Raw genomic sequence first — 222,697 nt, forward strand, 5'->3', positions numbered from 1 at the left:
AGGGCAGTGGGGGATCAGAACAAAGGTTTCGAAAAACCAGGTGGTGTGGGCGAGATGCCATTTAGGGGGGCTCGCATCGGCCATGCCCTGGAGGCAGAGATCTTCGGCTTCAAGCGGCTCAATCAACACTTCGCTGGTGCGGCGCACGTCCATCAGCCGGCGGATCAGCGTGCCGGAGTCCATGGCGGGTTGATGCACGAAATAGTGACCTTAGGGAGGCCAGGCTGCGGGTGCTTTCCCAAAACTCGCCCTAGCATCAGCCCATTTAGGCAATGTCGTTGTGATCGGCACGCTGCTGGCTGAGCGCTACCGCTTGGATCAATGTCTGACCTCAGACACGTCCGCACCCCAGGGGCAGCTTTGGCGTGGAACGGATGTGTTGGCCTTAGATGCGCCAGTGGCACTGCGGCAGCTGCAGGATCCTGATGCGCAAGACCGCTTTCGCCAGCTTTGGCCGGCCATGCAATCGGTTCTCCATCCGCTGATCCCACGCTTTGGAGGACTGCTGGAGGACTTGGATTCGCTCTGGCTGGTGAGGGAGTGGCAGGAAGGATCCAGCTTTGGCCAAATCCAGCAGCAGCGGCGTGAGCGTCAGCTGGTGTTCGGTGGCGGTGAAGTGCTGTTGCTGTTGCGTCAGCTTCTTCCAGTGTTAGGCGTTCTCCATGGCAAGGGACTGGTCCATGGAGACATCAATCCCAGCAATCTTCTTCGCCGGGATCAGGATGGGCTGCCGCTGTTGCTGGATTTTGGCCTGCTTCAAAAACTCGGCACCGCCCCGCTCCTCGGAGCCACGGCTGGTTATGCCCCGAGGGCACAAGGCCGCGGCGAGCTGGCCGCTCCCTGGATGGATGTTCATGCTCTTGGCGTGACCGCACTGACGTTGCTGAGTGGACGGGCCCCGGAGGCCTTGCTGCCCGCTGATGCCAGCGAATGGCCATGCCCCCCAGAGCTCGAACTCCATGAGGGCTTCCGCGATGTGTTGGAACGGATGCTGAGCGAGCTGCCAGGTCGCCGTTTTGAGCAGGCCGCGGAGGTCTTGCAGGCCTTGAAAGCGGTTCCCATGCCGGAATCGACGGGGCCGATGCCGAGTTCGGAACGAACGGTTGTGCTGGCGCCTGTGCTGCTGCCCTCTCCTGAACGTCCTGGCGTGGAGCCGGAGGCTGATGGTCCCTCGTCTCCTGAGCCTCGCCGGCGTCAACGCGCCGATGAGCGCCAAATGGCGGCGGAAGGACGGCTATGGCCCGTGGTGATCGCCCTGTTGATGTCAGCGGTGGTGGGCACGGCCATCGGTTGGTTCCTCCTCAGCCGGGGTAACGCCCCGTCTGGTGTCCCATCCACCGAGCGTGATGTGGTGGGCCGCTCGCCGACGGCCAGCCTGCCGCCTGCAGAAGTGGATCAGCGTCAACAACTGCTGAGTCGATTGAGAGCGTTGCAAGTGGACCGCAGCTGGTTCCTGGAGCTTGTGGATGCCAGCCTGTTGGCCCGTTTCCCGGAGCGGAGCGGTCGCTTGCCCAGTGATTCCCTTGAGGATGCTCCCCTGCGCCAGGTTTGGAATGAGTTGGCCAACGAGTGGCTAGCCAGGGTGGAGCAGCTGCCTCCTGGGCTGCGTCGTCGCCTGGGGAAACTCGATCAAAAAGATTGGCAGACCCAACGTCAGGCCCTCGTGACGCAAGGGGTGAATGACAGGGTGGTGGAGCAGCTGGTCTCCGTGGCGGCCAACACCCTGTTGCCAGGTGTGGCCTCGGGTGCCAAGCCACCAGAACCCTTCCGGCAGCTTTGGTACGCCGCTGCCTTGCGCAGTCTGGAGGAGGTCAAGATTGAAAAATTGAAGGCAGGGGCTGAGATGGCCACCGTGCTTTCCAGTCGGGTACCAGCCGATAGCGCGCGCCTGATTTCCATTCAGGTGCCGGCCAATCGTCGGCTGGTGCTCGGGATTAACGGAACACCGTTGATGCAGATGACCGTCTATGCCGCTGACGGCTCAGTTGCTGCAGAACGGGGCCCTTTGCGAGTGGTCACCCTGGAGGCTGATGTGGGCACACCTGTGCAGGTGCTCGTGACGAATGAAGGTGTCGCATCCGGCCTGTTGACCTTGTCCTGTCGTGCGGATCTTCCGACTCCGACCCCTGCACCGAAAGCCGTGTCGAAACCGCTGCCAAGGGTGGATCTCAATCCGATTGCCGATCCGGCGACTGGAGCGCAGGGACCGGTGGAGTCTTTACCAGAACCCCCTGGGCCGAAGCCAGCAGACGTGAAGGAGGAGGTTTCCCAAGAACCATCTGCCCAAGAGCAAGCGGTCCAAGAGCCCTCCGCTGAGCCAGAAGGGCTGAGGGGTCAGTAGCGGGCGATGGCCTCCCGTGTTTCCTTCTTGACCTGCTTGTCTTTGGCAGCGGCCCGTTTGTCATGGAGCTTGCGTCCCTTGCCCAGGCCGATGGTCACCTTGATCCATGACCCCTGCAGGTGCAAATTGAGAGGAATCAGGGTAAGCCCTTTTTGTTCCAGGTGACCGCGCAATTTGTCGATTTCGCGGCGATGGGCGAGTAGCCGCCTCACCCGCAGTGGCTCGTGATTGAAATAGCGGCTGGCGTGGGTGTGCGGGGAGATGTGAACGTTGTGGAGGTGCAGTTCTCCGCGCCTGATCAGGCAGAAGCCATCGCGCAGATTGGCTTGCCCCGCGCGCACCGATTTCACCTCAGTCCCCAGAAGTTCGATTCCCGTTTCTAGGGTTTCGAGGATTTCGTACTGGTGTCTTGCCAGCCGATTGTCGGCCAGCAGGCGATTGGCCGCTGCTCTCGCCGCTGCACTCTTTTTGCCGCCTCCCTTGCCCATCTCGCGTCAGGCCCTACGGCCGATCGGTCTCCTGACCTTATCCAGCTATCGGTACCCTTCGACCATGGCGATTGTTTCTTCCAACGCTGGATCCTCCAAGGGAGCTCTCCGACCGAAGCTGTCGCGGGTGGTGGATGCAACGCGTCAACATGATGAATCGGCCGAGCTGAGCGCCACGAAGGAAGACGGTCTTAGGCCGCGGCGTCTCGACGATTACATCGGTCAGCGTGAACTCAAACAGGTGTTGGGGATTGCCATTCAGGCGGCGATTGGTAGGGGTGAGGCCCTCGACCATGTGTTGCTCTATGGCCCTCCCGGCTTGGGCAAAACCACGATGGCGATGGTGTTGGCGGAAGAACTGGGGGTCACCTGCCGGATCACCAGCGCTCCGGCCTTGGAGCGCCCTCGCGACATTGTTGGCTTGCTCGTGAATTTGCAGCCGAAGGAGGTGTTGTTCATCGACGAAATTCATCGGCTCACCCGCGTTGCCGAAGAGCTCCTTTATCCAGCGATGGAAGACCGGCGCCTGGATCTCACCGTTGGCAAGGGAAGTACGGCGCGAACGCGAGCCCTGGAATTGCCGCCCTTCACCCTGGTGGGCGCCACCACAAGGGCCGGTGCACTGAGTTCTCCCCTGCGCGATCGCTTTGGACTGATTCAGCGCCTGGAGTTTTACGGCCAAGATGATTTGCAAGCGATCGTGATGCGGGCTGCGGGTTTGCTCGCGCTGCAGCTTTCGCCTGAGGCTTGCGCCGAGATTGCCCGCCGTTGTCGGGGCACCCCTCGGATTGCCAACCGCCTGCTGCGCCGGGTGCGGGATGTGGCCTGTGTGCGTGAGGTGTTTGGCTGCATCGATGTGCAATTGGTGGATGAAGCACTCACCCTGCATCGTGTGGATGGCAAGGGCCTTGATGCCAGCGATCGTCGCCTGTTGGAGCTGTTGCTTCAGTCCCATGGAGGCGGCCCGGTCGGTCTCGACACCTTGGCCGCGGCGCTAGGCGAGGATCCCACCACCTTGGAAGCCGTGGTGGAGCCCTACTTGCTGCAGCTCGGTTTCCTTCAGCGCACGCCCCGTGGACGGGTGGTGACCGCTGCTGGCCGAGGCCACCTGGGCTGGCCCGCGGATGAGGGAGATGCGGCATGAGCATGGATCTCAAGCGTTGGTTCTCCGTCTTGTTGGTTGCCTTCGGGGTCGTGCTGTTCCTGGGTGCCGATCCGGTTCTGGCTGAATCGCTTCCTAAGGATCAGCACCGTCAGTTGTTTGAACAGGCCCTGCGCTTCAGCCGTCAGGGTGACCCGCAGCAGGCCCTCGAGGGATGGGATCAGGTGCTGGAGCTGGCTCCGGATGACGCCGCTGCCTGGAGCAACCGCGGCAATGTGCGTTTGGTTTTAGGCGATACCGAGGGGGCGATCGCCGATCAAACCAAGGCGATTGAGCTCGCTCCAGAGGAAGCTGATCCCCACCTCAATCGAGGCACGGCTGAGGAGGCCTTACAGGATTGGACGGCAGCCGAGCAGGATTACAACTGGATTTTGAAGCGGGATCCTCAAGATGCTTCAGCGCTCTACAACCTCGGCAACGTGCGCGGCTCTGAAGGTGATTGGGAATCCGCTGAAGCCCTCTATGGGCGCGCCGCTGAGGCCCGTCCTGGGTTTGCAATGGCGCGCTCCAGCAGGGCGTTGGCCCTTTACCAACTCGAAGCTTTTGAAGAAGCTGAGCGGGAGATGCGCAACTTGATCCGTCGTTATCCAATGTTTGCGGATGCGCGGGCTGGCTTGAGTGCTCTGCTTTGGATCCGGGGCTCTAAGGGGGAAGCTGAAAGCAATTGGGCGGCGGCTTCCGGCTTGGATCCGAGTTATCGCGAGGCCGATTGGTTGCTAGAGGTGCGTCGTTGGCCTCCACGACCTGTTGCTGATTTACAGCGTTTTCTGGCTTTGGAAAGTCCATGACCACCACCACCAATCCTCTTCTTAAAGCCAGGCTTGAGGCGATCTTGCCCGCGTTGATCGAGTTGCGACGCCATCTGCATTCCCATCCGGAACTGAGTGGGGAAGAGCACCAGACCGCGGCCTTGATTTCTGGAGAGTTGCGTCAGTGCGGCTGGCGTGTGCGAGAAGGGGTGGGGCGCACCGGGGTGATGGCGGAACTGGGGCCTCAAAGTGGGCCCCAGTTGGGTTTGCGCGTAGATATGGACGCGTTACCCGTAGAGGAGCGCACGGGTTTGGCCTATGCCTCCTTGCGGCAGGGAGTCATGCACGCCTGCGGTCATGACATTCACAGCTGTATTGGACTGGGGGTTGCGCGTTTGTTGGCGCAGGAGTCGTCCTTGCCCGTGGGGATGCGCCTGTTGTTTCAGCCTGCTGAGGAGCTTGCCCAAGGGGCCCGCTGGATGCGCGCTGACGGCGCCACTGATGGGCTCAACGCCCTGTTTGGCGTGCATGTGTTCCCCTCATTGCCGGTGGGCACGATCGGTGTACGCAGCGGCAGCCTGACGGCTGCTGCGGGAGAACTGGAAATCGAGGTGATCGGTGAAGGCGGCCATGGCGCGCGGCCCCATCAATCAGTCGATGCGATTTGGATCGCAGCCCGGGTGGTGTCGGGATTGCAGGAGGCGATCAGTCGTCGCTTGGATGCCCTGCATCCGGTGGTGGTGAGCTTTGGAAAAATCGAGGGGGGCAAAGCCTTCAACGTGATCGCTGATCGGGTCACGCTCCTCGGCACGGTTCGCTGCCTCTGCGCAGACCTCCATGAACGCTTACCAGCTTGGATTGAGGAGACGGTGCAAGCCATTTGCGGGAGCTTTGGTGCCAGCGCCCGGGTTCGCTATCGCTGCATTGCACCCCCGGTTCGTAACGATCCCGCCCTCACTGCCTTGCTCGAGCGCAGTGCCGTTGAGCAATTGGGGGCAGATCAAGTGCAACGCCTTGAGCAGCCTTCTCTTGGCGCCGAGGATTTTGCCGAACTGTTGCAGGATGTCCCCGGCAGCATGTTTCGCCTGGGGGTGGCGGGTCCTGATGGATGTGCAGCGCTCCACAACGGCCATTTCAATCCTGAGGAAGGGGCCCTGGGCGTGGGTGTGCAGGTGTTAACCGCTGCGATGTTGGCCTGGACTCCCACACCATGAGCCGTCAATCCAGGACAAGGATCCACATCGTGTTGTCTCTGGCGGCACCGCTGATGGTGCTGCTTGGCGTGTCGGCAATGCTGCAGCGAGAGGGGCCCGACAGCTGGCAAGCACTTCCTGCCATCCTTGTGGGATCTGGTTTGGTGATCCATGCCGTGGTGGGCCGTCGTCAGCGCCGCCATCAGTTGTTGATCGCCTTGCGCACCACCCGTTCTCAGGAGGATTGAGATGGCCAGTAGCACCCCTGAACAGACCGCACCCAACCCTGAGGAGCTGCGCGTAGCGATCGCGTCGGGTGACCCAGTGCAAGCGATGCCAGCCCTCGCGAAATTGCGAGCGCTGCCCGATTCAGACAACGACAGTGTTGTGATCCCCCTGCTGATTTTGGGGAGTGAGCAACAGGCATTTTTAGTGCGCTCCCTGAGCTGCAGCGGCCTGGGTTACCGGCGCAATGAGCAGGGCTGGGAGGTGCTGACGCGTCTGGTCTCGACAGACGAAGATCCCAATGTGCGCGCTGAAGCGGCGAATGCCTTGGCGAGCTACGGGGTGGAGCGATCCTGGCCCCTGTTGCGCGACAGCTTCGCGAAGGATGGCGCTTGGCTGGTGCGTTGCAGCATTCTCTCCGCTCTCGCTGAGCAACCTGGAATCAACCCGTCTTGGCTGCTGGATCTCGGCAGGCAAGCGATCGCCGACGCCGACGGAACTGTGCGGGTGAGTGGTGCGGAAATCTTGGCCCGGGTGGTGCGTGAGCAGGGCGGAGATGCCCATGGATCTGAAGCAAGGGGGCTGCTTCAGCCGTTGCAGCAGGACGCGGATCACCGTGTAGTGGCTGCTGCCCTGAATGGTTTGCAGCCCTGAAAGCAGAAGTGCACCAGACCTGAAAAGCGTTGCTAGCTTTCAAAGACCACTAGGGGTGCCCTGTCTTTCCTTGCGATCGTTGGGGCTGAGATCACACCCTCTGAACTTGATCCGGGTCATGCCGGCGCAGGGAAGTGAACGATGTGATCTTCGGCTGTTTGGTCGGCTCCTGGCAATCCCGCTGCTGCCAAGGACATGCGTACTGAATGGGTTTCCGCTCGCAAGGGCCAGGCCAATGTGTCTCAGATGCATTACGCCCGTAAGGGTGTGGTGACGGAGGAAATGGCCTATGTGGCCACGATCGAGAACCTTCCGGAATCCCTCGTGATGGAAGAGGTGGCGCGCGGTCGGATGATCATTCCCGCCAATGTCAATCACACCAATTTGGAGCCGATGGCGATCGGCATCGCCAGCAAGTGCAAGGTGAACGCCAACATTGGTGCGTCTCCCAATGCGTCGGATGCAGCGGAGGAGGTGAACAAGCTGAAGTTGGCTGTGAAATATGGCGCCGACACCGTGATGGATCTGTCCACTGGCGGCGTGAACCTGGATGAAGTGCGGACGGCAATTATTGGCGCCTCATCCGTTCCGATTGGCACGGTGCCTGTGTATCAGGCCTTGGAAAGTGTGCACGGCTCGATCGAGAAACTCGATGAAGATGACTTCCTGCACATCATCGAAAAGCATTGCCAACAGGGCGTTGATTACCAGACGATTCATGCTGGCCTGTTGATTGAACATCTCCCCAAAGTGAAGGGACGTCTCACCGGAATTGTGAGCCGAGGCGGCGGAATTTTGGCCCAGTGGATGTTGTATCACCACCGTCAAAATCCTTTGTTCACGCGTTTTGACGACATTTGCGAGATTTTTAAGCGCTACGACTGCACCTTCTCCTTAGGAGATTCCTTGCGTCCTGGTTGCCAGCATGATGCTTCCGATGCGGCCCAGCTCGCTGAACTGAAAACGCTCGGTGAGCTCACCCGCCGGGCTTGGAAGCACGACGTGCAAGTGATGGTGGAGGGTCCAGGCCATGTGCCCCTGGATCAAATTGAATTCAACGTGAAAAAGCAAATGGAGGAGTGCGATGAAGCGCCCTTCTATGTGCTCGGTCCGTTGGTGACCGATATCGCTCCTGGCTACGACCACATCACCTCAGCGATTGGTGCGGCGATGGCCGGTTGGCACGGCACCGCGATGCTTTGCTACGTGACGCCGAAGGAGCACCTTGGTCTTCCCAATGCAGAAGATGTGCGCGAGGGGCTGATTGCCTACAAGATTGCAGCTCATGCTGCTGATATCGCTCGTCATCGTCCTGGTGCGAGGGATCGTGATGATGAACTGAGCCGGGCCCGTTACAACTTTGACTGGAACAAGCAGTTTGAGTTGTCTTTAGATCCTGAGCGTGCGAAGGAGTATCACGATGAAACCCTGCCAGCAGACATCTACAAACAAGCTGAGTTCTGCTCGATGTGCGGGCCCAAGCACTGCCCGATGCAAACCAAGATCACCGATGAGGATCTTGCTGGCTTGGAAGATGTGCTGAAGGCGAAAAGTGGTGCTGGTGAATTAGCTGGTGTGAAGCAACAGAAGGAATCCTGAGGTTGAGGCAGGTTGGCCTTGGTCAACCTGCCAGCATAAAAGATTGCTTTGGTGAGTGGGAATGTGATTGGATAAAGTTAAAATATAGTCAATGGATGTGATGCTTACTCTAAGGATTGATTTGAGATTCAGTGCATTTTCCGTCAGTTTGGACTGATTTTAAGTTTGCCTTTGAAGTAGTTTATTGTTTGATCCATCCCAGTCTCAAGTTTTATCGTTGGCTGCTAATGCAATTGATTTGTAGCCGGTTCAATGATCGGCTGCCTTTGTATGGGATCATCCACAGGCAAATCTCTGTGAGCAATCGAAAGTGATCGATTGACTTTTTTGTCTAATTAGTTCGGCGAGTTCTAAAATTGTGAATTCATTTTGATTGCCGATATTGATTGGCCTTCTGTAGTCGCTATTCATAAGCCTGATCAATCCTTCGATTAAATCGTCTACATAGCAAAAAGAACGAGCTTGTTGCCTATTCCCATGAATTGTTAATGCTTCGCCACGGAGTGCTTGCACAATGAAGTTGCTGACAACACGCCTATCATTGGGTAACTTCTTGGTCAGTAGGTATTAATGATACGGCTAATGCGTATTTCTGTTCCATGCATTCGCTTGTAATCCATGCAGAGTGTTTCTACAATGAGCTTGCCTTTGTCATAACAACTCCCACTCCGATGGTGATCACTGAGCTCCTATAGCTTTCCTGTTGTGGATGCACTTTTGGATCGCCATATACTTCACTAGTGCTCGCTAGTAGTAAGCGTGCTTTGGTTCGTCGAGCCAAGCCCAGCATGTTGTAGGTGCTTAAAAAGCTTGTCTTCGCTGTCATTACCGGATTAAATTGGTAATGGATGGGTGAAGTTGGGCATGCAAGATGCCAAATCCGATCGATCTCAAGCTTGATTGGTTCAGTAACGTCGTGGCGGATTAGCTCGAAATTAGGATGGCCAATCCAGGACTGGATATTAATTTTCCTACCGGTTAAGTAGTCGTCTAGGCAGATGACTTATTCATCCGTCTGCATCAGTCTGTCAACTAAGAAGTGAGAGCTTAAGAATCCTGCGCAGCCAGTAACTGAATTTCTCGCTTTGAAGTCTGAACTGGTTTAATAATTGTAGAAGTAGCGATAAAGAGCTGTCTCACTAGGCCGCTATTTATTTCGATGCATTTTGTGGACCCCAATTAGTATTGGGTAGATTTTGTTTTGCATTCACATTCTTCTGCATTGGTCACTGCTTAACTTTCATCTAACCCTGTATTTTGGTAGAGATGGATTGCATTGGCGTTTGAACTTTTTAGAGTGCCTCCTGACTCTATTGTAAATATCTGGATTGTCATAGATTTGCAGTCTTTGGCTTGTTTGGATCGGCTTTGTCGTGAATCTTCTCTCCTCATTGTTGTAGTTCCATGTCTCAGTAGGAGCACCATACTTGTCCTCAAATTTCTCTTTGAATGCATTGTCTTCGGTAAGCAGGTAGGTTTTCTCTTTGTTGAGAGGTTTTATTTGCCTGCGTATATCTTGTGGTGTTGCTCCCCAGAAGTCAGGAAGTCCTGTGGAGTGAATGGCAACAACATTTATTTTAGAGTTGCTTGCTAGGGTGGCACCCGACATCCAATAATCTCCTAACCCTAGGTATGAATCATATCCCATCTGATTGATAAAGTTTGCCGCATCATTCTTAAACGGTTCTATTCGTTTGCTTCTGTCTAATAGCTCTTGTTTTAATGATAGCTTCCCGTCCATATTTATTGCAGGTCGATCTGGATGCTGAAACGAAATTAATGTAGCAACCAGCAACAACACAAGGATGATGGTTGGTCGTTGTTCCCCGATCTTGTTGGCATAAAAAACCAGGTAGACAGTTATTAAGGCGTAGGCAATGCAAATGTATCGGAGTGGTGCTTCTCCACTACTTGTAAGCATTGGAAGATATATAAAGTATGAGAGGCTGCTCGTTGAGATTGCAAGGAGTCCTGCGGCGGTTTGTTTGGGAAGATTAAAGCGAGATGTTCTTGCTGTTAGGACATAGAGGATCGATCCAGCTGCGATCACAGCGCTTGCAGGTGTGATCCAGCTGATTTGAAAGTATTGTTGGATGGCTGATAGTGTTCCTGAAAGGTTGAACTCAGGTGTTGCGCATTGCTCATTAAATAGGCTCCCTATGAAGACCCCTACTAAGCTCGATAGGAGTACTGTGATTAGATGATTTCTTCGTTGCGTGCCCTGTAGATATACAATGAATATTGATATTGTAGGAAATACTGCTGTAAAAATAGCCATCTTATTGGACAGTGTGGCGAGTACTATTAGGCCACTTAAAAGAATGTGAAGCCCTCGCTTGTTGGCTGCTCCTATAGAGAAGACGGCTAGCGTGAGTATGAGTAGTGTATTGAGAACATTGCCGCCATGATGGGCGGGAGTAATAAAATGTGAGTAGGCAATATTAAACGGATTGCTTATGTTTAGAAGGAATATTGTGACCAGGCTTATTTTAATGGAGTCTGCTGTTAACAGTTGTTTGCCCTGTTTAATTGTGTTCGTGAGGAGTGTTGCAAGCAGTAAGAATAGTGAGGATGCACACCACGCATAAAGGCTGAAGATTTCTAGAAATCCGGCTTTTGAAAAGATCAGCTGTAGCATCGTATTGATTGTGAGATCTGGAAAAATACTCGCTATTCTTGAAACGTGGATGTTAAAAAGATTGGTTTTTGGATTGCTGATTAAGCTTTTTGCTTCTTCAAAGGGTGCTAGTGCATCAGCATTGAGTGGCAGCGAATCAAAGCCTTGAAGAGTGGCCAGGTATCCAGCACCTATGCACACCAGGATTAGACACAGATAATCCGCGATGATTATCTCTCTCGTGCGATTTGGCTCCTCCCGTGACTGATTAATGCCCAGCAGGCTCGTGACGATGTTGGTACGTCTCTTTGCTTCCTTCGGGGTAACCATTCTGTTGACGACTTAAGCCCTGAGTATCGTGATTTTATGCTGGCCTTGGTAGGAAGGACAGCTGTAGCTCCCTACAGAAATGACTTTTATTGATTGGTTGTTGTGAAGAGATTCACCTTTTTCTGTAGTTAGGGAGGGATTGATTGCATTGACGTTTGAAATGCTTGGCTTTCTTGTTGATACGATTGAAAATTACCTTGTTGTTGTAAATGAGGAGTCGATTGCTTGTATCGATTTCTTCCTGCGTGAACTCCCTCGTTTCATTGTCATAATTCCACGTCAGCATTGGTAGTCCGTACTGCTTTTCAAGTTTTTTTATAAAGCTGTCGTCATTTGATAGAACATAAGCCTTATTCCCCTTGATGGGTTTTATTTGCTCTCGGATGTCTTGTGGTGTTGCACCCCAGAAATCAGGTTTTCCATCTTTCAGGATCGGGATTAGGCTGATCTTAGAATTAGATATTAATGTAGCTCCTGTCATCCAGTATTCGCCAAGTCCTAGGTAGGAGGCGTAGCCCTTCGTTTGTATAAATTCTGCTGCATCGTACTTAAAGCGATCAATACGTTCGCTTCTATCGATTAGGTCTTGTTTTAATGATTGGTGAGTTGTCAAGTTGAGGTATGGTCCAACTGGTGATTGGAAGGAAACAATGGTGATGATCATCAGTGCAATCAATCCAGTTGCTTGTTTCTTTGTGGTGCTTCTGTCGATATAAAAAACGATGAAGACGACGATCAGTAGATAGGGAATGCAGATATAGCGAAGAGGTGCTTGCCCGCGTCCCGTCAGAATTGGCAGATAGAGAAAATAGGACAGACTGCTCAAAGAGATGGCAGTCAGTCCAGCACTAGTTGCTTTTGCTAGTCCTGATCTTTCTTTATAGCAGTAGAGAAGTGATGCAATGGATAGGAATGCACTGGCCAGTGTGATCCAGCTGATTTGAAAGTACTGCTTGAAGGAGATGAATGTGTTCGATAGGTTAAATACTGCTGAGGCGCACTGCTCGTTTAAGAGGCTTCCAATGAATAATCCGCTAGAAGTAGCGATGATCAATTGAACTAAAAGATCTCTTCGCGTCTTGCCACGCAGATGAACCAGGAAAATGAATGCTGCTGGCAGGGCTGTGGTAAAGATTGCAAGTTTGTTTGATAATGCTGCCAGGACTATCAGGCTTGTAAATGCAATTCTGAGCCCTCGTTGTTTCGGGTTTTTGAGGAGTCGTAAGGATAGGGTTAGTAGGAGAAGAGTATTGAGAGCATTCCCTCCATGGTGAACTGGAGTGATGACATGGGCATAGGCAATATTGAATTGATGGCTGATATTCAGTAGGGTTATGGTGACAAGGCTTATCTTGATTGCATTCGAGGTTAAGGTCTGTTTCCTTGGCCTGATTTCATTGATTTGAAGTGTCGCTAGCGCCAAGAATAAAAATGATGTGCACCAGGAATAGAGGCTGAATATTTCAAGGAAGCCTGCGTCTGGTCGGACGATTTGTAAAAGAGTATTGATTGCTAGGTCTGGAAAGATGCTTGGGATCCGTGAAACGTGGATGTTGAAAAGATGGGTGCCTGGAGTGTTGATAAGGCTTTTGGCTTCCTCGAATGGTGCCAGAGAGTCTGCATTGAGGGGTAGGGAATCAAAGCCCTGCATGGTGACAAGGTATCCAGCTCCCAGGCACACAACGATGAGGCAAAGGATGTCAGCGACTCTCTGCTTCTTTGTTGGCTTCAGTTGACTGCTTTGCTGATTGATTCCTAGTAGGTTCAGGACGAATTGTTTCTTGCTTATGGGTTGTCCTGACCTGATCATTCTTGACTGTTTGTTTCTTTGATTCGGCAACTTTAAATCGGTTCCTTTGGTTGCGATTTTGTCTGGAGCAGATCGACTTGTATTGATAAATTGCCAATAAAAAAGCCTGCTAATGGATTGCAGGCTTGGAGTGATTTGTTGTTGCTGTGTGAGGACTTAGCTCAGAAGAGCTTTGGATTTGCTCACCACGTTTTCCACAGTGAAGCCGAATTTCTCCATGCAGGTGCCGCCGGGAGCAGATGCGCCGAAGCGATTCATGGTGACACTATCGCCATCGAGGCCGATGAAGCGGTGCCAGCCAAAGGTTTCAGCGGCTTCCACCACGATCCGTTTGCGTACGGCGTTGGGAAGAACGTCTTCTTTGTAAGCATCGCTTTGTTCGTCGTAGAGCTCGACGCATGGCATCGAGACCACACGTACTTTTTTGCCCTCTGATGTGAGCTGTTTAGCGGCTTGGACGCAGAGATCGAGTTCGGTGCCGGTTCCGATCAAAATGAGATCGGGTGTTCCTGCACAGTCGTCTAAGACGTAACCGCCAAAAGCGACTTTGTCGATTGAGGAGTTGGCCTGATTCGCCATTCCCTGGCGGCTGAGGCACATGGCGCTTGGGCGGTTGCGATTCTCGATCGCAACTTTGTAGGCACCACTGGTTTCGTTGCCGTCACCAGGACGGAACACCAGCATCCCAGGCATGGCGCGAAGCGATGGGATGGTTTCGATCGGCTGGTGGGTGGGGCCGTCCTCACCCACACCGATCGAATCGTGAGTAAGCACGTAAATCACACCAAGCATGCTCAGTGCTGACAAGCGCATGGAACCACGCATGTAATCGGCAAACACCAGGAAGGTGCCGCCGTAGGGGATTAAGCCGCTGTTGTGATAAGCGATGCCATTGAGGACGGCCGCCATCGCGTGCTCGCGCACACCAAAGTGCAAGTAGCGCTTTTCTGGAGTTTCGGGCTGATAGGAGCCTGTTTCTCCGGCGATGTCGGTGTAGTTGGAGTGGGTGAGGTCAGCGGAGCCGCCGATTAATTCGGGGATTGTGGCTCCTAGGGCTCCGAGGCAAATCTGGGAATGTTTGCGGGTGGCCAGACCTTTGTCGTCCGCTGTGTAGGTGGGCAGGTTCTTGTCCCAGCCCTGGGGAAGCTCGCCGCGCAGCATGCGCTCAAATTCAGCCGCTTCTGTGGGGTACTTGCTGCGGTAGGTCGCCAAGGCCTGATTCCACTCGGCTTCCTGGGAAGCGCCACGCTCCACCGCCTGACGGTATTGGTCGTAGGCCTCCTGAGGAATTTCGAAGGGCCCATGGGTCCAGCCCAGCTGTTTGCGGGTGAGCTCCGCTTCTTCTTCGCCAAGAGGGGCGCCATGGACTCCAGCCGTATCACTCTTATTGGGTGAGCCGAAGCCGATGGTGGTGGTCACCTTGATGATCGATGGTTTGTCGCTCACGGCTTTTGCCGCCTCAATGGCCTTGGCAATGGCGTTCACGTCGGTGTCGCCGTCGGCCACGTGTTGCACGTGCCAGCCGTAGGCCTCGTAGCGCTTGAGAACGTCCTCGGTGAACGACACATCGGTGCGTCCGTCGATGGTGATGTGATTGTCGTCGTAGAGGGCAATCAATTTGCCCAGCTTGAGGTGACCGGCCAGGGAGGCAGCTTCTGAGGCCACGCCTTCCTGATTGCAGCCATCACCCATGATCACGTAGGTGAAGTGGTCCACAACCTTGGCGTCGGCCTTGTTGAATTTGGCGCCTAGGTGGGATTCGGCGATCGCCAGGCCCACGGCATTCGAGATGCCTGCTCCAAGCGGGCCAGTGGTGACTTCAATGCCAGGGGTTTCAAATGTTTCTGGGTGGCCTGGTGTTTTCGAGCCCCACTGCCGGAATTGCTTGATGTCGTCGATGCTCACCGAGTCGTAGCCGGTGAGGTGCAGGAGGGCGTATTGCAGCATGCAGCCATGGCCTGCTGACAGCACAAAACGGTCGCGGTTAAACCACTTGGGGTTTTTGGGGTTGTGCTTCAAAAATTTGTCCCACAAGGCGTACCCCATCGGTGCGCAGCCCATGGGCAAACCGGGGTGACCGCTATTGGATTTGTTGACGGCATCAACGGCCAGCATGCGGATGCTGTTGACGCAGAGCGTGTCGAGAGAAGCGGTTGCGGCGGCCATGGAGTGAAGAGAAGGGGGACGAGGGGGGATTGGGCTGAGCTTGGTGTTAGCTCATGCGTCGGAAGGCGAGGCAGACGTTGTGACCGCCGAAGCCGAAGGAGTTGGACAGCACTGTTCCTAGTGTTAGTTCACGGGCTGTGTTCGGCACAATATCCAGATCACAATCGGGGTCCGGATTGTTGTAGTTGATGGTGGGGGGCACGACGCCGTTGCGCAGGGTTAGCACACAGGCCACAGCTTCAATGCCGCCTGAGCCTCCAAGCAAGTGGCCCGTCATCGACTTGGTGGAACTCACCGGAATGTCTTTGGCACGACTGCCAAGAGCACTTTTGATCGCTGCGGTTTCGTTGCTGTCGTTGGCCGGAGTGCTGGTGCCGTGGGCGTTGACGTAGTCCACGCTGTCAGCTGAGATTCCGCCATCTTCAAGAGCGAGGCGCATCGCAGCGGCGCCACCGACGCCGCCTGGCGTGGGTGAGGTGATGTGGTGAGCGTCGCAGGTGGTGCCGTAACCCACGATTTCGGCCAAAATCGTGGCACCCCGTGCCTCGGCATGGGCCAGGGTTTCAAGGACCAAAATCCCTGAACCTTCTCCGATCACGAAGCCATCCCTGGTTTTGTCGAAAGGTCGACTCGCACTGGCGGGATCGTCGTTCCGGAACGAGAGCGCCTTGGCACTGGCAAATCCGGCAACCCCCAGCGGCGTGATCGCTGATTCGGCACCGCCGCAGATCATCACGTCCGCCTTGCCCAACTGCAAGAGCTGGAAGGCATCGCCGATGGCATTGGAGCCTGCGGCACAGGCGGTGGCCACGGCGGAACTCGGACCTTGGGCTCCGAGAGCGATCGCGGCGAGCCCTGTGGCCATGTTCGGGATCATCATCGGCACCGTGAACGGGCTGACGCGACCCGGAGCTTTGTCTTTCAAGACATGGGCCTGGGTTTCCATGGTGAGCAGCCCGCCCACCCCAGAGCCGATGCTGACGCCAATGCGATGGGCATTGTCTGGAGTGATCGTGAGGCCGGAGTCGGCGAGGGCCTGCTTAGCCGCCACCACGCCGAACTTGCAGAAACGATCCCAGCGTTTGGCGTCTTTGGGCTCAATGAAGCCGCTGGGATCGAAATTCTTGACTTCAGCAGCGAAGCGACAGGCGTGCTGCGCTGCATCAAACAAGGTGATCGCTTCGACGCCGTTCTTTGCGGAGGTCAAGCCCTCCCAATAGTCGGCGACGGTATTGCCGATCGGTGTAACAGCACCGAGGCCCGTGACCACGACGCGCTGGAGACCCTCCACCATGCAGATCCTCAGGCTTGCTTGTCTTCGATGTATTTGACGGCATCGCCGACCGTGGCAATTCCTTCGGCGGCTTCATCGGGAATTTCGATGTCGAAGGCTTCCTCAAGAGCCATCACCAACTCGACGGTGTCGAGTGAATCCGCTCCCAGATCGTTCTGAAAGTTGGACTCAGGTTTGACTTCGCCGGCATCAACGCTGAGCTGCTCCGTAACGATCGAACGGACTTTTTCGAGGATCGATTCCTGGGACATGGCCGTGCAGACGTGACGCCGCATCTTACGGGCTTGGCCCATGTGTCACCTCGTGGCGTTAACAACGGTGACGGCGTGCCTGCGTGAATGGCTCAGTGGCACCCGCGACGGGTACCTTGATTTCAAGTCATCCGCATCGGAACGGGCACATGTCCCACGCCGTCAAGATCTACGACACCTGCATCGGTTGCACGCAATGTGTGCGTGCTTGTCCCCTGGACGTCCTTGAAATGGTGCCTTGGGACGGCTGCAAGGCGGGCCAAATTGCCTCATCCCCGCGCACAGAGGATTGTGTGGGCTGCAAGCGTTGTGAGACCGCCTGCCCCACAGACTTCCTCAGTATCCGGGTGTATCTCGGGGACGAAACCAGTCGAAGCATGGGCTTGTCCTACTGAATTTGGCTCAATACCCATTCGATCAGCCCGGCTAAGCCGGGTTTTTTTTTATGTGCGGCATCGTTGCGGTGATCGGTTCGCGAGACGCGGCACCGCTCCTCCTGGAAGGACTTCGCCAGCTGGAGTACCGCGGCTACGACTCAGCGGGCATCGCCACGTTGCAGGGCAAGGATTTGCACTGCCTTCGCGCCAAAGGAAAGCTGAACAACCTCACCGTTCGTGTGGACCGTGACGGTGCGCCAGGGCTTTGCGGGATCGGCCATACCCGCTGGGCGACCCATGGCAAGCCTGAGGAGCACAACGCCCACCCCCACCGTGATGGAAGCGGCAGGGTTGCGGTCGTTCAGAACGGGATCATTGAAAACCACCGGGCTTTGCGAGAAGAGCTCACGGCTGCGGGTGTGAGCTTTCAGTCGGAAACCGACACCGAGGTGATTCCCCACCTGATTGCAGCGCAATTGCAGTTGATGGGGGCAGGCGAAGGAGCTGGAAACGGCCAAATACTGTTAGAAGCTGTGCAGACCGTGTTGCCCCGGCTGCAAGGGGCTTATGCCTTGGCGGTGCTTTGGGCAGATGCGCCAGGAGCGTTGGTGGTGGCACGCAAAGCGGCACCGCTTTTGATTGGGCTTGGGGAAGGGGAGTTCCTTTGTGCCAGTGACACGCCTGCCTTGGCGGGATTCACGCGCACGATTCTGCCGATGGAAGACGGCGAAGTCGCGCTGCTCAGTCCGCTTGGGATCGAGCTGTATGACGCGGATGGGGCGCGGCAACAGCGCATGCCAACCACGCTGAGTGGGTCGGATCACATCGCCGACAAGCGCCACTTCCGCCACTTCATGTTGAAGGAAATCCATGAGCAGCCAGAAACGGCGCGGCTCTGGGTCGAACGGCATCTGCCCGTGGGGCTGCCGGTAAGCAATCCGGTGGCACTTCCTTTTGATGAATCCTTCTACGAAGGGGTGGAGCGCATCCAAATTTTGGCCTGCGGCACCAGTCGCCACGCCGCTCTGGTGGGGGCGTACCTGCTTGAGCAATTCGCAGGACTTCCCGCCTCGGTGTTTTATGCCAGTGAGTTTCGTTATGCCCCACCACCACTGGCGCCCCACACCCTCACGATTGGGGTGACGCAGTCTGGAGAAACGGCCGACACGCTGGCGGCGCTCAGCATGGATGCCAAGCGACGGGAGGCTTATGGCCAGCCCGTCTATGCCGCGAAGCAGCTTGGCGTGACCAATCGCACCGAGAGTTCCTTAGCCCGGCAGGTGCCCTACATCCTTGATATTGGTGCGGGGATTGAGGTGGGGGTGGCGGCCACCAAAACCTTCCTGGGTCAGCTGTTGGCGTTCTATGGCCTGGCGGTTGCCTTTGCGGCAAGGCGCGGGCATCGCTCTGAGGCTGAAATCAGCGCATTGCTCGAAGAACTGCGGGCTTTGCCGGAACAGCTGGAGCGTCTGGTGGAGCATCACGACAAGGGCTCAGAAGCTCTGGCGCACCGCTTTGCTGAAACTCAGGATGTGATTTTCTTGGGCCGCGGAATTAACTACCCGATTGCCCTCGAGGGTGCCCTCAAGCTCAAGGAAATCAGCTACATCCATGCTGAAGGCTATCCAGCTGGGGAGATGAAGCATGGGCCAATCGCCCTGCTCGATTCGCACGTGCCGGTGGTGTCGATTGCGATGCCTGGCCCCGTGTTTGAGAAGGTCCTGAGCAACGCCCAGGAGGCCAAAGCCCGCGACGCGCAAATGATCGGTGTGGCGCCGGAAGGCCCCGACACCGAGTTGTTTGACGCGCTCTTGCCCGTGCCTGAAGTGAGCGAGTGGGTGAGTCCCCTGCTCACCGTGGTGCCGATGCAATTGCTGAGTTATCATATTGCGGCCTATCGCGGCCTGGATGTGGACCAGCCACGCAATTTGGCCAAGAGCGTCACAGTGGAGTGATGGACACCACGCCTGTCTTCTGTAGAGATCTACCAAGAGATCAAAGGGGAAGCTGCAAGCGTCAATCTGCAAAGGCTTTGAAAGAAGCTTGGCTGCAGCGACTGACCTGGGGACCGGAGCAACAACGCTCTTGGGATGTGCAGCTTTGGTTAGGTGTTTTCCCAGTGCATTGGCGACAACTTCCTGATCCGAGTCTTTTGGTTGGCCAAATTGATGCCATTAGTGGAGAACTAGATGCTACTTATTCAGATTTATTGGTGGCCATGGTGACCAATCCAGCTCTGCAGATTTCTCTCAATGGACCGGCGAATCATCGGCGTCATCCTAATGAGAATTTTTCACGGGAATTATTGGAACTTTTCTCTGTGGGAGAAGGAAATTTCAGTGAAAGTGATGTGAGTGAGGCAGCACGAGCTCTCACTGGATATCGTTTAAATCAAAAAGGAGAGTTGGAGCTTGTCCCTCACCGGCACGATTTGGGTCAAAAAACTGTGCTGGGTAAGACGGCTGCTTTTGATGCTGTCTCATTAGCTCAATGGTTGGCACAGCAGCCAACGACTGCAGAGTTCATCGCTCGGAGAGTTTGGCGTTATCTAATCGGTACGATTCCGCCAGCGCAACGACTTCAAGAGTTGGGGCGCACTTGGCGCATTCAGGGGCTATCTCTTCCCTGGTTGATGTCTGAACTTCGGATGAGTCCAGAGGCGAAGCAAAGTCGCAATATTGGTTTGAGGCTGTCAGATCCACTCGATTTAGTGACGCGCAGTTTGCGGGTGATCGGTAGTCGCCACTCTGATGCGATTGCGTTGAGTTTGCGTGGACTTCGGGCCATGGGTCAGGCACCTTTTGAGCCGCCGAATGTTGCGGGTTGGCCTGTGAATGAACAATGGATCAACTTGCGCTGGCTTCAAGCGAGGAGACGCACCATTCTCCAACTGCTTCGTGATGAAGAAGTGTGGGATACGCGTTCCCTACCTTCACGCTTGGACAATTCGCTTACGGGTAGGGCTCCATTGACGATGACCTTGCCAGTTGAACCTGATCGAGAAACCTTGGCTCAGTTGTTCAGTGATCCTGTATGGCAATTGTCTTGAGATGAAGCGGCGCACCCTTCTTCAAGGTTTGGCTTGCGGTACTGGGGCGGCATTGGCCTATTCGGCACTGTCCTCTGAGCCTGCATCAACGTCGACGCCCCATGATCACGTTCTGGTCGTGTTGGATCTGCAAGGCGGGAATGATGGGGTGAACACTGTGGTGCCGATCGGAAATCCCCTGTATCAGAAAGCCCGTCCTTCACTGGCTATCTCCTCTGACGCTTCAGTGCTCGGTCATGGCTTAGCCCTTCACCCAGCTTTAAGTCCTTTGATGGAGTTGTGGCGGCAGAGGCGTTTAGGTTTTGCGCTCGGGGTTGGTTGGGATCAACCCAATCGAAGTCATTTCAAAGCTTCCGATCAATGGGCGACAGCTCGTCTCGATGGCGTGGGTGCCGGCTGGTTGGCACGGGCCTTTGATGCAGGAAGAACGAATGGCCCTTTGGTTGCACTGCATGCGTCTGGATGTGCTGCGATGGAGGGCGGAGAGGCTTTGGCCCTGCAGCTTTCACATGCTCAATTGCGACGAAGATCGTCGGATGCTCTCAGCCCTGATCAAGAAAAGGACAGCCCGATCCTGAGGAGGCTGTTGGAGCTGGAGCTTCAAGGTGAACTTGCTTTAACCCGTTTACGCAAGCATTTGGTTGACTTGCCAAGCGGACTGAAACTTCCGCGCGGAGCATTAGGTCAACAGGTGGGCCTGGCCTTGCGGCTGATCGGCAGTGGGATCTGCCCACCGGTGCTGCAAATGGCTTTAGGTGGCTTTGATACGCATGCCAATCAAGCGCTCCGTCATGCCCGAGTTTTGAGTCAATTGGCGGAGTCTCTGGTTGCGCTTGATTTTGGTCTTCAGCAGATGCCTCGACGGCCTCAAGTCACCTTGATGGCGGCCAGTGAGTTTGGCCGGCGTTTTCGTGAAAATGCATCCCGCGGCACTGATCACGGCAGCGCTTCTGTGGCCTTTTTCTATGGAGACGATGTTCGGCATCCTTTTTTGGGCCGCTATCCGGATCTAGACAAGCTTGATGAGCGTGGAGATCTGATCCCAACCTTGTCACCGATCTCCCTGTATCGGAGAGCGCTGCGTGATGTGCGTGGTGCAGACCCAAAAGTTCTGCTCTGACAGTGACTCGAATGAGAAAGGTTCGTTGAGACGTTTTAGTTCGTTTGATTACTTCGTCCGTAGCGATCTTCAAAGCGGACGATGTCGTCTTCTCCGAGGTACTCGCCGCTCTGCACTTCGATCATTTCCACAGGGATCCGGCCGGGGTTGCTGAGCCGGTGCTTGCAGCCCAAAGGGATGTAGGTGCTTTGGTTTTCGCCGATCAGTTGTTCTTGTCCGTCGCGCTCTACAACGGCGGTTCCGCGCACCACTACCCAATGCTCGGCGCGGTGGTGATGCATCTGCAGCGACAGGCTGGCACCCGGTTTCACGGAGATGCGTTTCACCTGCCAGCGCGTTCCTTCCACGACTCCTGTGTAGGCACCCCAAGGGCGGTAGATCTTGCGATGGGCTTTGCCTTCTGGGCTGCCCTCAGCTTCCAGCTGCTTCACCACCGTTTTGACGTTTTGCGCTTGGCTCCGATCAGCGATCAGCACGGCGTCATCAGTTTCCACAACCACCAGATTTTCCACGCCAAGACCCACGACCAGCCTGTGTTCGCTTCGTAAATAACAGTTTTTGCTGCCTTCGCTGATCACGCGGCCGCGCAAGACATTTCCGTTTTCATCGCGATCAGCAGTGTCCCAGAGGGCGCTCCAGCTGCCCACATCACTCCAACCGGCAGCAAGGGGAAGCACGGTGCCGAGTTTGGTTTGCTCCATCACGGCCACATCAATGGCCACGTTCGGGCATTTTGCAAAGGCGTCCGGGTCCAGGCGCAGAAAATCGAGATCGGCCATGTCTGGCTCGAGGGCCGCGCGGCAGCAACTCACCACTTCAGGAGCGAGGCGTTCCAGTTCGGCGAGCATGGCGCTGGCCTTAAAGAGAAACATGCCGCTGTTCCAGGTGAAGCGCCCACTGGCGAGGAATCGTTCGGCGGTGGCTTGATCGGGCTTTTCTATAAAGCGGGCGATCGGCACCGGCGTTAACGCCCCAGGCACGAGCGGTTCGGCGGCTTCGATGTAGCCGTAGCCCGTTTCAGGAGCGGTTGGCACAATCCCGAAGGTCACCAAGCGACCAGCTTCTGCTTCAGGGCGGCCAGCGGCAATCGCGGTTTGAAAGTGTGCCCCGTCGCGAATCACGTGGTCTGCGGCAAGCACGAGCAGGAGGGGGTCGTCGCCTTGGGCTGTGGCTTGTAGAGCTGCTACTGCCACAGCTGGAGCCGTGTTGCGCCCCATCGGTTCGAGCAAGATCGCTCCAGGCTCCACTTCGATCTGGCGCATCTGTTCGGCCACGATGAAGCGATGATCCTCATTGCAGATCAGCAATGGGCCCTCAAGTGCTTCCAGTCCGGCCAAGCGTTTCTGGGTTTGTTGGAGGAGGGTGTCGTCCCCATCCCCGCCGAGCGGCCAGTATTGCTTGGGATAGCTGGCCCTCGAGAGGGGCCACAGGCGTGTTCCCGTGCCGCCGCAGAGAATGACAGGGATCAGCGGGGTGGTCACCGGAGCAATTCGTGAATGATTACTAGTCTCTCTCAACCTGGGTGTGGGATTCAAGGGGGACCCAGTAAGACACTGCGGCTGGAAAGGTCTTTCATCTACAACGACATCTACAACGAGGCCAGCGTGAGGTCACGACTTTCTAATGTTTAAACATGCAAATATCTTTCATATTGATAGAAGCTATTTCATGAATCCAGCTCATAGATCACCATTCTTCGAATTCTGAATAGCTGATGTCTGCTTCTCTTCCTCGCAATTTGGTGACGGGTGGTGCTGGTTTTCTGGGCTCCCATCTCTGCGATCGCTTGATGGAAGCCGGAGAAGAAGTGATTTGTCTTGATAATTACTTCACCGGACGCAAGGTGAATATTGGGCAATGGATGGGCCATCCCCGCTTTGAGTTGATCCGCCATGACGTCACCGAGCCGATCAAGCTGGAGGTGGATCGGATCTGGCATCTGGCTTGCCCAGCCTCACCGGTGCATTACCAGTTCAATCCCGTCAAAACGGCGAAAACCAGCTTCCTGGGTACTTACAACATGCTTGGCCTAGCCCGAAGGGTTGGGGCGCGGCTGCTTTTGGCGAGCACCAGTGAGGTGTATGGCGATCCGGAGGTGCATCCCCAGCCCGAGAGCTATCGGGGCTGCGTGAATACGACTGGCATCCGCAGCTGCTACGACGAAGGCAAGCGGATCGCTGAAACGCTCTGTTTCGACTATCAACGCATGCATGATCTGGAGATTCGGGTGATGCGGATTTTCAACACCTACGGCCCGCGCATGCTTCCTGATGATGGCCGTGTGGTGAGCAACTTCATCGTGCAGGCGCTGAAAGGAGAGCCGCTCACTCTTTATGGCGATGGAAGTCAGACCAGGAGCTTCTGCTTTGTAGACGATTTAATCGAAGGGATGATTCGCTTGATGAATGGATCTCATACTGGGCCAATCAACATCGGCAATCCAACGGAATTCACGATTCGGCAGCTGGCCGAACTGGTGCGGGAGAAGATTAACCCCGAGCTGGAGCTGATCTGCAAACCGTTGCCCCAGGATGATCCCCTGCAACGCCAGCCAGTGATTGATCTTGCCCAGAAGGAGTTGGGCTGGAGACCAGCGGTGAAGCTGGAAAAAGGTTTAGAGCCCACGATTGCTTATTTCGAAGAGCTTTTCAACATCTGAGTAACCTCTTGCCCCAGCCTTGATCGCTTAGGGCGACATAGGGAGCAGTGGTGGCCGATAGCAGGGTTGAGAACATCGTCTTGGGCCCCCGTCTTTGGGCTGAAGGAGGCAGTTGTCGGATCCAGTTGGGGTGCCGTTCGGACCAGTCGAGCAGGATTGCTGCTGTTCCGTCGGTGGAGCCGTCGTCCTGCACAATCAATCTGTCGGGTTGCTTCCACTGTTGGAGGAGGCTTTGCAATTGTTGCTCGAGACAATCAGCGCCGTTGTAGGTGGCTAACACCACTTCGAGAGTTGGCGACCCAACCTCAAGTGGATTCACCACAGCTTCAGCCCCCATTTGCAGAAGTAGAGCCAAGCGCTGTGCAGATTGACCAAGGTGAGTTTCCAGTTGCGGTAGCTCCCTCTCCCCCAGTGATGCGTCACCGTGCACCAGGGAAAATTCACAGTGGGGCCGATCTCAGCCAGTCGTCGCGTGATGTCCGCATCCTCGAAGTACAGAAAAAAGCGGGGATCAAAGCCCTGGACTGCTTGCACTGCCCAGCCGCGCATCCACAAACAGCATCCACTGAGATAGGACGAAGCGAACACTTGGTCGTAGTCCTGATCGCGCATTGTGTACAAGCGGTCGTAGCGATGCAGGAAGCTCGGCTTGACCCGCTTGGGGATGAAACGGCGGCTCAACAGGGCGAGCACGGTTGGATTGCGTTTGCATAAAAACTGTTGTTGGCCATCAGGGAACCTCAACTGGGGCGTTGCTGCAGTGATTGTTGGATGTTGCTTCAGCCAATCGATGAGTGCCTCGAAGCAACCCGGCTCCCAGGAGAGATCGGTGTTGAGCACGGCGACCAGAGGTGGGATGCCATAGGTCTGGCACCAGCGCTTCCAGAGTTCGTTAAAGGCCCTGCCGTAACCAGGGTTCGCGGATTGCACGATCGCCATGGCGGCCTGAGGCAAGAGATCTTCAACTGGCTCACCAGCGATGTGATCATTAATCACCAGGGCGTATGAGATCTCAGCTGATAAGTCAGTGAGACAGCTTTGAAGGCGTTGGATGTGCTCAGCCGGCGGATGGTGGGCGATCAAGATCAGCAACGCTTGCGGATCCACTGGCGATGCGCCGGGATTCCCACGATCAGCGCATGCTGCGAACGGCATCGGTGCTGCGGGTCAGGCGGCTGAAAAACAGTTGCAATGGCGTGAGTTTTTGCAGTTGGATTTGGGCGCTGAGGGCCATACCCGGTTGGAGTTCGAAGGCTTTGCCGTTGGCGCTCAGCGTTTGTTCGCTGAGATCGAGGGTGACGGCGAAGTGGGGGTAGTCGTAGGGGAGCTCGGGGGCAAGGGCGTCTTGGCTGACTAAGGACACGGTGGCTGGCAGGGTGCCATACACACTTTTGTCGTAGCTGGTGAGGGCAATCTCTGCGGTTTGGCCCGAACGAATGAAGCCAATATCAGAATCCTTTGCGAAGGTTTGGGCCAGCAGCTCATCGCTAGGCACCAGCTTGAGCAACGACACATCGTTCATCACCACCTTGCCGGTCTGCGCTTCAAGGTCGATCACGGTGCCCTTCACGGGAGCGCGCAGGGTGACCAGATCCAAAGCGCTTTGCGATGCCACAAGCGAGGCCCGCAATTGAGCCTGGGTTCGCTCGGATTCGAAGGCCAGGGTTTGTTGCTCTTGCCGAGCTTCAGCAAGCTCGCGTCGTGTGGTCTCAAGTTGTCGTTCTTTTTCAATCATCTGCAGCTGCGATGTGGCGCCCTGTGTGGCTAGGCGCTGAAGCGGGGCCAGGATGCGTTGATCAATCACCTCTTGGCGTTCCAGGCCTGCGATCCGTTCACGCAGCCGCGCCTCGGCTGAGGCCAAGCGCGACGATTCCGCTTGCACCTGAAGCTGCAACTCGTTGACATTGCTGCGTTGCACACGGGGATCCAGCACCACCAATGCCTGCCCCTTTTCGACCAGTTGGCCATTGCGTACCAACACCTCTTTGACCACCCCTTGTTCGGGGGTGGTGAGATCTTGAGTGCTGCGCCTGGTCACTAATTTTCCAGGAACGTTCACCACTTGATTGACCTTCACGGTGGCGGCAAACCCGATGCTCGCCAACACCAGTAAGGAGAGGCTTCCAGCCAGGACAGCTGGCAAGACGGGGGAGGGGCGGGTCTCGAGTCTGAGAGCTTCACGTTGCTCAGCATCAGCTGCGCTGTTGCGGGTTTTGGCAAGGGCAGACCTGGATTTGGAGCGAGCCATGGCGGCGAGGTGAGGGGGGGTGTGAAGGGATGGGTTCTGTCTACTGTCGGGGAGAGGCGAGTCCTTAGGCCGCCGCGGCGTGTTGTTGTTCTGCGAGGGTGGCAAAAGAGCCACGAAGAGCTATGAGCTCATTCCAGTTGCCGTCTTCGAGTAAGACCCCTTGATCGAGGAGCAGGATCCGATCGGCGTGGCGCAGGGCCGCGATGCGATGGGTCACGATCAATAGGGTGCGGCCTTCAAATCGCTCACGCAGTCGAGCAAGTACTAATGTTTCTGTGGTGGGATCCAGGGCCGCGGTGGCTTCGTCGAGAACGATCAGGCGTGGGTTTTGGAGCACCATGCGGGCGATGGCGATGCGTTGTTTTTGTCCGCCTGACAAGCCACCACCACGCTCTCCGACGCGTGTGTTGTAGCCATCCGGCAGGGCCATGATGAAGTCATGGGCGCAAGCCACCCTGGCTGCATCGATCACGGCTTCGTAGGGGGCGTCTGGCATGTTGAGGCGCAGATTGTCCATCACCGTGCCATCGAACAGGATTGACTCCTGAGGCACAAACCCCACCTGGCGTCTCAAGCTGCCGATCTGCACTTTGCTGATGTCCGTGCCGTCGATGAAGATTCGCCCTTCCTCTGCCTGATAAAGCCCATCGAGCAGCTGAACCAGCGTGCTTTTGCCACTTCCACTGCTGCCAACGAGGCCCACAACATCACCTGCTGACAGGGAAACAGAAAAGTGGTCGAGTTGGCGGCCACTGGTGAGGCCGTAGGAGAACGACACGTTGTCGATGTCGATGCGGCCGGCAATCGCAGGCAACGGAAGCATGTAACTCGACGCCAGAGAATCTTCGGGTTTGCTTCCGAGAACGTCGGCCAACGAATCCATGGCGGCCCTTGCGTCTTGATATTGATCGGACACAGACGACAACTGGAGCATCGAACTACCCAGCTGGCCGCCGAGGATCATGAACACAAAGATTGCCCCAACGGTTGTGCCTCCTTGGATTGCAAGCGCGGCGCCCACCATCAGCAACGCTAGTCTTGTGCCTTTTGGGATTAAGAAATTCAGCTCTCGCGCCAATACTTTCAGGCGTTCGAGTTGGAAATCCTCGCTAGAGAATGTTCGATAGCGCTGGAGCCATTGCCAGCGAGCCTGGGTAGCGAAATTTTGTGTTTTTACGGTGCGGATTGCACTCAGGCACTCCACCAGAAATCCTTGAGCACGGGACCAGGCTCGATTCCGGCGCGTGATTTTTCGTTTAATCGGTTTACGGCTGAACCAGGTGGCGAAGAACATCAGCGGGATTTTGCTGAGCACCACCAGAGCCAAGATCGGTTGAATCGCGAACAGCACGATCGCGACCAGTGGGATGAACACCAGATCAAGGGCGGTGTTGATCACGGTGCCGGTGAGAAAAGCGCGCACGCGGCGCAAATCATTGAAGCGGCTGGATAGATCGCCGACGGTGCGCTGATCGAAAAATTTCATCGGCAGCCGGAACAGATGGCCTACGACCTGGCTGCCAAGGTTGGTGTCAATGCGATCGGAGAGATCCACGATCAGATTGTTTTGCAGCAGAGCCAGGACCGCTTTGATCACGATGATCAGGCCCATGAAGGCTCCGATCGGCCACAGCAGACCGAGATCACGGGTGCTGATCACCACGTCCACGATCTGCAAAATCGCCAAGGTGAAGCCGATCTCCAGGACTTTTCCGGTGAATCCGGCGATGAACACCAGACTCATCTGGGTGCGATAGGGCTTCATCACATTCCAGAACCAGGTCAGGTCAAAGCGGCTGGCCTGGATGTCGTTGTCTGCAGATTCGGCTGGGCGCACCAGCACCAAACGGATTCCGTCCGGGCTGAGCTCGCTGAGCTCGGCAACGCTGAGTTGGATCAAACCCCGACTGGGGTCGACCACCACCAAGCCTTTGGAGCCAGCGTCTTCCACAAGCAGGAAACGATCCTCGAGTTTCACCAGTGCCGGCGGTTCCAGCCGATGTACCTGGCTTGCTGGAGCGGTGAGAGGCCTTACCTCCAAGCCAAGGCTTTCCAAGATCTGCCCCAGATGCAGGAGCGAAATGCCTCCAAGGCGTTGCTCGCAGTCGAGCAACACCTGCTCCACCGTGTCGCGGGGGAAGGGAAAGCCGAAGCGACTGGCCAGTCGCTTCAGACAAATCAGCGCAGTGGGAAGAGGGCCATCGCCTCGCTCTCGTAGGGGTGGGAGGCGTCGTCTGCCGCTACTCAAGCCAAGGTCGCTGGGATCGATCGGTTCGGGAAGTTCTTCCGCTTCAGTGGCTTGTTCCCAGAGATCTGTGGGAGCACGACCGGATTCAGCGGCGGTTTGTTGTCGCGTGCGTCGCGCTGCCAGGGCCTCTTCCAGGGCACTGCGCTGAATGGCGAGCAAGCGTGCTCCCATGGGGAGTTGCTTCGCCTCTGAAGTCGGCGTCCAATGGTCAATCGCCGTGCCGACTGGGCTCTCCAAGGGCATGGGAGCGCTCGGTAACCAAAGCCAGCTGTCATCTAGGGAACAGGAACGTTGCAGTTGCTCTCCACTGCGCAATTGCAGCGCGCCTGGGCGCCAGAGTTCCGCGATCAGTCCGGGAATATCGTCGTAGCGTTGTGGTTGGCGGCTCAGCCAGCCCAGCAGCAGCTCGGCGAATTCACTGCGATCCGCTTCGATGCATCCCTGCTGGAGTGCTTTTTCTTGGGGAAGCAGCTCTAAAAATTGTTGAGCCGGAAGGGCGGCCACCAGGGTGGGTTCCATGGCAATGGCCGCCTCGCAGGGCCGTCCTCTCACCAAGCCGCACCAGCCAAGGGCATCCCCACTGCCAAGACGCGCAAGAGTGAAGGGTCCGGAAGCCGGATCATTCGCGATCAAACGCACGGCTCCCTCGGCAATGAACATCACCTGGTGGGGGAGGCGGTCGGCCTGCAGCAGGGGTTGCCCTGTTCGGTAACGCAACCATTGCAGTTTGGATCGCTGCGCAGCAAGCCAGCCCTGCATCGGGATCGGTAACGGGGCTTCGTTGTTGCTCATGGTTGAGGGATAGGGCAGGAACTGCCGGGTTCTGGAGGGTCGGCAATCAGAGGTGTGATGCAGTGGCTGAGCCAACTGCGATGCAACCGATCAATGAGTTCACGACGAGTTGCTTGATCCCATTGGGCTGGTTGGCGAGAGTCCAACCGAAGCACAACGCTGTTTCCGTTGGCAACGCGCAAGGGTGGCTGAACCACACCAGGTTGAGCCCTTAAAACGAGTCGGTCGAGCGGACTGCTGAGCTCTTCGAGACGGATTGGCCCCAAGTGGCCTCCGCTGTCTCGGAAACGGCCTAGGGATTGCGGGGCGAGAGCACGAAAACTTGTTTCTCCATCTTTGAGCTTGAAGTACCACTCCTGGGCGAGGTGGGGGTCGCTGCTTTGCAACACGGAGACGCACACAGAATCGAGGGCTGACCCCATCTCCAGAAATTGCTGTTCTGCTTTTTGGGCAAATGCTGCTTCTTTCCAAGCATCCAAGGATTGAGCTTTCGCAATGAGAGCTTCCATGCGGCGACCGATCCAGATGGCCAGCAGGTCTGCTTCCAAGAGGGCCTCCACCACATCAGTGCTGGGCCATTGCAAAGTAGGCAACTGGATGAGTTGAGTGGTTGTGGAATCATCCATGCAGGCGCCCCCCTTGATGCAAGCCAAGCTTGACGCAATTTGGGCAGAAGTTCAGAAGGCGTTGCACGACTCTGCCTGGGATGAGGCGGAAGGCTTGTTACGGCGTTTTATCCAACTCTTCCCTGACTCGCCTGTGGAGGTTTGGGACGTTTTGGCCTACGCCTTGCTGATGCAAGGGGATTACTCGGCTTGTCTGATGATTTTGAAGCCTTGGAGCTGTCATCCGAGCCGCAGTTATTGGCTGAACCACAAGCTCGGAGATGCCTTCCGTGGTTTGAATCAGCTGGAAGAAGCGGCAGCTGCTTACCAGTTGAGCTTGGCAGATGGGTCCAATAGCCCCATGACGATTCGCAATCTGTTGCAAGTTCTGGATGCTCTTTTGCCGCAAAGAGCAGTTGCTCAGCTTGCTGAATGGCAAGCCAAGGGCACTTTGAAGTCATTCGTCCTTGACGGTGCTCGAGAAGCCGCAGTCCTGCTACCGAGCTTGCAATTGTCGGAGGCTTTGTTTGCCTCAGGACACGCCGATGCTCCCTGCCGCCGGCGACTCTTGGAGGCGGCTTGTTACTCCTTTGATTTGCGAGCTTGCTCAGGGCTGTTGGAGGCGTCGCGTGGTTCTGCTGAAGGCCTCACGGATTGGGAGTTGAAATTGCAAAAAATGCTTGGGATCTTCAATCACTGAGAGAATCGATCAGCAAACGGCCAAGCCGCTGGCGCACAATCCCTTGGAGGCGAGCAGAACTGAGTCGCTCCTGAACAGCCCTCTGCCCCTGTTTGCCGAGCTCGTTAGCTGCCGCCCTGTCGTTTGCAAGCCATTGCATGGCGCTGGCTGCTGCGTTGCCGTCTGGTTCTGCCCAGGTTGCGCCAGCGACGTAGTCGCCGCAGGTGCGTTGAATGGTGGTGGGTTGCCAGGGAATCAAGGCGGCACTTCCGGGAGGCATGAAGTCGAGGTTGCCGGAATACCCCGTGGCAATCACCGGGAGACCTATGGCCATGGCATCGGCGAGGGTGAGCCCAAATCCTTCGGCACGATGCAGGCTCACCAGAGCATCGGCTTGGTCATAGAGCCGATCCAAATCAGCTTGGGAGAGGAGATTGGTGATCCAGCGGATGCGTGGATCACCCTTGCCTAGTGCTTGAAGAGCCTGGGCCTGTTCAGGAAACTGTTCAGCACTGCTGGCTTTGACCAGTAGCTGTACGGGGGGGGCTCCGCTTTTGTTGGGGGGAAAGGCGCGCTGAAAGGCCTGGATCACGGCTTCAGGGTTTTTGCGCTCGGTGGTGCTCCAAAAATCAAACAGGGTGAGAAACGTGAATGGCCGTTCTTGTGGGTTTCGGTTTTGTGCAAGCCGTTGTGCGGCCCGCTGCTCAAGATGGCTCCAGTTGGGTAGGTGGGGCAGAGCGATCACAGGGACGGGGGAGCGTTGAGCGAGTGCTTGTGCCGTGAAGCTGCTAGGGCACCAGATTTCGTCATATCCCTCGAAAAAGGCCTCCCATCCGGATGGAAACTGTTCCAGCTCCCAGGCCCAATAGCCAATGCGTAGCGGTGCGCTGAGGCTGAATTGGGCAAGCAATTCTGGGTTGCTCGCCAAGATATTGGGATTGGTGTGCACGAGATCCACTAAAGGCAGGGCATCGGTGGTGCGTGAATCCCAGCTGCTGGATGGCAGGTTCTGAATCGCGGCATGGCTGGTGAGCGCTAGATCGATGTAGCTCAATTGGCAGCCCACGGCTTCAAGCGTTCTTGCCGTGGCTCGAGCACCCCCGGAGAGACCAAAGCCAGCGCGGAGGTGGCCGTAAAAACGAATACGCACGACAGACGATCGCTGGCTTTCGGTGGATAATGCGATCCATTATCTTGTCCCAACGAACCAAGCTTTTGCCCATTCATGACTTGCTAGGGCTGGCGCGAGATCAAAGGCGTGTGTTGCATAACCGCCGATTGTCCAAAACGGATGAGGCTCTGGCGTTTGTTGAGGCTGTGGAGCAGAGAGTGGCGTTGCCCTTAGCAACGTTGCATCAATATGTGGGGCCTTATTCCCTCTTTCAGCCAGGAGCCGATAACACCACAGAGACACATCAGAAGTTTTATGCCCAGCACGAGCAGGTGAAATCGCTTTACCTCGCGTTGGCAAAGCGGATTGTTACGGATGTGATTGGTGAACCTTGCTATGTGCAGGCTATTCCTACTTATCGATTTGGATTGCCAGATAATCGCTGGGTGGGAAGTTATCACCGTGATTCAGATTTTGGGCATAGCGATTATGAGCTCAATGCCATTTGTGCACTCACGCCAATGCATGCTAGTGCTGCGCTGCATGTGGAGCAGAATGCAGGGAAGTATGACTTTCAACCCTTAAACTTAGAGATGGGAGAAGTGGTTTTGTTTGACCATATTGATCGGCTTCATGGTTGTCCTTTGAATCGAGAAAGCGTTTCCGTAGCCAGTATTGATTTTCGATTTGTGCCTCAGCGCTTTGCAGAAGTGGCATTTACGAATGCTGCACGGAGCGTGAATACTGCCACAGCCTTTCTTCCCGGTTGTTATTTCACCCGTGAGTTGGTTGAGCCAGGTTTGAACTGATGGGATTCCGCCGCCGAATTAAACTCGAGTTGCGCCATGGCCTTCGCTTGGCCCAGGCGCGTTGGGAAACAATCCAAGCTCCCTTTTATGCCCAGCGTGATCGGGAGCGAATGGCTTCCATTCATGCCTTGGAAAGGGTGAAGGAGCTCGTGCTCCCTGTGGGGATCGAGCGAGGGCACGCCAGATTGGTGCTGTTTTCGCACTACCACCCGAAGGGTTGGCTGCAAGCGTGCATCCGGCGTGAACTAGCTGATCTCAGGGATCGGGGATGGCAGGTGTTGCTGCTGACTGATGCCCTGGATCGCGCTGGGCGGGAGTGGTGTCAGAGCCATGGTCTTGGCTTGCTGCGTCGTCGCAATGAAGGACGAGATTTTGGTGCCTTTCAAGATGCCTGGTTAACGCTGCAGCAGCGAGGGCTTGGGCCGAGTATTGATCGCTTGATTCTGCTCAATGACAGTGTTTATCCCATTACAGATCTGAGTGGAAGCAGCTGGCCTCGCTTTTTGGAAGGGGGCGGCGATTTGGTGTTGGGGTTCAGTGACTCATTTCAAAATGGCTATCACCTGCAGAGCTATGGATTACACCTTCCAGGAACCGTGCTTCAGCAGCCCTGGTGGACGTCTTACTGGAGTTGCTATCGCGGTTGGGGGGGGATGAGTGTGGCAATCCGTGATGGTGAAATTGGCTTGTCTCAGTTGTTGCTCAATCAGGGAATTGGTTTAAGGGCGCTGCACCCTGTGAGTCGGTTGCGGGCACAATTAGCCAGTGCCGAGCTGTTGGAGAAGCTTCAGGTTCATTGTTCACGAGAAGCCGCTGTCTGGATTCAAATGCAGTTATTGGAGACAGGAATGAGCTCCGTTAACTATTACTCTCCTTGCCATTATTGGGCGATTCCTCTGCTTCTGGATGGCTGCCCCTTTTTGAAACGTTGGTTGCTGGAAAGTAATCAACAGCAGATGCTCGATCCATTGCTCGTTGCCGGTGGTCAGGCAGTGTTTGTGAATCCAGATGAATTGCCTGATTATTTACGTCCGCCGGTGATTGGCTTCGCTGGCTAAAGCCAGCGAATGATTCTCATCCGTTTGCTTTCGAGCTGAGAAAGTAACCCAAGCACGAGTAGAAGTTGTCCGATTAAAACCAATCCTTGAAGTCCCCAGTGGGGATGTCCCAAGAAGGGATCTCGGGCGAGCCGAACCCAGGCATACAAAGGATTGATATCACTCACCCAGCCCAAGCCGCCGAGACTTTGGCGGTAGAACAAAATCGGTGACGCTAAAAATCCAATTTGGAGCAGAACGGGCACCAACTGGTTGAGATCAGCAAGGCCCACGGCGATCGGAGCAATCAGCAGGCTGAGCCAGAGGCAGCCGAGCAAAAGATTGATCAGTCCCAACCAGCCCCCCTGAAGGAAATGGCCCCAGAGAGTGGGCTCCAGCAGGCCCATCACCACCAGAACGGCCGTAAGAGCAATAAGGAGAGAAAAGCTGGAGGTGAGCCACTCTTCGATCACCACAACTCCGAGTGGTAAAGGTTGGTTGAGCAGTCGCTCACGGGAGCGTTCCAGCAAGGTGCAACTGGCGCTGATCGCTGTAGCCAGGGTGTTCCAACTCACCAGGCCCAGGGCGACGTACACCCAGTAGGCGCTCCAGTCGGCCACGTTGGTAAGGGTGCCGTAAATCGTGCCGAGAACGGCCATGGTGAGCAGGGTGGAAATCCCAATCCAGCTGCTTCCAAGCAGGGTTCGGGCAAATTGGGCGCGGATTCGTAGCCAGGCGCCGTAGGCAAGGGCGGGTAAAAGTGGGCGGTACGTGGAAAACAGTGACATCAATTCAGCTGTCCGCGGTAGAGCTGCAGGGCGCGATACAGGCTTCCGTCGTAGCGAAGACGGCCCCGCTCCAGAATCACACCACGGGTGCAGTAGCGACGCAATAAGTCTTCTGAGTGGGAGGCAAGCACCAGGGTTCCTGCAGCATCAATGAATTGATCCAGATGTTTACGTGCTTTGTTTTGAAACCATTGGTCGCCGGCGGCTAGCCCTTCATCGAGGGCCAGTCCTTGCACCTTTCGGAAGGTGATCAAAGCGAAGGAGAGACGGGTCCGCATGCCCAGAGACCAGGTTTTGATCGGTGTGCTCAGAGCCTCTCCAAGTTCGGTGAAGGTCTCAAGCTGTTCGAGATAGGAAGGCCAGCTTTGGAGGTTGGCTGCGTGGAGGCGATGGGTGTATCGGGCCAGTTGCAATCCCGTGAGTTCCTGGGAGAAGCCGAGTGATTGATCGATGACCGGGGCCATCGCTGGACCATCCCGTTGGAGTTTCCCGCTCGATGGCCGATAGATGTCTCCAAGCAGGCGGAGCAGTGTGGTTTTGCCACTGCCGTTGTGGCCGAGTAGACCGATGCGTTCGCCATGGCCGATGCTGAGATCAAGGTGGTCAAGTGCTAAGGGACGTAGCCCACTACGCCCTTGTTGGGTCAACAACCGTTTGAGCGAGCGGCGTTGCTCTCGCCCCCGCAGATCGATGCAAACTTGTTTGAGGCGCACGTAAGCAGGTTCGTCATCGTTTTGCTTGATCTCGAGGGCCTTGAGATCCTCTTCTCCGAGCAGTTGAGGTTTTTTTGTGTTTCTGCGTTCTTGAGCGAGCAGCTGACCTAACTGGTCTCTACGGTTGGCCTCTAAGGCAAGTAAACGTTGGCTGAGCTGGGGTGAACCATCCAATAGCTCACGCACAGGCTCTAATGCTGTTTCTGAAACGGATCCAATCTCATCCGCCTGATGCATGGATTGGTAGAACGCTTGAGCGAGATCCAACCATTGCTGAGGGACATCCGTGAGTGTCTTAGGTGGTTTGGGAGATTCACGTTGTTGAAGAATCTCTTTTGGCGTCAGGCTGAGCTCTAGCCCTGCTTCGCGCCAGAGATTGAGGGCCGGTTGAAGGGTGCGCTCTGGCTGTTCGAGCAGCTGTTCAAATCGAATCAAAGGCCACGCGCTGACCATGGGCAGCCGTTGCCTTAACTCAATGATGTCTAAGTTGTGCCGCAACCAAAGCGCGAGTGCTTTGAGGGGGGGCATGTCATCGCGATAGCCAATCGAACCCACAACAGCCGCAGGGTTTCTCACGATGGCAATCCCACATCGGAACCATGCCGGGGTCAATGCGGCTGAGATCTGTGGCATGGTTCGACACAGCCTGGGATCCTTCAGAGCGATGAGCTGATGCGCGGCAGGCGAACACCAGCTTTGTAAGAGGCGCTTGGTTTCTCGCTGCAGACCTTGCTGCTGTTGATGGGATCTGGACTCGGTCAGGGCATTATTTTGTAGGGGCCAAGAGCCATCCCACAGGGAACCTTGAGCCGCAAGGATGGCGTCATTGAGAGCAATCAGGTCCGCAGACTCCTGAAATCCTTCTGGATTATCTGCAGCTGGTGGCAGAAGGTTTGGAGGGAGCTGGATTCCGTGTTGATGGAGAGCACGAACGCAGAATGATGTGCCACTTCTATGCATGCCTAGCACCCACAAAGGGGCATGTTTTGAGGGTGAGGCAGGTGTCAACCGTGCTGAAAGAAGTGGATTGGAAGTTTTAGTTTCTCTTATAGCTGATCCCCTTTGGCTCAAAACTTGTTAATTGCATAAAAAAGCCGACTCAACAAGATGAGCCGGCTCAGTCATAAAAGAACTATCTAACTAGGACAAGATCAAACGAACTCGATGTCGTCTCCCTCGATGGACTCGCCTTCGGAAATAACTGCTGTTGTGCCTGTTTGAGCACCAGAAAGGGTAATTGTAATAGCGTTGGTGCCAACACCTTCGATGTCAACAAGATCTTCGAGATCAGCATCAATCTGAATCTTGTCGTCGCCATTGACGTCAAAGTCAGTAATGGTATTGACATTGTTGCCTTGAAGTTGGTCGACAGTTAAATAAACAATGTCATTGCCAGCACCCAGCGTTCCAGAATCATTGCCGATACCTACGCGAACGATGTCGTCACCAGCTCCAGCGTTGAACTGGTCATTTCCAGCTCCCAAGCGGATGAAGTCGTTGCCCTGACTACCCTGGACTTGATCGTTGGCTGCACCAGTATTGACGTAAAAATCAAGGTTGGCCGCTGTTGCGAAGGCGTTGCTATCGCCGCCAGGAAGGTTGGAAGCAATCGTGCCGCCTCCAATAGCTGCAGTGGAGGTGTCAACGTCGGCACCATCTGTGATGGCACCGTCCAAGTTGACGACAGCACTTCCTTGATATCCATCAGCAATCTGGTACGACGTTCCTGAACCAGAAAGAGGGTTTCCTTCAGCATCAACAGTAGTGCCAATTGCTACCGCTGCTGTTCCGCTTCCGTTGATGACAACGTCAGCTCCTTCAGCAGCTGAAGCAACTTCAATAATTCCGGTCTCGGGAGCTTCAATAACAGCAGGACCAGTTGTTGCCTCAGAAACCACAACCGATTCGCCGGAGGAGACCGAAGTAGTTGAGCCTGTTGGAGCGACTGCAGCAGTTTCAGTCGAAACAGGGGTCACCGGTTGGATAAAGGTTGACACTGATTAGAGGTTAAATGTCATCGAAAAATATCAGCAGCTGCGTGAGTATGCTGCTCAGGAAGTGCCAGTTCTGAAATTAGATCGTTGATGCACGCAAAAATCTAGTGGTGGGCAGGGTTTTTCATTTTATACGTAATCTGCATCTTCGACATTGTGAGGGCTTTCTGACATCGGGCGTAGAGGAATTCCTCAAGTCGCTTTGAGAGCCCCGGAGATACTTGTTCTGGGACGCCAGGATTCACATTCACGGCTCGCCACTCGTTCATCCAGGGCGACGGGTCGTCGGGTTGATCTAAGAAAGAAAGAACCCGTTGCAGCTGCGACGCTGGCGTTTCAAACAGTGATTCGCTCGAAAGCACGAGCATTTGCTTGCTCACATCGATGTGCTTCTGCCAGTTGCGCAGATGAACGTCGTAACAGCTGTCTTGCAAGGCCCCGGTGCCAATGCGGGGATGGTGAAGAAGCTCCTCGCTGCTTAAGGCTTCGAGTTGGTCCAATTCAAGCGTGAGCCAGTGATCAAGGCTGCCTTCTAAGCCTTCCAGGCGTTGGAGATGGCGGACCCAGCTCAAGGCCCTCTGGACTGGATCACGCAGAAGAAGGATGGCCCGGCCGTGAGGCATCAATGTCGCAAACCGCTCTGGGGTTGGTAGATGGCTGAAATAGTTTGGAGTGGCTTCCCCTCGCAGCACCTTGGCATCGGCTTTAAAGCGGGGGAATTGAGCGCAGTACCACTCATGCCCAAGTTCGAAATTTCCATCAAAAAAGCTCAGTTCTTTGCGGGGATGACACCAAAGATTGGGGCAATGGTTCAGCCAGCGGATGAGAGAGGTTGTGCCTCCTTTGGGAACGCCAATGATCACGAAGTCAGGGGGTGTGGGCGCTGCTTTTTGTTCGTCCAGTTGTTTGCTGAGTGAACCCAATTCCAGGCGAGCGGCCCGGCGCGACTGACGGATGGCCTTTTTTATGCGGCCTTGCTTCAAGATGTAATGGGCTAAGAGTTGTCTTGGGAGTGCTCTCTGGGGTTGTTGGTTGCAAAGTTGCGTGTAGAAATCAACGAGTTCTGGCAAGAAACGCTCGCTGCAGCGCGTGAATTGCAGTTCGTTGTGGATGTGGAAGGGCTCAGGGTTGCAACGTAGGGACGCCAAAAACCAGGCAGCAGCTTGATCAAAATCGCCGCGAGCTCGATGGAGCTGACCTAGGCGGTACGTTGCAATCGGTAAGCCGCCTGGGAGCACCAAGGTTCGAATCAGGTGCTGCTGCTCTTCTGCTTCTAAGCCCAAGCTTTTGGCAACGCAGCTGCGCAAGTGCCACGTTTGTGCAGCTGCGTTTTGCCAATTCACCAGTTCCAGGCAATCTTTAGCCAATTTGGGATGGCGTTGCTGCAGCAGCCAAGCCGCACAGGCGACTGCACTGCCTTCTCTCTCTCCCTCTGAGATTGCAAACTTCAGCAGTGGCAGAGTCCAGTGCCGAATCCGATCCCAGCGTTTTGCCGCAGCGGCTGCCTCCAACAGCTGTTGGAGTTGCTTGTGTTGCAATTTCCCCTGGCGGGCTGCTGCGCGGCATTCGCACCAATGCAAATTCAGCATGGTTGCGATAGCTGTTGGCGCCAGCCTGGAGATTCAGCTGCAAACTCCACAATCAGCTGAGCCGATCCATGGCGTTGTGAATCCCAAGAGGGCCACTGCTCAATCTCGATCGTTTGATTGAGCCTGGACCGGAGCGCTTCAACTTGGTGTCGTAGCCATAGGGGGTCAGGACTCGCAATCAACCAAAGTTTGAGCGGGAGCTGGGGAGCAGATGGGTTGGTTGCTGATGTCTCCTCGGCTAATGCTTGAAACCAGTGTTCAACAAGGTTGGCTTCAGAAAACCCCACGAGGGCAAGCTGCCTGCACTGATCCCAAAGCTCTGGCTCAGGGCAGTGAAAGTGTGGATCAGGATTGGGCTGGGGAGGAGATTCTCCTCGCATCAGTGCTAGCGACTTTGATGCGCCCATTCCGATCAATCCTTTGCTCTGCAAATCTGGGGCAAAAGAATGATCGGGCTCGCGATTGAGCACTTCCGTGGAGTAGTGAACAACAACGGGGAATTGCTGTTTGCGCAGGGCATGGCGGGCGAGTCGCATCAGCGGCCAAGTTTGTTGTGGTTGCGAGCGATGGCTGCGCAGCCACCATTGCTCCCCTTCATCGAAACGTTTTAAGTCGTCAAGTAGTTTGGCAACGGTGTTGCAAACAGGGGCCGTTGGGATTTCATTGCGCTGTTGTATTCGCAGCAGCATCGGTTGCAGAAGGTCGAGTGCCTGTTGGGGTTGCTCCGCTTGTTTCCAAGCCACCACCAAGGCCAGCAGCGTTTGGATGCTGAGTTCAGGAGGATTGCTGAGGAGTTTTTTTTGCAGAGCGGTGGCTTCCAAAAGCTTGGCTTGCTTGAGGAGGAGGGTCAGTTGTTCCCAACTGTCGTCCTGCCGTCCTGATTTATTACCAAGAATCTGTGCCGCGAGTGCTGGTTCATCGAGATTGAGCCAAAGCTGAGACAGGTTGCGTTTGAGTTCCTCTCGCTCAGGAGGCATCAGGCTCCAGGTTTGCCAAGTGGCAGCACCTTCCGCGTCTCCACAGGCCCTGCGCCAACGTGCGACCCGCTCAAACAGTTCTGGATCCACTTGCTCCAACTGGTCAGCGTTGCTGCCGAGGTCCTTGAGAGCGTTTTGAAGGTCGGAGGGGACGGATCCGTTACTCATTTTTAAATGTTGCCAGGAACTCAGCTGCCTCGCTGCAGCCTGGCCTCAAATCGATGGGATAAGAAAGGGGCCCTTCGTACAACCATTCTTGAAGAGGTAATGGGGTTGCTTTGGCAGCCAAACGTTTGTGCCGCAATTGTCGGCGTTGGATCAGGCCGTCGAAATAGCTTGGTTGATAGGCAGGATTCACGAGCTCAATCACCGTGCCACCGGGAGCCGCACTGATCAGGTTGGCCATCGCTGCTCCATGCGGGGCAATCAGAGTGGATGCGCGAGCCACCTGGGACAGTTGTTCTTCAATCGAGCTCTGCTGAATCGCGTGGATGCGCAGCTGCTGGGACCAGTTGGTTTCTCCGAGCACGGCGCGGCGCACGGCTCCAGGGCGGGCGAACCATCTCCTTGCTGAGCGTTCTGTTGATGGGCTGATGCGCGTTTGTGCGCTCCAAAACTCGTCAAGCCACTGGAGGTTGTCGCGGCTGGGGTGCCCAAACGGAGCCGCAAAGTTGGGAACGATGAGTGTTTCAGCCTGAATGTGGTTGGAGGGAGCGACCAAGCGCTCGGGTCCGATCCCAAGCCGCTTCAGGCCCTCTTGCACGTAGGCCGTGTTGCCGCCGTTGTGCCAGAGGCGCAGGTTTGGCCATTGCGCTAGGGCCGTGGTCCAGCATCGACCGAGTCTTGGAAGCAACTCCATCTGCCAGTGGAAAAACATTTCCCCGGAAAGCTCCGCGATGGCTAAGACCGGGCCCCCCAGTTGTTTAGGGAGCGCCAGCTCGGATTCAGCGGCTTTGAGTTGCAGCTCAGCCACCTGCTCAAACACGGAGAGGTGAGGACAGCTTGGCCAGGGCCAGGGATAGTGGCGGCACAAGTCGGATTGGTAGGCACCATGGTGGTCCACAACAGCGACGCCATGGCTTTGATGCCAGGGATTGCGCTGGCGTTGCACCCACAGCCTCCCCTGGGAAAACACCCGCAGCTGTAGGGGCTTGGCGTTGGCCGAGCTTTGCTGTTGGCAGGGTTGGCAGTGCTGGGTGGCGCATGGGGTGAGCGGCCAGGGCTCCAGTTCGGCTGGGGGCTCTGCTAGCCAATGGGCGCCGCTGCCGTAGCCAATCCGGGCATGCAGGGTGGCCAGTTGTTGGTCCAGGGCAGGATCACGACCACAGCTCCAGGCCCGCTCCAAGAGCTGAAGGGCTCGACTTGGAACCTCCGGCAAAGCCAGTGTTCCCCAACCACGCAGCAGCCGACCCAGTTGGTTGATTTCCGTTTCGCCTGGCTCGTGATGCAGGAGATGGGTGGTGAGGGCAATCGCCTGTCGTCTTAGGGGCGCGATCACATCCGCGTTCAAGGTTGCAGACGCTGCATGGAGATGGGCTCCCACGGAGATGGCATCACTGAGCAGTAAATGGCGCCAGGCCTTCAGTGCTGCCAGAGGCTTTCCGGCTTCTAAATCGCTCAGCGCCTGGGCATGCACAGCCTCTGCTTCGGGAACGCCACCCTTCATCGCGCTAAAAGCAGCGTTTCGGCCTGTTGCCAAAATTCACTCGCCAACAGTTGATTGCGGTTGAAGCGTTCGCCGATGCGGTCATTGCTGCGTTGAAACACTTCAATTAGGTGCACGGGCCTTCTGGCCAGGGGATAGGGGCAATCATTCAGGGCCTGACGAAGCAACTCGAGGGCGAAGCGATCCTGATTGCCTTGCCAGGCTTGCCATACGGCCCAGGTGGTGGTGCCATAACGCAGTTCGCTAGCCCAAGCCTGAGAGCTCTCCGGAACCTGATTGAGGTGGCGATTCATCACCGCTAACAGGCCCAACAATTGTGGTTGCAGTTTGGCGCTGGCACTCCCTGAATGGATTCGATAACGCACGAGTTCTTGTTTGATCCAGCGTCCTTGATGGCCAGCGGCAGCCAGTCGCACTAGGAGATCCACATCTTCTGAATGGCGTAACTTCGCATCAAAGCCACCCACTGATAAAAATGCATCACGGCGGATGGTCCAGGCACTGGGCAGCACGGCCTTGTGTTCTAAACACTGCTGCCAGCTGAAACCGGCGCCTTCTCTCCAGGGATGCACCGCATGCTTTTTGCGGCCTCTGGCATCACAGCGCCACCAGCCTCCGTGCACATGGCTCAGATTGGGATGGTCGCGTAGCGCTTGGATGGGAAGCGACAGCCTGCCAGGCAGGGGGCGATCATCGGCATCAAGAAAGGCGATCAGGGGAGCACGGCTGGCCTGAACGCCAAGATTGCGGGCAGCAGAGACTCCTTGTCCGCCTCCATCCAGCAAGCGCCAACGCTGCTGGGGCCAGTGCCCGCAAAGTTGTTGAAGCCGTTGGCCTGATTGATCTGAGCTGCCATCGTCGATGGCAATGAGTTCAAAAGGTGTAGTCCATTCTTTGACGAGGGCAGACAGAAGCGCAGGCAGCCAAGGGGAAGCATTGCGCATGGGCAAAACCACGCTGATGCTTGGCATCTTGTGTTCACCCATGGATCTGATCTGAAATACTTGGGTAGGTAATCCTTCTCATATGGCTCGTTCTCGACGGCGTGCTGCCAAGCAGCGAGCAGCACGTTTTACTACTCAGACCGATGAGAGTGGTCACTCGCAACAGCAGTTTGATGAGTCCAAATCTGCTTCATCGTCTCACTCTCAACCTTCTGTTCCCGAGCCCGTGAATCCGTCATTGATTGATCAGGACGGTTCTGCTGCCGATCGTTTTTACGAGATCGCGGAATCGTTAAACGTGCGGGGCGCGATGGAAATGGCAGTTCCCTTTTACAGGCAGGCTTTTGCCTTGCTCGTAGCAGAGCGGGACAATTTGCAGGCCCAGCTCGGTGGTGCCGCATCAACGCCAGTGGGGGGTGATCTTCCTCTGGAGGCATTGCATGGCTTGCTGAAAAGTGCTGAAGCGCTTGGGAGTCAAACCAAGCAAGACCAAGGGCCCAGCATGGACGATCAGATTCAGGAACTTGCTGCGGAGCTGAATCAAGCCAGTGCCTTGCAGGTGATGGCAGGGCTGCGGGCGATCGCGGAAGGCAACGAGCAGCCCATGCCTGCTGCTGGTTTAGCCCTGCTCGCGAAGGCTCAGATGTTGCTTGGCAAAACAGAGGATGGCTTAAAGAGTTTTGAAGCGGCGTTGGCAGCTGAACCAGACTCGATTGCTTTCCAAATCAATACTGGAGCGGCGCGTCTAGCAGAGGGAGATGTGGATGGAGCGCTCATGTTGTTGCGAGGGGTGTACAACGCTGGTGTAGAGACGCTCGAACTAAAGATTCTCTCAGCTCTGTTGAAGAATCTGTCGGTTGCTGAAGCACGGGCGGATCATCTTGATGAGGCTCTCAGGCTCCGTTTGCAATGGTTTCAGTTGGCACCAGAGAGCGTTCCCGTGGAGCGCTGGCTGAAGTGGGCAAAGGAAGGTCTTGCTTCCTCTGCTCAGGATGCCCCTGCTCGATCTCTTGGCCTGGACTTGCTTAAAGCGCTGCTGGAGCAACACCCTCAGGATCGCAAGTTGATGCAAGGCTTGGCTGATGCTTTAGAAGATCAGGGTGATTACCGAGAGGCATCGTTGTTGTACCGCGAGCTGCTTCGCTCCGAGTGAGTTCATTCCTCCTAATTCTTATTCATGACGAATCAAAGTTTTACCGATGAAGTTCAAGAACTCGATGCTCTGATTGCATCACAGCAGTGGGATGAAGCTTTTCCTCTAGCTCAGGACTTGATGGATAAGATCCCACTCACTCCTGGTGTCTTGGAACGCCTCGCGCAGGTCTTGCGAGGTCAGGAGGATTGGGAGGCTTTGCTGGATGTGTTGATGCGATCGCGCAATCGCTATCAGCTTTGGCCCCAGGGGAGCGATTTATTAATGGGGCAAGGGATGGTGGAGTTGGGACGATGGAGTGAATCCATTCCCTACCTGGAGCTGGCCGTTGCTCAAGATTCCTTGTCTGGGTGGGCGCACCACTTTTTAGGGAAGGCGATGCGTCATACAGGCCATTTGCAGGATGCATTAACCCATCAGCAAACGGCGAGTGATCAACTGCCTGAATTCCCCTGGGCTCCGTTTGAAGCTGGCCAGCTTTTGCAGGAGTTAGGTGAATCCAAACTGGCGATTTTGGAGATGCAGGAGGCTCGCCAGCGGAGTGGAAAAAGCAATGAGGTAATTGAAGCCGAGTGGCAAAAATTAAAGCCAGTGGTGATTTTGGAGCAGGTGGATCAGTTGATTGATGCCGGAAAGACCAACGAAGCGTTTTCGGCTTTGCGGCAAGCGATGCTTCAAAATCCAGATCATTCCGCCTTGGATGAGCGACTGTTGCAGTTGATCAGTGCTGGAAAGACTGATCACGGGCCTGCTGAACAGAGCGGTTTGGATGCTTCTGCTGTCCTTGACCAGGAACTCACCCAGATCGAAGGCTTGCTCGATCAACTTGAAGCCAAGGCTTCATCAGTAGCTAGCACTGATAATGAGATAACGTTTCTTTGAAAACTTCTTCAAGTATTGCATATGCGTATGGGCCTTTTCTGTTAAATCTAAAGATCGTGAATCAATCAATGAGCTTGATGCAAGCGTTGAAAGCGCCGTAAGGCATTTTGCTGTCTGCGAACGATTTGTTTGAGAGCAGGATTATCTTGTGAGGGTGAGGCTTTGAGTTGTTGGATGAGCCGTTGCTTGATCCGTTGCAGTTGTTCAAGCTGCTTTGGTGCTAAGTGTTGGCTTGTAGCCAGCTTTCGATTTTCAAGAAAGTAATGCTCAAGTTCTTCTTGCACTTGATGAAGCTGTAGCAGGGTGAGCTCAGCTTCTTCTTGTGCCTCTTTGAACTCGACGTCTCGAGCTTGAAGCTGCTGGCGCACATCTTTTAGCTTATTTAGCTCGTTGTCTCGAGCTTGCAGCTGGTTGCGCACATCTTTTAGCTCACTTAACTCGCTGTCTCGAGCTTGAAGCTGCTGGCGCACTTCTTTCAGCTCATTTAGCTCGTTGTCTCGAGCTTGAAGCTGCTGTCGCACTTCTTTGAGTTCATTCAGCTCGCTGTCTCGAGCTTGAAGCTGCTGGCGCACATCTTTTAGCTTATTTAGCTCTTTGTCTCGAGCTTGAAGCTGCTGGCGCACATCTTTTAGCTTATTTAGCTCTTTGTCTCGAGCTTGCAGCTGGTTGCGCACATCTTTTAGCTCACTTAACTCGCTGTCTCGAGCTTGAAGCTGCTGGCGCACTTCTTTGAGTTCACTCAGCTCGTTGTCTCGAGCTTGCAGCTGATGGCGCACTTCTTTCAGCTCATTTGGCTCGTTGTTTCGAGCTTGAAGCTGCTGGTGCACTTCTTTCAGCTCATTTAGCTCGTTGTTTCGAGCTTGAAGCTGCTTCCGTATGTCCCTCAGCTCAATATCACGAGCTTCAAGCTGCTGATGAGGCTCATCCAGTTCATTGTGTTGGTCGGACAGAGGGGGATCATTTGGCTCAGAGTCTTCTGGGGCTTCTTGTTGCCGATTGAGCCAGCCACCAATAATCAAGGAGGCAACTACGATCCCAGCCCCAATTGCCCATTGCCAATCGCTTAGTTCAAGCATCGAGCTGTTTCCCCAATCTTTGATCATTGTGAGATCTCCACTGCCCTCTTTCCAATGCTTTGGCTAAAATTTTCACAAGTGCAGACAACGGTTCAGTTGAATTAGATCAGCTGTGACGATGCTCAAAATCTTCTGAGTAGGCTTTTCAGGGGTAGTCCTTGAGTACAGGACCTGCTGATCAACCTGATTTGCCTGACTGAAATGGAAGCCCATCAACGTAGAAGTGAGATTCTGATGGGAGAATTTTAGTTCTGACATTAATGGCATTTGATTTTTGCTAATGATTGTGATCTGCTTCCATTTGCGCGTAGCCAAGGCGTTATGCCAGATTTGTTGTTGAGCCCCATCTTGATCTCATAGGATCGATGCAACAGTGTTGATGAGGCAATTGGGGTTGGCTCTGAAATTGGATTGGATGCTGAGAATTGAAATTCTGTGATTGATTTAAGTAAGCAGCCATGGCAGAAGCTTTATCAAGCTGCTGAATTTGCGTTTCAAGAAGAACGCTGGCTTGCAGCAGATCGTTTGTTAGAGGAAGTCTTAAAACAAGAACCTAATCACGCTTCTGCTTTTCATCTGCTTGGCAAGGTTTACTTGAAGCAGCTTCGCTTGGATGCGGCACTAACGGCTCAGCAACGCAGTTGCGAGCTCGACCCCAGTTTGGGCTGGAATTGGTTTGCCGCAGGTGAGCTCTTGATGGAGCTCAATCGCTACGACGAAGCACTCCTGTCTTTTGAGCAGGCACTGGCGATGTTGCCTTCGGAAGAGTGGATTCTTGACCAGATCAAGGCTGCGCGAATTGCGAGGTTCTCTGCTTGTACTGCAGGGGAAGATTTGAAAGAGGGGATTGGTCCGAAGACCTATCGCTACTGGATTCAGCACCATGAATCGCCCTTACCAACTGCATCAGTGCCTTTGCGGGATGAGTACTGGTGTTTGGATCCTCAAAATCAACAATTGAAACGCTTGCGGCCAGATTGCAGCAAAGATGAGTTCCTGACGCCTACGGCACCGCTTGGCGATTCGCCTTGGCCAACGGATGGCTGGTTGATTCTTCTTGGTGATGGAGCACAACTCCGGCCAGGAGCCTTGCAAGGCCTAGAGAGTTGGCTAATTGGTATTCACCAGGAGCAACACTTGTCCGCTCCCGCGACCTCTTTATGCCCGCTTAAAAATCAGCCTTTGATGCTTCCTGATTTGATTTATTCCGATGAAGATGGTCTGGATGCCTATGGTCAGCGTTGCGATCCATGGTTCAAGCCGGGTTGGGTGGAGGAGAGTTTCTGGAGCAGCCCTTGGCTTTCGAATTTGAGTGTGTGGCGAATGAGCTGGTTGCGAGACCGGCAGCTTCCTCTCCCTCCTACGGATTTGAAGGGCCGTTGGTCTTGGCTGCTTAGAGCCTTGGAACTTCACCCGCGGATTTCACACATACCGCTGGTGTTGGTGCATGGCCAATCCTTTCAACTTGATCCCGAGCCCCTGAAGCAGTCACTTATTCGCCAAGGGGAGGCCATTCAGCAGGTTCGCATGCACCCTTCGCTGCCGGGATGCTTTTCTTTGCAGTGGCAACTCCCTAAACACTGGAGCTGCTCAATCATTATTCCAACGCGGGATCGCGCCGATTTGCTTGAACGATGCCTGGAAACAGTTTGGGCTACGACGGCAAGCGCTCGCTGCAATGGTTGTCAGCTTGAAATCCTGGTGGTTGATAACGGCTCGTGCGAGCCAGAAACGGGATCGTTATTGAAACGCTGGAAGCAGAGGATTCAAGTTTTGCGGAGTGATGAACCCTTTAATTGGAGCCGTCTGAACAATCAGGCGGCAGCAATCGCCAAAGGTGAGTTGCTCTTGCTATTGAATAACGATATCGAAGCGATAGAGCCGGGCTGGTTCGAGGCAATGGCGGCTCAGGCGATGCGACCAAGGGTGGGAGCTGTGGGAGCTCTTTTGCTTTATCCAGATGGAACGATTCAGTACGGTGGTGTTGTTCTGGGACTCAATCATGCTGTTGGTCACGCCTACCGAAATTTGCGTCAAAACCACGCTGTTCATCACGGTCGCAGCAGGCTTCTCTCAGGCTGGGGTGCGGTTACAGGAGCATGCTTGATGCTAAGAAAGGAGCTTTTGGTGCGTTTGGGCGGTTTGGATCAAGGTCTCCCAGTTGAATTTAATGATGTGGACTTGTGCTTAAGACTCGTTCTGTTGGGTTACCACTGTGTAATACCACCTGAGGCAGTATTGATACATCATGAATGCCAAAGTCGTAACCCTAAAACGAGCCAAACTGCATTGCCCGGGTTAAATCGTTTTCGCCAACGATGGCATGGGGTATTTGGTTGTCAGGATTCTTGTTGGCCTGCTCAAAGTGAAAGGATGTTTGAGGATGGAAGGCCTCTTGGACTGAGTGAAGTTTCCAGCAACAATTAAGATTCTGATATCTAATCCTCACCGATCGATGTACTATTTAGGCATTTCGCATGCATTGGCAAGCCATAAGTTTGTTTTGCTTAAGCGCGTAATGCTTGTCTGATTGTGTTGTTGAATTCTTGCTAGAGTTGTTTGTTTTATTGTTGAATCTATATTTTAGCCACGGGATTTATGTGCGTTACTGGTTTGAAATAAATCCCCCCTTGGCTAGACTAGACCTTCTCTCTCGCACAGTGAAGTATAGATATGAGCGCATGACTAGGCAAAGAATCGTTGAATTTCATCCTGTTATTCTTGTATTTCCAAAACTCCGTTTGGTTTGGAATAGTTTTAACTGGTAGAGAGGGGCGAAGGCGAACAGTTTTTGTCAATTACTGCGGAAGAAGCCTTATAATCTTACTCTTTAATGCTATCATAACAGCTTTTATGTATAGATATTTTTCAGCCAATAGCTTGATCTTGCCAATTTTTGGATCATTTTGATGTTGTTGCTGATTATCCAACGTTGAGCGTAATTTTTATCTCAATTAATGCTTCTTTAATAGGCTTGTTGTCCTAATTATGTATGAGATTCCCGTGCAATAACATTAAGATGTTTTGCATGTTGCTTGGTGTAAAAGCTTCTTGGCCTAATGCGGTTAAGATTTATTCTTTTTATCTTCTTGTTCTTGGGTTAAATTTTGCCTCAGAAATGATTTGGTTGTTCATTTGACATTTTTTCTTTATGTTTTAACTTGGCTGTAAGTAGATGGTGAGTGATATCTATCCTATCTCAAGCCTTTTAATTCTATTATCGATTCAGCTCACTCTGGCTTTAAAGTGGTTTGACCTTAATGTCAACGTTGATGAATTGCAGACTGTTGCGGAGTCATTGGCCTTATGATTATTTATACTAAACGTTTAGTTGAACTATGTTTGTAAAAGTCATACTTGAGAAGAAAATATCCTCTATAGCTGAATTTTTCTTTTTTGACGAGAATAAACTTTCTTTTGTATCCTTAGATGCCTATGATCCTAAAGAGCATTTAATACTATGCCTTCCTAAGGGCCATAACTCTATTCTACTTAGGGTTCCTGATTCAATAGACAGTTCTTCGCTTTGTAAAAACAGTAGCAGTATCTCGTTTATTCGTGATGCCTGTTTAGTTAGTGATGCTTATACATTTCTTGAAATAACAAGATTTATTTGCAACTTGTCTTCTCGTTATGATTCACCCTTGAATTTGGCTGAATTACGTGATCAAGGATTTGATTCAGTTCAGATTATTTATGAGGTTTATCTGTCATTTTTTAAGTGTCCAGATTCTGAGTTTTTTCTGAAGCAGCAAACAATTTTTGCGGATATCATTCCTAGATCCAAATCATTTAGCCAGCTTTTCAGTTATCTTGTCTACATAGATAAGCTTTACTCTATTCTAACCAAAAAAAATGACGCTTTGGTAGAAGAATGCATTAAAACACTTGTAGTAATTCCTACATATGGCAATCTAAGCTATACATGTGCGTGCCTAGCTTCTATATATATAGATTTAGTTGTATCTCTTTGCAACAAGGGTAAAGCTCCTTTGTTGGATATAGTTGTAAATGATGACTGTTACCCTGAGGCAGGCTACCAAGACGATTTCTTAAAGTTAAATCGTCTTAACCTTGTTTCTGCAAAGATTAATGCTAATAATGTCGGCTTTCTTTTGAATTGCAATAAAACAGTAGCAGCTAATATAAACAAGTGGCATAAACATATTGCATTGTTAAATAATGATGTCGAAGTTCTGCCTGGCTGGATTAATGGTCTGCTAGATACATTTTCTATTTTTGATAATGTAGGTGTTGTCGGTTCACAACAAATTTCATTTCAGGGTAAGATACAAGATGCCGGAGGATTGGTTTGGAGAGATGGATCTGCATGGAATTATGGGAAGGGATCTACACCTTTAAGCCCTGAATTTGACTTTGCAAGGTCTGTTGACTATATATCTGGAGCATCCGTTGTTATTTTAGCTCATATATGGCAAGAATTATCTGGTTTTGATCAACGGTATGTTCCTGCTTACTATGAAGATACTGATTTGTGCTTAGCTGTACAGGCTTTAGGCTATAAGGTTATTTATCAACCGGTTTCAAGAGTTTTACATGTGGAGGGTGCAAGCTGTGGCTCTGACATAGAAGATGAAAACTCATTAAAACGATTTCAGGCAGTTAATAAAACTAAATTCGTTCATAAATGGAATTCTATCCTTAAATACAAAAATGAAAATGCTGATAACGTCGATCAATCATTGCACTCACAAAAGATAAAGTCAGCTTTAGTTATTGAAGATCTTCTTTTGTCTCCTGATGAGGATGCAGGGTCCTTGTATATGATGAATAATTGCCTTGCATTACAGGAACTAGGTTATTCCATTTCATATATTCCAGCTGATAATTTTTGTTATATGAGAGATTGTTGCATAAATATGGGTTTAAGGGGAATTGAGGTTCTTGCCCATCCTCGAATTAAGCAAATAGATGACCTCCGAAATGTTAAGGGAAGTATCCCGTTTGCTTATAAAAGAAATTGGGACATAATAGTTATCTGTAGACCTTGTAGAATCTTCAGCATAAAAAAGTTAAGAGAATTTTTCCCTTCCTCTAAAATAATATATTATACACATGACCTGCATTATTCTCGTCTTTTGTCTTATGCGCAAAATTCAGCAAGATCTGATCAGAAGAGTAAATATGAACGTGAATCTCAGAATATGAAACAGATAGAAAAGGATATATTTTCCCAGGTTGACCTGGTATTTCATGTGAGTGAAGAGGAACAGAAAGAAGCAAATCAATTATGTCCTCATAACTCAGTATATCTCAATCCTGTTGTAGATAGCCCCTCTTCATTTGAGCAAAGTTATAAGGGTGGAAATGATATTGTTTTTGTTGGCTCATCATCTCATCCCCCAAACTTAGAAGGGATAATGTGGTTTTTAGAGAAAATATGGCCTGATGTTTCTTCCGAGTTTCAGGATTCAAAATTACATATTATTGGTAAGTCTCCTTCATCGTCTCTTGTTAATCTAAGTAGCTCGTTTGAATCAGTACTTCTTCATGGATATGTTAAATCTCTCCAGGATGTATTTGGCAAATGTGTCATAGGGATCGCGCCGTTGCTTTCTGGTGCTGGCGTTAAGGGTAAAGTTTTGTCGTACCTTTCTTATGGTCTAGGTGTTGTTTCGACGTCGTACGGAGCCCAGGGGTTGCCTAATATACCTGTTGATGTGTTGTCTGTAGCTGACAATAGTGAGTCATTTTCTGAGGCAATTAAGGCTAAGTTATCTGTATCACCCACGAGTTTTAAAAAAAATCGTTGCACAGCAAATAATTATATTCAAGACTACTTCAGCGAAGAATCTTTGATCCATAAAATGAAGGAAGGGCTTGATTTGCTTGATTGCAGCTATTATAAAGACGTTTTATCTTTTGCCAAATATAGCTCATCTGAGCTAGACGTATCATATAATCAAAAAAATTCACTTGTTTATTATAGGGACAACCCTTTCTGATCAATAAATTTCATTAGTGTATATATATCACTTCTGATTTTTGGCTAAGATTTTTTAGCTCAGTAAAATATCTTTTTTTACTTCGTTTGATGCGTGTGGACAAGTGAATACATCCTTTCTAGATTATTTTCAACAATATTTTTTCATTGGTGAAACTTCGTGTTCCTTTGCATTTGCGGCGCGGTAGCGCCAGAAATGATCAAAATCAATCTTTGAAAGGCACCTTTGCTCTTTTGAAATGAGTCAAAAATATAATACTAATTATGATGATTGGAGTATATTAGATTTTGGTTGTGATGTTGAATTTGTCCAAGCTTTTAAGAAATTAGAAGATGCTCATGGCTTTTGTCATGGCGTAGATGTATTAAAACCAATTATCAATTTTTTTAAATAATACAGCCCACTCTCGCTATTGTGCTTTTATTGCTTAGATGCTCACAATGAAATTTATTCAACTGGTATTTGCTTAAGGCTAAACCCTAATTCTGAGATAGGTGTTGGTAGTAATTCTTTTAATATTGGCTTTTTGTTTTCTGTTTTGACTCATGTGAACCCTGATGACGCTTTAAATACTTTGAGGATTATGCGGCATCATGTAAAAGGATATTTGTTTGCTTGGGCTTTTACTGATCTCGACTCACGGCTGGACTTTGACGATCAAGATCCTACGAGGCCTTTGCTTAGAGCCTTTTATTGAAAGGATTGTATAGAAGATATCTTTTGTTCGTCTGGATGGCGGGTTAAAGCCAATTCGCAGGGAAGGGTGCCTATTCCAAAACAACTTATGTTTTGGAATAATATTTTTCTGCTTTAGTATTGTATGCTGTCGGATTATTGCATTAATTGTTGAGTTGATTTAGAATTAGCACGTGGGTCAGCCCTATGCTTTGTATTGTTGGCATTATTGCTGACTATAAAATCAGAAAATGTCAATTTAAGGATTGTCTTTGTTTTCTTGGCTTCGACTTGCTTAGTCCGCTTTCGTTGTGTTTAATCCCTGAATTGGCATTCTCATTGCTCAGCGCCATGGGAATCGTGGCTTTAAGGGGCAGCTGAATCTGAATTTCCTCGGAGCTGCCGGCCTAAGCTTCGCAGCCTTCCTTGTTCATGGCATGACCATGCGCTTGGAAGGCGAGGCCAACGACTACGTGGGCAAGGGCATGAACAGTGGTCGCATCACCCTGGTGCCCTCTGACGGTTCTGCCTCCCCAGAAGATCAGGTGATCCTTGGCAACATCTGTCTTTATGGTGCAACCCGGGGGTGAGCTGTTTGCTTATGGCCGGGCAGGCGAGCGCTTTGGCGTTCGCAACAGCGGAGCCCGCACCGTGGTTGAGGGGGCAGGTGACCACTGCTGTGAGTTCATGACTGGGGGTATGGTTGTTGTCCTCGGCAGCACTGGCCGCAACATCGGTGCTGGCATGACTGGGGGTGTGGCCTTCCTTCTGGATCAGGAGGGGCGTATCGCGCCTCGGGTGAATCCGGAGATTGTTGAGGTCTGCGCCATCACCACCGATGAGCAGGAGTCACTGCTGAAGGGGCTGCTGGAACAGCACGTGGCGCTCACGGGAAGCGAGAAGGCTGCTGCTCTCCTGGCCGATTGGTCTGTGGCGAAGAGTCGCTTCAAGCTGTTGGTCCCCCCCAGTGAGCGGGAGGCGATGGGATTGGCCGACAAGCAGGCAGTGGTGGCCTAGCGCCGTTGACTGCCCGTGGCTTGGTTCGTCAAACACGAAACCTTTACGGCTGAAATGGCCGCCTTATCTGTTGAGCAGCGGCGGTCTCATCTAGATGCCCATCGTCAATGGGTACAACAGGAAAAAGATAAGGGTCGAACAATCCACAGTGGATTTTTAGTGGATGAAAATAGGCTCCCAGGTGGAGGTGGCTTGCTTGTTTTTGTGGCTAACAACTTCCAGGAAGCTCTGAATTGGGTTCAAACTGATCCAATGATTAGACATGGTTTAGTCGACTGGTCGATCAGCGAATGGATCGTTGATTGCGAGGAAACCTTTATTACGAGGTCGACGGATTTTAATAGGTGTAATTAATGATCAACAAACTTCGAACCAAATACTTGCTCCACCAACCCCATTTGGCGTATCCATTAATTGAGCTTTGTGTTTTGATCTCGTCAAAAAGTGATTGGCCAGTATAGGCTTCTGTTTTCCTTGTGAAACCAGAATTTGAACGAAATAGTCTTCATACCAATATAATCTGTGCTTTGCAAGTTGTTGCCTAGGTCTTCCGTACGGTAAGTATAAATCATGAACGTGAACTATAAGTCCTTTTGGTAGTAGCGAGATATGCAGTAAATGAATACCACATCGTTTCCAGTTTTTACTGAATGACTTGAGTCTATAAATAGTATATCTCCCTTGCCTAGCGTCGTCGAAAGTTGGTAAGGGTCAAAGTTTTGGATTATTTCTTCGAGAAAGTCAATATTTAAATGATGTAGATCTGCTCTTGGGGATGGATCAATGCACTGCAATGTTGATCCGATCCTCTGTGCTGCATTGGCGGCGACTCGAGAACTCCATCCGGAACCGATTTCGAGAATAACTTTAGGCTGAATTTTTTGTATTAATCCCCAATAATGCAATGCATCACTACGATCAAACTACCCATTATTCCATTGAAATCCAGTAGAGCTGCAAAAATTAGCTAAGTCTATGGGAGCACATTCTTTATTTATTAAGCCAAGAAGTTGAAGTTGATCGGCAATATCATACATCTGGCTTGAAAATACTGGCAGAGTATTTCCATTTTCATCGTATTCAAATGATTGATTGATATCTTCTATAGTGGGTGAGCTTGAGTAAAAATTAGCCTTTCGCAATGTAATGCCATTGTCCTTTTCCAAAAAACTTCGTATGTCTTCGTTGCACCACGCATACTTTAGGGCGAGGCGTTTCAGCTCTTTTATTTCTTCTCAATTGGTTGAATTCATTTTAATTGATTGTATGAACAAGCTAGCATAATTTGCCGTAAAGAAATTTGCGCGGTGAATTTTCTTTTCTCTATGGAGCCGCGGGCTAGAGCTTTGGGGCCTTCCTGATGCAGGGCATGCAGGTTCGTCTGGAAGGAGAGGCCAACGACTACGTGGGCTAGGGAATGAAAGTGGGATCACCCTGGGTCAATCAGACGGTTACACCTCTCCATGGGATCGATCAGGCGATCCTCGGCACAATTCCCTGTACGAGGCTACCGGTTGTGAGCTGTTTGCCCATGGCGAAGCTGGCGAGCTAGTTGAAGTACTTATTAAGTGATACTTTCAGTGGAAATATACTCCCCACCTGTAAACCAAAAACCTTTAAGGTAATAATGAATCCTCTCCCGGAGATCAGAAGTTATATCAATTTACATAATTGTCTGATTGGTAAATCTATAGGCGACCAAAAGTTTATTGCAGTAGATTCATCACAAGATTACCCAAAAATCCTCACATCTACTACATCTTTATAAACTAGACCTCAAGCGTTGAATTGCGAATTCGCATTATTGAAAAAATATAAAAACTCAAACCCGTCTAATCATTTGCCTTACACGTTGATGAAGTTAATATTCCACCTTAGAGATTAAACCCCATTTGATTTCTATCGTGTATGATGTATAAAAAAATGGCTCATGATCGTTACTGAGAAATTTTGCTTCATACATGTTCCTAAATGTGCCGGCATGTACGCTACAAAGTTAATGATGAAACATCTAACGGTTGACTTCAACCTGTTTGTCCCTCTAAATGCATTCTTGCACGCAAATAAACTTTCAGAGAGTCTAAGTTGCCAAAAAACAATGATTCTAAAAGAGGGACTTCGCCACGAAAATCCTACTCAAGCAGTAGAAAGAATAAAGCAAGAGGGTTTAAAAGTTCCGAATGTAGCGTTTGTTGTTTCACGGCACCCATACGATTTAATGAAATCTTACTATCATCATCTGAGAAAACGAAAAACAATCAAATTAAGGGGGCAAGACCTCGATAATCTGTCCGGAATTCTGAAAGTAGCTAATCAGTCAAGCGAAACCGAATTTGTATGCAACCAATTATTTTATGGCATGCGAGATGATGATCTAATTAAATATTATGAGTCTAGCATGTTTAGCAAAATGATTACAATCCCGATTGAAAGGAGCGGTGAACTTATTCCAGTTTTGCTGAGCAGATATTTTGATACAATCAAGGCCTCTAATGAAACTAAAGAAAATATATCTATCGAAAATATTAATGATGACCTTGAAGTAAGAAAGATTTTAGAGAATAAATATCCTAAAATGTCGGCTATTTATCATGAATCTCAACATCAGTTCAAGTATATTCTCCCTGTGATTTCTTAGTCAATTTATAGCAGTCTTGTAGTAAGAATAAAATCTCTTCACTAAAACTTTCGCTGATAAATTTTCGGGCTCCCCTTTTTTGCCTATCCTGTATATAAGATCATTATTTTGTGTGATGGGTATATTTAATTTGAGTTGATTTTTTACGTATGGGTGCACTGGTGTTCTTATTTTACCAAGAGCTTCGTGCCCAACAGAAAATCTATCAAGAGCCTTGTATTTATTTTTGGCGATTACACCTGTTTTTATTTCAATCATTTGGATAAGTTGTGCGGCAATTTCTGCCAAGAGCTTATTTGATGGGTGATTAAATGTATGGAAAAGAACTGAGTGACTCATATTCTTTTCTAAGAATTCGGATATCTTGATATCGCATGATACTTCTCTGGACTTTAATTCTTCAAATGACTGACTTGCTACTGTTTTGTATAGTTTTTCCCAAGTAGTAGAATCGTTAAGAAGATTAAGTGTTTCTTTTTCGCTAAGACTTTTCTTCCACCCTTTATATATTATGTTGCTGTGATAATCATGGAGGGGTGTGTCGACTAGCCTTAACCCTTCGTATTTAAGATATATAAGATCAGGATTGTATCCTCTAAAATACGAATTAGGGATAAAAATACATTTTTGTGGATGGCAATTCTTGATGTAGTCGCTACTTAGTACGCTTGGATAGTTCTTATTCTTAATGAGCTGACTAATAATCAAGTCAGATTGAGATAGTTCTTCTGCGTACTGTTCAACAAGAGAAGGATTGGTCTTGTGTATTATAATCTTATTCAGTATTATTTCATGTGAATAAGCATCTTCGATAACCTTAGAAATTGCAACAATCTGACAGTTACCTATCAAGAGAAGTTTCATTAGCGTTGTATTTTGTTCATTTATCAATCAGTGCCATAATACACTGGCGACTCCTGACTGGCAAATGACAAAAAAATTAGTGATTCATCTTGGTCATCCCAAAACAGGTACCAGTTCACTACGACAATTCTTTGAAATAAATATTTCTTACTTAGAAAGCCAAAATATATATCTCCCTTTTATCCACGAAAAGATTTGGAATATTGGGTTGGCATCGATCTTTTCCAATCAAATAGATAATTCCTTCTACTGGAAAATAAATAATATTTCTTTTGTTGATGAAAAGATAAATCATTTGAATAATAAATATGAGCAACTTTGCTTATTTGCTCGAAAATTACCTTATAACAGCACTATGATTCTTTCATCTGAATTTTTAGCATCTATTGATGTCAATGGTATTTCTAAAATAAAGAATTTTGCAGGTTTATTTTTTGACGACATTACCATAATCGCGTATCTCCGCGAGCAAGCGTCTTTTGCTTTAGCAGCTTCTTCAACGGGGGCCCTAAATGGAAAACGCACAAGAATCCAAGAACCTGGTGAAAATAAAAACATGAACTTTAATATTTGGCTGTCAGACTGGCTTCAATTTTTTCGTCCCAACCAGTTTAAAATAAGATTATATGAAAGACCAGCTTTAGTAGATCAGGATATTATTTCTGATTTTTTACACACCCTTGGCTTTAACTATTTATCATCATACGTGAAGAAGCTTCCACCCTCACGAGTAACAGAATCTGCAACCACAATCAAGTATCTATTTTGTTTGAATCATTTGTATCAAAGTCATGATTCAAGTCTCATATCATTGCCCTCTCGTACTAAATCTATTAAATTAGTAAGAGATATGTTTAATGATAATACTGTGCTTTGTTTTTCTTCAGAGTCGGCCCAAAAATATAGAGACTATTACCATTCAGTAAATAACTGGGTAGTTTTAAATTTCTTTGATAATAAGAAGAAAGAGCTCTTCTTAGATTACAAACTACCAGATCTTTCGAATAAACAATTTATTGATGAAAAATCGTTATTGTTTGATCAACAAGATATCAATTTACTTATTAAGATGCTTAAAAGTTAATTTGTCTTCTTCTATCGATTTACGCCTAATATATTTTCAGATTCCTAGAAATGAAGATTTTTTATTTATTTTTTTGCAATCAGCCTTGAATAATTAGTGTGATTTCGTGTAATAACTTGCTACCATACATCAGACAAATAACCCAATCTATCTCACAGCCTATTAAGGCCAAGAGGATGAAATGAGTGGCACTTGTAATATCAATCAAACTCAAGTAAGCTTATGTGATATTATTTATGATCTAACAAAAGTCTATTTTAAACGCATAAAAAATAACTGAATATTTAAAATAAATACACTAATTACTTGATTTAATAGAAGCTTCTAGCTAAAGATTTTTGAAAGCTTAGCCAAAATGATCATATCGGTAAAAAGATTTATTTGTGAAGAATATTTACCTTCCTAAGCCCCGTTCAATATTTTTGCTTAGTCGTGAGATTTTTTGGTATGAGCAAGTTGGGATTTTTTTGGTCTTTCCAATTATCGCGGATTTAATTTGCTTTTCACAAAAATTTTCAGGACTTTCCTGGCAGATAATTTGACATAGGGAGCATTAAATATTCTTTAGTGCTTTCGGAAGTAGACGTAATTTCTAAAAAAGAATCTGTTGTATTCTTAATATTTTTTTGCTAAAATTAGAATAGCTTTAGATTGGCTCAATAATCTGCTTGTATTTCATATTAACTAGCGTAACTGATTTGTTTTAGACGATGACGATAAGTAAGATAAGCGATGCTACGTTCGTGTCTGTAGCAAAAGGTGCTTTGGTTGTAATTTCTCGCCATAGAACACCATATATAGCCTTGCTGTGCTTACGAATTATAAAGTATCAAGCTTTGGTTATTAAATAAAGCATGACTGCGTTCGTAAATAGAGGCGCTAATGCTAAAATATTATTAGCTAATATATTTTAGGCTAAGGTTTGGTGGATAATATGGTTTTAACATTTTAAACGCGCTCTTGCCTGCTCACATATGCATAATCTCGATCTTTGATGTCTTTTATTTTTTGAGCTTCAAGATGATCAGCATCAATCATCTTCTTAACTATTTCCTCTAGTTTTTGTTGGCGGAGTCTAACCGAGTTTTTCTTTCGCTAGAATAGGATTTTCCAGTAGAGTTTGAACTTCTGCGGGGCGGTAATATTTTGGGGCGATTCTTACCTCAATTGCATTGTTATCTGCTCTACGACCTATCCCATCAACTCCTTGCCCCTCCCATCTGATACCACACCATCCAAGCGCCTTAGCGAAAAGCTCTATAAAAGTACGTACACTTTTTTGCCTTCCAGTCGCAATCACAAAATCTGTTGGCTCTTCTTGTTGAAGCATACGCCATTGCATTTCAACGTAATCGCGTGCGTGTCCCTAATCTCTCAATGCATTAATATTACCCACATATAAACATTTTCCAATCCTACATTGTTTTTGCTTAAGCCGCGAGTTATCTTTCTGGTTACGAATGTTTTCCTACGGCTTGGGCTCTCATGATTGAAAAGTATGCCATGCGCAGCTGTACTTAACACTTTACCCTAGATTCGTGCACCACTCAGTAGGGGCGCAATAAATATTATGTGTTTATTAAATGCTTCATAGATGCTTTCTGCAAAACCCGATGGATTAATTTTATCCCCAAATCGATCTCCCTTGGCTCTCCATGTCATTCCACTACTATAGATGTTCAATTTAATCCCTTTCGATATAAGGAAACATAGTTTAATTACATCGAATTAGAACAGTGAGCCAACTTTGGCAGCATAATTCTATTCCAGCCCCCTCACTCCAAGGTCGATCATCTCTTCTGCCTGATCAAGTATCACTTCGTTTTTTAGAGGCCCCAGCTGCATGGCCCGACCTTTCCGAGGCAAAGGCCGAGTGTGGCGGAGCCTCCAGAACCGCTGCAAGATTCACGTCTTGGCAACACTTTCGAATGTGCTAATTGCTCGCAACATCCGGGCCAGGGCTTGGTGTGGCTGAATACCTCACCTCACCTCACCCTCAGAAAACATTTAAACGTGGATGAACATGACAGTAGAATCATCAGCTAACAGCTTCAAAGTCAATTGATTGTCAAGGCACTCCTTCCTGTTCACTTATGCAATCTAGTTTGACGTTACCTTTCCTTGTATCGACTGCATCATCTTTTTTTTAAGTCCTTAATTCCTGCTTCCTATATTATGTTCTATTAAACATATTTCCTACTTCTGTTTTCAAGCTTTAATAACATTTGTGTTTCCTTGTGATTGGAAATGGTGCCTATGCTCGAATTGTCCGGTTATGGCTCTGTATAAAAAATGATTGAATAACCTTATGTAAATGTTGAAGGATGGGCTGTAAGATTAACAATCCTGAGGATTCGAAATTGTTTTCAATTTAGATTTAAAAAATATGTTGATTTTTTTTGGGGTTACTGGTACTGTTTGTTACAAGGACATCTGTCCGAGCACTTGGGTTTTTTTGTTGATTTACTGTTTCGTTACTTGCTGTTGTGGCCTTAGTGGTAGAATATATTTTCAACTGTCAAGAATTCTGAATGCAATCGGAATATCCTAATATTCTTGCATTTATGCATTTGTATAAGTGTGGTGGAACCACTTTTAATTGGGCTTTGCAAAATGCTTTTCCAAGTAGAGTATTGTATTGCGAAAATAAGGATTCTTCTGGTTCTCGTATCGATATTGAGAAATTTATATCTTATACTAGTCTTGATTCCCTTAAGAAGTATTCAGCTGTCTCTTCTCATCTTATTGATTACAAATGTTTGTCTGAGTTTTCGGTTGTCACTACAATTTTGCGTGATCCCTTGAGTAGGCTTGTTTCTGCTTATAACTTTGATTTTTACAGAAGTATGTTCACTGGTACTTTTGATCAATACATCGATATATATGTAAATATGATGAGTAAGGCGCTTGGCTCTGAGTTTATCAACTTGCTCAGTTCTTCAGATAGTAGATGCGCTCTTTTTTTGGAGGACTTGGATTTATCTATCATTTATCTTGAATCTATGATCAAGCTTTATGGCTATGATGTAAATCTTGCTTTTCCTTCTCTCCGTTTAAATATTTCCAAGGGCAAAGTGCCCCAGGCTGTCTCTAAACACGTTTTAACTGATGATCAGAAAAAGCGTTTCAGGTTTTTGAATCGGGATGATATTGATCTTTATAGACAGCAATCTGAATTTTTTAAAGCCACACTTCCGAAGTTATGTGGAGATATTGACTCCTCTCGTAGAGAATTCTCCACCAGAAAATTGCTAGCAGATGAAAAAATGAGTCTTATTAAGTCTTATGGTCAAGGACCAGCGCACTTTGTTTATATTTAATTTAACTTCTCTATTCATTCTGTCTGGCCCATTCTTTGAAGATTCATTCCAATCCTTTTTGCCGATGCGTAGGTATTTCTCGTAATATTTGTTTTTGCTATGGTCAACCTTCATGTTCTTGAAGAAGAGGGAAGATGTACTGAATGTTGATATTGATGTGTTTCGGGGATTCACTTTCCGCAATGTGGGGTCAGGTATTACTGGTAAAGTCACCTTCCTCCTAGATGAGGTTGTCCGTGCAATCCTGAGATTGGCGACTTTTTAAGTGCAACCATTCATTCGGTGGGCATTTATGGCACATCTGCTAGTTACGGGATCGTGACTTTGGCAGCGTTGCGCCAAACCACTGAATTACTACTTGGCAACTAAGCGCAGGTCTCATGGTTGAGTCCGATTACATCCGCAGTTAGGCCTGAATCGAGCAAATGATCGACCCATGTTTCTTACTCAAGTTTATTGTCAGCCACTATGAGCAGATGGGTTTCTGCTAAAAATTTCTGAATGCCTTTTGCACAGGCTCCGAGCAGAGAGTTCTGATTGCTCAGAACTGGAATCCACTAATTCTCGGAGCGAAAGTCCTAGCGCAAGCAGTTCTTGAGTATGTCGGTGAGTGCGAAGGGCCGCCAGGCTGGTGATGTCCTATTTATATTCTCCAGAGGGGCCAGAAGGTTGGCTCTAAGCTTTCCTTCACTTAAATGTAACCAAACAAATTTATTTTGTAAGTCATTTGAGTATCGTTTCAAGTGTTGAAGTCAGGTGGTTTAGGAGCTAGCTAAATCCAGAGATGCTTTTAGGAAAATGACTCGTCCGTTTGACTCCTCTAGATTGGGAGCGCTGAGGATTTCGCAGCTTTGGCCATCGCTTTGATGGCTTGACAGCTTGCGGCGGCGGATCATCGCCATCCATGAGGATTCCGTGCTCGAAGATAGAAGCTCCCTCATCACGGCTTCCCTCACTGCATCCCGAGAGTCCTTGATCCTTGATGCCGCTAAATACTTGATTTCTCACGAAAATCGACTAATATTTTAGTGCTACTGCGTACAGCAGTAAATGCAAATTCCAAACCACCTCGAGGAGGTCAATTTGAACTTTAAAGACATCATTTCTTCTATCTCAGAATCTGAAGCTATTCCGGCAGGTCAAGTTAGTAAAGTTGCTGTAGCTCTTTTAGAAAAGGTTGGTCAAGCGGTAGACAATGGAGAAAGAATTATTTTTCAAGATTATGTGTTGATGCCACGCACTATTTCTGCAAAGGAAGCAGATGGTGACAAGCCTGCTAGACCTGAGACCAAAGTTGCTATCTTCAAGCGACGCACTGAAAAGCATGATAATGATCAGCCGGAATTAGTTGGGTAACCAGCTTGTTTCAATATAGCTAGTTAGCAATTCGACAATGTTGCTTCTACTCTTTAACCATTTAGAATGTTAGCTGGTTTTTGATTTTTTACGTAATTTTATCGTTAGTAATTAATTTTATGATGGAGAGCTTCTCTAATCTTTTTGGCCGATTGGTATCTAAGCCTGTTGAATCTTGTCCATCGCAAGTTCAAGATCTTGGCGATGGATTCTCTTTGGAGTCCATTGAAATCGTTCGGAATGTCAAGTGCTTCCTCGCAGATGACAAGATGCAAGTTGCATTGTTCGGCTCACCCTCGCCATATCCCGACGGTTGGCTCGTCAATCTCCCGTGGAATCAGGTGTTCCGTTCTTATCCGTACGAGGTGCCTTTAGATCAGAGCCTTTCACTGCAAGAGGTCCAGACCCTTGTTCCTTTTGTGGAAGGTCTCTGCAACGCCCCGCAGACCAGCGAACAATCTTTCCCCAACCAAGACAAGGAGGTCAACTTGAACCTTAAAGACATTGTTTCTTTTATTTCAGAATCTGAAACTATTCCGGCCGGGCAGGTTAGAAAAGTTGCTCTAGCTTTCTTGGACAAGATGGGTGAAGCCGTAGACAATGGAGAAAAAATTACTGCTCCAGGCTATGTGTTGAATCCACGCACTATTTCTGCAAAGGAAGCAGATGGTGACAAGCCTGCTAGGCCTGAGACCAAAGTTGCTACCTTCAGGCGCCGCCCTGTAAAGCAAGACAATCAGGAGTTCAAGGCGTGGACGGGTGATGTTTAGTTGTTAGGTGATTTTCATGTCCATTTGTTTGGACAAAGATTTTTTTCTTTGATCCGTGACTCAGGGCATGTTCTCCTTGATCACGGGTCTTTTATTGTTTGAATTCACTTGTCTTTTTCTGGAAATCATCGTCATTGGTTTTAAGTAACCCAATTCCTTCGGTAGCGGCTTCTGATCCTTCCGCTCTTTGCTCTGATGCTGAAGGTTGTGTTTCCGATGTTGATCACAACGAAGAAGGTCCTTTTGCTCGCCCTATTCATCCCATTAGTCTTGGATTGTTTATGCGCTCCATGGGCTTGATAGCGGCGCCTTTGATCGCTTGAACGAATTGTTGTTATCGCTGCGGATCCGTAACCCCAGTGAGTTGATTGCTGCTACTCAGCCTTACTTGAGTTTGCGCGTGGATGGTTTTTGGTGGTCATTGAGAGTTCTGCGTCTCTCCAGGCAGATCAGCATGCCTTCCCCAAGGCGTTGGTGAGCGCTGGCCGCTTCCCCTCAGTGAGTGCTGGGTTGCAGGTCTTGCTGCAGCAGTGCGCCAATGGGCCCTTTCTCTCTGGCGATCAACTGCGGGCCAGATTGGCTGTGGTTTTCGTTATATGGCTCTGGATCGTGCCGTCTATTGGTTTCGTCCACCAGCTGAACAGCGAGACATCCAGGTGCTTTCCGTGCCGGCGGGCAAGACCACCAGCGCCGCGTGTTGGTGCGGCTGTTGCAAAACAGCGTTAAGGCCTGAGCCTGCCTTGTCCACTCAGTAGAGCTCTGATGGATCTTGGCTGCACGCTCATGCTGACGATGTTCCGTTGAGTTTTAGCCGTTGCAGATCACCGAAACGTTCGAAGTCGCGATCAAAGCTCACAAGGCGCCAACCGTTGCTGATAGCCAGCGCTGCAAGGTAGGCATCGGTGCAAAGCCGGGCTGAGAGATCGCCCTCGCGCATCAGTTGGTGGAACACATCCCAGCCATCGCTGGCAGGGGTCGTGAGGCTTACCCCCGGTTGTTGGCACAACGCTTGAAGGATGGCAGAAGCCTCATGCATGGTTTTGACGGCTGGACCCATCAACTTGGGTTGGCTCAACAGGCGCACCAGGCCCAAGGCCGTGACCGTGCAGAAGTGCACCTGCTCAGCAGCCTGATGCTCCCAGTAGTCCAGAGCTGGCTGATGATGGAAGTGATCAGGGGTTGCCAGTGCCAGCCACACATTGAGATCCGGAAGATCGGCGTTGCTGCTCACGGTTCGAGCAGGTCAAAGAGGTCTGCGTTGCTGGTAGTGCTGGAATCAAAAGCAAGGTGGCCCTCAACCTTTGGGAGATGGCTAGCAGTGCGCGTTGTTGGTCTCGTTCGCTTTGGTGCCGTGAGCCCTTGTTCCACGTAGCTCTGCAAGAGCTGTTTGAGCGTGATCTTTTCACTGGCGGCCCTGGCTTTGAGCCGCGCAAAGAGAGGGTCCGGTAACTCAAGGGTGGTCCGCATTGCTCTTTGAGGCTTTGATGCGCATATTAATGCGCATCACCAGTTGTGTTGTTATTTGCATGCCTATTGGCTCTCTCTTCTTTCGATCTCTGATCGGCTTGATTGATTTTCAAGATTGCTGGAGTTGGCCTGTGAAGGTGTTCGCTGATGTTGGTTCGCCTGAGGGTGGTGTCTCTGTTCAGGCTGGGCTCGCGGAGTCGGGACGTGACAAGGATGAAGCCGCATTCGCCTCGCTTGAAGAGCATTGGATGGCTTCGTCTTGCTGCTTCGCTTAAAGTGATTTGAGATGAGTGATGTTTGATGCGCACCACTCTCCAGCTCGATGACGATGTGCTCGCCGCAGCGCGCGTTCTGGCCCGTCAGCGTCAAAGCACGATCGGTGATGTGATCAGCGACCTAGCCAGGCAGGCCCTATCCAGGTCAGCAGACGGAGGAGTACAGAACGTTTTGGAGCAACGCTCTAGATTGCCGCAATTACCGATGAAGGCTTCTGGTGGCGTCGTTGATTTGGAGCTTGTGAATCAGTTGCGCGATCAAGAGGCTTGATGGCCGAACGGATTGCTTTGTCGGATGTGAATGTGCTGATCGCTTTGATCGATCCCAGGCACGTGCACCACGAGCCATCCCACCGCTGGTTTCAGGCCCATGGCGGTCATGGCTGGGCTACTTGCCCCCTCACTCAGAACGCGCTGTTGCGGATTCTCGGGAACCCGCGATATCCCAACAGCCCTGGTGGGCCGGATGCTCTGTCTTGGGATGCCGCTGGCATCTTTGAGGCAGAAGCACTGCTTCACCACGGGTAAATCACGGATGCATATCTTCTTGGGTTGGCAGTTCATCACCAAGGAACGCTTGTCAGCTTTGACTCACGTCTCAGCTCTAAAGTCGTCTGCGGAGGGTCTCAGGCCTTGCAGTTGATTGATCCAGGCTGATGACCCGAGTCCGCTCTGTTCGTAACAGTCAGCAGCCACTTCTCGGTCATGAGGTGGTCATTTGGAGCTCAACATGCCCCCGCTTGCTGAGAAGGTTGAGCGCTCAGAAAACGTGCAGGGCCAGTAACAGCTTTCTTAGTTTAGTTTGCGGACTAAGCTAAGAGCTAGTGATTGGCGCGGCTGTGATGAAAAATCCGAATGTGTCCCAGCAGCGGTTGGTCAACGTGCACCAAGCCAAGACCCACCTCTCGCGCCTGATGGATGAAGCCCGCGCGGGCGAGACGATCGTGCTTGCCAAGGCCGGACGGCCCTGGGCGCGTTTGATGCCCTTGGAGCCGCCTCCGGCGCAGCGCATCCCAGGCCGGTTGAGTGGCCTGGGCTCTTTGCTGCATCCTGAAGCCCTGCTCGAGCCGCTCGCTCTCGAGGAATTGGCGGACTGGGACGCTAGCTCCTTGCCTCAGACTCCACCATTGCCATGACGGCCAGTACGGGTTATCTGCTCGACAGTCATGTGCTGCTGTGGTGGTGGTTCGATCCGCAGCGAATGCCTGAGGGGGTGCTGGCCCTTCTCTCCAATCCGGAAACGCCGATCGTCGTCAGTTCAGCGTCTGTCTGGGAGCTCAGCATCAAGCACCACCAGGGCAAGTTGCCGGAGTTGGAGCATGCGATCACCGATCTACCGGCCTTGCTTCGTGCTGATGGGTTTCAGATCCTCTCGATTGCGATCAACCATGCCTTGCGAGCGGGCGCCTATTGCCAGCTCCATCGCGACCCTTTTGATCGCATGCTTGCAGCTCAGGCAGAGCTCGAGCAGCTTGTGCTGATTACGGCTGATTCGCAACTCTCGGCCTTCCCTTGCCGTCAACTTTGGGAGGGCTGAATTCAAAAGATTGCAGAGGAACCTGTGCGTCTGCAGATCGCTTCCAGAGCAGTTGCTTCATGGTAAGAAGCAACTTGGCTGTTCATAAAACGTCTCAGCGGAAAGCCTTGAACGAGAATCAAGCGATGGGCTTTCAAGGCGAAATATTAATCAGAGAACCACTATCAAAAGCCAGAATTTTATTACAATAAAATTTTATCAGCTGATTCTTTAAATGCCTTAGTTAATAACTTTGCGTCAAAGCTTAACTCGAATCAATTAACAGCTCCAGCAATTAGAGATAAATTTCTCCTGTGAGCAAACCGGATTTAACCATGGAACGAAGCCTTCTCGGCTTTGAGGCAAGCGATGCTTCAAGATCCATATCATTCCGCCTTGGATGAGCGAATATTAAAGTTGACCAGGAACTCAACCAGATCGAACGCTTGCTCGATCAACTTGAAGCCAAGGCGTCAACAGTGGCTTTCATTGATAATAAGATAACGTTTCTTTGGAAGCTTCTTCAAGTATTGCATATGTTTATTAACCTTTTCTATTAAATCTAAAGATCGTGAATCGATTAATGAGTTTGATGCAAGCGTTGAAAGCGCCGTAAGGCATTTTGCTGTCTGCGAGCGATTTGTGTGAGAGCAGGATTATCTTTTGTGGGCGAGGCCGGTGATTTTCAGGGAAGGTGTCACTCGTTGGCTGCCACTCAGGCGGCCTGAATTAAAAATAGAGCCTGGATCGACTCGGGATCTTCTGTTGGCTTCTCGATCCACACTTCTTCCGGTTGACGCCAGCAGCGAATGTGCCGGCTCCGCTGTGCCGCTGATGGGGCATGACGAATTTGATGCCGCTGAGGCGGGGCCCCCTGGTGTACGGATGAGAGGGGTGACATCTTTCCTGAACCGGGGGGCGGCAAGTTTAAGTATTGGAACTCACTAGTTTGTTTAGCCATGTGAACCCGATCATGTGGATGGCCGACTGCCCGGGATGGGTTTTGTGGAGTTGTCGAATTGCTTGGAATGATCGGCAATGAGACGTTGGTAAAGGTTTTCTATCTTCCTGGCACAATCCTGATTGCTGGGGATGAAATCTGATGGCATTGGAATGCCTTTTCTCCGTTGGTATGTCCATCGAAAGAAAGGTCCTTCTTCAAGGCCTTCTCTTAGAGACTTGCCCCAATGCTCCGGATGGGCCATGGGCAGTGTGAAAACGCCTTCGTGGTCGCTCAGTCCTGCAAGACCACCTGCATCGGTGATGATGATGGGGAGGCCATAAGCAAGAGCCTCTCGGGCAACGAAGCCGTACACTTCTTGCCAAAGAGAAGGCATGGCGACGACATCGAGTTGAGAAAATATCGATGACAAATCTTCCTTGTCGTAGGGTCCATTAAGTTTCAAGAGATTAGGATAGTTGTTGGCAATTTCAATAATTCTTTTTTGGCTTGATTGATCTCCTTGGTAGGTATCTGGAATAGGCCCATGAAGTTCAACCTTCAACCACTTTTGGAGTTTTCCTTCTAAAAGTGCCTCGCAGAATCTTAGTTGGCCTTTATGGGGTGCAACGTTGCCGAGAATTCCGATGCGAATACGTTCGCCAGGAGGCTCACCTGTTGATGTGTCACTGATTTCGTTCGCAAGTTGTCCACGAGGGAATGATAGGTTCAATCCGTTTTCGACAACACTTATCTTCTGGTTCATACCATGCTGATGAAGTATCGATGCGGTTTCTTTTGAAGGTGTGATGATAGCGCTGGCGTATTGCAGCATTTGATTGCTGTAACGTGCCCATGCGGATTTAAGGCTGATCCTGGGAGTGTTTTTATCTTTTATTGTTGCAATCTGCGTATAATAATCTGCAGATTCCAAGCTTTTTGATGTTTGATCTGAGGATTTTAATGAATTTTGTTCCCACTTGTCGTGATCATCGGGTCCGATAATTGAATGCTCAGAGTCGAACAGTGAGCATTGTGGGTCGATGCACCAGTAATCGTGCAGTGTGACAACGGTAGGTACTAATTTACTGCAACTGCGGACTGCTCGAATTCCGAAGAAGAGATTATGGTGGAAGTCAATAATATCAAGCTGATTGTGGTTAATCCAGTCCCTTAAAATAATCTCAGCCTGAGGTACGCGTTGAAAATCAAATAGGCATCGCGTATCAGAGTAATTGTAGTTTGTTTGGTCAATCTGAAGACTTCCCTCTTTCCATCCTTTGGCATTGTATTGATTGTCAGTGCCTTTTTCGTTGATGCAGTGAATAAAGACTTGATGCCCGTATTCAGATAAAAGTTTCGCCAATCCTGAAACATGTGTTTCTAGGCCGCCTCGATGATCTTTCCCCCAGGCAAAGCAAACGATTCCGATTTTCATGGATTAGGGATTTCAGCGATCGAGGTATTTAGAATTTTCTCTGAAGTGAGACTTGCAGATTCATATCATTTTATGCAAGTAAGATAACTGTAGTCAATTGTGTAATGTATTGTTATGAGCCCCTTGAGATTTTTTCTGATCTGCTACACAGTCAATGAAGCGTTGCCTTCGTTGAATTACCGCTTCATTAACCGGATTTAAAGCTTCACTTGGAAGGATACTTGCAGGCTAAGGCGAACGCGATCGGTTAATACCACGTTCGGCAAAGCGACCTTCTCCGGAAAACCTTCAATCGGTGTGACTTTGCAACCTGGATATTCACAATTGCGCACGATGCTTTCCACCATCGGGGTAATAAAGAGTCCCAGATCATAAAAAGGTCTCCAGCTTAAACCAGCGTTTAAGTTGCGCCCACTCCATTCACCAATCAAATTCAGACCATCAACCACTTCGAGGGAGGCAGCCGCAATGGGATTGATTTGTCCGTAATCACTACCTGTTCTAAGTGCTCGTTTAAAGCGTTCGTTGCTGCAGGGATTTTTGGGTTTGAAGCCAAAGGTTTGACAGCCTGCATCTTTTAAAGCGCGAGTTTGATCTTGGAAGGTTTGTTCGATTGGTTTAAATTCTCCGTTGCCAATCCCAGCTGTCAGATAAAAATTGCGAAACCATTTGCTTGTATTTTCAGGTTTTTTGAGCCTGAATCGCTGACTGCCCACAAAATAAAAATTGCGGGTCATATCTGAGAATGTAAAGTCTTTGCTGTCCCAGGTGATTAAGTTTTCAATGCCGGTTCGAAAGGATGTGTCGGGTCCAATTGCTTTTGAATAGTGCAGGCCGGTTTGAACTCCTTGCAGGGGTTTGTTTCTGTCGATGAGTTTTCCCTTGCTGCTTCCAATGGCGCCACTGATGGTTTCAGCACTGGTGGTAATAAAAATTCCACCCCATTTTTGAGTGTCTCCAAATCCTAAATTAAAATAAGTACTGCCATTGGCTGTTTTATTCAAGGAATCTTGCCAGTTGGCAAAGGTGGTGAACGGTTCACAGGGGCCTTTGCCCAAGGTACAATCTGTACCTGTAATTACACCATCAACGATGAAACCCTGCGGTCCATAACCATTGGGGATGAGATAGCTGATATTCGGGTGCCAACGTTCATCTCTCAACAGACCTCGGGAACTGCCATAGGTGGGAGCTTCTTCTTCACGGGTTCGGTAGGCAAGTTGAATAGCACGCGTGCTGTCTTTGTTGTTTGTGTCTGGTTGCGGCATTGCATCTTCCGCGATCAGGTCTTCCTGTGGAACAAGCGTCCAGACCGGCTCGGAGTGAGGCGAAAGGTCGGTAATGTGTATGGAGTCAGATGCGTTGGGTAGAGGATCGGAAGGTTGTACCCGCTCCCAGTTCAACCCATTAGGTTCCTGGGAGATAGCAGAATTTGAGACAACAGGTAACTCAGGTAGGGGATGTGCCAACTCCCAGATCAAAGTGGTTTTTATAAGGTTGTCGGTTTCATTGGCACTCTTCGAGTGCATGTTTCCCTCCTCTGATGGCAGTTCTGGTAAGGGTTCAATTGGGAACCATTGCAAGTCCTGAGCCTTCGCTTGACCAGCGATGAGAACAATGAAATAAGGCCAGATCCAGCGCGACAAATTAATCATGGTGCTGATTGGTTGGTCCGATTTTGGCTGAGCTGGTGGAGTAAGGCAAGCTGGCCGGGCAAGGGATTGGTACCTGGATGCACTTGCATCAGGTAGTCGAGCGCTTCCGTGGGATTGAGCTGTTGCTCTTGTACCAACCAAGCCATGCAAATCAAGGGCGATCGTTCAACAGCTGCTACGCAGTGCACAAAGACTGGGCCTTGCTGGCGCAGTTCAGATAGGGCGAGCAGAGAGCTCTTCAGTTGTTGCAGACTAGGAAACTCGGCTCTGCGATGATCCGGCAGCACTATGCGTTGGCATTGGAATTGATCTGTGAATCCTCGAGGGGACTGGGCCTCTTCAAGTGAACACAAGCTCAGTACTCCATGAATTCCGTCTGCTTTTAAACGCTGTATATGCCAATCTTCCCTTGGTGCTGGACCAACGGCTAGCTCGTTGGTTAAAACCCAATCGATTCGAAAGCGTTGAATGGGTTGCATTGCGTTGGGATCAACAACCATTAGTTATCCAACCAGCGCATGAATTGGGACCTGCGAGCTTTCAACCGTTCACGGAATGTGAGCGATTTGGTTTGCTTGTTTCGATCGCGTTGAGAGGGTTGTGGGCTAGCTGAATCAGTGTTTCCATCTTCATCGTCCAGATCGGCGTATTGGGCATAGGCCGATGTGGTGTTGTAAGCGGCATATCCGTAGCCGCCATATCCATATTTGCCGTAGCCATATTGCCCATAGCCATAGGCAGAGGAGACTTGCTGCTGTAGTGAAATCGCGTTGGTGATAATCCCAAGCAAGGGGGCGCCACTGGACCGGATGCGATTGATAGCTTCCTTGGGAAGGCTTCGGTCGACGCGATTGAGGCTCACGAGCAACATCAAACCATCACAGTGCTCGGCAACCAAAGCAGCATCTGCGAGTCCAAGCGCCGGTGGGGTGTCAAACAAAACCAGATCAAATTCGCCGCTGCTTACTAAGTCCTCTACCAATTGATGCATCCGTTTCGAGCTCAATAAGCGTGTTGGGTCGGGTGGCCGGCGACCAGCGGTCATGACTGACCAGCCTTCGTAGCCATCAATGGGCTGAAGGGCTTGGTGCCAATGGCTCGAATCGTCCGTTAAGATGTTGGATAAGCCGCGAAGATTGTTAAGACCCAGGCGGGTGTGAAGTTGGGGTTTGCGTAAGTCAGCGTCGATGAGAAGCACCCGCTGCCCCATCTCTGCCAAGGTTTTGGCCAGCAGAGTGTTCACCAGGGATTTGCCCTCTTCTGGCAAGGAGCTGGTCAGTGCAATCGAGCGCAGCGGCTTGTCGCTGTTGAGGAAACGCAGGGATGTGAAGAGGTTGCGGAATGCTTCCTGATAAAAAAAGCGTTGATACCGTGCTGCTTTTCTTTCGGTCTCCCCTACATCGGCTTGGGTTTCACTGTCGAGTTCTTTCAGGAGGAAACGTTTGTCTTCCCGAACGCCTTTGAAGAAATCCACGTAAGGGACATGGCCCAGCAGAGGCAGCTCGCCCATTTCTGCTTTGACTTCACCCGGATTGTGAAACACATGATCCTTGCGATCGCGCAACAGCCCTGCACCGGCTCCAGCCACTAAGCCAAGCATTGTGCCGAGGGCGAGATTTCTGGGAACGGATGGCTTGATGGGAGTGGGATTGATTTCAGGGGGATCAATCACCCTCCAAGGAACGCTGCGTTGGGCAATTTCCAGTTGAAAATTTTCCCTTGCGCTGACAAGACCAGAGAGGTTCTCGTTGGCAAGCTTCAAGCGGGTTTGCAGGGCTTCGTATTGCTTGATCAGAGCAGGTTGTTTCAGGAATTGAGCATTGAGCTGAGCCTCTTGCTGCTGGGCCGTTTCCAGGCGACCTTGATTGAGATTGAGGGCTGCATCTACAGCCTCGAGCTGATTCTTAAGAAGTAAGGGCTTGAGTTGATTGATGCGTTCTTCCAGCCCCATCACCATGGATGAACTAGGGAGGTACGTTGAACGGGCTTCGGCGAGTTCTGTCTCAACTTTGAGGAGTTGTTGCAGCAGGCTTTGATCCACATCGCTGATGGTGAGGCCTTGAACTCCTCCACCTGCAGTGAGGCCGTTACCCAGGCCACCAATCGCTTCCTGAAACCCTCGTGCCGTCAGCGTTCCATAGGCAATTTCTTGGCGCACTTTGGACAGACGATTGCGGCTTGCTTGTAGAGCAAGCACTTGGTTCGACAATGCAAGTTCTTGCTGCCTTAAAGCGCCACCCTCAGCAGTGGGCTCCAGTAAAGAGTGTTTGATGCGAAACGCCGCTACTTCCGATTGGATTTGCTCCGTTTTGGCCTCAAGGGCAGGAGCTTGCTTGTTGAGGAAGTTCAAACCGTCAGCAAGACGCTGTTGGCGTTCCTGCAGGGCTACTTTCAAATAGGTGTCACTCAGCGCGGTCAACAATTGCTGGTCTTCGTCTTTATCTCGGCCCACCAGGCTCACTTTAAGGATGCCTTCTGCTTGTGACCGTTTTGCACCACCTGTGGTGATCGTGATGCGGCCAGCTAAAGCGTTTTCGCTGAGATCGAAGCGCTCGGCGATCGGACTCAGCAGTAGGGGGCTTTGCAGCAGTTCAATCAGGGTGGGAAGGTCATTGCTTGTGGTGTTGCGTGCTAGCTCCTCAAACACCGTGCCGTTGAGGCCACTTGATGAGCCTGAGTTGTTGCCTGAATCACTACTGATCGGATCTGTGATCAGTAGTGCAAACGAGCCTTGGTAGACAGGCCGGAAGATGCGTTGATAAGCCGTGATCACGCAGGTGAGAGCGATCACCCCAGCGGCGGTGACACCAATTAATTTTTTGCGGCGCTTCAGGGCGCGCCACAATTCACGTAAATCGATCTCATCACTTCCATCAACCTGAAGCAAGCCCTCAACTGCTTGTGGATTGGGTTGCGCAGACAGGTTGGTCATAACCACTTCACTCACTGAGCTATTCAACCTGGAAATGGTCTAAACGGCGCGTCCCTATGGGACACTTAGCGCCGCATCTGTGTTCTCTTCCCTTCCTTCTGCCATGACGACCCTCAGGCCAATGGCACTTTCCGTTCTAATGGCTGCTCAGGCGTTGGTGGCACTCCCCGCTGTGGCCCTTGAAGCAGAGCCGATCAATGCAATGGCTGCAGGGCCCAATGCATTGCAGGCCAATCGCACTTTTTTGGAGGAAGACGCTTACATCATCGGGCCAGGTGATGTACTCGAACTGCGTCTTTTTGATTCTCCAGAGTTGTCTGGACCGCTCGAAGTGTTGAACGATGGATCTGTTCCACTTCCGCTGATTGGAAGTGTGCGGCTCACCGGTCTCACCCTTCAGCAGGCAACGGTTTGGGTGAAAACGTTGATGGGCCAACAATTGCTGCGACCCGATTTGCAGTTGCGGGTTGTGAGACCTCGTCCGATTCGGGTGGCCTTGGTGGGCCAAGTGGAACGCCCGGGCATTTATTCGCTCACGGTGAGTGAAACAGTTTCAACAGAGGGAGGTCCATCGACATCGGTGAGTGGTTTGCCAACCGTTGTTGATGCGATTCAGAAAGCTGGTGGCATCACCCAAAAAGCGAACTTGCGTGATGTGCGATTGCAGAGGCGTCTTCCAGGAGAAACGCCTCAATTCAAACAGGCACGTTTGAACCTCCTCGATCTGATTCTGGAAGGCAATCAGACTCAAAATCCCTACCTCTTTGATGGAGACACGGTTCGGCTTGGTAAAGCGGATGAAACGCCAGAAGAGGCCATTGAACTGGCTTCAGTGAATCTTTCGCCTCAGGTGATTGGGGTGAATGTGATTGGTGAAGTGGTGGCACCGGGAAGGTTGGAGTTGCAAGCAAACACGCCTTTGGTGCAAGCGGTGTTGGCGGCTGGTGGCGCGAAAAACTGGCGTGCCAACAGGGGCAATGTGGAGTTGGTTCGTATTAATCGCAATGGCTCTGCAACGCTCGAACGGTTTAAGATTGATCTCAGTCAAGGTGCTTCCAATGAGAAGAACCCGCCCTTACGCGATGGCGACACCGTGAAAGTGAATCGCAGTGGATTGGCAAAAGCGAGTGATGCGATTGGTGCTGTGAGCGAACCAGTAAGTGGTCTTGTTACGATCTGGACCTTATTGCGCTTGGTGAATGATGGTACGAATTAATGATTTGGTTGAGCAAATGTTAGTGGCCGAGATTTATCCCTCAAAGAGGAAGCTTTGTTAGGATTCTCAGTTAGTCATTATGCTGCTTCCTTGAGCGCATATGATCAGTTTGTTAATGCACTATTTGCCTGTCTTGAGTTTCAAGCTGTTCGACGTTAAAGCTTGTGAATTAAAACTATCCTTCATTTTTTGAGCAGCCCTGCGTTTGTCGACTTTTGCGTCCCTGGCAGCGCTTGATTCGTGGAAGTCGATACTGTTTAAGTGGAAGAGGTGGGTTGTTCGTCTTCTCGCAAAGGAATGAGCTCAATGAAGAGCAATGCTGGCAACGCTCGTCAGTCAGTCCTTGAAAACAAAAGCGCATCTACGAATGCGTCTCTCACGATTTGCTCTCCTACGCCATGCTTTCCTAGACGCGCTGCTCCGAAGTGGCTGAGATGAACTGTTTTGCTGAGCCATCTCCTCGGCATGTTTTTGACTCCAGTGGCGCCTTGTGTTGCCTCGTAGCCCTATCCGTTGATCGATCGCTCATGGGTAGTACGTTTTGTGGGTGGATGTCACTACCGTTTCCGCGAACTGTCAAATTGTTATTGCTAAAAGTTTTTTGAGCCATTTGATCTCAGGCTAGGTAAGGTATTAATAGAGACAACCCTTCTTGGAAAGATTGAACTCATTCATGTTCAGTCTGCCATCGTTTAAGTTGTGCGATTCCCTCGATAGTGAAAACACTTTTGAAGGAGAGGTAGATCGTCTCTGACGTCAGTGCTTCAGGCTTGATTGAGGTGTTGACCAATACGACTTAAGCAGACCGCTTCCTTGAGGATTTTGAAGACGAAAACTTACTGATCGTGCCTTTCATCACCATCCTCTAAGTGTTCGAACAGGGATGTGATTTGTTGAAGGACAGCCGTTCCCCTGCGCTGCCTGGCGCCGATGCTCTGCACCTGGCTTATGCGGTATCCCATGCCTAACGCTTTGAAGGGGCTGTGCTGACGACGTTTCGATGATTGATCTGCTCAGCAAGCTTTTCCCCCTGGCCCTGCTGCCCCTTGGCTTGTCTCTGATCCTGTTGCTGGCTGGGCTGATCGGCCGTTGGCCTGTGATTGCAGCGGTTGTGCTGCTTTGGGTTTGTTCTCTGGGGCTGGTGAGCCAAACCCTGTGGCGCTGGCTGGAGGCACCCTGGCAACGCACCACCGCTGCTGAAGCTCCTTCCGCTGAAGCGATCGTGGTGCTTAGCGGCGGCCGACACCCCGCTCCCGGTGCGGCTCGGGTGAGCGAGTGGCATGACCCAGACCGCTTCTTAGCTGGTCTTGATCTCTACCGCGCCGGCAAGGCCCCGCGTTTGCTGTTTACTGGTGGTGCGAGTCCATTCAGGCCCGGCCAACCTCCAGAGGGGCAGCGCTATCTAAGGGAAGCGCAACAGCTGGGAATCCCCTCTGGTGTCATGGCGAGCACGCCCCCTGTGGTGAACACCGCAGAGGAAGCGGTTGCGATTCGTCGATTGCTGGAGGCATCTGGGAATGCATCAGTTCTATCCACTCGCATCCTGCTGGTCACCAGTGCCTTTCATATGCGCCATGCTCAGCGCCTGTTTGAGCGCCAGGGTCTCGTGGTGGAACCGTTCCCCGTGGATTTTCAGGCCCGCGGCGCTTGGGCCGGGTCTCTTTGGCGTGACCCCACCCAGTGGTTTCCTTCTGCTGGCGCCCTTGATGGCATCTCCCGTGCAGGCCTTTCGCGGACAGGGCCGTAAGGGTGGTGCAACCGCGAGGCTCTTGGCGGATCGGGAGCTCGATCGCAACGCTGAACGGTAATGCCAGCTTTTTGCCTCGACACCTCAGCAATCCTGACCTTGCGAGACGACGAGCCCGGTGCCAAGCGCGTCGCCATGCTGCTAGAAGGACCTGATCCCTGTTTCGCCTGTTTCATCAGGCGTATGGAGGTGCTTTACCGGGTTTGGATCGCCGCAGTGGCTCTTCTCAGCGGAGCAATACTGCTGCATAAGGATCCGGAATTTGAGGCCATCACTGAGCTGGATCAGAGTTGGTTGGCCTGACTGCCTCTCATGCAAGCGCTGCCCGTTTTGCCTAGGTTTGCGCTAGACGATCAAGCTGCTGTTCGAGCTCTGGCCTCAGCCGAATCAAAATCGCCATGGCTAGAAGGTGTTTAACGATTGATTCGACCAACTAGTGGTTGGTTGTTGGGCTGACGCGTTAAAGGCTTTCGGCTCAGGGCTCGAGCAGGTCAGAAAAGTTTGCTATTTCGATCCTCGCTCTCCGGCCACTGGTAGGTTGTTGCTGAGGCTCCAGCGGCGATCGTGGCCAGCCAAGTTTGAAATGCTGAAATGTCAGCATCCAGGCAGGGCCAGGTCTCACGAAGCTGGCTAATCAGCTGTTCAATCGGTTCCGCACGCAACTCATCGGCATAGAGGTTGCGAACGAGATGGCGAAATCGTAAATAATCTTGCAGTTCAAGCTGTGTGCTTTCGCTCAGAACGGCAGGTCGCGTTTCTGTGCTCATCGCCATACGTTCAAGCAATCGCCGGTGCCACCCTTCCCCTCTGCTCGGTGTGCCGCCGTTGACGACCCGGCTCACCAGCAGCAAGATTCGCTCAACACCCGTATAAAAGCTGTGGAGCCGCAACGCCGCCGCCTCCACTGTCTCGGTAGAGCTGCTCAGACGCTGTTCCATGGCAACCAAGCCACCTACTAGTTTCTCAAGGCGTCTGCTCTCACGGTTCAGGTCATCGCGCAATTCCAGCAGATCGGAGGCTTGCATGGCTGGAACGTGACTTGATTTTTAAAGGGTTTGGCTGCGGCTTAAGAGCCGTTTGACAAGACCATCGCTTAGATCTTCCCTGCGCTTGAGGTCAAGCCGCAGTGGTCCAGCTGCTTCCGCCAGGGCGATGGCTTCAAGAAGCCCTAATGCTGGCAGTCCTTCAACGAGAAGGTCGAGGTCGGAATGATCGCGGAAGCGTTGATCCAAAATCGAACCAAACACATGCACCGAACGGATTTCAGGCCACCTCTGCCGCAGTGAATCAGCAGCGGTTGCCGCCTGAGTCATGCCAGCTTGTCTGTGCTGCTCGAGTCGTGCATGATCCGCCGCGAAGCGCTGGGTCCAGTACTGCTGCCCATGAATGGTCATGGCATCAGTTTGATTCATATCCTTGCCTGGTCAACGCAATTGGCGAGCTCATCGTTTCAGCAGAGCTCTGATGGATCTTGGCTGCGCGCTCATGCTGACGATGTTCTGTTGAGTGGGAGCCAGCGCAGATAGCCAGAGCTGCAAGGCAGGCGTCGGTGCAAAGGCGGACTGAGAGATCGCCCTCGCGCATCAGGCCCAAGGCCGTCACACTGCGGAAGTGCACTTGCTCAGCAGCCTGTTGCTCCCAGTAGTCCAGGGCAGGCTGATATTGGAAGTGATCAGGGGTTGCCAGTTCCAACCACGCATGGAGACCCGGAAGATCTGCGTTGCTGGTGGTGCTGGAATCAAAAGCAAGCCGGCCCTCAACCTTTGGGAGCTGGCTAGCAGAGCGGGTTGTTGGTCTCGCGCTGTGCGTTGCTGCCCTTCTGAGCTGATGCTTACCCCGAAGGTGCTGCTGGTAGCGAATACCAGCTGGTACCTCTACAACTTTCGCCTGCCTTTGATCCGCGATCTACGCGGCCTTGGCATCGACGTAGCGCTGGTGGCGCCCCACGATGCCTTCACCTCCATGCTGGAGGCGGAAGGGTTCACGGTGCATCCCTGGCTGGTGGCGCGCAGCTCCGTGAATCCCCTCAGCGAAGCCCATGCTCTGGTGGATCTGTTGCGCATCTATCGCCGTGAGACGCCGGATCTCGTACACCACTTCACCATCAAGGCTTGCTTTTACGGCACCATCGCCGCTAAGGGAGCCCGGGTGTATCGGGTGATCAATGCCGTAACCGGTTTGGGCCATGTGTTTCTGGGCACGCGCAAACGCAGCCGCCTGCTCCGACAAGGCGATCAAGCCGCTGTATCGCGCCGCCTTTAAGGCGCGGCGCTCCACGGTGGTGTTTCAAAACGCCGACGATCAAGAGACCTTGATTCGGCTAGGCATCACCGATGGCGAGCGGGCTCGCCTAATCCGCGGCTCCGGTGTCGACATCAACCGTTTTAAGCCCAGCGCAGACTCCGCTGGAAGGTTTCACGATCCCCTGCAGGTGTTGTTCCCCTCGCGCCCGATTCGCGAGAAGGGAACAGCAGAGTTGTTGCAGGCTTGCCGGAGCTTGTGGGCGGATGGCGTCGAACTGGAGCTGTTGGTGGCCGGCGCACTCGATAGTGGCAACCGCTCGGCCTTAACTCCGGCTGAATTGGCTGAGTTGCGTGCCAATCACCGCATCCGCTGCCTCGGCCACATTGAAGACATGCAGCTGGTCTATGCCGCCAGCGACATCGTTGTGCTGCCCTCTTGGCGGGAAGGTCTCTCCCGCGCCTTGATCGAAGCTGCCGCCATGGAACGGCCGATCATCACCACCGATGTGCCCGGCTGCCACGATGTGGTCGAGCAGGGTATCTCCGGTCTGCTGGTGCCTCAGCGCGATGCCCGTTCGCTGATGCTGGCGATTCGCTTGCTGCTTGAAAACCCTGATTTAGCAAAGCGCTTTGGGAAGGCAGCGCGCCAGAAAGTGGTCGCTGAATTTCAGGTGTCGCTTGTGAATGAAAGCACCCTGCTCCAATACGAAAGAGTGCTCGGCACTTCCCTGAAGCGCGAGCCGCTGCTGAAGGGGCTGTTCTAACGGCCGGGTCAGTGGCAAGTAGAGCTCAGTGGCTGCACGTGAGGAGCTCAACCGACACGTGGTGGTTGGCTGCCGCCGCGCAAAAAGCCTTGTCAAAACTTACCAACTGTCCTCTGCATCGCATGCAGACCGCCAGATGCAACGCATCGCCAGCCCGAATCGTTGCTGTTTCGTCAAGGCAAAGCTGAGACGCTGTTTCGAAATCTGGTGCTTCCAGTTGGAGAACCCGTAGTTTCGCCTCACGTAACTCCTGAAAGCGTTTCCAGGCACGTTTGCGTTCTTCAGCCTCGATCGTGCCTCGGCGCCATTGCATGGCCAGCGCTGAGGCGAGTTCTGTCTCTAACCAGCTGGAGATCAGCCATGGGCGTTCGATTGCCCCCTCCAGAAATCCGTGGGCAGTGGTTGTTCCTGGTTCATTGACCAAGCTTGCGACCACAACGGACGTGTCCAGATAGACGGATTTCAATACCGTGCTCCCTTCCGTAGAGCGCTCACCAGTTCTTCGGCATCTGCCTCTGCATGGAGAGGTTGTTGCCGAATCTTCGCCAGAAAGGTCGCCAGTTCGAATCTTGGAGCGTTCCGGCGCTCGGGTTGGACCAAGCGGGCGACCGGAACACCGCGCCGAGTGATCTCCACAGCTTCGCCGCGTTCCACGGCATCGAGCAAAGCCGAGAGCTGCGCCTTGGCTTGCACCACGCTCAGTCGTTTCATGCCAGGCGTGCGAAGTGGTCAGATGACCATAATAGTAACCAGGCCTTTTTGTTTCCAGGGCGCTGATGTGTGGAATCGCCGGCCTATGGAGGGATCTAAGAGCCGATCAATGTCCAGATCTTGAGACGTCCGTGATCGCCATGGCTGCGGCGCTGAGCCATCGCGGTCCAGATGATGCCGGAGTGTGGGCTGAACCCAGCGCCGGTGTGGCCCTTGCTCATCAGCGCCTGGCGATTCTCGATCTCTCGGCGGCCGGCCATCAGCCCATGGCTAGCGCCAGTGGGCGCTACGCGATCGCCTTCAACGGCGAGATCTACAACCACTTGTGCCTGCGTGAGCAAGTGAAGCGCAGTGGCGCCATCGTTCAGCCCTGGCGCGGCCATTCCGACACCGAAACCCTGCTGGCCGCCATCGCAGCCTGGGGGCTTGACGGCGCCTTGCAGCGTTGTACAGGCATGTTTGCCTTGGCCCTTTGGGACCGGCAGGAGCGGCGGTTGCAGTTGGCCCGTGATCGCTTTGGTGAGAAGCCTCTTTATTGGGGTTGGCTGGATCGTGCTGGCCATCGGGTGCTGGTGTTTGCGTCCGAATTGGCGGCGCTTCGAGCTTGTCCGGGTGCGTCAGCGCCGGCGGTGAATCCAGAAGCATTAGCCGTCTTTTTTCGTGCCGGCTGCCTGCCAGCCTCCCTCTCGATTTACGCAGGCCTGCAGCAGTTGCCGCCAGGCCACTGCTTGGAGTTCAGCAATCCGCAGCAGCAGAGTGATCCCCAGCCCTGGTGGGATCTGCAAGAGCAGGCAGCTCAGGCGTTTGCGCAGCAACCGTTGCTGGCTGTGAATTCAGAGGAGGATGTTCTCGATCAGCTCGAGAGCACTCTCCAAGAGGTGATCGCGGAGCAGGCCCTTGCCGATGTGCCCCTCGGCACCTTCCTCTCCGGTGGGGTGGATTCCTCGCTGATCACGGTCCTGCTCCAGGCCAAGAGCAAGTCGTCGAGTGATTCTCCGAGTTCCATGGACGGAGCCTCGAGGCAGAGATCGATGTCTGATCCCGCTCGCTGACGCCCCAACGCCCGCGAGCCATAGAGGACAATTTTCTGCACATGAGAACGGCTGCGGATCAGCTCCAGTAACCGTTGGCTATCTGCTTGTGGAATGCCTGGGATCATCGGCTTTGTTCGGCCCGGCGGCGTAATTCTTGCTGCAGGCTTTTCAGTTCCTTGCCGTATTGATTGGCAATGAGTTGCGCGATCTCTTCTGCAAGCGCGGGGTTGTAGGTGTGACTGGTGAGGTTGCGGCTGCGGATCATCGCCATCCAGGTGCTTTCCGTGCCGGCTGGCAGAAGCTCTCTGACCACGGCTTGCCGCACTGCATCCCTGGAGCCACTGATGCCACTCACGCCTTGATCCACTAAAAAATCTTTGAGTAGAAGCCAGCTGAGCTCGTGGGTGAATTCAAACGCTTGAATTAACCCTTGTTGTTCAAGCTCGCTCAGTGGGCGATTGACCCCAAGAGTGAGCGCTCGTTGGAGCGTGGCCAAGGCCCGTTCGTAGTTCTCTAGACGCTGTAGCCAGCGCACATCTACGTCTGCCATGGAAGCCAATGCAGATGCTCCACATGACGAAGCAACTGTTTGGTCATAAAGGCCTTAATCGAAAGCCGGTTCCGTTTTCCCTTGCAGCAGCTGCGGGCCACCGGCAAGGGTTAAGAAGTGATGGAGCACGAAGCCGTGAGGTGACTTTGCTCCGCCTTCAGCAACTGCTCCCGAAGCCAGGAGCTCCTGCGACCCACGGTTCAACTCTCCTCCTCCATCAACTGCGAACGGCCGATACAACACTGGCCGCTATTGCACCTGGGAGTTTCGAACATCCGCATTGAATTGCTAGCTGGAGAAGTAATTGACCCCTGGAAGATGGAGGCACGCTAGCGTATCGATTTCGTGACGCTGGCGTGCCAATGCTGATGGTGTTCGCCCCCCCCCTTTTTTTTGTGACTGCATAGGCGATAGGTGGCTGCGGGGATGATTCGAAACGCGCATGCAGTCAAAATTGATGCAGAGTTGCAGCAATTCCGTGGCATGATTCATCGGTCACACCTGAGACTGTTGAGCTTCGCTCCCGTCCGTTGTGACCGCAGGCAGAACTGTTGTGCCTGCACGATGTTCAGAAACCTTAATGCTCTCCTCTATACCCCCCACCAAAACAGCCCTGATCACCGGGATCACCGGCCAGGACGGCAGTTACCTGGCGGAGCTGCTGCTGGAGAAGGGCTATGAAGTGCATGGGATCAAGCGCCGGGCCAGCAGTTTCAATACGACCAGAATTGACCATCTGTATCAGGATCCCCACGAAGATGATCCGCGGCTGGTGCTGCACTACGGGGATTTAACAGATAGCAGCAATTTGATCCGGATTATTCAGCAGGTGCAGCCGGATGAGATTTATAACCTTGGAGCCCAAAGCCATGTGGCGGTGAGCTTTGAAGCACCTGAATACACCGCGAACAGTGATGCCTTAGGAACGCTGCGCATTTTGGAAGCAGTGCGGATATTGGGTTTAACGGAAACAACCCGGATCTATCAGGCCAGCACCAGTGAGCTCTATGGACTTGTGCAGGAGGTGCCGCAGAAGGAAAGCACACCGTTCTATCCACGCAGCCCCTATGGGGTGGCCAAGTTGTATGCGTACTGGATCACGGTGAATTACCGCGAGGCCTACGGGATGTATGCCTGCAATGGGGTGCTGTTTAACCACGAGAGCCCGAGGCGCGGTGAAACGTTTGTGACCCGCAAGATCACGCGAGGGTTGGCGCGGATTGATGCGGGTTTAGAGGATTGCCTGTACATGGGCAATCTCGATTCGCTGCGGGACTGGGGCCACGCCAGGGATTATGTGGAGATGCAGTGGCGGATGCTGCAGCAGGAGGGTCCACCGGAGGATTTTGTAATCGCCACGGGGCGGCAGGAAAGCGTGCGGCGCTTTATTGAATTAACGGCATTGGAGCTGGGCTGGGGCGCGATCGAATGGGAAGGCAAGGGGTTGGTGGAAACCGGCAAACGCAGCACGGGGGAAGTGGTGGTGAAAATTGATCCGCGCTATTTCCGCCCGGCAGAAGTGGAGACGTTGCTGGGTGATCCCGCGAAGGCCAAGGAGAAGTTGGGCTGGACGCCAACGACAACGCTGGAGGAGTTAGTCGCGGAGATGGTGGCGACTGACAAAGAGGAGGCCAAGAAGGAGGCTTATTTGAAGCTGCAAGGTTTCAATGTGGTGGGATCGATGGAGAATCCACCCACGAATCCTGATGCGGTCAAGGCCGCTGGAGGCAAGGCGTGAGGGGGTTGATCAAAGCTGATGATCGCTTTTTTGTGGCCGGCGCGCGGGGGATGGCGGGCAGCGCGATCTGCCGGGCGTTGCAGGAGATGGGCTATGGCGATAATGCCAAAGGCGGAGCCTTGCTGATTCCAAATCGGCAGGAGCTGGACCTCTTAGATGCTGAAGCCGTGAATGCTTGGTATACAGAGCAGAAGCCTGATGTGGTGGTGCTGGCGGCCGCCAAGGTGGGCGGAATCTATGCGAACGACACCTACCCAGCAGATTTTTTGCTGGAGAACCTCAAGATCCAAACGAATGTGATTGAAGGGGCTTGGAAGGCAGGGGTACGGCGGCTGCTGTTTCTGGGCAGCAGTTGCATTTACCCGAAGTTTGCCGAGCAACCGATCAAGGAAGAAGCGTTGCTCACGGGTTCATTAGAGCCCACGAATGAGTGGTATGCGATCGCCAAGATCACCGGGATCAAGCTGTGCGAATCGCTGAGAAAGCAGTATGGCTTTGATGCAATCAGTTTGATGCCTACGAATTTGTATGGCCCAGGAGATAACTACCACCCAGAAAATAGCCATGTGCTGCCTGCCTTGATTCGCCGCTTCCATGAAGCCAAGGAAGCAGGATTAGAGACGGTGACCTGTTGGGGAACGGGATCACCGATGCGTGAGTTTTTGCATGTGGATGATCTGGGACATGCCTGCGTGTTTGTGCTGGAAAATTGGAGCGCTCTTGATCAAGAGGCACCCAGAGATGATCAAGGCAAACCGCTGGCGTTTTTGAATGTGGGAACAGGAGTGGATCTAACGATTAAGGACTTAGCGGAACAGATCGCTGAAGTGGTTGGTTTTGAAGGAACGATCGAGTGGGATACAAGTAAGCCGGATGGAACCCGAAAAAAACAGTTAAACGTGAATCAGCTCAAAAATATTGGCTGGACATCTAAATTAGATTTTAAATCTAAGCTCTTTGATACATATCACGATTACCTAAGTACACTTTCAAATTAAAACTCTACACTTATAACATTGTCTTATAAATTTAAGCCACCATTGATCACCCATGTATTGAGAGAAAAATTAAAAGATCTTTACTATAAGAGAAAGTTAGAAAACCTTAACAATGATCTGGTTTTTATTCACGTGCCTAAGGCTGGAGGTACCTATTTAAGATCCCAGTTAAACAATTACTTAAATGTTTATATCGATGATTGGCATGAAATTAAGTTACATCACCTTAATAGTAGGCAAAAGGCTATTGTCTGTTTACGTGATCCAATAAAACGGTTTGAATCAGCATTTTATTCAAAACTCCACATGAAACAGAATCTTAACAACAAAGAGTCTGAATTGTATATGCGTTATCCAGATGTCAATGAATTTACCAAAGAATTGATTGCTAATCCTAGCATTGTACAGAAATATTGTTGGGGCAATCGATCAGTTCCAATGCTTAGCCGTTATTCAAGACTAAGTTATTGGTTTGGCTCCATTAGGCAAATAAAAAAAAATAGGTCAAAGATATTAAATGTCATAAGAACTGAGTACATTGATCTGGATTTAAAAGATATTTACGACTTGTATGGAATTGTTCCAGATAATATTAAGTGGAAAAAGAACAAGAAACCTGAATCAAAGTATCCCAAACTATCTGAAAGCAACATAAATTACTTGAAGTCATACTTAGCCGAGGAATATCAAATATCTAATTATCTCCTGTCTAGCTTTAACAAACATTCCTATTCAAATACCCTTACAGATGAAAATCGTCTCTAATAAAATGAACAAACAAAATCTAAACAATATATCAAAGCCAAAACAACTTAGAATAAAAGAATTTTTTAAAGACATAAAAAATAAACGTATTTTTGAAAATGAAGCTAAAAATTATGACTTCTGCTATGTACATCCTACAAAAGCTGCTGGTTCATTTTTAGTACGTTCATTTAGCAACTTCAAAAATGTTAAAGTACTGCATCGTGCGCATGAAATCAAAATCAATCATTTAGCTTTGAAGAGCAAGATTCTTATATCTGTTAGAGACCCCATTACACGCTTCGAATCATCCTTTTATTCTGTACTACACAAAAGAAAAGATAAACTTGAATATAATCTGCTAAAATTTTATTCAAAATATCATGATGTTAATAAGTATATTGATGACTTAAAGCGAGATCCTAAGCATACAATTCAATACTCGTGTCTACATAATGACCATATGGGAAGATTTTTAAGCTATGATTACTGGATTAAAGACTTATTGACAATCAAAAAATATTCAGACAGTATTTTCTTTGTGTTTAGACAAGAACACATGGAAAGCGATGTTTCATTATTTTTAAAGAAAATTGATTGCAGTCAAGACATAACAAAAAATATTCAAAAATTTGATAAACCTAAAAATAAATATCCTATAATTAACTCTGATAATATAGAATTTTTGAAAAACTTTCTAGAAAATGATTATGCCTTAGTTAATTGCTTGCTAAAAGCTAAAGGCTTGTCTACTTATACCAACTTGATCTAGAGTGACTTCGTTGATGAATAACATTATAAAATATTCGAAAAAACTGCAAAAAAAAGCTAAATTCTTGAAAAGTCTTTATTTCATTTTATCCAAAGAAAATAAAAAGAACTTTTTATTTCTGGTTGTTGTTAGTATAGCCTCTTCTTTTATAAATATAATTGGTATTGGTCTGACTATTCCCTTTCTTGAAATTATTAGCAAACCTGAGGAGCTATTAGCAAATTTACAAAGATATTCATTTCTTTCTCTATTACAACTTAATCAGAATTCACTGTTAATACTTATGTGTATTGCTTATGTATTAATCAATATTATCGCACTATCTACTAGAATCTATTGTAATAATTTTGCACTCAATCTGTCATCAGCAATTGGTACTCAGTTAGCAACTGATTCATTGTCACAAATATTAAAGAAACCATACATATGGCACAAACAATCAAACTCAAGTGATGTATTATCATTAATAACTAATAATGTAGAACAGACACAAGGAGTAATTTTAAGCTTAACACTTGTTGTCCCAAGTTCAACCTTGGTGTTATTAATTGCCTTTAGTCTGATTCTTATTGATCCGATCAACACAGCTGTTATATCTTTCCTCTTAATCATATATTATGTTTACGTATTAAGCTATACATCGATTAGAGCAAAGAAGAATGGAGTAATCAGAGTGAAAGAATATGCTAAAGTTGTAAATTATGCTCAAGAGTTCACCTCTCTAATTAAAGAGCTAATTTTACAAGATTCATTTGATTTTAATATTAAAAACTATAGAAATGCTGTATTTAATTTTCGAAGCGCAATAGCCGATAATAAAAAATTACAATCAAATCCAAAAATTATAATTGAATATTTGTTTATTATTATTTTATTATTAACATCAACTATTTCATACTTTCTAAACCCCTCTGCATCATCACTGGCAATTCAGGGTACATTCTTAATAAGTTTAGCACGCATCATTCAACCTTTACAGCAAATATTTAGTGCTTTTAATGGTTTGTTTGCTAACGATTCAGCATTAGTATCTGTTTTAGAGGCTGTGGGTAGTAAAACTTATGATGCGCATTCAATCTCTTCAAAGCATAAAGGAAAAGATTATGGTCATTTTGGTACAAATAAATCACCAAATTTAATTGAACTAAACAACGTTTCATTTAAATATTCACAAGATCCTGATGACTCATATCAGCTTAGAAATATTAACTTTAGAATACGATTAGGTGAATCAGTAGCTTTTATTGGAAAGACTGGAAGTGGTAAGTCAACTTGTTTAGATATTATCATGGGCCTGTTAAAGCCAACGAGTGGAAATGTTCAATTTAAAGGTAATGATATTTACGCCTCCGTAGAAGCAACAAAGCGTTGGCAGAATAGTTTTTCACATATAGCACAAGATTTTTGTTTAAATGATGCAAGTATCATGGATAATATTTCAAACTTTCAAGACATCCACAAAGCTAACTTTAATGATATATTATTGGCTTCAAAGCTGTCTGAGATACATGCTTATATTGAGGCGTTACCAGATAGTTATGACACAAGAGTGGGGGAAAGAGGCTCTATGTTGAGTGGTGGACAAAGGCAACGCATTTCATTAGCTAGAGCTATTTTTCGTGCAAGAGATATAATGTTTTTGGATGAAGCAACTAGTGCAATGGATAGAGATACTGAGCTCAAAATAATACAGAATCTAAAACGTCTGAATTACACTCTTCTGGCAATTACTCACAGCAGAAGCATTCTTCCATATTTTGATAAAATAGTTTTATTTTCTGATGGAACAATTCTAGATGTAGGTACTTACAGTGAACTTACAATTCAACATCCTGGATTGCTGAACACCTAAAATCAAATCTAGCGACTCTAAAATGTACCTATTTGTTTTAATTTTTTGCTTGGAATCTACAGTTAGAAAGTATATATTTGCATCGGTAGCACTGACATTGATTAAGTATATTCCATTATTCTATAAAATCGGTACTTTTTATATTTCTAAATCTAAATTTCATATTTCTCTTATGCTGCTGTTGACATTCACCTCTCTTATATTTGCAAATGATTATTTTCGATTAGAAAATGTATTTATTGATTTATTAGCGCTATTCATTGCACCTTCGATTAATTTTTTCCTGGTAGATAACGGTTACAAATTATTAGACCAAAGATTGGTAATAAAAATATTGCAGTTGATTATTATTTTTGGTTTAGCTAATGCAGCTATGTCAATCGTTCAATCATTGTTGGGCCCAACACATTTTTTGAATTTAGGAGTCAGTGGTGATTTTGATGGTCATACCACTATGGGAGGTATTGCAGGTAAAGCCAGAGGAATTTTTTCGGTAGCTAATGGTTCTTTTCAGGCCATAGCAATATTAACTGCTAACTACATTAAGAAAACCCGCCAATATTCGTATTATTTAATTAGATTTCCTGAGAGAATGATGAATACTTTAATCATTCTCTCATTAGCATCAGCGGTATTAAATCTTACATCGCGATCATATTCACTTTACGTTTTAATTGCTGTAGTGCTGCCATATATAAATATAAAAAATGTTCGTAAATTATTTTCCTTAAAGTCTTTGTTGATTTCTACATTAGTTGCATTATTAATATTTATTTTTTCCCCTAATTTTCTTTCTTCAATAGCTTCGCTTGATTCCTTCTCAGGTGGTATACATCGCATTACGACTGCGGAAGCACCTCCCGTTAGAATATTAATGAGATGGGGAGTTATTTCTGATACCTATCCCTTAAATTTCAGTTATTCTGTTTTTCCAAGGGTTGGAATTGGCTCGACTATAAACAATCAAGATATTAGAGATAGTGTTGTATTTTCAACTTATTGTCCCGCTTTTATACGAGAATTTGAACCTACTAGGATTCTGTGCTCCCTCGGTTGGTTCAATGGCTTGCTAGTTCTTATATTTTTTAAACTTGGAATTGGTTTGCATTTCTTTTTCAAAGGAATTCGATTAACACTAAAAAACAATGATGGTTTATCTATAATTGGATATTTGCTTATATCGAATTCCATTTTGTACTTACTAGCTTTTCCATTCAGAATCAACAATTCCCAGAGTATGTTAGTTGTATTCGGTATTGCTTTAAGCTGTTTAATTTATTCCTCTAAGCAGGCATACATTACCGATAGTACTTAAACTTACACTATATAATTAATATTTAATTCCAACTATCATGCCTTACCTTCCTAACAGTAACTTCTTATTTATACACATACCTAAGAATGGTGGAAAGTATGTTGAAGACAGGCTTTTTATGTCTGACAATCCAGGTAATAATGAAAATCAAACCAATAGATCATTTCTTTCTAATGTAGCAAAATATATATTAAACAGATACTCAAAAAAATCTAAGCTTTTTCTGAGGGGGATGATAGATTATTCTTTAGTTGGTCAGCATCTCACATTATCGGAAATATGCATCCTTAATTTAATAGATAATCTACATAGTAAAAATATAATTTGCATATGTAGAAATCCTTATAGTCGCATAATTAGCTTATTCTGTCATCATGTTAAGCCTGAAAAATGGAACATTACTGAATTGGAGCATTTTTGTAAATATTGGCCTTATCATAAGCCAACTTCAATTAAACATAATATTTTAGCTCATAAACGAACTCAATATGCTTTTATAGATAACTATTTCCTAGACAATCAGAAGGTAGATATATACAAGCTTGAAGATTTAGACATTGATTTAATTGCCAACAAATACAAGCTTCACCGTATTCCTGAGACGGCAATAATTCCAAAAAATAAGTTAAACCCTTTAAATAATCGCTCATATTCAGAAAATTGCAAAAAACAAAATCTTAGCTTGACTCCAATTGCAGTTAAATATGTAAGAGATTACTATGGCATTGATTTTGAACGATTCCAGTATTTCACTACATATGATCAATAATAAATAAAAGAGTGCTATAGCCTTGTTTTCTAAATCTTATCCATTCTTATTTACTTAATTATTCTTTTCGCATAATGAAAATCATCTCTTTATCTATTGCCTCAACGATGAGGTTTCATTATGATAAATTAGCCATCCAACTTTTCTCATTACATAGCTTTCAGAAATGGTATACCTTTCTAAGTGAAAAAAAAGTATCAATTATAATCAAAGATAGATTGCACACTGTTTCTTCACTTGGTTTATTTATAAACTTATTAGGGAGAAAACTAATTCATTTGTCTCCACGATTTGCAGTTACATTAAAAGGTTTAGGTGACTCCATATTTGACTTAGAAGTATTAATAAACTTAGTTTTCCGTTCAAACTGTAACGTTTTAATAGGACTTTCAAATAATATCACATGGTCTGGATTTTATATAAAAAGTAAGGGAGGTAAATTCATTCTTGATGTTCCTATTGCACATCCACTTTATATGAATAAAGTTCTTTGTGATGAGTTTAAGAAATATAATCTTAGTTATTTTAATCATTGTAGTTTTCATATAACCAGAATACAAAAGAGTCTTTCGATTGCTGATCATATTGTTTGTCCATCGGAATTTGTTAAATCCTCTCTGGTAGAAAACGAAGTTGATCCAAAAAAAATCACAATTATTCCTTATGGTTGTTCAAAAGTAAGCAAGAATAAAACATGTAAGAAATATACTTCTGTTAACGATCAATTTAATATTCTTTTCGTAGGTCAATTGTCAATAAGAAAAGGTTTACCTTATTTGCTTAAAGCATTTACAGATCTAGATATAAAAAATAAGCACCTTTATTTAATAGGAGCTAATGTTAGTGAGACTGATTCACTCTTATCAAATATTGACCTAACAGATATATCTATACTTGGGCAGTGTGATAAAGAGACTCTGCACAGCTATTATCAAACATCTAATGTATTTGTTTTACCATCCTTAATTGAAGGATTAGCACTTGTTATTGGTGAAGCAATTTCATATGGACTTCCAATTATTTACACCTTTGAAACAGGAGGAACTAATCTTTTAACTAATAATATAAATGGTTTATTAGTCCGATCTAAATCATCCATTGAAATTGAATCAGCTATTAAGGTATTAGCTGCAAATCCAGATTTTAGAAAGAAAATATCAGATAATAATTTTAAGCTTGCCTCACAGCTTCATGGATGGGACACTTACGGTGAATCTTGGAGAGAACTTTTATATAGTATGTAAAATTGAAAATACAACATTCGTCTTTAATTTTATTCATTTCTATTTAATTGTTAATCTATTATGGGTCTTCTTCTTACACAAAAAATTAATCTTGAGCATAAGCTGGTTAAATTTTTAAATCTTTGGCGCTTCTCTAATAATATTCTGAAATCAAGCTCTAGTCAACGTATTACACTACAGCAGACATCATATGATCTCAATAAACTCAAAAATAATGGGAAGTGCTTGTTGATAGGTAATGGACCCAATACATCTGAAATTGACCTAAACCAATTTGTAGGTTCTGATATTGATATATTTACATGCAATCATTCATATAAGCTTTCATGTTTTTCTAAACTTAATCCATTACTCCACTTAATAATCGACCCGAAAATTATTTCGGGTGAATGGAATGTTTCCATGATTGATAAAATATTGGGTCTCACAGATACTACTCACGTTTTACTTGACATAAGATGGTATCGCCATCCCTTGCTTGCTAATTACATTCACAATCATAGAGTTAATTGGATTAATCCTATCTACTTCCCATCAGCTTATGGAGCCTTGCCTTTTAAAAATATTTACGACTGTTATGGTCTGAATGTTATGCTTGCTTCATTATCTTTAGCCTCAAATTTAGATTACAAGGCAATAGCTTATTGTGGAATGAATGGTGATGGTCTATTCCGACAGATTCTCGACATCCCTTCCCATTCTTTTTCTGATGATAAAAAAGATTCTGCGACATCAAGTTTTTATTCTATGATAGAGTCCCTAACTTTACATCAACACTTCATGCTTTCTTGGGCTAAGTTAGTAGAGGAACTTATTTCAAATGGAAAATTAGTGTATTCTCTTAACACCATAGGTTTACTTAATTTTAACCTCTACACTGATCCTCATAAGTTTAAAGAATTGCCTGATTAAATCTAATTGTTTCAATTTGTATGCTTACTGTTAAATGATTAAACCAATCATTCTTTCTCCCTTTTTAGCTCTAGATTCTCTTCTTGATACTGATTATACTATCAGAGTCTCTAATGCCTTTCGTGGTTTCCACAATAACAGATATAAACTTAGTACTGACGATCTCTGTTTTGTTCATGTACCTAAGACTGCTGGTACTTCTATTGCTAAGTACTTTGAGGTTTTGAGGGAATATGCCTTTGGAATAAATATTTGCTATAAGAATCATTGTCCTGTTAGTATATATGCTGACCCCGCAATATATAAATATACAACCTGTCATAGAGACCCTTTCGAGAGAGTTTGGTCGTATTATCAAATGTCAATACGTGATTGTGGCAATTCATATCACAAGTATACAACGCATGATTCTTTAGAATATTTTATTAATCATTGCTGGGAATGTAGAAATATGATGACCAAATATATGACGGCAAACCTTTCTGACAATCTAAACAATAAATCTGTTCAACTTGCGAGGGACAACTTAAAAATGTTTTTTTGGGTATTCGATTTTGATAATCTCACTTCCTCGTTAGAATTGTTTACAAAAAAATATTTTAATTATTGTGCGCCACCTTCTATGACAAACGACATTCCTGTTATTCCGCAATTTCACTCAAGAAGTTCTTCTTATAGGCCACCGTCTCGGGAGGAATTATTAATTATTAAATACTATAATAAATACGATATTAGTTTGTTTGATTTATGGAAGCAAGATCAATGCTTTTCTTGAATACCTTACACCCTTCATCTTTTATTTGTTATGACATTTGATTCTATAGTCCATTTAGATTGCACTCTTCGTGATGGAGGGTACTATAATTCTTGGCAATTTTCCGAAAGTCTTATTACAGACTATCTTGTTGCAATGAAGTCTTCTAATATAGATATTGTAGAAATTGGTCTTAGATCTCTAAGTAATTCTTGTTTTAAGGGGCCTAATGCATATTCTAGTGAATCCTTCCTTGGCTCTTTAAATATACCTAAAGAGTTGAAAGTAGCTGTCATGGTAAATGCCTCGGAGCTTGTAGCTTATGACGATAAAATCTCATTTATTGACCAATTATTTCCTATTGATGCAATAGATTCTCATGTTGATATAGTGAGGATTGCTTCGAATATTAATCATGTTCATGGATCTCTTTCTTCTATAGAATATCTTGCCTCGAAAGGATACCAAGTTTGTTTGAATGTCATGCAAATATCTGAAGCTAATCCTGAGGAAGTTTCACAATGTCTAGCCCAGCTTTCCGATAGTTCTTTGTCAGTTCTTTATTTTGCGGATAGCTTGGGTTCTATGAATAATAGCGATATTGAATCTATTATAGATGTTATTCAATCCTATTGGCCTAATAGTATTGGTATTCATACTCACGATAACATCGGTCTTGCATTATCAAATACCTTACATGCAATTAAGTCTGGTGTTAAATGGGTTGATTCTACTGTTACTGGCATGGGGCGAGGAGCAGGTAACGCACGAACAGAGGAACTCTGCCTTGAGTTAGCCCTTCTCAGAGGTGATCAGCTTTCCATCCTGCAGTTAATGGCACTTATTGAAAACCATTTTTATCCATTAAAGCACCTTTATAAATGGGGCACAAACGTATATTATTATCTAGCCGGTAAATATAGTATTCATCCTTCATATATTCAATGTATGTTACAAGATTCCCGTTTTTCAACGCCAGATAGGTTTTCTGTAATCAACTATTTGCAGAAATCAAGTAGTAATAGTTTTTCTGTTGATGCGCTTCAAAATGCAAGGCAAATCTACACTGAAAATAATGTTTCTGGTCAATGGTCACCATGTCTTGTCTTAGAGAATAAAGATGTACTCCTATTAGCTACTGGACCTGGTGTTGAAGCTCACAAGGATGCTATTCGAGCTTTTATAACTAAGTATTCACCTGTTGTAATAGCCTATAATTTACAAACAAATATTGATTCATCTCTTATTGATTATTCAATCGCATGCCATCCTTTGCGATTACTTGCAGATCTTGATTTTCATTTGAGATCTTCTGTACCGTTAATTGCTCCAATTTCCGCTCTACCCTCTTATATAAGAGATGACTTAAAGTATAAGACTGTCCATGACTTTGGCATATCATTGTCATCGGATAATTCTTTTTCGTTTTTTGAGAATCGTTGCATTGTCCCTTACTCTCTTGTTCTAGCCTATTCCCTTGCATTGACTATTTGTGGCAAAGCCAATCATGTGTATATGGCAGGCTTTGATGGCTATAGTGCAGATGATCCACGTAATCATGAAGCAGAAACCATATTTGATCTCTTTTCTCAAGTTTCAGATTTAGATAAATATACTTCCATTACTCCTACACGTTATAATCTTAACACTAAAAGTGTCTATGGATATATTTAATTATTATGGAAAACACTATTAAGGTTCCTTCTCGAAAAGTTGTTGCATTTCTTCCCTGTCGGAGTGGTAGTCAAAGAGTACCAAAAAAGAATATTAAGCCTATTGCCCACTTCGATTATGGTCTTATTCAAATCAAAATTAATCAACTTATTGAAGCAAATATGGTAGATTCAATCTTTTTATCGACCAATGATCAGCTTATTTTGGAATATGCAAGTTCTATTAAATCAGCAAAATTGTGTATCCATCGCAGATCCGAGGATTTATGCACTAATGCAACGAGTACTGATGATTTAATTCTTCATGCGTCAAAATGTATTCCTAATGCCCACATATTGTGGACTCACGTAACATCTCCTTTTGTATCTTCTAAGTGCTATGATAAACTTATTAAATCATATTTTGAAGCATTAAGTGAGGGATACGATTCGCTCATGACTACTTCCTTGATACGTAACTTTGTTTGGAATGATAGCGCACCTTTAAATTATAATAGAACTATTGAAAAATGGCCTCGTACCCAAACACTTCCACGGCTGTACGAAGTCAATAGTGCTGCTTTCATTGCGTCATCAATTGTTTACAATGAATTTAGTGATAGGATTGGGAAAAAACCTTTATTATATGTTTTAGATCAATTTAAGTCTTTTGATGTAGATTGGCCTGATGACTTTACTTTCGCCGAGCAGCTTATCAAATCTGATATTATTGAATTATGAGACACGATATGTCATCTTATAAAACTTTTATTTTTGATTGCGATGGAGTAATCTTAAACTCTAATAATGTTAAAACTAAGGCATTCTGGGATTCTGTGATTGACTTTGGTGAGGATAAGGCTCGTAAACTCGTTGAATATCATAAATCTAGAGGTGGTATATCTAGATATATAAAGTTTGAATACTTTATTGATAATATTATTTCTTTATCGGATTTTCAGCTTTCTAGACAATCTTTGCTTGATATTCTTCTTGATCGCTATTCCTTCAATGTAATCAATGGCTTGTTAAATTGTCAGATTTCTGAGCATTTAGGCAGATTGCGATATAAATACAATGATGTTAAATGGGTAGTAGTTTCTGGTGGTGACCAGAAAGAGTTACATTCTGTCTTCGAAAGTCGTTCTATCAAGTCTTTGTTTGATGGTGGCATATTTGGTAGTCCTGATTCCAAAGATATTATTCTAAAGCGTGAGATTTTAACCAATACTTTAATTAAACCAGCAATCTTTTTCGGTGATAGCGCTTATGATTATATGGTTTCATCACGTTTTGGCCTTGACTTCTGTTTTATTTCTGATTGGAGTGAGATTAGGAATAAGCATCAATTCATTAGCGATAAGAATTTGTATTCCGTAAAAAACCTGGGGGTATTTCTTGAAGAAGTTTATGTTTAGTTTTATATCTTTATTGTTTAATTTTGGTGTTCCATTTCTCATTTTCGTATGAAGTTGCTTCGTGTTGTCCGCTCAATGGATCCGTCTGCTGGTGGTATCTCAACTGGAATTAGAGAAATGCACCAGCCCTTAAGAAATAATGGTTTTGATGTCAAAATCTTGTGCTTTGATGATACGGACTCGCCTTGGTCTAACGATCTAAATGGTGATTTAATATGCATGGGTCGTATAAATAATAAATATGGCTATAGAATTGGATTGTTGTCTGAAATCAGACGAATAGCTAGACGTTTTGATGTCGCGATTGTTGAAGGAATTTGGAGTTATCATTCCTTTGCATGTTGGAGAGTTTTTTGTGCAATCGGCCTGCCATATTTTGTCTACACCCATGGCATGCTTGATCCATGGTTCAAGCGCACGTATCCGATTAAGCACTTAAAGAAATCGGCCTATTGGCCTTGGGCAGATTACAACGTGCTACGTGACGCCGAAGCTGTTTTTTTTACCACAGAGCAGGAGCGGTTGCTGGCTCGAGATTCGTTCTGGCTTTATAAGGCCAAAGAAAAGGTAGTGGGCTACGGCACCTCTCCACCACCATCTGATGTACGCGCTCAGAGGATTGCGTTTATGGAGCGTTTCCCCCATCTGCGCGGTCAACGTATTCTACTTTTTCTCAGCCGCATCCATCCGAAAAAAGGTGTCGATCTATTGATAGAAGCCTTTGCTGCCATTGCCTTCAGTGATCCTGCTTTGCAGCTTGTGATAGCTGGGCCTGATCAGGTGGATTTGCAGGCAGGCCTCCAACAACGATCAGCAGAGCTAGGCATTGCCGATCGCATAAGCTGGCCAGGTATGCTCAGTGGCGACCTTAAGTGGGGCGCTTATCGCTCAGCCGAACTGTTTTGCTTGCCTTCGCATCAGGAAAACTTCGGCGTTGTTGTAGCCGAAGCCTTGGCTTGTGGGTTGCCTGTAGCAATCTCTGAGCCGGTGAACATTGCTGCTGATGTGGCACAAGCTGGCGCAGGAATCGTTCATGTCGATACAGCTTTAGGCACCGAAGAAGCTCTTAGGCAGTGGTTGGCAATGACACCAATGGCGAAGGTTGAGATGGCTGAGCGTGGCCGACAATTGTTTTTTGAGCGCTTTGATTTTGCTTCTGTAGCTAAGAATATATTGCCACTTTTGGAAGAAGCAGTTCTTGAGGCTTCTCGGAAATAATATTGTTTAGTATCATCATTGTTGGCTATAGTAATTGCCCAAAATCGTTTCGCTCGGTAACCGCTGATAGCTGAATAGGGTCTCAATAACTTTACTCCATTTGTGTTCTTTGTTTTCAGTGGAGAATAGGCGTATGTGCTTTTGGTAGATGTTTGGTTCATTGGTTTTCGATTCATGATCATGTCTTTATTGTTTAGCCCACCTAAGGCGCCTTAATAAGTTTTGAGGAAACTTGCTTTGCTTTATTGGGTTATTTCAGTTTTCTCTAATTTGTTGCTGAATCTTTTTTTTGATCTTTTCCTTTTGAAAAATGAAAGCAGTATTATTAGCTGGTGGATTAGGTACTCGCATCAGCGAAGAAACCTCAATCAAGCCAAAGCCTATGGTCGAAATTGGAGGTAAGCCGATTTTATGGCACATCTTGAAAATCTACAGTTCTTTTGGCATTAATGAGTTCATTATTTGCTGTGGTTATAAGGGGTATGTGATTAAGGAGTATTTTGCCAACTACTTTTTGCATATGAGTGACGTTACATTTCATATGAGATTGAACTCAATGGAAGTGCATCATAAAAAAGCTGAGCCTTGGCAAATAACTCTGGTTGACACGGGTGAATTAACGATGACAGGCGGTCGTCTAAAACGTGTCGGAGATTATCTCGGGGATGATGATTTTTGTTTTACTTATGGCGATGGTGTTGCAGATGTTGATATTAAATCATTAATTGAGCATCATCGGCAACATGGTCGAAAAGCGACTGTGACTGCAGTACAACCACCGGGTCGATACGGAGCTTTGCAACTCAGTGACGATTGTAGGGTTGACGGTTTTCAAGAGAAACCTCAAGGCGATGGTGGTTGGATCAATGGTGGTTTCTTCGTTTTAAATCCTAGTGTTTTGGATTACATTGAAGATGACACAAGCGTTTGGGAGCAGGATCCACTCAAGAACTTAGCCAGAGAGGGACAACTCACTGCGTTTCATCACGATGGTTTTTGGCAACCAATGGATACTCTGCGAGACAAGCAATTACTTGAGAAACTGTGGTCAGAAGGCCGTGCCCCTTGGAAAAGCTGGACATGATTGCTAACAATTTTTGGTCAGGCCGTCGGGTCTTGCTCACAGGTCATACTGGATTCAAGGGAAGTTGGTTGTTTCTATGGCTTCAGCAACTTGGGGCTGATGTTTTTGGATACTCACTGGCACCTGACTCAAAACAAAATTTATTTGATTTTGTCAGTTTTGCTTATCCTGATTTTTTAGAAAACCAGCATTGTTTATCAAATCTTACTGATCTTGATACCCTTAAGGATTGGGTTCAATTCGTGCAACCCGATATAGTTTTTCATCTTGCAGCACAACCGTTGGTTCGAGCAAGCTATGAAGATCCTCTGGGTACTTGGTTGACTAATGTTCAAGGAACACTTAATTTATTGGAGTCTTTAAAGTCACTAAAAAAACCTTGCTCTGTTGTTTTGATTACTACGGATAAGGTCTATCAAAATAGAGAATGGTCTTATGGTTATCGTGAAACTGATCGATTAGGTGGTCACGACCCCTACAGCGCAAGTAAAGCTGCTGCTGAAATTGCCATCTCTAGTTGGCGATCCAGTTTTTGCGGTAATGCTTCACATCAGACTCCTTACTTACGTATCGCAACAGCTCGTGCGGGTAATGTGATTGGAGGTGGTGATTGGGCCAAGGACCGGATCATTCCTGATGCGATTCAAGCTTTAGAGCATGGAACGCCGGTCCCTGTTCGAAATCCAGCTTCGACTCGTCCATGGCAACATGTACTCGAGCCTCTCGCCGGATATCTACGATTGGCAGAAGTTTTGACTTCTGACTCTTCTCCACCTTGTGAATCGTTCAATTTTGGACCGCATTTAGAGAGTAACCGCCCTGTAAGCGAATTATTGGAATCTATCCTGTCCCATTGGTCAGGAGAATGGGTTGATAAAAGTGATCCGCAATCACCTCACGAGGCGGGATTGCTCCATCTACAAATCGACAAGGCCTATCATTATCTCGGTTGGTCGCCGCGTTGGAATTATGCAACGACTGTCGAGCGCACTGTTACCTGGTACCGAAATGTTCATCAGGGTCTATCTCCATTGGACTGCTGCATAGCTGATCTCCAGGCATATCAAACTTGAGTCTTTAATCACACAATTTTTTCTCTTTCTATCGCTATGTCCGATCCCACAGCCTTACGTCAAGAGATTTTGCGTCTTACCCGTGAGTATTCACGCCAGGTGCATTCTTCATTTCGACCGGCCTCTGATCCATCTCGTCAACCATGGACAGCCGGTAATCCCATTCCTTATGCAGGTCGTGTGTTCACAGAAGATGAGGTTGAAGCAGCTGTCTCCACAACGCTTGATTTTTGGCTGACACTAGGCACTGAGGGAGAAGCCTTACAAAAGGAACTTGCCAAGTTTATTGGTGTACGCCATAGCCTGCTTGTGAATTCTGGTTCTAGTGCGAACCTGGTCGCCATATCTGCTCTTACCTCACCCAAATTACCGAGCGATCGTCGAATTAAACCTGGTGATGAGGTGATTACTGTTGCCGCTGGTTTTCCAACAACAGTTTCCCCCATTTTGCAGGTGGGTGCGGTGCCAGTGTTCATTGACGCTGACCCGATTACTGGAAATGCACGTTGTGAACAGCTTGAGGCCGCCTACAGCCCAGGGAAAACCAAGGCCGTCATGATGGCCCACGCATTGGGCAATCCATTTGATTTGGCCACCACAGTTGGTTTTTGTCGTCAACACGGCCTTTGGCTTGTGGAAGACAACTGCGATGCTTTGGGTTGTACCTACTCGATGCCGCGTGAACTAGCAGAAAGCCTGGGTTTCAAAGAAAACAGTCCCGGGTTGGATGAAGGGCCTGATCGGGTTGTGCGTTGGACAGGAACCTGGGGCGACATCAGCACTCAGAGTTTTTATCCTCCCCATCACCTCACGATGGGAGAGGGCGGAGCCGTCAATATCGTTCGTGATCAGAAGCTAAAGGTGATTGCGGAAAGTTTTCGGGACTGGGGGCGTGACTGTTGGTGTCCTAGCGGCATTGATAACACGTGCAATAAGCGCTTTGGCTGGCAACTTGGTGAGTTACCCGAGGGCTACGACCACAAGTACACCTATAGCCATCTTGGATTCAATCTCAAACCACTGGATCCTCAGGCAGCCATTGGTCGGGTACAACTTCAACGGCTTCCGGAGTTCATCGAGGCCCGCAAACAGAACTGGGAAGTTTTGCGGAAGGGGCTGGCCGACCTTGAGGATGTGTTGGAATTTGCCCTGCCTACCCATTCAACCGGTTGGGATCCGGACGAGGGTTTTAGCTGGGATAGCACCGGTTGCCGTACGGAATGTTCCTGGTTTGGCTTCAAGTTAGCTGTGAAGCCAGGAGCACCGTTTAGTCGTACGGAGCTGGCGCAGGAGTTGGACCGAAACATGATCGGTAACAGAATGCTGTTTGGTGGCAATCTGGTGCGTCAGCCTGCGTTTGTGCAGTTGAGGCAGGAGCGCCCAGAATCGATGCGTTTAATAGGTGATTTGGCAGATTCCGATGTTATTATGAATACTACTCTTTTTCTAGGAACGTATCCAGGATTGACGCTAGATATGCTTAATAAAGAGGTTGATGTGATCAATGCTTTTGCGACTGTTAATGTCTAATTCGTTTGCCGTATATTGAAACCCCCGCCTTCTCACTCTTATTATATTTTTAAGACATTTTTATTGATTGGTCTATATAATTTCTCTTGTTGCTCCTTTTTCAATGTTCAGATGTCTCTACTGCAGAACCCTTTTCTTATTCGCTTGTCTACTTTTTCCTTATTCCTCCATTGCCTTTCTTGAATTGACATAGTTTTTTGTTAAGATTATTCCTTTTTTGCCTTGGAAATTTATGCGTCTACTGATTACAGGTGGGACGGGTTTTATTGGCTCTTATGTTCTGTCCGCTGCGATGCATGCAGGTCATGATGTTTTAGCTTTAAGACGTAATTCCACTTCTACCACAGTCATTCCTCTTGAAACTCATCCTGAATGGCTTAATTGTGAGCTTGCAGACGTTGATAGATCTGTTTTGAAGGATATTGATGTATTGATTCATCTTGCAGCTACTGGTGTTAGCCCTAAGCCTGCTAGCTGGAGTGATTTAGTAAATACTAATGTGTCTCTTAGTTTGCGCCTTATGGAATTAGCTGCTGATGCTGGTGTCAGACGATTTATAGCAGCGGGTACCAGTCATGAATATGGAGCAACCGCAGAATTATTCAGTTTAATTCCTCCCAATGCAGCGCTTGAACCACTAAATGCCTATGGTGCAAGTAAAGCATGTTCCTTTCAATTATTGAGAGCTTTCGCCATCCAAAATAAGCTTGAATTGTTCTACGGTCGGCTTTTTAATGTTTACGGCATCGGCCAATTTTCCGGAAACTTTTGGCCTTCTTTACGTCATGCTGCTCTCAACAAGAAAGATTTTCCAATGACTTCTGGAGATCAAGTTACAGATTTTATGTCTGTTTCTTCAGCCGCCTCTCACTTTATAGAAGCGTGTCATCGTTCCGACATAAAATCTGGTTCACCATTAGTTGTTAATATCGGTTCTGGGGATTCAATGTCTCTTTTGCAATTTGCAACTACACAATGGGAATCATTTGGTGCTATTGGGAGTCTCTTGCCAGGATCTATCCCTTCAAGGTCTAATCAGATCATGCGAATGGTACCAGATTTAATTGGTCTTCATTTTTAAACCTTATTATTGCCCTAACATGAAAGTACTTATTACCGGCGGATGCGGTTTTCTCGGTTCAAACCTCGCTGCGCACTACCTTTCTAAACAATGTCAAGTTATAGTCATTGATGGCCTCTTTAGACTAGGGTCTTCTGATAATCTTTCTTGGCTTGCACAAAAGGCTGCGTCTCATAACAGTTCTTTTGATTTTGTTCAAGGTGATATAGCTGATAATGAGGTTGTATTATCAGTTTTTCGTAGATACGGACCTTTTGATTTCGTAGTACATGTTGGTGGACAAGTTGCTATGACCACCTCATTATCGGATCCTTCCCGAGATATGTATACTAATGTTGTTGGTACTTTTAACATATTAGAGGCTGTAAGACTACACTCACCTAATGCTTTACTTGCTTACAGTAGCACTAACAAGGTGTATGGTGATCTTGAGCACCTTCGCTATGAGGAAACTTCGACGCGCTATAAATTGCCCGACTTTCCTAATGGTTTAGATGAGAACCTCCCCTTGGATTTTTCAACACCTTACGGATGCTCTAAGGGATCGGCTGACCAATACGTGCGCGATTGGTCACGCGTTTATGGTTTGAGTACTGTCGTATTCAGACATTCATCCATATTCGGAGGCCGTCAATTTGCATCTTTTGATCAAGGATGGATTGGTTGGTTTTGTAAAAAATCTATCGAACAGATGAAATCTTTTGAGTCTAATGCTTCTCCTGAACCATTTACTATTGCTGGTACAGGAAAGCAGGTTAGAGATGTTCTTCATGTGGATGATTTGATAACTCTCTATTCGTCGGCTTTCGAGAACAAGTCCAAACTAAATGGTGAAATCTTTAATATTGGAGGTGGTTTTGATAACTCTCTTAGTTTACTAGAGCTGTTCTCATTATTATCTGATATTAACCGTATTCCACATCTTCAATTTATTTCTACTCCACGTCGTGCAAGTGACCAAGACTGTTTTATTGCTGATATTCGTAAAGCACATCAGATTTTGGGCTGGGCACCCAAAGTTTCATGTCAGCAAGGTGTCTCAAACATGGTGGAGTGGACAAAATCGCTTTCATTTTGATAATTTCTTAAAACTCTATTTTGCTATTGGTCATCCGATAATTCTTTTAGTTTTCACATGATGGATTTAAATTGAGCCATGTTTTTCTAATCTTTTATTGTTTCTAGATCCCTACCCCCTGGTTTTTCTCCTGATTGGTAAATCTTATTCGTTTTCTTTTTTAACTTTATGGTTTCTTCGATTCTTTTGAGTGTGGTTATTCCAACTCTAAACAGATCTGATTTATTACGCGAAACTCTTTCTAGGATTTTAATTCATTATCCGGTAGGAGATCCTCGTATTGAATTTATTGTTGTCGATAATGCATCTGATGTTGAGGTGGAACCCTTAATAAACGATTTTTATTCAAGTTTTTGTAATAAACTTCATTGTGTTCGATTTGAGAACCGTGTGGATATTGTTAGCAGCTTTAAACGGTGTGTCCAATCAGCAAAGGGTGCCTTTGTTCAAATATTTGGTGATGATGATCTCCCCTGTGGGCTTGTTGGTTATCAATTACTAAATTCTATTTCTTCCCATAATCCACGTCTTATTTATCTAAATCGTTTTATTGGTGATGAGTATTTAGAGTCTGCTGGTGAAATTGCTCATCCCAACGATGTTTCTAAGTCTATATTTTCTATGCCTTTGTCTGACTTTATTGATTGTTATAATCATTGGCCGGGCTTCATTACTTCTCTTGTATTTTCTAGGCTTGCATGGGAGAGTGGTTTAAAAGTCAATTGTAAGGAATATCCAGGGTATACTTTTTTGGATTTTCTTTTTCGCTCTCCAGAAATTGACACTGTTCTTGTTTTTGGTGAACCATCAATCATTCAGAGGCGAGGCTCGCAGTCATGGAAGAAATACTGGCCATTGTATTGGTATTTGGGTTGTAGTCAACTTTTATCCGATCTTGACTCTGATGGAATATCAAAATCATCTCTCAAAACTTGGTTAAGTAATGAGATTAAAACAAAAAATTTAATCGTTGACCTGCTTATTGCTAAGTCTTACCCCTCTGTATATGATAAACAATTTTGGAGGTATATCAGGAATCTTTTCTCTCATTCTTTTTTGTTGAGTGCTGTTGTTTATTTGATATCTTTATTGCCTTCATCGGTATGCTTCTCCCTTTTAAAGCTTTCTCCTAATAAATCTAAGTATGGGCTCACTTAATGTTGACAAAAAGGTTGATTTGCTAGGCAGCAATGATCCTAAGCCTTTGAAGCAGTTATGTATGAGATTTGCATGGAGTTTTTTCTCGGTACTTGTGTTTGCCTTGCCTGGACGACAGCTTTCGTTTGTTCGTGTTTTTCTACTTCGATTGTTTGGCGCTACTATTGGGAAAAAGGTCTTAATTTGTTCTGGAGTCCATGTCTGGTTCCCGTGGAAACTTAAAATAGGTGATTTTTCAGCAATAGGCAGATCCGTAGAAATTTATAATTATGGTTTCGTTGAAATCGGCTCGAATACAGTAATTTCTCAATATTCATATCTTTGTACAGCTTCGCATGATTATGTATCTCGTACAATGAATTTTTACTCAAAACCTATCATAATTGGTCAATATGTCTGGATAGCTGCCTATGCAATGATTATGCCAGGAGTTCATGTTGGAGACGGATCTGTTATTGGGGCTCGCAGTGTCCTCACTAAGAGTTCTGATCCTTGGCTTGTTTATTCTGGTTTGCCCGCCAAGAAAATTAAGCCTAGAAATCTTTGCAATTAATTACATATAGGTTCTTGTTCCTTATTAATCTTTTCGCTCTGCCTACGTTTTGATATGAATTCAGTTTCTGTTTTAATTCTCACAAAAAATGAAGAGCAAGATTTGCCGGGATGTCTTGCATCCGTGGCATGGTGTAACGATATCGTTGTTTATGACTCTTGCAGTACAGACCGCACTCATGACATTGCTGTCTCATCAGGTGCGCGTATTATTGAGCGACCCTTTGACAATTGGGCATCGCATCAAAATTGGGGATTGCGCAACATTGTATTCCGTAATGCCTGGGTTTTTTATATTGATGCTGATGAACGGTTAACTCCAGAAGCTGCTACTGAGCTTGTAGCTATTGCAAACAGTAATAATTCATCAGTGGCTTACCGTATCCTTAGGCGTGATTTCTTTCGGGGTCGACACTTGCGGTATGTGCAAACATCTTCTTGGTATATACGTTTTTTTCGACCTGAGTTTTTGCGTTATGAGCGTTTGGTGAATCCCGTTACTATTGTTGATGGTGAAATTGGTAATTTACATTATCATTTGGATCACTTTCCTTTTTCAAAGGGACTCAGCCATTGGATAGCTCGCCATAATTCATATAGTACCTTTGAGGCTGAGCAGATTATTCAAAATAGATCTCATAGAGAACCATTTAACCTTTTAGCATCCTTTTTCGAGCGAGATTTCAATAAGCGACGTTATCACCAAAAGGAGCTTTTTTATCGACTTCCTGCTCGTCCACTAATTAAATTTTTTCTTCTTTATTTTCTCAAGCGAGGATTCCTGGATCGGGGTCCTGGATTTACCTACGCTCTGCTTCAGTCAATATATGAATTCATGATCGTACTCAAGGTACAAGAGTTGAAGCAATTTAAAAAATCTGAGACATCATCTTGAAAATTCTTCTCTACGCCCTCAACTATTACCCTGAACCTGTTGGTATTGGCAAATACAGCGGTGAGTTAGGGAGCTGGTTCTCATCTCGTGGTCATGAAGTACGTGTGATTACAGCGCCTCCCTACTTCCCCTCTTGGCGAGTTAGTGGTGGTTATTGCAATAGCTTTTATCTTGAGCACCTCTGTGGCGTGAGAGTTCGTCGTTGCCCCCTCTGGGTCCCGCGACGCCCTAGTGGACTCACCCGCCTACTTCATCTCGCCAGTTTCGCGCTTGCCAGTCTCGGGCCGCTTCTCGCCCAGCTCAGATGGCGACCCGATGTGGTGATTAGCGTCTCACCGGCCTTCTTCTGTGCTCCAGGGGCTTTACTCCTTGGGCGCTTGTGCGGTCTAAGCACGATCACTTGGCTGCACATTCAGGATTTTGAGTTAGATGCTGCCTTTGAGTTAGGCCTGCTCAAAGGTAGGTGGCTTCGAGGATTGGCGGAAACCTGGGAGCGCCGTACCCTCAGAGACTTTATGCGGGTGAGCAGCATCAGTACTGCCATGGTGCAACGGCTTGAGTCGAAGGGTGTTACTTCTAGCGACTGTGCTTTGCTCCCGAATTGGGTGGACCTTGAGAACATCTGCCCTCAGCAAGAAGTATCTCGCTTGCAGAATCCTTACCGTCGAGAACTTGGCATTAGTCGCGACCAGTTAGTGCTGATGTATTCGGGATCGATGAACAAAAAGCAAGGTCTAGAATTATTAGGTGAAGTAATTTGTCATCTCGCTGATCTCCCTCAGTTGGTATGGCTCTTAGCTGGTGAAGGGCCGACGAAAGCTGATTTGGTGCGTGCCACAGAAGGCGTTTCAAATGTTATCCACCTTCCGCTTCAGCCAGCTGAACGAATGAATGATTGGCTCAATGCAGCAGACATTCATTTACTGCCCCAGAAAGCTGCTGCGGCTGATCTGGTTTTGCCTTCGAAGCTCCTCGGCATGCTTGCCAGTGGCAGGCCTGTTGTCGCCACCTCGACTGCCGGCAGCGAATTGGCTGAGCTTGCTTCAGAGGCCGGTGCCTGTACAACGCCTGGAGATGCTGATGCTTTCTCAGATGCTTTACGCCAGTTGATTTCTGATTCTGAGCAACGGCTGATGGCCGGGAAGCGTGCCAGAAAGCTTGCGGAAGATCGTTTTGGGAAGGAAGCTGTGCTGAGGCGCTTTGAGTGGCAATTGTTGGATTTGGTGGCATCTAGGAGTTCTTAATCATTGGTTTTATTGGTATTTACTACCGCTTCTGTGTTTGAGAGTACTCAGCCAATGCATGCTTCAAGTTTGATTCTGATTGGTTTTCGTTTCTGGCTATATACCTTGCTTGTGTTGATTGCTACGGACTTAATGTTTCAGTGGCTCTTATGGTTTTGGGGTCTTTAAGTTTTTGACCTATTGGTTTTGCTCTTGCGCTTCTCCTGGTGATTAGGAAGGCATGCTGGAAGCCGTCGATTTGGCTTTTTGCTTGCCAAGGTAAATGGTTTTTGGTCTGTTTATGCATGGGCGCCTGCTGTGTTGATATTTGGGCTTAAGGTCATGTGCTGTCCTTGATGACACCATCTTTGTTTTGTGAGTTGATCTTGTGCCTGAAATGGAGCAAAAAAAGGGAAGCGGAGTAAAGAATGGTTTGCTTCGCCTTCACGGCCAAGATGTTTCCCGATTGCAGCGGATTCTTGATCCGCTGGTTGTTATTGGCTTATTCCTTTTGTTTGCTGGCGACCACCGCTTCCAAACGCCGATCGTATCGGTTCCTTTTTGGGTTTTAGTTGCTATTGGATCCATTCTTTTGCTGCCTCGAGCTGGTCTCTATACCAGTTATCGCAGTCGATCCTTGCGCTTGTTGATTCGGCGCATCACGTCGAGTTGGCTGTTGTTTCTCGGCCTGATGTTGTTGGTAACCTATTTTAATAAAAGTACGGCTGCATTTTCTCGAATAGACACCACGCTTTGGGCGTTTTGTGGATGGTTGTGGTTAGTCTTTTCGCACGTTGTGCTGCGCAAATTGTTGCGTAAGTACCGGAGCAGTGGTGGCAATAGTCGTACAATTGTTTATTGGGGTGAACCTGCAGCTGCCCTTTCGTTTGTGAGACAACTTGATCAAAACTCTTGGATGGGCTTGAGGCTTGTTGCTTGGTTCATGCCAGATTTATTAGGAGATTGGCCTGAATCTGCCCAGGATTTGCCTCAGCCCCTGGGTGGGGCCACGGAGATGCGTGAGTGGTTGAGTCACAATCAAGTGGACATGATCGTGTTTAGTCATACCGCAAGACCTGGTGTCTCGATTGAAAGGATGTTGCATCTTTTTGGTGATACCGCCACGCCGGTGATTTATGCACCGAAATGGGCGAATAACAGTATGCAGCTTCAATTGGATGTGATCGGCGAGCAGCCTGTGGTTCGGCTCTGGGGCCAGGAGCGTTCCTTGTCTGATTGTCAGCTCAAGCGGTGCCTCGATTTGATTTTGACCGGTATTGGAGTGGTGCTGATTGCTCCCTTATTGCTTCTCATTGCCATTGCCGTAAGGCTCAGCAGTCCAGGGCCGATTCTTTACAAGCAAGATCGTTATGGCCTGGATGGCAAGCGGTTCAAATGCTTGAAGTTCCGCAGCATGCGTGTCCTTGATTCCGCTGATCAGGCTGTTGTGAAGCAAGCCACCGCTGATGATCCACGCATCACTCCAGTTGGACGTTTTTTGAGGCGCTGGAGCCTCGATGAACTGCCTCAGCTGTTCAATGTCCTGAAAGGGGACATGAGCCTGGTTGGCCCCAGGCCCCATGCCGTTCAGCACAACGAGCTCTATCGCAAGGTGATTCCTGGTTATATGCAACGGCATGCCTTCAAGCCCGGAATCACCGGTTTGGCGCAGGTGAGTGGTTGGCGCGGTGAAACACGCAATCTCTCAGAGATGGAGAATCGCATCCATGCCGATCTCCGTTATCAGCGTGACTGGAGCCTCAAGCTCGATATCAAAATCCTGATCAAAACCTTCCTTCGCCTTCGCTCGGGGAATGCCTATTAAGTGGAACAGTTGTCCGCCAGATCCGTTGGCCTGGTTTTGGTTGCGAAAAACCCTGGCACGCTCCTCTATCGCCTGCTGGGGAGAATGTGATCAGGGCTCATAAGCACTGGTTTTCCAGGTACTGGCACAGGTGGCCGGGCAGATGCTGCTTAAGCGCTTCATCTCGGCTCATCCAGACTGTCGAGATGATTTCCAGCTGATCAATTGTGAAGGCTGGATGCGTCGATCTTGTCTCAGGAGTGCATGCAACTTGCGCCCATGGCAGCGCAAAGATCGTCACCGTGTTGCGACCGCCACGTTGTTGTTCCGTGATCGTCCATGGTTCCTGCAGCCAGCTGCTTTCGATCGCAAGTCCCAACTCCTCGCTGAGCTCCCGGACAGCCGCTTCGCGTGCACATTCACCAGGCTGTAACCCACCGCCTGGTAAGCCATAACCCTTCCTGTAGCTGGTTTGCACCATCAGGACCTTGTTGTTCACCCAGATCGCAACGAGAGCCCCGTGGGTATGGGGTCTTCTGATCAGCCGGTAGAGCTCATAGCCCCAAGCGGCGAGCTGCAGCAGATGCAAACGGCGGGTTAAGCGTTTCAGCAGAGCTCTGATGGATCTTGGCTGCACGCTCATGCTGACGATGTTCGGCTGTCCAGCAGTTCGGCGGCCCACCGAGGCAAAGGGTTTTGATGCAGCTCTACCCCACCAGTCTTGATGGTCATTACGGGTTGGAAAGGATCCTCTGCGGATGAATTGTCGAACACCCGAAGCTCATCGCACAACGGAATCGATGTTTTGACCTGTTCAAGCATCAGCGGGATGCTTTTGAGCGGTTTCTCGGTGGGGACGTTGTGCCCTCCTTCTCGAACCCTTTGCACAACCCGCGCTGCATTCAGTTCAGCCTGCTCTAGGTGGATCACCACCATGATCACGAAGTAGCCAAGTGCTTTGGCACGAGCGGTGAAATCAATTTTTGATGGGTGTGAGTACAGCGTTTCAAAGCAAAAGCTTGCTCCGCTGAGTAGCAGGGTGTTTCGCTGCTGTTCTGCCAGGAGGGCGGCTTCATAGCTGCGCTCTTGCGCAGCGCCTGGATACACCAGCTGGGCAAGGCGATCTGCATTCACAAACGGAAGACCCAGAGGCTCTAAAACGAGCCGGTAGAAGGTGCTCTTGCCTGCTCCATTGCCGCCCACGAGCAGCCAAAGTTGCTTCATGGCGTGCTGCTGGGTGCGCTCTCTTTCACCGGTTCAAACAGGCCATCTCGAAACCGGCCCAGCCGGCGGTTGCCGTTTGGCTTAATTTCTTCCAGCAAGCCAGGTTGTTCCTTTGAGGCTTGATAGCGCAGCGATGCTCCACTCACGCTCTGGCTCAGTTGCCCAGAACGGCGTTGTTGCTCCAGTGCCGCAAAGACTTGTTCAGGGGCAACAGCAGTGTTGGTAATCGGCTCCACCTTCAACGCGGCTAGCCCTGAGGCCACATCCAACAATTTGTCTGGATCCAGCACTCCAGCTACCTGTTGCCCCAGTGCTGCCCAGTACTCAATCTGTTCGGCGGCACTGCGGTGCTGGCGGGCTCCGGATAGTGCTGCGCTCTGCATCAGCGCCTGCTGCAAACGCACGGGTGAGGCCGATTTCGGCATGGAGCAACCATCAACATGCAGTTGAATTGTAGCGATCTGCTACGTCGTGAGTTGTCGCTCAGGCCTTAAAGATCTTCGGCGCTGTGCGGCTTTGGGTGGTTTCTCTGTTCAGCTGATTTTTGATGGATCTTGGCTGCATTGATGGCTCAAAACGGCTCGGCTTAGTTGTAGGTCGAGTCGTGGTCAGGGTGAAGGGAGAGCAGTCTCAACCAGGTGCCGTCTCGCCAGGCCACTGCCCTGCAGCTACGGGTGATTCTCAATGAGAAGAGCCGTTGTCCAGCAGGGCCTTGCCGGCTTTGAATCAGCTCCCAGCGCAGGCCTTAGCTGGATTGCAACTGCTCCCAACTGATGGCTTGGAGCATCCGCAGAGTTTTGAGCACAGCCCAGGCCTCTTGCTTTGAGAGGGCTAGAAGGTTGGCTTGAAACTCAGGATTGTTGAGATCAAGCTGGATCACTTTGTCTCAGCAAAAAATGCATTGAGGTGGTGTTCCAAGGCGTCGAGATCAGCAGCTTCAGGAGGGTGGTCAAGGCAGGTAAGGGCTCGATCCAAACGTTCTGCAGCAGCGGCTTGATGAAGCCAGAGCTCCCCATCAGGAATGGTCTGAGCTGTTTTAATCACCCAGATTCCGGGTTCGTTGCTATCGATCACCACTGTGCGGCCTGCAAACTCCTTGCCCAGGGAGATCTGCCCGCTGGCGCCGATCTGCTTGATGCTTTTCAACTTGATTCTATTCCATGCCTTCATGCTAGCTGGGCCAGGCAGCCTGCGGATTTGCGTTCTCACTGCTCTCCAGTTTTGAGCCGTTAGCAGCGGATGCCTGCCGCTATCGCCTGCATGGCGTAGCAAGCGTTGATGGTTATCCGAAATGATCCCGATACCATTTAGTGAGGCGCTCCAATGATTTGGCAGCTGATATCCGCTGGCAGCAGCGCTTTATGAATTACATGCGAGCCCTAGAACAACTCGAGCGTTTTTTTGAGCCGCCTGCGCTGAATGAGCGGGAGCAGCAAGGTTTGATCAAGGCCTTTGAGTACACCTTCGAATTGGCCTGGAACACGCTCCGTGATCTGTTCCGAGGTCAAGGCAATGAAAGCTTGCTCGGCTCCCGCGACACCTTGCGAGAAGCCTTCCGCCTTGAATTGATTCAAGACGGTGAGTCTTGGATGTTGATGATTCAAGACCGCAATCTCACTAGCCATGCCTACAACCGCGCAACCGCAGATGCGATTGCCGCCAATATTCAGAAGCACTACCTCAGTTGTTTTCAGAGCTTGCGCACTCGCCTGCAGCTCCGCTTAGAGCAAGAAGATCGCTGATGGATTCTACGAGCAGCGAGAAGAGGCAAACCGTAGATATCCCGGGAATCCCCGGGCCTCAGCAACAGCGCTTGTTGGATCTGTTGATCCACCATCCAGATCTCGATGCGATCTGGTTGTTTGGTTCGCGGGCGATGGGCCGAGAACGCCCTGGATCGGATATCGATTTGTGCGTCGATGCTGCTTGATTAAGCCATCGAGATCGCCTGCGGCTCATGGCTGCTATTGATGATTTGCTGCTGCCATGGACGGTGGATTTGGCGTTACGCCATGAACTGCCCCCTGATCTGCTTTCCCACGTGCAGCGGGTGGGGCGCTGTCTCTGGACGAGGAGGAAGTGATCACTCCTAGGGGGGAAGCCAGTGGCACGTTTGGTCCGTGAAGGCTCAACCTCTCAGGCCGTGAGTCAAGCCCATTGGATGCAGCGCTTCCGATCTGGAGCAAGCCTTGCGTGTATCTAGGACAGCTGTTCCCCTGCACTGCGTGGCGCCAAGCCCGTGGGATCCCCATGCGCATTGATTTGAAACCCCTGCTGCTCTCTGGGGCTGATGTGTTGGCCCCCTTAATCGCGAATTACTTGTGAGCTGTTTGGGTAATTCACTTGTTTGGCTTTGAGAAGCACGATCACCTCGCGAGGCCAGACCGTGATCCCGGCTGCGATTCGCGAGCGCTTTGGCTTAAGCCCGTCGCAACGCTTGGAGTGGCTTGTGGAAGAAGACGGTTCGATTCGCGTGGTGCCTGTGGCGGCATCTCCTGTGCAGGCCTTTCGCGGACAGGGCCGTAAGGGTGGAGCAACAGCGAGGCTCCTGGCGGATCGGGAGCTCGACCGAAACGCTGAACGGTCATGCCAGATTTTTGCCTCGACACCTCAGCAATCCTGACCTTGTGAGACGACGAGCCCGGTGCCGAGCGCGTCGCCATGCTGCTGGAAGGTTCGGATATCTGTTTCGCCTGTTTTGTCACGCGCATGGAGGTGCTTTGCCGGGTTTGGAAAGGCGAGGGAGAAAGGAGTGGGCGTCTTGCCTATGAACAGTTGCAATCCCTGCCGATCGAATGGGTTGACCAGACAGAGGGCTTGCTGCTGGAGGCCTCCCGGATCAAGGCGTTGCATCGGCTTTCCGTTGCTGCATAAGGATCCGGATTTTGAGGCCGTCACTGAGCTGGATCAGAGTTGGTTGGCCTGATTACCCACCTGAGCAGAGTGAGTGCCGCTGCAGACCGCCGAAGCGTTCGAAGTCACGATCAAAGCTCACAAGGCGCCAACCGTTGCTGATGGCCAGGGCTGCAAGGTAGGCGTCGGGGTAAAGGCGGGCTGAGAGATCGCCTTCGCGCATCAGTTGGTGGAACACATCCCAGCCATCGCTGGCTGGGATTGCAAGGCTCACCCCTGGTTTTAACGGCTGGACCCATCAGCTTGGGTTGGCTCAACAGGTGCACCAAGCCCAAGGCCGTGACCGTGCAGAAGTGCACTTGCTCAGCAGCCTGTAGCTCCCAGTAGTTCAGAGCTGGCTGGCAGTCCGCATTGTTGGTCTCGCTTGCTTTGGTGCCATGAGCCCTTGTTCCACGTAGCTCTGCAAGAGCTGTTTGAGTGAGATCTGTTCACTGGCGGCCCTGGCTTTGAGCCGCGCAAAGAGAGGATCCGGTAGCTCTAGGGTGATTCGCATTGCTCTTTGAGCACTTGATGCGCACGTCATGCGCATCATGATGATTCGCGGCAGTCGCCATCCTGCGTTCCGGAAGCGCTAAGAGTCTTGTGGTGGCAAAGAAGTCAGTAGTGTCTCTCCGCGAAGATCAGCATGCTTTTACCAAGGCGTTGGTGGCCGCTGGTCGCTTCCCATTAGGGAGTGCTGCCCTGCAGGTCTTGCTGCAGCAGCGCGCCAACGGGTCCTTTATCTCTGGCGATCAACTGCGGGCCAGATTGGCTGCGCAGCCCCGATGAGCGAGGCGCCTGTGGCGCTGGGGGAACGCCGCCTGACGAATCACTCTTGGTCGATCTAGACTGGTCATGACCAGGAGTTGAGGTCTGATGCGCGCCAAGTTGTTTCGCAATGGCCGCAGCCAGGCGGTGCGCTTGCCCGCCAGCTGCCGTTTTGAAGGGACGGAAGTGGAGGTCAAGCGTGACCCTGAGACCGGCATTGTCAGCCTGCACCCCTTGCGGTCGAGTCCTCTTGAGTGGTTGCGCCAGCGTTCAGAACTGCTGGACAGTGACTCTGGTGCCTCGGCCGGTTTTGGTGAGCTTTTCGAGATTGGCGACCTGGATGCTCCGGCTCAGCAAAGGGATTGGCCGTGAAGCAGCGCTTCATGCTCGACACCAATGCCGTTCGGGTGTTGTTGGAGCGTCGTTCGCCCCAGCTCGACCAATGGTTTGCCGAGGATCGCTGCAGTGTTTCGGCGATCGTGGCCGCTGAGATCCGCTTTGGTTTGGAGCGTCGTCGACTCCCTGAACAGCGAGCTGCGTTGGTACAAAACCTTCTCGACGTTTTGCCGGTTGAAGCTTTTGATGAACCTGCTTCTCATGTCTATGGCAAGTTGCGCTTCCGGTTGCAACAGATTGGGATCACAGTGGCAGCCATGGACCTATTGATTGCCTCCCACGCTTTGGCTTTGGAGCGCACATTGATCAGTGATGACCAGGTGTTTGTTCAGCTGCCCGGCTTGCATCTCGTGCAGGCGAGTTGATCGTGGATCGCCGCCCGACGCTGATAAGACGCTCATCGTGCCGATTGCCTCTGCTGTTCTGTTGGTCATGTCATTAGCGCCCTGGCCCGGCAAGGCCCTATCCAGGTCAGCAAACGGAGGGGCTCAGAACGTTTTGGAGCAACGCTCCGGATTGCCGCAATTGCCGGTGAAGGCCTCTGGTGGCGTTGTGTCATGAGTTGCCACCTGATCTTCTCTCCCGCGTGCAGCGGGTAGGGCGCCGTCTCTGGACTAGAGTTAAGTGACCAACTAGTCATCTAGGCATGCGCTCTATCGGCCTTGCTCAAGCGAAGGCACAGCTTTCGGCATTGTTGGATGCTGTTGCTTCCGGTGATGAGGTGGTGATCACCCGTCGGGGGAAGCCAGTGGCACGTTTGGTTCGTGAAGGCTCAACCTCTCAGGCCGTGAGTCAAGCCCATTGGATGCAGCGCTTCCGGGGTTTGCACATCAGTGAGTCCCTTTCTGAACCTTCTGCGGTGGAGCGGGTGCGCGAGCTGCGAGACGTTTGACTGACAGGCTCTGATGACAGGGAAGAGCTTTTATCTCGACACCTGTTTGCTGGTGTCGCTGGCCTTTGGGGATGGAGGTTTTCCAGCTCTGGAAATTTGGCTCGAACAGGCGCAGTCGTCATCGTTATGGATCAGTCAGCTGGTGATCCTTGAGCTCAGTGATGTTTTGGCGCGTTCGCAGCGCAGGGGTGATCGTTCCGCAGGTCAGGTTGCTGGCATGCACTTGATGCTTTCGGAGTTTGCTAAAGAGCGGCTCGGCTTGCTGGAACCCCGCTCCCCAGACTTCGAGCGGGCCTGTGAGTGGGTGAAGGACAGCCGTTCTCCTGCTCTGCGTGGCGCCGATGCCTTGCACCTGGCCATCGCTCAGAGCCACGACCTTGAGCTGATCACCGCGGATCAGGCTCTGGTTCAGGCCGCCCAAGCTCGAGGCATCCCGTGCCTAATGCTTTGAAAGGCTGGACTAACGATGTTTCGATGATTGATCTGCTCAGCAAGCTTTTCCCCCTGGCATTGCTGCCCCTTTGTTTTTCTTTGCCCCTGTTCTGATTGGGTTGATGGGCCGACAGCTTGGCCACAGCTCCTCTGAGTGGAGAATCACTCGTTGATCTCCTGCCTGGCCTTCGTCATCTCGCTCTGGATCGTGCCGTCTATTGGTTTCGTCCACGCGCTGAGCAGCGGGACATCCAGGTGCTGGCCGTTGCTGATGGCCAGGGCTGCAAGGTAGGCGTCGGTGCAACACATCCCAGCCATCGCTGGCTGCGATCGCGAGGCTTACCCATGGCTGTTGGCACAACTCTTGAAGCTGATGATGGAAGTGATCAGGGGTTGCCATTGCCAACTACCCATTGAAATCAGGGAGATCTGCGTTGCTGGTGGTGCTGGAATCAAAGCCAAGGCGGCCTTTGACTTTTGGAAGCTGGCTAGCAGAGCGTGTTGTTGGTCTCGCGGGTTGCGTTGAAGCAACCTGTCTTGCTGTTGCCGATCTCTTTCTGCTTATCCCGTCATCGGCTTGATCGATGTTCAAGATTCCTGCAGTTTCCTGTAAAGGCTTTCTCTAAAGCAGGCTTCCAGGTCCGTCATTTCATCGATCGACTCGCGTTAATCAGTCCTGGCTCCGACTGCGCAGCAGCGCTAGGAGTTCTACAATAGTAAGGCGGTAAGGAGGTAAGCGATGGACTTGGCAACGTTGACGGCAAAGGGGCAGGTCACGATCCCCAAGGGCGTAAGGGACGCTCTCGGACTGAAGCGTGGCGATCTCGTGAGTTGGGAGCTTGAGGATGAGTCGGTTCGTCTTAGGCTGGTGTCTCCGATCGACCTGGGCTATTTGCGGGGAGTTCAGGCTGGGCTAACGGAATGGGGCAGTGATGAGGATGAAGTTGCCTTTGCAGACCTGTGACAGCGTTTCCACCGTTCGCTTTGGTACGGGTTCCGTTTCCATTCACAGAGCGTCAGGTCATCAAGCGGAGGCCTGCGTTGGTTCTCTCCAAGCCTGCATTTCAAGAGCAAAGTGGTCATCTCCTGTTGGCGATGGTGACCAGTGCTCGCAACAGCCAATGGCCAACGGATTGGCAGATCAAGGATCTCCAGGCTGCTGGGTTAGCTCAGCCTTGTGTTATTCGCTTCAAGGTGTTCACCCTGGATCAGAGTTTGTTGATGGGTTCGCTTGGGGCGTTGTCAGAAGTGGATCAGCAAGGCGTCCAGAGCAGATTGCTTGACGTGGTAGCTCTCAGCCATGCTGATCCAAAGCCTTGAGGATGCTCAACACCTCACCGGCCGTTGCTAAGGCTTGATCGGTTTCCTCTGGGTCGAACAGCTCGGAAGGCGGGGTTGCATCCATCGGATAGAGAGATTGGATCGCCATCCGGCTGAGGCTGCGCAGAGATAGGGCCTCTAAGTCCTTGGTCTCTAAGCCCGTTTTCTTTAGCCGCCTCGTTAAAGCGTTGAGCACATGTGTGTGCGGAGGCTCCAGTCCTAATTCCAGAAGTGCGCTTTTTAAGCCTTTTTCGGCTGCTTGTGATGCGTCAAAGCAGGCTTGCGCCAAGTAGCCGTTGTCACGTGCCAGTTGAGCGAGCTCGAGGTCATTTTGGGCTTGGCGTAGCCATGCATCCGGCCTTGCATTCATGGCATATCCGCCAGTAACGGAATAGCGGCCTTGGCCGCATTGCGCCAAACCACGCTCGGTGATGTGATCAGCGACCTAGCCCGGCAGACCCTATCCAGGCCAGCAGACGGAGAGTCGCAGAACTTTGTGGAGCAACGCTCTGGATTGCCGCAATTGCCCATGAAGGCTTCTGGTGGGGTCGTTGATCTGGAGCTTGTCAATCAGCTTCGCGAAGAAGAGGCTTGATGGCCGAGCCGATTGCCCTGCTTGATGTCAACGTGCTGATCGCTTTGGTTGATCCTCAGCACGTGCAGCATGAGCCATCCCACCGCTGGTTTCCGGCCCATGGCGGCCATGGCTGGGCCACTTGCTCCCTCACTCAAAACGCGCTGTTGCGGATTCTTGGGAACCCGCGTTATCCCAACAGCCCTGGCGGACCTGTCGTTGTGATGTCCTTACTCCAAGAACTGCTAGCCCATCCGCCTCATGTGTTTTGGCCTGATGCGTTGTCCTGGAATGCCGCTGGCGTCTTTGAGGCAGAAGCACTTCTTCACCACGGGCAGATCACGGATGCCTACCTTCTTGCGTTGGCAGTGCATCACCAAGGAACGCTTGTCAGCTTTGACAGGCGTCTGAGCCCTCGCGCTGTACGCGGAGGAGGATGAAGAGGCGCTGCAATTGATTGCTTCAGGCTGATGACCTTTGGAAGGGCATGGATTCCGTTATCAAGCCTCCCTGCGCTGCTCGCCTCAGCCAGCAGCGCAATGTCCGATGCTGAAAACATGTTTATGCTGCTCATCCCAGTGAGGCCGTCTTGAGCGCCCTGGTCACATTGCTGCTGTTGGGATTGGCAATCGCCTGTTTCATCGGCGGTTGGCTCGCGCCTGAGCTGGTGGCCCTTTTGGCTGCAGGCCTTTTGATGGCCACAGGGGTGCTCACGCCTAATGAAGCCTTGGCCGGTTTCGGCAGTCCTGCCTTGATCACCCTGGTGGGCTTGTTTGTGCTCTCCAATGGCTTGCTGCACAGCGGTGCCTTGGATCGCTTGCGTGAACTGCTGGCATCGCCGCGAATCCGTAATCCCAGCCAGTTGATGCTGGTGTTTGGTTTTGTGGTGGCGCCGATTTCCGGCTTCATTCCCAACACGCCGATTGTGGCGATCCTGCTGCCAGTGGTGCAGGGCTGGTGTCAGCGCCGCGGGATCAGCCCGTCGCGGGTTCTTATGCCTCTTTCGTTTGCCACTCTGATCGGCGGCACGATCACCCTGATCGGTACCTCCACCAGCTTGCTCGCCAGTGATCTGGTGTCCCGGCTGGGCTATGGCTCTTTTGAGCTGTTTTCCTTCACCGCCATCGGCATTCCCGTGTGGCTGATCGGTGCCTGCTATCTGGTGCTTGCGGGCCGTTGTCTGCCCGATCGCGGTGATCAAAGCGACGACAACCTTCAGGCTTTAAGCCGTGATGGCTACATCACGGAGGTGGTGATTCCGCAGCGCTCTCCGCTCTGTGCGGTCACTCTGCATGAGAGCCGCTTGCAGCGCCGCTTTGATGTGGATGTGCTCGATGTCCATCGCGACGGCCAACGCCTGCAGCCTCCCCTGGCCCAGTTGCGCTTGCAAGCCGACGATCGCTTGCTGTTGCGCTGCAGCCGCCAGGAGCTGTTGCGCTTGCAGCAAGACCGGATGGTGGATCTAGCCGGCACCCTGCTTGCGGAAGAGCTCCCCCACATCCGCCATGCCGAAGTGTTGGTGCCTTCCGGTTCCTTGTTGGCAGGCGCCACGCTCCGCGAGCTGCGTTTTCGCCAGCGCTTCAATGCCACCGTGCTGGCCGTGAACCGCGCCAACAGCACCCTGCGTGATCGCTTGGGACGGGTAGTTCTTCGAGAGGGAGACATGCTGTTGTTGCAGGCCCCTCTTGATGCGTTGCGCGGCCTGCAGCAAGCCAGTGATCTGGTGGTGCTCGATCAGCTCGACGACGATCTGCCCTCCACGCACCGCAAGGGCTTAGCGGTCAGCGTGATGCTGGCCGTGCTGCTGCTTGCCGGCTTCAAGGTGATGCCCCTGGTGGCAGCTGTGCTCGTAGGGGTGGGGGTTTTGGTGATCGGCAACTGCCTCGATGCCGGAACGGCCCTGCGCTCGATTCGCTGGGATCTCTATCTGCTGCTGGGTGGCCTGTACAGCTTCAGTGTGGCCCTGCAGAAAACGGGGCTGGCGGATCAGGCGGCTGCAAACTTGCTCATGCTGTTGCAGCACAGTTCTGCCTACGTGTCTTTGCTGGTGATCTATGCACTCACCCTGGTGGCGACTGAGCTGCTCAGCAATGCGGCTGCTGTGGCTCTGGTTTTACCGATCGCCGCTGCTGTGGCCACAGGCCTGGGGCAGCCGCCGATGTTGTTTGCCACAGCCGTGGTGTTCGCCGCCAGCCAGAGCTTCCTCTCGCCGATTGGTTACCAAACCAACTTGATGGTGTATGCCCCTGGTCGCTATCGCTTCCTCGATTTTTTCCGCTTTGGTTGGCCGCTCTCGCTGGCCTACACCCTGATGGTGCCGCTGCTGTTGCTTTGGTTGGCTTAAAGCTCCAGCAACCCCGGCGGTGGGGTGAGCAGCAACCAGCCCTCCTCCAGCTGCACCTCGGGCACGATCGCTTCCACGAACGGAACCAAAACCGTTTTGCCGCTGACAAGCTGAATCTCCAGCAGGTCATTGCCGCCGCTGATCAGGTTGCTCACCGTGCCGATCGGATCTTCATTGCCGGCTAAGCGCGCCTCGAGGCCCACCAGGTCGAGCAGGTGGAATTCGCCTTCGGCGAGCTCGGGCCGGTCTTCTGCGGGCACCAGCACAGTGCAGCCCACCAGCGCTTCCGCGCTGGCGCGGCTGCTCACCCCCTTCAAGCGCACCACGTAGAGGCTTTTGCCTGGCAGCTGCCGGCCTTCGAGAAGCTCCACTTCTTTGGGCGCTGATCCCTTGGCTTGCAGCCAACGAGGTCCAGGTTCGGTGAAGCGCTCCGGGAAATCACTGGCAGGGTTCAGGCGCAGTTCGCCCCGTAACCCCTGAGCGCCTACGAGCGTCCCCACCGGCAGCCATTCGTCTGCGCTGTTCGGATCAGTTGAGCTAAGTGACGGAGAAGAAGTCATCATTCGATAATGGATCCACGACTCCCCATTTCTTGTATGGCCTCCGCTGCACCGATCCTGCCTGGCGCCACGGTCACCGTGGTTGATACCCGTTCGATCTATGCCGGCTACACGGGATTTGTGCAGCGCATCAGTGGTGATCGAGCAGCCGTGCTCTTTGAAGGCGGGAATTGGGACAAGCTCGTGACGATGCGCCTCAGCGATCTCAGCGCCGCTTGATCTGGTGTCGTGGCGCCTTCGCCTACGGCGGATTGTTCTAGATGCCGACACCCGGGCTGGCCGCATCTACAACCTGATCATTTTCGGCACGATTCTGCTAAGCGTGGCTGGATTGTTGGTCCAGCCCCATCCCTTGAGGTTGGCCGCGCCGGGGGAAGTGCCCAGTTGGGTCGCGCAACTCGAGCATGGTTGTTTGTTGGTGTTCATCGCCGACTTCCTTTTGCATCTGTGGGTGTCGCTCAGGCCGCGCAAATATTTGTTCAGCTTTTACGGCCTGATTGATGTCTCAGCCGTTCTGTTTTTTTTCGTTCCCCAGATCAGCAGCGGCCTGATTCTTTGGATCTTCAAGTTCGGGCGGGTGCTGCGCGTGTTCAAGCTGCTGCGCTTCCTCGATGAAGCCCAGCTTCTTGGCAATGCCCTAAAGGCCAGTGCCCGCCGCATCGGCGTGTTTTTGTTTTTTGTGGTGATGGCCCAGGTGGTGCTGGGTTACTTGATGGTGCTGGTGGAAAGCAGCCATCCAGAAACCCAGTTCCAGACCGTTGGCCAAGAGGTGTATTGGGCAATCGTCACGATGACCACTGTTGGCTATGGCGACATCGTTCCCCAAACCGTGCTCGGTCAGTTGCTGGCTGCGGTGGTGATGCTTCTGGGCTTTGGGATCATTGCCATCCCCACGGGGATCATCACCGTGGAAACGATGCAGCAGGTGCGCCGTGGTGGCCGCAGCTGCCTGAGTTGTGGAGCTTCAGTCCATCGCAACCAAGCGCTGCATTGTGATCAGTGCGGAGCGATGTTGCCGCCCCTATCGGCGTGAAGAGCGATGGACTCTCCTGCTGAGGAAACGATCAGAGTCGATGCAAGGAGACGTCGTAACCGGACCATTGCCCGTCCGATGACACAGCCATCAAGCCTTCCACCCTGGCCTGGGCAATCAACAGTCGATCGAAGGGATCCTGATGCAGTATCGGAAGTTGAGCGGTTTCGATCACATGCGGATCCAGCACCGGCAGAAGATCCGCACCTGCAGCGATGCTCTGATCACGGAACACGATCGGTGAAACCTCCAACTTGCCAATGCGGTGTTTGATGGCCACCTCCCAGATGCTGGCTACAGACACCAGACACGGTCTTGAGGCCAACAAGTCTCGCGACTCAGCTCCCAATCTGGGATCGTCGAGAAGCCACCAGAGCATGACCTGGGTGTCAAGCAGACAGCGCATCAAAGATTGAAAAGTTCGGCAACGTGCTGATCCACGGCCTCGCCAAACGCTTCATCCACTTGGGAGGGCTGAATGGAAAGAGCGGCAAGACCTCCAGGTTCCTTCAAGCCGGCAGCCGCAGCGCAGGGAACTAACTTCACCTGGGCCTTGCCATGACTGGCAATGATCACCTCTTCACCGGCGAGGGCTGCTTTCACAAGCCGGGAGAGCTGGCTTTTGGCATCCAACATGTTGACCAGCACAACGTTGTTCTCATGGCTTAGCCAGGTTAGCCAGATATTGAGTGGCGATCAACCGCTCATGCTTCGCCTCGCCTCAGCTGTCTTGAGCTTGAGAGCTTGATGGAACGCTTGCAAGTGTTGTTTGTTGCATCGCCGCCTTGGCCGCCTGCTGCTCCGCCTGACGCCGCGATCCACCCCAGGCTTCTGCTCTTGGGTTGTTTTGGTCTTGGATAAACACCTGGCAATGAAAGCGCCTGGGGTCGCCATGGCGTTGGCTGATTTCCTGGCAGGCGTAAGTCGGTAGCCCCAGCCCCTGCGCTTGGGTCCATTCCTGCAGCGCCGATTTGCTGTTGCCGCGATAGGGATCGGCGAGCACCTCATGGCTTGTTTCGCGCCAGTAGGGCGTAAGCCATGTTTGCACCGGAGACACTTTGCCGCTGATTCGGTAAATCGCGCCGATTAGGGCTTCGCAGTGCTCGGCGCGGAGGGTGGTGCGAGCTGCTGTATCACCGCTGGCCTTGGATCCCAGCTTCAAGAGCGCTTCGATGTCGATTTTGCTTCCGAGCTTCGCCAGCCAGCGGTCGCTCACAAGCTGTGCCCGTAAGGCAGAGCGTTCCCCCACAGGCATTTGCGGGTGTTCGGATTCGATGAAATCTGAGGCCGCCAGTCGTAGCACCGCATCACCGAGAAACTCCAGCTGTTCGTGATGCCGCGCGAGCCCCGTGGAGGTGTGGGTGAGCGCTTCGTCGAGGTGCTCCAACTGCTCCCATTTCAATTCTTTGTGGTTGGCAGTGCTCGAATCGCCAACCAGCTGGCGCCAGAGCTCTTGCAGTTGCTGTTCACGCTGGGGAGTGATCACAGCAACTCCTTCGGATCCGAATGACTTGGTTTTAGCGGCACGTTCCTGTTGACGCAGCCTTAGGGAACTTGACTAAAAGAGGGTTGAAAGCAGGACATAAGCCGGGTTCTGTTCACCCTTCCAAGGAAGGGGGGTAATCATCTATCTGGGATCGCCGTTACCGACGACCTCGAGCGGCGCACAAAGGCGGAACGGGGAAGATGGCCACCCGTCGTTCCTAGGCCTTGCTCCCAGCCGGGGTTTACCGAGCCAGCACCTCTCGATGCTGCTGGTGCGCTCTTACCGCACCTTTGCACCCTTGCCTGTGCCGGCGGAACCGGCCATCGGCGGTGTGTTTCTGTGGCACTCTCCTCACGGTCACCCGCACTGGGAATTACCCAGCAAGCCTGGCCATCGGGGAGCCCGGACTTTCCTCAACCGATGACTGCAGCCCGAGGGCAACACCCATCAATTGCGATCACCTCGCCTACTTTCAGCCCCCATAATGGCCCGTGAGGGGCTGTAGCTCAGCCGGATAGAGCGACGGTTTCCTAAACCGTAGGTCGTGGGTTCGAGTCCCGCCAGCCCCGTTGTTTAAGACTCCATTTGCCGCAAAGCTTTTTAAGGAAGCCAAGGGCCAGAAAAGAGGCTCCTGCCAGCCGTCACTGTTGGGGGCGATCCCACCGGCGTGAAGCCTGCTTCAGCGCCCCGTTGTGCGGCGGATGTCCTTGAGCAGCAGCAACAAGTGCAGGGGATCAGTGGGTGATTGCTCGAACTCAGAGATTCAGATGTTCATAGAAGCCTCGGGCTTGCCCTGATTCGGCATGCACCAACAAGCCGCGGCAGCCGATGGCGTCACTGAGGCTCGTGGCCCTTGAGATCACATCCAGCAGCAGAGCTAGAGCTGCACCGAGGCCCTGGCCCACCTCTGGTTTCTCACCCTCCACCCCTATGAAGACGGCAACGGCCGCCTAGCCCGTGCCACTACTGATCGGCTTCTGGCACAGGACTGCAGAGCCAATGTTCAGCAGGGGTTGTCTGTCCGCGCCCTCGACATCTCTGCTCAGATCTCGCGCGAGCGCGAGGGTTACTACACGGTGCTGGAGCGCTGCCAGTCACGGGCTGGCTGAGCTGGTTCCTTAAGCAGCTCACGGCAGAGGCGGTCACCAATGGCGCCGTGATTGAAGCGGTGCGGCGCAAGGCGGCTTTCTGGTGGAGCCACCATCACAGCGGCTTCAACGACCGGCAACAGAAACTGCTTAATCGGCTGCTGGATGCCGAACCGGAGGGCTTCACGGGCGGCATGACCCTGCGCAAGGCCATCAGCCTCACCAAAGTGAGCCGCGCTACGGCCTGGCGTGATCTGAGCGAACTCGTGGAACAGCAGGCGATCGAGCCGATCGGGGAGGGCCGCAGCCGCGCCTATCGGATCCATTGGCCAAGCGCTTCAGAATCCCTTGCGCTCTAATGCGTCTGTGAGGCGAGTGATGGCGGAAGCCAGTTGAGCTTGGGGATCAGGCTTCGCTTCTTCAATGACCTCTTGCTTGCGATTGGAGGCCTCAATTGATTTCACAATCAAGAATCACACAATGGAAATCACGAGAAAGTTGATGATCGCCACAATCACCGCGCCTGCAGGCCAGGCATTGATCGAGTCCACATTGGCTGCCTTGAGCGCCGGTTCAAGCGCATTGGTCATGACCAGGGTGACGAAAGACCCAACGACCTAGCCAAATGCGCCTGCAATCACAACCGCAATGGCGAGATCCACCACGTTGCCTTTGCTGATAAAAGCTTTGAAGTCTGAGATCAAACCCGATTTACGTGTCATGAATGCGTGAAGTGAATTCCTATTGATTAGTCATTCAGGGTGAGTTTTTCCGCTTATTGATGCGAATTGATTGATTAGTTGTCTTGGGTGGGTGGGCTAGCCAGATTCCAGACCTTCGTTATTTTTGAGCGTGTGAACCGGTTCCATGACCCAGCTTCACGAACTTCGGCTGCGGCTCTTGGTTCAGCAGGAAAGCGAGCGCATTGCTGCCAGCCAGCCAAGCGACCTTGAGTTGTCTGTGGTGCAAGCGCGTTGCCTCTGCTGGCTTGCCCTCTTGGCGGAAGCCCATGAAGATCAGGCCAGTGACGCTGAGAGTCGTGGAGATACCGAGCAAGCGATGGGGTGGTTCGCCGATTCCATGCGTTTGCGGGATGCTCTGAATGTGGTGAGTTCGATCGAGATCCCTCTGCCAGGTGTTGTGGGCAGGGATGCGGATGCGTTCCGCGATCAGCTCGATGATCGGTCCGGGTTTGATCAGGATCCGCCATTGGCTGCCTGATCAGGTGTCATGATGGTTACTAACTGAGGGTCTGCTTTGCCTGAAGAGCCCTGTCAATGTCCAGACTGTCAACGCTTCTATCGAGAGCACGACCGTCTGATCAGAGAGTCGCCAACCTTGCGTCAGCAGCAGGAGCTGAGTTGGGCGGCGCTCCAAGCCTTCAGAACCCTCTCCGGCCGTGTGCTCGAGGATTTGCAAAAGCAACATGGCACCCCGGGCGCTGATGCTCAAACCCATGCCACTCCGATGGGTGGTGGAGAAGAGCCTGCTGATGCCATCCATCAAGCAATGGCTGATTTGGAAAATATCAATGCGCACCTGTTTTCCATCGAAGCGTTGATGGAGCGCATCTTTGATGTGCGTGTGCCTGACGATATTGAACAGAAGTTCAGAGAGCTGGCTGGTGAACTCGCCCCAGACCCCCTCAATGCTGATCGCCTGCGTTTGAATCGCCTGCTGCACCAAACCCCTGATCTCCCCGATCGCAGTTGATCGAACTGGGATTGTTCAGCATTAATTGAAGGGTGAGAGACGTCTCGTCTGCACAACAAAAAACCCCTCGAAATGTTCTCGAGGGGTTTTCAATGTTGATATTAAGCGAAAACATTTATGGCGTGGAGACGACTACTCAGGCACGTCGCAGGTGATCTCAACCGGCATGGCTTCCACCTTCCAGATGTCGCGGCAGTAGTCACGGATCGAACGATCCGAGGAGAAGAAACCGCTTCTGGCGCTGTTCAACACAGACATCCTGTTCCAATGATGACGATCAGTCCAGGCCAGGCTCACCGCATCCTGCGCGCGCAGGTAGTCGGCGAAATCAGCCATCACGAAGAAGGGATCATTCCCCGTGAGGTTGTCGATCAGAGGACGGAACAACTCACCATCGCCATTGCTGAAGTGACCCATTTCCACCAAGCGGATGGCTTCAGCGAGCTCCGGAACTGACTCCACCACCTCCCAAGGTCTGTATCCGCCTTGCTTGAGAGCCGCAATCTCTTCCACGGTTTTGCCGAAGAGGAAGAAGTTTTCTGCACCCACGTGCTCACGGATTTCCACGTTGGCGCCATCAAGGGTGCCAATCGTGAGCGCTCCATTCATGGCGAATTTCATGTTGCCGGTTCCGGAGGCTTCCTTGCCAGCCGTCGAGATCTGTTCGGAAAGATCCGAGGCTGGATACACCTGTTCGCCGAGCTTCACGTTGTAATCCGCCAGGAACACCACCCGCAGACGTCCGTCCATGTCGGGATCAGCGTTGATCGTTTCGGCGATGCCGTTGATGAAGCGGATGATCAGCTTGGCCATGTAGTAGCCAGGTGCCGCCTTGCCACCAAAGATCACCGTGCGAGGCGCCATGCCATCGGCTTGGCCGTTTTTGATCCTGAGGTACTGGGTAATCACCTGAAGAGCATTGAGGTGCTGGCGTTTGTATTCATGAATCCGCTTCACTTGTACGTCAAACAGGCTTGAGGGATCCACCAACACACCGGTGTTGCGGTGGATGTAAGTGGACAGCTTGCGCTTTACGGAGAGCTTGGTGTCTTCCCAATGATTCAGGAAGCCCGTGTCGTTCTGGCGATCCTCAAGCTTGCGCAGGATCTCCATGTTGGTGACCCAATCGGGGCCCACATGCTCATCAAGCAGGGTGGAGAGTCCTGGATTGGACAGGGCCACCCAACGCCTTGGGGTGACGCCGTTGGTCACATTGGTGAATTTTTCGGGCCAGAGCTCGGCGAATTCCGGCATCAGCTGCTCGCGCACCAAATCGGAATGGAGAGCCGCGACGCCATTCACATGATGGGCGCCAATGGTGGCGAGGTGGGCCATGCGAATGGACTTCCCACCCTCTTCATCAATGATCGAGAGCTTGCGTTGAATCGCTTCGTTGCCGGGATAGCGCAAGCGCACCTGCTGAAGGAAGCGGCGGTTGATTTCGTAAATCAGCTCTAGATGCCTTGGGAGCAGGCTTCCAAACAGGTTGAGATCCCATTTCTCGAGTGCCTCAGGTAGCAGGGTGTGGTTGGTGTAGGCCACGGAACGGCGGGTGATGTCCCAAGCCTTGTCCCATTCCATATGGCGATCATCGATCAGCAGACGCATCAGTTCCGCAACTGCGATCGCGGGATGGGTGTCGTTGAGCTGAACGGTCCAGTACTCAGGGAAGTCGTCAACGGACAGCCCGCGGTTGTCGAGGCTGCGCAACATGTCTTGCAGTGAGCAGCTCACAAAGAAGTGCTGCTGCTTTAGGCGCAGGCGCCGGCCTTCATCGGTGCCGTCGTTGGGATACAAGACTTTGGAGAGGGTTTCGCTGCCCACTTTTTCTTCCACAGCGCCGTAGTAATCACCGATGTTGAAGGCGTAGAAGTCGAAGCTTTCCGTGGCATCAGCGCGCCACAGGCGCAGACGGTCGCAGGTGTTCACGCGGTAGCCGAGCACCGGCACGTCGTGGGGAACACCAATGGCGTGATCCGAGGGGATCCAGCGCGAGCGATAGATGCCTTTGTCGTCGAGATAGCTCTCCGTGCGGCCGCCAAAACCCACAAAGCAGGCCTGATCAGGCTGGGGCAGTTCCCAGGGCCAGCCGCCCTTGAGCCACTTATCGGTGACCTCCACCTGCCAGCCATCGCGGATCAGTTGATCAAAAATTCCAAATTCGTAGCGGATGCCATAGCCCGTGGCAGGAATCTGCAAACTTGCCAGTGATTCCATGTAGCAAGCGGCTAAGCGACCCAGACCGCCATTGCCGAGGCCAGGCTCCTCCTCTACCTCGATGATCTGCTGCAGGGATTCAATCCCGAAGCGCTTCACGGCCTCTTCCGCTTCGTTCTGGATTCCCAGATTGAGCAGATTATTGGCCAGTTGCGGTCCAATCAGGAACTCCGCAGACAAATAGGCCACTGTTTTTTGTGGTCGGGCCCGAATCGCCTCCAAGCTGGCCAGATAACGGGTCATCAGCCGATCGCGCACGGCATAGCTGAGGGCCATGTAGAGGTCATGGCGGCTGGCGGATGGAGCCAGCTTGCCCAGCGTGAAGAACAGATGCTCTGTCATGCCGTCAAACACGGCATCAGCATCCAATCCCGCCCGTTCTGGGTCGGCATAGCAACCAGGAGTTGGAAGGCGAAGATCGAGGGGTTCGGAGCTGCTCATGGAGACAAAAATATTGTGATTGCTTTTTGTTTTGCGTTAATTGTGGTGGGAATGAACCAAGAAAGCTTGAAACGGTCGCCGAACTGTGACCGAGGAGGCTGTTTTGTTGCCATCGGCTAGCAGGCCATCGCAATGCACGGTCAGAGATCCCTTTTGCCCTTAAGGTCCCGCTGAGAAAACATGCCGATTCCGATGCTCGCTGCTGCGATGCCGCCCCTTCTCACGCCGTTACTGGCTGAACTGTCTGCCCACGATCTCGAGATGGCTGGCACCTTGATTGGGGTTGGCCGATTCATGCTGATTTTCGTGGCAGCGCGAGCGTTGGCCGAAGTTCTGGTGCGCCTCCAGCTGCCCACGATTTTGGGAGAGCTCCTTGCTGGTGTCTTGATCGGAGCATCTGGTCTGCATCTCTTGGTGCCGCCAGAAACCCAAGTGGAATTGAGCAATGGTTTGGTGACCTTCCTCAGTTCCTTGGGCAATGTGCCGCCTGAATCGGTCACAGAGCTCTACAACGAAAGTTTCCCCGCCTTGGAGTCTGTGGCTCAGCTGGGCCTGTTTGCTCTTTTATTTCTTACCGGATTGGAGAGTGAGCTCGATGAGCTGATCGCGGTTGGCACGCAGGCCTTCACCGTGGCAGTAGCAGGTGTGGTGTTGCCGTTTGCCCTGGGCACATGGGGGCTGATGGCTTTATTCCATGTGGGAGCGATCCCCGCGATTTTTGCGGGCGCCTCGATGACCGCCACCAGCATTGGCATTACCGCCAGCGTGTTCGGAGAACTTGGATATTTGAAAACCCGAGAGGGTCAGATCGTGATCGGTGCGGCGGTTCTCGATGACATCCTCGGCATCGTGATCTTGGCTGTGGTGGTGGCCTTGGCCTCCGGCGGCAGTCTGGAAATTGGTCCGATACTCAAGCTTGTCGCGGCCGCGGCCGTGTTCGTTGTGGCCGCGATCGGTTTGAGCCGCACAGCTGCTCCAGCGTTCGACTGGCTGATCGACAAACTCAAGGCACCGGGTGAGGTGCTGGTGGCTTCCTTCGTGATCCTGGCGCTGAGCTGCTTCACCGCCACAGCGATTGGATTGGAGGCGGCCCTTGGCGCCTTCGCGGCTGGTTTGATTCTCAGTAGTTCAAAGCACAATCACGCCATCCAGCAGGCCGTCCTGCCGATCGTGACCCTGTTTGCCACGATCTTCTTTGTGCTCGTGGGTGCCGGCATGGATCTCTCGGTGATCAATCCTTCCGATCCCGCCAGCCGCACCGCCTTGATCATTGCCGCCTTCTTGTTTGTGGTTGCCGTGATCGGCAAGATTGCCGCTGGTTGGGCCTTTGTGAGCAAGCAACCCACCCGACGCCTCGTGGTGGGACTTGGAATGATGCCCCGCGGAGAAGTGGGCTTGATTTTCCTGGGCCTTGGCACCAGCGCCAAGCTTCTGTCGCCGTCGCTTGAGGCGGCGATTCTGTTGATGGTGATCGGCACCACCTTCCTGGCACCGGTGCTGCTCCGGTTGGTGATTGGTGGGGATAAGCCCGATGACGACGACAAGGTCGATGGTGAGGTCGCGGCTGATCCCGTTGGTTTGACCTAGTCCCCTTGCCCGCGGGCAACCACGAGGAACAAACTCCAGCCAATGGTGATCAAGGCCAGGCTGGAGGCCCAGCCAGGTCCAAGCGCCCAGGCCAAGATGAGTTGGGTGATCACACCCACAGCTAGGGCGAGCAGCAGACTGCTGATCACCAGGGCGGCCTGACGCCAGGCCCCACTCAGGGGCCCGTCCTCCAGGCTTGCCTCCAGCCGTTGCAGTGGTCCACTGAGCGGCAGGTAGAGGGCAAGTGCCCAAAACAGGCCTCCGCTGAGGGTGCTGCTTTGCAGCAGGGGCCCCATCTCGTATGTGTCCATTGGTGGCAAGTGCCCGGCGCTGCGGAGGCATGAACAGGATGCCTAGCATCGCCGATCAACGGAAAGAGAGTGGTGGGCGAGACCTGGTGGCAGTTTGAGAATCATGCAGTGCATGGTCTTTGCCAGATGCCTGAGCAGCCCGAGGCGGCGGCCCAGGCTAAAAAGCGACCCGCCGTGTTGTTGGTGCACGGCTTTGGGGCCTCCACCGACCATTGGCGCCACAACATCCCCGTGTTGGCAGACCACTACGAAGTGCATGCCCTCGATCTCCTTGGCTTCGGCCGCAGCGCCAAACCAGCTGGGCTTACCTACGGCGGTGCGCTTTGGCGAGACCAGTTGGTGGCCTACGTCCAGGAGCGGATCGGACGTCCCACCGTGATCGCTGGCAATTCGCTTGGGGGGTTTGCTGCCTTAGCTGCTGGTGCTGCTTTGAAGGACCAGTCAGCAGGGGTGGTGCTCCTGAATGCGGCGGGTCCTTTTAGTGATGAGCAGCGTTCATCACCAGGGGGCTGGGGCGCGATCGCCCGTCGCACCATTGCTTCTGCTCTGCTGAAAAGCCCAGTGCTGCAACGGGTGTTGTTTGAGAATTTGCGCCGGCGGTCCACGATTCGGCGCACCCTCAATCAGGTGTACGTCGATCGCACCAACGTGGACGACGCCCTGGTGGAATCGATTCGCCTTCCGTCGCTGGATCCCGGAGCGTTTGGCGTGTTTCGCACCGTGTTCGACATCCCCAGTGGCCAACCTCTGGATGAATTGTTTGATCAGCTTCAATCGCCATTGTTTTTGCTCTGGGGAATCCGTGATCCCTGGATCAATGCCGCTGGACGTCGCGCCAGCTTTCAACGCCATGCCCCGGAGAACACCCATGAAGTGGTGTTGGAGGCCGGTCACTGCCCCCATGACGAGGTTCCTGATCAGGTGAACAAGGCTCTGCTCGATTGGCTTGGTTCCCTTGCGATCGATGGCTGCGCGGATGGCTGAACTGTGGTCACACTGAAGAGGCTCTGGGTTTCATGGCCATGACCCTTCGTCAACTGTCGACGCCGTATCCCCATTGGGAATATGTGCATCCCCAAAGTGGTGATCGCCTACGGGTTGTGCCCGAACGCGGCGGCATCGTCACGGAATGGCTCTGCAATGGGCGGGAGATTCTCTATTTCGACCAGCTGCGCTATGCCGACCCGGCGCAGAGCATCCGGGGGGGAATTCCCGTGTTGTTTCCCATCTGCGGCAACCTTCCCGGCGACCGGCTTCCCTTGAAAAGTGGGGAAGCCACCCTCAAGCAGCATGGGTTTGCTCGTGGCTTGCCTTGGCAGCTGGAGCTGCTCGACGACCAGAGCGGCGTGCGTTTGCGTTTGACCGATACCGACGAGACCCTTGCGCACTATCCGTTCCGCTTTCGGCTGGAGATGGCGGTTCGTCCGGTGAGTGGTGCGTTGGAGATCGCCACCACGATTGCGAATCTCAATGAGGGAGGCGAGTTGATGCCGTTCAGTTTTGGTCTGCATCCCTATTTCAATGTGACGGACCTCAGTCGCACGAGCATCGAGGGCTTGGCACCCCAGTGCCTGAACCACCTCGTGATGGCAGAGGCTGAAACCGGAGATCAATTGAGCCGACTGCCAGAGGGAGTGGACTTTCTCACCCGCCCTGCTGGACCGGTCACCCTGGTGGATGAGGCTGCGGGAACGCGTTTGCAGCTGCAGCATCAAGCGCCCATGGATCTCACGGTGGTCTGGACCGAGCCCCCTCGCCCGATGGTGTGCCTCGAGCCCTGGACGGGACCGCGCCAGTCCCTGATCACTGGGGACGGCAAGCTCGAGCTCGCTGCGGGCGAGAGCATGCAGCTCAGTTGCCGCTATGCCGTGAGTTGAGAGGCGCTGCCATCCCAGGCAACCGTCCTCTTGAGAGCTGTTGTTTGGGGTCAAACTGACGCTTCATGGCTTCAATCAGGGGTCGGGACGGGGCATCCAGCCAGGCGGGTAGAGCCCCGGGCTGGGTTCCCGGTTGGATCAGCACGCTGAGCTGCCCCCCTAACGCCATCACCCTTCGCCTCAGCGCTTCGATTTGGTAGTCCGGTGTGGGAAGACCGCTGGTCTGCCAGCCCTCACCGCTGCCGGCTCCAGCGGCCAGCCTCCAATGCCAGCCCGAGAGCGCCGTGCATTCCTGCGAGCTGAGCAACTGCTGGAGCTGGGCAGGGGGGAGACAGAGGCGCAGCAGCCAGGGCGGATCTGCGCTTGGGCCAGATTCTTCGGGGATCGGGTGGTCCCACGGCTGTCGCTCTGCGCTTACCCCCTGCTGGGCAGCGAGCCTCTCGAGCCGGTTGAGCTGGTCGACGACCGCAGCATCGCTGATGCTGGCCACGCCCAGCAGGATCCGTGGCCCCTGGTCCGGCCGGAGCTCCCAATCAATCCACTCGGGCGTGAAGCTGCTGCCCACCAGCTCGGCTCGTAACGCCTCGAGCTGGCTGAGTTCACCCTCCAGAACAAGCAGCCCGCGCGGTTCACGCAGCGGTTGCACTCGCAACGTGACCCCGGAGATCAAGGCGAGGCTGCCCCAGCTGCCGCAGAGCAGGCGCATCAGGTCATAGCCGGCCACGTTTTTCACCACCCTGCCGCCGGCCCTGGCGCTCACCCCATCGCTGCGGATCAAGCTGATGCCGATGATCTGGTCGCGCACGCCCAGATGCCGTTGGCGCAGACCTCCGGACAGCCCACGAGCCACCAGCCCGCCGATCGTTCCCGCCGATGAAGGCGAGGCCATGCTGCTGCCCCAGGGCCAGTTGAGCGGCAGCCATTGCTGATGGTCTGCCAGGGCTGCCTGGAGGTCGGCCAAGGGCATGCCCGCATCCACGGTGATCGTGAGGTCATCCACGGCATGGTCAATGATTCCGGACAGCTGGCGCATGCTCAGCACCGGCCCCGCATCAGCGGCAAGAGGAGGGCCCCAGTGCAGACGGCTGCCCAAGCCAGAGGGAACCCAGGGCGTCCCATCGGCATGCATGGCGGCGATGAGTTGGCCAAGCTCCTCAACAGAATTGGGTGCTAGGACCGCAGTGGAGGACAACCCTTGTTCAGGCACGTGAGCGACCAGGCCAGTTCAGTCAACCCATCGATCGTGCCATGAAGATTGTCGTAATCGACGACGATCCCACCGGTTCTCAGACGGTGCACAGCTGCCCGCTGTTGTTGCGTTGGGATGAAGGGGCATTGCGTCGAGGGTTGAGGCACCCCTCGCCGTTGCTGTTTGTGTTGGCAAACACGCGGGCGCTCACGCCTGAGGCCGCGGCCAGCCGCAACCGCGAAATTGTGGACGCTCTGGCGCTGGCCATGGCCGCTGAAGGTCTTCAGGAGCATCAGCTGCTGCTGGTGAGCCGCGGTGATTCCACCTTGCGCGGCCACGGCGTGCTCGAACCAGAGGTTCTGGCGCAGGCCTGGGAGGAGCACTTCGGAGCGGTGGATGCCACCTTGCATGTGCCCGCCTTCTTGGAAGGAGGCCGCACCACCGTGAATGGGGTGCATCGTCTGCACGGAGAGCCGGTGCACACCACAGCGTTTGCCCAGGATCGCCTGTTTGGTTATGGCACCAGTGATCTGGCGGAGTGGCTCGAGGAAAAGAGCGCTGGCCAGATCCCTGCCAACTCAGTGCTGCGAATCCCGCTGGCGTTGCTTGAAGCTGAGCGAGCGGAGGAACTCTTGGCTTGTCTTGAGGCGCTCAACGCCAATCGATCCGTTGTCGTGGATGCGACCCACCCTGAGCATCTCCTGGCGCTCGGAGTCGCCATTCGCCGGTTGCAGGGGCGCAAGCGCTTCTTGTTTCGTTCAGCCGCAAGCCTGCTCAACGGCCTTGTGGATTCAGGTCCATCGCCCTTGGGACCCCAGCCCCTTGATGCCCATGGCCTGGTGGGCTTGCGCTGCCGCGATCTCCATGGCCAGCCGCTCCCTGGTTTGGTGGTGGTGGGCTCCCACGTTCCTTTGGCGGATCAACAGTTAAAATCTCTGTTGGCCAATGCGCGTTGCCGCGGCATTGAGCTGCCGGTGGCTCGCATCGCCCGGGTGCTGGAGGGGGGATCTGCTGATCTGCTCTTGCCGGATCTGGAGGCTGAATGGCGGAGTCAGCTGGAGCGAGCCCTGGATGCGGGGCTCACGCCGGTGCTGTTTTCCAGTCGTGGTGAGTTGCTGTTTGGATCAGGGGCGGCAGCGGCTGCTCGGCGGCTGCGCTTTGGGATGGAGTTGGCATCCCTGATGGCCCGTCTGTTGTCCGGCGTGGCAGCGCGGCTTGGCTACCTGATCAGCAAGGGAGGCATCACCACGGGAACCCTTTTGGTGGAGGGACTTGGCCTCGAGGCTGTTCAGCTGGAGGGTCAGCTTTTGCCAGGCTTATCACTGGTGCGATCCATGTCTTCCTTGGACCAGGGGCTTCGGGAGCAGGAACCCAGCGACCCATTGCCGGTGATCACTTTTCCGGGAAATCTTGGTGAGCCAGACACCCTCACCGAGGCTTGGCGTTGGCTCGAAGGCTTGAGGGGCGAAGGGCTTTAGTCCTTGCTTGGCGTGGCGCTGAACGGTCCCACCCCAGCGGAGCGGGCGAGCAGTTCCATGGGGTGCTCCACCTTGGGGCCGTCGTGGCTGAGGTAACGCCTCAGTTGCAGGCTGCAGCCGATGTTGGCGCTGGCCACAATCTCGGCTCCCGTGCTGCTGAGGTCGTCGGCCTTGAGTTGGCCGAGTTCAGCGGCCTCGTCTGGTTGCACCAGGTTGTAGATACCGGCACTGCCGCAACACACCCCGGCTTCCGTGGCTTCTTTGAGCTGGAGTTCGGGAATGGCACGCAGCAAGTCCCTGGGCTGGGCGGCAATCCCCTGGCCATGGATCATGTGGCAGGCATCGTGATAAGCCACCTTGTAGGGCAGGGGTGTGAGCGCTTGTCGAAACGACTCCGAAAGCCCCCGATTGGCCAAGAATTCATGCACGTCCAACACCGGAGCACTGAAGGTGTCTGCACCATCGAGCAGTTCCTTGTAGGCCTTCATGGTGTGCCCGCAACCGGAGGCGGCTACCAGCACGGCATCCAGGGCGTCCTCTTGAAAGCTCTGCACCAACGCCCTTGCCAGCTCCTGGGTTTGTTGGAGTTGGCCTTGGTGGTGGCTCACCGCCCCGCAGCAGCCTTGATTGGCTGGAATCACCACCTCGAAGCCATTGGCTTGCAGGACGGCCACGGTGGCCGCGTTCACCCCTGGATCAAAGCAGCGTTGAACGCAACCCAGCACCAAGCCCACCCGGCCGCGTTGTTTGCCATGTGCCGGATTCACCCTGGGGAACCGATCGGCAAACCCCTCGGGAGATAAAGGAGGCAGGAGTGCTTCCATCGCTTCCAGTTGCGGGCCCAGCAGCTTGAGTAGCCCTGTTCTGCGCGTGAACCGCTGGAGTCCTGTGCCTGCATAGGCGCGGAAGGGTTGCAGGAGCGCGCGTAGGCGTTTGGGGTAGGGCAGCACCAGGAGCAACAACTGCCGGAAACTGGTTTGCCAGCTGCTGCGGAATTCAGGTTGGTTGAGTTTTGGGCGGGTCGCTTCAATCAGTTGGTCGTAGCGCACGCCGGATGGACAGGCGGTGACGCAGGCGAAGCAGCCCAAGCAGCTATCGAAATGGCTGGCCACCGTGGCATCCATCTCCAGCTCTCCAGCTTCGATCGCCTTAAGGGTGTGGATGCGCCCGCGCGGGGAATCCATCTCCGTGCCCAGCACCCGATAGCTGGCGCAGGTGGGCAAACAAAAGCCGCAGTGAACGCAGGGGTCGCTTGGGTCGACAAAAGCCATAGGCCGATTCTGGCTTGAATCGGCCTGTTGGTGCTCAAAAGCGCTCCGTTTAAAAACGCTTGATGATGGCGTCAGCAAAACCACTACAGCTCACGGGATCCACTTTGGGTTCCATCAATCGGGCGAGGTCATAGGTGACCTGCTTGTTCTTGATGGCGGCGCTGAGGCCCTTGGTGATCAGGTCGGCGGCATCTTGCCAGCCGAGGAATTCCAGCATCATCACCCCGCTCAGGATCACGGAACCGGGGTTGATTCGATCCAATCCTGCGTGTTTGGGGGCAGTGCCATGGGTGGCTTCAAAGATGGCGGCCGTTTCACCGATGTTCGCGCCTGGGGCCATGCCAAGGCCTCCCACCATCGCGGCAGCGGCATCGGAGATGTAGTCGCCGTTGAGGTTGAGGGTGGCCAGGATCGAATATTCCTGAGGGCGGGTTTGGATCTGCTGGAAAATGCTGTCGGCGATGCGGTCATCCACCAGCACCATGCTTTTCCATTTGCCGTAGCCGTGGCTGTCGCCAATCGCTGCGAGCACCTCGCGCACTTCTGAATCAATCGTCTCTTTTTTCTCCGGGGTCAGGCTGTCGTAGCCGGGCTCAATCATGCGCGCATTGTCCTGGGCACTGAGCGAGTGATCCCGATCGAGGTTGTCGAGAATCCAACTTTCTCGTTCCGTGATACAAACGTCGCGGAATTCAGTGGTGGCAAGCTCATAGCCCCAGTCGCGGAAGGCGCCTTCCGTGAATTTCATGATGTTGCCTTTGTGCACCAGCGTGACGTGACGCTTATTTCCCTCCAAGCGCAGCGCGTGTTGGATGGCTTTGCGGATGTGGCGCTGGCTGCCGTTTTTGCTCACCGGCTTGATGCCGATGCCGGATCCTTCTGGAATTTGCCGTTTGCCGAGTTTGCCGTTGGCAGGGATGACGACTTCATTGAGATGCTTGCGCAGCTCTTGGCCGATCGGATCGTCGGCTTCCCACTCAATTCCCATATAGATGTCTTCCGTGTTCTCTCGGTAGACGATTACGTCAAGGTCTTGGGGGCGCTTGTGGGGACTGGGGGTGCCTTCGTAGTAGCTGCAGGGCCGGACACAGCAGTAGAGGTCGAAAATTTGTCGGAGGGCGACATTCAGCGAGCGGATGCCGCCACCCACTGGAGTGGTGAGGGGCCCCTTGATCGCCACACCGAAGCTGCGGATTGCTTCAAGGGTGTCTTCAGGAAGATATTGATAGGTGCCGTAAAGGTCGCAGGCTTCATCACCGGCATAGACCTTGAACCACTCGATTTTTTTGTCTCCCTTGTAGGCCTGAGCGACAGCCGCATCGAGCACCTTCTGAGTGGCGGGCCAGATGTCCACTCCTGTGCCGTCTCCGCGAATGAAAGGAATGATCGGATCGTTCGCAACTATGGGTTGGCCGTTTTCGAAGCGGATTGGGGTGCCATTGATGGGGGCGGTGAGCTTCTCAAACTGAGCCATGGAGGGTCGCTGCCTGGCGGCATTTTTGATTGGGCGAGCTTATGACTCGGCGGGTGCTCTCTTAAGTTCTTCTTGATTCCCTCTCCATGATCCATGGTGAAACCTGAAGGTGTCTGGGTCGTGGCTGCTTGTTTCAACGAGGAGGCCGTCATAGAGGCTTTCATTGAACGAGTCCTGCAGGTGCCAGGTGTCAACCGATTGGTGCTGATTGATGATGGTTCGCGCGATGCAACCGTTGCTCGGATTCGCCATTGGATGGCACAACGGCAGAACCGAGACGGTCAGGCTCCCGTCACGCTGTTAGAGCTCACGCGCAATTTCGGCAAAGAAGCCGCCATGCTGGCTGGATTGGATCATGCCCAAGGTCAATGCGCCGCCGCTGTGTTGATCGACTCGGATTTGCAGCATCCTCCTGAGCTGATCGAATCGATGGTGCAGGCATGGCGAGATGGAGCTGAGGTGGTCACGGCGGTTCGGGACGACCAAGATCAGGAATCACGCCTCAAGGTGGCTAGCGCATCTTGGTTTTACCGCGTCTTCAACAAAGTGGTTGATTCGATTCAGCTGCAGGAAGGAGCAGGAGATTTTCGCCTCTTGGATGCCGGTGTTCTTGAAGCGTTCACGCGGTTGCGAGAGTCGAGTCGCTTTTCGAAGGGGCTGCTGCCTTGGACGGGCTACCGCAGCATTGAAGTGCCTTATCAGCGTGTCACGCGCAGCTCAGGACAGTCCTCTTGGAGCCCTCTTCAATTGTTCAGTTATGCCTTTGATGGCATCTTTTCTTTTTCGGTTCTACCCCTAAGGGTTTGGACTGGAATTGGCATTGTTGTATCGTTAGTTAGCCTCATATACGCCAAATACATCGCGATTCGCACGATGGTGACTGGGGTAGAGATGCCTGGATATGCCTCTTTGTTAGTGGCTGTTTTGTTTTTGGGCGGGATTCAGCTGATTGGGATCGGTGTTCTTGGGGAATACATCGGTCGGATTTATGTGGAGGCCAAGGATCGCCCCCACTACTTCATCCGAGCGGTTCACAACTCCTGAAGCGCTTGCCATTCCCGTTGTCGCCACGGAGAGGCGGCAAAGGGTTGCGACACAGAGAACCCTGCTTCCCTGAGATTGCGCGAGAGCGGTGCACCTGGATGGGCAAGCAGGAGTGGTTGGGTTCGATTCGCTCGGGTCGGGAGGACTGAAAGGGTTTGATGGGCCGCTCGCAGCGGCTGGCCTGCCATCTGTCCGGTGAACAACACACCGGCAAATCCGCCATTGCTGGCAATGCCAAGTCGTTGCTGCTTGCCCTGCGCACGGCGGCTGAGAACCTCCAGCACGAGCCATTTGAGCAGCCCCGCTTGGCGGATTGCGTCCCACCAGCAGCGCAGATCGAGTCCCGTGGGAAGTGGCTCTGTTGTGCTGCGCATCCAGGTGATCTGTTGCTCGCCTGAAACCTGCAATAGGCAGTCGTGCACGATTGGCACCAGGTGCACATGCTGATGGCCGTCTAGGTGAACCGGGACGTCATCGCCGCAGAGTTGCCGGAAGCGGGCAAGTTGCGCCTGAATCTCTTGGTGGAGTTGACGGGTCACCCGCTGTCGCCGCGGGTGCATGGCGGGGAGCAGGGACAGAGAGAGCCATGTCCCAAAGGAAAGCTTGAGATGGCCGTCAGGGTTAACGAGATCGGGGATCGCCGAGGCGAGGGCGCTGCAAGGCCCTTCGGTTAAGCAAAGGTGGAGGCAAAGCTCAAGGTCTGGTTGCTCGGCTTGAAGTGCTGTCCAGGCCTCTACCCCCCGGGAGGCCGTAGGCCCCTGCACGAGCAAGCTGGCTCCATCCAACTTGCCGATGCCTGCGAGTTGAAGGATGGCGTTGTTGGTGGCTTCGCTGAGGCCGAGATCATCCGCATGCACCCGTGGTCGTTGCTGCTGGCTTCGCTGCTTTGCGCTGAAGCGGGCGGCCTTCGACCAGATCAGGGCATTGAGAACCGTGGGAGTGAACACCAAAATCCCCAGTCGGATCACGCTGGGGACGGCGCCTGGGAGGACGAGTGGCAGCACACCGCAGACGGACAGATTGACCACGTATTGGATGACCAGCCAGCGCCGTGCAAAGCGTTGCCCCCCCGTCTCCGGCTTGAAGGTGTAACGCGCGTGACCGAGATAACCGGCGATGGAGGCCGCCAAAAAGGCCAGCGGATTCGCGGCCCAGAGCGGCATGAGCACCCCCAAGGCAAGCAAGACGCCGGCATGAACGATCGCGGCACCAATGCCGACGAGCCCGTAAAGACTGATCCGAGTGAAGGGAGAGGCCAGGGATCTGTTGCTGCTGTGGATGAACCGTAACGGCAGCTGGCGCAAGTCCTGTTGAAGCTTCACCCTGGGGTCAGCGGCGATGAACCCTGTGAATGCGGCAGCGGCGGTCCATAGCGTGGCCTTGGCCCAGACCTTGGCCTCCAGCGTCACGCTGGTGCGACGGCAGTTCCCTGCAGCTCAGCCGAATTTGAGCCCCTGGCGCGATGACCCTTGCACACGCCATTGGGACGAGGCCGCAACCTTGGATTTGGCCTTCGATTTTCCAGGTTGGAGCCCGCGGCTGCAGTGCCGCAGCTTGTTGCTGCAACTCCGGCTCAAGTCGGAGGCGGGGGGGACGGATGCGACCTGCCCATCCCTCCTGGGCGTGGTCATGCGTGGGATGACGTTTGAGGGCGAACGCTGGCGCTTGGCAACGGTGGGCGACTGGTTGCCGGTTGGCCCCCACCTACCCCAGCTGGATCAGGTGGAGCAGCTGCAGTTGATCTGCCGAGAGTTGTTTGAAGTGTTCGAACAGGGTGTGCCCAATTGCACCAGTTCTTAACCCTTCGCAACCGATCGGAGCCATCTTCGGAAACTGAATTTAAGGTCGTTTAATCGCTTCGTCTTTCACTCTTATGTCCGTCGCTCTGGCTACCCAGCTCCGGGAAGGCACGAAAAAGTCACACACCATGGCCGAGAACACTGGCTTTGTGAGCTGCTTCCTGAAGGGTGTGGTGGACAAGCTGAGCTATCGCAAGTTGGTGGCAGACCTCTTCTTTGTCTATGAAGCCATGGAAGAGGAGATGCATCGACTCAAGGATCACCCCGTGTTGTCCCCGATTGCCTTTGAGCAGCTCGATCGCGTCACCGCCCTCGAGGAAGACCTCGCCTTCTACTTCGGCCCTGAGTGGCGCCAACAGATCGAAGCCTCTCCTGCCGCAACGGAGTATGTGGCTCGGATTCGTGAGGTGGCTCAGACGGCTCCTGAGTTGTTGGTGGGTCATCACTACACCCGCTACCTGGGCGATCTCTCCGGTGGGCAGATTCTCAAGAACATTGCTCAGAAGGCGATGAACAACCCCACCGATGATGGACTGCACTTTTATGTGTTTCCTGAAATCGCCGACGAGAAAGCCTTCAAAACCACCTATCGCTCGGCGATGGATGCCTTGCCCATTGACCAGGCCACAGCTGATCGCATCGTCGAAGAGGCCAATCAGGCGTTCCACCTGAACATGAAAATGTTCCAGGAGCTTGAGGGAAATCTTGTGGCTGCCATCGGCAAGGTCCTGTTTGGTTTCCTGACGCGCCGTCAGCGGACAGGAAGCACCGAGGCCGCTGTGGCCTAGGTGTTCAGCGAGGACGGCATTCAAGACTCCTCACGACCGTTCGCGTCGATTCGGGTTCTGGTGCCAGGCACCGGGCCCCGTTTTCGTTGTGGTGGATTGAGCGTTGCCTTGCAGACGGCCCGATTGTTGTCGCAGCTGCGCCCAACGGAGGTTGTGACCTACCGGGCGCGTGAACCGTCCCATCGTTTTCTGGGCGACCTACTCGATCGCGAAGATGCTCCCGGGGAGACCCTGTGGCTGGTGAGCTGGGGTTTTGATGTCCCCATGCTGTTGAAGCGTTTGCGCGGTCGCCTCGCGCTGTACCAAGCCCATAGCAGTGGGTATGGATTTGATCTGCCGCCGGGTGTTCCCGTGGTCGCGGTGAGTCGCAATACCTTGGGGTATTGGGGTGATCGGGCCCCGAGGAACCCCTTGTTCCTGCTTCCCAATGCCCTTGAGCCCCAGTGGCTGGAGCGGGGTGCGCGCCAGAACGTGAGTGGCAGGCGGCCGATCGATGTGCTGGTGCAGCAGCGCAAAAGCAGCGATTATGTGCTCAAGCGCCTGGTGCCTGCTTTGCGCGCGTGCGGGCTCCGCGTTGAGGTCCAGTCCGGTTGGGTCGATGACTTAGTCGACCTGTTCAACAGCGCCAAGGTTTACCTCTACGACTCCGCTGAGCACTGGCGGGCGGCTGGAGTGAGTGAAGGATTTGGGCTGCCACCGCTGGAGGCGATGGCCTGCGGCTGTGTGGTGTTCAGCAGCCTTAATCACGCCTTAGCCGACACCCTCACTCCAGGAGAGCTGGGCCATCAGATTGGCTGCGGTTCACTCGACTACGACGTGGACAGGATTGTTGGGGCTGTGGCCGATCCAGCCGCTTGGCGCAGCAGTGCGTCGGTCTTAGATAACTTCTTGGAGGCCTACTCGGAGCCGGTGTTGACCCAGCGCTGGCGGGTGCTGCTGGCGCTCCTCGATCAGTTGCTGCCCAGCCTCAAAGGGGATGGGTTGTTGCAGTCGAGTCCTCTTTGGCGCCTGCGCTTCAGCCGTGTTTGCCGAGTCCTACTGCGGGTGGTCAATCGGTTGCCTGGCTGGCCTGCAGGTCAGAAGCCCTAAGGGCTTACACGGTCTAAGGTCCAGACAATTGAAATTGGGACGCCTTGTGAGCAACAAGGCTGGTCTTTGACGGTCTCTATGCCTCTGCAAAGTCAGACCTGGAACAATCTCAGCGAGCTGCTCCGTGAGCTGCCAAGGCGTCGCGCTCGTCTCTTTGTTTTTGTTCTGTTTGCGTCCTTTTTGCAGGGATTGCTCGACGTTTTTCTTGTCGCTTTGCTGGCTCGCTTGGTCGGGCTGTTGGCTGGAGCCCGTTTAGAGGATTTCCTCCCCGGAATCACGGTATTTGGTGGTGGTTTTCTTGATCAGTCGGGTTGGCTGGTGGTGCTTTTGATTGGATCATTTTGGCTGGCGTCAGGGCTTCGTTTTGCTGTCGCTCTGATGCAGAGCCTTCTGAGCGCCGAAGTTTGGAATGATCTAGTGAACAAGGTGTATGACAACCTCATGCGCCAAAAATATTCATTTTTTGTTAATCAGCGCACTGCTAATTTATCAGAAAAATTTAATCGTATTCTTAATAGCGTGTCCACGGGTGTGATTAGCCCAATTCTTTTAATCGCTGGTAATACGGTCTCGGTTGCATCGTTGTTAATTGGGGTGGTGTTGGTTCTGGGCCTGAAGGCTTTAGCAGTCTTTGCATTAATGCTTTTTGCCTATGTCATTGCTTCCAAATTGATTACTCCCTACTTGCGGTTGGCGACCAAGCAGCGAATTCGTTATGGACGAAGAATTAATTTGTTGCTGATGGAATCATTACGTTCGATGCGGGAGGTTCAGCTGTATTCCGCTGAAAACTATTTCGTCTCTCGTTTTGCTCGCGATGGTGTGATCGCGAAGCGGTATGACCGCATTGGTCGCTTGCTTCCTGATGTGCCTCGCCTCGTGATCGAGCCCGCGGGAATCACGATTCTGTTCATGGTTGGCATTATTCCCGCCCTGCTTAATGGAGACCCTCAGGGCATCAAAAATGCCATTCCCGCTCTTTCTGCAGTCTTAGTTGCTCTTCTGAGGATTTCAGGACCGCTGCAGTCGATGTTCCGTAGCATCAATCGTCTGCGTGGCGGTCTGCCAGAGATTGCCGACGCGCTCGAGCTCCTCAGCCTCAAGCCTGAGCGCTATCTGATTAGTTCTCCAGGAGTTCCCACTCCCGATGGGGTGATGCCTCGTCGTTTCATCCAGCTCCAGTCTGTGAGCTTCGCTTACGCCAAGGACGCAAAGCATGTCATTAATGACGTCAACCTTTCGATTCCGATTGGAGCTCGCATTGCCTTGGTGGGTCGTACCGGTAGTGGAAAAACGACCCTGGCCCATCTCTTGCTTGGTTTGTATCAGCCAACCCAGGGAGAACTGCTTCTTGATGGCATTGAAGTGTCTGATCAGGAGGTGCCTGCTTGGCAGGCCAACTGTGCATTTGTTCCTCAAACGATTCGCCTGATTGATGGCAGCATTCGTGACAATGTTGCCTTCGGCTGCGATGCTGATGAAATCGACGATGACCAAGTGTGGGCTGCTTTAAAGTCGGCACAATTTGATGAATATGTGGCCGGGATGACCTACGGCCTTTACACCATGATTGGTGAGAATGGAATCAAGCTTTCCGGTGGCCAGAGGCAGCGTTTGTCCCTATCACGCGCTTTTTTCAGGGGAGCGAAAGTCTTAGTTCTCGATGAGGCAACGAGTGCTCTCGATAACAAAACGGAGCATGATGTCATGCAGGCTTTGGATATTGTTGGCCGTCGATGCACGACGATTGTGATTGCTCATCGTCTTTCAACGGTCAAGAAGTGTGATGTGATTTATGAAATGTCCAAGGGTGAGATTATCGCCAGCGGTGATTTTCAGCAGCTGAAAGAACGTTCAGCCACATTCCGAGAAATGGCAATGATTGATTCGGTCAAAAACTGAATGACGGATTTTGTTGTGCTGTCCACGGCTGATTGGGACCACCCGCTGTGGACCAATAAGCAACATGTGGCCTGCTCTCTTTCCGAGATCGGTCATCGTGTTCTTTATGTGGATTCTTTGGGTGTTCGCGGTCCTCGGGGTGATCGTTCAGATGCCGGCCGAATCCTTCGCCGGCTGAAGCGCGGATTGCGTGGGCCTCGTCAGGTCAGGCCCAATCTTTGGGTGATCTCTCCGCTTGTTCTGCCCGGTCAGTCCAGTGGAGTTCTTGGAAGGCTGAATCGCTGGAGTCTTGGCTTGTCACTCTTCGTGGCTGATTTGATTCTTGACTTACGCAATCCTTTGCTTTGGACCTTCAACCCCCAAACATGTCGTTACCTAAGTCTGAATAAGTTTCACGCCTCGATCTATCACTGCGTCGATCGCATTCAGGCTCAACCAGGGATGCCCGCTGATGCGATTGAAAGGGCTGAGCAGGATCTTTGTGGTTCGGCTAATGCAGTCTTCACAACGGCGCCCCAGCTCCAGCAAACCTTGGCGGAACTCAACGCTGGCACTCATTATTTTGGGAATGTGGCGGATGCCAAGTTTTTTAGTGGCGCGTTGGATTCTGTCGTATCCGTGCCAGACGATCTGCCACAGGGATCAGAACCGATCTTGATGTTTGTGGGTGCGATTGATGCCTACAAGCTTGATTTGCCGATGCTTGAGGCACTCGTTGCCCGGCATCCGGAGTGGAATGTTGTACTGATCGGCCCTGTTGGTGAAACCGATCCCAGTACAGATGTGTCGGGTTTAAAGCGTTTCTCCAACGTCTATTTCCTGGGTCCTAAGCCCTATGCGGTCTTGCCTAACTACCTCGCTCAGGCTGATGTGGCTTTGCTGCCGCTGCAGCTCAACGACTACACGCGGCACATGTATCCGATGAAATTTTTTGAATACCTGGCGGCGGGTCGTGTCGTTGTGGCCACTGCGATCCCTTCGTTGCAGGATCAAGCCGATGTGGCCCTGTTATGCCGAGACAATGTCGAGGCTTTTTCAACGGCGATTCGCAGGGCCTTAAACGGCGACAGTCCTGCGTTGGAAATGAGGCTGGAACGGGCTCAGCAGCACACCTACTTCGTCCGAACGCAGCGCATGTTGGCAACGTTGCAGCGTCATGGACTGTTGCCTGCGGAGCCATCTCCGCCGCAGGCTCCTCCTTACCACCATGTGCGATCGCAATTGAAGTGGTCCTGGCTGAAGGCCCAGGTGTGGTTATCGCTGGTGTTGCTCCTGGACCGCTTTCGAGCGACCTCGCTGTCGAAGCGTTTTTTGATGACGATCTTGCGAAACCATCCCCGCAATCTTGCTCTGCTCAGTGGGATGACGCAGCGCTGTTTGCAGGAGGGGGATTATGCCCAGGCCTGTTCCTTGATTGAGCGGATTTGGGTAGAGGATGGAAATGCTCAGATCCTGCATCACCTCCTGTTTCGTCGCGGTTCGCGGCCTGGATCACGTGTCGACCAACTCGCGATGTTTGATGCGCTTGCAGAGAGTTGCGTGTTGCCAGCTCGTTATGTCGGCTATTGCAGGGTTGTGCGCACCTATCGGGCTATTGATGCCAAGGATGAGCAAGCATTGCGGCTCGGAGTCTCCGGTCTTTCTGAGATCGTCAATGAATTGGAGCACGACCCCAATACTTATCTTTGCCTTAGGCCCAATCGCGAAAACAGAGCCAAATTATTGATCTCGGCCCAGCTCACCCGCTTCCGTGCACTGATGGCGCTAGAAGACTGCTCTGGGTTGGAGCGTGCGGCACTTGATTTGATCGCAAGCGTGGGGCGTTATGACCCTTTTGCGATCGATTGCGAAACGGCTGTGCGGATGACGCGCAACATGTTGCGCAGTCTCACGATTGCTGCAGTGATGGCTTGGCATGCTGCCGACCCTTTGCGGTATCGCAGAGTTGTGGCGGAGGTGGAGCGATTGCGTGATGCCTGCTACCACAAGCGATTTGAGGCGATTGTTCACTTCACGCAGGAAGACCATCGCGCCTTCGCTGATGAGCTTCTTTCCTTGTTAGAGCTGGCCAGTTGGCCGGTTGATGCCCCTGAGCAGCATCCAGGTTTGGAACAGCTGGTGGATCCAATGCTGCTTGTGTATTTCCCCGATTTACGCCGGCATCGTGCGGAAAAAGCCCGTTGCTTTTTGCAGTCGTTGGGTCCAGTGGCAGGAGGTTGATGGCGCCGGTTCGGGTCGCGTTCAGCATCGATTCGCTCAAGCTTGGCGGAGCAGAGAGGGTGTTGCTGCGTTGGGCTGGCTGGTGTCGGGACGCTGGCTGGGATGTGGTCGTGATCACGCGTCAGTCGCCCGATCGTGATGTCTACCCGCTGCCTCCAGGGGTGCGTCGTTGCTTGGAGCCTTCCTTGCCTGCAGCATTCGAACGCCTGGGCTGGCTTGCTTTCCCCTTGCGCGTTCTCCAGTTGCGCTCACTGCTCAGGCGTGAACGCTGTCAGCTAGCGGTTGGTGTTACCACCCTCCCGGCGGTGAAGCTGCTACTGGCTTGCTATGGGTTGCCGATCCGTTGCGTCGTGTCTGAACGCAATTACCCACCGGCAAAACCACCTCTTTTGCCATGGCGCTGGCTTAGGCGTCTCACCTATCCCTGGGCGGACCTGAATCTGGTGCAAACGCAGGTCACTGGCTTTTGGCTGCGCGAGCACTGCGGCGTCCGCCGTCAACTGCTTTTGCCGAACCCCGTGACTTGGCCTCTTCCAGATCGCGAGCCCGCTGTGGATCCCGACCACTGGCTTGTCCCGGGCGTTCCGCTGCTCCTGGGGGTGGGGACGAAGGCCAAACAGAAAGGCTTTGACCGTCTCATACCCGTGTTCAGTGCGCTAGCTCAAGAGACCCCCTCCTTGCACTTGGCCTTTGTGGGCCTGCCTCAAGGCAGCTATCAAGGCGTGGATCAGCAGGCGTGGTTGCGGGACAAGCTCGGTCAAGATTCAGACCTTCAGCAACGCCTTTTGCTTCCAGGAATGGTCGGAACCATGGCAGCTTGGTATTCAAGGGCAACAGTTTTTGTGCTGCCATCTCGCTTTGAAGGATTTCCCAACGTGCTGCTTGAGGCGATGGCGGCAGGCTGTGCTTGTGTAGCCAGCGATTGCCTCACGGGGCCAGCTGAGTTGATCGAGCACAACGTCAATGGCGTGTTGTTGCCCGGAGAGGCCTCGGTCGAGGATTGGGTCATCGCGATTCGGGGGCTGTTGCAGGATCGATCGCGTTGCAAGGCCTTGGGACAAGAGGCGACCAACGTGCGAGAGCGCTTTTCCCCTGAACGGCTTCGCCATGATTTCCTGGAGGCCCTGGGACCGCTGAGCCATGGATGATCTCTGGGTCGTGCTTCCCCACCTCGGAGCGGGCGGGGCACAAAAAGTTGGTTTGTTGGCTGCGGAGCACTTCGCCGCTAAGGGTTTTCGCGTTCGTGTCTTGTCCCTGCGCCATGGCCATCCGGTGAAACACACCGTTCCCGCAGGAGTGGAAATGTTCGATCTCGGGCCCAATGTTCATCCGTGGTTTCAAGACGTCTCGAATCGATCGTTTGGAGCACGCACCAAAAGATTTGTTTTGGCGCAAGTGCTCAAAGGTGTGCGCATCATTTTTCTTGTTGCGAGCGCACTCTTTTGGCCATTGATTGTGCGCCACATGCATCCAGCCAAGAACACCTGGGAGACCCGTTTGCTGCGCCAAGGGATGCCGTGGTTGGCGGGCTACCGCTATCAGCGACTGCGTCAGGTGATGGTGGAGCAGCGTCCCAAACGGGTGTTGGCGTTGCTCACGAAAACGAACATCCTTTGCTGTGCGGCTGCTTGGGATCAGCCACTGCATTTGGTGGTTTCGGAGCGCAACGATCCCCGTCGCCAGAGTCTTGAGCTGCTTTGGAGTCGCTTGCGCAAGGTGTATTACCGACGGGCCGATGTGGTGACGGCCAACACCAAGGGGGTAATCGATGCGCTTCAGCTAATGGGTGAGTGGAAACGCCTGGAGTTGTTGCCCAATCCGCTGCCGGCAACCTTGTCTCGCTCGAGTGTTGGATCCCTTCCGGAACGATCGCATCAGATTTTAGCGGTCGCGCGTTTGGTCCCTCAAAAAGGATTGGATCTGCTGTTGCAGGCCTTTGCCGCTTTGCCTTTGGACTGCCGCAACGGCTGGAGCATCACCTTGGTGGGTGATGGTCCAGAGCGACAAGCCTTGGAGCATCAGGCGCTTGAGTTGGGTCTTGTTGAAGCGGTGACCTTTGCTGGATTCCGGTCCGATCCGCTCTCCTTCATGCAGCGAGCAGCGATTTTTGCGCTCCCATCGCGCTTTGAAGGGATGCCGAATGCCCTGCTCGAGGCGATGGCGGCTGGTCTGCCTTCGGTGGTGAGTGATGCGTCACCCGGTCCCTTGGAAATGGTGACCAATGAGGAGCATGGTCTTGTCGTCCCAAGGGATGACTGGCGTACTTTTTCCAGGGCGCTCGAGCGGCTGATGTTGGATGCGGCCTTACGCGATCGTTTAGGTGCTGCCGCACGGGAGAAGCTTTGTTCTCTTGATTGGGGTGTGGTGGAGGCCCATTGGCGCTCGGTTTTGGCGCTCCCGGAGCGTTAATGGAGAACCCCATCTCTTCGCAGCCGAGGTTGCTGGTTTTGGCGCCAAGCCGTCGTGCGGTCAGCGAAACGTTTGTAAGAGCCAATTTGCAGGGCTTGCCCTTTGATGTAACGGCCTTCTTTGGCGATGAAAGGCCCTTCAACCATCCTTGGCGTTTTGCCTACGGGTTGGCAATTTTGCTCAGCAAGGCATGCACACGATTGAGATGGCTGCGTCTTGCCAGTTGGCCAGCATCGGTTGTGACGTTTGGCTTGATTCGTTTGTATCGCCCTCAAGCGGTGATGGTGGAGTTTGGTTTTGAGGCGGTTCGTGTCATGGAGGCGTGCGCTTGGACCGGGATTCCCTTCGTGGTGCATTTCCGAGGGTCCGACGCCTCAGCACGGGATCGGCTCGGATTGCTCAAAAGTCGCTATCGGCGCTTGATGAGCCTCGCGGCTGGCGTGATCGTGAAATCTCAGCCCATGGCCCAAACCTTGATGGCGTTAGGAGCTCGACCGGATCGTTTGCTGATCAGTCCATCTGGAGCAAACCGTGCCTTGTTCAAGGGCAGTGCTCCGGCCATCGCTCCGCCGGTGTTTCTTGCCGTGGGCCGCTTCGTGGAAAAGAAGGGTCCGTTGCATACCATCCGCGCGTTCTCACTCCTTGAAACTGAAACCCAGCCAAGGGAACAGCGGCCGCAGCTCTGGATGGTGGGAGAGGGCCCCTTGGTAGAAGAAGCGAAGGTCTTAGTGCAGTCCCTCGAGCTGCAAGACAGGGTGCATTTGTTGGGGTTGCGTAGGCAAGAGGAGGTGGCGTCTTTGATGCGGGAGGTCCGCGGCTTTGTTCAGCATTCCCTGGTGGCCCCCGATGGCGACAGCGAAGGCAGTCCGGTGGCCGTGATGGAGGCCCAGCTCAGTGGACTTCCCGTGGTTGCGACCCGTCATGCCGGTATCCCGGAAGTGGTGCTCGAAGGCGAGAGCGGCTTCCTCGTAGATGAGGGAGACGTTGCTGCCATGGCGGTGGCGATCGCCAAGTTGATCAAGGATCCTGCGCTGGCGGCACGCCTGGGAGACTGTGGACGCAGACGGGTGCTGGAGGGCTTCACCATCGACCATCACCTCCGTCAGGTATCAGGCCTTGTGCTGAAGGTGATCGAGGAGTCTTCGTCGTGAACAAGCTCCTGTTGATTCGAGGGCTTGGCCATAGCGGTACCACCATTTTGGATTTGGCGCTTGGAGCCCATCCCCAGATGGTCGGGCTAGGGGAAGCAGCGCGGATTCTTGAGCGTCCATCTCCCTCGGATGCCCATCGCGGGCCTGCGCAGTTGCGCGGTGCGTTGCGTTTTAAACGACGTTGCACCTGTGGTGAGATCGCCGCTGAATGCCCGGTTTGGGGGCCGGTTTTGGCCTGGCTTCCTGAGCATGATCACTGCCCTTTGGCGGTCAAAATGCAGCGACTGATCCACTCGCTTGAAGCGGCTCAAGCTTTGGACTCTTCGGCCACGTCCTGGGTCATCGATTCCTATCAGGGGGATTTCAGCTTGCCCTTCCAGCAGGACTCGGATCTAGACATCCGCGTGATTCATCTCACCCGTGACCTGCGTTCCTGGGTTCACTCCCGAGCTCGCTCAGGCCGTGAACGGGGACGTTGGTTTCCTGGCCTGAATCCGATGCTGCGCTGGTGTTGGATGAACGCTCGCCATGAGCGGCTGCTTCAGAGATGCCCCCATCCGGTGTTGCGCCTGGGATATGAGCAATTAGCACTCGATCCGGAGGGCACTTTGGGTCGGATCTGCACGTGGCTGGGCCTTGAGATGTCGGAGCAGATGCTTCAGCCAGGACAGTTCAGCACTAGCCATGTGCTTTCTGGGAATCGCATGCGCTTTGATCCCAAGCGCAGTGCGTCCATTCGCTACGACGCCAGCTGGATGGCCGCTCCGAGTGGGCTGGCGCAGGCTGCTTTGGTGCTGCCATGGGTGGCTGCACTTAATCGCAGGCTTGTTTATTCAGCAGCTGCAGAGTCTCGTTAGGGGCAATTCGATTCTGCTGGTTTTTAAAGATGACGAAGGATTCGAGCATATTTTTTATTGGTATTTTCTTGGTAGAGCAATTGATAGTCAGGCAAGTCAATGCCGTATTGAGTGAGTTTCTTGCCGGTGTCGATATCAGCCAAGAAATCTCCTTTTGATTGACTGTAGGAGCTCCCTGAGTTAATCCCGTCTTTGATTGTGTATTCTCTAGTGTCAATGTCGTAATACACGAGTCGATTGTACGTTAGTTTTTTCATCTCTTCTGAATTCTTAAACCATCCCTTTGAGTAAATCAAGTTCACAACCTCCCCATTTTGTTTGGCTGTTTTTACGATCTCATCGGCTTTGCTATAGGTTTTGCGCCAAGATCGTTGCTTCCAGGCGATCTCCGTTGCCCGGTGCCGGAATGTGTCTGCTTGTCGGTCTTCTATTCCAAGAACAAGCAGCGTGGCTCCGAGAGCCGCAGCCTGTGTTTGGCGAATGCTTAGGCGCTTGCTGAACCATGGAACAGCCAGTGATTCCCAGATCATTACCATGTCGATCACTGCAACGAATTGGAGTGGCAGTGTCATGTAGTTGTTTGCTTCAAGGCCAACTAAGATATAAAGAGAGAAGCCATAGGACAGCGCGGCGAAGTTGAGTCCGTCGAGTGCGTTGGCTTGGGTGCGATAGAAGGTGAGTAGGTATAGACGGGTCGCACTGAAGCCAATTAAAAAGACAAGTCTGATATCGAGCTTGAGTGTCGAGAAGCCCAAATGTGCGTCGTAGCGCGCCACTCCGGCAGCGAGGCTGGGAAGGGCGCTCAGCATGACGAACGAAGCAAGAAAGAACGCCGCCAGGCTGCAGATCGCCAGCTCTAACGCATAGGCCCTTGCCCAATCAGAGAATTTGATTGCGTTCCTGCGAGGATAGTGATTGATTTTGCCGATGCTTCCAAGCGCGATCGTGGTCAGTGCAGGAACAACGGCAAGCAGGATGGCAGAGTCCTTGAAAAAGGGGATAAACAATGCAAAAAGAAGAGCAAGCCTTCCATTCTTGAGTTCGCCAGAGTGTTGATAGAGGCAGTATTGATAGATGTATCCCGCCAAAAGTAAGGTGAGGAGTCGTTCACTGTAGATAAATTGGAAATAGTTATAGGCCGTCGTGCTTGTGAACAGGAATAACAGCGACCCCATTAAAAAAGTGAATCGCTTAATTTGCTTTTTTTGATGATTTGAACAACTTTGCATCCTAGAACGATGGTGATGATCAGCTCAACAGCGCTCACCAGGGACCAAGCCTTGGTGTAAGGGGTGAACCAGCTAAGGATTGAAGGTCTTGGTGCGAGAGCGGGAAAAACGAAAGTCATTTCTTCTCATTGTTTCAGTGATAAAGCTTTGCCTGAAACTGAAATTGTTGAGTAAATGATCGGTGTAAATATCGTCGTGCCAAGTTAGAATCTCTTAAAAAACCAGCTGCTTTCTTGCATCATAATGATCACATAGGTGATCAGCGCAATGGATGTGGCCGGGTGATGCTTGATCGAGGTTGCTAATCGAGAAATTCAGGTTTTTGGTGTGATTGCGCTTGATTGTTTTGAAGATGGACTTCTGCTAATGGATCGAATCAGGATCTCAGTCAGCATCAGCAAAACAGTGATCCATATCCCATGGGAGATGTTGTTGTAGCTGGTAATGAGTGAACTTTTGGTGGCGATCTGCAGTTGGTCTGGTCCGGTTTGGTTGAACTGAATCCAAAGCGCCAACCCTGTGTCGATGACCAAAGTGATGCCTGAGATCCCCCACATCCAGAGGCTCCAGCGTTGTTCGAACACTGTGCTGTTCTCTTTCATTTGTTATTGAATCTCAAGCGCTGGCATCGCTTTCACGACGTCATCAATGGCTTTTACTTGGTTGAGGAAGTTCTTCAGTTGCGCTAGCGGCAGAGCGCTGGGGCCGTCGCAGCGGGCCTGATCGGGGTCGGGATGGGATTCGAGGAACAGTCCGGCCAGGCCAACGGCGATGCCGGCTCTTGCCAGGTCCACCACCTGGTTACGGCGGCCGCTTGAGGCGGCACCACCAGGGTCGCGGCACTGCAGGGCGTGGGTCACGTCAAAGATCAGGGGTCGGTTATCGCAGCACTGCTTCATCACGCCAAAACCGAGCATGTCGACCACGAGATTGTCGTAACCGAAGTTGCTACCGCGCTCACAAATCAGCAGCTGCTCATTGCCGCATTCTCGGAACTTTTCCACCATGTTCGCCATCTGAGAGGGGCTGAGGAACTGGGGCTTCTTGATGTTGATCACCGCGCCCGTTCGGGCCATCGCTTGCACCAAATCGGTCTGCCGGGCCAAGAAGGCGGGCAGTTGGATGATGTCGCACACTTCAGCTGCAGGGGCTGCCTCTTCCGGGCTGTGCACATCCGTTATCACCGGAATGGCGTGGGTGTCCTTCACCGCTTGCAAAATTGCCAATCCTTCCTCAAGCCCCGGACCTCGGTAGGAATGAATCGAGGAGCGGTTGGCTTTGTCGTAGGAGGCTTTGAACACCAGGGGGATGCCCAGCTCAGTGCAAACCGTTTTGTAATGACCCGCCACCTCGAGGGCGAAGTCGCGCGATTCGAGCACATTCACACCACCGACCAGCACGAAAGGCGCGTCGTTAGCGAAACGGATGGTGCCCAACGCAACGCTGCTTGCGGCCATGGGTTGAAGCTCCAGTCGATCGAGCCCTAGGGAAGGCCCACTGGTCACTTTAATCTTGCTCCATCAGTGAGGTGAATGGGGATGGCGATCGCACCGATCCCGATTTTTATTGGATACGACGCGCGCGAGCGGGCGGCCACCAATGTGCTCATCGACAGCCTGTATCAGCACAGCTCGATGCCGCTCGCGATCACGCCTTTGGTGACGCCGCAACTGGAAGCGCAGGGGTTGTACCGCCGTGAGCGCGACCCCAAGCAGAGTACTGACTTCTCATTCACAAGATTTCTGGTTCCTCACTTGATGGGCTACCAGGGCTGGGCGCTGTTTATGGACTGCGACATGCTTTGCCGGGCTGATATCAAGGCGCTTTGGGATCAACGCGATGATCGCTATGGCGCCATGTGCGTACAGCACGAGCATGTGCCAGGCGAAACCGTGAAATTTCTGGGAGAGGTGCAAAGCGCCTATCCCAAAAAGAATTGGAGCTCCTTGATGCTGCTGAACTGCAGCCGTTGCAGTCAGCTCAGCGTTGATTACGTCAACACCGCCTCTGGCTTGGAACTGCATCGCTTCCATTGGCTGGAGGGTGATCATGAAATCGGTGCCATTCAGGGCGGCTGGAACCATCTCGTGGATGTACAAACGCCACCTGAGACGGAGGAGGCCTCACCCATGCTGCATTGGACCCTTGGTGGCCCTTGGTTCCGGGAGCAACGCACGATGGGTGGACGCCTGGCGGCTGAATGGTTTGGTGCCCGTGACGACGCCATGAAGCTGTGGGATTGAGCTGATGAACAACGCTTTGATTCAACGCTCGGTGGTGGCGGTGCCGGCCCGCCTGGCGTCCTCCCGCCTTCCCGACAAGATGTTGGCGGACATCGGCGGCAAGCCGATGATCCAGAGGGTGCTTGAACGCTGCGCGCAAGCGGAGGAGCCAGCTGCTGTGGTGCTTTGCACAGACAGCGAACGCTTGCGCGATTTGGCTGAGGGCTGGGGCATCTCCGTGTTGATGACCGCAGAGACCTGCAGTTCGGGCAGCGAGCGGATCGCTTCCGTTGCCGATCAGTTGGTGGCGTTGGCCTGGGGGGAGGATGCGGCGCAATGGGATCAGGCGGCGCGTCAGGCGCGCCTGATCTCGACGGCGGTGATCAATGTGCAAGGGGATCAGCCCTTTCTTGACCCTGGGGTGGTCTCGGCGATGGCCTCCGAGTTTGGGCGCTTGGACCCCGTACCCGCTGTGGTCACGCCGGTGTACCGGCTCAAGCCGGAGACGATTCATAACCCCGCCGTCGTGAAAACGTTGTTGGCCCATGACGGACGAGCGCTCTATTTTTCCCGTTCCGCCATTCCCCATGTCAGGGATGTTGACCCCTCCGACTGGCATCAGCACACGCCCTATTGGGGACATGTGGGGATGTACGGCTTTCGAGGCGATGTTTTGGCGCTCTGGGATCAGCTGCCCGCCTCGCCGCTGGAGAACCTGGAACGGCTGGAACAGCTGCGCCTGATTGAGGCCGGATACACCATCGCCACCTTTGCTGTGGAAGGAACCTCCCTGTCAGTAGACACCGCGGAGCAGCTTGAGGAAGCGCGCCTGCTGGCTCGGGCTGCCTAGGAGCACCAGCGGCTGGTGGTGGGCCAGAGCGTTTCGAAATCCAGCTGAGGCAAGGCCCTGCACACCTGTCTGAAGTCAGCGGCCTGCTGGCGACCGAGCGCGGCCAGGAGATCGTCGGGGATCGGGTTGGCGGTGGCACTGGCATTCACCTTCTCTTGCCAATCCGGTTCTTGGTAGGCGATTGCGAGGTACTTGCAAAGCGCTGCGTAGCTCTCTTGTTGGAACAGGGTCTCAAACAATCCGATAAAGCAATCCTCAAGTCCAAAGGCTTGATCGAGGGCCTCCAGTGTCTGGTTGTAGTTGCTGCGCAGGCCTGGACCATTGTCGACTCTTTTGCGCAGAGCCGCTACCTCCGTTGTGGCATCCCGTTGACCCTGTTTGCGCAGTTTCATCCGCTGGCTTGAAATGATCCGTTCGATCGGATCGCGCAGCAGAAACACCGGTCGCACGGGGATGCCGCGTTGCTGGAACTGCTGGTGAATGGCTTGGAATGTTGCAGCGCTCAGCACCGCGTAGGAGGGGGTGATGTCTCCAGTGAGGCAAACCGTTCGGCCTGGTCGGCGGGGACGCCGAAGCAGCCAGGAGAAATAGTTGTAGTACCGGCGCGGATCGGAGAAAAAGCGTTGACGGCGCCAACTGCGCGGCTGCAGCCAGCTGCGTGGCTGGGTCAGTTGCAGGTTTAGGTGCCGAAACCGTTCCAGCTTTGGAATCGTGAGCGCGTCATGGATGTGGTACTCCTTCAAAAAGCCAAAGTCGGCATCGCTGCGTCGCTGCAGTTGCTGATGGAGCCAAGACGTTCCTGCTTTTTGGGCGCCGACTCCGAGAAGAAACACCCCCGGCGTTTGCTCAGTCATTTCGATCCCTCCAGCCATTGGAGCGGAGGACCTCCCAATCGCCTCTGGCCTGGAGGATGCGCTCAGCCAATTCACGAACGGCACCGTGGCCACCGCTGTGATGCAGCACCCCATCGGCCTGCCGGCGCAGTGGGCGGCAGGCGTCAGCTGGGGCGAGCAGCAAACGAACCCCGGCTCGCACCGCTAAATCGTTGAGATCATCTCCCAGAAAAGCTGTGGTGTTGGCTGTAACGCCAAGGCGTTGTTGCAGCGCTTCAAGGGCCACCGGTTTGTCCTTGACGCCGACCAAACATTCGCAAATGCCGAGCTGCTTGGCTCTCACTTCCGTTGCTCCGCCTTGGCCGCCACTGAGGAAGGCCAGCTTCACGCCAACGCTTTGCAGCAGGCGTAAGCCCAGTCCATCGCGCACGTCAAAACGTTTTTGCAGTTGCCCCTGCCCGTCAAACCAAAGCCCCCCGTCGGTCATCACTCCATCCACATCCAGCACCAGCAATTCAAGATTTTGGAGGGCTTGGCGTTGCCGTTGCCACTGCCATTCACGCAGGAGCTGTCTCATGCAAGCCCCGCCTGCACCAGGTCGTGCAGGCGCAGCAACCCTTCGAATTCGCCGTTGGCATTCACCACCGGCATCACCGAAATCGGTTTGCGCCGGTTGTGTTCCATTTTCTGAATCGCTTCCACGGCCAGCATCTCTGCCCTCACGGTGATCGGATCCGTGGTCATCAGATCCTCTGCCGTGAGTAGGGCCCAATGGTCGGCATCGTGTGAGCGCAGGCCACGACGCAGATCTCCATCGGTGATCAAACCCAGTAAGCGCTTTGGGGCGTCTGGGTCTTCCACCCAACCACTGCCGATGGCCCCTTGCGTGAGCTTGCCAATCACCTCTGGCAGCGTCGTCTTCGCTTGCAAGGGAGGCAGGTCTGCGGCAGGCAGCATCAGGTCGGCCACCGTCATCGTCAGTTGTTTGCCGAGCGATCCAGCCGGGTGATTAAAAGCGAAATCGGCCGGAGAAATTCCACGCCGTTCCATCCAAACGGCGGCGAGGGCATCACCGATCGCCATGGCAACGGCCGTACTCGCGGTTGGTGCAAGGTTGAGCGGACAGATTTCCCGATCCACAAAGGCTTCAAGTGTGACGTCACTGCCCCTGCCCAGGGAGGAGTCGGCTTGGCCCACCAACGCAATTCTTGCCGTGCCTCGCCGTTTGAGATGGGGCAGCAGGTCAAGCAATTCGCTGGTTTCACCGCTGTTGGAAAGGAGCAGGCAGACATCGTCTGAGGCCACCACTCCGAGATCGCCATGGAGGGCATCCAGGGGATTGAGATAGAGAGCCATCAAGCCGATCGAAGAAAAAGTAGCTGCAATTTTTCGCGCCACGATTCCGCTTTTGCCCACTCCCGTGATCACCAGCTTGGCCTTGCGGTCGGCACAACGCTCCAGCAAGCCAAGCGCTCTCTCCACGTCCTCACTGCTGAGTCGGGCAGCCGCTTCGGCGATCGCTGCCGCCTCTTCCTGCAAGCAGCGTGTGAGTGCGGACAAGCAGTTCAGGCTCAGATGCATCCATTCTTGTGCATGTAGGGATCTGTCAGGCTCAGTTCAACGGAACAGGGATGGACTCTTTGTTGGTTGAGCGTTTGAGGGCTGCCGTGCTCTGGCTGGATGCCTTGATTCCTCTTTCCCTGCTGGGGTTTGCGTTCGAACGCAACGCTGATCCCACCGTCACGGTTTGGATCCTGGTGCTGTGGTGCGGCCTCAAATTGGCCACCCGTCTTGCCAAGACACCGTTGTATGGCGTGTTGATTGGTGTGTTGCTGGTCAGCCTGAGTGCTCTGTTCCATCCCCTCACGATTTCGGCGCCAACCGATCTGATTTTGGTCTTACTCGCTTGTGCTGCTGGTCTTCAGCAGACACCTCGGCAATGGCGGATTGCCTTTTGGTGTCTGTTGGCAATTGTCCTGGTGTGCCTTCCTTTTGTGGAATGGGATCGCTTTAACGGCAACCTTGAGCTGATTCCTTTTGCTCCACTGCGCGACTGGCTTCCTCAAGAGGCGATCCGGATTCAGAGGATCACGATCAATCGATCGGCCTATCTGTTTGGCCTATTCAGCTTGATTGGGTATTCCCTTTGGCGGTTTGAACGGCGCCCTGGCCTGCGCAGGCTGGCTGCAGTTTTGGCTTCCCTCAGCTTTGTCTTGGCGTTCGCCACCGGCTCGCGGGCGGCCTTTGCTTACCCGGTCTTGGCTGTGTTGTTTACCGAAGCCTTCTGGAGGTACCGCCACGTCGTGGCGCGCTATGCACGGGTGCTTGCCGCCTCCCTCCTAGTGGGCGGCTTGTGTTTCAACGTGCTGTTGTATTGGCCCTCAGGCCCGATTGCCAAGGGGGATCCCAGTGATGTGGGTCGGGCCGAAGTGGCGCAGTGTTTTGTCTCGGAATCGGTCCGCTCCTGGCAGGATTTTTTTGGGGGGCAAGGCTACGACCGCGTCTCCGATCGTTGTGCCCAGAAGGTGTTTCTGCCTAACAGCAACAAAGGGATTCCCCACTCGCACAATGCTTTCCTCCAGGTCTTGGCGGATCAGGGCGTTGTGGCTGTTTTGCTGATGGTCTTGGTGCTGTGGGCGGGGTTGACGCGGCTTTTTTCCAGCCTTGGCCGCGTGGCCCCTGTGTTGTCCTTCGTGGGATTGAGTTGCTGGTTGTTCATGCTGGCGGCGGCTTTGGTTGAATCCACTTTGTTGAAGACGGTGTTGCAACAAGTGATGACTGGATATCTGTTGGCAATTCCTTGGTGGATGGCGTCTGCTTCCAGTCCTTCAGTGAGTTCACATCCCAGCAGCGATTGATCACTCAAAAGGCTTACCTCTTTGAATCATCTTGCTGAAAACTGATTCCCGGATGAATCGTTCTGATTGAGGAGTTGATTGTTCGTTAATTATTGGCGTGAAAGCGTAAAGTGATTGCAGCTGATTGATGGCCACTGGCCGCTATCTCAATGTGCGTCTGAAGCTGGACAGGCGAGTGTGTTTTGCGGCAAACAGAGATTGCTAAATTATATTGACTCCCAGCCCAAGCTCTTGTCTTTGCTTGCTATTGCCTGGGATGGATTTAGCAAGGTTGGAATTAGGGTGGTGACTGTGAATGATTGGTGATATCGGAGAATCTATGCGATTAATAATGTTAAGTAGTAGCATGAAATGATTAGTAGCATGAATCGTTTGAGGCCAACAATCGCTTACATCACGAGTCGCCCGCATAGTGGGTCGACTCTTTTGGCTTTGTTGATGAATGCTCATAGCAAGGTCATCAGCGTGGGCGAGCTAAAGCAGCTGCTCCACCATCAAACATGCACTTGTCATGGCTTGCCGCCAGAAAAATGTCCGTTTTGGAGTCAAGTGGATGCTCGTGTTTATGAATCAGTAGGGCTTCATCTGTATGAGTTGGATTTAATAGATGGTGATGATGATGCGAAATTTCTTCGTGATAACGAAGCTTTATATATGGCATTGGCATTGGTGAGTGGGTGTTCTATTATTGTAGACTCTTCAAAAACACTCCGTCGTTTGAAGCGGCTGAGGAAGGCGATAGGTGACGGCGCTCAATTCGATTTGATCCCCATTAATCTGCGTCGTGGGGCTTTCGGGACGCTCAATAGTGTTCGCCGCAAAGGAAGGGATCTGAGTGCCCCCATCGATGGCTATTGCAAGTCCTTTTTTGAAACTCGCAAGCAGCTTAAAAATGTGCACCATGTAGATATACAATATGAATATTTAGCCCGAAACCCGCGTCGAGAGCTGGCTCGAGTGATGGGTGAGATGGGACTTGTTTTTGAGGAGTCGCAGCTGCAATGGCGCAACGCTGTGATCCGCGATGTGGGAGGGAACCGAATGCGGCAAGGTTCTTCGGATCTGATCCGCTTGGATGAGTCTTGGCGTCGAGAGCTGAATTGGCGGCTCAAGCTCAGAATCTTGATTCAAACGCTGCCTGTGCGATTGAGAAGCCGTTTGCTCTTCAGGCTATGGAGACGATGGCTCAAGCCTGTGAAGGACACCCCTAAGCTCAATCCATGAGCTTTTTAGCCGGTCTGAATGACGCCCAAAAGCGGGCGGTTGATCACCACGAAGGCCCTCTCCTTGTGGTCGCTGGAGCGGGGAGCGGCAAGACCCGGGCGCTAACCCATCGCATTGCCCATTTAATTGGTGAGCATGGGGCCGATCCAGCCCAGATCTTGGCGGTGACCTTCACCAATAAGGCCGCCCGCGAGATGAAAGAGCGGTTGGAGCTGCTTCTGGCGCAACGCTTAGCCCAGAGTCAATTCGGCCAACCCTGGAGCACGCTCCCACCGGTGGAGCAGCGTCAGCTGCGCACGCGTATTTATCGCGAGGTCACGAAAGAGCTATGGATCGGCACATTTCATGCCTTGTTTGCTCGGATGCTTCGCTTTGATATTGATAAATTTAAGGATCCAGAAGGCCTCACTTGGACGAAGCAATTCTCCATTTATGACGAGGCGGATGCTCAGAGTTTGGTGAAGGAGATTGTGACCCAGGAGTTGCAGCTTGATCCAAAACGCTTTGAGCCCAAAAAAGTACGTTGGGCGATTGGCAATGCCAAAAATCAAGGCTGGTCACCCGACGATTTAGAAGCCAACGCCGAAGGACAGCGGGGCAAGCTCAGCGCCGATGTGTATAGGCGTTATCGCAAAGCATTGGCTGCCAATAATGCCCTGGATTTTGATGATCTTCTCCTCCTTCCTGTGCAGTTGCTTCAGCAGAATGAGCAAGTGCGCGGGTATTGGTATCGCCGGTTTCGGCATGTGCTAGTTGATGAATATCAAGACACGAATCGCACCCAGTATGAGTTAATTAAGCTACTGGTAACGGATGGGAAAGAGCCGCAAACAGTGGATAATTGGTCAGGCCGATCGGTGTTTGTGGTGGGTGATGCAGATCAGAGTATTTACAGCTTCCGTGCCGCAGATTTCACCATTTTAATGGGGTTTCAGGACGATTTTGGTGATAAGGCTCCTGACGATGTCACCCGCACAATGGTGAAATTAGAAGAGAATTATCGTTCCACCGCCACCATTTTAGAGGCTGCGAATGCCCTGATTTCCAATAACAGCGAGCGGATCGATAAGGTGCTGCGTCCCACGCGTGGTGAGGGTGAATTGATTTCACTCACCCGTTGTGATGACGAAATCGCTGAAGCGGAAGCGGTGGTGCATCGGATGCGAATGATGGAGGCCGCCAATCCAGATCTCAGCTGGAAAGATATGGCCGTGCTGTATCGCACCAATGCCCAGTCCCGAGCGATCGAAGAATCCCTGGTGCGCTGGCGCATTCCTTATGTGGTGGTTGGGGGCTTGCGTTTCTACGACCGTCGCGAGATCAAAGACCTGTTGGGCTACCTACGCCTGCTCATTAATCCAGCCGACACCGTCAGCTTGCTGCGGGTGATCAATGTGCCCAAGCGCGGGATTGGTAAAACCACCATTCAGCGCTTAACCGACGCTGCTAATCAGCTGGGGATCCCGCTGTGGGATGTGGTCAGCGATCCCGAGGCGGTGCGTTCCCTGGGAGGCCGTTCCGCCAGAGGGCTGCTTCAGTTCTGTGAATTGATCAACAGCCTGAAGGAACGCATTCATGCGGCAACTCCATCCGAACTGATTCAAGAGGTGATGGAGAAAAGCGGCTATGTCAGCGAGTTGATCGCCGACGGTTCCGATGAGGCCGAGGAGCGCCGCCGCAATCTGCAGGAGTTGGTGAATGCGGGTCTTCAATATCAGGAAGAAAATGATGAGGGAGACCTCGAGGGATTTCTGGCCTCCGCCGCGCTCGCCAGTGATGCGGATAGCAAGGACACGGCGGCCGACAGGGTCACTTTGATGACGTTGCACAGCAGTAAGGGACTCGAATTTCCAGTGGTTTGCCTGGTTGGCTTGGAGCAGGGCTTGTTCCCGAGCTATCGCTCCCTCGATGATCCGGCATCGCTCGAAGAGGAGCGCCGGCTTTGTTATGTCGGCATCACCCGGGCCAAAGAGCGTTTATTCATCTCCCACGCCAGTGAGAGGCGCTTGTGGGGCGGCATGCGCGAGCCAGCCATGCCCAGCGTGTTTCTGTCTGAATTGCCGGAAGGTCTCGTGCAGGGCGATGTCCCTCAAAGCGGGGGAGCGGCGCTGCGCCGTGAGCAGCGCCTCGAGCGACTCACCCGTGTTGACCGCCAAGATTCCCAACGGGTGGCTTCCGGTGGGGCAACCGGAGCGCCCGCCAATGCCGTGCGTCGCCGCCAGGCCGGACCATCCCCAGGGAAAAGCTGGAGTGTGGGCGATCAGGTGATTCATGCCAGCTTTGGTGTTGGGGAGATCACCCACACCTTTGGCAGCGGTGAAAAGGTGTCGATTGCCGTGAAATTTGCGGGCATGGGGCCGAAAATTCTCGACCCGCGCTTGGCACCTATTGAGCCTGCTGGAGGCTGAGCGGGTGGAGCGTCCAGGCCTTCCTGTCCAGCTCTTGCCGGCACTTCAGGCCAGCGCATCAGCCGCTGGAGTCACCCGTTTAGCCCTCGTGGGCGGCGCTGTGCGTGATGCCTTGCTGCACGATCAGCACGGAGATCCATGGCGAACGTTGCCGGATTTGGATTTGGTGATCGAGGGGTCGGCCTCGGAGTTTGCGGCGGCTCTTGAGCAGGACTATGGAGATCAGCGGGTCAAGGACGTTCGCATCCACACGGCCTACGGCACAGCGGAGCTGTCCTTCGATGGCGTGCTGATCGATCTCGCTGCGGCCAGGCAAGAGCATTACCCGGCTCCGGGCGAAAACCCAGTGGTCGAGAGCGGCTCCTTGGAGCGAGATCTGGAGCGTCGGGATTTCACGGTGAATGCGATGGCCTTGGAGCTACCGCTGTCTGGCCATGGTGAGCCCTTGCTCTTGGACCAGCACGGCGGCCAGGGCCATCTTGAGCGCCGTGAACTTGCCTTCTTGCACGCCTCCAGCGTGACCGATGACCCCACGCGCGTGGTGCGTGCCGGCCGTTATGTCGCGCGCTTGGCGTTTGTCTTGGCAGCAGAGGCTCAGCAGCAGATCGATCAAACGCTGGAGGCCTGGCCATGGTCATGGACCCATGGGGATCCGCCGGCTGCGGCTCCCCCCGCCCTCGCTACGCGGCTGCGGATGGAATTGGAGCTGCTGTTTGACCAAGAACCATGGCTAGCGGCCCTTGAAGCTCTCCACTCCTGGGGTGCCCTGAGGTTGCTGGACCCTGCCCTCCAGACTGATTCTCGTTTGATTCGGCGTTTGCTTCAGGCCCAGCGGCTGCAGCTGCCGTTGTTGCTAGCGCTTGTGGCGGGAGCCGCTGATCCACTGGCGTTGGCGGCTCGGCTGCAATTGCCCCAGCAACAGCAGCGCTGGTTGCAGCAGATGCAGGCGCTCAGCGCTTGGCTGCCAGCCAACGCGTGCGAGGTCGCCTCGGCTGGCTGGACGGCGGAGGAATGGTGTGATGCCTTGGAGCAGCAGGCCTGGGGTGCGGAAGCGGTGGCGTTGCTGGTGAGTCAGAACCCGGCGCAGAAAAGACCGTTGTTGCGCTGGTGGGGGCGCTGGCGCCATTGCACCTCTCCACTCTCCGCTAAAGATCTGTTGGCCCAGGGTTGGCAGCCGGGCCCAGCGCTCGGAGCGGAATTGCAGCGCTTGCGCCGGCAGCGTCTGCGCGCGATGCGCTGACCACACCAATGCGATGCCACGGCGTGTTGTTGGCTTGAAGCAAGGCGTTCGCCATGGATTCGGAACAGCCCAGCAGCAGAGGTCCGCAGGTTTGGGGATCCACAAGCAGTTCGAGCATGGCCTGATCGTCCTCGGGAGCGCCGCCGCTGCCTGCGCGAGCAAGGATCACTTTCGCTGGTTGGTCCTGCGTGGGATCGAGCAACGACCAGGCCCTGCGGTTGGCTGGCGCCAAGCTGCTCGCGTACTTCTTTTTCAAGAGCTTTAAGGCTCCAGGCAAGGCCGGAATGGCGCTCGCATCGAGCACCACTTGCAACTGGTGGTGGCTGGCCTGGAGCATTTCACCGAGATGGCCCAGCAGCCCAAAACCAGTCACATCGGTGCAGCTCAGGAGCGTCTCGGGTTCAAGGCTGATCAGCGTCTGCAGCTGCTCAACGATGGGGTGCTGGCTCGTCCCCATCTGCGCCAAGGCATGGTCGAGATCCTCTGGTTGGGCGGCACCGGCCATGGCCGCGGCAAACAGCACGCCAGTTCCGAGGGGGCGTGAGAGCAGCAGCTGGTCCCCTGCCCGCAGTCCCCCTTTCGTCCAGGGCCGAGCGGGACGTTTTCCATTCACGCTCAGGCTGACTTGCAGCCCGAGCGATAGCGGGGTGGGGGCCTCTGAGCGAGCCTCTAAGGTATGCCCCCCAATCAATTGGGCCCCTTGGGGCTCGAAGGCAGAACGCAGTCCCGAGAGGGTTTGGCTCAGCAGCTCCCGCTGCAGCGCAGCTGCTGTCTTGGGCAGGGTGATCACGGCCATCGCGGAAGCCACGCTGGTGCCACAGGCCCAGAGGTCAGAGCTGGCGTGCAAGGCGGTGAGCCGGCCATTGAGCCATGGATCACTGATCAAGGCAGGGAAGCCGTCCACGCTTTGCAGCCAGTCGTTGCCAAGGCTGGCGGCGTCTTCTGGCGCCGTGCCAAGCGATTTCAGCCCTGCTGCTTCCAGGGCTGCTTCCAGGGGGGCGGCGGGGAGCTTGGCCGCGCAGCCCCGGCAATCCATCGCTTTGGACTCCATGGCGGGAGCTTGATCAAACCGCTTCATGAACTGGCGGTCGATGCGTTGTTTCCAGCGCCAAATCAAGGGGTGGGGACCGATTTGAATCCCTCCCCACAGGGCCCAGGCTTGGGGGCAGCCCTCTGGATTCACCCCGCCCAGCAGTTGCAAGGCCCGGCGTTGAGGCCGCCATTGACGTAATCGATCCCCTTCACTGGCGGCACGGAGATTGTGCGCCAAGGTGGCAGCAGCGCGAACGGCCCATACGCCAGAGGGGGGGCGGGGTTGCTCGTTGATCACCGCGCAGTCTCCGGCTGCAAAAATCGCTGGTTGTCCCAGCACCTGAAGGCTGGCCAGAGTGCGAACCCGGCCGCTGTCTGGGCAACAGGGCAAGCCGCTGGAGCTCAGCCATTCAGGGGCTTGGCTTCCCGTGCAGCGCAGCCCTGGCCCGGAGGGGTTGAGAGCCGTGCTCGGCAGCACGTCAATCTTGAGCTGGCTGAGGCTGGAGAGCAGCTGGCTCGGTACCGTTTCGGGCCTATGGAGGAGTTGCAGCCTGCGCTTGGGCCAGCGCTGCCGCAACGCCATGGCCACCTCCATGGCTGCCAGGCCGCTGCCCAGGAGTTGGAATGGAGGGGAGGCCGGGCCCTGGGCCGAGTCCAGCGCTTCCAGGGCTGGTTTCAGAGGCTTGATCGCAAGCAGAGGACCTGGATGTGTGCCGCCTCCGACGTTGATGCTGAGTTGGCTGAAGCTCAGGGCGGGCCGGTCTCGCAATTGCAGCTGCTGTTGGCTCACGTCCACACCGGTGATCTCGGCGATCACCAGCGAAACGCCGGCCCGATCGCAGAGGCGGCGGAGGTCAATGGCGATCTCAGAGCGTTTGTAATGGCCGGCGATCAGGCCGGGAATCATCCCGGAATACAGAGTTGAGCTCTGCTGATTCACCAAGGTGATCAATCCAGCCGGTCGCCGTTGCGGATGCATGCACCAAGTGAGAAGCACCAGGGCGTGGCTGTGCCCACCACCCGCCAACACGAGATGCTGAGGGCTGGTCAGCGGCATCCATCTCCATAGCCATTCGGATTGGCCTGTTGCCAAGCCCAGCCATCCCGGCAGATCTCGGCGAGCGAGCGTTGCGTCCGCCAATGGAGCTGTTGGGCTGCTAGGGCTGGATTGGCCACGGTGATCGCGGCATCGCCAGGACGCCGGGGCGCGATGCGATAGGGGATCGCTCGCTGGCTGGCCGCTTCCATGGCCTTCACCACATCCAGTACGCTCGCTCCCTGCCCGCTCCCCAGATTGAGGGTGAGCAATTGGGGATCAGCACTGAGAAGGGAATGCAGCGCTTCTCGATGACCTTCGGCGAGGTCCATCACGTGGATGTAGTCGCGCACTCCGGTTCCATCCGGCGTCGGCCAGTCATCACCAAACACGGTGAGTTCCGGCCGGCGGCCCACGGCCACCTGCGTGATGAATGGGAACAGATTGTTGGGGATGCCGTTCGGGTCTTCGCCAATTCGGCCACTGGGATGGGCGCCTACGGGATTGAAGTAGCGCAACCGGGCGATCCGCCAGCCAGCGCCGCTGGCTTGGATCGGTTCCGCTGCACCGCTGCAGCCGGCTAGATCGGCGAGAAGCTCTTCCACGGCGTGTTTGCTGGCGCCGTAGGGATTGATTGGTTGGATCGGGGCCGTTTCCGGAATCGGTACTTGATCGGGGTAGCCGTAAAGGGTGGCGCTACTGCTGAACACCATGGTGCGGCAGTTGTGCTGGTCCATTGCGCTGAGCAGGCGCTGCGTGCCCACAACGTTCACATCCCAATAGCGCAAAGGCTGTTGAACCGATTCACCGACAGCCTTGAGTCCCGCGAAATGAATCACCGCGTCAATCGGTTGGCCGCAAGCTTTGGCGCTTGCAAAGAGTGCATCCAGGCATGGGGCGTCCCTGATGTCTCCCTCGACCAGGGTGAATGTGTCAGGTGCCTTGATCAGGGTTGGTTGATCACGCTGCAAGCGAGTGCCTGCGAGTTCGGCGACCCGCTTAAGGGCAACGGCTGAGCTGTTGCTGAAATCGTCCAGCACCAACAACTGATGACCCGCTTCTAGCAGCACGAGACAGGTATGGCTGCCGATGAAGCCGGCTCCGCCCGTAATCAGCAGCTGGGCCATTGGTCCATCCCTATCTCCAAGCATTCTGAGGGGGATAGGGCCCATTCAAGTTGTGAAACGGCAGACTGCCTTTGGAATGGTGATGGCGCTGTGAGTCAGCTGCAGACGTTGCGCGGAATGGTTGATCTGCTGCCGGAGCAGACAAGACGTTGGCAGGCCGTGGAGTCGGTGGCGCGCGAACACTTTCGTTGCGCAGGCTTAGACGAAATTCGTACCCCGTTGCTCGAATTCACGGACCTGTTTGCGCGGGGCATTGGTGAGGCCACCGATGTGGTGGGCAAGGAGATGTACACCTTTGTGGATCGTGGTGACCGCTCTTGCACCCTGCGCCCTGAAGGTACCGCCTCTGTGGTGAGAGCAACCTTGCAGCATGGCTTGCTGAGCCAGGGGCCTCAGCGGCTGTGGTACGGGGGTCCGATGTTCCGTTATGAACGTCCTCAGGCCGGCCGTCAGCGCCAGTTTCACCAGATCGGCGTGGAATTCCTCGGGGCCAGCAGCCCCCGTAGTGATGCTGAGGTGATTGCTCTGGCCTGGGACCTACTTTCTGCTTTAGGGATTCAAGGTCTCAAGCTCGAGATCAACAGCCTCGGCACTCCTGAGGATCGTCAGCGCTTTCGCGCTGAGCTGGTGGGCTGGCTCGAGCAGCGCGTTGAACAGTTAGATCCAGACTCCCAGGAGCGCCTCAGCACCAACCCCCTGCGCATTCTTGACAGCAAAAACAAGGGCACCCAGCTGCTATTGAACGAGGCTCCAACATTGTTAGGAGCCCTCAGCGAGGAGAGCATCCATCGCTTTGATGAGGTGCGCGCCCTGCTGACCGCGCTGCAGATTCCCTATCAACTCAATCCCCGCTTGGTGCGCGGTCTCGATTACTACGGGCACACCGCCTTTGAAATCACCAGCGATCAACTCGGTGCCCAGGCCACGGTCTGTGGCGGTGGTCGTTACGACGGCCTGATCCAGCAGTTGGGTGGCCCCGCCACGCCGGCAATCGGCTGGGCCTTAGGGATGGAGCGCCTGTTGCTGGTGATCGCCGCCGCTGCGCAAGCCGATCCCGGTGGACCTGCCGCCCGGCTCACAGCAACCTCAGCACCGCTGGTGTATCTCATCAATCGCGGCGAGCAGGCGGAGCCTCAAGCGTTGACCTTGGCCCGGAAATTACGGGCGGCAGGCCTCGCTGTTGAGTTGGATGGCTCGAGCGCGGCGTTCGGCAAGCAGTTCAAGCGTGCTGATCGCTCAGGGGCGCCATGGGCTGTGGTGCTTGGCGATGAAGAGGCGCTGGCAGGCCAGTTGCGGCTGAAGTCCTTGCGGGGTGAGGCTGAGGAACAGCAACTCAGCTGGGAGGACGCCCTGTCTTACCTGACCAAACAGCGATAACCTGCCGAGATCAAAGACGGCGCCATAGCTTCCCCGATGAGCAGCAATCCTCCGATTCGATCGATTTGCTGTATCGGCGCTGGCTATGTGGGTGGACCCACGATGGCCGTGATCGCCGATCGTTGCCCGGATGTGAAGATCACGGTTGTGGACATCAATCAGGACCGGATTGATGCCTGGAACAACAGCGATCTTTCTAAGTTGCCTGTCTATGAGCCAGGCCTCGATGCGGTGGTGGAGCGGGCGCGCGGCCGCAATTTGTTTTTCTCCACGGCGGTGGAGGACACGATTGCCACGGCAGACATGGTGTTCATCTCCGTGAACACACCCACCAAGACCAAGGGATTGGGAGCAGGGCAGGCCAGTGATCTGCGCTGGGTGGAAGCCTGCGCGCGCACGGTGGCGAAGGCTGCTGTGGGCCACACGATTGTGGTGGAGAAAAGCACCCTTCCTGTCCGCACGGCGGAAGCCGTTAAGGCGATTTTGGGGGCCGTTGATTCAGCCTCGGAGCCGAAAACTTTTTCGGTGCTGTCTAATCCCGAATTTTTGGCAGAGGGGACGGCGATTCGCGATCTGGCAAGCCCTGATCGCGTCTTGATCGGTGGAGAAAACGTTGAGGCGATCGATGCTTTGGCAGAGATTTACAAACAGTGGGTGCCTGAAGAGAAGATTCTGCGCACCAATTTGTGGAGTAGCGAGCTGTCCAAGCTCACCGCCAACGCCTTTCTGGCGCAGAGAATTAGCTCGATCAATTCGGTTGCGGCTCTGTGTGAGGCCACCGGTGCGGATGTGCGCGAGGTGGCGAAGGCGATCGGCACCGATAGCCGCATTGGACCCAAATTTCTGAGTGCAGGCCCTGGTTTTGGTGGCAGCTGTTTCCAGAAAGACATCCTCAATTTGGTCTATCTCTGCCGTCACTTCGGCTTGCCGGATGTGGCCGACTATTGGGAGAGCGTGGTTCTTCTCAATACTTGGCAACAGCACCGGATCGCCCGCCTGGTGGTGCAGAAATTGTTTGGCACGGTCACGGGCAAACGCTTGGCGATTTTGGGCTTTGCGTTTAAGGCTGATACCAACGACACACGCGAGGCCCCAGCGATCCGCATTTGCAGCGATCTTCTGGAAGAGGGGGCCCAGCTGGCCATTCATGACCCGAAGGTGGATCCGGAACAGATCAGCCGCGATTTAAAGCTGATTGCAAGCAGCGAACCGCAGGCGGATGCCGGACCAACGCGTGGCGCCTTAAGCGGGGAGGCCACCTGGTGGCCCAGCACTGATGTTGCTTCAGCGCTGCAGGGTGCTGATGCCGTGCTGATTCTTACGGAGTGGCAGCAGTACCGGGAGCTGGATTGGACAACCTTGGCACCTCTGATGCGCAAACCAGCGTGGGTGTTTGATGCTCGCGGGGTTGTCGACCCGAAACAAGTTGAATCTGCAGGTCTGAATGTTTGGCGTGTTGGCGAGGGTGAGGCGTGAGCCCGTTGTCGTCTCAGTTATCAACACGACCGATTCTGGTCACAGGTGCGTCTGGCTTCATTGGAGCCGCGTTGTGCGAGCGACTGCTCCAACGCGGCGATCGTGTGATCGGCATTGACAATCTCAATGATTACTACGACCCAGCCCTGAAGCAGGCACGCCTTGCTCGCATCGAGGCGCTGGCCGTGCCAACCGCTGGAGCTTGGCGTTTCCAGCGGCTGGCCTTGGAGGACGGCGAAGCCTTGCTCAAGCTGTTTGCGAAAGAGCAACCGCGCGTGGTGGTGAATCTTGCCGCTCAGGCGGGTGTTCGCTACTCGCTGGAAAATCCAGCTGCCTACATCCAGAGCAATTTGGTGGGTTTTGGCCACATTCTTGAAGGCTGTCGACATCACGGCGTTGAGAATTTGGTCTATGCCTCGAGCAGTTCGGTGTATGGCGGCAATCGCAATTTGCCGTTCCACGAACAGCAAGCGGTGAATCACCCCGTGAGTCTCTATGCGGCCAGCAAGAAAGCCAATGAATTAATGGCACACACCTACAGCCATCTGTATGGGTTGCCAGCCACTGGCTTGCGCTTTTTTACGGTCTACGGCCCATGGGGCAGGCCGGATATGGCTCCAATGTTGTTTGCGAAAGCGATTTTGGCGGGCGAAGCGATCAAGGTGTTCAATCACGGCAAAATGCAGCGTGATTTCACCTATATCGACGACATCGTGGAGGGCGTGTTGCGCTGCTGCGACAAGCCAGCTACGTCGAATCCTGACTTTGATCCGATGCAGCCTGACCCGGCCACTGCCGCTGCCCCCCATCGCGTGTTCAATATCGGCAACAGTCAGCCCACCGAACTGCTGCGTTTTATTGAGGTGATGGAGCAGGCGTTGGGCAGGGAAGCGATCAAGGATTTTCAGCCGATGCAGCCCGGTGATGTGGTGGCCACGGCTGCAAACACGGAGGCTTTAGAAGCTTGGGTTGGCTTTAAGCCTTCAACCCCGATTGAAGAAGGCATCCAACGATTTGCTGATTGGTATCAGCATTTTTATCAACCGTAAAAGCGTTTCCCATCCACCCGTTTTTGTTGGTGCCTGCGGGCTTGCTTGCGGGTGTATTCGCTCACGGTTGGATTGGCCACGCTGGGGTCAACATGGGCCACCTGCTCCCAAAGATGCTGGGGCGCCCAGCGCACGCTGTATTGATCAGGGGAATGTTTGATGATGTGGCACCAATGGTTGCTGCCGCATTGTTCGCAGAACAACTCCTCAAGCCACTCGTTGCTCAACACAAACACTGGATAGGCCTTGATCACGAGTCGTGCCGTTTTGGCCTTCATGCCCCGTTGCCGCAACGCTTCTGCGCTCAATAAATGCAAAAAATATTTTTTTCCGTTGCCCCGCAGAATTTGGTCCTGGTGGACCGGGCAAACAAGTTGCCTGACTTTCGGTCGCCTGTTGCGACGGGACTCCATTTTCTGCCCGTGATCGGCTGAACAGGACATTCCGTAACAGCCTTTTCTGTTAGTACTTCAACTGTATAAGAGGATCAGCGCCAGGTTGTGTTATTTCGCACCTTTTGCTCGATCAGAACCATGCATCAAATTAGTTGGCCTCGTCTTTTCCTGACGGCGTGATGCCTTGATGGTTGGTTTCCAATAAAAAATCCCATCCACAGCAGTGAATGGGAAGCAATGAAGTCAATGTTGAATGGTGGTTAGGCAGAACCAACGCCCACATAGGAGCCGTAAAAGAACAAGCCCACAACAAAGATCACTGCCATGCCCCCTGCTGTGGCAACAAGCCAGAGGGGAAGGGTGCCTTCAGTCCAGCGTGACTTCCAGGCAACTGCTGGTCGGCCATCGGGGAGACGATCTGGGATACGACCATCAGGCAGATTAGATTTCTTGCCGCTCATGATTCAGTCCTTCAGTTGAAGAAGTAGCTGGAGAAAAGGATTCCAGTCGTAAAAACAATCAGCAGCCCTAGGTAAAGGCTGGTGCGGTTGAGTTCAACCGGGAGATTGTTCGGGTTGGGATTGCGCTCCATGGAGATTTCGTTGGGTGATTAGCGGCGAATAAACTGCATCGCAGCTAGGGCACCCAAGAAAAAGACTGTGGGAACACCCAAGGTGTGCAAAGCAAGCCAACGCACCGTAAAGATTGGGTAATTGCGAGGCGTTGAGGTGGCGGGAGTCTGTGTCATGGCTTATTTCAAGCGCAGGTCGAGTTCAGATTTGCCCTCATAACGCTGGCTCACAACGGGAGCTTTGCTCTCAGAGGCTTGGAAATAAGCATCTGGACGAGGTGTGCCGAAGGCGTCGTAAGCGAGGCCTGTGGACACAAACAAGAAACCTGCCAAGAAAATGGATGGCAAGGTGATGGCATGAATCACCCAGTAACGAATACTGGTGATGATTTCAAAAAACGGGCGTTCCCCGGTGGAGCCGGCAGCCATAGCGTCGGGCGTATCAGCTGATTGATCTTAGGGCAGCTGCCCCAAACTCGCGCTGCTCAAACCGCACTGGTTACAGAGCGTTGTCAGAGCAGCTCTCGAATCCCGTGGATCAGCTGGTCGCCGACCAACGCAGAAGGTTTCCGCGTTCGCCGAGAAGGAAGGCATGGAACTGATTGCCACTGTGATCGAACACGAAACGGTTGAAATTCGTGGGGGTCTGATTGGCTTCAGGATCCCGCTCCCAGCTATCGCCGTTGTCACGACTCACCAGCAAGGTTCCATTGCCGCCACCTGCCCAAATCGCACCGTCATCGGACCAGGCCATGTCCATGTAGCCGTAGCCATTGGTGATCGGGATGATCGCCTTGCTCCAGTTCTCGTTGTCAACGTCGTCTTCGTTGAAACGAATCTGAGCGCCTCGAGCCACCATCCAAAGCTTTCCATCGGGTTGGTAGCCGATGCTTTGCAGTCGCTGACTGCTCACTCGCTGGTGGACCTGCCAGACGTCTTGCCCAGGGGCCCATCCGGCATAGAAGTTGCCCAGGCTGCTCACGCTCACATACCCCCCCCCAGGGCCGCGGCGTAGATCGCGAATCGCCCCTGCGGCATCACTCACTTCCGCTTCCCAACTTCCGCCTCCGTCACTGGTGCGATACACAGCGCCAACATTGTTGGCTAGTTCGGCTGTGTTGGGTCCAAGCGCCGTAATCAAGTAGGGCTCGCCGGGAAGTTTCGTGTCAAGGAAGAGCCTGGTCCAATTGTTGCCACCATCGCTGGTGTGCATCAGCAAACCAGGCTGACCGGCAATCCAGCCATCGTCACCGTCGAAGGCAATGCTGATGAGGCGAAAATTCTCTTCTTCTGGAAGATCCAAGCTGCGTTCATTCCAACTGGCGCCGCCATCATTGGTCTCAAGAATCAGTCTGTTGCTGCCTACCAGAAATCCGTGATCGGCGTTCGTGAAGGCCACATCCAGAGGATTTCCCTGGGTGTTGAGGTCGATGGCTTGCCAGGGGCTGGACTGTGCCATCGGTAATCGCGTGGTGACACACCCGCCGAGACCGAGGCCGATGCAGGCCACCAAGACAAGGTTGAAGAGAGGGGTAAGCAGTTGCTTCATTGGGATCAGAGGGGGTCTCAGCGCAGGGAATAGAGGGAGAGGAAAAATGCAAAGCCGAGGGCTAGCCCGCCAAAAATCAGTACATTTTTTTGGCCAGGAGTGAGGCGGTTAACTCCAAGACCGAAATTAAGGTTCTCTTCAAAGCCACTGGCCTTGGAGCGAGGCCCGATATCGGTAAAGGCTCCGACCCTGCTGCGGCACACCGGACAACGGAAGCCGATCGGGTCGAGATCTTCAAAAGCCGTGCCGACAGCGATCCCGAGCTTCTTAACCCCTTCATCGGGGTCGTAGACGTAACCACAGCTTCGGCATTCGAACCGGTGCGTGCGTGGGTCGGTTGGTTCGCTTTCCTTGCTGGCAGGAGCCTCGTCTTCCGTCGCCATGGCTTCAGGCGCCAGAGACACCTCTGCAGGGGGGTCAACTTCTGCGGGAACTTCCGCTGATGGGCTGATCTCGTCGCTCACCGCTCCTCTTCCAGGTGACAAGACTCTATCGGCGTTGGGACGTTGAACGACAGAGGTGGTCTGCGAATGCCAGACTGAGTTCCACAAAGGGGCTGCCTCAATGTTTGTGCTGCCGGGTTACGACGCATTCCTGGGGTTCCTGCTGATTGCAGCAGCGGTGCCGGTGTTGGCGTTGGTGACCAACAAGCTGTTGGCTCCTCGCAGCCAGGGTGGAGAGCGTGAACTCACTTACGAATCCGGGATGGAGCCGATCGGTGGAGCTTGGATTCAGTTCAATATCCGCTACTACATGTTTGCGCTTGTTTTTGTCATCTTCGATGTCGAGACGGTCTTCCTCTATCCCTGGGCTGTGGCATTCCACCGCTTGGGATTGTTGGCATTCATCGAAGCCCTCGTTTTTATTACCATCCTGCTCGTGGCATTGGCCTATGCATGGCGCAAAGGCGCCCTCGAGTGGAGCTGATTGATGACCAACCCCATCACCATGACGTCAACCGGCGATAGCCCTTCGATTCAGTCCCTTCGCGACCTTCGTGAAGCAAGTTGTGGGCCCGTTGGTGGTGCTGCAGACGGGTCGCCCACGGTCACCAATGACCTCAGTGAAAACATCATCCTGACGAGCCTGGATGACTTGCACAATTGGGCTCGTCTCAGCAGCCTTTGGCCCCTGCTGTACGGAACGGCCTGTTGCTTTATCGAGTTTGCTGCTCTACTCGGTTCGCGTTTCGACTTTGACCGCTTCGGACTGGTGCCTCGCAGCTCGCCCAGGCAAGCCGATCTATTGATCGTTGCTGGCACCGTCACGATGAAAATGGGTCCAGCCTTGGTTCGTCTCTACGAACAGATGCCGGAACCGAAATATGTCATCGCGATGGGAGCTTGCACGATTACGGGGGGCATGTTCAGCGCTGACTCCACCACCGCTGTTCGTGGCGTCGACAAATTGATCCCGGTGGATCTTTATTTGCCCGGATGTCCACCACGCCCGGAAGCAATTTTTGATGCGGTGATCAAGCTGCGCAAAAAAGTTGGGAATGAGTCGATCAGTGATCGCCTCCAGCTCAAACAAACCCACCGCTATTGCACTGTGGATCACGCGATGGTTCCGGTTGAACCGATCGTGAATGGTTCCTACTTGCGTGCTGATACGCAGGTTGCAGCCCTGGCCGCTGGAGCAGGCATTCCGATGGCTGCCCCAGAGCAAACTGAATCCGCTGAGCCCGTCTCCTCCGGTACGTCCTCATGAGTCCTAACTCTCCCGAGAAGCAGTCAGCTGCAGAGGTTCCTGTTGCTGCATCTCCTCAGCCGGGGCCTGTGAGCCTATGGCTGAACAAGCAAGGCTTCGAGCATGAGGCCCTAGACGCCGACCATCTCGGGATCGAGCAAATTGGCGTTGAGGCTCTCTTTCTGCAAGTCATCGCTGCTGCCTTGAAAAGCAATGGTTTTGATTATTTGCAGTGTCAGGGCGGATATGACGAGGGCCCTGGCGAAAGGCTTGTCTGCTTCTATCACTTTGTGGCGATGGCTGAGCTCATCGATGGCAAGAGAGACACCCTGCGTGAAGTGCGTTTGAAGGTGTTCTTGTCTCGGGAAGGAGAACCGAGTCTTCCAAGCCTTTACGGGCTGTTTCGTGGTGCGGATTGGCAGGAGCGTGAAACCTTCGACATGTTTGGCATCCATTTCGAAGGCCATCCCCATCCCAAGCGTTTACTCATGCCTGAAGACTGGACCGGTTGGCCGCTTCGCAAGGATTATGTGCAACCCGATTTTTATGAGATGCAAGACGCTTACTAATTAAGCGTTTTGATTGTCACGCTTATGCCGTCTGTAAAAGCGCATGACGGCTAAGGCGAGACTGCGGGGATCGTGGTGGAGCGTTGCGGTGGGACGGCTCCCTTGAAGGGGGGCTTGCATGACGTCAAATCCTTCTTGTTGCAACTGCCTGCTGTCGCAGATCACGGGTTCTGCGCCCAACTGGCGATAGTGAGCCAAAAGGTCAGATTCCCCGATTTCCTCCTGAGCAAGCACGCAGTCGAATAAGCGTTTGCTCACACCGAGCGAAGCCAATTGCGCTTCGATGGCGTGAAGGTGACCACTCACATCCAACCCATCCGTTTCTCCTGGTTGAGTCATCAGGTTGCAGATGTAAAGCCTGGGCGCGCGGCTGCGTTGAATCGCAGTGACCAATTCAGGCACGAGCAAATTCGGGAGAAGGGAGGTGTAGAGACTTCCTGGTCCCAGCAAGATCAAATCGGCATGGGCAATAGCTTCCAGGGCTCTGGGCAACGCCGGTGGCTTTTCTGGCAGGCATCCCATCCGCACAATCGGACTACGAGCCTTGCCGATCGCCGATTCCCCCTCAATGCGGGTGCCGTCCTCCAGTTCAGCCCAGAGACGGACATCGGCATTGGTGGCAGGGACCACCTGGCCCTGAACGGCAAGGACGCGACTTGAGGCTGTGATCGCTGTTTCCAAGCTCCCAGTAATGGCGCTGAGGGCGGAAAGAAAGAGATTGCCAAAGCTATGGCCTTCCAGGCCGCTGCCGGCCGAGAAGCGGTATTGGAACAGGCGGGTGAGCAAGGGCTCTTCGGTGGAGAGCGCTGCAAGGCAGTTGCGGATGTCGCCTGGAGGCAACACACCGAGTTCGCGACGCAGCACGCCACTGCTGCCTCCGTCATCGGCAACGGTCACGATCGCAGTGATGTGGCTGCTGTAGCGCTTCAGCCCACTCAGCAGGGTTGATAAGCCTGTCCCACCACCAATCGCCACGATGCTGGGGCCTCGATTGAGGCGACTTTTGGCCCGCAGTGCATCCACCAACACCGTGTCTTTTTCCGGCGCTAAGGCCTGTTGGATGGAGCCAAAACTCTGGCTCTGCCCCCAGAGCAGCAGCCCAATGCCCAGCAGAAGAACGAGAGGGCCCGTGATCGCTCCCGGTAGCACCCTTGTGATCCAGCCAAGGGCTTCTTGGATCGCCCAGAGCATCCAATAGATTGGTTGCAGGTCTGCCCAAACGGCAGCTCCTAACAGGGCTAAGACCAATCCAAGCCCTGATGTGAATAGCCAACGCTTCACCACCAGGCCGGGTTGCAACCAGCTCATCGCTCTGCGGGAGCGCAGCATCAGATCGCGCTGCCGCTCCGCCTGCATGGCTCGGACGCGCTGACGATTTCCGCGGCGTGGAGGGCTGGTCAAAAGGAATCAGATGCGATGGCGTCAAATCCATCGGTATGGGTGAACTGTACGGAAGTTGACCCTGATGACCATCCTTATACGGCAATCCAGGCAGGATGAGTCAACGTTCAGCCTTCAGCCCTTTGGTTAACGCGCGGGATTCCTCGTTCAAACCCGTTGTCGAGATGCGAGATCTCACGATGCAATGGGGTTCCCACCCGGTGCTGGACGGGGTGAATCTGTTGATGAAACCAGGAGAACGCATCGCGGTGGTCGGCCCGTCAGGAGCAGGGAAATCCACGGTCTTGCGCTTGTTGGCTGGTTTGCAAGTGCCCACATCCGGTGAACTGAGGTTGTTTGGCGAACCTCAGCCCTACCTGCGCCTCGATCAGCGCCGCCCGCCGGATGTTCGGCTGGTGTTCCAGAACCCAGCACTGCTGGCCTCCTTAACGGTGGAGGAAAATGTGGGCTTCCTCTTGAACCGGCTTGGACGGATGGGGCCGGCCCAGATTCGTGAGCGCGTCATGGCCTGCTTGGAGGCTGTGGGTTTGTATGAAGTCGCCCATCAATATCCCGGCGAGCTCAGCGGAGGGATGCAGAAGCGAGTGAGCTTTGCTCGCGCCTTGATCGACGATCCAGATCGCGATGAAGCCGCGATGCCTCTCTTGCTCTACGACGAGCCCACAGCGGGCCTGGACCCAGTCGCAGCGACGAGGATTGAAGATTTGATTGTGAAAACCACCACCGTGGCGCAGGGGTGTTCGGTGGTGGTCAGCCATGTGCACAGCACCATTGAACGCACGGCGAAGCGCATCGTGATGCTCTACGGCGGCCGCTTCCAATGGGACGGAACCGTGGACGATTACCGAACAACCGATAATCCCTACGTGGTTCAGTTCAGGACGGGTAACCTGCGCGGACCGATGCAGCCTGCTGAGCACTGAATTATGCGTAGGAGCGTACGTGAGGGGATGGTTGGATTTTCAGTGATTGCCGCGGTGGTTGCCTTTGCCGGCACCATGCTTTGGCTACGGGGTGAGCGGGCTTTCTCGAAGACCTGGAGTGTGACGGCCGATTTTGAGGATGCAGGCGGATTGGCGGTTCGCTCCCCTGTGACCTATCGGGGAATCATGGTGGGCAATGTGTCGGACATCAAGGTGACGCCCCAGGCGGTCAGGGTGTCGATCCAGATTTCTGAGGATGATCTCCAGCTAACCCTTCCTGTTCAAGCCACCGTGGCTTCAGCATCTTTGTTGGGTGGGGATTCCCAGGTGGCCCTCAGCAGTCTTGGCCCGCCCCTGAAGAAGGATGCACCGATGCCTAAATCTGCACGCTGTAAGGGCCAGGGGGTTTTGTGTGAGGGCGCGACGATTCAAGGCAGCGAAGCTCCCAGCATCGCAACCATTACCAACTCACTCCAAGAGATTTTGGAACAGGTCAAGAAGGAAGACCTGGTTCCCAAATTGGTGGGATCGACCCAACAATTCGATGCCACGTTGACAGATATTCAAAAGCTTTCAAATCAACTCACCATTGATTTAGCGAGGGCTGCGCCCACGATTTCCAACCTCAATGAAGCCACGGCTCAGGCCGCCAGTGCCAGCCGTCATATCAACAACGTGGTGAGCGCTTTCGACAATCCCACAACGATGACGGACCTCAAGCAAACGGTGAGCAATGCTCGATCGTTGACGGCAACCTTTGATGAGGTGGGTGGTGATGTTGAGAAACTCACGGCAGACCCCCAATTCATGGCGGCTGTGCGCAGCGTCACGATTGGTTTAGGGCAGTTTTTCAACGAGCTCTATCCCGCCAGCACCCCGGATGTCACCAAGCCTTAAACCGCACTGACTTAAACCGTGTTCAGAGCATCCATGGCCACGGCAGCAATCGCCTGATCGCTCGCTTTTGGCAGCTGGACATATTTGCCCCCAGCGGCCTCGGCGAGATCTTTGCCCATGCCGCTCCCGATGAATTTGCGCTCAGTGTCGATCACCAACAGTTTGAGGCCAAGCATGCGATAGCGCGTGGCAACATCCAGCACTTCTTGCTTTAAGTCGGGCTTGTCCTCTCCCTCCAGTATCGGTTGACCAAGAGAGGTGCTGAGGGGAACATTGCCTCGCCCATCCGTGATCGCGACCACCACCACTTGGCCGAGATCTCCTGTTGCTAGGGCGTTGGCACCAACCCGTGCGGCTTGGGTAAGGCCGTGGGCGAGCGGTGAGCCACCGCCGCAGGGCATGGATTCCAGGCGTCGCCGTGCGGCCGTAATCGAGCGGGTAGGAGGCAGCAGCACTTCGGCTTGATCGCCTCGGAAGGGGATCAGTGCCACCTCATCTCGGTTTTCGTAGGCCTCGGTTAGTAGTCGAATCACGGCACCTTTGGCGCTCTGCATCCGGTTCAGAGCCATCGAACCACTGGCGTCCACCAGAAAGATCACCAGGGCACCGGCCTGACGTTGGAGCAACTTGGCGCGCAGATCTGATTCTTCCACGATCACGACGCGGTCAGGCTGCCGCGCTCGGCGCGCTTTTTGATAAGGAGCGGCAGCGCGCAAGGTGGCATCAACGGCGATGCGGCGCACCGGGCCGCGGGGCAGCATCGGTTTCACATAGCGGCCGCGGCTGTCACTGAGCACAACGGAGCGGCTGCCGCTATTGCCGCTTTTGCTCTTGGCGGCGTTGAACAGCAGCAGATCGGGATCAATCGCCACGGCTTCTGGGTCGAGCATGAACTCTTCCGGCACCGACGGTGGCGCCTGCTCCTCAGGGGAGTCATCCTCATCACTGTTGTCTTCACTCTCCTGCTCCTCACTGTCCGGCTCGTCCTCGTCTCCGGAGCCCTCAGGTGGCGGCTGTTGGTCTTCAGGTGGCTGTTGTTCCTGGGGTGGTGGTGGTTCCATCTGTTGATCAGGTGGGGGTACTTGCGATGCGCGTGGGGCGATCACCAAGGCAACGGCCACTTGTAAGTCTTCGGCTTCCACCTGGTCGCGCCCGCTGAGGGCGGCATGGGCTTTGGCGGCACGTACGGCATAGAGCTCGGAGCGATGCCCTTCCACGCCACCGCGAATCGCCTCTGTCACCAGATATTCGATCTGTTCGCTGCTGACCTTCACATCCGGTAGCCACTGCCGCGCCAGCAGCAGTTGGGTGGCGAGCGCATCGGTTTCTTCGCTCCACTGCTCTGAGAAGCTCCTGCTGCACTGACCGTGAGCCAGCACCGCGTTGGTGATCTCCACCCGTTGCTCGGTGCTCACGATTTGATTGGCGGACAAGACGATCGCAAAGCGATCCAGCAGGTGATCTCGAATCGCCCCTTCTTCGGGGTTGTATGTGGCAATCAGCAGGGGCCGGCAGGGGTGGCTCAGGCTGAGCCCCTCCCGTTCCACCTGGTTTTCGCCACTGCCAACGGCGGCGAGAAGAAGATTGATGATCCCGTCGTCGAGCAGGTTCAGCTCATCCACGTAGAGCACGCCGCGGTGTGCTTCTGCAAGTAATCCCGGCTGGAAAACGGGCGAACCACTGGCCAAGGAGGCGGTGACATCAACGGAGCCCACCAGGCGATCTTCCGTAACGCCCAGGGGGATTTGGATGAACGGGGCTGGAATCACCGTTGTGGGTGGAGCTTGTGGCCGTTCGCCCCAATCCTGGGGATGCTGTGGATCGAGGTTGCGTCCCGGCAGCTTCGTGTCTTCAGCTGCCTCTTGGTCAACGATGTCGATGGGAGGAAGCAGAGCATGCAAGCCTCGAGCCAGCACCGACTTTCCCGTTCCGCGCCCGCCAGCAATGATCACGCCGCCTAAGCCTGGATCCACCGCAGCCAGCAGGAGTGCCAATTTGAGGGTTCCATGGCCTGTTACAGCTGCCAGTGGGAAGGCACGAGTGGCCTGGTCGTCCTTCACCGCTACACCAGTTGCAACCATTAACACTCTCAGCCCTTCCGTGCCCCCCAGTCTCGCTGATGCCCTTTATCAGTGACGCTTCTGTTGCGGTGGCTCTGGGTGCGAACCGACCCAGTGTGGTGGGGACACCACGCGAGACTTTTGTAGTAGTGCGGCCTTTACTGGAGGATCTGTTGGCAGGCTGGGCCGCTCAAGCCCTTTGCTGTTCCTGGTCACAGCTGTTGAAGACCAAGCCCGTTGGACCGGTCGAGCAGCCTGATTATCTCAATGCGGTTGTGATTGTGAAGGGACTCACGCTTGCGCCCTCCGCAACGTTGGCCTTGGATTTGTTGCAGCGGTTGCACGGGCTTGAACGGCGCTTCGGTCGTGAGCGGTCGTTGGAGCAGCGCTGGGGCCCCCGCAGCCTCGATCTTGATCTTTTGTTTTGGGGTGAATTGCGCCTTGAGCACCCTGACCTGATCCTTCCCCATCCACGGATGCATCTACGCAGCTTTGTAATGGAGCCGCTGCTTCAGGCGATGAATGGGGCAGCGGAGTGGACTTAAGGAGACTCTGGGAAACCCAGGTGATCCACGCGACAATGGTGCTGTGATCGCAGGCCCGGACTGGGTTGATGGGTGGAAAGCAGCTCGGCTTCTCGGACTATGAGCTGACTACGGCCAAAAAGCAGACCAAGCGGGAGAAGTTTCTCTCTGATATGGAGTTGGTGGTGCCATGGCAGGCGTTGATCGCCTTGATCGAGCCCCATTACCCCAAAGCCAGCAAGAAAGGCGGACGGCCTCCCTATTCCTTGGCCACGTAGCCGCAGGCTTCTGCGCAGCAGTTGCTGCGGATCCATCTTCTGCAGCATTGGTATTCCCTCAGCGACCCGGCGATGGAAGAGGCCCTGATCGAGGTACCCACCATGCGCCGCTTTGCGGGCATCGATCTGATCAGCAATCGGATCCCCGATGAGACCACGATCCTGACCTTCCGGCATCTGCTGGAGAAGCACAACCTTGGCGAGCAGATCTACTGCTGCGCAGAAGACTTCGTCTATGAGACCGTCAAAGCCCACCTCAGCGAACGTGGGATGAAGATGCGCCAAGGCACAATCGTGGATGCCACCTTGATTGCTGCTCCCAGCTCGACCAAGAACAAGGAGGGGAAGCGTGATCCAGAGATGCACCAGACCAAGAAGGGCAACCAGTGGTATCACTGCTTCGCAGAAGGCTTCGCCTACGGAATGAAAGTCCACGCAGGCGTGGACAAGGACTCCGGCCTGATCCATTCGGTGGTGGTTACGGCTGCCAATGTTCACGACCTCACCCCAGCTGCTGAGCTGCTGCATGGCGATGAGGAGGTGGTGTACGGCGACGCTGGCTACCAGGGCATCGCCAAACGACCCGAGATGTCAGGTGCTGCAGCGGAATTCAGAGTGGCGATGCGACCTGGTAAGCGGCGAGCGCTTCCCGATACACCAGACGGGAAGCTGCAAGATCTGATCGAGACTGCCAAAGCTCATATCCGCGCCAAGGTTGAGCATCCGTTCCGGGTGATCTAGACGCAGTCGACCGGAGGTGGTAGCAGCAGTTTGGCTTTCAGAAAACCCGGCTACGTGGCCTATCCCTACCGAGGACGCAGGCCAAGCGTGGCGGAGCCACTAGAACCGCTGCAAGCTCAGTGTGCTGGCAGCGTTGACGAATTTGTTCCTCGGACGGCGTCGGTTGCTGATAGCAGCATGAGCATGGAGATGGTGCTCCCAAGCACCTCAATTCAGGATCAAATGCCAGTCAGACGATGTCGAAAGTGAGCCGAAAGAGCCAACACGACCTGGCCTCAGGTTCAAATCAAGACAAGACGAGAGATTTCCGATCTCCGTTGGCTCTCAACCCCCGTTGCCCAGAGATTCCTTAAGTGCCGCTTATCTGATAACGGCATCGGGTGAGGATGCTGGCAAATGCCTCTTCAAGCTGCACGAGCTGTTCAGCAGTGAGCTCCTCTTTCCCTTCACCGCTGCGGCCGGAGCGGAAGAAGCGTTCACAGCCATCGGGGCGTTCGGAGAAGCCTCCTTCCTTCTCCTCCTTGGCCTGCAGCGTCTGAAAGCTGGTGTTGCGTACTGCCTCGGTAATGAGCTCAGGCTCTTCTGGCAATTCCAGAAAGCGGGCCAGCCGGCTGAATTGGAGTTGCGGCTCGGCAAGGAGATCCTCGTAGCGAAGCATCAGTATGGGGATCTGCTCTTGATCAAGCCAGCTGTGCACATGGTTGGCCCAGGTGCCCATGAACTGGCGCACCTGTTGGGCGCCCCGTTTGGTGGAGCGAAAGAGGCCGGCCTGCTCATCCAGCAGAAAGGCCACACAACGCTCAAGAGGCCAGGAGAAGTAATGGCTGAGCGACACGGCCACATCGGCGGGATGACGCATCACCACCACCGCACCGCGGCAGCCTTCCACTGGCACCACCGGGCGAACTCCGGAATCTGGGCTCACAAAGGCGTCATGCACCTTGTGATAGCGAAGGCATTCGGAATAAAGCGCCTGCTGATGTCCTGCCCTGCCGCGAACTTTGTCGAGCTCGGCCCAACTCAGATCGCTGCTGTCGATCCCCAGTTGATCATCCAGCCAGTGGCGGCTGCTCACGATCGAGCCAGTGGCCAGGTCGCCGTTGAGGCGCAGCTCCTGCTCCTCCTGTTGGGCCGCTGCTGTGGCTTCTGCGCTGTTGAGGCCGGCAAGGCGGCGCAGCTCGGTGATGAACACCCGGCACCAGGTGTTGCCGGATTTCGGGTAACTGGCCAAGTACCAGTAGGGCTCAGACGCGCTCATTTCGTTTGCTCTTCAGTTGTCTGGGCTTCTGCCGCGGCGCTGAGCAGAGATTGCCCCTTCAGCCAGGTCTGCATCGCTGCGATCCCCCTGGGCGTGGGCAACGTGGCGAGAGGCGCTTCCTGCAGCCGCCGCGCCAGGGCCATGAAGTTTGCACCCTCCTGACCAAGACCACGCACGAAACGCCGCCGGAAGGCCTGATTGCGCAGGCACAGCGCTGCCTGCTTTTGGCTGCTGATGCGGGTGATACGGCTGTCGTCCGGGTCGTTGCTGTCCCGGCGTTGCTGCCGGATCAGGTAAAGAGCTCTAAGCAGGCAGGGCTGCACGGCGCGCTCGATCGCCTCACCCAGCAGCAAGTATTTCTGCATGCCCTGGCGGATCGGCGGCAGCGCCTCCGGATCGAGCCCGAAGGCTTTGGCTGCGTCATGCCAGAGCTTGATCCGCGGAATGCCTGGCAATACCTGGCCATCAGGCGTGATTGATACCAGATCATCGGCCAGAAGCCGCCAGCCCTGCTGCATCAGCGCATAGGCAAGGGTGGATTTGCCCGCACCGGAGTGGCCCATGCACACGATGGCTTCGCCGTCGCGTTCCAGGGCATTGCCGTGCAACACAAGCATGCCTCGTTGAATCATGAGGGCGCCAACGGCGGAACCCAGCAGGAAAGTGCGCAGGTCTTGATCGCTGACGCTCAAATCAGCCCGTTGCCAAGCGATCTGCTCTGCGTTGCTGATTCGGAAGCGTCCGATGCCTTCCACCTTGAGGCGTAGATCGCCGCGGGTCATCTGCAGAAACGGCGTGTCGTGGGACCCACCCGCCAGCTTTGGCCAGCGCTGCGGATCCTCTTCCCGGATTGTGATGCTTGCGCTGGGAGCTGCCTCAGCGGCGTCGAGTTCCGCTTGCGGCAGCTCCGGAATCAGCAGCCCCTCGGAAGCCCAGTGGAGAGCGAATGCGTGGTAAAAGTTGCTCCCCTTGGTGCTCATGATTGTGAATGAGAGCAACAATGTTCCCACCATGTTCGCCTGTGTACCCACCGGCTCTGGTCACACCTATTGCAAGTGAAACGCTGGCGGCTGTTCGAGCACTGACTGCATGGGTGCTGCAGCGTGAACGGGCCACTGAGGTCGGATCTGTGCCGCCTCCTGCGTCAGAAGCACTGCGCGAGCAGCTTGCGGCCTTGCCGCCAGCAGCGCTGTTCCAAGGAATCCAAAGACACCGCCTGCACTTGTTCCTGCAGGGGGATCCTGCTGTGGGCGATCTGCTGCCAGGCCTACAAGCGGAGCTCCAGCGAGCAGCACGCCGCGAAGTGATGGCAGCCCTTGCCCTGGCCAGCCTCACCCGGGAAATGGCCGTGTTGTTTGCAGAAGCAGGCATCCCTTTGCTGGTGATCAAAGGCATCCCTCTGGCCTTGCAAACCACCGGTTCAATCACGGCCCGCGGCCGAGGCGACTGCGATCTGTTTGTGGATCCCTCTCAGGTGGGTGCGGCGATCGCCTTGCTGCAATCAGTGGGCTTTGGGTTGAGTTACGGCGCTAGTTGCGTGGGAGATGACTCCGCAAGGGGGCGTTACAGCCGCTTTGTGTCGATCGAAATCTCCTTACACAGGGATGTTCATAACCATCGCCAGTGGATCGATCTGCACTGGCATGCAACGTGGGCTCGCGGGGTATTACCGCGGTTTCAGGAGCTCTGGCAGCGCGGAGAAGAGCTGCCAATCAATAGACAGTTGGTCAGAACACTGTCGCGCCGCGATGCCTTGGTGCATGCCTGCTGCCATGCGGCGGTGGATCGCTACATGGCCCTGCGCAATTTGGTGGACATCGATCGGTTCGAGCGGGCGCTCCCCCCTGCTCAGCTGGTTGAACTGAGCCGCCTGCGCACGGTGCGAAAGAGCTGGCAGGCTATGGACGATGCGTTCAAGGAAAAAAGCGCTTCGTGGCGTTTCGGCAGAGCTAATGCAGTACGCCTTAAAGCTCAGAGAGCACAACAGCAGCCTTGGCGCAGCTTGGGTGATGGTGGATGGACTGTGACGAATCGCCTGCGGTACTTCGCTCACATGGTGAATCTCAGCCACCACCCATTACATGTTTTTTCAACGCTGATTCGCCAACTCATAACCCCAGTGGATTTAATTGATCCGCAAACGGGTGACATGCGTTCTATCCGTCAGGTGGTGTTGAGGCGTGCCGGAAAACTACGGCGCCGGCTTGAGGCTCAAGCCGAATCACCTGATCGGCCTGATTGATCAGCTCCGGGTCATGAGTGCTCACGAGCACCAGTCGCTCACCAACACGCTCTCGAATCACGCTGCGCACCTGATCTGCCGCTGTGGCGTCCAGAAACGCCGTGGGTTCATCGAGCACGTCCACAGGCAAGTCCCGCAGCCAAGCGCGCAGCAAGCCGAGGCGGTGGATTTCGACGCTGCAGACTCTCAAGACCGTAAGGCCTTTGCTGCAGGGTGTTATTAAAGTCAGGGTCCAATCCTTTGCCGGAGAGAACCAAAGCTCTCCGCTGCTTTTTTCCTGGTCTGCGTCCCATCACACAGCACCTATGGGGGGACCAGTTGGTCAGCCGCCTTATGTCATGCAGTGTTATTGGTGAAGGGGGATCGTGATCTCACCAGGCATTGAGCAGGCTTTGGTTATTGCATGAACTTCAAAAGCTGGAGAGCTGTTTTGGACGGGACCGCACACGAGAGGATCGTTGGGGACCAAGATCTTTGGATCTTGATTTGTTGTTTTGGAGTGACTTTCGCTTTGATCAAGCCCTTTTGACTTTACCCCACCCACGATTGCATTTGCGTTCTTTTGTGCTTGAACCACTTTTAGAGGCAATGAGAATATTCATTTGAAATAACTAATGTTATGGTTTGGTTTAAGTAATATCTTCGGGGATCAAGGATTATTTTTCCTGCTGCTGACGGAGTTTAGAATGTGCGTTTAGGGGTTAAGGATTTGAAAATCATTCGTTGACCTTCCTCAGGGTTAATCGTTGGCTTTTGGGAGGACATTTTGGGAGCACAGTGTTGCGCTAGATCACACCAGTAGATTTTGATTTTTGAGCCACTTTTGCATAATTTGAATATCGCCTGGTACTCCCAGGATGGATATAGGTGACTGCTTTAAAATCTTGCTTGATGTCATAAAGTTTGCGCCCTCTTGCCCCAGTCCTTTAACAAAATTTGGCCTAAATGACTGGTTATGCAAATGGATAGCCATGATTTTCTCGCTTGAAATTTGTGAGATTACGCCTTGGTCATTCTGATTCCGCCGTTCAATCAAGTACATGGCTTCAAGTGGTACAGTCTTACTTATGTATCGTAAATTTTTTTTTGAACTAAAAACTTGTCAACTCCAGTCATGACAGTCTTTAGTTGACTTGGATTAAGATTAAAAGCGCAAACAGCATCCCTCCAGAGCTTGATCCTCGGCACACCGGGAAGAATCAAGCCGGTCGGGGTTACAGCAACTAAATCGTCAGCTAATAAATTCCAACCTTGCTGCATCAATGCATACGCCAATGTCGATTTGCCTGCTCCTGAATAACCCATGCAAACAATTGCACGATTATGTTTTTCAAGAGCATTACCATGTAAAACAAGAATTCCGCGCTGAATCAAGGCAGCGCCCAATGCGGAACCAAGCATGTACGTTCGAATGGTTTGGTTGGTGACATTAGAACGCAAGCGACACCAGCTGATTCGGTCTCCGTTAGTGACTCGAAAGCTAATCATGTTAGGAATTGTGAGTCTTAACTCACCTGGCCTCATCTGAAGATTGGCGGTGTCGGCAAAGATCGGCGTGAGTTCAGGCCAATTTGATTGTTCATCTTGAACAATATTGATTGAACCAGAATAATTATTTTGCATCTCACTTTTGGCAACAGGTAATTCTGGAATCTTCATGCCTGAAGATATCAACAAGATTCCGAACGCTTCGTAAAAAAAGACGGGTTGTGAGCCAAGAACCATTGATGGAAAAGGATTACAATTGACGAAGCAACAAAGTGCGTATGATTAGTTTAGCGAGTCATAAGGCAGCAAAGGCACTCGTTGACCGGTCGAGTCTCAGTTCATTGCTGTGGTAAGGCAAGTGCCTTTGTTAGAACTTTTGGCTGCGATCTGGCGACATCGATTACAGATTTTACTTGCAGGTGATCAAGAAATTGGAATATTGTTCCCAAAACTTAAATATTTATTAAAAGAAATGGCTCATCAAGAGATTCTTGCTGCTCTAGCCCTTTCAAGTTTAACGAGAGGAATCGCAGAAGTGTTTGAGAATGCTGGGGTCCCTATGCTCGTGCTCAAGGGGGTCGCATTAAGCAAACAAACTACAGGATCTTTAACAGCCAGAGGGCGAGGAGATCTTGATCTGTGGGTGAAAAGCAATCAGGTTGGTGAAGTAATTGCTTTGCTGAAGCATCAGGGTTTTCAGCTCACAGCAGGGGCTAGTTGTGTAGGTGATACCAATTTTCATGGCTCTTATTCAGGTTTTGTGTGCATAGAAATATCAATGTTTCGCAACCAAGGTCAACAGACACAGTTCATTGATCTTCATTGGCATCCCTCACATATCAGAGGGATCTTTCCTCCTTTTGATGCAGTATGGAATCAAAGGGAGAAATTTTATATCAATGAGCAGCAGATTTTCACCCTACCGCTGAACTTGTCTTTTATAAATTCTTGTTGTCACGCTAGCAGCGACTGTTGGAGGTCGTTGCGTGACTTGGTTGATGTTGTACGCCTGGGAAGGTGGTGTACGATTCCTCAACTAACGCCTTGGTCTGCTTTTAGACCAGTACTAAAGACATGTTGTGTGGCGTCTGAATTAACTGAATCATCGCTTTTGAACGCAATAGCTTGCGATCCATCTGCGCGAAGTAGAAGAGTTGCTCTTCATGATGCAATGGATGCTCAGTTAAGACCATGCCGATCAACAGTAAGAGGGAGAAAATGGATTTGCCAGCGTGTAAAAACCCTTTTTCGGAAGCTTAATAGCTATTACCATCCTGAGCATTTTTTCTCAACCCTTTTTTATAGTATAATTACGTCACCAGTATTGTTGGATCGTAAGTCTGGTAGATATTATTCATTCCTCCAGATTTTTATGAATAGACTTGATTTATTGATGTATCATCTTGGTTGTCGCGATAGGAACTCATAGCATTTGGTCGGTAATCATCAGTTAAGGCTATTACGTGATCAGCCATCTTGATAATGTGAGGATCATGAGTACTAACTAAGATTAATTTACGTTTAACTCTTCTCGAAATGATTGATCTCACGATAACAGATGATTCTTCATCAAGAAAGGCCGTAGGTTCATCCAGTATTTCAATGGATTGGTTCCGTAGCCAAGTTCGTATTAATCCAAGTCTGTGAATTTCGCCGCCCGAGAATGAAACTTGTGTGAGTGGTAAAGGTTCATCTAAACCATGGGCACGTTCAGCAATGTGCAAGAGTTGAAGCTCAGATAGCCAATGTTTAATGCTTTTCGACTCTATATTGTGTCCCATCGTGAGATTTTCACGTAAACTTGCCTCAAACAAGACTGAGTTTTGTGGAGAATATGCGATGTGTCGTCTAATTATCTGTGCACCAATAGAACCCTTTAGATTTATATTGTTGACTTTAGAGCAAACTTTCCAAGAACTGGTATGTTCCGAAAGCAGACCACAGAATTGATCAATTAAAGTTGTTTTTCCAATCCCAGAAGGTCCGGTTACTACAGTTAGTTGGCCTAATAATAATGGGATAGAAAGATGAGATGTTTCTGTTTTGTCTTCTGACCAGATTAAGGACGTCCAATGAATTGGTGTAAATAAGTCCTCATCTCTTTGTTCAATGTCTGTTTTTCCAGGAATGAGGGCAATACTGCGAGTCAATAATTTTCTGCGCCTATGAAGCTCTGAGTAGGCTGGTAACCAACTTAGGCAAATGCGATATGATCTGATGAGGCTGCTGAATGATGTGGCAGTTCGATAACCAAACAATAATGTTGTAGCAATAATAGAAGAATCAAGATCTTGTCGAATCCAGGCAAGCCAGCCTCCCATCACCAAAATCACCAATGAGTCTCGCCAAGCTGTAAAAAGAGATTGCCGTTTGATCATTATTTGTTGCACTTTACGGTAGTTTGATATGTCATTAATAAAGCGCTTTTTAATCCAATCCTCTGCTCCAGCTGCGCGAATGGCTTTAAGATTATGCAGAGCATCACCTACTGTTCGTTGAAGATTACTATTGAGTTGAGTAGAGGTATAGCCGAGACTCCAACTCTCTGAACGTTGCAATAAGGCTGCTATACTTGTTGAGACAAACGCTAGCAAAAGAGGAACTGCATTCTCTTGATTAATCAACAAAATACTTGCCGCATAAAGAATTAGTGATATAAAGTGGCGAATTGTACTAACCGCCTGATTAAGAGCGCCTACTGAAGTATCGATCTCATCCATAAGAAGCGACATTAATTCACCTCTTCCAATTTGATTGAGTCCGGAGGTTGAAGATTTTAAAACAAGTGATAGCACTTGTTTTTTTAGTCGATCAGAGAATTCAAAAATTAAATTTTGTTGTTTAATTGATGTATAAGCTTGCAAAAGGGTGCGGAATAGTATTAATAAAGACAAGCAAAAAAATGCCTGTCGCAATGAAATATCAATTGATAAACTCTGAAAATGTTTAGAGTTATTGCTGAAAAGAATAGATATCCCTAACCCAATACTGACAATTTCAATTAATGACTTCAAGAAAGCGATAAAACCTATCAATAAAATATATTTATGTCCAGCCTCGTGAAACAGACGTAAAATTAAAAAAAATAGGATTTTAATTTTAACATGAATTTTTGACAATATTTATTTCTCTTTAAATGTTAAACTTGACAGTGCTAACTTTAGCAGAGGTCGAATTGCTAACCTGTTACGAAGCGGGGTCGACATTTGATCTATCAGTCATACCCATTTCATCCTTATTGTTATTTGCACCCGATTCAGTTTCTTGAAAAGAAATAATTTCAATTTCAGGGGTTTGCCATTCGAGCTTCAAAGGATGATGCGTATTCTTGTTCATGTATTTGAGGTTCATGACCTTAGGATTTTAACATTAACGTCATAGTGCCTTGCTGTCAAGTCATCCATTACTCCAAGGCCAATAAAGTCCTCACAGGAGCTGAGGTCACTTACTTGCAACTCGGCCTCTTAATCGCTTTAATTGAAAAACCGAAACATCAGCATCTTTAAAAGAACTGGTGGATCTATCCGATTTGCGGTCAGCATTGTTATATAATACTTGCATGTACGTATAATTAATGCAAAAAAAGATTCATCCTATCTTAGGGCTTTTCAACTATTTGTTTCTCGCACAAGAAATCTCGCAGACCCATAGTAAAGATGTGCTATTCAGAATTAGTTGAATCTAAATCCAGATGCTATCAAATGTTGATATTTGATATTATTTTTTTGTCCTAATTTCAAGAGGCAGGCACATCTGATCTATCAGTCATACCCATTTCTGCTCTATTGTTAAATGCACCCGATTCAGTTTCTTGAAAAGAAATAATTTCAATTTCAGGGGCCTGCAATTCGAGTTTCGAGGGTTTGTCAAGTTTCGCGTTCATCATTTTTCTTTACACCCTATCACCACAATGCCTTGCTCTCAAGTCGTAACTTGCAGTTAGCAAATACGATTTGATGGCAATGGCTCACATAAAAAGATTTTATTTCGTTCGTAGGTGCGGATAGTGATCTTCATGTGTAATTGATTGAGTTGCATTCAAGATTATTAGGCAAAATCTGAATGGCTGCTGGTTTTTGATTAGTTACTTCTAATTGTTGCAGTCTCATGAGTGTCCATTGCAAATGGCGATTGTCTGTGGGTGAGGCTTTCAAGACCTTATTATGTGATACATCTGTTGTGTTTGTTCCGATAATCTTCAGTGTTTGGCGATTTTTGATGATGATTTGAAGGCATATTGCCTCATCAACCCAGTATTTAAGATTAATGTGTACTGCCTGCATCATCTTGGCTTGCAAGAAATTACCTGTAGACTTTGCGATCGTCAAGTCTTGTAAATATATTTAACGGATAACTTTCAAACCTGGAATGCGTTGCCACACTGATTTTTCAGAGAATGTACTTTCATTCTTCGCTAGATCTTTGGTTTTATTCACTCGTTTGCTTCGTAAGCAGTAAGGCAACGACCTATCCACTCCCTAAACCATGCATTGGTATAGATAAGGCAGTTCGAATGGAAAGAGCTCTTTGTTATCTATAGCTCTCACTACGCCCTATTCATGCCAATCTGATTCTTCTTGTTATATTTACAGCCAATGTCAATAACTCTTCAAACTTTTCTTCTGCATAATCTGAATTAGACCAGACAAAGTCATCTCTATTCTCCGGATCTAGAACACGGGCGCGCATCTGACTGTTGTGAACATTTGCTGGGGTAACGACGGTTCTGCGCTCGAAGCGTGATCTCCATCAATGTAGATACTGTTCTCGTATCCTTAATGATTAACATTTTTTTTCACCCCACGATCATTAAGATCCTGCCGCAGGTCGCTTGGGATGGCCTTCCATTCGTTGGGCTAATTCGCTTCCTTGATGATTTTATTTCCAGATCGAGTATTTCTCTGCGTAGGAACAGGACCAAGAGTGACATCAATCATCTGAGCACCTTGGGCTCGCAGACTCTGCGCTCGAAGTTGCTGTTCAAAACAATTGAAATGTTCTTTAATAATGCAGGCATTGCCAAACAGTTCACGAAACAATCAGATGGTTGTTGCATCTGGAATTGCGTTCGCCACACCAAGGATGATGAATTCCTCGAAAGGCCGCCTGTTGTAGACTAGGAATTCAAGCTCAGCATCATTGTGGTTAAAAAGCTGCTTCTACACAAACATTTGCGCCCCAGCGGAGCATTCCTTGTCTTACTTCCCTTGCGTTTTCGCTTAGAGTTTATCCCTGTTCATGCAGTGACTGAAATGTTTTCCCACGGAATAAACTGGAGAGAGTCGTCAATACAGATTTTTCGCGTGAATCTTTTAGATCCTCTGCTGTTCATCCAAGAATTCACTGTCTCCTGCTTTGAAAAACGCACCGACTCTAAATTTAGCTACTAATTTTAAATAGATAGTCGCGTTTATGAATTCTCTGTGGCGTATTTATTAAGCCAACCCTTCATTTATTGTCCAATTCGCAGTGATTACATCTAAAATGTTTGCGGTATTGGCGAATGCGTTATCTTCAAACATTGTTTCATATCCCAAGTCTTCAAGGACGCCTAAAGTTGTTTTCGATAAAAGATTGGTCGAATCTAGTGTACGAGTCATGATCTCATTACGGGGAAGTGCTAAATTATTTTGTTCCCAATGCATACCATTGTCCGGATTGATAAGGAGATCGAATTCTTCGCTATAAACACCTTGTGCAATGCCTTCTTGGTAGGCCTTTTGCCCATGCAGGCCTGTATAGATATTTGAATCATCTACAAGGGAATATGCTTTTCTATTCGCACTATGAAAACCAATTGTGTGAATCATCTCATGAAGAAAGAGATCGTCAAGTAATTCTTTCTCTGCCATCGTGTTTACATCCGCGGAATCGATTGCAATTAGTCCTTTAGAAGGCATGCGTGAGCTGCCTCTGGAATCAATAATTTGCGACCAACCTTTTCCTCTGCCTTCATCATCTATTGCTTGAAGGCTTAGTTCTATATTTATATCATCAATGAAGTTACCTCTGTATTTGGTATCTTTAATGTCTCCCACAATTAATGTAGATATTAATTCAGCCATTGAAATAGCCTGAAATCTGTATTCATCCGTCCACCCTTCGCCAGAAAATAAGAGATCGATATTGAATCCACCTTCAACCCCTGATGTGTAGTCATAGGCTATTGGTTCTCTGTTATTGGTTGTTTTATCTTTGGGAAATGAATTCGGATTATCTATTACGATGATGCTTTCTTCTGATAATGCATCGATTGGATCAGAGACTGAATCATTGTAAATTAATTGTTGTTCATTGCTCCCGTCAGAGATGCCTGTGTTGGATTCATCTGGAAATCCCGATAAGACATGATCGGATGAATAATTATAGGTGTGATCTAGGGAGTTTTCGAGCAGAGGTGCGGTGAAATAAATCATTTTATTGTTTTGGTTATTCCAATTTTATACACACTCTTTTGTTTGCAATTTTAGGGGGTGATTTGGTTTTGGTGAGAAATGAATGAGATGTTCGTAAGGTGAATCTGGACAAACGGGGTTTAGCGGCGGTAGTGAGCAGAAATGGGAGACCTTTGGCCGTGAATTACCTCTGAGGCCGTTTTCTGAGCACTGTTGCTTGTTGATCTCCTGTTCAACCACTTTGGGCTGGTTTTGAGGCTGAATCGAGGTGCTCAGAGAGACCAAGCACCTGGTCAGGCTGTTGCGAGTAATTGGCGTCGGGCCTGGAATAGGTTCGACAGTGCCGCAAGCACGTTGATTTTGCTGCGGTTCTAGTGGCTAAGCCATGCTCGACCTTGGGTCGAGGTAAGGGTCGTAGTCAGCTCGTAGTCAGGGTCTTCTGAATAAAGCCAGATCATTTGCGCCCCAATGGATCTGAGCAATTTCTGGCGGTAAAATGTACGCAAACGGGTCCATTTGCGCCCAAAAGCCGCCCGGAGTTTTCCACATGTATCGGCGCGAGCATCGTCATCAGCTCTCGTTCAAGGATTTCTTCCTGCCATTTGGTGGACAACTCTCAGGTGACAATCGCTGGATCAAGCTGGCTTAGCTGATCCTGTGGGACGCGCTGGAGGCCGACTATGCGGCGCAATTTTGCAAGGGCTTTGGAGCACCGGCAAAACCCTTTCGAATGGCACTGGTTGCATTGATCATCAAGGCCCGTCTCGGGCTCACGGATGAAGAACTGGTCGAGCAGATCAAGGAAAACCCATACTTCCAGTTCTTCATCGGCCTGGAAGCATTCCAGTATTCGGCGCCGTTCGATTCATCGATGATGGTCTATTTCCGCAAGCGCCTACCGGAAGCCGTTGTGAATGACTGCAATGAACGAATTGTGCGCCATGGCCCGAAAGTGATTCGCTCATCCGATTTCCAGGGCCCAGGCGATATCAATGGCAGTGGTGGTGGATCGACCAGTTCTGCAGGCCAGCCAAAATCATCCTCGCAGAAGCAGCCTAATCAGGGATCACTTTTGATCGATGCCACCTGCGCGCCTGTAGATATCCGTCATCCAACAGATCTATCACTGCTCAATGAAGCGAGGGAGGCGACTGAGATTCTGATTGATGCGATGCATCCTCAGGTCAGAGAAAGCTTTGGCCATAAGCCGCGTACGCACCGCAAACAGGCGAGGCGGCAGTTTCTTGCTGTTGAGAAGAAAAAGAGACCCCGTATCAACAAGATACGCAAGGCCATCAAGCAGCAGCTTGGCTACCTCAAGCGGAATCTGGCGAGCATCGACAGCCTGATCGCTTGTGGTGGATGCCTTCTGGCCGCCGGACGGCATATCTATCAGAAGTTGCTGGTGATCAGCGAGCTGGTCCGCCAGCAGACAATTCTCTATCACGCAGACAGTAGAAGCATCCCTGATCGCATCGTCAGTCTCGGCCAGGCCCATATCAGGCCGATTGTTCGTGGGAAAGCTCGTTGCAATGTTGAGTTTGGAGCCCTAGCCCAAAGGGCTTCCGGTTACGGTAGATCTCAATCTCTGTCAGCAGCGAGGGATTCACTTTTCTCGATCGCCTGAGTTATGACCCCTACAACGAAGGAGAAGACCTCAAGGCTCAAGCAATGGCCTATCGCCGCCGTCACGGTCATTACCCGGAAGTGATCTGTGCTGACCAGATCTCGCGCCAATCGAGCTTTCTGTCAGCGTCATGGAATCCGTTGAAGCGGCCCGCCTCTGGGACGGCCGAAGAACGATCCTTAGTTGGTAGCCGCCGAGAAGCAGCAGTTCATCGATGACCAGCGCCAAAGGAATGCCGTTGAAGGCAAGATTGGACAAGGCAAGCGGCGCTTTGGATTGGGTCTGATCCGTGAGAAGCTCGCCATCACCCAGGGTTCAATGATTGCACTGAATGTGCTGGTGATGAACCTCGAGAAGCTGCTGGAGCTTCTTTATCTCTTTTGTGCACTCTGCTGGCAACTCATGGTCTCTGCTGCACGGGCTTTGAGCTCCAACAACAGAGGGCTGAGTTATCAGGTGAACGGGGCTTGAGCATCGCTCAATTGCTGCTCAGGCCAGTTCGTTCTGCTTCATCTCTCCTGTAACTCACTTTCTCAGGAAGCCCTAGTCAGAGATGCCGAGCTGCTTGCCATCCATTGCAGACGGGCTTGATTCCCAGGGTCTCCTTCGCTTCCCTTAACTTTAATAGTCAATAATATTATGATCTAAAGTAAAATTTTCATTGCCATTTGTATAATGCATTGCCTGCTAAACTTTTTTGGTTCTGATACTTTTGTTCAAATTTCATTGAATAGCATTAGAGGCTTTGCCTTGCTTTTGGCCGTTGTACAGAGCTGTTTGTTTTTCCGCGAATAGTAATCTTAAAATTTTTCATCAAGGCGATAGGATCACTTTTTTCTTCATCGAACGATAGACGATTGAGTTATATAGTGATTTATTGATGGTTTTTTGTCCGTATTGTCTATTTTGCGCGATTGATTTGACTTGCCGTGTTTGGGGTTTTAGCGATCGGAAGGATATTGATTGGTAGTGTTGCATTTATCAAGTGGCTTTGTCATATCAAGACTGAAGCGCAATTAAGAGGGTGAACAATGCTCTTGACCATGAGTCAAAGGGTCGTTATGATTTAATTATAAGGTCTTTTTATTTTGTTTGTTCCAACGAAAGATCCGTGTCCACTCCCCCCTGGCATCTATCATACTGATGCATGGAACCGTAGGCCGTTATTTATAGTAAACAATTTGCTTGTTGATTGCTGGGAGGAAGCCTATGCGTTACACGGTGAGCCTTGTCTCGACGATGTTAATCCTGCCTATGTAAAGTCGTTGATTACTCATGAGTCCAATGCTAATGTCTCACCTTATAAGCTAATTAAGCGTATTCCACGCTCGCATTTTGTTCTGAATTCTGATGATAAGGATATTTGTTGTTACTCAACTCCCCCCTTTCGGAGTGGCAGTGGCCTTCCTAGGATGCATGAAAAAGAACTTTATGAGTATATTCGTTTAACTGTTGTTAATAGTATTAGAGGCCAATTGGGATGCGATGCTTCAAACATAGCTTGTGAACATAGTAGTGGCTTGGATTCAAATGCCATCATGGGATGTATTGTTAATGGAATAGGAATTGCCCCTGACAAGATTCATACTATTACATGGATGGAATCTGTTGATGATATATACATGCCTCCTATGCGTCAAAATTTTGATTTAATTGATCGTCAATGTCACGAAATTGTGAGTCGCGTTCCGTATTGCTCCTCTTTTAATTTTAATGGACTATGTAATCAAGATCTGAAAATATTTGGGTGTCCGCCTCAGCATGTTTCTTCTTTTGAGGAGCTGAAGTTGCTTAATGCTAATCATTGTTCTGTGTTTTTTAGTGGCTTTGGTGGTGATCAAGCACTGAGTCATCATGGTAGGAATGTAGGTACAGACTTAGCAACATTTCATTCATTGAAGGCCTTCCATCAATGGATGGGTGCTCAATGCTTTCCTTTAAGGCATTTTCTATCTCGATTTCTGGCTTCGAAAAATAGATATTGGGCGAGGTCCCGTACGCTCCGACTTGATTCAAAAACATATTCATCTTTTGAAGATCTTTTGGTTGATTCCTTAACCTCAAGCGGGCGTAATTGGTTGGGTCCTGTCTCTGCAAGAGCTTACCCTTGGGAGCTTGATTCTTATTCCCCCTTGAAAATATCGTTAGAAAATCGTATTTTAGCAGATTGGATTGCAGTTCGAATGGAGGAAGAATTTCGAGCAGCTGCGTATTTCAATATTCATAAGGTTTTCCCGTTTTTAAATGAGCAAGTTGTTTCTACATTGCTTAATCAAGAGGCATTGCTGTTCCGTGATTCTGTTAAGACAGGGAATGGCCGACTCGTTCATCGAAGAGCCTTTGCCCCATATTTACCATTATGTCTGGATGATTTACCAGATAAGCTTAGGCCGTTTTCGCCAGAAGTGCGTGATATAATTGATAACGAGCCTGCTCTTAATATAAAAGAGTCGTGTTTGTTTTTCTTGGGACTGTCTGAATTGCACCCTCAAGTTTACCGTTATTGGGATGTCGACATGATTAAAACCAGTGTCGATCCGTTTCTTCATTCTGGTAAAGCGACTTATCTTCAATCTAGGGATATCTTTAATTGTCTGCGTACTATTAATGTTTTAAGTAATTGGTGGAAAAAGCTTGATGATCGCGGTTAACCCTTGAGTCAAAATTTAGCGGATCGATTGGTTTTCGAGTTTTCCCATTGGTTCTTATCTGTTGTGTTGCATGACTGTCGTCAATCCGAATGATTTCCTTCGGTCTTGTTGATTCAATGCTTTCTTAAACTATTTTAAGGCTGTCGTTTTAAGGAGTTTTCGTTCGAATGAGGTAACCCTTGGTTGATACCCTTTCCTGACTCACATGCTTCTTTTTGATTCAACGAACATAGGGCCTGTATGGACGTTCGTTAGATTTATTTGCAGGACTAATCGCTCTTGTAAAGCAGTTAAGAGTCTATTTCGCAATATTGTTCCCGATCTAGCTTTAGGTGATGCAATGATTGTTTATATTCAGGCGTCTTCTGTTCTGCCTTTGGCACAGAATATTCATCTGAGGTGAATGTGTGATTTTGATGCTTGAGGAGGTCTTGGCTTTGCTTCGATTGGATTGTCATGCATTATGGGTTGTTTTTTGAGTCGATCAAAATGGAGTTTTAGTGCCATGAATTTGTGCTTTAAGTGGTGACAGGATTGTATTGCTGAGAATTTAAGATCTTGTATATTTTGGGTTTTCTTTCTTTGTTGATTCAATTTGGCTGCGGAGTTGCTCTCTAGTCTAATGCTTGATCGACTAGCTGAAACTTACTTTTTGTGTGCCCTCCGCCATGCTTAGTTTATTGATTTCACGTGATCGATGGAACTTCTTCCACCTTTGGAACCATCACAGTGTCTTGAGACCCTCGAGACCATGGATGCGTGCAAGATTCGTTTCGAGCGCAATCGCATCCGCTTGCCGATGGGGGTGGAAGGAACCTTTGGGATCATTCGCCACCCCGGGGCTTCCTTGGCGGTTCCGATCACCGCTGACGGCCAGGTGGTGATTTTGCGCCAATACCGTTTTGCAGTGCAGGCCCGTCTCCTTGAGTTTCCTGCAGGCACCCTTGAAGAGGGAGAAGATCCTTTGGAATCGATGCAGCGAGAGCTTGCAGAAGAAGCTGGATATAGCGCTGCCCGTTGGGATTCACTCGGGCCGATGTTGCCTTGTCCTGGCTACTCCGACGAGGTGATTCATTGCTTTCTGGCGCGGGAGCTCACGCGTTTGGACCATCCACCAGCTGGCGATGAGGATGAGGATCTGGAGGTGATCTTGATGCCTCCGTCCGAGCTGGATGCCCGTCTGGCGTCCGGTGCTGAATGGCTGGATGGCAAGAGCGTCACCGCCTGGTTCCGTGCCAAGCAACTGCTGGGTCTCTGATGGGAGCGTCTCGCGTTTTGTTTTGGCATCGCCGCGACCTGCGCTTGGCCGACAATCTCGGCCTGCAGGCGGCTGTGGCAATCAGTCCAGCGGTAACGGGCGTGTATGTGCTGGACCCAGCGCTGATTCACCCCCCGGAGTCGCTGCCACCGATGGCTCCGGCCCGCCTTTGGTTCCTTGTGGAAACCCTGCGCGAACTCCAGCAACGCTGGCGAGACGTGGGAAGCCGTTTGCTGGTGGTGGCTGGCGACCCGGTGCAGGTGATGCCGCGGCTAGCGTCTTTGCTTGAGGCGCCTTCGGTGGTGTGGAGCCGGGACGTGGAGCCCTACTCCAGGGAGCGTGACCGTCAGGTGGCCAAAGCCTTGCAAGCCGATGGGCGCAAGGTGCTGGTGGATTGGGATCAGCTCCTGCTGGCACCGGACCTGATCAAAACGGGTGGTGGTGACCCTTACCGGGTGTTTGGCCCTTTTCTGCGCAATTGGCGCGGTCAGGTGGAGCGCAGCCAGCCCAGAAGCGCGGAGGTTCCCATCGCGTTGATCGATTTGGAGGCCGAGTCACTAGAAGACCTTCTTGGCGGTGAGGGGGCTCTCGGCCGTTTGTGCGCGGAGGGTCAGCGGCAGCTGGAGCAGCTGCAGGTGGAACATGGTTTTCGAGGCACGGATCTCTGCCCGAGCCGCCCAGGAGAGGCGGCGGCTGCGAGGCAGTTGGCCACGTTTGCTGATCGTGCGTTGCTGGCCTATGAACCCGATCGCAATTTCCCGGGGATTCCCGGCACCTCTTATCTGAGTGCGGGCCTGAGCGTGGGCACGCTGAGTCCACGACAGGCCTGGTGTGCTGCCCAAGGGGCCAAGGAGATGGCCCGCAGCGATGAGCAGCGGCAGGCGATCACGGTGTGGGAACAGGAACTCTGCTGGCGTGAGTTTTACCAGCAGGCCCTATTCCATTTCCCTGAACTGGCAGATGGTCCTTACCGTGAGCAATGGCGGCGTTTCCCTTGGGAAAACAACCGCGACTGGTTTGAGGCCTGGAAGGAAGGACAAACAGGGATGCCGATCATCGATGCGGCGATGCGACAGCTCAATCAAAGCGGCTGGATGCACAATCGTTGCCGCATGATCGTGGCCTCATTCCTTGTGAAGGATTTGATCTGTGATTGGCGCTGGGGCGAACGCGCCTTCATGGAGCTTGAGGTGGATGGAGATTTGGCTGCCAACAATGGCGGCTGGCAATGGAGCGCGAGCAGTGGCATGGATCCAAAACCTTTGCGGATCTTCAATCCAGCCACTCAGGCTTCAAAATTTGACGCCGAAGGCGAGTACATCCGCCAATGGGTGCCGGAATTGCGGCATGTGAACACCAAGGATTTGATCAGTGGAGAGATCGCTGCTTTAGAGCGCAGGGGCTATCCGGAGCTGCTGATTGATCACAAGGTGCAGCAGGCCAAGTTCAAAGCCCTTTACGCCACCATTCGCTCTTGAGTCTGAGCAACAAGTTGCTGGCGCAACACCGTGATCACCCGTTCCTGTTGCTCGGAGGTTAATTCCGGGAAAATGGGCAGGCTGAGCACCTCGCTGCACAGTTGATCCGTGATTGGAAGGTTGCCGTCAGCCTGAGCTTGGTCTTCGTAGGCCGGCTGGCGATGGATCGGGATGGGGTAATAAATGATCGTATTCACCCCTTGCTCTTGGAGGCTTTGCTTGAGCCATTCACGGCAACGACTGGGGGGCAAACCAAAATGGCTGGCTGATTCGGAGCAGGTTCCGCCGCAAGACGGCTGCTGCTCGGGGCAAAGACGCACGCGCACTACAAACTGATTCCAACCATGCCCCACGCTTGCATCAGTGGCGGAAGCGGGGAGTTGGACGCCGGGGAGGTCTTTGAGCGCTTCGAGGTAGCGCTGGGCAATCGCTGCGCGCTTCTCAACCCAGCCGCTGAGGTAAGGCAGCTTCACGTTGAGAACGGCGGCCTGAATGGAATCCAGGCGACTGTTGTAGCCCAAGGCGGTGTGGAGATAGCGGCGGGGCATGCCGTGCACGGCGAGTTCACGCATGCGTTGGGCAAGATCATCGTCCTGGCAGGTCATGGCGCCGCCATCGCCTGCAGCTCCGAGATTTTTCGTGGGAAAAAAGCTGAAGCACCCCACATCGCCCCAACTGCCAACAGGCTTGGCGTTCCAGCTGGCGCCGGTGGCCTGCGCGCAGTCCTCCACCACCTTGAGCCCATGGCGCTGGGCGATGTCCATCAGGCGGGCCATATCCACCGGACGACCAAACAGGTGGACGGGGATGAGCGCTTTGGTGGCGGGTGTGATCGCGGCTTCAATCAGATTGAGGTCGATCAGATAGGTCACAGGGTCCACGTCCACGAAGACGGGCGTTGCGCCCACGGCACTGATCGCTTCAGCGGTTGCAAAGAAGCTGAAGGATGCGGTGATCACCTCATCGCCAGAGCCGATGCCAAGGCCTCGTAACGCCAGGACCAAGGCATCTGTCCCGCTGTTGCAACCCACGGCATGGCGACAGTTCACGCTTGCTGCAAACGCGTCCTCAAATGTTTTGATCTCGGTGCCACCGATGTATTGCCCACTTCGCAACACCCGCAAGACGGCATCATCGAGCTCCGATCCGAGGTCGGCAAGCTGATCTGTGAGGCTGAACGGAGGCACCTGCATGGCGGGCACCTTAAGTCGACTGACCGAACCATGGCGGTTCTTGGCCCGGGTTCCACTTGATGTTGCAGCCCACTGAAGGCAGCTGCGTCTCGCTCACAGGGGTTCCAGCCAAGATGTTTTTAAGGGCAGCCCGTAGATCAGCTCCGTCGAGAGGTTGATGATTCCCTGGTCGACTCGCATCCAGTTGGCCTCGATAGCGGAGGGTTTGGGTGCCATCGACATCGGGTGCGAAGGCATAGAACTCAGGCGTGCAGGCGCCACGGAGGTCTTTGGCCAGCGTTTGCTGCTCATCGAGGAGATAGGGGAAGCGCCAACCCTGCTGTTCGGCCTGTTGTCGCAACCCATCACGACCGTCTTGCGGATGGGTGGTGAGGCTATTGCTGGAGATGGCGAGCAGGGTGATGGTGTCTCCGAAATCCGCCTCCAAACGGGTGATCTCTGGCTCCACGTGTTTCACGAAGGGGCAATGAGCACAGATCAGCATCACCAACAAAGGCTGTCTGGGCAGGTCCCGGCTCCTCACCAGGTCATCCCGCGAGGACCAGGGCGCATGACCCGACACCAAGGGCAGTGAAAATTGAGGCAGAGGATGCTGAAGAGGCAGCATCGTGGATGGCGTCAGAACCATGGCGTTGAGCGATGGTGGATGTTGCCATCCTGGGCCGGTCAGAATGGCCTGTCAAAAGAGGATCGAGTTGATGGTGCGGGTGCTGACAATGGTGGTCATGGCAGGACTGTTGAGCGCCTGCACGCAGAAGAAAGCAACCACCTGGAAAGTGTTTCCTCTCCAGCGCCATACACCCCACGACGGACTCGCTGTTGTCAGTCAACCCGATGGCTATGGGGTTCATCTCTACCTGGAGACCGACACCAGCGATACCGCCGTGTGTTCACCGCGTTGGCTGCCAGACCCGGCGCGATTGTTCAATGGCAACGGAACGGCTCCGTTTAGTTCGGGATTGGCGCCTCGCTCAGAGTTCCTTGCCGCAGTGAATCGAAGAGAGGTTCGCAACACCCTGAAGCAAGAGCTCGAGGCGCTGTGCAAGCTTCGAGCTCCTCAGGCGCGTTGGCAATGGCTGGAACCACCGCTGAAGGCATCAGAGCTGACGCCGGTGAGTCTGCCAGCCTTGGAATACCCAGACCTTCTCATCGACCCTGCTGAGGAAAAAGAACGTGAGGACAAGCTTTTAAAGGAAAACTAATGAAGGAGAACTAAAACCCCCCCCAGACCACCGCTTCCGCCTCTCGCCAGTAGCGGCTGAAGCGCCCCAGCCTCGGTGGTTTGGCTAGCGAGACAAACGGATCGGGATCAAGCATCCAGAGGGGCAGCTCCCGATCAATGGCCGCAGCGATGCGTTGCAGGCGGGGATCCACCACGGCGCTGGTGACCACAGCATCGGCTCCGTGGCGCTCGGCAAAGCGCAGCACTTCACTTGCAACATCACCTCGGCGCAGGGTGAGCGGCAGGCTTAAGGCGGATTCGTACAAAAATCCGATGCGTTTGCGGCTGATGCCCTGCTCTTGAATCCAGGCGTCGTCGAACACGAACAGACCTGGTGCGTCGGGATAGTCCTGAAGGGCTGGGTTGGCTGGTCCCAGGGCTTCTTCATGCACCCAGAGGATTGGTTTTCGGGGGTCCATCAAAATCGCTGGGTGCTGGGGCGTGAATTGGGGCGTTGACTCGGCTTTTGGTTCGACTTTTGGCCCGAACGGCTGCTGGATCGCGAGGATCGCCGAGCGCTCCCCTCTCGGATGGCTGGCTGAACCTTGAAGAGCTGCTTCTCTAACTGCTCGTAACTGCCATCAAAGGGGCAGGAATCGTGGCTTGGACAGTCCTGGCAATACCGCCCATTGCTGTAGCGCGCCAGATTTTGACGATTAAAGAAATAGGGCTTGTGACTGAAGCAGCTGGCCACCCACTGCCAGCTGAGGTGGTTGCTGGCGGGGTCGCCATCCAGCAGGTGTTCGAGGAACCAGTCAGCCCCTGCACGCCAGTGCACCCGTCTCCAATGCACGAGGTAGGCCGCCATCCACATCCGCGCGTGGTTGTGGAGCCATCCGTGGCTCACCAGTTCGTTCCTGAAACCGTCGATGCAGGCCAGTTGTGTGCGTCCTTCGCGGACGTCATCGGGAAGAGCTTGCTGATACTCAGCGGCGGCAAAGCCGGTTTTGTGCTCTTCCTGATCGTCATGAATGCGATCGCCGAGATCAAGCCACATCCGCTGCCAGAAATCACGCCATCCCAGCTCGTTAATCATTTTTCCGCCGTCATCCCTCCCTTGGTTGTTCTGTTTCAGCTGTGAGAAGACAGCATCTCGGACCTCCGCAAGCGTGAGAATTCCGTGGCGGATGTAGGGCGATAGGCGTGTGACAGCGCCATTGAGGTGGTTGCGACTGCGGCCGTAGCGCTTGGCATCGACCGCAGCGAGCTGCCGGTTAGCAGCAGCGCGACCGCCTTCGATCGGACTCAGCTCCCCAGAGGCGTTTGGAAATTCTTGCGATAACAGCGAATTCAGCGCCGAGCGCTCGTTGAGATCTCGGGGAAGATCTGTGGATTCGCTCGGCCAACTGAGCGGCGCAGCGTGCGGCAGCCTGGACACCGGTGCATGTCAAACAACACCACACCATGCTGTCGATGTGTCGTTGTGAGCGTGAGTGCCCCGGCATGGGAGAGAATCGCTCGAATCAACCACTCCGGGATGCGGCCTGATGCTTCTTGATCTCACTGGTAAGAAGATCCTTGTTACTGGCATCGCCAACAATCGCTCCATTGCCTGGGGCATCGCCCAGCAGCTCAAGGCGGCTGGAGCCGGGCTCGGGATCACTTATTTGCCTGATGAGAAGGGCCGATTTGAAACCAAGGTGCGTGAGCTCACGGCTCCATTAGCGCCCTCGTTGTTTTTGCCTCTGAATGTTCAGGATGCCGCTCAGATGGAGACGGTGTTTGCTGAAATCAAAGACAAGTGGGGGCAGCTCGATGGCCTCGTGCACTGTTTGGCGTTTGCAGGAAAGGAAGAATTGGTTGGCGACTTCAGCGCCACCACGGCCGAGGGGTTTGCGCGTGCTTTAGAGATCAGCGCCTATTCCCTTGCCCCTCTGTGTCGTCACGCCAAGCCATTGTTTAGCGAGAAAGCCGGTGTGGTGACCTTGACCTACCTCGGTGCTGAGCGGGCGATCCCCAATTACAACGTGATGGGTGTGGCCAAGGCGGCTCTGGAAGCCTCCGTTCGCTATCTCTCCGCTGAACTTGGACCCGAAAAGCAGGTGCGCGTGAATGCGATCAGTGCTGGCCCGATCCGCACGCTGGCGAGCTCTGCGATCGGAGGGATCCTCGACATGATCCACAACGTGGAGGAAAAGGCACCCCTGCGCCGCACGGTCACTCAGAACGAAGTGGGGAACACGGCTGCGTTCCTGCTCAGTGATTTGTCGAGCGGAATTTCTGGCCAAACGATCTATGTGGATGCTGGTTACTGCATCAACGGCATGTGATTCGGCCGCGCGGATGTCTTGATTACCTGCAGCTCTCCTGGTGGTTGATGAAACGCCAGGGGAGGAGCTTGCTGCTTGCAACGTTGCTTTGTGCGATCAGTCTCCCTTTAAACGAGATAATTTCTACGGCGCTGCTTCCAGAAGCTCTTGTTCAGGTTCTTGGTCTGCTTCTCAGCCTTTTTCTTGGTTTTCGCTACAGCCAGGCCTACAACCGCTGGTTAGAAGCACGGGTGTTATGGGGTGCGTTGGTAAATCAGGGTCGTAATTGGCGTGACTTGTTAGTCCGTGTTTTACCCCGCCAGCTGCCGGTGTCCTGGAAACGTCGCCTGCTTCAGGAGGTGGTGTTATTGGTGTGGTGCCTAAATGCTCAACTGCGCAGCTCTAAAGGCAGCGCGGTCTTGCTTCCCGAGCCTGTGCGTGAGCTGGGGTTGAAGATTGGACTGCGCAACCTCAGTGTGCAATCGCTGCTTAAGCGAATGGCACGAGAGCAGCATTTACTTCGCCAGGGAGGCTGGGTGGATAGTTTCCAAAGCAGTGAGTTTGGTCTTCTGCAGCAGGCGTTCACCAATGTGATAGGCGGTTTGGAACGCATCCGTCACCAACCTCTTCCGGCGTCATCAACCTTCTTTATTCGTGGCATGACCTGGGTCTATGGCTATTTGGTTTTTCTAAAACTCGATGCGTTGGGACACATTTCTGCAGCGCTGCTGGGCTGGCTGGTGTTTTTGATTTTTCTCATGGCTGAGAGGATTGGAACTTTTATTGAGCGTCCTTTTGTTGATGCCCGGTTTGCGTTGCCGATGGATCACTTTTGTGCGTTGATCAGCAATGATCTTCTTGGGGCCTCCGACCCACTGGCGCAACCTTCTTCCACAAAGGGGCCCTGGTTGCGTTGAACGTTATTCGCGATGATCAAGGCAGTCACGAGGCGTCGAGGGGCGCCTGAATGCATGCGTATTGGGGAGATTCACCGCGTTACAGGCGAGACCGATGTGAGGGTTCGGCTCGGACTTGACGGCGGCGGCCGCTGCCAGGCCAGCACGGGTGTGCCTTTTCTCGATCACATGCTTCATCAGATCAGTAGCCATGGCCTGATTGACTTGGAGATCACGGCCACTGGCGACACGCATATTGACGACCATCACACCAATGAGGACGTCGGGATTGCCGTTGGCCAGGCGCTCTCGAAGGCCCTTGGTGATCGGCGCGGGATTTACCGTTTTGGCCATTTTGTGGCGCCGCTGGATGAGGCCTTGGTGCAGGTGGTTCTTGATTGCTCCGGACGCCCCCATCTCAGTTGGGGGCTCACCATCCCAACGCAGAAGATCGGCACCTACGACACCGAATTGGTGAAGGAGTTTTTTGTGGCTGTCGTCAATAACTCAGGCCTCACCTTGCACATTCGTCAGTTGGATGGGGTGAACTCCCACCACATCGTTGAGGCCTGTTTCAAAGCCTTCGCAAGGGCGCTGCGGATGGCCACGGAGATTGACCCGCGCCGCTCTGGATCGGTGCCCAGCAGTAAGGGGGTGTTGGAGCAAGCGGGTGGCTCCTAGCCAACGGATCTTCTCTCAAGGCCACGCTTCATGGTCTGTTACGAGAGGATGGTGATTGCCTTTGGGTAATCCGGTGACCATTGCACCCTCCTCTGTTCGTTTCAATCGCTCGGAGTGGTCCAGTGCCTTCCGCAACGTGGACGAAGAACTCACGGATGTGCCCTTGAAGCCCGTGAGAGGCGCGCTGCCGGATGCGTTGCGCGGTTCGCTCTATCGCAATGGGCCTGGTCGTTTGGAACGCGATGGTCAGCGCGTGCATCATCCTTTTGATGGCGACGGGATGATTACGGCTCTGCACTTTGATGCGGACGGCGTGAGCTGCAGCAACCGTTTCGTGCAGACCAAGGGCTGGAAAGCAGAGGAGGCTGCCGGGAAGGTGTTGTTCCGCGGTGTTTTTGGCAGCCAAAAGCCTGGAGGTCCGCTCGCGAATGCGTTTGATCTGCGGCTCAAAAATATTGCCAACACCAATGTGGTTCGGCTTGGAGATGATCTCCTGGCTCTTTGGGAAGCCGCTGAGCCCCATGCCTTAGATCCCCAAACCCTAGAGACAAGAGGCATCTCTCTTCTTGGCGGTGTGCTCAGCAAAGGGGAGGCCTTCAGTGCACACCCCCGTTTCGACCCAGGTCATCACGGTGACCCGCGAATGGTGACCTTCGGCGTGAAAACCGGGCCTCGCAGCACCATTCGCTTGATGGAATTTGCGACCGCAGATGATGTTGCGGCTGGGATTCGAGCTGGTGATCTGCTCAGTGATCGTCGCGATACGTTTGCCGGATTCGCCTTCCTGCATGACTTCGCCATCACCCCGAATTGGGCGGTGTTTCTGCAAAATTCGATCAATTTCAATCCACTCCCCTTTGTGCTCGGACAAAAAGGCGCGGCTCAATGTCTCACGTCCAACCCCAATGGAAAAGCCAAGTTTTGGTTGATCCCCCGAGATAGCGGCGCTTTCGCTGGTCAGAAACCTCGCGTAATCGACGCTCCTGATGGCTTCGTGTTCCATCACCTCAATGCCTGGGAAGAGGACGGGGAGGTGGTCGTGGAGAGCATCTACTACAGCGACTTCCCATCGATTGGTCCGAATCAGGACTTCGCTGATGTGAATTTCGATCTCATCCCCGAGGGCTTGCTCGAGCAATGCCGCATCAACCTTGATTCAGAGTCGATTCAAACCACCCGCCTGAGTGAGCGCTGTTGTGAGTTCGCCATGGTGAACCCCAAACAGCAGGGTCTTCCCTGCCGCTTTGCCTGGATGGCTGCCGCGGCGCGAGAACAGGGGAATGATCCCTTGCAGGTGATTAAAAAACTCGATCTTCAAACCGGCGAACGACACATCTGGAGTGCAGCCCCCTCTGGCTTCGTGAGTGAACCATTGATGGTGCCTCGACCCGGCGCCAGTGCAGAGGACGACGGCTGGGTGTTAGAGCTCGTTTGGAATGGAGCGAGACAGGCCTCCGATCTGGTGATTCTCGCCGCTTCTGATCTCGCAGAAGTGGCCGTGTTGGAGCTCCCCCTAGCCATTCCTCACGGACTTCATGGCAGTTGGGTGCCAGAGGCCTGAACGCAAAGGGAGGAGGTCATGGTTAGACACATCTCAAGGGATGGCTAGCCGCTCTTTTTTCGTCTTTCCCTTCAGGCTGGGACTGGATTGAGAACGTTCTCGATGACTGCCTCAATGATTGCCTCGATGACTGCCTTCGTGACCGCTGCCATAACGCGTCGGATCGTTTGCTCTCGACAGAGACGGAGATCCGGATCGGCGGTCTTGATTCCGGTTGTTGTTGGTGTTGGCCTTGGCGCAGCGACGCCTGCCTTGGCGTCAGCTCAGGAGTGCAGAGGCACCTTGTTGGAATTACAAGTGCAAGAAAGTGCAAGTACCGCCAGTGATCGCTTTCGCTTTTCGCTTGGATTGCAAGCTGAAGCTTCTTCCAAAGCGGCTGCGATGGAGCTTCTCAACCAGCGCCTTGATCGGGCGCGCCAAGACCTGAAGCCCCTCGTTCTTGGTGCTCTGAACATTCCCGCTCCGCGCAGCTACTCCTTTGGCGGTGGCAGTGCCTCCAGTCCCAAATTGGAGCGTGCCTCGACGAATGTTCGTGGTGAGGTGAGTCGCGGGAATTACGACGCGCTGATTCAATTGGCTGGTCGCTCGCCTGGCGTTCGCCTCCAAGGGATGACATCCCTGGCCTCCAGCCGTGGGGGTGTGGCCTTGGAGGATCAATTGCTGAAACAGGCCCTGAAGGAGGGGCGTCGCCGCGCGAACGTCACGGCGAGCGCCTTGGGGTTAGGCCGCGTGGACCTGCTGCGAATCAACCAACGCGCTGGAGGTGTGCGGCCCGTTGCCTATGCAGAGGCAAGGATGTCCAAGCCAGCGTTTCGTCCTGACGAGGCCCCAAAACCTATGCGGTCGCTCACGCTTGGCTTGGATTATTGCCTGCGCTGATGCTGGTGGACACACTCAAGGGCTGGTGCCTTTGCCCGGATGCCCCATCGCCGCCTCTGGTTGGTCAGCTTGCTGTTTGTGGCCTGGCTGGTCTGGGCAGAGACCAGTTCTCAGTTTTACGACCATGCCCTTGGCCGTGATCTTCAGCTCTCGGCAAGTCGGGTCTCGCTGATTGCAGGCAGTTTCCTGGTCCCCTACGGCTTGCTGCAGATCCCCGTCGGGCGTCTGCTTGACCAGGGCCGAGTGGATCGCTGGATCTGGATTGCCGCCCTGATGGCCTCCGGGTTCAGCTTGACGTTTGCATTCAGTACGGATCTTGTGGGGCTGATGCTCAGCCGGATGGGAACCGGGGTGGCCTGTGCCGTTGCCTTTCCTGCCTCGGATTTGCTCGCTCGTCGCGCTTTGCCGGCGCACAGATTTGCCTTGGCGATGGGCCTTCACCGATAGTTCGCTCGGCTGGGGTGCTGTCTTTGCTGCCCTGATCCCGCTGGTGTTCCCCTGGACGGTTTGGCGTCAGTTGGTGGTTTTCCAAGCGCTGTTTCTGGTCGTCATGGTGGTGGTGCCGGTGATCGCCCTTGGCCGAGGGGTGCCATCCCCTGAGCGACCCCAAACCCTTGGCAGCTTGGCCTCCCCTGCCCCCCCGATCCAGTGGGATCGCGCTGGTGTTGGCAAGGTCATCAAGGCTTGCTTGATGTACGCCTGGGGTGGTGGGTTTGTGTTTGGTTTGGCCCAGTACGGGCTGATTTCAGGATTGCCTGTTTGGGGCGTTGAGCGCACGCAGTGGATGTCCCTGACGATGTCGTTTGGAATTGGTGTTGGGATCGTGTTGGCTGGTTGGATCGGGAGCCTCGCAAGCCGCCGGGGGCTGATGCTGCTCACTGGCACTGGCATGAGTGTGTTGGCCTGATCGCCTTGCTTCAGCTCCCGAATGCCATGGGAGGCCTGTTGTTGCTGGCAGCCCTCGGACTGGGTCTTGGGCTTGGATCCTCGGTCCTGGCGTTCCTGATTGCTGAAGACGCAGCACCTGCGGGTCAAACCGGCCTGATCGTGGCCATCGTGAACACCACTGGCACCGTCACCGGCGGGGTGATGTCGATCGTGTCCGGGTTGATTCTCGAGGCCTCAGGACCGGGTGATCTGAGCCCGGTCCTTGCGGTCTATGGCCTCTATGGCCTCTTTGGTTTTGCGGTCGCGGCTTGGATTCAGTTCAGTAGCGCTCCCGTTCAATCAGTAGCTTGACCGCTGCGTTGCCATTCCTTGAAAGCCAGCCTTGGAGCGCTCCACAGCGTGAACAACACCAGCGGTGTGACGGGCACTGCTGTGATCACGATGAACGCTTGCAGGGCATCAATCGAGGTGCTGTCACCTAAGCCCGTACCGATTCTCAACAACACCAAGGTGAGGCTGCCGATCATCAAGGCCCAGAACAGCCGCAACCGCTTCGATGGCTCATTGCGTCCGCTTACCACCATGGCGGCGGCGTAACTCATCGAATCGGCACTGGTGCACATGAACAGCACCACCAACAGCAGCCCGATCGGGATCAGCAGACCTGAGAGGGGAAGCGCACTCAGGATGGCCAGCAAGGATGCAGCCGCTCCGCTCTGCGCTAGGGCCTCACTGATGCCTGCGCTTCCGAGCTCCAGGTTCATTCCAGTTCCACCAAGCAAGGTGAACCAGAGATTGGTCACGATCGGGCAGAGGATGGCAACAGCTAAGACCAGTTCACGGATGCTACGGCCACGGCTCACTCCCGCCGTGAACAGACCCATGAGGGGCGCATAGCCCAAGAACCAGCCCCAATAAAAAACAGTCCAGCTGTTCAACCACGGTTCTGTGACGTCTGTTCGTGGCATCAAAGCCATCTGAGGCAGATGCACCAGGTAGGTCCAAAAACCGCTGAAAAAATGCTGGATGAGCCAGATGCCAGGTCCGAGGATCAGCAATCCGGCCCCTAATAAAAGGGTGAGCCAAACATTGAGTTCCGATAGCCACTTAATGCCTTTTTGGATGCCGCTGACGGTGGATGTGGCAAACACTGCTGTGAGCAGGACCACAACAAGCGACTGAAGTCCTGCACTGTCACTCAGCCAGGGGAGTTGTCCCGCTGCATTGCTGAGTTGAAGCGACAGGAAACCCAAAGGGCCAACAGTTCCGGCGATGGCCGCGACAACCGAAAGGCCATCGGCAAGATCCCCAATGGGGCCGTTCACCCAACCCTTGGGAAGGATGTTGACCAGGAGAGTGCGAGGCCGTAGCGGTTCCCCTCGCTGTTCCAAAATTGAAAATGTGATCGTGGTGGTGGTGGCCACGAGCGCCCAGGCGAGGAAGCCCCAGTGCAGAAAGCTCACGGCTAGAGCTGGATCAACAGCTGCCGCTGTGCTTCCCACCACTCCTTCAAAGACAGGGGAGGGTGTTTGAAAGTGGTAGAGCGGCTCAGCTGCAGACCAGAACACGCCGCCGCCCGCGAGCAGGGTGCAAATCAAGACAGCGCACCAATCGAAAAATTTCAGACTGGGCTTTGCTGTACCGCCCCCAAGCCGAAGTTTCCCCACCGGACTGATGGCAATGGCCAGGGCGATCAGGAACAGCAGCATCACCATCCATTGCCACAGCCCTCCGAGCGAATGGCTCACGATGGTTTTGCCGGTTTCCGTGAAGTGCTTCGCTAACGCCAGATCAATGGCGGAGACCAGCAAGAAAATCAGCAGGGGGATGGCACCAACCCAAAGGGGTGGCTGGCTCAAGGACGAGCGGACTGGGGTGGGGGATTCAGACAATGGTTGTATTGAGGGATTCAGGCGCGGACGGCGTCGCGTTGATGGCTCCAGCAGGAGATATCGGCTGCTGGTTGTTCTCCGCTGGCAAGACGGGCGAGCGAATCACCAATCAGCGGCGCAAATTTGAACGATTGGCCCGATCCACCGGCAAACAGGCTCAGCTTGGGGGTGAGACGATCCAAGACGAAATTCACATCGCTTGTCATGGAATAAGGGCTCATCACCGTTTCCACCCGCTCTTGCACGCCGTCCAGCTCGTTGAATAGGAAGGTGTCCAGGAGCTCCAGGAGGCGGGCTGGTGCTTCGGTGCACATGGTGTTCGGTTCAGCGACGCGGAGCTCCTTGGGAGACCAGTCGATCCCGGCTTTGATGCGAGGACGCCCGTCAGCAGTGGTGCTGAGAGAGGGGAAGCCGTAATAGAGGCCGCCGTCATCGCCGCGCTCTTTCTGGAAACAAAACCACTGGGGATAGCGGCTGGCGAGGGCTGGATCCACGGTGTAGTGGGCCCAGAGCATTGGCCAGATTTCTAGTTTTGGTGCGAGTCCTAACGGGGCCAGCAGGAGTTGACTCCAGATGCCGCAGGCCACAACAACATGGCCAGCGCTGATGTGATGACCACCTTCGAGGGTGACGCCGCCCCCATCGGCATCAATGCTGCTGACGGGACTGTGCTCAAGGACTTGATGGCCTGCTTGACGGGCGGTTCGAACCCAGTGAGCAATCACCTTGTCGCTGCGGACAGCACCAGCGGTGGGTTCGAACAGTCCTGTGAAATCGGCTTTTGGTTTCAGCGGGAAGCGCTCTGCGATCTGAGCAGCATTCAGGGCTTCATAGGGAATGCCCTGATCGTCCATGACTTTGCGGGCGCCCGGGATCGATCCTTCGATCGTCTCTTCATCCCAGCTTTCTCCGTAAAAGAGAAGCCCATGGGTGTCTCGCAACACTTCCCCGGCATGGGCCTCCTCCTCTCGCCAAAGGCGATTGGCTTCCTGCGCAAGGCGGCAGAGCACCGGGTCGGAATACATCTCCCGGAACATTCGGGTCTCTCCGAAGCTGCTGGCTCGCGCATGGGCCAGGGTTTTGCCTTCAAGAAGAATCACGTCGCGGATTCCTCGGCGCGCGAGCGATGCGGCACAGCTGAGGCCGGCCATGCCGCCACCGATGATCACGACGGCGGCGCTAGCTGGGAGCGAAGTGGATGTCATGCGGCTGTTCCGAAGCTGAGTCCAATGGGATCTTTGCCGGTGTGGGCGGCAACTTCAACCAGAGCGTCACTGACGGTAAAGCCATCGCCACGTTGTTTTAAAAAGTCCGTGGCGCGCTGACGCACTTCGTGGCGTACGAAGTCGTACACCTCTCGAGCTGAAGCCTGGTCCCAGGCATCTGGGGAGAAGCGCTCGATGGAGTCGGCGATGACGGCGCCAGCATTCACGAGTGGATCTGGCAGGACGCGAATGCTGCGTCGACGCAGATCATCGGCAATCTCAGGCTGCTGGAAAGGAGCATTGGCCGCTGGAACAATCGCGTTGACCTGCATGGCGTTGGCCATCTCCGTGTCGATCAAACCGGAGATGGAGCAAGGCAACAGCAGGTCGAGTGGTTTCTCCCACCAGGAGCTGCTCGGTGGCAGAGGTGTTGCGCCCTGAAGCCCCGCCCGCTCGGGGTTCATGTCAACGGTGAAAACGTCCCAGCCATGCTGAATCAGCGTTTTTGCCACCGTTCCACCCACGGCCCCACAACCGTGCACAAGCGCTTTGCCTGGCTGCGCCTCCGTTAACGATTGCGCAAGCACGGCTTCAATGGCACCCACGGTGCCGAAGGCGGTGGCGGCGCTGGCATCCACAGGGCTTCCGACGGCAGCCAAGACATGGGGTGTGAGCGACATCAATCGCTCCATGTCTTCCAGGTTGGTGTTGAGATCACATCCCGTGATCATGGCGCCGTTCAAGGATTGGAGCAGCTCAGCGGTGACGCTGATCAACTCATCTTTCACAGTGGCGGGTTCCGCAGCCCTGGCCACGATTTTTCCGCCGGCAAAGCCCGTTCCGTAGAGGTCGTGCTTGTGCGTCATCAGACTGGCCAAGCGATGCCCATCGGCGATGCAGGCCTCATCACTGGAGTAATTGAGCAGCCGCAGGCCACCATTAGCGGGTTTGCCGGTATCGCTGCTTTCGGCTACGACAAACACCGAAAGATGATCGGAGACGTGTTGAGCCAGCACCGACACCTCAGGGGGGCCGGCGGATTGCAGAGAAGCCATGGTCATCAGGCCACGCGCTCCATGATCTGGTGGTGCTCCACGTAATCGAGGCTCCACTCCTCTGGAGAGGCTGCAATGCGCTGCTTCAGGCGCTCATAGACAAGATCGGCTGTCTCATCACCAGCGACGGAGGCAAAACTGTGGCGGCTCCAGCTGCGGATGGTGGCCATCAGTCCCTCGGCGAACGCCGCGGTGTCTGCGTCTTCGTTCCAGCGCTTGCGATAGGGGCAGGGCACGTAAACGGTGCGCTCGTCAACAAGCCTGAGGCCATTGAGATAGGCCGCTGAAGTCTTGTCCTTCAGGGGGGCCATGAATTCGTCCGGAGACTTGTAGAAATTCAGGATCGTGCCCTTGCGGTAGATCTCTTCGCTGATCACTCCCTCATCAGCCAGGCTGCGCCAGATTTGATGGAGCTGGTCGTGAACATTGCGAGTGACTCCACCGTTATGACCGAGGTATCGGCCTTCTTCATCACGGGACAAATTCACGGTGAGCAGGCGGCCGCCCACGGCGAGCTCCACGCTGCGGAGCTCGAGGATGCTCGCCCAATCCTTCATGGCCTGAGCCGTGAACCGCGCAAGGGCCTCTTTGTCGTCTGATGCGAGCACATGGGTGTGCGTGTTGAGGGGGCCTGGGGATTCACTCAACCAATGCATGGCTGTTGCTGAGAAGCCGAAGCTCACGGTCTCAGGGGCCACCAGGGGTTCGTAAAAGCTACGAGCACTCACCAGGACGGTGGGATTGGGCGCGCGGCCCAGCTGCTTGGCAATATTTTCGGCCAAGGCAACGTTGTCGTTGCTAGGGAGATCGTTGCCGATCAAGGTGAGATGGGCCTTGGGCTGACGTTGATGCAGCCGATCCATAACCTGGGACCACAGCCCGACAGCGGTGCCTCCGTCGGCAGCGCCGTAATCCATCAGCACATGGCTGCAATCGTTCGTTAATTGTTCAACACAAGTCAGGGCCCAGTCCGAGGCTGCATCAATGCAGAGGCGTGCGCCTTCGGTTTGAGCGCTGTAACCCGTGGTCATGGCGATGGCCATAGACCTTGTCAGTAGCAAGGGGCACCGTACCGCGTTGTTCTGTTAGCGATTTGGCGTTGTGCCCAGGTCTTGAATTGGGTTGTGGGCGAGAAGCTTCTCCAGTTCTGGCGTTAGTAGGGCAAAGGCGCGTCCTCGATGTCCGTGTTTTTTTTTGTAATCCAGACTCATTTCCGCAAAGGTGAGTCCACTGTTTTTGACCTCAAACACGGGGTCGTAGCCGAACCCTTGCGTTCCTCGGGCGCTGAAGGTGATCGAGCCTTCGCAGTGCCCCTCCACGGCTGCAAGCACGCTGCCGTCCGGTGCTGCGATGCAAAGCGCCGCACTGAAGCGCGCCTGGCGGTCGTTGCGATCTCCCAGCTCTTGGAGGAGACGTTGAATCCGTTCAGGGTCGGAGTCTGCGTAGCGGGCCGAATAGACCCCAGGGGCACCCCCCAGTGCATCGACGCTCAGGCCCGAATCATCGGCGAGTGCCCAATGGCCAGAGGCTTCTGCAACGGTCCTTGCCTTGAGCAGGGCGTTGTCGCGGAAGGTGCTTCCGGTTTCCTCCACCTCGATCCCCTCGGGTTGGGGTTCCACTTGCAATGGCCAGGGTTGCAGCAGGTTCGAAAATTCTCGGATTTTGCCGGCATTGCCGCTGGCAATTACCAGGACGCGGTTGGTCATATGGCGGCAGCAAAGGTGCGGGCCCAGCTCAGAACCTCCTCCACCCGCGACGGGCTTGGGGCTTCGCAATAGAGGCGAAGCAAGGGTTCCGTCCCAGAGAAGCGGAGCATCAGCCAATGGCTCGGCCCCAGCCTGAGTTTGACGCCGTCTGTGCTGACCACCTCGAGCACAGGGGATCCAGCAACCTCCTGGGGAGGCGTGTCTGCCAGCAGGGCTTCCAGCCGCCGGCGGGAAGCCATATCGGCGAGGCGGAGATCGAGTCGGTCGTAATGAGCCTCGCCTCCACATCGCTCCTGAATGGCTTTCATGCGCTCGCCAAGGGGCGTCTTGCTTTCCACCAAGGCTTCGAGCACGAGCATCGCGGCAAACAGGGCATCCCGTTCTGGTAAGTGCATGCCAAACCCCACGCCGCCCGACTCCTCGCCGCCGATCAGCACCTCTCCAGCCAACATTTCAGCAGCGATGTACTTGAAGCCCACAGGCAGTTCAAGAACCTCCCGCCCCAGATCTTCCGCCACCAGGCGCATGAGGTCGGAGCCGCTCACCGTTTTCACCACCGATCCAGGAAGATTTTTGGCGCGAGCCAAGTGATCGATCAGCAGGGGCATCAACTGCTGGGTGCTGCAGAACCGTCCGTTTTCATCCACGGCGGCGATGCGGTCTCCATCGCCATCAAACACCAGCCCAACGGCATCACGGCCGGCTGCTTTTGAGTCCTTCAGCGCTGCGATCAGCTCCCCTAGGTGAGGGGCCAGGGGTTCCGGTGCACATCCGCCAAAGAGGGGATCACGGTTGGTTCGGATCTCGGTGATCAGATCCTTGGCGTCGTCTCCCAAGAGGTCTGCAACGCAACCGGCCGCCGACCCATGCATGGGATCGACGAACACGTGCAGACCCATGGCGCGCAGGCCAGTGCTCAGAGCCTTGAGGTCCAGTTTTGTTCGCAATCCTGCGAGATGTTCCCCGCGGCCATCAAAGCGTTCGTAACGGCCCGCCACCGGTGCTGTGATCCCTCCAGCGGCGAGCCGGCGCTCCACCGCTGCCGTGAACGTGCCCTCGACCGATCCACCAAAAGGGCCTTTGATTTTGAGGCCAAGCCATTCCGGAGGGTTATGGCTGGCCGTGATGACCAGAGCTCCGAGCGATTGGCGCTCCACCACAGCCCAGCTGCAGGCCGGTGTGGGAACAGCTGTATCGGTGAGAAGCGGCTCAAGGTCGCAGCCACGGACCGCTGCCGCGACGACTTCGGCCAATTCAGGGGCGAGGAAGCGGCGGTCGTAGCCGATCACCACCGTGCGGCTGTTCAAGCCTTCAGGTGCCTGGTGGGCGAGCTCCTGGGCTGCTGCGACGGCAACAGGAAGCAATCGCTCCACGGTGATGTCCACCCCCAAAATGCCTCGCCAACCATCGGTACCAAAACGGATCGGGGAGGCCTCCAGTGGGAGCGGGGAAGACACCATGGGTTGCAAGCGATGCACAGGATCTAGCAGCTGGCCGCCTTACCGTCGGTTCATGGGTGCCACCCCTCTCGCTGACAAGCCGCTCACGGACAGGTTGCTGCGGAGCTGGGTGCGCTGCCGGCGGAGGGCATGGCTCGACCGCCATGCCAATCCAGATGATCGGCTTTACACCGCCCATCGCACCCTGCAGCTGGATGACCAACAGCGCAGTTTTGTGGCCTTGCTGCCAGGGAAGCCAGGGTATGGCCAGGCGGCTTGCGAGCGCGGAGAGGCCGGCGTGGTGGGGGTGCGATTGCGCGGGGTCTTTCCTGATGTCTCAGCCCAGAAGGATGCGGCTCTAGAGGCCCATCCGCCTCTGCTTGAACGGGTGAAAGGGTCCAGTCGCTGGGGGGAATTTGCCTATCGGCCCGTGATTGCTCGGCAGGGCCGCCGCTTAACCAGAGAACATCGTTTGCAGCTTGCTTTGGCTGGACGCTTGTTGGCTGAATTCCAGGGTGGGCCAGTGCCGGATGGCCTTGCGGTGGCAGGCTCGGGGTGCCGCTTAGAGCGGGAGCGTTTACCGCTTGGCAACAGCTTGAACCGTCAGCTCGATGAGGCTCTGCTGAGGTTGTCAGCCGACTTAACTAGAACCGATCCGCCGGCTTTGGCAGCAGATCGACGCAAGTGCACGCTGTGTAGCTGGAGGGGGCTCTGCAACGACGTGGCGTCTCATGAAGGGCATCTCAGTGAGGTCAGTGGAATTGGGGCCAAAAGGCGCGAGATGTTGCAAGACATCGGGGTGAATAGTCTCCAGGCCCTGGCTGCAGCCAACCCCAAGGATCTCGCTGGGCAGCTCAATCGCTTCGGCGAGCAGCATGCAGCGATGGCGGCCCCTTTGGTGGCCCAAGCCCGTGCCCAGCGAGATGGGGTGGTTGAGCGTCTTGATGCACTCCCAGCACTCCCTGAATTGCTGAATGCCCCAGGGGTCTTGCTTTACGACATCGAATCCGATCCGGATGCCCGTGATGACTTTTTGCACGGATTTGTGCGCTTGCCCAAGAACGGAGGTGAAAGCTGGGATCTCACCCGTGCCACCTACCACCCGCTGCTGGTGCTTCAAGAGCATGGTGAGAAGCGCTGCTGGCAAAGGATCCAACGCTTCCTTGCCACCTATCCCGATTGGTTGATCCTTCATTACGGCGAAACCGAGTCGCTGGCTTTGTTGCGCATGGCCAAACGCCAGGGCGCCTCAGACCAAGAACAGCAAGCCCTGCGAGAGCGCTTGATTGATGTGCATGCCCGCTTGCGTGCCCATTGGCGGCTTCCCCTCAGCAGCTATGGCCTCAAGGCCGTTGCGGGTTGGAGAGGATTCAAGTGGGGCCAGTCAGGGGCCGATGGTGCCAGGGCCCTGTTGTGGTGGCGTCAGTGGCGCGGTGAGGGGGTGAACGCGCGAGGCTCCAGCCATGCCTTGCGTTGGATCCTCACCTACAACCGCGACGATGGAATGGCCACTTGGGCTGTGGCCCAATGGTTGTTGAGCGCTGATCAAGGTCTGGTTTAAGGGCGTGTGGGTGGCTCGGAAAACGCCTGTGGTTTGGACAGCTGAATCGAGCCTTGATCGTTGTCGAGGCTGAGCTGGGGGTCTGCCAGGGCATGCCGGCGCACGAGGGCGAGGCCGATCCATTCCGCTGGCGCTCCCTCAGTAGGAGCAATCTCCATGGCGGAGGTAATGACACCAGCGCGTTCACCCTGGCGTCGCAGCACGGTGCCCCGTTCAGGGACAGTCCCCTGAAGGTCGCTGGAGGGGGTGCGCCAACGCCGGAGTTGTTGCTTGACCTCCCCTTTTGAAGCGAGCTTTGCCACCGTTTCCTGCCCTAAATAACAGCCTTTGTTGAGATGCACCCAGGGGGAGAGGCCCAGCTCAAAGGGATTGGTGGTTCCATCCAATTCACCAGGGCTGAGAGGCCATCCCTGGTCCAGACGCCAACGCTCGAGTTGGTGGGCGTTGGCGACCTCACTGGCGGGAAAACGATCGCTGGCGTCCGGTGCATCCTCTGCCCAAGAGACGTTGACCGGATCCATCGGTTGGCCTTGCACCAGCAGCTCTTGTCTGCGTTGTTGTCGGTTGCCTTTGAGACGGACGCGGTCGGCTGGAAAAATCACACGGTCGAACCCTTGGCTAAGGGCTTCCACCGTCCCAGTCAGCACGAGCACATCAGCGCCTGTGGCATCCACTCGGATTTCAAGCAGAGCCTGCACCCGTCCGGTGGCATCCAGCCAGCAGGCCGGCAGGGGGGCGCCCTCCTCCGCCTGCTGGACGTCGGCACTGGTCTGACCTTGAAGAAACGTGCGACTGCCACTTCCCTCGAGACGCAAGACCGGGAAGCGTTGATCCCAAAGGAGCTTGTTCATGCTTGGAGTTCACGGGACAGGGCGGCCACCTCTTCCAGGCGATAAAGGCTGAATAACTCAAGACCAGCGGCTTGCATGGCAGCAGCCCCTCCCTCTTCACGGTCCACAATCGTCACCACCCGATTCACGCTGTAGCCCGCTGCTCGGAGTTGTTCGACAGCCTTGATCGACGACCCACCGGTGGTGACCACATCTTCAAGAACGGTGACGAGCGCGCCTTGCGCAGGCAGGGGACCCTCCAGCCAAGCCCCTGTGCCGTGGCCCTTGGCCTCTTTTCGCACGATCAGAGCGTCCAGCGAGCGTCCAGCCTGGGCGGCAACAAGGGCAACGCCACTAACGAGCGGATCGGCTCCCAGGGTGAGACCTCCAACGGCGGCCGCGTCGGCTTCCACGAGAGCCAACATCGCTGGGCAGAGCAGGGCTAGGCCTGAACCGCTCAAGCTGACCGGCTTGCAATTCACGTAGTGATGACTGCTGCGACCGGACGCGAGCGTGAAGCTGCCGTGGCGGTAAGCCTCTTTCGCTAACCCCTCCAGCAGAGGGTCGTGTTGAAAACGTTGAGACATCGGGGCTGGTGCGAAGCGAATCCTCTTCCTAGTTTGCGCGCAGTGGTGACGGTTTTTGTGCGCAGGCTCCCGTTTGGTGTTCTGGTGGTCATGGGCCCACTCGCTCTGTGGCAGGCCAGCCCTGGTCAGGCCAATCCTGTGGTGTGCGAGACAAGCCTTGAAGCTCCTTCGTCTTCAAGCCGTGCTGGCGAGGTCCTCGCTCCCGTGGAGGTGAGCCGTTGTGGCTCTGTCAAAACCACGGATGCGCTTGTGACTGAGCGGTTTTATACCTGGACGGCACCCTTCGCTCGTGGCGTTGATGTGATGCACCAGATCACCGACCTGCTTGGCATTGCAGTGGCGGGGCCTGAGGGCAACAGGGTGATGGGATTTGGCTTCCCCGATCAGACGATTGTTTGGGATGGATCGGCCATTCAATCCACGTATCAGGTGTTGCTGGAGGAGCAAAGTCCGGCCATTCCCTGGCGCACTGTGGATATTTCCAACGGATTCACGAGCAGCTTGGCGGAGGAAGGTCAGGTCAGAATGCCCATTGAGCGGGAGGATCCACCCTCAGCACCCATTCGTGCCTTGTGGTAACCCTTGATAAAGCGGGGGTCTAGCAATCTGGTGAATGCAGCGAACTCATAATTCGCCTTAGCCGAGTTCGATCCTCGGGACCCCCATTCATTCATGACTCATGCGCAACCTGCTGCTGATCGCGCTTTTGGTCTTACCGGCGTTTTTTGCAGCGGCGGAAGTGGCCTTGCTGCGACTGCGGCCGAGCCGCGTTCATGAACTTCGAGAGGAGGGTCTGCCAGGGGCTCCAGCGGTCGAGCGCCTCCAGCGCCGGTTGCGAACGGCTCTGCTGATGACCCAGTTCGGAACCACCTTGTCGTTGGTGGCGCTCGGTTGGATTGCGAAAGGCTTTGGTCAGCGTTGGTGGCCGATGGAAACCCCCGCCGGTCGTTGGTGGGATCTGGCCTGGTTCCTGGTGTTGGTCGTCTTGGCCACGTTGTTATCCGGGTTGCTCCCACGGGCTTTGGTCCTTAGCCGTCCGGAGCCAGCTGCCTTGCAATTGTCTCCGGTCCTGGAAACCACCATGCAGGTGTTGCGTCCCCTGCTGTCAGCCCTGGAGGTCATCGCCTCCCTTCTGCTTCGTCTCGTGGGCTTGAAGCCTCGCTGGGATGCACTCGTGCCGGCACTCACAGCTGGTGAGCTGGAGACCCTGGTGGAGAGTGGTGGAGTCACGGGACTTCGGCCGGATGAACGCAACATCCTCGAAGGAGTGTTTGCCTTAAGAGACATGCAGGTGAGGGAAGTGATGGTGCCTCGCTCTGGGATGGTCACCCTGCCGGTGGAGGTGCGTTTCGCCGAGTTGATGGAGGCCGTCCACCGCACCCGACATGCGCGTTTTCCAGTGATTGGGCAGTCGCTGGATGATGTGCGTGGCGTGCTCGACTTACGCCGCTTGGCTGAGCCGATCGCCCGTGGCGAACTGCAAAAAGATTCCGCTCTTGAGCCCTATTTAAGTCCTGCCGAGCGGGTGCCTGAGACCAGCAACCTCGCCGAATTGCTGGCGATTATTCGCTCTGGACATCCGTTGCTATTGGTGGTGGATGAACACGGGGGAACCGAGGGATTGGTCACTGCCGCCGATCTCACGGGTGAAATTGTTGGCGATGAGCCAGAGCAAGAAAGTGCCGAGCCAGACCTGCAGGCGATTGAGGGACAGGAAGGTGCCTGGTTGGTTGCTGGTGATTTGGAGATCTTCGAGCTCAATCGCCAACTCGACCTAGACCTGCCTGAGGCCTCGGACCATCACACCCTTGCTGGCTTCTTGTTGGAACGGTTGCAGCACATTCCTTCCGCCGGAGAAGCTCTGCGGCACAACGGAGTTCAATTTGAAATCGTCACGATGAGAGGCCCGCGCATCGTTCAGGTGAAACTGGTGATTCCCGGAGTGACAACCCTCTGAAGCAGCCCTAGCTGTTGATCACCGATAATCAGCTTTGACCTGCATTCCCTCCGATGACCGACCCTATGGTTCCGGTAAAGGTCGGAGTAATTGGAATCGGCAACATGGGTTGGCATCACGCCCGTGTTCTCAGTCTTTTGAAGGACGCAGATCTTGTTGGCGTCTCCGATCCGGATGCCGAGCGCGGAGCGTTGGCAAAAGACCAGTTCGATTGCCGTTGGTTCGCGGATTACCGCGAGATGCTGTCTGAGGTCGAAGCGGTTTGCATCGCGGTGCCGACCTTGCTTCACCATGCCGTTGGTTTGGCCTGTTTAGAGGCTGGGCTGCACGTTTTGATCGAAAAGCCAATTGCGGCCAGTCAAGAGGAGGCGGCTTCGCTCAGCGAGTCGGCAAGCCGGGTGGATCGGCTGCTGCAGGTGGGGCATATCGAGCGCTTCAATCCTGCGTTTCGTGAGTTGACCAAGGTGGTGGCGAATGAAGAAGTTGTTGTACTGGAAGCCAGACGTCATAGCCCCCATTCCGATCGAGCCAATGATGTCTCGGTGGTTCTTGATTTGATGATCCACGATTTGGATCTTGTCTTGGAACTCGCCGGGGCATCCGTCGTGCATTTATCAGCGGCTGGTGGACGTAGTGCTGAAGGGCCGATCGATTACGTGAACGCAACACTTGGATTCG

Annotated in this window: 231 protein-coding genes, 2 tRNA genes, 1 other RNA gene, 6 pseudogenes and 1 riboswitch (2 of these 241 only partly in view); of the genes and pseudogenes, 139 read left to right on the plus strand and 101 right to left on the minus strand. The window is 52.8% G+C overall.

Annotation, left to right across the window (positions count from 1 at the left end; translation table 11 throughout):
• Positions 1–183, minus strand: the start of a protein-coding gene (gene egtB / locus SynROS8604_RS00800) for an ergothioneine biosynthesis protein EgtB (protein WP_186544774.1). Its footprint begins 1,086 nt before the window's first position; 183 of the gene's 1,269 nt are visible here — the first part of the coding sequence; it begins with the start codon at positions 181–183; its stop codon lies off the left edge, out of view.
• Between the two features lie 97 nt (positions 184–280).
• Here egtB and SynROS8604_RS00805 point away from each other — a divergent pair, with 97 nt between their 5' ends.
• A complete protein-coding gene (locus SynROS8604_RS00805) occupies positions 281–2,341 on the plus strand; it encodes a serine/threonine protein kinase (protein WP_186544775.1) in 2,061 nt (686 codons plus the stop codon).
• Here the strand turns inward: SynROS8604_RS00805 and smpB are convergent.
• Positions 2,335–2,829: an SsrA-binding protein SmpB gene (gene smpB, locus SynROS8604_RS00810; RefSeq protein ID WP_186544776.1), complete on the minus strand. Its 495-nt coding sequence runs from the start codon at positions 2,827–2,829 to the stop codon at positions 2,335–2,337. The genes SynROS8604_RS00805 and smpB overlap by 7 nt on opposite strands.
• Before the next feature lie 64 nt (positions 2,830–2,893).
• On the opposite strand from smpB, the gene ruvB reads away from it, so the two are divergent.
• The 6 genes from ruvB to thiC all read left to right on the plus strand — a co-directional run bounded on the left by ruvB (position 2,894) and on the right by thiC (position 8,411).
• On the plus strand, positions 2,894–3,973 hold the full coding sequence (ruvB, locus tag SynROS8604_RS00815; protein ID WP_186544777.1) for a Holliday junction branch migration DNA helicase RuvB: 1,080 nt from the start codon (positions 2,894–2,896) through the stop codon (positions 3,971–3,973).
• Entirely contained in the window at positions 3,970–4,779 is an 810-nt protein-coding gene (locus SynROS8604_RS00820; protein ID WP_186544778.1) for a tetratricopeptide repeat protein, read from the plus strand. Before ruvB ends, SynROS8604_RS00820 begins: the two co-directional genes overlap by 4 nt.
• On the plus strand, positions 4,776–5,954 hold the full coding sequence (locus tag SynROS8604_RS00825; protein ID WP_186544779.1) for an amidohydrolase: 1,179 nt from the start codon (positions 4,776–4,778) through the stop codon (positions 5,952–5,954). The genes SynROS8604_RS00820 and SynROS8604_RS00825 overlap by 4 nt, the downstream gene beginning before the upstream one ends.
• Positions 5,951–6,181, plus strand: coding sequence for a DUF3188 domain-containing protein (locus tag SynROS8604_RS00830; RefSeq protein WP_186544780.1), 231 nt, complete (start codon positions 5,951–5,953; stop codon positions 6,179–6,181). The genes SynROS8604_RS00825 and SynROS8604_RS00830 overlap by 4 nt, the downstream gene beginning before the upstream one ends.
• A gap of 1 nt (position 6,182) precedes the next feature.
• Positions 6,183–6,812: a HEAT repeat domain-containing protein gene (locus SynROS8604_RS00835; protein WP_186544781.1), complete on the plus strand. Its 630-nt coding sequence runs from the start codon at positions 6,183–6,185 to the stop codon at positions 6,810–6,812.
• A 41-nt stretch (positions 6,813–6,853) separates the two neighbouring features.
• Positions 6,854–6,962, plus strand: a riboswitch (TPP riboswitch).
• Between the two features lie 45 nt (positions 6,963–7,007).
• Positions 7,008–8,411 carry a phosphomethylpyrimidine synthase ThiC gene (gene thiC / locus SynROS8604_RS00840; protein ID WP_186544782.1) on the plus strand — a complete coding sequence of 468 codons (1,404 nt, stop codon included), beginning with the start codon at positions 7,008–7,010 and terminating at the stop codon, positions 8,409–8,411.
• A 143-nt stretch (positions 8,412–8,554) separates the two neighbouring features.
• Here thiC and SynROS8604_RS00845 read toward each other — a convergent pair.
• The 6 genes and pseudogenes from SynROS8604_RS00845 to acpP all read right to left on the minus strand — a co-directional run bounded on the left by SynROS8604_RS00845 (position 8,555) and on the right by acpP (position 16,879).
• Positions 8,555–9,411 (minus strand): annotated as a pseudogene (locus tag SynROS8604_RS00845) (GDP-mannose 4,6-dehydratase).
• A 240-nt stretch (positions 9,412–9,651) separates the two neighbouring features.
• Complete coding sequence (locus SynROS8604_RS00850; protein WP_186544783.1) at positions 9,652–11,358, minus strand: hypothetical protein; 1,707 nt, start codon at positions 11,356–11,358, stop codon at positions 9,652–9,654.
• 112 nt (positions 11,359–11,470) lie between these two features.
• A complete protein-coding gene (locus SynROS8604_RS00855) occupies positions 11,471–13,009 on the minus strand; it encodes a hypothetical protein (RefSeq protein WP_186544784.1) in 1,539 nt (512 codons plus the stop codon).
• 315 nt (positions 13,010–13,324) lie between these two features.
• A complete protein-coding gene (gene tkt, locus SynROS8604_RS00860) occupies positions 13,325–15,334 on the minus strand; it encodes a transketolase (protein WP_186544785.1) in 2,010 nt (669 codons plus the stop codon).
• Between the two features lie 46 nt (positions 15,335–15,380).
• A complete protein-coding gene (gene fabF, locus SynROS8604_RS00865) occupies positions 15,381–16,628 on the minus strand; it encodes a beta-ketoacyl-ACP synthase II (protein WP_186544786.1) in 1,248 nt (415 codons plus the stop codon).
• Between the two features lie 8 nt (positions 16,629–16,636).
• A complete protein-coding gene (gene acpP, locus SynROS8604_RS00870) occupies positions 16,637–16,879 on the minus strand; it encodes an acyl carrier protein (protein WP_038014040.1) in 243 nt (80 codons plus the stop codon).
• Between the two features lie 149 nt (positions 16,880–17,028).
• Between acpP and psaC the strand changes: the two genes are divergently transcribed.
• Genes psaC through SynROS8604_RS00890 form a run of 4 tightly spaced genes read left to right on the plus strand, consistent with a single transcriptional unit; the run spans position 17,029 to position 21,425 of the window.
• Positions 17,029–17,274 carry a photosystem I iron-sulfur center protein PsaC gene (gene psaC / locus SynROS8604_RS00875; protein ID WP_006042515.1) on the plus strand — a complete coding sequence of 82 codons (246 nt, stop codon included), beginning with the start codon at positions 17,029–17,031 and terminating at the stop codon, positions 17,272–17,274.
• Positions 17,275–17,324: 50 nt separating this feature from the next.
• Positions 17,325–19,211: a glutamine--fructose-6-phosphate transaminase (isomerizing) gene (gene glmS / locus SynROS8604_RS00880; protein ID WP_186544787.1), complete on the plus strand. Its 1,887-nt coding sequence runs from the start codon at positions 17,325–17,327 to the stop codon at positions 19,209–19,211.
• Positions 19,211–20,305 (plus strand): DUF1800 family protein, encoded by a 1,095-nt coding sequence (locus SynROS8604_RS00885; RefSeq protein WP_186544788.1) that lies wholly within the window; start codon positions 19,211–19,213, stop codon positions 20,303–20,305. Before glmS ends, SynROS8604_RS00885 begins: the two co-directional genes overlap by 1 nt.
• Before the next feature lies 1 nt (position 20,306).
• Positions 20,307–21,425 (plus strand): DUF1501 domain-containing protein, encoded by a 1,119-nt coding sequence (locus tag SynROS8604_RS00890; RefSeq protein ID WP_186544789.1) that lies wholly within the window; start codon positions 20,307–20,309, stop codon positions 21,423–21,425.
• 35 nt (positions 21,426–21,460) lie between these two features.
• On the opposite strand, the gene SynROS8604_RS00895 is transcribed toward SynROS8604_RS00890, so the two are convergent.
• A complete protein-coding gene (locus SynROS8604_RS00895) occupies positions 21,461–22,906 on the minus strand; it encodes a mannose-1-phosphate guanylyltransferase/mannose-6-phosphate isomerase (RefSeq protein WP_186544790.1) in 1,446 nt (481 codons plus the stop codon).
• Between the two features lie 233 nt (positions 22,907–23,139).
• On the opposite strand from SynROS8604_RS00895, the gene SynROS8604_RS00900 reads away from it, so the two are divergent.
• Entirely contained in the window at positions 23,140–24,084 is a 945-nt protein-coding gene (locus SynROS8604_RS00900; RefSeq protein ID WP_186544791.1) for a UDP-glucuronic acid decarboxylase family protein, read from the plus strand.
• Here SynROS8604_RS00900 and SynROS8604_RS00905 read toward each other — a convergent pair.
• From SynROS8604_RS00905 to SynROS8604_RS00925, 5 genes are all read right to left on the minus strand, one after another.
• Entirely contained in the window at positions 24,074–24,403 is a 330-nt protein-coding gene (locus SynROS8604_RS00905; protein WP_222930120.1) for a glycosyltransferase, read from the minus strand. The genes SynROS8604_RS00900 and SynROS8604_RS00905 overlap by 11 nt on opposite strands.
• Positions 24,400–25,239, minus strand: a complete 840-nt coding sequence (locus SynROS8604_RS00910) for a glycosyltransferase family 2 protein (protein WP_186544793.1) — start codon at positions 25,237–25,239, stop codon at positions 24,400–24,402. Before SynROS8604_RS00910 ends, SynROS8604_RS00905 begins: the two co-directional genes overlap by 4 nt.
• On the minus strand, positions 25,217–26,332 hold the full coding sequence (locus SynROS8604_RS00915; protein ID WP_186544794.1) for an HlyD family efflux transporter periplasmic adaptor subunit: 1,116 nt from the start codon (positions 26,330–26,332) through the stop codon (positions 25,217–25,219). Before SynROS8604_RS00915 ends, SynROS8604_RS00910 begins: the two co-directional genes overlap by 23 nt.
• Positions 26,333–26,396: 64 nt before the next feature.
• Positions 26,397–29,372 carry a peptidase domain-containing ABC transporter gene (locus tag SynROS8604_RS00920; protein ID WP_186544795.1) on the minus strand — a complete coding sequence of 992 codons (2,976 nt, stop codon included), beginning with the start codon at positions 29,370–29,372 and terminating at the stop codon, positions 26,397–26,399.
• The gene (locus SynROS8604_RS00925; RefSeq protein ID WP_186544796.1) at positions 29,369–29,998 is read right to left on the minus strand and encodes a hypothetical protein; all 630 of its coding nucleotides are present in this window, start codon (positions 29,996–29,998) and stop codon (positions 29,369–29,371) included. Before SynROS8604_RS00925 ends, SynROS8604_RS00920 begins: the two co-directional genes overlap by 4 nt.
• Between SynROS8604_RS00925 and SynROS8604_RS00930 the strand changes: the two genes are divergently transcribed.
• The gene (locus tag SynROS8604_RS00930) at positions 29,997–30,677 is read left to right on the plus strand and encodes a M48 family metallopeptidase (protein WP_186544797.1); all 681 of its coding nucleotides are present in this window, start codon (positions 29,997–29,999) and stop codon (positions 30,675–30,677) included. The two genes, SynROS8604_RS00925 and SynROS8604_RS00930, sit on opposite strands and share 2 nt — an antisense overlap.
• Here the strand turns inward: SynROS8604_RS00930 and SynROS8604_RS00935 are convergent.
• Positions 30,667–31,806, minus strand: a complete 1,140-nt coding sequence (locus SynROS8604_RS00935; protein ID WP_186544798.1) for a glycosyltransferase family 4 protein — start codon at positions 31,804–31,806, stop codon at positions 30,667–30,669. The two genes, SynROS8604_RS00930 and SynROS8604_RS00935, sit on opposite strands and share 11 nt — an antisense overlap.
• A 44-nt stretch (positions 31,807–31,850) precedes the next feature.
• Here SynROS8604_RS00935 and SynROS8604_RS00940 point away from each other — a divergent pair, with 44 nt between their 5' ends.
• Positions 31,851–32,576 (plus strand): hypothetical protein, encoded by a 726-nt coding sequence (locus SynROS8604_RS00940; protein WP_186544799.1) that lies wholly within the window; start codon positions 31,851–31,853, stop codon positions 32,574–32,576.
• Positions 32,576–33,634 (plus strand): hypothetical protein, encoded by a 1,059-nt coding sequence (locus SynROS8604_RS00945; RefSeq protein ID WP_186544800.1) that lies wholly within the window; start codon positions 32,576–32,578, stop codon positions 33,632–33,634. Before SynROS8604_RS00940 ends, SynROS8604_RS00945 begins: the two co-directional genes overlap by 1 nt.
• Here SynROS8604_RS00945 and SynROS8604_RS00950 read toward each other — a convergent pair.
• The 7 genes from SynROS8604_RS00950 to SynROS8604_RS00980 all read right to left on the minus strand — a co-directional run bounded on the left by SynROS8604_RS00950 (position 33,631) and on the right by SynROS8604_RS00980 (position 42,326).
• Positions 33,631–34,401 carry an ABC transporter permease gene (locus tag SynROS8604_RS00950; RefSeq protein ID WP_186544801.1) on the minus strand — a complete coding sequence of 257 codons (771 nt, stop codon included), beginning with the start codon at positions 34,399–34,401 and terminating at the stop codon, positions 33,631–33,633. The genes SynROS8604_RS00945 and SynROS8604_RS00950 overlap by 4 nt on opposite strands.
• On the minus strand, positions 34,401–36,122 hold the full coding sequence (locus SynROS8604_RS00955) for an ATP-binding cassette domain-containing protein (RefSeq protein WP_186544802.1): 1,722 nt from the start codon (positions 36,120–36,122) through the stop codon (positions 34,401–34,403). Before SynROS8604_RS00955 ends, SynROS8604_RS00950 begins: the two co-directional genes overlap by 1 nt.
• Positions 36,123–36,265: 143 nt before the next feature.
• Positions 36,266–37,090: a calcium-binding protein gene (locus SynROS8604_RS00960; protein ID WP_186544803.1), complete on the minus strand. Its 825-nt coding sequence runs from the start codon at positions 37,088–37,090 to the stop codon at positions 36,266–36,268.
• 122 nt (positions 37,091–37,212) lie between these two features.
• On the minus strand, positions 37,213–38,697 hold the full coding sequence (locus SynROS8604_RS00965; protein ID WP_186544804.1) for a sulfotransferase domain-containing protein: 1,485 nt from the start codon (positions 38,695–38,697) through the stop codon (positions 37,213–37,215).
• Positions 38,691–39,842, minus strand: a complete 1,152-nt coding sequence (locus tag SynROS8604_RS00970) for a lipopolysaccharide assembly protein LapB (RefSeq protein ID WP_186544805.1) — start codon at positions 39,840–39,842, stop codon at positions 38,691–38,693. Before SynROS8604_RS00970 ends, SynROS8604_RS00965 begins: the two co-directional genes overlap by 7 nt.
• Positions 39,835–41,373: a DUF563 domain-containing protein gene (locus SynROS8604_RS00975; RefSeq protein ID WP_186544806.1), complete on the minus strand. Its 1,539-nt coding sequence runs from the start codon at positions 41,371–41,373 to the stop codon at positions 39,835–39,837. The genes SynROS8604_RS00970 and SynROS8604_RS00975 overlap by 8 nt, the downstream gene beginning before the upstream one ends.
• Complete coding sequence (locus tag SynROS8604_RS00980; RefSeq protein ID WP_186544807.1) at positions 41,337–42,326, minus strand: glycosyltransferase family A protein; 990 nt, start codon at positions 42,324–42,326, stop codon at positions 41,337–41,339. The genes SynROS8604_RS00975 and SynROS8604_RS00980 overlap by 37 nt, the downstream gene beginning before the upstream one ends.
• A 184-nt stretch (positions 42,327–42,510) precedes the next feature.
• Here SynROS8604_RS00980 and SynROS8604_RS00985 point away from each other — a divergent pair, with 184 nt between their 5' ends.
• Both SynROS8604_RS00985 and SynROS8604_RS00990 read left to right on the plus strand, forming a co-directional pair.
• A complete protein-coding gene (locus SynROS8604_RS00985) occupies positions 42,511–43,437 on the plus strand; it encodes a hypothetical protein (RefSeq protein WP_222930121.1) in 927 nt (308 codons plus the stop codon).
• 24 nt (positions 43,438–43,461) lie between these two features.
• Entirely contained in the window at positions 43,462–44,319 is an 858-nt protein-coding gene (locus SynROS8604_RS00990) for a lipopolysaccharide assembly protein LapB (protein WP_186544809.1), read from the plus strand.
• A 65-nt stretch (positions 44,320–44,384) separates the two neighbouring features.
• On the opposite strand, the gene SynROS8604_RS00995 is transcribed toward SynROS8604_RS00990, so the two are convergent.
• Positions 44,385–45,422 (minus strand): hypothetical protein, encoded by a 1,038-nt coding sequence (locus SynROS8604_RS00995; protein ID WP_186544810.1) that lies wholly within the window; start codon positions 45,420–45,422, stop codon positions 44,385–44,387.
• 408 nt (positions 45,423–45,830) lie between these two features.
• On the opposite strand from SynROS8604_RS00995, the gene SynROS8604_RS01000 reads away from it, so the two are divergent.
• The 4 genes and pseudogenes from SynROS8604_RS01000 to SynROS8604_RS01015 all read left to right on the plus strand — a co-directional run bounded on the left by SynROS8604_RS01000 (position 45,831) and on the right by SynROS8604_RS01015 (position 53,407).
• Positions 45,831–47,822 carry a glycosyltransferase gene (locus SynROS8604_RS01000; protein WP_186544811.1) on the plus strand — a complete coding sequence of 664 codons (1,992 nt, stop codon included), beginning with the start codon at positions 45,831–45,833 and terminating at the stop codon, positions 47,820–47,822.
• Positions 47,823–48,733: 911 nt separating this feature from the next.
• Positions 48,734–51,361 (plus strand): glycosyltransferase, encoded by a 2,628-nt coding sequence (locus tag SynROS8604_RS01005; RefSeq protein ID WP_186544812.1) that lies wholly within the window; start codon positions 48,734–48,736, stop codon positions 51,359–51,361.
• Positions 51,362–52,374: 1,013 nt separating this feature from the next.
• Positions 52,375–53,053, plus strand: a pseudogene (locus tag SynROS8604_RS01010) (glutamate synthase subunit alpha); the annotation flags it as partial.
• 15 nt (positions 53,054–53,068) lie between these two features.
• Positions 53,069–53,407 (plus strand): YciI family protein, encoded by a 339-nt coding sequence (locus SynROS8604_RS01015; RefSeq protein ID WP_186544813.1) that lies wholly within the window; start codon positions 53,069–53,071, stop codon positions 53,405–53,407.
• 227 nt (positions 53,408–53,634) lie between these two features.
• Here SynROS8604_RS01015 and SynROS8604_RS16170 read toward each other — a convergent pair whose 3' ends face one another.
• Positions 53,635–53,958 (minus strand): class I SAM-dependent methyltransferase, encoded by a 324-nt coding sequence (locus SynROS8604_RS16170; RefSeq protein WP_186544814.1) that lies wholly within the window; start codon positions 53,956–53,958, stop codon positions 53,635–53,637.
• An 18-nt stretch (positions 53,959–53,976) separates the two neighbouring features.
• The gene (locus tag SynROS8604_RS01025) at positions 53,977–54,219 is read right to left on the minus strand and encodes a hypothetical protein (protein ID WP_186544815.1); all 243 of its coding nucleotides are present in this window, start codon (positions 54,217–54,219) and stop codon (positions 53,977–53,979) included.
• Positions 54,220–55,034: 815 nt separating this feature from the next.
• On the opposite strand from SynROS8604_RS01025, the gene SynROS8604_RS01030 reads away from it, so the two are divergent.
• Positions 55,035–55,691: a hypothetical protein gene (locus SynROS8604_RS01030; RefSeq protein ID WP_186544816.1), complete on the plus strand. Its 657-nt coding sequence runs from the start codon at positions 55,035–55,037 to the stop codon at positions 55,689–55,691.
• Here SynROS8604_RS01030 and SynROS8604_RS01035 read toward each other — a convergent pair whose 3' ends face one another.
• Entirely contained in the window at positions 55,692–56,555 is an 864-nt protein-coding gene (locus tag SynROS8604_RS01035) for a WcbI family polysaccharide biosynthesis putative acetyltransferase (RefSeq protein WP_186544817.1), read from the minus strand.
• A 64-nt stretch (positions 56,556–56,619) separates the two neighbouring features.
• On the opposite strand from SynROS8604_RS01035, the gene SynROS8604_RS01040 reads away from it, so the two are divergent.
• Positions 56,620–57,639 (plus strand): hypothetical protein, encoded by a 1,020-nt coding sequence (locus SynROS8604_RS01040; RefSeq protein WP_186544818.1) that lies wholly within the window; start codon positions 56,620–56,622, stop codon positions 57,637–57,639.
• Between the two features lie 1,075 nt (positions 57,640–58,714).
• Here the strand turns inward: SynROS8604_RS01040 and SynROS8604_RS16175 are convergent.
• Together SynROS8604_RS16175 and SynROS8604_RS16180 are read right to left on the minus strand one after the other, a co-directional pair.
• Positions 58,715–58,981 (minus strand): GDP-mannose 4,6-dehydratase, encoded by a 267-nt coding sequence (locus tag SynROS8604_RS16175; protein WP_370586535.1) that lies wholly within the window; start codon positions 58,979–58,981, stop codon positions 58,715–58,717.
• Between the two features lie 32 nt (positions 58,982–59,013).
• A complete protein-coding gene (locus SynROS8604_RS16180) occupies positions 59,014–59,163 on the minus strand; it encodes a GDP-mannose 4,6-dehydratase (protein WP_370586536.1) in 150 nt (49 codons plus the stop codon).
• 1,007 nt (positions 59,164–60,170) lie between these two features.
• Here SynROS8604_RS16180 and SynROS8604_RS01050 point away from each other — a divergent pair.
• The 5 genes from SynROS8604_RS01050 to SynROS8604_RS01070 all read left to right on the plus strand — a co-directional run bounded on the left by SynROS8604_RS01050 (position 60,171) and on the right by SynROS8604_RS01070 (position 63,840).
• On the plus strand, positions 60,171–60,959 hold the full coding sequence (locus tag SynROS8604_RS01050) for a sulfotransferase family 2 domain-containing protein (RefSeq protein ID WP_186544819.1): 789 nt from the start codon (positions 60,171–60,173) through the stop codon (positions 60,957–60,959).
• Positions 60,960–62,009: 1,050 nt separating this feature from the next.
• Positions 62,010–62,315, plus strand: a complete 306-nt coding sequence (locus tag SynROS8604_RS01055; protein ID WP_186544820.1) for a hypothetical protein — start codon at positions 62,010–62,012, stop codon at positions 62,313–62,315.
• A gap of 119 nt (positions 62,316–62,434) precedes the next feature.
• The gene (locus tag SynROS8604_RS01060) at positions 62,435–63,085 is read left to right on the plus strand and encodes a hypothetical protein (RefSeq protein ID WP_186544821.1); all 651 of its coding nucleotides are present in this window, start codon (positions 62,435–62,437) and stop codon (positions 63,083–63,085) included.
• Between the two features lie 98 nt (positions 63,086–63,183).
• Entirely contained in the window at positions 63,184–63,408 is a 225-nt protein-coding gene (locus tag SynROS8604_RS01065; protein WP_186544822.1) for a hypothetical protein, read from the plus strand.
• Positions 63,409–63,681: 273 nt separating this feature from the next.
• Positions 63,682–63,840 (plus strand): hypothetical protein, encoded by a 159-nt coding sequence (locus tag SynROS8604_RS01070; protein ID WP_186544823.1) that lies wholly within the window; start codon positions 63,682–63,684, stop codon positions 63,838–63,840.
• A gap of 26 nt (positions 63,841–63,866) precedes the next feature.
• Here the strand turns inward: SynROS8604_RS01070 and SynROS8604_RS01075 are convergent, their stop codons facing one another.
• Complete coding sequence (locus SynROS8604_RS01075; protein WP_186544824.1) at positions 63,867–64,316, minus strand: TA system VapC family ribonuclease toxin; 450 nt, start codon at positions 64,314–64,316, stop codon at positions 63,867–63,869.
• Positions 64,313–64,552 (minus strand): hypothetical protein, encoded by a 240-nt coding sequence (locus SynROS8604_RS01080; protein WP_186544825.1) that lies wholly within the window; start codon positions 64,550–64,552, stop codon positions 64,313–64,315. Before SynROS8604_RS01080 ends, SynROS8604_RS01075 begins: the two co-directional genes overlap by 4 nt.
• 17 nt (positions 64,553–64,569) lie before the next feature.
• On the opposite strand from SynROS8604_RS01080, the gene SynROS8604_RS01085 reads away from it, so the two are divergent.
• The 5 genes from SynROS8604_RS01085 (at position 64,570) to SynROS8604_RS01105 (ending at position 66,364) form a co-directional block, all read left to right on the plus strand.
• A complete protein-coding gene (locus tag SynROS8604_RS01085; RefSeq protein WP_186544826.1) occupies positions 64,570–64,827 on the plus strand; it encodes a hypothetical protein in 258 nt (85 codons plus the stop codon).
• Positions 64,828–64,852: 25 nt separating this feature from the next.
• A complete protein-coding gene (locus SynROS8604_RS01090) occupies positions 64,853–65,098 on the plus strand; it encodes a CopG family transcriptional regulator (RefSeq protein ID WP_186544827.1) in 246 nt (81 codons plus the stop codon).
• Positions 65,098–65,355, plus strand: coding sequence for a hypothetical protein (locus tag SynROS8604_RS01095; RefSeq protein ID WP_255445120.1), 258 nt, complete (start codon positions 65,098–65,100; stop codon positions 65,353–65,355). The genes SynROS8604_RS01090 and SynROS8604_RS01095 overlap by 1 nt, the downstream gene beginning before the upstream one ends.
• 314 nt (positions 65,356–65,669) lie before the next feature.
• Complete coding sequence (locus SynROS8604_RS01100) at positions 65,670–65,963, plus strand: type II toxin-antitoxin system Phd/YefM family antitoxin (protein ID WP_186544828.1); 294 nt, start codon at positions 65,670–65,672, stop codon at positions 65,961–65,963.
• Positions 65,960–66,364, plus strand: coding sequence for a type II toxin-antitoxin system VapC family toxin (locus SynROS8604_RS01105; RefSeq protein ID WP_186524398.1), 405 nt, complete (start codon positions 65,960–65,962; stop codon positions 66,362–66,364). Before SynROS8604_RS01100 ends, SynROS8604_RS01105 begins: the two co-directional genes overlap by 4 nt.
• A 694-nt stretch (positions 66,365–67,058) precedes the next feature.
• Here SynROS8604_RS01105 and SynROS8604_RS01110 read toward each other — a convergent pair.
• From SynROS8604_RS01110 to SynROS8604_RS01130, 5 genes are all read right to left on the minus strand, one after another.
• Positions 67,059–67,244 (minus strand): hypothetical protein, encoded by a 186-nt coding sequence (locus tag SynROS8604_RS01110; protein ID WP_186544829.1) that lies wholly within the window; start codon positions 67,242–67,244, stop codon positions 67,059–67,061.
• 70 nt (positions 67,245–67,314) lie between these two features.
• Entirely contained in the window at positions 67,315–68,721 is a 1,407-nt protein-coding gene (locus SynROS8604_RS01115) for a glycosyltransferase (protein WP_186544830.1), read from the minus strand.
• Positions 68,722–68,918: 197 nt separating this feature from the next.
• On the minus strand, positions 68,919–70,376 hold the full coding sequence (locus SynROS8604_RS01120; RefSeq protein ID WP_186544831.1) for a hypothetical protein: 1,458 nt from the start codon (positions 70,374–70,376) through the stop codon (positions 68,919–68,921).
• Positions 70,373–70,876: a dual specificity protein phosphatase family protein gene (locus SynROS8604_RS01125; protein WP_186544832.1), complete on the minus strand. Its 504-nt coding sequence runs from the start codon at positions 70,874–70,876 to the stop codon at positions 70,373–70,375. The genes SynROS8604_RS01120 and SynROS8604_RS01125 overlap by 4 nt, the downstream gene beginning before the upstream one ends.
• Positions 70,876–73,308, minus strand: coding sequence for a polysaccharide biosynthesis tyrosine autokinase (locus tag SynROS8604_RS01130; RefSeq protein WP_186544833.1), 2,433 nt, complete (start codon positions 73,306–73,308; stop codon positions 70,876–70,878). Before SynROS8604_RS01130 ends, SynROS8604_RS01125 begins: the two co-directional genes overlap by 1 nt.
• Positions 73,309–73,411: 103 nt before the next feature.
• On the opposite strand from SynROS8604_RS01130, the gene SynROS8604_RS01135 reads away from it, so the two are divergent.
• From SynROS8604_RS01135 to SynROS8604_RS01145, 3 genes are all read left to right on the plus strand, one after another.
• Positions 73,412–74,524, plus strand: a complete 1,113-nt coding sequence (locus SynROS8604_RS01135; RefSeq protein ID WP_186544834.1) for a polysaccharide biosynthesis/export family protein — start codon at positions 73,412–73,414, stop codon at positions 74,522–74,524.
• Between the two features lie 1,000 nt (positions 74,525–75,524).
• On the plus strand, positions 75,525–76,271 hold the full coding sequence (locus SynROS8604_RS01140) for a YdcF family protein (RefSeq protein WP_186544835.1): 747 nt from the start codon (positions 75,525–75,527) through the stop codon (positions 76,269–76,271).
• 60 nt (positions 76,272–76,331) lie between these two features.
• On the plus strand, positions 76,332–76,574 hold the full coding sequence (locus SynROS8604_RS01145) for a hypothetical protein (protein WP_186544836.1): 243 nt from the start codon (positions 76,332–76,334) through the stop codon (positions 76,572–76,574).
• A 188-nt stretch (positions 76,575–76,762) separates the two neighbouring features.
• Here SynROS8604_RS01145 and SynROS8604_RS01150 read toward each other — a convergent pair whose 3' ends face one another.
• Genes SynROS8604_RS01150 through SynROS8604_RS15575 form a run of 3 tightly spaced genes read right to left on the minus strand, consistent with a single transcriptional unit; the run spans position 76,763 to position 77,963 of the window.
• Positions 76,763–77,296, minus strand: a complete 534-nt coding sequence (locus tag SynROS8604_RS01150; RefSeq protein ID WP_186544837.1) for a hypothetical protein — start codon at positions 77,294–77,296, stop codon at positions 76,763–76,765.
• 21 nt (positions 77,297–77,317) lie between these two features.
• Positions 77,318–77,683 carry a nucleotidyltransferase domain-containing protein gene (locus SynROS8604_RS01155; RefSeq protein WP_222930122.1) on the minus strand — a complete coding sequence of 122 codons (366 nt, stop codon included), beginning with the start codon at positions 77,681–77,683 and terminating at the stop codon, positions 77,318–77,320.
• Entirely contained in the window at positions 77,670–77,963 is a 294-nt protein-coding gene (locus tag SynROS8604_RS15575; protein ID WP_255445121.1) for a hypothetical protein, read from the minus strand. Before SynROS8604_RS15575 ends, SynROS8604_RS01155 begins: the two co-directional genes overlap by 14 nt.
• A gap of 6 nt (positions 77,964–77,969) precedes the next feature.
• Between SynROS8604_RS15575 and SynROS8604_RS01165 the strand changes: the two genes are divergently transcribed.
• Both SynROS8604_RS01165 and SynROS8604_RS01170 read left to right on the plus strand, forming a co-directional pair.
• The gene (locus SynROS8604_RS01165) at positions 77,970–78,533 is read left to right on the plus strand and encodes a glycosyltransferase (protein WP_186544839.1); all 564 of its coding nucleotides are present in this window, start codon (positions 77,970–77,972) and stop codon (positions 78,531–78,533) included.
• Positions 78,457–79,278 (plus strand): glycosyltransferase, encoded by an 822-nt coding sequence (locus SynROS8604_RS01170; RefSeq protein ID WP_186544840.1) that lies wholly within the window; start codon positions 78,457–78,459, stop codon positions 79,276–79,278. The genes SynROS8604_RS01165 and SynROS8604_RS01170 overlap by 77 nt, the downstream gene beginning before the upstream one ends.
• A gap of 25 nt (positions 79,279–79,303) precedes the next feature.
• On the opposite strand, the gene SynROS8604_RS01175 is transcribed toward SynROS8604_RS01170, so the two are convergent.
• Entirely contained in the window at positions 79,304–79,744 is a 441-nt protein-coding gene (locus SynROS8604_RS01175; RefSeq protein ID WP_255445122.1) for a type II toxin-antitoxin system VapC family toxin, read from the minus strand.
• Positions 79,741–79,989, minus strand: coding sequence for a type II toxin-antitoxin system Phd/YefM family antitoxin (locus SynROS8604_RS01180; RefSeq protein WP_186524378.1), 249 nt, complete (start codon positions 79,987–79,989; stop codon positions 79,741–79,743). The genes SynROS8604_RS01175 and SynROS8604_RS01180 overlap by 4 nt, the downstream gene beginning before the upstream one ends.
• Positions 79,990–80,054: 65 nt before the next feature.
• Here SynROS8604_RS01180 and SynROS8604_RS15580 point away from each other — a divergent pair, with 65 nt between their 5' ends.
• Positions 80,055–81,041 carry an asparagine synthetase B gene (locus SynROS8604_RS15580; RefSeq protein ID WP_255445123.1) on the plus strand — a complete coding sequence of 329 codons (987 nt, stop codon included), beginning with the start codon at positions 80,055–80,057 and terminating at the stop codon, positions 81,039–81,041.
• 8 nt (positions 81,042–81,049) lie between these two features.
• Here SynROS8604_RS15580 and SynROS8604_RS16185 read toward each other — a convergent pair.
• Both SynROS8604_RS16185 and SynROS8604_RS01190 read right to left on the minus strand, forming a co-directional pair.
• Positions 81,050–81,148: pseudogene (locus SynROS8604_RS16185) on the minus strand (nucleotidyltransferase domain-containing protein); the annotation flags it as partial.
• Positions 81,145–81,573, minus strand: a complete 429-nt coding sequence (locus SynROS8604_RS01190) for a nucleotidyltransferase substrate binding protein (RefSeq protein WP_186544843.1) — start codon at positions 81,571–81,573, stop codon at positions 81,145–81,147. The gene SynROS8604_RS01190 and the pseudogene SynROS8604_RS16185, both read right to left, overlap by 4 nt.
• Positions 81,574–81,596: 23 nt before the next feature.
• On the opposite strand from SynROS8604_RS01190, the gene SynROS8604_RS01195 reads away from it, so the two are divergent.
• The 24 genes from SynROS8604_RS01195 to SynROS8604_RS01315 all read left to right on the plus strand — a co-directional run bounded on the left by SynROS8604_RS01195 (position 81,597) and on the right by SynROS8604_RS01315 (position 108,458).
• Complete coding sequence (locus tag SynROS8604_RS01195) at positions 81,597–81,857, plus strand: hypothetical protein (RefSeq protein ID WP_186544844.1); 261 nt, start codon at positions 81,597–81,599, stop codon at positions 81,855–81,857.
• 296 nt (positions 81,858–82,153) lie between these two features.
• The gene (gene gmd / locus SynROS8604_RS01200; RefSeq protein WP_186544845.1) at positions 82,154–83,311 is read left to right on the plus strand and encodes a GDP-mannose 4,6-dehydratase; all 1,158 of its coding nucleotides are present in this window, start codon (positions 82,154–82,156) and stop codon (positions 83,309–83,311) included.
• Positions 83,312–83,361: 50 nt separating this feature from the next.
• Entirely contained in the window at positions 83,362–84,309 is a 948-nt protein-coding gene (locus tag SynROS8604_RS01205) for a GDP-L-fucose synthase family protein (protein ID WP_370586575.1), read from the plus strand.
• Between the two features lie 132 nt (positions 84,310–84,441).
• The gene (locus SynROS8604_RS01210) at positions 84,442–85,074 is read left to right on the plus strand and encodes a sulfotransferase family 2 domain-containing protein (RefSeq protein WP_186544847.1); all 633 of its coding nucleotides are present in this window, start codon (positions 84,442–84,444) and stop codon (positions 85,072–85,074) included.
• Positions 85,058–85,825, plus strand: coding sequence for a hypothetical protein (locus SynROS8604_RS01215; protein ID WP_186544848.1), 768 nt, complete (start codon positions 85,058–85,060; stop codon positions 85,823–85,825). Before SynROS8604_RS01210 ends, SynROS8604_RS01215 begins: the two co-directional genes overlap by 17 nt.
• Position 85,826: 1 nt before the next feature.
• Complete coding sequence (locus SynROS8604_RS01220; protein ID WP_186544849.1) at positions 85,827–87,677, plus strand: ABC transporter ATP-binding protein; 1,851 nt, start codon at positions 85,827–85,829, stop codon at positions 87,675–87,677.
• 181 nt (positions 87,678–87,858) lie between these two features.
• Positions 87,859–88,992: a hypothetical protein gene (locus tag SynROS8604_RS01225; RefSeq protein ID WP_186544850.1), complete on the plus strand. Its 1,134-nt coding sequence runs from the start codon at positions 87,859–87,861 to the stop codon at positions 88,990–88,992.
• A gap of 37 nt (positions 88,993–89,029) precedes the next feature.
• The gene (locus SynROS8604_RS01230) at positions 89,030–89,761 is read left to right on the plus strand and encodes a sulfotransferase family 2 domain-containing protein (protein ID WP_186544851.1); all 732 of its coding nucleotides are present in this window, start codon (positions 89,030–89,032) and stop codon (positions 89,759–89,761) included.
• A 74-nt stretch (positions 89,762–89,835) separates the two neighbouring features.
• Positions 89,836–91,005 (plus strand): glycosyltransferase family 4 protein, encoded by a 1,170-nt coding sequence (locus SynROS8604_RS01235; RefSeq protein ID WP_186544852.1) that lies wholly within the window; start codon positions 89,836–89,838, stop codon positions 91,003–91,005.
• Between the two features lie 60 nt (positions 91,006–91,065).
• Positions 91,066–91,917 carry a hypothetical protein gene (locus SynROS8604_RS01240; protein ID WP_186544853.1) on the plus strand — a complete coding sequence of 284 codons (852 nt, stop codon included), beginning with the start codon at positions 91,066–91,068 and terminating at the stop codon, positions 91,915–91,917.
• Between the two features lie 805 nt (positions 91,918–92,722).
• Entirely contained in the window at positions 92,723–94,345 is a 1,623-nt protein-coding gene (locus SynROS8604_RS01250; RefSeq protein WP_186544855.1) for an aldolase catalytic domain-containing protein, read from the plus strand.
• 5 nt (positions 94,346–94,350) lie between these two features.
• Complete coding sequence (locus tag SynROS8604_RS01255; protein WP_186544856.1) at positions 94,351–95,064, plus strand: cytidylyltransferase domain-containing protein; 714 nt, start codon at positions 94,351–94,353, stop codon at positions 95,062–95,064.
• The gene (locus SynROS8604_RS01260; RefSeq protein ID WP_186544857.1) at positions 95,061–95,741 is read left to right on the plus strand and encodes an HAD family hydrolase; all 681 of its coding nucleotides are present in this window, start codon (positions 95,061–95,063) and stop codon (positions 95,739–95,741) included. Before SynROS8604_RS01255 ends, SynROS8604_RS01260 begins: the two co-directional genes overlap by 4 nt.
• Before the next feature lie 75 nt (positions 95,742–95,816).
• The gene (locus SynROS8604_RS01265) at positions 95,817–96,959 is read left to right on the plus strand and encodes a glycosyltransferase (protein ID WP_255445124.1); all 1,143 of its coding nucleotides are present in this window, start codon (positions 95,817–95,819) and stop codon (positions 96,957–96,959) included.
• A gap of 310 nt (positions 96,960–97,269) precedes the next feature.
• Positions 97,270–98,043: a glucose-1-phosphate cytidylyltransferase gene (gene rfbF, locus SynROS8604_RS01270; RefSeq protein WP_186544859.1), complete on the plus strand. Its 774-nt coding sequence runs from the start codon at positions 97,270–97,272 to the stop codon at positions 98,041–98,043.
• Entirely contained in the window at positions 98,040–99,116 is a 1,077-nt protein-coding gene (gene rfbG, locus SynROS8604_RS01275) for a CDP-glucose 4,6-dehydratase (protein ID WP_186545736.1), read from the plus strand. The genes rfbF and rfbG overlap by 4 nt, the downstream gene beginning before the upstream one ends.
• 36 nt (positions 99,117–99,152) lie before the next feature.
• Entirely contained in the window at positions 99,153–100,646 is a 1,494-nt protein-coding gene (gene rfbH / locus SynROS8604_RS01280; RefSeq protein ID WP_186544860.1) for a lipopolysaccharide biosynthesis protein RfbH, read from the plus strand.
• A gap of 232 nt (positions 100,647–100,878) precedes the next feature.
• Positions 100,879–101,727 (plus strand): NAD(P)-dependent oxidoreductase, encoded by an 849-nt coding sequence (locus SynROS8604_RS01285; protein ID WP_186544861.1) that lies wholly within the window; start codon positions 100,879–100,881, stop codon positions 101,725–101,727.
• A gap of 19 nt (positions 101,728–101,746) precedes the next feature.
• Positions 101,747–102,805 (plus strand): SDR family NAD(P)-dependent oxidoreductase, encoded by a 1,059-nt coding sequence (locus SynROS8604_RS01290; protein ID WP_186544862.1) that lies wholly within the window; start codon positions 101,747–101,749, stop codon positions 102,803–102,805.
• Positions 102,806–102,973: 168 nt separating this feature from the next.
• On the plus strand, positions 102,974–103,963 hold the full coding sequence (locus tag SynROS8604_RS01295; RefSeq protein ID WP_186544863.1) for a glycosyltransferase family 2 protein: 990 nt from the start codon (positions 102,974–102,976) through the stop codon (positions 103,961–103,963).
• Positions 103,950–104,516: a DapH/DapD/GlmU-related protein gene (locus SynROS8604_RS16150; protein ID WP_186544864.1), complete on the plus strand. Its 567-nt coding sequence runs from the start codon at positions 103,950–103,952 to the stop codon at positions 104,514–104,516. Before SynROS8604_RS01295 ends, SynROS8604_RS16150 begins: the two co-directional genes overlap by 14 nt.
• A 54-nt stretch (positions 104,517–104,570) precedes the next feature.
• Positions 104,571–105,410: a glycosyltransferase family 2 protein gene (locus tag SynROS8604_RS01305; RefSeq protein WP_186544865.1), complete on the plus strand. Its 840-nt coding sequence runs from the start codon at positions 104,571–104,573 to the stop codon at positions 105,408–105,410.
• On the plus strand, positions 105,407–106,654 hold the full coding sequence (locus SynROS8604_RS01310; RefSeq protein ID WP_186544866.1) for a glycosyltransferase WbuB: 1,248 nt from the start codon (positions 105,407–105,409) through the stop codon (positions 106,652–106,654). Before SynROS8604_RS01305 ends, SynROS8604_RS01310 begins: the two co-directional genes overlap by 4 nt.
• Before the next feature lie 376 nt (positions 106,655–107,030).
• Positions 107,031–108,458, plus strand: coding sequence for an undecaprenyl-phosphate glucose phosphotransferase (locus SynROS8604_RS01315; protein ID WP_186544867.1), 1,428 nt, complete (start codon positions 107,031–107,033; stop codon positions 108,456–108,458).
• Positions 108,459–108,555: 97 nt separating this feature from the next.
• Here SynROS8604_RS01315 and SynROS8604_RS01320 read toward each other — a convergent pair whose 3' ends face one another.
• From SynROS8604_RS01320 to SynROS8604_RS01340, 5 genes are all read right to left on the minus strand, one after another.
• Entirely contained in the window at positions 108,556–109,080 is a 525-nt protein-coding gene (locus tag SynROS8604_RS01320) for an NUDIX domain-containing protein (protein WP_186544868.1), read from the minus strand.
• Entirely contained in the window at positions 109,077–109,661 is a 585-nt protein-coding gene (locus tag SynROS8604_RS01325; protein ID WP_186544869.1) for an AAA family ATPase, read from the minus strand. Before SynROS8604_RS01325 ends, SynROS8604_RS01320 begins: the two co-directional genes overlap by 4 nt.
• Positions 109,658–110,086, minus strand: coding sequence for a hypothetical protein (locus SynROS8604_RS01330; protein ID WP_186544870.1), 429 nt, complete (start codon positions 110,084–110,086; stop codon positions 109,658–109,660). The genes SynROS8604_RS01325 and SynROS8604_RS01330 overlap by 4 nt, the downstream gene beginning before the upstream one ends.
• Positions 110,087–110,406: 320 nt before the next feature.
• On the minus strand, positions 110,407–110,541 hold the full coding sequence (locus SynROS8604_RS15590) for a hypothetical protein (protein ID WP_255445126.1): 135 nt from the start codon (positions 110,539–110,541) through the stop codon (positions 110,407–110,409).
• Positions 110,538–110,807: a hypothetical protein gene (locus SynROS8604_RS01340; RefSeq protein WP_222930123.1), complete on the minus strand. Its 270-nt coding sequence runs from the start codon at positions 110,805–110,807 to the stop codon at positions 110,538–110,540. The genes SynROS8604_RS15590 and SynROS8604_RS01340 overlap by 4 nt, the downstream gene beginning before the upstream one ends.
• Positions 110,808–110,989: 182 nt before the next feature.
• Here SynROS8604_RS01340 and SynROS8604_RS01345 point away from each other — a divergent pair, with 182 nt between their 5' ends.
• The 6 genes from SynROS8604_RS01345 (at position 110,990) to SynROS8604_RS15605 (ending at position 112,535) form a co-directional block, all read left to right on the plus strand.
• On the plus strand, positions 110,990–111,403 hold the full coding sequence (locus tag SynROS8604_RS01345; protein WP_186545737.1) for an HI0074 family nucleotidyltransferase substrate-binding subunit: 414 nt from the start codon (positions 110,990–110,992) through the stop codon (positions 111,401–111,403).
• Positions 111,403–111,591, plus strand: coding sequence for a nucleotidyltransferase domain-containing protein (locus SynROS8604_RS15595; protein WP_255445127.1), 189 nt, complete (start codon positions 111,403–111,405; stop codon positions 111,589–111,591). The genes SynROS8604_RS01345 and SynROS8604_RS15595 overlap by 1 nt, the downstream gene beginning before the upstream one ends.
• A 27-nt stretch (positions 111,592–111,618) precedes the next feature.
• Positions 111,619–111,744, plus strand: coding sequence for a hypothetical protein (locus SynROS8604_RS15600; protein ID WP_255445128.1), 126 nt, complete (start codon positions 111,619–111,621; stop codon positions 111,742–111,744).
• Positions 111,745–111,818: 74 nt separating this feature from the next.
• On the plus strand, positions 111,819–111,986 hold the full coding sequence (locus SynROS8604_RS01355) for a hypothetical protein (RefSeq protein WP_186544872.1): 168 nt from the start codon (positions 111,819–111,821) through the stop codon (positions 111,984–111,986).
• A 28-nt stretch (positions 111,987–112,014) separates the two neighbouring features.
• A complete protein-coding gene (locus SynROS8604_RS01360; RefSeq protein ID WP_186545738.1) occupies positions 112,015–112,284 on the plus strand; it encodes an AbrB/MazE/SpoVT family DNA-binding domain-containing protein in 270 nt (89 codons plus the stop codon).
• 38 nt (positions 112,285–112,322) lie between these two features.
• On the plus strand, positions 112,323–112,535 hold the full coding sequence (locus SynROS8604_RS15605) for a hypothetical protein (protein WP_255445129.1): 213 nt from the start codon (positions 112,323–112,325) through the stop codon (positions 112,533–112,535).
• A 52-nt stretch (positions 112,536–112,587) separates the two neighbouring features.
• Here the strand turns inward: SynROS8604_RS15605 and SynROS8604_RS01370 are convergent.
• Positions 112,588–112,915, minus strand: a pseudogene (locus tag SynROS8604_RS01370) (PIN domain-containing protein); the annotation flags it as partial.
• Entirely contained in the window at positions 112,903–113,067 is a 165-nt protein-coding gene (locus SynROS8604_RS01375; protein ID WP_186546114.1) for a hypothetical protein, read from the minus strand. The pseudogene SynROS8604_RS01370 and the gene SynROS8604_RS01375, both read right to left, overlap by 13 nt.
• A 110-nt stretch (positions 113,068–113,177) precedes the next feature.
• On the opposite strand from SynROS8604_RS01375, the gene SynROS8604_RS01380 reads away from it, so the two are divergent.
• The 9 genes from SynROS8604_RS01380 to SynROS8604_RS01420 all read left to right on the plus strand — a co-directional run bounded on the left by SynROS8604_RS01380 (position 113,178) and on the right by SynROS8604_RS01420 (position 116,361).
• Positions 113,178–113,342 carry a hypothetical protein gene (locus SynROS8604_RS01380; protein ID WP_186544873.1) on the plus strand — a complete coding sequence of 55 codons (165 nt, stop codon included), beginning with the start codon at positions 113,178–113,180 and terminating at the stop codon, positions 113,340–113,342.
• Between the two features lie 87 nt (positions 113,343–113,429).
• Entirely contained in the window at positions 113,430–113,693 is a 264-nt protein-coding gene (locus SynROS8604_RS01385; protein ID WP_186544874.1) for an antitoxin, read from the plus strand.
• The gene (locus SynROS8604_RS01390) at positions 113,690–114,082 is read left to right on the plus strand and encodes a PIN domain-containing protein (RefSeq protein WP_186544875.1); all 393 of its coding nucleotides are present in this window, start codon (positions 113,690–113,692) and stop codon (positions 114,080–114,082) included. The genes SynROS8604_RS01385 and SynROS8604_RS01390 overlap by 4 nt, the downstream gene beginning before the upstream one ends.
• Positions 114,083–114,119: 37 nt before the next feature.
• A complete protein-coding gene (locus SynROS8604_RS01395) occupies positions 114,120–114,278 on the plus strand; it encodes a hypothetical protein (RefSeq protein WP_255445130.1) in 159 nt (52 codons plus the stop codon).
• Between the two features lie 85 nt (positions 114,279–114,363).
• Entirely contained in the window at positions 114,364–114,609 is a 246-nt protein-coding gene (locus SynROS8604_RS01400) for a type II toxin-antitoxin system Phd/YefM family antitoxin (protein ID WP_186544876.1), read from the plus strand.
• Between the two features lie 13 nt (positions 114,610–114,622).
• A complete protein-coding gene (locus SynROS8604_RS01405) occupies positions 114,623–115,060 on the plus strand; it encodes a type II toxin-antitoxin system VapC family toxin (RefSeq protein ID WP_186544877.1) in 438 nt (145 codons plus the stop codon).
• A 116-nt stretch (positions 115,061–115,176) separates the two neighbouring features.
• Positions 115,177–115,458 carry a hypothetical protein gene (locus SynROS8604_RS01410; protein ID WP_186544878.1) on the plus strand — a complete coding sequence of 94 codons (282 nt, stop codon included), beginning with the start codon at positions 115,177–115,179 and terminating at the stop codon, positions 115,456–115,458.
• A 322-nt stretch (positions 115,459–115,780) separates the two neighbouring features.
• A complete protein-coding gene (locus tag SynROS8604_RS01415) occupies positions 115,781–116,005 on the plus strand; it encodes an AbrB/MazE/SpoVT family DNA-binding domain-containing protein (protein ID WP_186544879.1) in 225 nt (74 codons plus the stop codon).
• On the plus strand, positions 116,002–116,361 hold the full coding sequence (locus SynROS8604_RS01420; protein ID WP_186544880.1) for a type II toxin-antitoxin system PemK/MazF family toxin: 360 nt from the start codon (positions 116,002–116,004) through the stop codon (positions 116,359–116,361). The genes SynROS8604_RS01415 and SynROS8604_RS01420 overlap by 4 nt, the downstream gene beginning before the upstream one ends.
• Here SynROS8604_RS01420 and SynROS8604_RS01425 read toward each other — a convergent pair.
• Complete coding sequence (locus SynROS8604_RS01425; protein WP_186544881.1) at positions 116,336–116,731, minus strand: HEPN domain-containing protein; 396 nt, start codon at positions 116,729–116,731, stop codon at positions 116,336–116,338. The genes SynROS8604_RS01420 and SynROS8604_RS01425 overlap by 26 nt on opposite strands.
• A gap of 30 nt (positions 116,732–116,761) precedes the next feature.
• On the opposite strand from SynROS8604_RS01425, the gene SynROS8604_RS01430 reads away from it, so the two are divergent.
• The 3 genes from SynROS8604_RS01430 (at position 116,762) to SynROS8604_RS01440 (ending at position 119,279) form a co-directional block, all read left to right on the plus strand.
• Positions 116,762–116,956, plus strand: coding sequence for a CopG family transcriptional regulator (locus tag SynROS8604_RS01430; RefSeq protein WP_255445131.1), 195 nt, complete (start codon positions 116,762–116,764; stop codon positions 116,954–116,956).
• Positions 116,956–117,375: a TA system VapC family ribonuclease toxin gene (locus tag SynROS8604_RS01435; protein ID WP_186544882.1), complete on the plus strand. Its 420-nt coding sequence runs from the start codon at positions 116,956–116,958 to the stop codon at positions 117,373–117,375. The genes SynROS8604_RS01430 and SynROS8604_RS01435 overlap by 1 nt, the downstream gene beginning before the upstream one ends.
• A 149-nt stretch (positions 117,376–117,524) precedes the next feature.
• Positions 117,525–119,279, plus strand: a complete 1,755-nt coding sequence (locus SynROS8604_RS01440) for an SLC13 family permease (RefSeq protein ID WP_186544883.1) — start codon at positions 117,525–117,527, stop codon at positions 119,277–119,279.
• Here the strand turns inward: SynROS8604_RS01440 and rimM are convergent.
• Positions 119,276–119,839, minus strand: coding sequence for a ribosome maturation factor RimM (gene rimM / locus SynROS8604_RS01445; RefSeq protein ID WP_186544884.1), 564 nt, complete (start codon positions 119,837–119,839; stop codon positions 119,276–119,278). The genes SynROS8604_RS01440 and rimM overlap by 4 nt on opposite strands.
• 36 nt (positions 119,840–119,875) lie before the next feature.
• On the opposite strand from rimM, the gene SynROS8604_RS01450 reads away from it, so the two are divergent.
• Positions 119,876–120,058 carry an NAD(P)H dehydrogenase subunit NdhS gene (locus tag SynROS8604_RS01450; RefSeq protein WP_011618181.1) on the plus strand — a complete coding sequence of 61 codons (183 nt, stop codon included), beginning with the start codon at positions 119,876–119,878 and terminating at the stop codon, positions 120,056–120,058.
• Positions 120,059–120,062: 4 nt separating this feature from the next.
• A complete protein-coding gene (locus SynROS8604_RS01455) occupies positions 120,063–120,872 on the plus strand; it encodes an ion transporter (protein ID WP_186544885.1) in 810 nt (269 codons plus the stop codon).
• 31 nt (positions 120,873–120,903) lie between these two features.
• Here SynROS8604_RS01455 and SynROS8604_RS01460 read toward each other — a convergent pair whose 3' ends face one another.
• From SynROS8604_RS01460 to rnpB, 4 genes are all read right to left on the minus strand, one after another.
• Positions 120,904–121,278 (minus strand): type II toxin-antitoxin system VapC family toxin, encoded by a 375-nt coding sequence (locus tag SynROS8604_RS01460; protein ID WP_186544886.1) that lies wholly within the window; start codon positions 121,276–121,278, stop codon positions 120,904–120,906.
• On the minus strand, positions 121,278–121,520 hold the full coding sequence (locus tag SynROS8604_RS01465; protein WP_186544887.1) for a type II toxin-antitoxin system Phd/YefM family antitoxin: 243 nt from the start codon (positions 121,518–121,520) through the stop codon (positions 121,278–121,280). Before SynROS8604_RS01465 ends, SynROS8604_RS01460 begins: the two co-directional genes overlap by 1 nt.
• 73 nt (positions 121,521–121,593) lie before the next feature.
• Positions 121,594–122,358, minus strand: a complete 765-nt coding sequence (rnc, locus tag SynROS8604_RS01470; protein WP_186544888.1) for a ribonuclease III — start codon at positions 122,356–122,358, stop codon at positions 121,594–121,596.
• A gap of 81 nt (positions 122,359–122,439) precedes the next feature.
• Positions 122,440–122,832, minus strand: an RNA gene (gene rnpB, locus SynROS8604_RS01475) — RNase P RNA component class A.
• Between the two features lie 21 nt (positions 122,833–122,853).
• On the opposite strand from rnpB, the gene SynROS8604_RS01480 reads away from it, so the two are divergent.
• Positions 122,854–122,927 (plus strand) — tRNA-Arg (locus SynROS8604_RS01480).
• A gap of 186 nt (positions 122,928–123,113) precedes the next feature.
• Here the strand turns inward: SynROS8604_RS01480 and SynROS8604_RS01485 are convergent.
• Positions 123,114–123,284 (minus strand): hypothetical protein, encoded by a 171-nt coding sequence (locus SynROS8604_RS01485; protein WP_255445132.1) that lies wholly within the window; start codon positions 123,282–123,284, stop codon positions 123,114–123,116.
• On the opposite strand from SynROS8604_RS01485, the gene SynROS8604_RS15610 reads away from it, so the two are divergent.
• Positions 123,255–123,467: a Fic family protein gene (locus SynROS8604_RS15610; protein ID WP_255445266.1), complete on the plus strand. Its 213-nt coding sequence runs from the start codon at positions 123,255–123,257 to the stop codon at positions 123,465–123,467. The two genes, SynROS8604_RS01485 and SynROS8604_RS15610, sit on opposite strands and share 30 nt — an antisense overlap.
• On the opposite strand, the gene SynROS8604_RS15615 is transcribed toward SynROS8604_RS15610, so the two are convergent.
• From SynROS8604_RS15615 to SynROS8604_RS15625, 3 genes are all read right to left on the minus strand, one after another.
• Positions 123,428–123,772, minus strand: coding sequence for a hypothetical protein (locus SynROS8604_RS15615; RefSeq protein WP_255445133.1), 345 nt, complete (start codon positions 123,770–123,772; stop codon positions 123,428–123,430). The two genes, SynROS8604_RS15610 and SynROS8604_RS15615, sit on opposite strands and share 40 nt — an antisense overlap.
• Positions 123,773–123,784: 12 nt before the next feature.
• The gene (locus tag SynROS8604_RS15620) at positions 123,785–123,916 is read right to left on the minus strand and encodes a hypothetical protein (protein WP_255445134.1); all 132 of its coding nucleotides are present in this window, start codon (positions 123,914–123,916) and stop codon (positions 123,785–123,787) included.
• 147 nt (positions 123,917–124,063) lie between these two features.
• The gene (locus SynROS8604_RS15625) at positions 124,064–124,168 is read right to left on the minus strand and encodes an MscL family protein (protein ID WP_255445135.1); all 105 of its coding nucleotides are present in this window, start codon (positions 124,166–124,168) and stop codon (positions 124,064–124,066) included.
• 145 nt (positions 124,169–124,313) lie between these two features.
• Here SynROS8604_RS15625 and SynROS8604_RS01500 point away from each other — a divergent pair, with 145 nt between their 5' ends.
• A complete protein-coding gene (locus SynROS8604_RS01500) occupies positions 124,314–124,667 on the plus strand; it encodes a hypothetical protein (protein ID WP_186544889.1) in 354 nt (117 codons plus the stop codon).
• Positions 124,668–124,703: 36 nt separating this feature from the next.
• Positions 124,704–125,159: a hypothetical protein gene (locus SynROS8604_RS01505; protein ID WP_006853778.1), complete on the plus strand. Its 456-nt coding sequence runs from the start codon at positions 124,704–124,706 to the stop codon at positions 125,157–125,159.
• Between the two features lie 132 nt (positions 125,160–125,291).
• Here SynROS8604_RS01505 and SynROS8604_RS01510 read toward each other — a convergent pair whose 3' ends face one another.
• The gene (locus tag SynROS8604_RS01510; protein WP_186544890.1) at positions 125,292–127,817 is read right to left on the minus strand and encodes a glycogen/starch/alpha-glucan phosphorylase; all 2,526 of its coding nucleotides are present in this window, start codon (positions 127,815–127,817) and stop codon (positions 125,292–125,294) included.
• 192 nt (positions 127,818–128,009) lie between these two features.
• Here SynROS8604_RS01510 and SynROS8604_RS01515 point away from each other — a divergent pair, with 192 nt between their 5' ends.
• A complete protein-coding gene (locus tag SynROS8604_RS01515; RefSeq protein ID WP_186545740.1) occupies positions 128,010–129,404 on the plus strand; it encodes a cation:proton antiporter in 1,395 nt (464 codons plus the stop codon).
• Here the strand turns inward: SynROS8604_RS01515 and SynROS8604_RS01520 are convergent.
• Positions 129,401–129,715 (minus strand): hypothetical protein, encoded by a 315-nt coding sequence (locus SynROS8604_RS01520; RefSeq protein WP_186544891.1) that lies wholly within the window; start codon positions 129,713–129,715, stop codon positions 129,401–129,403. The genes SynROS8604_RS01515 and SynROS8604_RS01520 overlap by 4 nt on opposite strands.
• 126 nt (positions 129,716–129,841) lie before the next feature.
• Between SynROS8604_RS01520 and SynROS8604_RS01525 the strand changes: the two genes are divergently transcribed.
• Both SynROS8604_RS01525 and SynROS8604_RS01530 read left to right on the plus strand, forming a co-directional pair.
• A complete protein-coding gene (locus tag SynROS8604_RS01525; RefSeq protein ID WP_255445267.1) occupies positions 129,842–130,699 on the plus strand; it encodes an alpha/beta fold hydrolase in 858 nt (285 codons plus the stop codon).
• A 32-nt stretch (positions 130,700–130,731) separates the two neighbouring features.
• Positions 130,732–131,592, plus strand: coding sequence for a galactose mutarotase (locus SynROS8604_RS01530; protein WP_186544893.1), 861 nt, complete (start codon positions 130,732–130,734; stop codon positions 131,590–131,592).
• Here SynROS8604_RS01530 and SynROS8604_RS01535 read toward each other — a convergent pair.
• Entirely contained in the window at positions 131,567–132,799 is a 1,233-nt protein-coding gene (locus tag SynROS8604_RS01535; protein ID WP_255445137.1) for an FAD-binding oxidoreductase, read from the minus strand. The two genes, SynROS8604_RS01530 and SynROS8604_RS01535, sit on opposite strands and share 26 nt — an antisense overlap.
• Positions 132,800–132,840: 41 nt before the next feature.
• Here SynROS8604_RS01535 and SynROS8604_RS01540 point away from each other — a divergent pair, with 41 nt between their 5' ends.
• Positions 132,841–134,259, plus strand: coding sequence for a four-carbon acid sugar kinase family protein (locus SynROS8604_RS01540; RefSeq protein ID WP_186544895.1), 1,419 nt, complete (start codon positions 132,841–132,843; stop codon positions 134,257–134,259).
• Here SynROS8604_RS01540 and SynROS8604_RS01545 read toward each other — a convergent pair.
• Together SynROS8604_RS01545 and SynROS8604_RS01550 are read right to left on the minus strand one after the other, a co-directional pair.
• Positions 134,256–135,530 (minus strand): (Fe-S)-binding protein, encoded by a 1,275-nt coding sequence (locus tag SynROS8604_RS01545; RefSeq protein ID WP_186544896.1) that lies wholly within the window; start codon positions 135,528–135,530, stop codon positions 134,256–134,258. The genes SynROS8604_RS01540 and SynROS8604_RS01545 overlap by 4 nt on opposite strands.
• 49 nt (positions 135,531–135,579) lie before the next feature.
• On the minus strand, positions 135,580–137,004 hold the full coding sequence (locus SynROS8604_RS01550; RefSeq protein WP_186544897.1) for an NADP-dependent isocitrate dehydrogenase: 1,425 nt from the start codon (positions 137,002–137,004) through the stop codon (positions 135,580–135,582).
• Between the two features lie 93 nt (positions 137,005–137,097).
• Here SynROS8604_RS01550 and SynROS8604_RS01555 point away from each other — a divergent pair, with 93 nt between their 5' ends.
• On the plus strand, positions 137,098–138,048 hold the full coding sequence (locus SynROS8604_RS01555; RefSeq protein WP_186544898.1) for a glycosyltransferase family 2 protein: 951 nt from the start codon (positions 137,098–137,100) through the stop codon (positions 138,046–138,048).
• Here the strand turns inward: SynROS8604_RS01555 and SynROS8604_RS01560 are convergent.
• Complete coding sequence (locus SynROS8604_RS01560; protein WP_370586538.1) at positions 138,036–139,457, minus strand: ChbG/HpnK family deacetylase; 1,422 nt, start codon at positions 139,455–139,457, stop codon at positions 138,036–138,038. The two genes, SynROS8604_RS01555 and SynROS8604_RS01560, sit on opposite strands and share 13 nt — an antisense overlap.
• Between SynROS8604_RS01560 and SynROS8604_RS01565 the strand changes: the two genes are divergently transcribed.
• From SynROS8604_RS01565 to SynROS8604_RS01605, 9 genes are all read left to right on the plus strand, one after another.
• Positions 139,387–139,848: a hypothetical protein gene (locus SynROS8604_RS01565; protein ID WP_186544899.1), complete on the plus strand. Its 462-nt coding sequence runs from the start codon at positions 139,387–139,389 to the stop codon at positions 139,846–139,848. The genes SynROS8604_RS01560 and SynROS8604_RS01565 overlap by 71 nt on opposite strands.
• 73 nt (positions 139,849–139,921) lie before the next feature.
• Entirely contained in the window at positions 139,922–140,635 is a 714-nt protein-coding gene (locus SynROS8604_RS01570; protein WP_186544900.1) for a heme oxygenase (biliverdin-producing), read from the plus strand.
• Complete coding sequence (locus SynROS8604_RS01575; RefSeq protein WP_255445138.1) at positions 140,636–141,724, plus strand: glycosyltransferase; 1,089 nt, start codon at positions 140,636–140,638, stop codon at positions 141,722–141,724. It begins immediately after the preceding gene.
• 78 nt (positions 141,725–141,802) lie between these two features.
• On the plus strand, positions 141,803–143,626 hold the full coding sequence (locus SynROS8604_RS01580; protein ID WP_186544901.1) for an ABC transporter ATP-binding protein: 1,824 nt from the start codon (positions 141,803–141,805) through the stop codon (positions 143,624–143,626).
• Positions 143,627–145,846, plus strand: a complete 2,220-nt coding sequence (locus tag SynROS8604_RS01585; protein ID WP_186544902.1) for a glycosyltransferase — start codon at positions 143,627–143,629, stop codon at positions 145,844–145,846.
• Positions 145,846–146,994: a glycosyltransferase gene (locus SynROS8604_RS01590; RefSeq protein ID WP_186544903.1), complete on the plus strand. Its 1,149-nt coding sequence runs from the start codon at positions 145,846–145,848 to the stop codon at positions 146,992–146,994. The genes SynROS8604_RS01585 and SynROS8604_RS01590 overlap by 1 nt, the downstream gene beginning before the upstream one ends.
• Complete coding sequence (locus tag SynROS8604_RS01595) at positions 146,987–148,255, plus strand: glycosyltransferase (RefSeq protein ID WP_186544904.1); 1,269 nt, start codon at positions 146,987–146,989, stop codon at positions 148,253–148,255. Before SynROS8604_RS01590 ends, SynROS8604_RS01595 begins: the two co-directional genes overlap by 8 nt.
• On the plus strand, positions 148,255–149,406 hold the full coding sequence (locus tag SynROS8604_RS01600; RefSeq protein ID WP_186545743.1) for a glycosyltransferase: 1,152 nt from the start codon (positions 148,255–148,257) through the stop codon (positions 149,404–149,406). The genes SynROS8604_RS01595 and SynROS8604_RS01600 overlap by 1 nt, the downstream gene beginning before the upstream one ends.
• The gene (locus tag SynROS8604_RS01605; RefSeq protein ID WP_255445139.1) at positions 149,403–150,263 is read left to right on the plus strand and encodes a sulfotransferase; all 861 of its coding nucleotides are present in this window, start codon (positions 149,403–149,405) and stop codon (positions 150,261–150,263) included. Before SynROS8604_RS01600 ends, SynROS8604_RS01605 begins: the two co-directional genes overlap by 4 nt.
• Positions 150,264–150,286: 23 nt before the next feature.
• Here SynROS8604_RS01605 and SynROS8604_RS01610 read toward each other — a convergent pair whose 3' ends face one another.
• From SynROS8604_RS01610 to kdsA, 3 genes are all read right to left on the minus strand, one after another.
• Complete coding sequence (locus SynROS8604_RS01610) at positions 150,287–151,438, minus strand: hypothetical protein (RefSeq protein ID WP_186544905.1); 1,152 nt, start codon at positions 151,436–151,438, stop codon at positions 150,287–150,289.
• Between the two features lie 368 nt (positions 151,439–151,806).
• Positions 151,807–152,094 (minus strand): hypothetical protein, encoded by a 288-nt coding sequence (locus SynROS8604_RS01615; RefSeq protein WP_186544906.1) that lies wholly within the window; start codon positions 152,092–152,094, stop codon positions 151,807–151,809.
• Between the two features lie 3 nt (positions 152,095–152,097).
• Entirely contained in the window at positions 152,098–152,949 is an 852-nt protein-coding gene (gene kdsA, locus SynROS8604_RS01620; RefSeq protein WP_186544907.1) for a 3-deoxy-8-phosphooctulonate synthase, read from the minus strand.
• A gap of 75 nt (positions 152,950–153,024) precedes the next feature.
• Here kdsA and SynROS8604_RS01625 point away from each other — a divergent pair, with 75 nt between their 5' ends.
• The gene (locus tag SynROS8604_RS01625) at positions 153,025–153,735 is read left to right on the plus strand and encodes a hypothetical protein (protein WP_370586539.1); all 711 of its coding nucleotides are present in this window, start codon (positions 153,025–153,027) and stop codon (positions 153,733–153,735) included.
• Between the two features lie 4 nt (positions 153,736–153,739).
• Positions 153,740–154,564, plus strand: coding sequence for a 3-deoxy-manno-octulosonate cytidylyltransferase (kdsB, locus tag SynROS8604_RS01630; RefSeq protein ID WP_186544909.1), 825 nt, complete (start codon positions 153,740–153,742; stop codon positions 154,562–154,564).
• On the opposite strand, the gene SynROS8604_RS01635 is transcribed toward kdsB, so the two are convergent.
• From SynROS8604_RS01635 to SynROS8604_RS01645, 3 genes are read right to left on the minus strand one after another with little or no spacing between them, the layout of a single operon-like run.
• Positions 154,561–155,418, minus strand: coding sequence for a sulfotransferase family protein (locus SynROS8604_RS01635; RefSeq protein WP_186544910.1), 858 nt, complete (start codon positions 155,416–155,418; stop codon positions 154,561–154,563). The two genes, kdsB and SynROS8604_RS01635, sit on opposite strands and share 4 nt — an antisense overlap.
• Positions 155,411–155,974, minus strand: a complete 564-nt coding sequence (locus tag SynROS8604_RS01640; protein ID WP_186544911.1) for an HAD family hydrolase — start codon at positions 155,972–155,974, stop codon at positions 155,411–155,413. The genes SynROS8604_RS01635 and SynROS8604_RS01640 overlap by 8 nt, the downstream gene beginning before the upstream one ends.
• A complete protein-coding gene (locus SynROS8604_RS01645) occupies positions 155,971–156,978 on the minus strand; it encodes an SIS domain-containing protein (RefSeq protein ID WP_186544912.1) in 1,008 nt (335 codons plus the stop codon). The genes SynROS8604_RS01640 and SynROS8604_RS01645 overlap by 4 nt, the downstream gene beginning before the upstream one ends.
• Between SynROS8604_RS01645 and SynROS8604_RS01650 the strand changes: the two genes are divergently transcribed.
• The 4 genes from SynROS8604_RS01650 to SynROS8604_RS01665 all read left to right on the plus strand — a co-directional run bounded on the left by SynROS8604_RS01650 (position 156,948) and on the right by SynROS8604_RS01665 (position 163,127).
• Positions 156,948–158,255: an O-antigen ligase gene (locus tag SynROS8604_RS01650; protein WP_255445140.1), complete on the plus strand. Its 1,308-nt coding sequence runs from the start codon at positions 156,948–156,950 to the stop codon at positions 158,253–158,255. The genes SynROS8604_RS01645 and SynROS8604_RS01650 overlap by 31 nt on opposite strands.
• Positions 158,256–158,681: 426 nt before the next feature.
• On the plus strand, positions 158,682–159,479 hold the full coding sequence (locus tag SynROS8604_RS01655; RefSeq protein WP_255445141.1) for a sulfotransferase: 798 nt from the start codon (positions 158,682–158,684) through the stop codon (positions 159,477–159,479).
• Positions 159,476–161,887, plus strand: coding sequence for a UvrD-helicase domain-containing protein (locus SynROS8604_RS01660; protein WP_186544915.1), 2,412 nt, complete (start codon positions 159,476–159,478; stop codon positions 161,885–161,887). Before SynROS8604_RS01655 ends, SynROS8604_RS01660 begins: the two co-directional genes overlap by 4 nt.
• Positions 161,888–161,891: 4 nt before the next feature.
• Positions 161,892–163,127 (plus strand): CCA tRNA nucleotidyltransferase, encoded by a 1,236-nt coding sequence (locus SynROS8604_RS01665; RefSeq protein WP_186545745.1) that lies wholly within the window; start codon positions 161,892–161,894, stop codon positions 163,125–163,127.
• On the opposite strand, the gene selD is transcribed toward SynROS8604_RS01665, so the two are convergent.
• Positions 163,033–165,216, minus strand: coding sequence for a selenide, water dikinase SelD (gene selD, locus SynROS8604_RS01670; RefSeq protein WP_255445268.1), 2,184 nt, complete (start codon positions 165,214–165,216; stop codon positions 163,033–163,035). The two genes, SynROS8604_RS01665 and selD, sit on opposite strands and share 95 nt — an antisense overlap.
• Positions 165,207–166,322 (minus strand): UDP-glucose 4-epimerase GalE, encoded by a 1,116-nt coding sequence (gene galE / locus SynROS8604_RS01675; protein WP_186544916.1) that lies wholly within the window; start codon positions 166,320–166,322, stop codon positions 165,207–165,209. Before galE ends, selD begins: the two co-directional genes overlap by 10 nt.
• Before the next feature lie 90 nt (positions 166,323–166,412).
• Between galE and hisS the strand changes: the two genes are divergently transcribed.
• The 3 genes from hisS to SynROS8604_RS01690 are packed head-to-tail and all read left to right on the plus strand — an operon-like array spanning position 166,413 to position 170,224.
• Positions 166,413–167,699: a histidine--tRNA ligase gene (gene hisS / locus SynROS8604_RS01680; RefSeq protein WP_186545746.1), complete on the plus strand. Its 1,287-nt coding sequence runs from the start codon at positions 166,413–166,415 to the stop codon at positions 167,697–167,699.
• Between the two features lie 36 nt (positions 167,700–167,735).
• Positions 167,736–169,175: a nucleotide sugar dehydrogenase gene (locus tag SynROS8604_RS01685; protein WP_186544917.1), complete on the plus strand. Its 1,440-nt coding sequence runs from the start codon at positions 167,736–167,738 to the stop codon at positions 169,173–169,175.
• Positions 169,172–170,224, plus strand: coding sequence for an NAD-dependent epimerase (locus tag SynROS8604_RS01690; RefSeq protein WP_255445142.1), 1,053 nt, complete (start codon positions 169,172–169,174; stop codon positions 170,222–170,224). Before SynROS8604_RS01685 ends, SynROS8604_RS01690 begins: the two co-directional genes overlap by 4 nt.
• On the opposite strand, the gene SynROS8604_RS01695 is transcribed toward SynROS8604_RS01690, so the two are convergent.
• The 7 genes from SynROS8604_RS01695 to SynROS8604_RS01725 all read right to left on the minus strand — a co-directional run bounded on the left by SynROS8604_RS01695 (position 170,215) and on the right by SynROS8604_RS01725 (position 173,203).
• Positions 170,215–170,637, minus strand: a complete 423-nt coding sequence (locus tag SynROS8604_RS01695) for a hypothetical protein (RefSeq protein WP_255445143.1) — start codon at positions 170,635–170,637, stop codon at positions 170,215–170,217. The two genes, SynROS8604_RS01690 and SynROS8604_RS01695, sit on opposite strands and share 10 nt — an antisense overlap.
• A gap of 242 nt (positions 170,638–170,879) precedes the next feature.
• Complete coding sequence (locus SynROS8604_RS01700; RefSeq protein ID WP_011618220.1) at positions 170,880–171,080, minus strand: photosystem II reaction center protein J; 201 nt, start codon at positions 171,078–171,080, stop codon at positions 170,880–170,882.
• An 11-nt stretch (positions 171,081–171,091) separates the two neighbouring features.
• Positions 171,092–171,211 carry a photosystem II reaction center protein L gene (locus tag SynROS8604_RS01705; protein WP_006853746.1) on the minus strand — a complete coding sequence of 40 codons (120 nt, stop codon included), beginning with the start codon at positions 171,209–171,211 and terminating at the stop codon, positions 171,092–171,094.
• Between the two features lie 18 nt (positions 171,212–171,229).
• Positions 171,230–171,367: a cytochrome b559 subunit beta gene (gene psbF / locus SynROS8604_RS01710; protein WP_006853745.1), complete on the minus strand. Its 138-nt coding sequence runs from the start codon at positions 171,365–171,367 to the stop codon at positions 171,230–171,232.
• 3 nt (positions 171,368–171,370) lie between these two features.
• Complete coding sequence (psbE, locus tag SynROS8604_RS01715) at positions 171,371–171,619, minus strand: cytochrome b559 subunit alpha (RefSeq protein WP_006853744.1); 249 nt, start codon at positions 171,617–171,619, stop codon at positions 171,371–171,373.
• A gap of 109 nt (positions 171,620–171,728) precedes the next feature.
• Complete coding sequence (locus tag SynROS8604_RS01720) at positions 171,729–172,739, minus strand: photosynthesis system II assembly factor Ycf48 (protein ID WP_186544919.1); 1,011 nt, start codon at positions 172,737–172,739, stop codon at positions 171,729–171,731.
• Between the two features lie 17 nt (positions 172,740–172,756).
• The gene (locus tag SynROS8604_RS01725; RefSeq protein WP_186544920.1) at positions 172,757–173,203 is read right to left on the minus strand and encodes a rubredoxin; all 447 of its coding nucleotides are present in this window, start codon (positions 173,201–173,203) and stop codon (positions 172,757–172,759) included.
• Between the two features lie 100 nt (positions 173,204–173,303).
• On the opposite strand from SynROS8604_RS01725, the gene SynROS8604_RS01730 reads away from it, so the two are divergent.
• From SynROS8604_RS01730 to SynROS8604_RS01740, 3 genes are read left to right on the plus strand one after another with little or no spacing between them, the layout of a single operon-like run.
• Complete coding sequence (locus SynROS8604_RS01730; protein WP_006853741.1) at positions 173,304–173,666, plus strand: NAD(P)H-quinone oxidoreductase subunit 3; 363 nt, start codon at positions 173,304–173,306, stop codon at positions 173,664–173,666.
• Positions 173,667–173,669: 3 nt separating this feature from the next.
• Positions 173,670–174,449 (plus strand): NADH-quinone oxidoreductase subunit NuoB, encoded by a 780-nt coding sequence (nuoB, locus tag SynROS8604_RS01735; RefSeq protein ID WP_255445144.1) that lies wholly within the window; start codon positions 173,670–173,672, stop codon positions 174,447–174,449.
• Positions 174,446–174,997, plus strand: coding sequence for an NAD(P)H-quinone oxidoreductase subunit J (locus tag SynROS8604_RS01740; protein ID WP_186544921.1), 552 nt, complete (start codon positions 174,446–174,448; stop codon positions 174,995–174,997). The genes nuoB and SynROS8604_RS01740 overlap by 4 nt, the downstream gene beginning before the upstream one ends.
• Here SynROS8604_RS01740 and yvcK read toward each other — a convergent pair whose 3' ends face one another.
• A complete protein-coding gene (yvcK, locus tag SynROS8604_RS01745) occupies positions 174,998–176,353 on the minus strand; it encodes a gluconeogenesis factor YvcK family protein (RefSeq protein WP_186545749.1) in 1,356 nt (451 codons plus the stop codon).
• Between the two features lie 140 nt (positions 176,354–176,493).
• On the opposite strand from yvcK, the gene SynROS8604_RS01750 reads away from it, so the two are divergent.
• The gene (locus SynROS8604_RS01750; RefSeq protein ID WP_186544922.1) at positions 176,494–177,321 is read left to right on the plus strand and encodes an ABC transporter ATP-binding protein; all 828 of its coding nucleotides are present in this window, start codon (positions 176,494–176,496) and stop codon (positions 177,319–177,321) included.
• 3 nt (positions 177,322–177,324) lie between these two features.
• Positions 177,325–178,218 carry an MlaD family protein gene (locus SynROS8604_RS01755; RefSeq protein ID WP_186544923.1) on the plus strand — a complete coding sequence of 298 codons (894 nt, stop codon included), beginning with the start codon at positions 177,325–177,327 and terminating at the stop codon, positions 178,216–178,218.
• A gap of 11 nt (positions 178,219–178,229) precedes the next feature.
• Here the strand turns inward: SynROS8604_RS01755 and bchD are convergent, their stop codons facing one another.
• Positions 178,230–180,299 (minus strand): magnesium chelatase ATPase subunit D, encoded by a 2,070-nt coding sequence (gene bchD / locus SynROS8604_RS01760; protein WP_186544924.1) that lies wholly within the window; start codon positions 180,297–180,299, stop codon positions 178,230–178,232.
• Between the two features lie 38 nt (positions 180,300–180,337).
• Between bchD and folK (SynROS8604_RS01765) the strand changes: the two genes are divergently transcribed.
• Together folK (SynROS8604_RS01765) and SynROS8604_RS01770 are read left to right on the plus strand one after the other, a co-directional pair.
• Entirely contained in the window at positions 180,338–180,823 is a 486-nt protein-coding gene (folK, locus tag SynROS8604_RS01765) for a 2-amino-4-hydroxy-6-hydroxymethyldihydropteridine diphosphokinase (RefSeq protein ID WP_186544925.1), read from the plus strand.
• 68 nt (positions 180,824–180,891) lie between these two features.
• Positions 180,892–182,002, plus strand: a pseudogene (locus tag SynROS8604_RS01770) (IS5 family transposase).
• A gap of 168 nt (positions 182,003–182,170) precedes the next feature.
• Here SynROS8604_RS01770 and SynROS8604_RS01775 read toward each other — a convergent pair.
• Positions 182,171–183,079, minus strand: a complete 909-nt coding sequence (locus tag SynROS8604_RS01775) for a sulfotransferase domain-containing protein (RefSeq protein WP_186544926.1) — start codon at positions 183,077–183,079, stop codon at positions 182,171–182,173.
• Complete coding sequence (locus SynROS8604_RS01780) at positions 183,076–184,059, minus strand: hypothetical protein (protein ID WP_186544927.1); 984 nt, start codon at positions 184,057–184,059, stop codon at positions 183,076–183,078. Before SynROS8604_RS01780 ends, SynROS8604_RS01775 begins: the two co-directional genes overlap by 4 nt.
• Before the next feature lie 20 nt (positions 184,060–184,079).
• Between SynROS8604_RS01780 and SynROS8604_RS01785 the strand changes: the two genes are divergently transcribed.
• The 3 genes from SynROS8604_RS01785 (at position 184,080) to folK (SynROS8604_RS01795) (ending at position 185,927) form a co-directional block, all read left to right on the plus strand.
• Positions 184,080–185,321: a nucleotidyltransferase family protein gene (locus SynROS8604_RS01785; protein ID WP_186544928.1), complete on the plus strand. Its 1,242-nt coding sequence runs from the start codon at positions 184,080–184,082 to the stop codon at positions 185,319–185,321.
• Positions 185,322–185,334: 13 nt separating this feature from the next.
• Positions 185,335–185,544, plus strand: a complete 210-nt coding sequence (locus SynROS8604_RS01790) for a hypothetical protein (RefSeq protein WP_186544929.1) — start codon at positions 185,335–185,337, stop codon at positions 185,542–185,544.
• A 176-nt stretch (positions 185,545–185,720) separates the two neighbouring features.
• Positions 185,721–185,927 (plus strand): 2-amino-4-hydroxy-6-hydroxymethyldihydropteridine diphosphokinase, encoded by a 207-nt coding sequence (gene folK / locus SynROS8604_RS01795; RefSeq protein ID WP_255445145.1) that lies wholly within the window; start codon positions 185,721–185,723, stop codon positions 185,925–185,927.
• A gap of 184 nt (positions 185,928–186,111) precedes the next feature.
• Here the strand turns inward: folK (SynROS8604_RS01795) and SynROS8604_RS01800 are convergent, their stop codons facing one another.
• Positions 186,112–186,363 carry a hypothetical protein gene (locus SynROS8604_RS01800; protein ID WP_186544930.1) on the minus strand — a complete coding sequence of 84 codons (252 nt, stop codon included), beginning with the start codon at positions 186,361–186,363 and terminating at the stop codon, positions 186,112–186,114.
• 23 nt (positions 186,364–186,386) lie between these two features.
• A complete protein-coding gene (locus SynROS8604_RS01805; protein ID WP_186544931.1) occupies positions 186,387–186,980 on the minus strand; it encodes a hypothetical protein in 594 nt (197 codons plus the stop codon).
• Between the two features lie 187 nt (positions 186,981–187,167).
• On the opposite strand from SynROS8604_RS01805, the gene SynROS8604_RS01810 reads away from it, so the two are divergent.
• Entirely contained in the window at positions 187,168–188,238 is a 1,071-nt protein-coding gene (locus SynROS8604_RS01810; RefSeq protein WP_186544932.1) for a nucleotidyltransferase family protein, read from the plus strand.
• Here the strand turns inward: SynROS8604_RS01810 and SynROS8604_RS01815 are convergent.
• The 3 genes from SynROS8604_RS01815 to SynROS8604_RS01830 all read right to left on the minus strand — a co-directional run bounded on the left by SynROS8604_RS01815 (position 188,180) and on the right by SynROS8604_RS01830 (position 193,225).
• On the minus strand, positions 188,180–189,823 hold the full coding sequence (locus SynROS8604_RS01815) for an ABC transporter ATP-binding protein (protein WP_222930124.1): 1,644 nt from the start codon (positions 189,821–189,823) through the stop codon (positions 188,180–188,182). The two genes, SynROS8604_RS01810 and SynROS8604_RS01815, sit on opposite strands and share 59 nt — an antisense overlap.
• Positions 189,824–190,822: 999 nt before the next feature.
• Positions 190,823–191,137: a hypothetical protein gene (locus SynROS8604_RS01820; protein WP_186544934.1), complete on the minus strand. Its 315-nt coding sequence runs from the start codon at positions 191,135–191,137 to the stop codon at positions 190,823–190,825.
• Positions 191,138–192,244: 1,107 nt separating this feature from the next.
• Positions 192,245–193,225 (minus strand): hypothetical protein, encoded by a 981-nt coding sequence (locus SynROS8604_RS01830; RefSeq protein WP_186544936.1) that lies wholly within the window; start codon positions 193,223–193,225, stop codon positions 192,245–192,247.
• 526 nt (positions 193,226–193,751) lie between these two features.
• Here SynROS8604_RS01830 and SynROS8604_RS01835 point away from each other — a divergent pair.
• The 4 genes and pseudogenes from SynROS8604_RS01835 to SynROS8604_RS01850 all read left to right on the plus strand — a co-directional run.
• Positions 193,752–195,239 (plus strand): annotated as a pseudogene (locus tag SynROS8604_RS01835) (IS5 family transposase); the annotation flags it as partial.
• Positions 195,240–196,243: 1,004 nt separating this feature from the next.
• Positions 196,244–197,482 (plus strand): hypothetical protein, encoded by a 1,239-nt coding sequence (locus tag SynROS8604_RS01840; protein WP_186544937.1) that lies wholly within the window; start codon positions 196,244–196,246, stop codon positions 197,480–197,482.
• A 697-nt stretch (positions 197,483–198,179) separates the two neighbouring features.
• Complete coding sequence (locus SynROS8604_RS01845; RefSeq protein ID WP_186544938.1) at positions 198,180–198,740, plus strand: NUDIX hydrolase; 561 nt, start codon at positions 198,180–198,182, stop codon at positions 198,738–198,740.
• Complete coding sequence (locus SynROS8604_RS01850; protein ID WP_186544939.1) at positions 198,740–200,218, plus strand: FAD-binding domain-containing protein; 1,479 nt, start codon at positions 198,740–198,742, stop codon at positions 200,216–200,218. Before SynROS8604_RS01845 ends, SynROS8604_RS01850 begins: the two co-directional genes overlap by 1 nt.
• Here SynROS8604_RS01850 and SynROS8604_RS01855 read toward each other — a convergent pair.
• Both SynROS8604_RS01855 and SynROS8604_RS01860 read right to left on the minus strand, forming a co-directional pair.
• Positions 200,197–201,411: a DegT/DnrJ/EryC1/StrS aminotransferase family protein gene (locus SynROS8604_RS01855; RefSeq protein WP_186544940.1), complete on the minus strand. Its 1,215-nt coding sequence runs from the start codon at positions 201,409–201,411 to the stop codon at positions 200,197–200,199. The two genes, SynROS8604_RS01850 and SynROS8604_RS01855, sit on opposite strands and share 22 nt — an antisense overlap.
• Before the next feature lie 10 nt (positions 201,412–201,421).
• Complete coding sequence (locus SynROS8604_RS01860) at positions 201,422–202,039, minus strand: thioredoxin family protein (protein WP_186544941.1); 618 nt, start codon at positions 202,037–202,039, stop codon at positions 201,422–201,424.
• A 43-nt stretch (positions 202,040–202,082) separates the two neighbouring features.
• On the opposite strand from SynROS8604_RS01860, the gene SynROS8604_RS01865 reads away from it, so the two are divergent.
• On the plus strand, positions 202,083–202,613 hold the full coding sequence (locus tag SynROS8604_RS01865; RefSeq protein ID WP_186544942.1) for a hypothetical protein: 531 nt from the start codon (positions 202,083–202,085) through the stop codon (positions 202,611–202,613).
• Positions 202,614–202,623: 10 nt separating this feature from the next.
• Here the strand turns inward: SynROS8604_RS01865 and SynROS8604_RS01870 are convergent, their stop codons facing one another.
• Together SynROS8604_RS01870 and SynROS8604_RS01875 are read right to left on the minus strand one after the other, a co-directional pair.
• Positions 202,624–203,052: a hypothetical protein gene (locus SynROS8604_RS01870; protein WP_186544943.1), complete on the minus strand. Its 429-nt coding sequence runs from the start codon at positions 203,050–203,052 to the stop codon at positions 202,624–202,626.
• Positions 203,052–204,011, minus strand: a complete 960-nt coding sequence (locus tag SynROS8604_RS01875) for an FAD-binding domain-containing protein (protein WP_186544944.1) — start codon at positions 204,009–204,011, stop codon at positions 203,052–203,054. The genes SynROS8604_RS01870 and SynROS8604_RS01875 overlap by 1 nt, the downstream gene beginning before the upstream one ends.
• 109 nt (positions 204,012–204,120) lie before the next feature.
• Here SynROS8604_RS01875 and fabI point away from each other — a divergent pair, with 109 nt between their 5' ends.
• From fabI to SynROS8604_RS15640, 8 genes are all read left to right on the plus strand, one after another.
• Positions 204,121–204,903, plus strand: a complete 783-nt coding sequence (gene fabI / locus SynROS8604_RS01880; protein WP_186545750.1) for an enoyl-ACP reductase FabI — start codon at positions 204,121–204,123, stop codon at positions 204,901–204,903.
• Entirely contained in the window at positions 204,900–205,799 is a 900-nt protein-coding gene (locus SynROS8604_RS01885; RefSeq protein ID WP_186544945.1) for a bestrophin family ion channel, read from the plus strand. Before fabI ends, SynROS8604_RS01885 begins: the two co-directional genes overlap by 4 nt.
• A 54-nt stretch (positions 205,800–205,853) precedes the next feature.
• Positions 205,854–206,459 (plus strand): imidazoleglycerol-phosphate dehydratase HisB, encoded by a 606-nt coding sequence (gene hisB, locus SynROS8604_RS01890; RefSeq protein WP_186545751.1) that lies wholly within the window; start codon positions 205,854–205,856, stop codon positions 206,457–206,459.
• A 73-nt stretch (positions 206,460–206,532) separates the two neighbouring features.
• Positions 206,533–208,020 (plus strand): carotenoid oxygenase family protein, encoded by a 1,488-nt coding sequence (locus SynROS8604_RS01895; RefSeq protein ID WP_186544946.1) that lies wholly within the window; start codon positions 206,533–206,535, stop codon positions 208,018–208,020.
• 126 nt (positions 208,021–208,146) lie between these two features.
• Positions 208,147–208,899: an SIMPL domain-containing protein gene (locus tag SynROS8604_RS01900; protein WP_186545752.1), complete on the plus strand. Its 753-nt coding sequence runs from the start codon at positions 208,147–208,149 to the stop codon at positions 208,897–208,899.
• A 39-nt stretch (positions 208,900–208,938) separates the two neighbouring features.
• Positions 208,939–209,346: an MFS transporter gene (locus tag SynROS8604_RS15630; RefSeq protein ID WP_255445147.1), complete on the plus strand. Its 408-nt coding sequence runs from the start codon at positions 208,939–208,941 to the stop codon at positions 209,344–209,346.
• Entirely contained in the window at positions 209,264–209,806 is a 543-nt protein-coding gene (locus tag SynROS8604_RS15635) for a hypothetical protein (protein ID WP_255445148.1), read from the plus strand. The genes SynROS8604_RS15630 and SynROS8604_RS15635 overlap by 83 nt, the downstream gene beginning before the upstream one ends.
• Positions 209,807–209,811: 5 nt before the next feature.
• Complete coding sequence (locus SynROS8604_RS15640; protein WP_255445149.1) at positions 209,812–210,138, plus strand: hypothetical protein; 327 nt, start codon at positions 209,812–209,814, stop codon at positions 210,136–210,138.
• Here the strand turns inward: SynROS8604_RS15640 and SynROS8604_RS01910 are convergent.
• From SynROS8604_RS01910 to SynROS8604_RS01935, 6 genes are read right to left on the minus strand one after another with little or no spacing between them, the layout of a single operon-like run.
• Positions 210,123–211,679, minus strand: a complete 1,557-nt coding sequence (locus SynROS8604_RS01910; protein ID WP_186544947.1) for a BCCT family transporter — start codon at positions 211,677–211,679, stop codon at positions 210,123–210,125. The two genes, SynROS8604_RS15640 and SynROS8604_RS01910, sit on opposite strands and share 16 nt — an antisense overlap.
• A 17-nt stretch (positions 211,680–211,696) precedes the next feature.
• A complete protein-coding gene (locus SynROS8604_RS01915; protein ID WP_186544948.1) occupies positions 211,697–212,884 on the minus strand; it encodes an FAD-dependent oxidoreductase in 1,188 nt (395 codons plus the stop codon).
• The gene (locus SynROS8604_RS01920; protein WP_186544949.1) at positions 212,881–213,945 is read right to left on the minus strand and encodes a Glu/Leu/Phe/Val dehydrogenase dimerization domain-containing protein; all 1,065 of its coding nucleotides are present in this window, start codon (positions 213,943–213,945) and stop codon (positions 212,881–212,883) included. Before SynROS8604_RS01920 ends, SynROS8604_RS01915 begins: the two co-directional genes overlap by 4 nt.
• Positions 213,945–214,982, minus strand: coding sequence for an SAM-dependent methyltransferase (locus SynROS8604_RS01925; protein ID WP_186544950.1), 1,038 nt, complete (start codon positions 214,980–214,982; stop codon positions 213,945–213,947). The genes SynROS8604_RS01920 and SynROS8604_RS01925 overlap by 1 nt, the downstream gene beginning before the upstream one ends.
• 42 nt (positions 214,983–215,024) lie before the next feature.
• Positions 215,025–215,645 (minus strand): RdgB/HAM1 family non-canonical purine NTP pyrophosphatase, encoded by a 621-nt coding sequence (gene rdgB, locus SynROS8604_RS01930; protein WP_186544951.1) that lies wholly within the window; start codon positions 215,643–215,645, stop codon positions 215,025–215,027.
• Positions 215,642–217,105 (minus strand): phosphoglucomutase/phosphomannomutase family protein, encoded by a 1,464-nt coding sequence (locus SynROS8604_RS01935; protein ID WP_186544952.1) that lies wholly within the window; start codon positions 217,103–217,105, stop codon positions 215,642–215,644. The genes rdgB and SynROS8604_RS01935 overlap by 4 nt, the downstream gene beginning before the upstream one ends.
• A gap of 52 nt (positions 217,106–217,157) precedes the next feature.
• Between SynROS8604_RS01935 and SynROS8604_RS01940 the strand changes: the two genes are divergently transcribed.
• A complete protein-coding gene (locus tag SynROS8604_RS01940) occupies positions 217,158–218,645 on the plus strand; it encodes a TM0106 family RecB-like putative nuclease (protein ID WP_186544953.1) in 1,488 nt (495 codons plus the stop codon).
• Here the strand turns inward: SynROS8604_RS01940 and SynROS8604_RS01945 are convergent.
• Complete coding sequence (locus tag SynROS8604_RS01945; RefSeq protein ID WP_186544954.1) at positions 218,642–219,496, minus strand: folate-binding protein YgfZ; 855 nt, start codon at positions 219,494–219,496, stop codon at positions 218,642–218,644. The two genes, SynROS8604_RS01940 and SynROS8604_RS01945, sit on opposite strands and share 4 nt — an antisense overlap.
• Positions 219,493–220,062, minus strand: coding sequence for an orotate phosphoribosyltransferase (pyrE, locus tag SynROS8604_RS01950; protein WP_186544955.1), 570 nt, complete (start codon positions 220,060–220,062; stop codon positions 219,493–219,495). Before pyrE ends, SynROS8604_RS01945 begins: the two co-directional genes overlap by 4 nt.
• Before the next feature lie 90 nt (positions 220,063–220,152).
• On the opposite strand from pyrE, the gene SynROS8604_RS01955 reads away from it, so the two are divergent.
• The 4 genes from SynROS8604_RS01955 to SynROS8604_RS01970 form a co-directional block, all read left to right on the plus strand.
• Positions 220,153–220,641 (plus strand): occludin/ELL family protein, encoded by a 489-nt coding sequence (locus tag SynROS8604_RS01955; RefSeq protein ID WP_186545753.1) that lies wholly within the window; start codon positions 220,153–220,155, stop codon positions 220,639–220,641.
• Positions 220,642–220,654: 13 nt separating this feature from the next.
• Positions 220,655–220,727 (plus strand) — tRNA-Ile (locus SynROS8604_RS01960).
• Between the two features lie 14 nt (positions 220,728–220,741).
• Positions 220,742–222,019, plus strand: coding sequence for a hemolysin family protein (locus tag SynROS8604_RS01965; RefSeq protein ID WP_186544956.1), 1,278 nt, complete (start codon positions 220,742–220,744; stop codon positions 222,017–222,019).
• A 53-nt stretch (positions 222,020–222,072) separates the two neighbouring features.
• On the plus strand, positions 222,073–222,697 hold the 5' portion of the coding sequence (locus tag SynROS8604_RS01970) for a Gfo/Idh/MocA family protein (RefSeq protein WP_186544957.1). It continues 380 nt past the right edge of the window; only the first 625 of its 1,005 coding nucleotides appear in the window; the start codon lies at positions 222,073–222,075; its stop codon lies off the right edge, out of view.

It is taken from the genome of Synechococcus sp. ROS8604 (assembly GCF_014279655.1).
In the GTDB taxonomy this organism is placed as follows: Bacteria; Cyanobacteriota; Cyanobacteriia; order PCC-6307; family Cyanobiaceae; genus Synechococcus_C.

What these genes read in the sequence shown, in the direction of transcription:
- smpB (WP_186544776.1), bottom strand. Translation starts at nt 2,829, where the DNA reads ATGGGCAAGGGAGGCGGCAAAAAGAGTGCAGCGGCGAGAGCAGCGGCC.
- ruvB (WP_186544777.1), top strand. Translation starts at nt 2,894, where the DNA reads ATGGCGATTGTTTCTTCCAACGCTGGATCCTCCAAGGGAGCTCTCCGA.
- SynROS8604_RS00820 (WP_186544778.1), top strand. Translation starts at nt 3,970, where the DNA reads ATGAGCATGGATCTCAAGCGTTGGTTCTCCGTCTTGTTGGTTGCCTTC.
- SynROS8604_RS00825 (WP_186544779.1), top strand. Translation starts at nt 4,776, where the DNA reads ATGACCACCACCACCAATCCTCTTCTTAAAGCCAGGCTTGAGGCGATC.
- SynROS8604_RS00830 (WP_186544780.1), top strand. Translation starts at nt 5,951, where the DNA reads ATGAGCCGTCAATCCAGGACAAGGATCCACATCGTGTTGTCTCTGGCG.
- SynROS8604_RS00835 (WP_186544781.1), top strand. Translation starts at nt 6,183, where the DNA reads ATGGCCAGTAGCACCCCTGAACAGACCGCACCCAACCCTGAGGAGCTG.
- thiC (WP_186544782.1), top strand. Translation starts at nt 7,008, where the DNA reads ATGCGTACTGAATGGGTTTCCGCTCGCAAGGGCCAGGCCAATGTGTCT.
- SynROS8604_RS00850 (WP_186544783.1), bottom strand. Translation starts at nt 11,358, where the DNA reads ATGGTTACCCCGAAGGAAGCAAAGAGACGTACCAACATCGTCACGAGC.
- SynROS8604_RS00855 (WP_186544784.1), bottom strand. Translation starts at nt 13,009, where the DNA reads ATGCAGGGCTTTGATTCCCTACCCCTCAATGCAGACTCTCTGGCACCA.
- tkt (WP_186544785.1), bottom strand. Translation starts at nt 15,334, where the DNA reads ATGGCCGCCGCAACCGCTTCTCTCGACACGCTCTGCGTCAACAGCATC.
- fabF (WP_186544786.1), bottom strand. Translation starts at nt 16,628, where the DNA reads ATGGTGGAGGGTCTCCAGCGCGTCGTGGTCACGGGCCTCGGTGCTGTT.
- acpP (WP_038014040.1), bottom strand. Translation starts at nt 16,879, where the DNA reads ATGTCCCAGGAATCGATCCTCGAAAAAGTCCGTTCGATCGTTACGGAG.
- psaC (WP_006042515.1), top strand. Translation starts at nt 17,029, where the DNA reads ATGTCCCACGCCGTCAAGATCTACGACACCTGCATCGGTTGCACGCAA.
- glmS (WP_186544787.1), top strand. Translation starts at nt 17,325, where the DNA reads ATGTGCGGCATCGTTGCGGTGATCGGTTCGCGAGACGCGGCACCGCTC.
- SynROS8604_RS00885 (WP_186544788.1), top strand. Translation starts at nt 19,211, where the DNA reads ATGGACACCACGCCTGTCTTCTGTAGAGATCTACCAAGAGATCAAAGG.
- SynROS8604_RS00890 (WP_186544789.1), top strand. Translation starts at nt 20,307, where the DNA reads ATGAAGCGGCGCACCCTTCTTCAAGGTTTGGCTTGCGGTACTGGGGCG.
- SynROS8604_RS00900 (WP_186544791.1), top strand. Translation starts at nt 23,140, where the DNA reads ATGTCTGCTTCTCTTCCTCGCAATTTGGTGACGGGTGGTGCTGGTTTT.
- SynROS8604_RS00910 (WP_186544793.1), bottom strand. Translation starts at nt 25,239, where the DNA reads ATGCCGTTCGCAGCATGCGCTGATCGTGGGAATCCCGGCGCATCGCCA.
- SynROS8604_RS00915 (WP_186544794.1), bottom strand. Translation starts at nt 26,332, where the DNA reads ATGGCTCGCTCCAAATCCAGGTCTGCCCTTGCCAAAACCCGCAACAGC.
- SynROS8604_RS00920 (WP_186544795.1), bottom strand. Translation starts at nt 29,372, where the DNA reads ATGAGCAACAACGAAGCCCCGTTACCGATCCCGATGCAGGGCTGGCTT.
- SynROS8604_RS00930 (WP_186544797.1), top strand. Translation starts at nt 29,997, where the DNA reads ATGCAGGCGCCCCCCTTGATGCAAGCCAAGCTTGACGCAATTTGGGCA.
- SynROS8604_RS00925 (WP_186544796.1), bottom strand. Translation starts at nt 29,998, where the DNA reads ATGGATGATTCCACAACCACTCAACTCATCCAGTTGCCTACTTTGCAA.
- SynROS8604_RS00945 (WP_186544800.1), top strand. Translation starts at nt 32,576, where the DNA reads ATGGGATTCCGCCGCCGAATTAAACTCGAGTTGCGCCATGGCCTTCGC.
- SynROS8604_RS00950 (WP_186544801.1), bottom strand. Translation starts at nt 34,401, where the DNA reads ATGTCACTGTTTTCCACGTACCGCCCACTTTTACCCGCCCTTGCCTAC.
- SynROS8604_RS00965 (WP_186544804.1), bottom strand. Translation starts at nt 38,697, where the DNA reads ATGCTGAATTTGCATTGGTGCGAATGCCGCGCAGCAGCCCGCCAGGGG.
- SynROS8604_RS00970 (WP_186544805.1), bottom strand. Translation starts at nt 39,842, where the DNA reads ATGAGTAACGGATCCGTCCCCTCCGACCTTCAAAACGCTCTCAAGGAC.
- SynROS8604_RS00980 (WP_186544807.1), bottom strand. Translation starts at nt 42,326, where the DNA reads ATGGGTGAACACAAGATGCCAAGCATCAGCGTGGTTTTGCCCATGCGC.
- SynROS8604_RS00990 (WP_186544809.1), top strand. Translation starts at nt 43,462, where the DNA reads ATGACGAATCAAAGTTTTACCGATGAAGTTCAAGAACTCGATGCTCTG.
- SynROS8604_RS00995 (WP_186544810.1), bottom strand. Translation starts at nt 45,422, where the DNA reads ATGATCAAAGATTGGGGAAACAGCTCGATGCTTGAACTAAGCGATTGG.
- SynROS8604_RS01005 (WP_186544812.1), top strand. Translation starts at nt 48,734, where the DNA reads ATGTTTGTAAAAGTCATACTTGAGAAGAAAATATCCTCTATAGCTGAA.
- SynROS8604_RS01030 (WP_186544816.1), top strand. Translation starts at nt 55,035, where the DNA reads ATGTACGCTACAAAGTTAATGATGAAACATCTAACGGTTGACTTCAAC.
- SynROS8604_RS01035 (WP_186544817.1), bottom strand. Translation starts at nt 56,555, where the DNA reads ATGAAACTTCTCTTGATAGGTAACTGTCAGATTGTTGCAATTTCTAAG.
- SynROS8604_RS01040 (WP_186544818.1), top strand. Translation starts at nt 56,620, where the DNA reads ATGACAAAAAAATTAGTGATTCATCTTGGTCATCCCAAAACAGGTACC.
- SynROS8604_RS16175 (WP_370586535.1), bottom strand. Translation starts at nt 58,981, where the DNA reads ATGCAATGGCGTATGCTTCAACAAGAAGAGCCAACAGATTTTGTGATT.
- SynROS8604_RS01050 (WP_186544819.1), top strand. Translation starts at nt 60,171, where the DNA reads ATGCAATCGGAATATCCTAATATTCTTGCATTTATGCATTTGTATAAG.
- SynROS8604_RS01055 (WP_186544820.1), top strand. Translation starts at nt 62,010, where the DNA reads ATGCAAATTCCAAACCACCTCGAGGAGGTCAATTTGAACTTTAAAGAC.
- SynROS8604_RS01060 (WP_186544821.1), top strand. Translation starts at nt 62,435, where the DNA reads ATGATGGAGAGCTTCTCTAATCTTTTTGGCCGATTGGTATCTAAGCCT.
- SynROS8604_RS01070 (WP_186544823.1), top strand. Translation starts at nt 63,682, where the DNA reads ATGGCTCTGGATCGTGCCGTCTATTGGTTTCGTCCACCAGCTGAACAG.
- SynROS8604_RS01080 (WP_186544825.1), bottom strand. Translation starts at nt 64,552, where the DNA reads ATGCGGACCACCCTTGAGTTACCGGACCCTCTCTTTGCGCGGCTCAAA.
- SynROS8604_RS01085 (WP_186544826.1), top strand. Translation starts at nt 64,570, where the DNA reads ATGCGCATATTAATGCGCATCACCAGTTGTGTTGTTATTTGCATGCCT.
- SynROS8604_RS01090 (WP_186544827.1), top strand. Translation starts at nt 64,853, where the DNA reads ATGCGCACCACTCTCCAGCTCGATGACGATGTGCTCGCCGCAGCGCGC.
- SynROS8604_RS01095 (WP_255445120.1), top strand. Translation starts at nt 65,098, where the DNA reads ATGGCCGAACGGATTGCTTTGTCGGATGTGAATGTGCTGATCGCTTTG.
- SynROS8604_RS01100 (WP_186544828.1), top strand. Translation starts at nt 65,670, where the DNA reads ATGAAAAATCCGAATGTGTCCCAGCAGCGGTTGGTCAACGTGCACCAA.
- SynROS8604_RS01105 (WP_186524398.1), top strand. Translation starts at nt 65,960, where the DNA reads ATGACGGCCAGTACGGGTTATCTGCTCGACAGTCATGTGCTGCTGTGG.
- SynROS8604_RS01110 (WP_186544829.1), bottom strand. Translation starts at nt 67,244, where the DNA reads ATGTCACCCCTCTCATCCGTACACCAGGGGGCCCCGCCTCAGCGGCAT.
- SynROS8604_RS01115 (WP_186544830.1), bottom strand. Translation starts at nt 68,721, where the DNA reads ATGAAAATCGGAATCGTTTGCTTTGCCTGGGGGAAAGATCATCGAGGC.
- SynROS8604_RS01120 (WP_186544831.1), bottom strand. Translation starts at nt 70,376, where the DNA reads ATGATTAATTTGTCGCGCTGGATCTGGCCTTATTTCATTGTTCTCATC.
- SynROS8604_RS01125 (WP_186544832.1), bottom strand. Translation starts at nt 70,876, where the DNA reads ATGGTTGTTGATCCCAACGCAATGCAACCCATTCAACGCTTTCGAATC.
- SynROS8604_RS01130 (WP_186544833.1), bottom strand. Translation starts at nt 73,308, where the DNA reads ATGACCAACCTGTCTGCGCAACCCAATCCACAAGCAGTTGAGGGCTTG.
- SynROS8604_RS01135 (WP_186544834.1), top strand. Translation starts at nt 73,412, where the DNA reads ATGACGACCCTCAGGCCAATGGCACTTTCCGTTCTAATGGCTGCTCAG.
- SynROS8604_RS01140 (WP_186544835.1), top strand. Translation starts at nt 75,525, where the DNA reads ATGATTGATCTGCTCAGCAAGCTTTTCCCCCTGGCCCTGCTGCCCCTT.
- SynROS8604_RS01145 (WP_186544836.1), top strand. Translation starts at nt 76,332, where the DNA reads ATGCCAGCTTTTTGCCTCGACACCTCAGCAATCCTGACCTTGCGAGAC.
- SynROS8604_RS01150 (WP_186544837.1), bottom strand. Translation starts at nt 77,296, where the DNA reads ATGCAAGCCTCCGATCTGCTGGAATTGCGCGATGACCTGAACCGTGAG.
- SynROS8604_RS01155 (WP_222930122.1), bottom strand. Translation starts at nt 77,683, where the DNA reads ATGAATCAAACTGATGCCATGACCATTCATGGGCAGCAGTACTGGACC.
- SynROS8604_RS01165 (WP_186544839.1), top strand. Translation starts at nt 77,970, where the DNA reads ATGGAGACCCGGAAGATCTGCGTTGCTGGTGGTGCTGGAATCAAAAGC.
- SynROS8604_RS01170 (WP_186544840.1), top strand. Translation starts at nt 78,457, where the DNA reads ATGTGTTTCTGGGCACGCGCAAACGCAGCCGCCTGCTCCGACAAGGCG.
- SynROS8604_RS01180 (WP_186524378.1), bottom strand. Translation starts at nt 79,989, where the DNA reads ATGAAACGACTGAGCGTGGTGCAAGCCAAGGCGCAGCTCTCGGCTTTG.
- SynROS8604_RS15580 (WP_255445123.1), top strand. Translation starts at nt 80,055, where the DNA reads ATGTGTGGAATCGCCGGCCTATGGAGGGATCTAAGAGCCGATCAATGT.
- SynROS8604_RS01190 (WP_186544843.1), bottom strand. Translation starts at nt 81,573, where the DNA reads ATGGCAGACGTAGATGTGCGCTGGCTACAGCGTCTAGAGAACTACGAA.
- SynROS8604_RS01195 (WP_186544844.1), top strand. Translation starts at nt 81,597, where the DNA reads ATGACGAAGCAACTGTTTGGTCATAAAGGCCTTAATCGAAAGCCGGTT.
- gmd (WP_186544845.1), top strand. Translation starts at nt 82,154, where the DNA reads ATGCTCTCCTCTATACCCCCCACCAAAACAGCCCTGATCACCGGGATC.
- SynROS8604_RS01205 (WP_370586575.1), top strand. Translation starts at nt 83,362, where the DNA reads ATGGCGGGCAGCGCGATCTGCCGGGCGTTGCAGGAGATGGGCTATGGC.
- SynROS8604_RS01215 (WP_186544848.1), top strand. Translation starts at nt 85,058, where the DNA reads ATGAAAATCGTCTCTAATAAAATGAACAAACAAAATCTAAACAATATA.
- SynROS8604_RS01230 (WP_186544851.1), top strand. Translation starts at nt 89,030, where the DNA reads ATGCCTTACCTTCCTAACAGTAACTTCTTATTTATACACATACCTAAG.
- SynROS8604_RS01235 (WP_186544852.1), top strand. Translation starts at nt 89,836, where the DNA reads ATGAAAATCATCTCTTTATCTATTGCCTCAACGATGAGGTTTCATTAT.
- SynROS8604_RS01240 (WP_186544853.1), top strand. Translation starts at nt 91,066, where the DNA reads ATGGGTCTTCTTCTTACACAAAAAATTAATCTTGAGCATAAGCTGGTT.
- SynROS8604_RS01250 (WP_186544855.1), top strand. Translation starts at nt 92,723, where the DNA reads ATGACATTTGATTCTATAGTCCATTTAGATTGCACTCTTCGTGATGGA.
- SynROS8604_RS01255 (WP_186544856.1), top strand. Translation starts at nt 94,351, where the DNA reads ATGGAAAACACTATTAAGGTTCCTTCTCGAAAAGTTGTTGCATTTCTT.
- SynROS8604_RS01260 (WP_186544857.1), top strand. Translation starts at nt 95,061, where the DNA reads ATGAGACACGATATGTCATCTTATAAAACTTTTATTTTTGATTGCGAT.
- SynROS8604_RS01265 (WP_255445124.1), top strand. Translation starts at nt 95,817, where the DNA reads ATGGATCCGTCTGCTGGTGGTATCTCAACTGGAATTAGAGAAATGCAC.
- rfbF (WP_186544859.1), top strand. Translation starts at nt 97,270, where the DNA reads ATGAAAGCAGTATTATTAGCTGGTGGATTAGGTACTCGCATCAGCGAA.
- rfbG (WP_186545736.1), top strand. Translation starts at nt 98,040, where the DNA reads ATGATTGCTAACAATTTTTGGTCAGGCCGTCGGGTCTTGCTCACAGGT.
- rfbH (WP_186544860.1), top strand. Translation starts at nt 99,153, where the DNA reads ATGTCCGATCCCACAGCCTTACGTCAAGAGATTTTGCGTCTTACCCGT.
- SynROS8604_RS01285 (WP_186544861.1), top strand. Translation starts at nt 100,879, where the DNA reads ATGCGTCTACTGATTACAGGTGGGACGGGTTTTATTGGCTCTTATGTT.
- SynROS8604_RS01290 (WP_186544862.1), top strand. Translation starts at nt 101,747, where the DNA reads ATGAAAGTACTTATTACCGGCGGATGCGGTTTTCTCGGTTCAAACCTC.
- SynROS8604_RS01295 (WP_186544863.1), top strand. Translation starts at nt 102,974, where the DNA reads ATGGTTTCTTCGATTCTTTTGAGTGTGGTTATTCCAACTCTAAACAGA.
- SynROS8604_RS16150 (WP_186544864.1), top strand. Translation starts at nt 103,950, where the DNA reads ATGGGCTCACTTAATGTTGACAAAAAGGTTGATTTGCTAGGCAGCAAT.
- SynROS8604_RS01305 (WP_186544865.1), top strand. Translation starts at nt 104,571, where the DNA reads ATGAATTCAGTTTCTGTTTTAATTCTCACAAAAAATGAAGAGCAAGAT.
- SynROS8604_RS01315 (WP_186544867.1), top strand. Translation starts at nt 107,031, where the DNA reads ATGGAGCAAAAAAAGGGAAGCGGAGTAAAGAATGGTTTGCTTCGCCTT.
- SynROS8604_RS01320 (WP_186544868.1), bottom strand. Translation starts at nt 109,080, where the DNA reads ATGAGCGTGCAGCCAAGATCCATCAGAGCTCTGCTGAAACGCTTAACC.
- SynROS8604_RS01325 (WP_186544869.1), bottom strand. Translation starts at nt 109,661, where the DNA reads ATGAAGCAACTTTGGCTGCTCGTGGGCGGCAATGGAGCAGGCAAGAGC.
- SynROS8604_RS01330 (WP_186544870.1), bottom strand. Translation starts at nt 110,086, where the DNA reads ATGCCGAAATCGGCCTCACCCGTGCGTTTGCAGCAGGCGCTGATGCAG.
- SynROS8604_RS15595 (WP_255445127.1), top strand. Translation starts at nt 111,403, where the DNA reads ATGGATTCTACGAGCAGCGAGAAGAGGCAAACCGTAGATATCCCGGGA.
- SynROS8604_RS15600 (WP_255445128.1), top strand. Translation starts at nt 111,619, where the DNA reads ATGGCTGCTATTGATGATTTGCTGCTGCCATGGACGGTGGATTTGGCG.
- SynROS8604_RS15605 (WP_255445129.1), top strand. Translation starts at nt 112,323, where the DNA reads ATGCTGCTGGAAGGTTCGGATATCTGTTTCGCCTGTTTTGTCACGCGC.
- SynROS8604_RS01375 (WP_186546114.1), bottom strand. Translation starts at nt 113,067, where the DNA reads ATGCGAATCACCCTAGAGCTACCGGATCCTCTCTTTGCGCGGCTCAAA.
- SynROS8604_RS01385 (WP_186544874.1), top strand. Translation starts at nt 113,430, where the DNA reads ATGCGCGCCAAGTTGTTTCGCAATGGCCGCAGCCAGGCGGTGCGCTTG.
- SynROS8604_RS01400 (WP_186544876.1), top strand. Translation starts at nt 114,364, where the DNA reads ATGCGCTCTATCGGCCTTGCTCAAGCGAAGGCACAGCTTTCGGCATTG.
- SynROS8604_RS01405 (WP_186544877.1), top strand. Translation starts at nt 114,623, where the DNA reads ATGACAGGGAAGAGCTTTTATCTCGACACCTGTTTGCTGGTGTCGCTG.
- SynROS8604_RS01415 (WP_186544879.1), top strand. Translation starts at nt 115,781, where the DNA reads ATGGACTTGGCAACGTTGACGGCAAAGGGGCAGGTCACGATCCCCAAG.
- SynROS8604_RS01425 (WP_186544881.1), bottom strand. Translation starts at nt 116,731, where the DNA reads ATGAATGCAAGGCCGGATGCATGGCTACGCCAAGCCCAAAATGACCTC.
- SynROS8604_RS01435 (WP_186544882.1), top strand. Translation starts at nt 116,956, where the DNA reads ATGGCCGAGCCGATTGCCCTGCTTGATGTCAACGTGCTGATCGCTTTG.
- rimM (WP_186544884.1), bottom strand. Translation starts at nt 119,839, where the DNA reads ATGACTTCTTCTCCGTCACTTAGCTCAACTGATCCGAACAGCGCAGAC.
- SynROS8604_RS01450 (WP_011618181.1), top strand. Translation starts at nt 119,876, where the DNA reads ATGGCCTCCGCTGCACCGATCCTGCCTGGCGCCACGGTCACCGTGGTT.
- SynROS8604_RS01460 (WP_186544886.1), bottom strand. Translation starts at nt 121,278, where the DNA reads ATGCGCTGTCTGCTTGACACCCAGGTCATGCTCTGGTGGCTTCTCGAC.
- SynROS8604_RS15615 (WP_255445133.1), bottom strand. Translation starts at nt 123,772, where the DNA reads ATGGATCCGATAGGCGCGGCTGCGGCCCTCCCCGATCGGCTCGATCGC.
- SynROS8604_RS15625 (WP_255445135.1), bottom strand. Translation starts at nt 124,168, where the DNA reads ATGACACGTAAATCGGGTTTGATCTCAGACTTCAAAGCTTTTATCAGC.
- SynROS8604_RS01500 (WP_186544889.1), top strand. Translation starts at nt 124,314, where the DNA reads ATGACCCAGCTTCACGAACTTCGGCTGCGGCTCTTGGTTCAGCAGGAA.
- SynROS8604_RS01510 (WP_186544890.1), bottom strand. Translation starts at nt 127,817, where the DNA reads ATGAGCAGCTCCGAACCCCTCGATCTTCGCCTTCCAACTCCTGGTTGC.
- SynROS8604_RS01515 (WP_186545740.1), top strand. Translation starts at nt 128,010, where the DNA reads ATGCTCGCTGCTGCGATGCCGCCCCTTCTCACGCCGTTACTGGCTGAA.
- SynROS8604_RS01520 (WP_186544891.1), bottom strand. Translation starts at nt 129,715, where the DNA reads ATGGACACATACGAGATGGGGCCCCTGCTGCAAAGCAGCACCCTCAGC.
- SynROS8604_RS01525 (WP_255445267.1), top strand. Translation starts at nt 129,842, where the DNA reads ATGCCTGAGCAGCCCGAGGCGGCGGCCCAGGCTAAAAAGCGACCCGCC.
- SynROS8604_RS01530 (WP_186544893.1), top strand. Translation starts at nt 130,732, where the DNA reads ATGGCCATGACCCTTCGTCAACTGTCGACGCCGTATCCCCATTGGGAA.
- SynROS8604_RS01540 (WP_186544895.1), top strand. Translation starts at nt 132,841, where the DNA reads ATGAAGATTGTCGTAATCGACGACGATCCCACCGGTTCTCAGACGGTG.
- SynROS8604_RS01545 (WP_186544896.1), bottom strand. Translation starts at nt 135,530, where the DNA reads ATGGCTTTTGTCGACCCAAGCGACCCCTGCGTTCACTGCGGCTTTTGT.
- SynROS8604_RS01550 (WP_186544897.1), bottom strand. Translation starts at nt 137,004, where the DNA reads ATGGCTCAGTTTGAGAAGCTCACCGCCCCCATCAATGGCACCCCAATC.
- SynROS8604_RS01555 (WP_186544898.1), top strand. Translation starts at nt 137,098, where the DNA reads ATGGTGAAACCTGAAGGTGTCTGGGTCGTGGCTGCTTGTTTCAACGAG.
- SynROS8604_RS01565 (WP_186544899.1), top strand. Translation starts at nt 139,387, where the DNA reads ATGAACCCTGTGAATGCGGCAGCGGCGGTCCATAGCGTGGCCTTGGCC.
- SynROS8604_RS01570 (WP_186544900.1), top strand. Translation starts at nt 139,922, where the DNA reads ATGTCCGTCGCTCTGGCTACCCAGCTCCGGGAAGGCACGAAAAAGTCA.
- SynROS8604_RS01580 (WP_186544901.1), top strand. Translation starts at nt 141,803, where the DNA reads ATGCCTCTGCAAAGTCAGACCTGGAACAATCTCAGCGAGCTGCTCCGT.
- SynROS8604_RS01585 (WP_186544902.1), top strand. Translation starts at nt 143,627, where the DNA reads ATGACGGATTTTGTTGTGCTGTCCACGGCTGATTGGGACCACCCGCTG.
- SynROS8604_RS01590 (WP_186544903.1), top strand. Translation starts at nt 145,846, where the DNA reads ATGGCGCCGGTTCGGGTCGCGTTCAGCATCGATTCGCTCAAGCTTGGC.
- SynROS8604_RS01595 (WP_186544904.1), top strand. Translation starts at nt 146,987, where the DNA reads ATGGATGATCTCTGGGTCGTGCTTCCCCACCTCGGAGCGGGCGGGGCA.
- SynROS8604_RS01600 (WP_186545743.1), top strand. Translation starts at nt 148,255, where the DNA reads ATGGAGAACCCCATCTCTTCGCAGCCGAGGTTGCTGGTTTTGGCGCCA.
- SynROS8604_RS01610 (WP_186544905.1), bottom strand. Translation starts at nt 151,438, where the DNA reads ATGGGGTCGCTGTTATTCCTGTTCACAAGCACGACGGCCTATAACTAT.
- SynROS8604_RS01615 (WP_186544906.1), bottom strand. Translation starts at nt 152,094, where the DNA reads ATGAAAGAGAACAGCACAGTGTTCGAACAACGCTGGAGCCTCTGGATG.
- kdsA (WP_186544907.1), bottom strand. Translation starts at nt 152,949, where the DNA reads ATGGCCGCAAGCAGCGTTGCGTTGGGCACCATCCGTTTCGCTAACGAC.
- SynROS8604_RS01625 (WP_370586539.1), top strand. Translation starts at nt 153,025, where the DNA reads ATGGGGATGGCGATCGCACCGATCCCGATTTTTATTGGATACGACGCG.
- kdsB (WP_186544909.1), top strand. Translation starts at nt 153,740, where the DNA reads ATGAACAACGCTTTGATTCAACGCTCGGTGGTGGCGGTGCCGGCCCGC.
- SynROS8604_RS01635 (WP_186544910.1), bottom strand. Translation starts at nt 155,418, where the DNA reads ATGACTGAGCAAACGCCGGGGGTGTTTCTTCTCGGAGTCGGCGCCCAA.
- SynROS8604_RS01640 (WP_186544911.1), bottom strand. Translation starts at nt 155,974, where the DNA reads ATGAGACAGCTCCTGCGTGAATGGCAGTGGCAACGGCAACGCCAAGCC.
- SynROS8604_RS01645 (WP_186544912.1), bottom strand. Translation starts at nt 156,978, where the DNA reads ATGCATCTGAGCCTGAACTGCTTGTCCGCACTCACACGCTGCTTGCAG.
- SynROS8604_RS01660 (WP_186544915.1), top strand. Translation starts at nt 159,476, where the DNA reads ATGAGCTTTTTAGCCGGTCTGAATGACGCCCAAAAGCGGGCGGTTGAT.
- selD (WP_255445268.1), bottom strand. Translation starts at nt 165,216, where the DNA reads ATGCCGCTGACCAGCCCTCAGCATCTCGTGTTGGCGGGTGGTGGGCAC.
- galE (WP_186544916.1), bottom strand. Translation starts at nt 166,322, where the DNA reads ATGGCCCAGCTGCTGATTACGGGCGGAGCCGGCTTCATCGGCAGCCAT.
- SynROS8604_RS01685 (WP_186544917.1), top strand. Translation starts at nt 167,736, where the DNA reads ATGAGCAGCAATCCTCCGATTCGATCGATTTGCTGTATCGGCGCTGGC.
- SynROS8604_RS01695 (WP_255445143.1), bottom strand. Translation starts at nt 170,637, where the DNA reads ATGGAGTCCCGTCGCAACAGGCGACCGAAAGTCAGGCAACTTGTTTGC.
- SynROS8604_RS01700 (WP_011618220.1), bottom strand. Translation starts at nt 171,080, where the DNA reads ATGAGCGGCAAGAAATCTAATCTGCCTGATGGTCGTATCCCAGATCGT.
- SynROS8604_RS01705 (WP_006853746.1), bottom strand. Translation starts at nt 171,211, where the DNA reads ATGGAGCGCAATCCCAACCCGAACAATCTCCCGGTTGAACTCAACCGC.
- psbF (WP_006853745.1), bottom strand. Translation starts at nt 171,367, where the DNA reads ATGACACAGACTCCCGCCACCTCAACGCCTCGCAATTACCCAATCTTT.
- psbE (WP_006853744.1), bottom strand. Translation starts at nt 171,619, where the DNA reads ATGGCTGCCGGCTCCACCGGGGAACGCCCGTTTTTTGAAATCATCACC.
- SynROS8604_RS01720 (WP_186544919.1), bottom strand. Translation starts at nt 172,739, where the DNA reads ATGAAGCAACTGCTTACCCCTCTCTTCAACCTTGTCTTGGTGGCCTGC.
- SynROS8604_RS01730 (WP_006853741.1), top strand. Translation starts at nt 173,304, where the DNA reads ATGTTTGTGCTGCCGGGTTACGACGCATTCCTGGGGTTCCTGCTGATT.
- nuoB (WP_255445144.1), top strand. Translation starts at nt 173,670, where the DNA reads ATGACCAACCCCATCACCATGACGTCAACCGGCGATAGCCCTTCGATT.
- SynROS8604_RS01740 (WP_186544921.1), top strand. Translation starts at nt 174,446, where the DNA reads ATGAGTCCTAACTCTCCCGAGAAGCAGTCAGCTGCAGAGGTTCCTGTT.
- yvcK (WP_186545749.1), bottom strand. Translation starts at nt 176,353, where the DNA reads ATGCAGGCGGAGCGGCAGCGCGATCTGATGCTGCGCTCCCGCAGAGCG.
- SynROS8604_RS01750 (WP_186544922.1), top strand. Translation starts at nt 176,494, where the DNA reads ATGAGTCAACGTTCAGCCTTCAGCCCTTTGGTTAACGCGCGGGATTCC.
- SynROS8604_RS01755 (WP_186544923.1), top strand. Translation starts at nt 177,325, where the DNA reads ATGCGTAGGAGCGTACGTGAGGGGATGGTTGGATTTTCAGTGATTGCC.
- bchD (WP_186544924.1), bottom strand. Translation starts at nt 180,299, where the DNA reads ATGGTTGCAACTGGTGTAGCGGTGAAGGACGACCAGGCCACTCGTGCC.
- folK (WP_186544925.1), top strand. Translation starts at nt 180,338, where the DNA reads ATGCCCTTTATCAGTGACGCTTCTGTTGCGGTGGCTCTGGGTGCGAAC.
- SynROS8604_RS01775 (WP_186544926.1), bottom strand. Translation starts at nt 183,079, where the DNA reads ATGAGCGCGTCTGAGCCCTACTGGTACTTGGCCAGTTACCCGAAATCC.
- SynROS8604_RS01780 (WP_186544927.1), bottom strand. Translation starts at nt 184,059, where the DNA reads ATGAGCACCAAGGGGAGCAACTTTTACCACGCATTCGCTCTCCACTGG.
- SynROS8604_RS01785 (WP_186544928.1), top strand. Translation starts at nt 184,080, where the DNA reads ATGTTCCCACCATGTTCGCCTGTGTACCCACCGGCTCTGGTCACACCT.
- SynROS8604_RS01790 (WP_186544929.1), top strand. Translation starts at nt 185,335, where the DNA reads ATGAGTGCTCACGAGCACCAGTCGCTCACCAACACGCTCTCGAATCAC.
- SynROS8604_RS01800 (WP_186544930.1), bottom strand. Translation starts at nt 186,363, where the DNA reads ATGTACTTGATTGAACGGCGGAATCAGAATGACCAAGGCGTAATCTCA.
- SynROS8604_RS01805 (WP_186544931.1), bottom strand. Translation starts at nt 186,980, where the DNA reads ATGAAGATTCCAGAATTACCTGTTGCCAAAAGTGAGATGCAAAATAAT.
- SynROS8604_RS01830 (WP_186544936.1), bottom strand. Translation starts at nt 193,225, where the DNA reads ATGATTTATTTCACCGCACCTCTGCTCGAAAACTCCCTAGATCACACC.
- SynROS8604_RS01840 (WP_186544937.1), top strand. Translation starts at nt 196,244, where the DNA reads ATGCATGAAAAAGAACTTTATGAGTATATTCGTTTAACTGTTGTTAAT.
- SynROS8604_RS01845 (WP_186544938.1), top strand. Translation starts at nt 198,180, where the DNA reads ATGGAACTTCTTCCACCTTTGGAACCATCACAGTGTCTTGAGACCCTC.
- SynROS8604_RS01850 (WP_186544939.1), top strand. Translation starts at nt 198,740, where the DNA reads ATGGGAGCGTCTCGCGTTTTGTTTTGGCATCGCCGCGACCTGCGCTTG.
- SynROS8604_RS01855 (WP_186544940.1), bottom strand. Translation starts at nt 201,411, where the DNA reads ATGCAGGTGCCTCCGTTCAGCCTCACAGATCAGCTTGCCGACCTCGGA.
- SynROS8604_RS01860 (WP_186544941.1), bottom strand. Translation starts at nt 202,039, where the DNA reads ATGGTTCTGACGCCATCCACGATGCTGCCTCTTCAGCATCCTCTGCCT.
- SynROS8604_RS01865 (WP_186544942.1), top strand. Translation starts at nt 202,083, where the DNA reads ATGGCCTGTCAAAAGAGGATCGAGTTGATGGTGCGGGTGCTGACAATG.
- SynROS8604_RS01870 (WP_186544943.1), bottom strand. Translation starts at nt 203,052, where the DNA reads ATGGACCCCCGAAAACCAATCCTCTGGGTGCATGAAGAAGCCCTGGGA.
- fabI (WP_186545750.1), top strand. Translation starts at nt 204,121, where the DNA reads ATGCTTCTTGATCTCACTGGTAAGAAGATCCTTGTTACTGGCATCGCC.
- hisB (WP_186545751.1), top strand. Translation starts at nt 205,854, where the DNA reads ATGCGTATTGGGGAGATTCACCGCGTTACAGGCGAGACCGATGTGAGG.
- SynROS8604_RS01900 (WP_186545752.1), top strand. Translation starts at nt 208,147, where the DNA reads ATGACTGCCTTCGTGACCGCTGCCATAACGCGTCGGATCGTTTGCTCT.
- SynROS8604_RS15630 (WP_255445147.1), top strand. Translation starts at nt 208,939, where the DNA reads ATGCCCCATCGCCGCCTCTGGTTGGTCAGCTTGCTGTTTGTGGCCTGG.
- SynROS8604_RS01915 (WP_186544948.1), bottom strand. Translation starts at nt 212,884, where the DNA reads ATGACATCCACTTCGCTCCCAGCTAGCGCCGCCGTCGTGATCATCGGT.
- SynROS8604_RS01920 (WP_186544949.1), bottom strand. Translation starts at nt 213,945, where the DNA reads ATGACCATGGCTTCTCTGCAATCCGCCGGCCCCCCTGAGGTGTCGGTG.
- SynROS8604_RS01925 (WP_186544950.1), bottom strand. Translation starts at nt 214,982, where the DNA reads ATGGCCATCGCCATGACCACGGGTTACAGCGCTCAAACCGAAGGCGCA.
- rdgB (WP_186544951.1), bottom strand. Translation starts at nt 215,645, where the DNA reads ATGACCAACCGCGTCCTGGTAATTGCCAGCGGCAATGCCGGCAAAATC.
- SynROS8604_RS01935 (WP_186544952.1), bottom strand. Translation starts at nt 217,105, where the DNA reads ATGGTGTCTTCCCCGCTCCCACTGGAGGCCTCCCCGATCCGTTTTGGT.
- SynROS8604_RS01940 (WP_186544953.1), top strand. Translation starts at nt 217,158, where the DNA reads ATGGGTGCCACCCCTCTCGCTGACAAGCCGCTCACGGACAGGTTGCTG.
- SynROS8604_RS01945 (WP_186544954.1), bottom strand. Translation starts at nt 219,496, where the DNA reads ATGAACAAGCTCCTTTGGGATCAACGCTTCCCGGTCTTGCGTCTCGAG.
- pyrE (WP_186544955.1), bottom strand. Translation starts at nt 220,062, where the DNA reads ATGTCTCAACGTTTTCAACACGACCCTCTGCTGGAGGGGTTAGCGAAA.
- SynROS8604_RS01955 (WP_186545753.1), top strand. Translation starts at nt 220,153, where the DNA reads ATGGGCCCACTCGCTCTGTGGCAGGCCAGCCCTGGTCAGGCCAATCCT.
- SynROS8604_RS01965 (WP_186544956.1), top strand. Translation starts at nt 220,742, where the DNA reads ATGCGCAACCTGCTGCTGATCGCGCTTTTGGTCTTACCGGCGTTTTTT.